This window comes from Devosia sp. FKR38, from assembly GCF_005222805.1.
In the GTDB taxonomy this organism is placed as follows: domain Bacteria; phylum Pseudomonadota; class Alphaproteobacteria; order Rhizobiales; family Devosiaceae; genus Devosia.
The window spans coordinates 2,519,249-2,742,126 of sequence record NZ_STGC01000005.1 but is presented as its reverse complement, the minus strand read 5'-3'; the positions used below and the strand labels follow the sequence as shown (position 1 = coordinate 2,742,126).

The window sequence follows — 222,878 nt, the reverse complement described above, 5'->3', positions numbered from 1 at the left end:
GTCTCAAGGCTTGGGAGAGTAGGTCACTGCAAGGTCTGCCAAAAACATATGGTCTCAAAACGATCTCGAAACTCAAACCCCCGGTGCCAAGGCACCGGGGGTTTTGCGTTTCTAAAGGCACAAACTCAAAGGCAAATACGGGGATGAGCCAAGACGATCTCCAGGCTGACTGCAGCCGCTGCGTGGGATTGTGCTGCGTGGCGCTGTCGTTTGACCGGTCCGACCGCTTCGGCCATGACAAGATCGCCGGCGAGCCCTGCTATCATTTGCGGAGCGACTTCGGCTGCAAGATCCACGCGCGGCGCGAAGAGCTGGGCTATGAGGGCTGCATTGCCTTTGATTGTCTGGGGGCCGGCCAGCGGGCGACGGCGCTGTTCGCCGAGCGCGACTGGCGCGGCGACCGGAGCGTGGCGCTGCAGCTCTATGCGCGGTTCTCGCTGCTGACCAAGCTGCAGGAGATGCGCCAGGCGCTGCTCACCGCCGCTGATCTTGGCCTGCCGGCGGAACTCGAGGCGGAGCGCGTGGCTCTGCTGGCGCGCATCGTCGACATCGCTGATGGGGACGCCGCGGCGGGAACGGAAGCCGAAATCGGGGCGCGGGCCGATACTGCGCTGACGCAGTCGAAAGCCTTCCTGCGCCGGTTGGCCGATGTGGTCAGCCTCTGAGGGGCGTCAGGATCGTGCGGACTGGCGCAGAAAACCCAGTACAGCCACGTTGAACAGCTCGGGGCGCTGCAGCGGGGCAAAATGGGTGACGCCGTCGAGCGTCACGAGCGTTGCGCCCGGAATGCTGGCGGCCAGAAAGGCGGCGTGTTCGGCGCGGATGAACTCATCCCCGGTGCTGTGGGCGACGATGACCGGCACGCGGACAGCGGCCAGATCGGCGGCGCTGTAGTTGGGTTCGCTGCGCTGCATCAGCCCAACAGCGTCCATGAAGGCGTCGAAGGCATCGGGCGTTGCGGAGAGCGCCGCATAGTCGGCCTTGTGGCGCACCAGGCAGTTCTCGATCACCGGCGTCATCACGAAGGGCAGGGCGCCGTCGGGCGTGACATTGCAGGCGAAGAAGAAGACGCTGCGCACGCGGTCGGGCTGTTGCATGGCCAGCTCGAGGGCCGTGCAGGCGCCGTCGCTCCAGCCGACCAGGGCGGCGTCGGGCAGGGCCAGATGGTCCATCAGGGCCAGCAGGTCGGTGGCGAGGCGGCTATAGTGATAGGGGTTGTTGTCGCTGGTGCTGCGGCCATGGCCGCGGGTGTCCAGGGCGATGACGCGATAGCCGGCGGCGGCCAGGGCGGGGATCTGGTAGCCCCAATTGCCGGCATTGCCGAGGCCGCCATGCAGCAGGATGACGGCCGGGCCCTCGCCGAGCTGCGCGTACCACAGCTCTGCGCCGTCATGGGTGAGCGTGCCGGTGGTCGCTGCGCCGGGCAGGGCGGGGGCGCCTTCGGCGGCAAAGCGTTGCAATGAAGCGTCCATTGATCCTCCGCAGGACTGTCCCGATCTGGTCCCAATGCTGGTGCAAAGGTTGAACCGTGTGGGCAACACAGCGTATCCACGAGTGTGGATGGGGTGAGCATGTCCATCAAGTGCCAATCCATTACCCCTGACTGGAGTGATCTATGCGCCGTCTTGTTCTGCTGCTGTGCCTGTTGCTGATGGTTCCGGGGGCGGCATGGGCCCAGACGGTGATCACGCCAGCGGCCAGCAGTGCCGAGGCTGCGCCCAGCGCCGATGCCAGCATCGATGAGCTGGTGCGCATCATCGAGAATGACCAGACCCGTGCCGCGCTGATCGAACGGCTCAAGCAGGACGGGGCCGCGGCGGAGACGGCTGCGCCGGCGCCGGTGGAACTGAGCATCGTGCGACAGGTGGCCGAATATACCCGCAGTGCCGCCGAGGGCGTGTCCGCGACGCTGCGCTCGCTGGGCAAGGTGTTCGTCGATCTGCAGGCCGGAATCAGCGGCACGCGCGATGCCGATTTCAGTGCATTCCTGACGGTCGCCAGTGGCGTCTTCATGGTGGCGGTCGGGCTATTCGGCAGTTTCCTGCTGCTGCGCATCCTGGTGCGCTGGCTGCAACGCGGGCTGGCCGAGCGCGCCAAGGCGCGGAACTGGATGATCCGCCTCGGCTCGGCGCTCGGCGCCGCGCTGATCGATCTGGCGGCCATCATCATTGCCTGGGGCATTGGTTATGTGGTGGCGTTGACCCTGGTGGGCGACGCGGTTGGCCAGATGGGCATCAACCAGTCGCTGCTGCTCAATGCGTTCCTTTTGGTCGAGATCACCAAGCTGGTGGTGCGCCTCTTGCTCTCGCCGCGCTTTGGCAGCCTGCGGCCGCTGCCGGTCAGCGATGACAATGCGGCCTATTGGTCGTTCTGGATTGAGCGCATCATTTCGCTGCTCGGCTATAGTTTCCTTTTCGTGGCGCCGCTGCTGGCCGGCACTCTGGCGCCGGGCATTGCCGCAGCAGTGCAGGTGCTGGCCATGGCCACGGCCGTGACCATCGCCATTATCGTGGTGCTGCAGAACCGGGACGATGTGCGCAACTGGCTGCTTGGGCTGGCCGAGCGGCGCAAGCAGGATGGCTATGCCCAGATGCTGGTGCTGCTGGCCCGCCATTGGCACCGCATTGCCATTGTCTATCTGGTGGCGCTGCTGGTGGTGTGGTTCGCCAAGCCCAATACGGCTTTGCCCTTCATGCTGAGCGCGACGGCGCAGTCGCTGGTCGCCATTGTGGTGGGCACGGTGGTGGTGAGCTTCATCGCCCGCTTCGTCAGCACCGGGCTGTTGCTGCCCAGCGATATCAAGGCGCGCCTGCCGCTGCTGGAAAAGCGGCTGCATGCCTTTGTGCCCACGGTGATGCAGGTGGTCCGCTGGCTGGTGATCGCCGGGGTGGTGGTGGCTATTGCCCAGGCCTGGGCGCTGTTTGATTTCGTCGGCTGGATCAGCGCGGACGAGGGGCAAGCCGTGGCCGGCGCCGTGATCTCGGCGGCGCTGATCGTGCTGGTCTGCATGGTGCTCTATGTTGCGGTGTCGTCCTGGATCGAATATCGGCTCAACCCCAATTTCGGCCGGGCGCCGACGGCGCGCGAAAAGACGCTGCTGGGCCTGTTCAAGAACGCCTTCACCATTGCGCTTGTGATCTTCGGCATGATGCTGGCGCTCGCCCAGATCGGGGTCAATATCGCGCCGCTTTTGGCCGGCGCCGGGGTGATTGGCCTGGCCATCGGTTTTGGCGCGCAAAAGCTGGTGCAGGACATCATCACCGGCATTTTCATCCAGTTCGAAAATGTGATGAACGAGGGCGATGTGGTGGCCGTGGGCGACAAATCGGGCGTGGTGGAAAAGCTCACCATCCGCTCGGTGACCATTCGCGACCTCAATGGCACGGTGCATCTGATCCCGTTTTCCTCGGTCGATCAGGTCAGCAATATGGTGCGCGGCTTCTCGTTCCATGTTGCCGAGATCGGGGTGGCCTATGAGAGCGATATCGCCCAGGTCAAGCAGGCGATGCTGGACGCCTTCGACCAGCTGATGGCCAGCGAGCACAAGGACAGTATTCTTGACGAGATGGACATGCAGGGCATCATCGCCTTTGCCGCGTCCTCGGTGACGGTCCGCGCCCGCATCAAGACGCTGCCCGGCAAGCAATGGGCCGTTGGCCGCGCCTATAGCGAGATTTTGAAGACCGTGTTCGCCGAACGCGGCATCGAGATCCCCTATCCGCATGTCACCTATGTGCCGGCCGGCCCGGCGCAACCGGCCGCCACAGGGCCCCTGCCGATTGAAGACAAGCGCTGACAGGGCGCCCCGACGGCGCAGGCAAAGGGCTGGCGGGATTGTGATCGGCGCCAGGCGGTCGGGCGGCCATGCCTTAAGGCGATCTTAATTTGGTGGGTTAAAATGGAGATACGCGTCCGTTGCGGCACAAGGGACGCTTCGATTTCATCGTCCATTTTTCGTCGACCAAGAGGATCGTCATGTTCATCTCCCATGGCAGGGCCGTTCCCATTTTTCGCCGGTTGAGCGCCCTGGCGCTCGCCGCTGCGCTCAGTGTTGGCGCCATTGTTCCCGCCGTTGCCAACAGCGCTGATTTCGTGCGGCGGCTGTGGCCGCTGGCAGAAGCGCGCGGCGTCAGCCGCTCCGCCTTTGAATCGGCCTTTGCCAGCTATAGCTACCAGCCCAAGGTGATGGCGCTGACCGGCAAGCAGCCCGAGTTCAGCCAGACCGTGCAGCAATATATCGACAAGCGCGTCACCGAGGGCCAGGCCCGCAAGGGGCAGGCGATGCGCCAGGAGTGGAAGCAGACCCTGGGCGGCGCGCAGCAGCGCTGGGGCGTGCAGCCCGAGATCGTGCTGGCCATCTGGGGCATGGAGACCAATTACGGGGGCTTCATGGGCGGCGAGAATACCGTGCATGCCCTGGCGACCCTGACCGAAGGCGGCTATCGCGCCAACTATTTCCAGGACGAATTGCTCACGGCGCTGCGCATCATCACCGATGGGCATGTGAGCGCTGATAACATGGTGGGCTCCTGGGCCGGGGCCATGGGGCACACCCAGTTCATGCCAACAAGCTTCATGCGCTATGCCGTCGACTACAATGGCGACGGGCGCAAGGATATCTGGAATTCGGTGCAGGATGCCTTGGGTTCCACGGCCAATTATCTGCACAGCTTCGGCTGGCGGTCGGGCGAGACCTGGGGCTATGAGGTGCGCCTGCCCAATGGTTTTGACTTTGCGCGGGCGCGGCAGCTCGAAAAGGCGCCGCTCAGCCAATGGCAGGCCATGGGCGTACAGCGCGTGTCGGGCAGGGCCTTTCCGCGTGCCAGCGATGTGGGGCGGCTCTATATGCCGGCGGGGGCCAGCGGGCCAACCTTCCTGCTGCTGCCCAATTTCGATGTCATCAAGCGCTACAACAATTCAGACAGCTATGCCCTGGCCGTCGGCCATCTGGCCGATCGCATTATCGGCGGCGGGAACTTCGCAACTGCCTGGCCGGCCGGGGATTTTGCCCTGAACAAGGCCCAGCGCGCCGAACTGCAGACGCTGCTGGCACGGGCCGGCTATGACGTGGGCACACCCGATGGGGTGGTGGGGCCCAAGACGCGGGCGGCGGTGCTGGCCTGGCAGAAGCACATGGGCCTGCCGGCTGACGGATATGTGTCCGGCCGACTGCTGCAGGCGCTGCAGCGCTAGCCGGTTTGTTAGGTTTTCGGTAACCCTTTGGGGGCAGGCTGTGCGGGCTTGAGCAGAGGGCAGGGACAGGGCGGACCATCCGGCCTCCTGCCCTCGCCCAAGGCGGGCCTGCCATAAAATGCCCGGCTTTGGCTGCCAGTTGATCCCCTTGTTTCATTCCTAGATCGTTTCTCAGATGTTCAGCCTGATTGCGCCGCTACGGCGTGCCGCCACCCTTATCGCGCTGCTGCTTGCCCTGGCGCCCCTGCCGGCCATGGCGCTATCGGTGATGGATCCGTTCAATCTGCCAGCCGCCATGGATGGCGGCACCACCAAGGTGGGCGACGGCATTGCCTATGCCGATGGGCCACGGCACAAGCTGGATGTCTATGCGCCTGAACAGCGCGGCGCCTCGGCGCCGGTGGTGTTCTTCATCTATGGTGGCGGCTGGAACCGCGGCGAGCGCAGCGACTATCAGTTCGTCGGCCGGGCCCTGGCCGCGCGCGGCTTTGTGGTTGTTATTGCCGATTATCGCCTGGTGCCCGAGGTGACCTATCCAGGGTTCCTCGAAGACAGCGCCAATGCGCTCAAGTGGGTGCAGGACAATATCGCCAACTACGGCGGCGACCCCAGCCGGCTGTTCCTGGCCGGGCATTCGGCCGGCGCCTACAATGCCACCATGCTGGCGCTCGACCCGTCGTTCCTGCGCGAATATGGGGTGACCATGCCCATATTGGCCGTAGCGGCGCTGTCGGGGCCCTATGATTTCTACCCGTTTGAATATGGCGAGGTGCAGAACGCCTTCGGTTCGGCGTCCAATCCGCAGGGTACGCAGCCGATTAACCTGGTCACCTCGGCGACGCCGCCGATGTATCTGGCCACCGGCACCACTGACCCGATCGTGCGCATGCAGAACACGCAGCGCTTTGCGCAAAAGCTCAAGGACAGCGGCGTCTGGGTTACCACGCGCTATTACGAGGGCTTTGGCCATATGGAGCCGGTCATTTCCATGGGCGCGCTGTGGCGCTGGCGCGCGCCGGTGCTGGACGACATGGTGAGCTTTTTCCAGATGTTCGGCGCCTTCCCGAGCGGGGTGCCTTATGTCGCCGTCGCGCCCGATCCGCCGGAACAGCTGCCCGAGGCCATTGCGCCGATGGACCAGATCGTCCAGCAGCTCAATGCCATGTTCCAGCCGATCGAGAACTGACAAGCTGACATGGAATCGCGCTAGCCTTGCGGCATGGGCGATCATCTCAAATATGCCGGCGCTGATGCCGCAACGCAGCGCCAGGCGCTAGACGCCATCATCCGGTCCGAGCCGGTGTTGATGGCGGTGCTGAGCGGCCTGCAGCGCCTGGCTCTGCCCGACGCGCTGCTGGTTTCGGGCGCCATCTACAATGTGGTGTGGAACCGGCTGACCGGGCGGCCCGCGCTGCGCGGTGTCAACGACATCGATGTGTTCTATTTCGATGCCGGCGATCTGAGCTGGGAAGCCGAAGACCGGGCCATCAAGGCGCTCGATGCCGCCCTGGGGCCCATGCCGCTGCCGGTGCAATTGCGCAATCAGGCGCGGGTGCATTTGTGGTACGAGCAGAAGTTCGGCATTGCGTTCTCGCCGCTCCGCTCATCGGCCGAGATGCTGGAGCGCTTCGCCTCCAAGACCCATGCCGTGGGCGCCCGACTGGACGATGCGCAGCGGCTTGAGCTGGTGGCTCCCTTCGGACTGGACGATCTGTTCGCGTTTCGGGTGACGCCGAACGTGGCAACCGACAACAGGGTCACCCATACCAACAAGGGCGAGCGGATCCGCGCGCTATGGCCCGAAGTGACCGTGGTGCCCTGGCCAGACCTGCCCTAAACAGAAAACCCGCGCAGTTGCGCGGGTCTGTGTCAGAGCCCTGATGGGGCCAGATGTCTTACTCGGCCTGGTCGGCCGAGGCAGCGTTGAGCTGGCCGTATTTTTCGGGCCCGATCTTGTCGAGCAGCTCGAGCTGGGTTTCGAGGAAGTCGATGTGACCTTCCTCATCGGCCAGCAGGGCCTCGAACAGGTTCTTGGAGACATAGTCGCCGAGCTGTTCGCAGAGCTCGCGGCTGGCCTTATAGGCGGCGCGGGCTTCGTATTCGCCGGCCAGATCGGCCTCGAGCACTTCCTTGATGGTCTGGCCGATGCGCAGCGGCGCAACGCGCTGCAGGTTCGGATGGCCTTCAAGGAAGATGATGCGTTCGATCAGCCGGTCGGCGTGATGCATCTCTTCGATGGATTCAGCGCGTTCCTTGGCAGCCAGCTTCTTGTAGCCCCAGTCGTCCAGCAGACGGAAGTGGACCCAGTACTGGTTGACAGCGCCCAATTCGAGAAAGAGAGCGTCGTTAAGCCGCTCGATGACCTGTGCTTCGCCTTTCACGGCGTACTCCACTCTGTTGTTGCTTCAATTTCTCGAGCCCGGCCTGGAAGGTCACGAGCTCGCCAGGCGGAAGCGCCTGACTCGCGTGGTAATTTTCGGTCACCCGGACGATAATGTCCACCACATTTGGCACACAGCCACTGCATTTGGCGCGGCGGTCGAGCTCTTTATAGACCTTGGCCGGCACCACCAGCTGCCAGGGATCGGCCCGGAGCAGGTCCAGGACGATGTCCTCGATCTCCTTGGAGGTGATCATGTTGCACTGGCAAATGAGCATCGGCGGCCGAAAGATCCATTGCGGTTTCGCGGCGCATAAAGCGACTCGATTAGCTGAATGTCAATGTCACATTTGCCGCAGGGTTAGCGCTGCTCGGGCGTAGGCCTCAAGGATGGGCCTCAAGCCAGTCGGCCAGCCGGTCCGCCGGCATGGGGCGCGCCATGAAATAGCCCTGGCCCTCGTGGCAGCCGAGCTCGCGCAGGTGATTGAAGGCGAATTCGCTCTCGATGCCTTCGGCACAGACGCGGAAGTCCAGGCCCTGGGCAATGGCCAGCACCTGGCGCAGCAGGAAGTCGTCGTCCCCGGCCTGTGTCAGTGGCCGGACAAGCGACTGATCGATCTTGAGCACGTCGGCGGGGATATTGGCGAGGTTGGAGAGATTGGAATAGCCCGAGCCGAAGTCATCAATCGCCACATCCACCCCGGCGCTGCGCAGGTGATCGAGCTGGGCGATGGCGAGACCCGCATTGGTCGCCAGCATGCCTTCGGTGAATTCGAGCTCGATATGGTCCGGCGCAAGACCGGCCGCGTCGCAATGACCGAGCAGAACGTCGTGAAAGCCGCGTTCGGACAGATTGGCTGGCGAGGCATTGATGGAGATGCGCAGGGCGTGGCCGGCGTCGCGCAGACTGCGGTTCTGCTGCAGCGCCCGCTGGGTGACCCAATCGGTCAGGGGCGTGATCAGCGCCGTCTGCTCGACCAGCGGCACGAATTCGGCGGGCGAGATGGCGCCCAGGTCCGGATGGGTCCAGCGCAGCAGCGCTTCGGCCGCGTGGCAGGCGCCGGTCTGCAGATTGATGCGCGGCTGGTAGTGCAGGCTCAACTGATCGTCGGCAGCCAAGGCGCGGGGCAGGTCGGCCAGGATGCGGAAGGCGCGCAAATGGGCGGCATCGGTCTTGTGGTCATAGAAGGACACGTGGCGGTTCGTCCGCCGGCTATCCTGGGCTGCGACCAATACGGCGCGCAGCGATTCGGCAGGACCGGTATCGGGATTGAAGGGCACCAGGCCCACGCCCACATCGATACGAATTGGAATGGCATCGATGGTCAGAGCCTGCGCGAATGCATGGGCGATCGCGTCGGCCACTGGCGGAACAACGGCGGTGTCATCCACCGGCAGGGTCACGGCGAAGCTGAGCAGGCTGACATGGAAGATGGTGAGATCGGGATCAACCAGCGTCTCCAGCCTGGCAAGGCCACAGCGCACGAGATCCTCGCAGAAGGCGATGCCCAGGGCGCGCAGCACTTCATTGTAGTGGCGCGCATCGGTCAGGGTAACCAGCATGATCAGTGTCGGCCGGGCCGCCTGGGCGAGCTCGTGAAAATGCTCGATGAACTGTTTGCGATTGGGCAGGCCACTGACATGGTCATAGCGGCCAACCAGATCGCGCAACTTGGGGTCGAGCTGGCGGTTGGTGGCTTGGCGCGGGGCCGGCTTGTGTTGCATCTGTTTGGTCGGAGACCGCCCCATGTCCCTATGGTCAGGTGTCAAATCTGCCGGCTTGGCATTAATTCTCAATGAATTGTGAGCGGTGTTTGTTCGGCTTGAAACCTTCGGCGCGCTGGCGTCGTTGCTGATCGGTTAACTGAGGAGCTTTCATGGCCGTTTCCATTCTGGGCATTATCAACGCCCTGCTGCCCAAGGACGCAGCGTCGCGCCGGATCGCCCATGATGTGCCCTTTGGCCCCAGGGCGCGGCACAAGCTCGATATCTATGCGCCCAAGGCCGGTCGCGATGCGCCCGGTGGGGGCCTGCCCGTGGTGCTGTTCATCTATGGCGGCTCCTGGGCCGAGGGCGATCGGGGTGACTATGGCTTTGCCGGCCGGGCGCTGGCGGCGCAGGGTTTTGTTACCGTGGTGGCCGATTATCGGCTGCTGCCCGAGGTGGAATATCCCGGCTTTGTGGCCGATTGCGCCCTGGCCTTTGCCTGGGTGGTGGACCATATCGCCGAGCACGGCGGCGACCCCGCGCGGATTGGAGTCATGGGCCATTCGGCCGGCGCCTATAATGCCGCCATGCTGGCGCTGGACCCGGCCTATCTCAAGGCCGAACAGCGTCATCACATCCGCTGCGTGGTGGGCCTGTCGGGTCCCTATGATTTCTTTCCGTTTGACGGCGCCATCACCATGCGCACCTTTGGCGCCGTGGCTGACCCCATGCGCACCCAGCCGGTCAATCACGTCACGCCGTCAGCGCCGCCGATGTTCCTGGCCTCGGGCGACAAGGACACGCTGGTCTATCCGCGCAACACGGCGGAGCTGGCGCGGCGGCTGCGGACACTGGGCGTGCCGGTCGAGGAGCGGCATTATGAGCGGCTTGGTCACCCGGGGACCCTTTTGGCGCTGGCCCGACCGCTGCGCGGAACGGCGCCCGTGCTCACAGAGGTGTCGCGCTATCTCCACGCTCAGCTGCAGCCGCAGGCGCTGCGCCAGCCTGTCCCTGCTGCCGCCGAACCGCAATGACGGCCACCGAGGCTGCCGTGCGGTGCGAGGAGGAGAAGAACTCGCGGTGCGCCAGAATCAGCACCGTCAGCACGCAGGCGACAATCGGCAGCCATTCCGAAACGAACCAGGCCACGGCCGCCACAGAGAAATAATAGCTGCGGATGCCGCTGTTGAAATTGCGGGCGCCCAGGGCGTTCATCCGGGTGATGGCGTCGATTTCCTCTTCGGAGGTGCCGTGGGTGTGGTCGATGGCGCCCAGCATGATGCAATAGTGGTTGAACTGGCGCAGCGAGAGCGTGAAGGCGAAAAAGGCCAGCACGAACATGGCCAGCATGACCACCAGATGCAGCTGCACATCGAGCGTGGTGTAGATGCGATCAAGCGACAGCGAATCGAGGGCATCCATCAGCGCCGGCACCTGGCCGAAGACGGTGAATACCGCCAGGATCAGCAGCACCGAGGTGGAGGCCAGAAAGCTCACCGAGCCCATGATATTGCCCGACAGGATCGCGTCGAACGGCGATTCCCGTCGGGCCGCATTGGCCACCCAGCGGCGGCGCTGCATGTTCATGATCACCGACAGCGAGGGGCGCAGTTTTTCCACCTGCGGCACGACCAGATTATAGGCCAGGTAGCAGAGCAGCGGGAAGAAGGTGGAAATCAGCGTCATGGACATGGTCTGCCTCCGGAACAGGCCTCAGCATTGAGTGCGGCGCGCCCGCGGGGCGCGCCGGTGGGTGAGTGGATCAGATGGTGCGCGGGAAACGGCGGTGGATGGCGTCGATCTCGGTCAGCACGTGCGGGCTCAGCACCAGATCGGCCGCCGCAATGGCATTGGCGAGCTGGCTGGTGCTGGTGGCGCCGATAATGGTGGACATGGTGAACGGCCGGGTGAGGGTAAAGGCAATGGCCATCTGCGCCGGGTCCAGCCCATGGCGCCTGGCCAGCTCCAGATAGGCCGCCGTGGCGGCTTCCGAATGCGGATTGTAGCGCCAGAAGGCCTTCTGATAGTCAGCGCGGCTGCCGGCCGGGACCGCGCCGTGCTGGTATTTGCCGGTGAGCAGGCCGCCGGCGAGCGGGGAATAGCCCAGAAGGCCCACCTGTTCGTGGTGGCTGAGCTCGGCCATGTCGAGATCGAACTGGCGGCGCACCAGATTATATTCATTCTGCACCGAGACCAGGCGCGGCAGATTGCGCTCCCCGGCAATGCGCAGCCATTGGGCAATGCCCCAGGTGGTTTCGTTGGAGACCCCGACATGGCCGATTTTGCCGGCCTTGACCAGGCCGTCGAGGCCCTCAAGCATGTCGGCAATATTGTCCAGCACGTCGGCGGTGTCCTGGGTGTGCGGGGCATAGGTCCAGGAGCCCTCGAAATTGTAGCTGCCGCGCGAGGCCCAGTGGATCTGATAGAGATCGATGCGGTCGGTCTTGAGGCGTTGCAGGCTGGCATCGACCGCCTGGCGGATGGTCGCGCCGCTGGCGCGCGAACCGCCGCGCATGAAATCGATGCCGCCGCCCGCGATCTTGGAGGCGAGGATCCACTGGTCGCGCTTGCCGGTTTTTTGGAACCAGCTGCCGATGATCTCCTCGGTGCGGCCCGAGGTCTCGGGGCTGCGCGGCACGGCGTAGATCTCGGCGGTGTCCATGAAATTGAGCCCGGCCTCGAGCGCCATATCGATCTGGGCATGGCCTTCGGCTTCGGTGTTCTGGCTGCCCCAGGTCATGGTGCCCAGGCAAAGTTCGGTGACCCGCAGATCGGTGCGGCCAAGCGGCTTCAGTTTCATGGAGGGAATCTCGACTGCTGGCGAAGGATGGTCGACACTAACCGATGCCGGGCAAAATGGTAGGTTTGGACGGCAGAAATCGCGGTCGTCAAAAAACCGTCACGCATGGGCATTTGGGGGGTTGAGCAATCGGTTCATACCCCCTATATACCCATCACGTCGCGGCACCGGCCGCACAGATGACCGCCAATCTGGCATTGTTATCGACTTTGACGCGGGATGGAGCAGCCCGGTAGCTCGTCAGGCTCATAACCTGAAGGTCGCAGGTTCAAATCCTGCTCCCGCAACCAAAAAAGCCCAGTGAACCCAACCGGTTCGCTGGGCTTTTCCCTTTTGCGGCCTCCGCTGGCGCGCGTTGCGGTGCCGATGCGCAATTTCCCCGTGCGCCGCGCCGGTGATGCGTTGCCTTGCTCCCCTACGCAGCCTATGGCAGGGGCAGAGCGGGTATGCAGGGTGCCGACATGATCGATGATATGGGAATCAGAGGGTGCGGCCGCGCGGCGGTCTGTCCGGGCCTGGCGCAGGAGCGCGGCCGATGAGCGTGCCCAGCGCCGTCGCCGGTCTGCTGCGTCGCCCGGCGCGGCTGGGCGACGAGGTCTATAGCGCCATTTTCGAGCGCATCATGACGCTCGATATTGCGCCGGGCGGGCGCATATCGGTCGATGCCATGGCGCGCGAACTGGGCGTATCGCCCACCCCGGTGCGCGAGGCGCTGGCGCGGCTGGAGGCCGAGGGCCTGGTGCACAAGACCCATCTGGTGGGCTATAGCGCCAGTGCCCAGCTCAGCAGCAAGCAGTTTGCCGATCTCTATCAGCTGCGCCTGCTGCTCGAGCCCTTCGTGGCCCGGCAATGCGCCGCGCTGATGGCTGACGCCATGATTGATGAACTGGCGGGCCTGTGCGAGGACATGCGGAACCTGGCCGCGGCAGAGACCTTGAATGGCTATGCCAATTTCGCCCAGCTCGACATGGTGTTCCACGACCAGCTGGCCGCCGGCGCCGGCAATGAACTGGTGATCGCCGCGCTGGGGCGGCTGCACACCCATGTGCATCTGTTCCGCCTGGTCGCCACGCCCAAAGCGACCAATGCCGCAGTGGACGAGCACCTGGCCATCGTCGCCGCCCTGCGCCAGCGCGACCCCAACGCCGCCGAAGCCGCCATGCGCGACCATGTGGTGCAATCACGGGTGCGGTTCGGGCGGGATTGAGGGGGGCTCGTTAGCGGGGCTTGTTTGCCGTTCCAGCGGTGGTTTCGCGACCTGCCCCGGCCCAGATGCAGAATGCAACAAGCGGAAGATAGCCAACCAGGACCAGGAACCAGCCGGCACTGGCCCAATGCTGTGCCGCAAGCGCCAGTGGAATTGACCAAAGTGCGGTCCACAGGCAGTACACCACAGTGGCGCGTTTGTGGTCCCAGCGGCGTGACAGATGCTGATAGGCATGGCTGCGGTGGGCCCGCCAGGGGCGTTCTCCGCGAGCGGTTCGGCGGAGGAGGGTTATTGTGGCGTCCACAATGAAAGCCGATGGCAGCAAAAGCCAGGCTTGGTAGCCGATCTGGCCTGACGCCAGGGTTGCCAGCGCGATGGCGAAGACGGCCAGCGCAAGAGCATTCGAGCCGGCGTCACCCATGAAGATCTTTGCGGGCGGCCAGTTGCGCACCAGGAAGCCTGCAGTTGCAGCCCCCGTCCCCAGGGCCAGCCAAAATGCCGGTGCCAGCCCGGCGTCGGGATCGTTGGTGTACCAGATCGTCACAGCCCCGAGCAGCACGAGGATAGCGTGCGTACCTGCAATGCCATCAATGCCGTCCATGAAGTTGAAGAGATTCAACCACCAGAGGCCGGCGATGGTGATCACGATCGCCAGCAGCGGTCCCGCAAGGACAAGACTGAAGCCCACATCCAGGCCGGGTAGCGGCCCAGTGGACCAGACAAGCAGTGAGAAAACGATGATCTGCACCGGGAACCGCAGGGCCGGCGACAGATCCATCATATCATCGGTGAAGCCAAGCAGGCCAATGGCCAGTATCAGCCCGGCGACGGCCCAAAACGCGCTGGCGCCGAGAAGTGCCAGCGCTGCTGCGACGATGACGACGGTCACGGCAATCGCAATGCCACCGCCACGGGGTGTCGGCCGGGAGTGCGACGATCGCTCGTTGGGCGGCTGTACCAGCCCGAGCCGGGGCGCGGATCGTTCCACCAGCATGGTTCCGAGCAGTGCGAGCACCCCGGCAGTGATTACGAGGGCAATTCCAACATAAGGCTGCATGCAGTCACCGCATTTGTGGATGTGTCTGGATGGTGTGGCGCCCGGGAGGACATGCGCCCGCTAGAGGTTTGGCATTCCGCCTAACTGGCCAGCGTGAATGCCGCCACCGTCTCCCTCAAGCCGTCCTGGCTGCTCTGCGGCGGGGTCCAGCCCAGAATGTCGCGATTGTGGTCAATGCTGACCTCCAGGGTGCCGAAGAGTCGCTGGTATTGCCCATAGCGTCCCGCCAGCCGCGCGCCCAGCCCGATCAGGGCCGGGGGTACCCAGAACAAACGCGCTGGCTTACCGAGATAGGACCCGATGCTGGTCAGCAACTGTGTGGTCGACAGGCTTTCTGGATCGGCGGCCAGGAAGGTATTGCCTGCGGCCTCGGGCTTGCGCACGCACTGTGCCAACAGGTCGCAGAGATTTGCCACCGAGACGATGCTGCGGCGATTTGAGACGCCAGCCAAAGGCAGGGGAACACCTTTACGGATCCAACGGAGCATGCTCAGGAAATTGCCTTTGACGCCCGGACCATGGACCAGAACTGGTCGAACAATGACAATCTCCATCCCGGTGCGCTGTCCAAGATCTCGAAGCGCCACTTCCGCTTCGGCCTTGGAGAGACCGTATGGGTCCACCGGGGCCGGGCTGTCCTGCACGGTAAACGGTCTGCCAGGGACTGTGCTCTCGCCGTTCACCTTGATCGAGCTGAGAAATATGAACCGCTTGACGCCATCCTGGGCGGCTCGTTCTGCCAGCTGCACTGTGCCTTCGACATTGTATCGGCGGAATTCCGTCAGCGGGTCGGCGGCGCGATCCTGCATGACATGCACCCTTGCCGCGCAGTGGACCACGACGTCGATCCCGGCCAGGCTGGGCAGTTGATCGTCGCCAATGGTCCCCATGGCCAGGAACGGCAGGCCACTTTGTGCTTGCTCGGCCCGGCGGACACCTGCAACGGGGTCAAAACCGTCCCGTTCGCTCAGAAGGCGGAGCAGGTGACTGCCCACGAAGCCGTTTGCGCCAGTGATCAGCACCCTCGCCATATCAGACTCCGCCGCCGAGCAGTCGGATGGGCAGGGCCGACAGGAAATGGGTCGCCGTGAAGAGCGCTGCACCCAGGCCGAGCTTGCGTCCGTTCTCAAAGCGATAGTTCTTGAGCACGTGGTGGTGGCGGCGGACCATCTGCAGCTTCTTACCCGAAATTTGTTGAGGCGACTGGCGATAGCCCATCAGCGGGCGCTGCACCTTGATGCTGTAGCCGAGTCGTTCATGGCATTTCAGCCAGCAATCGAGGTCTTCGCGCGCCTTATAGGCCGGATCCTCGTTGAAAGGCGTGGCGCGCATGAGTTCTGCGTCAACGATAACGCTTGAGGTGGGCGTTTGATATTTGAGCAACTGAGAAAAAAAGCTGATCCGCCTAATGGCAAAGGACTCCACCGGCTTGAAGGTCAACTCGGTCTCGTCGGTGAAATCGGTCATCTGCGTGCTGCAGAAGCGCGCGCCAGACTTTTCCAGGGCTTCGAGCTGAACGCGCAGTTTTTCGGGGTGCCAGATGTCATCGGCATCAAGGAAGGCGATCCATTTACCGCGCGCCTGCTGGATGCCGACATTGCGCGGCCCGGCCGGCGCTCCGTAGTTCCGGGGCAGTCGGATAACCCTGATGCGATCGTCCTGCCGGGCGAATTGTTCGGCAATTTCGGCAGTTCGGTCCTTGGAGTGATCATCCAGGAGCAGCAGTTCGAATGAACTGAAGGTCTGGGCAAGAGCGGAGCGCAGCGTTGCCGCAACGAACTGTTCTGCGTTGTATGCGGGCGTGATGATCGTCACGGCTGGCGAAGAATTTGTGCTGTCGGTCATGCCTGTCTTGCTGCCTTGAAAGCCTTGGCCATCATGTGAAAGCTGTGGTGTTCGCCACCGATGCGGCCGATCACCGAAGCGTCGCACACGCGGATGGGGGCGTTGTGGGTGTTGATACCATGGGGTGCCAGAGCTGCCTCATCGAGCGTGTCGTGCAGGTGGATACCACGAATGAACAGTTCCGGGCGCTGAGAGGCGATCATCTCGGGCAGATCGATTTGCTGCCGAACGGCGTCCGTTGCAGTCCGGATGTGCTCCAGTCTTGGGCTCAGCGCGCCCGTCGAAAGCTCAAGGTCGTATGCACCACGCACAGGGATCTGCGCATAGATGCTCTTGACCGGTGCCCCTGGAAACAGCCCGGTCTTGTTGAAGACGGCTTCCGAGATCAGGCCAAGCGAACGGGCGCGCATGATCTTGGCGACTACACCGCCAGCCGGCAGGCCAAAGGCCGCGCGTTGTTCGATGCCGTGGTCGAGTTGGCGATAGGAAAAGCGCGCGGGCTTTGCGGTGACCAGGGCGGCACTGCTGCTCGCAGCCAACGACGCAAACCAATAGCCTCTCGGCGTTCGCTCAATATCGACCTGCGTCGTGGTGGCCTTGCCGTCGGCGGATGGTCTGGCCTGCCCAAGGTAGCAGATGACGTGGTCAGAGGCCGTTCCATGAAAGCCGGTTGCTGCGCCCAAGGATCGGGCCAGCAGCGCTGGTGTGTCTAGTGCACCGGCACAGATCCAAAGGCGTGCAGCCGCAAAAGCCTCTGAACCCGCCTGCACCGTTACGTCAGCGGACTCCGCAGCAAAGCGATCCGCCGATAGGCTGCGGATCTCCAGGCGCCCGTCGCGTTCCGCCACAAGGCTGGTCCAGTGCTTTCGTGGACGGATCGGACGGCGCGGCACGAACAACCAATGTGTTCCATAGCGGCCGGCAATATCGACGTCAGGATAGAACCGCGTGAAGAGCGTCTCAAACGCATCCCGGCAGTCCGCTGCGAACGGAACGTCGCTGGCGAACGGGATGACGCCATGCCAGAAGTTGCCAAGACCGCCCAGTCCGTGCACCCCGGAGGGGATATTGGTGTGCCGATCATAATAGCGCACCGTCACCGGGTCGGGTTCGCTCAGCACCAATATGCGGCGTTTGGAATCAAGCCCCATGGCCACGGCAAGCCCGCTGAGGCCCGAGCCGATTATGATGTCGTCGTAAGCCATAGGCGATTGCTCAAATACAGGTAGCCATACCAGCGCCATCCGAGCGCGCGCAAAACGATATCGATCGGGCGCAGCAGGCACGGCCAGCCCACGCGGCGTTGCAGCCAGCCATAGCTGGCATGGGCCGTCCGCTCAAGGGGGCCGGAGAATGGCCTGTTGATTGGAGAGAACAGCAGGGTTGCGGCATCAGGATCGTCCGCGAAGCGGGGCTCGACCATGAAATCGGCGATCTCACCAAGGCTGGTGGCTATTGTGGTGCCGCCAGGCAGCTCCGTTTTGTCGCCGTAGACGACGCCGATCGTGACGATCCGGGCGTTGAGCATGCTGCGGCTCAGCACTTCGCATTGACGCTTGATGCGTGGATACTGGTAGCAATTGGTGGCGGCATCGACATTGGCTGTCGCCGTGCTGACATAGACCACGGTAATGCCCGCCGCCGCGCTGAGGCGTTCAAACATGGCCCTGTTGGCCTCAAAATTGCGGGCATAGGCCAACACCCAGACGCGGTCTCCGGGGACGAAAGCAAAGTTGTCGAGTTCGGTATGGCCGATGGCCACAAAGGCCGAGGCAAGGCGCGGATCGGTGCAAAGCGACCGCCATACGGCAGAGTTCTTGCCCAGCACGATATTTCGCCCGCTGCCGGCAGGCATGCTGCCAGGTGTCATGCGGAGGGTACCTCGGACTGGATGATCCGCGCAGGAATGCCAACGGCCGTGGCTCCAGGCGGCACGGAAGCCAACACAACGGCATTGGCGCCGATCGTGCAGCCGCGACCAAGCGTGACCGGACCGAGAACCTTGGCGCCCACGCCGATGGTTGCCCCATCTTCGACAACAGGGCGCTTGCCGGGGTCATACTGGAAGTCTGCAACGCTGGCGCCCAGTGTGACCTGATGGAAGATGGTTACGCCTTCGCCGATGGACGCAGCGCCAAGCACAGTGCCAATGGTATGCGGCAGCACCAGCCCACCACCAATGCTGAGACTTGCGGGGACCTCAAGGCCGAATAGCTGGAAGTTCATCAGGCTCACCAGTTTGGCAAGAGGCCGGAGACGATGCCTGTGCAGCGCGTTGGCAACACGCACGAGAAAGACCGGCATGAATCGGGGGCCCAGGACGTGCCAGGGCCGGAGCTTTCGTTCCGGGCGCCCAGTCAGGTCACACAGATGGGCCCAATCGCGCTGTAGAAGGTCGCCGAAGTGCGGTCTCACCGGTTTGGTCATACTGTCTGGTTCCGCTGCCAATAGAAGATCGCCGCCGCATAGGCCAGCGCGAATTGCGGCGAGGATATGTAGTACTGGAACAGAAACACCAGCGGCACGGCAAAGATGAAAACCCGTGCAAAGGGATCTGCCTTGACCATGACGATGCGCATGGTCGAGATCCAGATGAATGGGAACGCCAGGACACCGGCCTGAAACAACAGCACCCCGTAGCCGCTGGGCACGCCGGTGCCGCTGATGTCCATCAGGAATGTGAACCGCTCCAGCAGGGAGGGGCGGGCGTCGGTCCAGGTCTGGGCCGCCAGACCCTGCGGAAAGAAGCTGGATTCCAAAGCGTTCAGCAAACCGGCCACGGCGCCACCGAGCCGCATGTTGGTGCTGTAGTCCTCGGTGACCAGAATGGTGGGATTGCTCAGCAGCCGACCCAGCAAGGTCAAAATGCGGTTCTCGCCACCCATGTTCAGCAGGGCGTTGCCGACCCCCAGCATGATAGAACTGAGCAGCAGTGTGAAACCCAGAACCACAATTCGGGGCCTGTACACGGTCAAAGTGACCGCGATGGCCAGCGTCAGCACCAGCGCCCCGTTGGCTGAGCGTGCCAGCAGAAGAACACTGATCGTAGCGAGCACAATGGTCCAGCGCGGCTGCCGAAGCAGCATCGCGCATCCGCCCAGCAGGATCATGTGAAAAGCGTGGTGGGTGGGCTCTGGCGCGAGGCCGATCACGCCACGTCCGGATGCGGCAATATCTTTGGCAAGACTACCCCATTCGCCGAGCAGCGGCGTCATGAAGCTGGGGTCGAGAAGCGCCTGTGTCATGCCGATCCAGAACCAGATCAGTATCGACACTGAAACGACCTGCCCGACCAGCCGCCGATCCCACTCGAGCAGCGTGAAACAGGCCATCGTCAGGATCATCGGGCTGACGTAGTTCAGCAGGTATTTGTATTCCTGGACATTGCGGAACGGTGCGCAGGTGAGCAGGAACAGGGCGATGCCCAGAACGGCAAACGAGATCAGCAGCACCGAGTCTGGCCAGGGCATGTTGCGGACGCTGGAGGCACGCGAGACCACCAGGATCAACACGCCCAGGATCATGGCATAGGGCTGTGTGTAGCTTCCCAGCGGAACCAGTTGCACATAGGGAAAAGCGATAGACAGAACGGTCAGCACCAGCAGCGCCGTGCGCGCTACCGACAGCCAAGGCGCCCGCTGCAGATCGGCAGCCGGATCACTCGCTTGCAACGCGTGGGTCATTCATCATTCTCCAGAGAATTGCTGCATGCAAAGTACGCGCTACAAGCACTGCCAGGATGAACCACTCCAGCGCAAAACCAAAATACCAGGCAGCGCCAAACAGACCAGTCATTGTTGCAGTTGCAATGGCGCTGGCGAGCAGAACGTCCTTTTCTCGATCGTGGGCTATAAGATGAAACTCAAGCAGACTGAATATCTGCATGAAGCAGACACCGCCGCCAAACACAATGGCCAGCCAGGAGATCTGGTAGCGCTCGAAGAACCCAGAGGGAAGATCAAGTGCCCTGGCGGTCAACATAGCGCAGGCCACCGCGATCGAGAGCGCCGCCATCCCCAGGACCGGCTTTCGCACGCTCTCAATGCGCCCTGAGCCGAGGGCATTGGTGCGCGCGGACTTGATCACCCGTGGGCCGGCCCGCTGCGCGAAGATGTTGATCACCAACTGTCCGACCTGGAACATCAGAGCGACAATGCCATAGGAACCCGCTGCCGCGGCGCCCAGTATCAGGTTGATCGCGCCGCGGTCGAGCAATTGGGTCGATGAGGACAGCAGATAGGCCAGATAGAGCTTGCCGCCGCCGGTCTTGCTTGCTGTCTCCGGCTGCAGTTCGATGGCCTGAGCGTCGACATGCTCGGCAAACAAGAGGCGGATGCTGACGATCGCATACAGCAACGAGGCAGCTGCGGCCACGAGGTCCCCAAGCATGGCGCCGTTCCAGCCGAAAAACCAGCCACCCAGACAGGCCAGGATGATCGCGGTGCTGTTCCTGACCAGGTTGAACGCCTGCAGGACATTGGCGTTTTCTGCGGCACGCAGCAGCGATGCCGCGAGAGCCAGATAGGCTGAGCAAAGACCGATCCCGCCCGCGACGACTGCGGTGATGATCGGGTTGTCGAGCTTGAAAACCACCATCGCGACGGCGCCGACGACCGTGGCCAAGGCAAAGCGGATGCCCAGCTTGGCCGCAATGACCTTGACGCTATCGGTGATCCGCGCGTAGTCGCGGCTCAGCCACAGACGAGGGTAGTATTTGGTGGTGCCCTCAATCTGGCCGAAGCTGAGCAAAGTTCCGCTCAGCACGGCGATGCCAATTACTGAGACATAGCTCCCCAGATTGGCGGGCGTCATGATTTGGGCAAGGGCCAGGACCTTGGAGAAACCAAGGCCGGATGCAAAGAGCATCCAGAAAAAATACCGCTTCACGCCATTTGCCAGTTGTGGATGTGTCGACGCTGGTGGGAAGACACCAGGCGCGGGCTTGGCCCAGAATGCGCCTGATGTCCTGTGTCGGTCAATTCAGCCGCACGATATTGCGGAGGAAGCGCGGGTTGAGGTCTGGACGCAACTGAGCCGCGACCTGGACGAGACGCTCGGCATTGTCCAGAATCTGCGAGTTCGCCGGAACAAAGGGTGTGACGGTGTTGAAGGTCACGAAGATGGCAAAGCGCGGCTCGGATGTGCAGCGGCTGCCATAGTGATAGCAAACGGCCGGGTCGACGAAGACCGATTCACCGGCCTTTCCATAGAAAGTGCGGACTTCCCCATTGCCCAGTTCGGCCTTGAGCTCGTCGTCGGCCAAGCGCCGAATGGTGATGGATTTGCGGATCTTCTTGGTGTCGTTCTTATCGACGAAGACGAATGGGCCCTTGTCGTCGGTGAGAACGTCATTGAGATAGATGACGCAATGGAAGGACTTCCGGTCGCCATAGTCCTTGTGCCAGAACTGGCTCTCGCGCAGCTTCTCGGTCGGGTAGGAATACAGAACCTGGATGCTGTCCAGCGTCAGTCGGCCGCCAAAGTAGTCGATGGCCGGATCGAGAACTTCCTGTGAAAATGCGACCTTCATCAACGGGCTATCGACAGTGAAGTCTTCCGGTTTGACCAGGTTCACGAACGGTGCGCCGCGATCCTTGGGGACGACGGTCTTGCCACGCGGAACGTAGATCTCGCGGAGCGCTGCGACCGTCTCTGCATCAAGCGTCGGGCCGGCATGATAGCCCTGTTCGTCAAGTATGCCCGTGGTCTTGCTCACACCAGCTCGCTGCGCACCAGCGTTCTTGCCGTATTCCATAAGCATGGTCGCATAGCGGACCGGGATCAGCCGCCAGCGGATGAAACTTCCGATGTCACGTAGACTGGTCACTTAGTGTTCCTTTGCATCACTGGATTGGACCCATTCATCAGATGCCTGGTCCTTAACGCGGCGAACCGGGACTCCGACATAGATGCCCGGCTCAGAGATCGACTTGTTCACCAGCGACATCGCCCCGATGATGACGTTGTCGCAAATATCGATCGGTCCGACGACGACCGAACCTGCTCCGATTACCACATTATCACCAAAACGAAAGACGGTTCTGGAACTGTGGCGTTCAAGATAGGTCGGATCGGATGGGCTGCGCGCGACCAGGGAAACGCCCGCCATAATGGCGACTCGCCCGGAAGAGACCACACCATTACCACCCAGCAATATGCCGTTGGGGTGGCTGATCGACAGGCGTCTGATATCGATCGAGGATGACAGCATGTCGACGCCATAGGCGATCAGGATCAGGCGATCCAGGATCATCGAGATGGCACGACCGACCAGGGGGACGCGAAACCAGAAGAAGCGGGATATGCGGATGTGTCCGCGTATCTGGCTTTCAATCATCCAGAGCTTTTTAAGCAACTGCTTCATGCAGCCCGCCTTGCAAGGCGCTCTGCCCGGATGGCTCCGGCGAGGGCCTGCAGGTTCTCTTGGGTGAACAGGATATCGGAAGGCTGCGGATCGCCGCGGTAGGCGTTTCGCCCGAAGGTGATCAGCTCAGCGATATTGGATGCTGCGTTGTCGCTGGGCTCATAAGTGTCGGCGCTGTTGAGCGCTTTGGCCATTTCGGCATGGGACGACACTGCGATTGCGCCGGTGAAGCTGCGGTAGAAGACCCGCCCGGCAACAATGACCTTTCGCCCCAAAAGCAGAGCGTCCATGCCCATGCTGCTTGAAATGCTCACTACGGCGCTGGCGCGCTTGATCAGTTCGCGCCCGCTCTGCCGCCCGTTGATAAACCGCAGGTTGCCATATTTTGCCCGCAGGGCGCGCCAGGGCTTCTCGCCCAAGGCGCCGAACTGGTTGGGATGTTCCTTGACCCAGAGCAAGCAATCGCTTGGCAGGGCGCGCAGGATGGTCTCAACAAAGGACACCTGGCTGACAATCTCCGGCGCGAAATAGATCAGCGACGCTTCGGGCTCATATTGCAGCGGATAGACGACATTGGTCGCCGAGAAGCCCTCGGGCAGTGCGTCATAGACATAAGACGGTGTGAGCAGGTAGCGCATATAGGCGCGATGCTCGGACACCGATCCGGCCGTCATGTAATCGCCGCGGAGCGGGAAGGTCAGACGCTTGAGGTGCGCGCGCATCATGCGGGCAAACTGCAGACCAATGCTGGCGAGACCTGGACGCAGCACCAGCGGCCGCTCGCCCTTGCGCTGGCTGAGATAGTCCAACTGGGGCTTGCTGGCCTTGCTGGCGAAGGCATGGTGATAGGCCGGCCCGGCGCGGTCGCCGATCACGCCATGGACATAGGACTCAACGGTCTTGGCCAGCTCCTCGGTGGTGTTGGGCGCACCAGCGATCGGCGTGGGCACGGCGATATTGGTTGCATCTGCGAAATAGAAATAGTCAGGGAAATAGGTATTGGCCCAGAGCAGCGGACGCGTGCCGGTCTTGCGGCAAAAATAGAAGACGATGTGTGTGATAAAGATGGCTACCGGCTCACTCACGAAGGCGTCGTATTGCCGCTCGGCAAACAGCGCAGCGACAGCGTCAAAGACGATGCGGGCCGTCTTTTCGCGCTTCTTTGCCGGCAGATCGGGCAGATTGCGATCCGAATAGAGGGCCGACCAACCAAAGCCTGTCACCTCGCGGAAATCATCGGGTTCGCGCCATTCGGCAGGCTGGATTGTGCTGAAATGCTTGCGCACCACGGCTTCCAGGTTGAGCACCACGGTGCCGCCTGCAGCCTTGACCGCACGTTCTTCCGCATCGCTCTGGACGATATGAAAGTAGCGCGCTTCCGGGTCCAGCTTGCCCAGCCTGGGGAGCAGGTTGGACAGGTATGATCGGGACAGGCAAAGGACGTTGGCGGTCATAATCTCATTCCTGGGCGGTTCGGCTGCATATGCACGGTTTGTGCGCACCGTTCAACCTGAGCCCTCACTGGTCTTCCTGGAGGACCTGCAGATCAAATAGCACGAAGTAAGGTGCCATCCATGGCGGCTCTATCGGTGTCTGGGCGGCAGTGAAGGTGATCGAGAACGACCCCTGTGTTCTGATCGGCAGCACATAGCGATTGTGAATAAAGTAGGACTGGGCGGGCGCATTGAAGGTACCATCCTGGGTGGTAATTTCTATGGTCTCCGGCTTGCGGTCGCCGAGTGGATGGTCGGAAAATTCGACGCTGAAGACTCTCTTCCTCTCGGCATTGGGAAAGCTGAGCGTCAACGGCTGGTCCATTTCTGTTCCATCGGCTGGCCAGGCGGCCATGACCTGGGTGACGTCGGCCGGCCAAGGCACTTCGGCCACACGGAACTGGTCAGGCCAGCTCTTGGCGACGAATTTCCACGGCACATGGGCCAGGGGCGTATCGACAGGGTCATGCGCGCCAAAGGTTAAGACATGTGCGGGGCCGATGGCTGCCAGGCCCGTCTGGGTCAGCGCCAAGCCGTAGCCGCCATCGAGCTCACGATAGATGCGGCCAGATTGACGTACAATAGACAACCGTTCTCCCGCTGGCATAGCGCGCGGCAGAAAGATGATATCGCGGCCGGACAGTTCGCTCATTGCCGGGGCGAACTTTAGATCGCGACCAAGATAGGCCGTCATCATGGGGAACTGGTAGGTCTCCGTCTCGCCAAACGGACTACGTGCGATAGCGTCGGGTTGTGGAACCAAAAAGCCAATCGAGACTGCCGCTTCGGTTGGCACGACGCTGCGGAAGAAGGCGACAGCTTCAATGGCGATCTCGCCCCAGCCGTAACGCGGGTTCACCACATCCTGGAGCTGGTTGGCCAGGAATGCCGCCAGACAGACGAAGGCCGTGCCGCTGAACAAAATCGCGGATCCCCACCAGCGACGGCTTTGCGCTCGCCAATCGGAGAAGGCCAAGGCAAAGAACGTCAGCGTTGGCGGCAGCAGGAAGTAGACCAGCTTGCGCAGCAGAGTCCCCTCGTTGAACCGGCTGCCGCCCTCCAGCAGCACGGCCGATGCGACGATGAGCACTGTAACGATCGTCAGCAAGACCAAAGGGGCAATCAGTCGCCGCCGCATGTCTGGGCTTTGTTGCAATGCAAATGACACCGCTGGCAGGGCGAGGCACAGGGCAAGAAAGGCCATCACGCCGCGTTGCAGGAGCTGCGCTACGTCCAACTGGGCCATTGATAGCAGAAGTTGCTGCCCAACCGCGATGCCGCCGATTTGCGCAAAACTCAGGCCCGCGACAAGCAAACCGATGGCGGCAATTGCCGCGGGCGCTGCGAACCGCATGTCGATCCGTCGGGCTTTGCCAAGCTCGCCGATCCGCCAGAGTCCGAGCATGGCCACAAAGGGAGCCAGGATGACGCCGTCGCGCTTGGCCAGGACAAGAAACAGCAGCAGTACCGCCAGCAGCTTACCGCTGTGGACGCGCGGCTGGGCAAGTTGCGCAGCAATGACGGCAAGGGTGAGCCCGACATAGATGTGAGGTCGAAATGCAAAAGCGCTGTCGACGAGGTAGAGGCACAGGGCGGCCGTCATCATGAGCAGGATCGGCCAGGCAACACGCAGCCGATCAAGTGTCAGCACCAGATAGCCGGCCAGCAACAGCACAACCAGTTTGGACAGGACGCCGGTCTGCGTGCCGAACCAGACCACTTCCAGCCCGTCCAGCGTCAAAGAGGTGGTCTGATCGAACAGGAACCAGCCGCTGGGATCAAACTGCTTGAACCATGGCGAGAAGGCCGTGCCTGAGCGTGCCAGTTCGAGGGAGCGCATCGACGCATGGAAGTAGTCGTAGTGCATGAAGGCGGTGGGCGAGGCATTGGCCGCCAGATAGGTCGCAGCGAGCAGGGCGACGAGCCACAGGGCCAGCCGTCCGTCGGGCCTGTCGGGAAGAACGCGGTGCTTGACCGGGATGAGGTTGAGCACTGCCAAGCATGCCAGCACCGCGGCAATCTGGAGCTTGGCAAACGGCCATGGCGCTGCGGCGAGCAGCACGGTGACACCAAGGCCGACCAGAATGGCCAGAATGATTGCAGCAAAGCCGCACTCCAGGCGCCGTGCCAAGGGTAGGCCCGCCAGGAGCAGCAAGACAATCAGGGCGACAGCATTGCCAAAGAAGACAGGATTGACGACCTGCGAGAGCGCGGAGAAGCTTATGCCGCTGACGTCCATTTATGCTCCCGCCCCGTTCGTGCCGACCGGCCTCAGGGGTATCCCTTGCCAACCACGATGTATTTGTCGTCGCGGTCCAGGTTCAGCGTGTCGGTCGCCTGGAATTGGACATCCTTGCGGGCCGGGGCCGGGTTGGCGGCAGCGTCCGGCTGCGCCAGTGTGCTCCAACCGTGGAAGGCCCATTGGCCGGGCCGCTCCTCAGTCCAGTACAGCGGATTACGATGCTCGTTCATGATGAACTGCAGTCCACGCGCGTCGACACCCAGCCATTCGCAGAACTTGTCAGTGTGGCGCAGCGGGGCCTGCTCATGCTTGCGCACGAGCGCTATCCCCTGCTCCCGCGTGAGGCGGCCATGGCGGATCTCGCGGCTGGCGTGATCTGTCACCTTGGAATAGCCGTGCTTGTACAGCTTGAGGATGTCGTGGATGTCCATGAAGTTGTAGCAGTCGACATGGTCGTAGCAGTCGAAGGTGCGGTCGAAGGCGGCGCTCTGGTAGCCGTGCGTTTCGATCATCTGTTCGTGCTGGGCCTTGGGGTCCCAGCGGACATAATTGCCAAGGTAGATGCCCCGCACGCCACCGGCGGCCAGATCAGCATCGCCGGGGTAGCGATACTGGACGACGTCATCGCCCTTGAGGGTGTCGAAGATCGAGAGCAGATCATCGGCCTCACGCGCCATCAGGTCATGGTCCACGCGATAGCGGCGGGTCATCTCGACCTCGTGCTCGTGGCTGAACATGCCGACCTGTTCGAGACCCTGGTGCGCACCCCAGATGATCAGCGGAACCTTGTAGCGTACCGCCGTCTGCACGGGAAACACGGTCTGACCGGCCAGGGCCGGCCAATACATGCTGCCAAATTGGCGCAGTGTGGTCCGCGTGATGGCTTTCACCGAGACCGGATTCACGTTCTGAACCAGAATGTCGCAGTTGAACCGGATGCGCAGATTGGCAAGGTTTCGAATACCGAGCGGCGTATTGAAGTATTTGTTGTAGGTCACCAGCAGCGGGTTGAGACCCAGCCGTTCCTTGACCAGATGCACGATGAAATAGGAGTCATTGGCCCCGGTCACCGGCACGATGCAGTCGTAGTTCGCACCGGACAGATTCCGATAGGGCTCGACCAGCGCTTCAAGCTTGCGCCAGCGGGCGTCCCAGTCCAGCCGGTCCTTTTCCTCGTGAATCCGGCATCCAGAACAAATCCCGTCCTCGTCGATCACCAGGCCAAGCGGATGGCTGGAGCGGTATAGGCAACGGCGGCAGCATGTGTCGGCCATAATCAGTGGTCAATCCTGCGTTCATGGGATGGAGCACGGATCGGCAGGTCGCCGAGTGCCTTCTTGAGGTGGCGGATCGTGTGCTCCTGGTAGTTCAGGGAGTTGCCGACCGCAGCTGCCACCACAGGCTTCCGGCTCAGGACGGCGCGCAGCTGGTCGGGTCCAGCCAGCCCGCCAAAGGCGATCAGCGGGATATCGGCGAGCGGGAAGGCATCGAGAATCCGCGTATCAAACGCCCGGCCGCCATCATTGCGCCAATCGATGGTCATGACCTCCGAGACGATGCGCTTGCGGATCAGCTCGAGCAGTGTGTCGGGCAGGGCAGACAGCGCTCCGGTCCGATAATTGCGGTGCATCAGGCCCGTTGGCTCCACCGATAACGGCAGGGCGGCAATGATGGCTTGAGCGCCTAGATGGGCCTCGATTTCATGGACATGAGACGGGTCGTCGCTGAGCATGGCGTCAATGGCGATCCGGTCGGCTCCGGCATGCACAGCCGCCACGCCCTGCTGGGCGGTGTGGATGCCACCGAGGTAAATCAGCGGCGTCGACAAGCCCTTCTGCGCCACGCGCTCAATCAGGCCAATGTCCGGGCCAGCCATGGCGGTGCTACGGTCAATGCACTGCAGCACGATCTCGTCAGCGCCCCAGCGATCCAGGTTCTTGGCCAAAATCTCCGGGCGCCCCAGAGGCAGATAGCGGCTGTAGCCCATGGACTGGACCGCCCAACCGTCCTTGACGGTAATGACGCCCACTATGCGTTTACGCAGCACGGCAGAGCCCCTCGATAACGTCGGACAGCAGCTGCAAGCCTGCAGTCTGGCTCTTTTCCGGATGGAATTGCAGGCCCACAGTATTCTCCCGCCGGATAGCCACCGGGAACGGCGTCATGCCCTGGTCGATGCGGGCAACGCCGATGACATATTCCGGGGACGTCCTGAGCACAAAGGAGTGGTTGAAATAGACAACGCGTCCGTCGCTTGGCTTGACCAAGGGATCGCTTGAGGCGGCCTCGAGCGTGTTCCAGCCAATATGCCAATCGGCGTTTTCGAGCGCGGTCACATAGCCCGGAATGATGCCAAGTCCGGATGTCTCCCGGATCTCGTCCGACCGGTCGGCCAAGAGCTGCATGCCCAAGCAGATGCCGACGAGTGGCTGGCCGGACTGCGCGCGTTCCTGGAGAAACCCGACCATGTCATGGGCATGCAGCGCCGCCATAGCCGTGGGGAAGGCGCCCACGCCGGGCAGCAGAATGAGGTCGCTCGCCGCAAGTGTGTCGGGGTTTGACGTGGTCTGGCAACGGTACCCCAGAGCCGAGAGCGAACGCTCCAGCGAACCAATATTGCCTACGCCATAGTCGACTATGCCGATCGTCCGTCGCTTCATAGGCCGACACCCACCTGGAACTTGCGCGTGATGGTGCCATCCGCGTGCAGATCGAACAGATTGCGATTGAGAGAACGGTGAACTTGAGCCCAAAATTCGTCGACCGAAATCTCGATGTACTCGCAGAACTTGGCGATGTATTCGGGCGAACAGGCGTCGTCGTATTTCTCAACGAGGCGGATTCCGTCGTCGCGCTTGAGGCGACCCAAGCGAATTTCCTCGTTCACATAGTCTGTCACCCGGCCAAAGCCGAACTTATAATACTTGATCATCTGATTGAGCGTCACCCAATCCTCGTCGAGCGAGGTGACGCCGCGCAGGTCACCGGTATTGTCGACGGTGTCGGAGCGCACCTTCAGGCCCCGCCCCGCCGAATACATGCCATTGTTGACAAGTGACCAGTCGCCCAGGAACCAGCCGAGATAGATGATCTGGAGGTCGTGCTCTTCGAACTCTTCCGGCGCCGGATAGCGGTAGGAAAGGAGTTCGGCATTGGTCGCACCCGCTTCGATCATCCAGTCGGCGGCCCCGCCAGACAGGGTGTTCATGTAGCGCAGATTGTTGCCGTCATAGCCGGTTTTGCCGAGTGTCTTAAGGTCGCCCAGCTGTAGGCCGGGATTTTCGCCCCACAAGATCAGAGGAATCCGATAGCGAATGGCAAGTTGCGGGACCGAACTGAACAGCGCCAGCTCTGTCGACTTGGCCCAGTTGGTGAACCGCAGGAAGGACTCGCGCATGAGCCTGCGCCAGGTCGCTGGGGCCGGGGCAGACATGACCATGTCAAACCCGAGTTCGATCAGGTTCGAGATGTTGTCGACGCCACGCTCCGTGACCTGTTCGGGGGGGTAGGTGAGGCATGCAAGAAGCGGCTTGAGGCCAAGATTGTCCCGCACCCATAGCGCCTGGCGCATGCTATCCTTGCCGCCGCTGACCCCGATGATGCAGTCGAACGCCTGGTCACCCCGCTTTGGCCGTGCCGCCAGCACGTCCTGGAGGATCTCGTAGCGCTCCTGCCAGTCCACATGCTTTAGGCGGGAGTAGTATTCGCAGGCCGGGCAGATGCCTTCGGGCAGGAACTGGGTGTTCGGGCGCGTATCGGGTTGCAGGCATTGCTTGCAGTACTTCACAGGTGCCTACTCCATCGCCTGGATGTGGATGATGCGGTCATGAGGCAGCCGGCAGGGCGGCGCATGGGGCGGCAAAGTGCAGAACACCGGTCGTCCTGTCTCCAGCGCTAACGCAAGTGCGAATGACTCACAACCGGCAACCCAGCGTGAATCGCCGATTGCTTCTGAAATACCAGCTGACAGGTCCAGAGAGATCCCCATGTTGGCATGCTTGCTGATCCAGTCGTCATATTTCCCCGGCGGATCAGATGGATGGGGGCGCAGGCTGATCTCTGTTCTGCTTGGCAGTCCGAGTGTCGGCAGACGCTCCACAAAGTAGTCGAGCGCCTGGAATTCTCCGGGGCTATCCTTGCCCCAGGTCGATCGTGCCGGTTCCAGGACATAGAGCAGCCTGTTGGGCGTCCCGGCGCTGACAGGCGCGACGCTGGCCAGTTGCTCAAGGGCGTAGAAATTGGCGACCTGGTCTATGCGGGCGGCGTCAAAGTGCTTCCGGGCTTCGGCCAATGCGAAGCGGTCGGTGACCCACCAGCGATCTGGCAGCACCTCGTGCCCGTCGCGGACAAAGCGTTGCGGGTAGTTCACCCAGTGGTCCAGCACGGCAATGGAGCGAATGCTACGCTCCCTGGCCAGGGCGCGGGCCCGATGTTCGAGGTCGCTGGCCCATCCGGTGCCACTCAACAGTGTCGCCGCCCCGTCGAGAGCCGCCTCGAGGTTGGGCACGTTGCGGGGGTGGCCTACTGCGGCCGCGATGCGGTCAGCGGGGCCTTCGGTCCAGATGCGCACGCCATCTGCAGCCTCGCCGATGGCGTGCAGGATGATGTTGGCCGCTCCGGCATCGTGACACACGATGGCGAGCGGACGTGGCAGGTCATCGATCGGTGAAGCGCGCATAGTAGACGATGTCCTGAGGCTGACCCTCGACGATTTCCTGTGCGACCCGGCGGGCCTCCAGGGTCATGCCCGAGCGTTGCATGAGCCTTTGCATGCCAATATTGCCTTCGAGCGTACCGGCGGTAATCTTGCGAATATCGGCGCGATCCGCCAACCATGCCAGCAGGGTATTCCATGCATCCTGGCCATAGCCCTGTCCCCAGACCTCGGGCGCGCCGACCATGATGCCCACATCAACGGTTTGGTGCGGAAGGCTGACATAGGCGGTCATGGTGCCGATGGCCTTGTCATCGGCGCGGCGCCGGATGGACACGAAGTGGTTGGCACTGTGCTGGAAGCTGGCCAGGTAGGCCGCGCAACTTTCGGCGTCATGGCGCCGAAAGCGTTGATTGCTGAAACGCACCACCCGCGGATCGTTCAGCCAGCCAATGTACTGGTCGGTAATGTCTTCTGCCCCGAATGGGCGCAAGGTGACCAGCTTACCGACTAATACAGGTGCGTTGGCGGGCATGTGGAGATCAATGCGCCTTTAGTGCGTCGAGATTGCCCCAGACCTTGTGGAAGGCCGCGACCAGCTTGTCTATGTCCGAATCGCCATATTCGCCCATGCACAGGTTAAGTCCGAGGAAGGTGCGGGCATGCAGATCCTCGGCAACCGGGCAGATGCCGCGCGAATAGTCGATGTCGCGCGAAACAAAGGGCTGGTTCCACGGGAAGCCCTTGGAGCCATAGGCGATCTTGTGCTGGAACAGCGGATAGAGGTGCACATTCTGGTAGCCCGCCATCAGCCACGGCACGCCTTCGGCGCGCAGGGCCTCGACGAGGCGTTCACGCGAGACGCCCAGGGCATCGATATCCAGGGTCATGCCATAGACATAGTACACATTGGTATTGCCCGGGGCGGTGACCGGTGGGGTCAGGCCTGGCAGGTCGGCAATGCCGCGGGTGAAGGCCTCTGCGGCCTTCTGGCGGCTGGCGACGCGCGCGGCCAGCTTGTCGAGCTGGACCGAGGCAATGGCGGCTTCGATCTCGCCCATGCGGAAGTTGTAGCCGAGCATGTTGTTCAGCTCGGCCGGATCGGACGAGCGGATCACGGCCTCGGCGTGGTTGCGGATCAGGCGCATGCGGTCAGCGAGCCGATCGTCTTCGGTAACGATGATGCCGCCTTCGCCGGAATGGATATGCTTGTGGTAGTTCAGGCTATAGCCGCCGATGTCGGCCAGCGTGCCGGCGTATTTGTTGTCCTGCAGCGCGCCAGGCGCCTGGGCGGTGTCGCTGAGCAGCTTGATCCCATGCTTGTCGGCAATGGCGCGCAGGGCGCGCATATCGGCTGACTGACCGAAGATGTCGACAGCCATGATGGCGCGGGTGCGGGGGGAGATCAGCTTTTCGACGCTGGCCGGATCGATATTGAATGTTACCGGGTCGATGTCGGCAAAGACCGGGATGCCGTTGAAGTGCAGGATTGCCGTGGCCGTCGCCGCCATTGTCCAGGGCGTGGTGATGATTTCGTCGCCCGGTTCGATGCCAATGGCGCCGACGGCAGCGATGAGGCCAGAAGTCCAGGAGTTGACGGCAACAACATTGCGAACGCCAAAATACTTGGCAGCCTTGGCCTCGAACGCCTTGACGTGTGGGCCGCCCATGAAGCCTTCGCCCGGCGCGCCGATATAGGCGGACAAAACGCCCGAGCGGATGACTGCACTGGCTGCCGCGACCTCGTCCTCGCCAATGCTATGGAACGGTTCAAGCGGCGCGGCGATCGTGGGCGTGCCGCCAAACAGTGCAAGGGTGTCGTTACTCATCGTTCTCTTCCTCTGCCGGCTGTGCGGCACGTGCTCGAATTTCAGCACAATGGCGTTGGGCCGCCAAGGCTGAAACACCCGTGCTGCGCACGGGCGATCCTGTGGTTGCTGCGTCGTAGATGTCGGCCACTGCGTTCAGCATGGCCAATTGGTACTCGCCCGTTACCTGCGCGCCTGCATCGAGGGCCTTGTAACCGGCGAATGTCGGGCTGTCGATGACGCGACGGTAGCGCCATTGATTGCCGCCGTCCTCCATGGTGATCAGGCCCATTTCGGTGGTGAGGGTGAGTTCAAAGGTTGCATAATCCCTGGCGTCGCCCACCGCCAGCAGCACCGGCACGCCGGCTGCGCTGACGAGAGCTGCTGGGATAGTTGGGTCGTCCGGCCAGAAGTCGCTCACTGGGACGCCGGCCCATTGCACCGTGAGGGGGCCCAGGAGGAATTCGAGGAGATCCAGCATGTGCCCGCCGTTGTTGAGCACACCCTTGGTGTAGCGTGCGGCGGCGGATCGAACGAGGCCCCAGGAACCGGACTGGAGTTCGGCACGCAGGCGCCAGACATCGGGCGCCCAACGGCGGGAGTGATTGATCGCCAGCACGATGCCGGCTGCATTGCACTGGGCTACGGCGTGCTCGGACGCCGCCAGGGATGGCGTCATCGGCTTCTCGCAGAAGATCGCCCGCGGACGCAGGGCAATGGCCGCTTCAAGGTCGTCAGCATGCGCGCTGGTGGGCGAGCAGATGCTGATGACGTCGAACTGGCCGGTCCGGCCCTGCAGTGCGTGGGTCGATGCATAGCCCTCGGGCACCTGCCAATGGTCCATGAAGGCCGACCTGCGCGCAGGGTCGGTCTCCACGCAGGTGGTGACTCGGAACCGACCGTCACGACGATAGGCTCCGGCATGGGACAGTGGCAAGGCATCGGCCGGTCGGCCGACGTCAAAGCCGCCAGCAATGTTGCCGCAGCCGATGATCAGAACCGACAATTGCCCCCGTTGGGTCATGTGTTCAGTCCAGAACGTCCCAGGTGACGCGGGTGTTGGCCTCGATGTCAACCTTGGCTGTCTTGCCGATTACGGCATCCAGATGCTTGGGCGCCAGGCCGAAGCCGGGACGGACGCTGCGCACCATGTCGGCCGTAATGGTCTCTCCGGCGCGCACGGGCTTGATGAAATAGAGCGACCGACGGAACTTCACATTGCCCACTTCGCTGGACTTGCGACCATAGTTCACGGTGCCCAGGGCTTCCCAGGCCGCCCGCGCGGTGCTGCACAGCTCCTGGAGGTCCTTGGGCTCGAGCGAGAAGCTGTCATCGGGACCGCCGCCGTTGCGATCGAGCGTGAAGTGCTTCTCGATTAGCGCGGCGCCCAGGGTAACGCTGGCGATGGCGGTGACGTTGTCGAGCGTATGGTCGGACAGCCCGGTCACCAGGCCGAAGCGCTGCTTCATGTCGGCGAGGGTGCGCAGATTGTAGTCGCCCGAGGGGGCGGGATAGCCGCTGACGCAATGCAGCACAGCCAGCTCGGTACATCCGGCAGACTTGGCGGCATCGATGGCCTCCTCGATCTCCTCGTCATCGGCCATGCCGGTAGAGATGATCATCGGCTTGCCGGTGCTGCCGGCATAACGGATCAGCGGCAGGTCCACGGCCTCAAAGGAGGCGATCTTGTAGGCCGGTGCGCCAAGGTCTTCCAGCAGGTCGATCGCGGTGGTGTCAAACGGCGAGCTAAACAGGGTGATCCCGACCTGCCGGGCGTGGTCGAACATGGGCTTGTGCCAGTCCCAGGGCGTGCTCGCCCACTGGTAGAGCTCATGCAGGGTGCGGCCGGCCCACAGGCCATCGTTGATCTGGAAGTCCGGCTTGTCGGACTTCAATGTCAGGGTGTCGGCGGTATAGGTCTGGATTTTGACCGCGTCGGCACCTTGCTGCTTGGCCAGGCTGATGATTTTCATCGCCGTATTGAGGTCGCCATTATGATTGGCCGACATTTCGGCGATGATGTAGGGCGGGGCGTCGTCTGCAATGCGCCGTCCGGCTATGGTGATCGATTGCATGTCAAAGCTTCTCCAGGGTGAGCTTGTAACGGTGGCCGTGGAGCTCAAAAAAGGCGGGGTATCGCACAGGGTCGCAGACCCGTATCAGGTCGAACTGATCCGCTATCGTCTTGTTGACGTCAAGCCGGCTGTTCTCCGGTGTGCGCTTTTGATAGTAGGTCGGCGCAATGTCGGTCGGCTGCGGCGCCCCGGGATCGGTGCCATGCAGTGCCAGCGCCATGTCCATCAGCTCCAGTTCGCAGTCGAACAGCGCCTGATTGATCTCGGGCGCCAGAAAGTGCTTGGGAATAGGCACGGTCTTTTTGGCCCAGATCGCACCGGAATCAACCTTGTCCTCGGCTTCGAGCAGCGTGACCACGATGCGCTCGCGGCCGGCTTCGATTTCCCAGACATAGGGGCTCCAGCCTCGGCCTTCCGGCAGGTCGCTGGCGTGGATAACCAGCGTCACGCCGAACTTGGCCCGGTGTGCGCTGGTCACGATCTCGCTGCACGAAATCAGGAACAGGATATCGCCGCCCTCGAGTTGCTTGACGCTGCGCAACAGCGAGATCTCATGGTCGCCGGCATGGGCCGCGATCCAGCGGTCGAGCCAGGCATTGATCGGATGATCCGCAGAACTGCAGACGATGGTGATCTTCATTGTGCAATCAACTCCATCAGGGCGTCGGCGACGCGGTCAGCACCAAGGCCGTCAGTGACGGCCGCGGCCGCATGGCTCATGCCGCTCCGCAGGTCGGACTCACGTAGCAGTTGGACAATCGCGCCAGCGAGGCGGCTGTCAAAACCGGGTGCGTCGGCCGCGCCTGCAGTCAGTGCAGCGCCACGGGCGGCCACTGCACGGGCGATTTCGGTTTGGTTGTCGGCCGTCACGGCCATCACCGTGGGCACACCCAGGCAGCATCGCTCCCATGCTGACGATCCGGCGGCGCCGATGGCCAGGTCTGTCTGGATCAGCAGCTCGGCCATATCGGCGACGTTGACCAGAACTTCGACCTTGCGCCGGCTGGTTGCGGCCTGGCGCGTCACGGCCTCGCGCCATGGCGCGGTGGCCCCGAGGACGACAGTGGTCCTAAACTCGAGGTCGCTGGGCAGGGCAGTCAGCACGTCGAGTACGCGGCCCGTCAGGTTGTCGCGGTCGATGCCGCCCATGGATACGAGAATTTGGCCTGGCGCCCGCCCCGCGCGCAATTCAAGGCTTCTCGCGCGGGCCTTGGCAAACTGAGGGCGCAGTATTGCAAAGCTCGAACCGCAAAGGGTTATACAATCGTCTGGCACCAGACCGGCATAGGAATGCGCCGCGCGGTCCAGCGTCTGGTCGATCAGCAGGGCGCTATAGTGCGGCCGGTTGGCCAGGTCATCGATTATGCCGATCCGTCCGGCCGGCGAAACGGCGCGTTCCCACTGGGCATCGAGCCCATAGTGATCGGCGATGATAAAATTGCAGCCCTGGGCATCGAAAATGGCGCGGCTTTGGCTGGCATCGACCGCTGTGTCGGCTCCAACCCAGCTGGCATAGGGCGATTTTTCCGTGCCCGAGCGCTCCAGCACCGGCAGGCCAGTGACACCAAAGCCAGCAGTGCGGATCGCTTCGATCAGATGGCCGGGGTGTTCGCGGCATATGAAGGTACACTCTGCCCCCCTGTCCGACAGCGCCTGGGCCAGCGTGATGCAGCGCATCACGTGCCCAGCGCCTATGTCGAGCGCCGCGTCGGCGCGAAAGCCAAACTTCATTGGCTCTGGGACGTCGCAAACGCCCGATAGAGGATTTCGGCACGCGCCCAGTCGTCGGCAGTGTCGATGTCGACGACGCGCCATTCGGGCAGAACGATAGTCGTGCCATGGCCGTGCAGGCTCAATCCGTCCAGCCAGGCCTGGCGGCGACCCCAGTAGAACTGACCGGCGTCAAAATAGGCTGGCTCCAGGTCCTGCGTCCGCGTGTTGACATATTGCGGACTGAAGGGCTCGGCGTTGCCGGTCTCGGCATTACGACGCAGCGCGCGCTGGATGGCGGCGGGAAAGGGTGCGACCGGAAAGGCATATTGGGCCTGACTGCCCAGCAGGTGTTCGCGGGCCTTGCGCAGGTCGTCTGCATCGATCATGGGCACGCCTGGGTAGATGCAGCACACCAGCTCGGGCGCTAAGCCGAGGTCCATCATGGTTCGGATGGCGTGGGCTATCACTGGCACGGTCGGGGTGAAATCGTCGGACAGATCCGCCGGGCGCATGAAGGGGACCTCGGCACCATGCTGGCGCGCGATGTCGGCGATCTCGCCGTCATCGGTTGAGACGATGACCTTGTCGAACTGACCGCTGGCCAGGGCACTGTCGATGGCAAACGCGATCATCGGCTTGCCAGCGAAGGGGCGAATATTCTTCCGTGGAATGCGCTTGCTGCCGCCGCGGGCCGGAATAACTGCCAGATTCATGAGCTTCCCCTAGGCCGACAAGGCGGTACGCAGCGTTGCCGCTACAAAGTCCTGCTGTTGCTCGGTCATCGCGGGGAACAGCGGCAGAGAGATGGCGTGCGCATAATAGTGTTCGGCGGCCGGAAAATCGCCGTACTTGAAACCGAGCCCGCGATAGTAAGGCTGGGTGTGGATGGGAATGTAATGCACATTCACGCCAATCTCGGCTGCCCGCATCGCATCAAACACCGTCCGGCGCGAGGGGCCGGCGGGATCGACCTCGACGGCGTACAGGTGCCAGGCCGACACGCGATCATTGCTGCGATGCGGCAAGGTCAAGGGCAGGTCGGCGAGGATCGTATCATAGCGATCTGCCAGTGCGGTGCGGCGGGCCTGCATGGTCTCCAGGCGGGCCAACTGGCTCAACCCAAGTGCGGCCTGGATGTCGGTCAGGCGATAGTTGAAGCCCAGCGCGGTCTGCTCGTAATACCAGGGCCCCTCACTGGGGCCATGCATGCGAGCGGTGTCGCGGGTGATGCCATGCGAGCGCAGTAGACGGAGTTCATCGGCCAGGGCCGCGTCATTGGTCGTGATCATGCCGCCTTCGGCGGTGGTCACGATCTTGACGGCATGAAAGCTAAACACGGTCGCATCGGCCCAGGCGCTGCCGGTGGGGGCCCCAAGATAGCTTGAGCCGGTGGCATGCGAAGCGTCTTCGAGGATGCGGAAGCCATATTCATCGGCCAGCGCGCGCATGTCCTGCAGGTCGCATGGCAGACCGGCGAAATCGACCGGGATCACCACGCTGGGAAGCTCGCCTGCATTCTTTGCGTCGGCCAGTTTGTCCCGCAGGGCGGAGACGGACATGTTGCGGGTGCTGGGATCGATGTCGACGAAATCGATCCTGGCGCCGCAGTAGAGGGCGCAATTGGCAGAAGCCACGAAGCTGTTTGGCGAGGTCCAGACAATGGAGCCGGGACCCACGCCCATGGCAATGCAGGCCAGGTGCAGAGCCGAGGTTGCGTTGTTGATCGCCACGGCATAGCTGACGCTGTGGCGTTGCGCAAAGGCTTCCTCAAAGGCGGGAATGGCCGGACCCTGCGTCAGATAGTCGGCTCGCAAAACCGCAGTCACTGCCGCGATGTCATCTTCGTCGATGGACTGCGTGCTGTAGGGTATGAAGGCCATTGCCGTTTTCCTTAGTCGATCGACCTGCCGATGACATGCGTCTCGATCAGCGTCCGCAATTGCTCCACCGAGAGGAATTCGGGGTTGGTGCCGCTGTTGTAGGCAAAGCCCTTCGGTACGGGCACGGCGTTGGTCTTGGCGCAGTATTCTTCGGTCGAATAGTGGCTGGCGACCGGCAGGATCGCATAGTACTTGCCGAGGTCCACCGTGTTGAAGCTGTCGCTATCGGTGATCATTTCCTCGTGGATCTTCTCGCCGGGGCGGATCCCGACGATTTCCTGGCGGCATTCGGGCGCGACGGCCTCGGCTACGTCGGTGATGCGGTAGGACGGGATCTTGGGCACCAGGATCTCGCCGCCCCAGGCATTTGCCAGGGACCAAAGGACCATGTCGACGCCTTCCTGCAGGGAGATGTTGAAGCGCGTCATAGTCGGGTCAGTGATGGGAAGCACGCCATCCTGGCGGCGATCCAGGAAGAACGGAATGACCGAGCCGCGGCTGCCCATGACATTGCCGTAGCGGACAACGCTGAACTTGATCTCGCGGTTGCCGCGGATGTTGTTGGCCGCAACAAACAGCTTGTCCGAGCACAGCTTGGTCGCGCCGTAAAGATTGATGGGGGCGGCGGCCTTGTCGGTGGACAGGGCGACCAGGTTCTTCACGCCGCTGTCGAGGCAGGCCTCGATCAGGTTCTGGGCGCCCAGAACATTGGTCTTGATGCATTCGAAAGGATTGTACTCGGCCGCCGGCACCTGCTTGAGGGCCGCGGCATGCACCACAACATCGACGCCTTCGAGGGCACGGCGCAGGCGGCTTTCATCGCGGACGTCGCCAATGAAGTAGCGCAGGGCAGGGTATTCGCGCTCCGAGAAGGTCTGCGCCATCTCGAACTGCTTGAGTTCGTCGCGCGAGAAGATCACCAGGCGCTTCACGCCGGGGTAGCGTTCGAGCACGGTGCGGACGAAAGCCTTGCCGAACGAGCCGGTGCCTCCCGTGATCAGGATCGATTTGTCATTGAGCATGGCTTGGTCTCTTGTCACGTGTTGAGGCGGGTCTTGAAATCAGCGATGGTACGTTTGAGGCCTTCATCAAGGCCAATCCGGGGCTCCCAGCCTAAACGCTCCTTGGCCAGGGATATGTCCGGCTTGCGTTGTCTGGGATCGTCAGAGGGCAGAGGCCGGTACACGATCTGACTGGTTGATCCGGTAAAAGCGAGTACTTTCTGCGCCAACTCAAGCATGTTGAATTCGAAGGGGTTGCCGATATTGACGGGGCCAGCAAAGTCCGCCGTTCGCATCATGCGTACCATGGCCTCGATCAGGTCATCAACATAGCAGAAGCTGCGGGTCTGCATGCCCTCGCCGTAGATCGTCAGATCCTGGCCAGAGAGGGCCTGGACGATAAAGTTGGAGACCACGCGGCCATCGGAGGGCAACATGCGCGGCCCATAGGTGTTGAAGATACGGACCAGCTTGGTCCGCACGCCGCGATGACGGCGGTAGTCTGCAAACAGGGTCTCGGCGGCGCGCTTGCCCTCATCGTAGCAGCTGCGTTCTCCGACCGTGTTCACATTGCCCCAATAGCCCTCGGTCTGCGGATGCACGTGGGGGTCGCCATAGACCTCGCTGGTGGAGGCCTGCAGGATCACCGCGCCATTCTTCTCGGCGAGATCAAGCATGTTGATGGCACCCAGCACACTTGTCCGCATCGTCTTGATGGGATCGTGCTGGTAATGGACTGGCGAGGCCGGGCACGCCAGGTTGAAGATGGTGTCGACGTCAAGTGCGATCGGCGTGGCGACATCAGCTTCAATCAGCTCAAAGCGGGGCTCGTTGGCCAGGTGGGCCAGATTGGCGGCCGATCCGGTGGACAGGTCATCAAGGCAGGTTACCCTGGCGCCCTCGCCGAGCAGGCGATCGGCGAGATGGGAACCCAGAAAACCCGCCCCGCCGGTAATTAGTACAGACTTCATATAGACCCGACTCCCGCGGTCACTGGTAGAGGCATTTGGTGTGTGGCTACCACGGTGTGGGGGCCAGGTGGTGTCCGGACGTCTGCAGCTCCTGACCGTGCCGAACGTCCGAGGCTGCCAGTGACCAGGTCGGCTGTTCCGAGATTGGCGCGATGCGGCCGGGAGCAGAGACAGTGATGTTCACGACATGAACCTGATCATTCGATCGCCAGTTGATGGGTGGAGCGCCACGGACACCGGCGTGGCCACGGGACGTGTTGATCCGGCTGGGTCAGCCCCTGCGGCATCCCCTTAGCGGAAACCGAAGAAAGGTCAACTGGCAAGGCATGTCGTCGCTCACAGCATTCCCTTCTCTCGAACGACGCGGCGCCGTTCCAGGCCATAGATCAGCGCCCAAGTGACAAACAGCGTGAATACCAAAGTGAATATGGCGACGTTACGGAGCGGGGGCTGGCGAATGGGCGTAGCCCGCGCTTCCTGTGCGACCTTTGGTAGGGCCTCAGGCGCAACGTCGCGTAGCTCGAGGTAATCGATCCGACCCTGTGCTTGGGCCATCTCGGCCTCAAGTGCATTGGTCTCGGCAGCATGCGCAGTGCCGCTGGACAACAGGGTCTGCAGGTTGGTCCGATACTCGCGAAGCGCGCGCAGTTCCAGCGATTGTGTCGGCGTGAGCGATGTTTGGGGCAGCTCGGGCTGTGGCGTAGCGTCTAGGACCTGCTGGACGAGCGCCTGCGCCGTCGCCGTGTCGGGTGCGTCGGAGGTGATGATGACAGTGCCGTTACCCTTGGTGAGGGTCAATGTCGCGGTCGGATCGAGACCGTCGATGATCGGCTTTGCATAAAGCTCCACAAGGTCCATGTCGGCGTTGAGCACGGCCGTCACAGTGGTCCGTGTCGGCAGGTTGGTGTAGATCGCCGAGACGATGAACAGTGTCGCCAGAGGCACGCCGATCAGCCAGATCCAGTTTCGCACGGCGAGCAGTAATGCGTCGCGGACGGACATGCCTGACGCGGGGTCTGTTCCGAACTTGGTCTGATTGGTCGCGGTCACGACTTGTTCCCCTCGGCATGGTCGCTGTCTCTGATCTGCGTGAACAAGATGCTGCGGGCATTGGCCTCATCGCGCTGCTGCAGGGCGCTGCTGAGGTCGAGCAAAGCATCGGCGATGGGCGTGCCGCTAGCAATGTCACCGGCTGCCCGCAAGATCTTGGGATGCAGGGTCGGGCTGGCTGTCGTATCGTCGTAGAACAGCTCTTCATACATCTTCTCACCCGGCCGCTTGCCAGTGATCACGATCTGGATGTCGCCATCGGGATTGCTCTGATCCCGGATCGAGGCTCCAGCCAGGCGAACCATGTTCTCCGCGAGATCCTTGATCAGGACCGGCTCGCCCATATCGAGCAGAAACACGTCGCCGCCGCGCGACAGGCTGGCTGCCTGAATGATGAGTTCGGATGCTTCGTGGATAGACATGAAGTAGCGCGTCATTTCGGCATCGGTCAGGGTGATCGGGCCGCCCTTGGCAATCTGTTCCTTAAAGAGCGGAACCACCGAGCCATTCGAGCCCAGAACATTGCCGAAGCGTACGGCGCAGAATCGCTGGCTGCCATTTGCTCGGCTAACTTCGACAGCCTTCTGCTGGACGATCAGCTCGGCCCAGCGCTTGGTGGCACCCATGACATTGGTCGGCCGAACGGCCTTGTCGGAGGAAATCAACACAAAGCTCTCGACGCCAAAATCCGCCGCCGCCTCGACGACCGTTTTGGTGCCGAACACGTTGTTGCGGATGCCTTCAATCACATTGGCTTCAACCAGCGGGACATGCTTGTGCGCTGCTGCATGGAAGACCACCTGCACCTTGTGCTGGTTGAGCGTGTAGCGAACGTTGGCATCGTCGGTAATCGAGCCGAGTACCGGGACGATCGAGTGGCTCTTGAGCGCCGAAAGCTCGCGCTCGATCTGGTAAAGTGCAAATTCGTTTGCCTCGAAGAGCACCAGTCGCTGCGGTGACCATTTGACGATCAGGCGGCAGAGTTCAGAACCAATCGAGCCGCCAGCGCCGGTGACCATGATGATCTTGCCCTCGATCATGTCACGCAGCAGGGTACGATCTGCGGGTACTGAGGAGCGGCCGAGCAGTTCGTCGATGTCGATTTCCCGGATCTGGCTGATCAGGTAACGCCCCGAGATCAGCTCGCCGATCGGCGGCAGCGTGCGGATACGTGCCCCCTGGCCGCCGATCTTGGCGACCAGCGCCTGCCGCTGTGTCGAACTCAAGGACGGCATGGAGAGCACGACCTCCTTGACGCCATACTGGCTAATCAGCGTGGGCAGGCTGGACGGCGGATAGACGCGGATTCCGGCTACGTCGCGTCCATGCAGGGAGGCATTGTCGTCCACAAAGGCCAGCACATACTGGGAGGAGTCCCGGCGGATGGCATAGGCCAGCTGGACACCGGTCTCGCCGGCTCCATAGATGACGATGGGATTCTCGCGGAACTTGGCACCCGCCGATGCCCAGAGCAAGCGTTTGGCGAGGAAGCGGCTTCCGCCGATCAACAAGAAGGAAATCGCCCAGTAGAGCAGCGGCACCGACCGCGGCACCACGCCCCGACCTGCCATTTCGGACAAAAATACCACCAGCACCCAGCAGACCGTGGACAGCGTCACGGCCTGCAAAATGGTCCACATGGCCCGCTCGGGCAGATAGCGAATAACCGCCCGATAGAGGCCCAACCGAATAAAGATGGGGATCGCCACCATGGGGCCGGTCATGATGATCAGCAACTGGTCAAGCGTATTGGGCGGATTCCACAATCCGTATCGCAGAGCAAAGCTGGCCGACAAGGCAAATGCCAGCGCGACGGTGTCAAACACAACAAGGATGACCCGCTTCCAGATGCGGGACATGTTGCGAACCCGCAGGACCATGTCACTAAAGGTCAAATGCAAAACTCTCAGCGTTCAGGACAATAAGCGGGGTTCGTCTGCGAACTCGTCATCATGCGCAAGCCCCAATGTTGACTGGCGCGATCAAACTGATCGGGAATGTGCTCGTTTCCACGACTGAATTCGTCCAAGCGATCCTGGGTCCACCGTTGTGGACCAGATCGAGCCCCCCGTTACCCCTGCGAGGGTATATTACGGTCCCATGGCGGAAGCAACTGCGTCAGGGGCAGCTCGTTTGACAGACTGGTTCTTGTTGGGCTCAGCACGCCACCACATTGACCGCCAGGCCCGCGAGGCTGGTTTCCTTGTAGCGGTCGCTCATGTCCAGGCCGGTCTGGCGCATGGTTTCGATGCAGGCGTCGAGGGGGACCGCGTGGGTGCCGTCGCCGTGCAGGGCCAGGGAGGCGGCGGTGACGGCTTTGACGGCGCCGAAGGCGTTGCGCTCGATGCAGGGGATCTGCACCAGGCCCCCCACCGGGTCGCAGGTCATGCCCAGATGGTGTTCCAGCGCGATTTCGGCAGCGTTTTCCACCTGGGCCGGGGTGCCGCCCATGATGGCGCAGAGGCCGGCGGCGGCCATGGCCGAGGCCGAGCCGACTTCGCCCTGGCAGCCCACTTCAGCGCCGGAAATGGAGGCATTGTGCTTGATGATGCCGCCGATGGCGGCGGCGGTCAGCAGATAGTCGCGCACCGCCTCGGCGCCCGCAGCGGCGTTGAACTTGAGGAAATAGCGCATCACGGCGGGAATGACGCCGGCAGCGCCATTGGTGGGCGCCGTGACGACGCGGCCGCCGCCGGCATTCTCCTCGTTGACCGCCATGGCATAAAGGCTCAGCCAGTCATTGGCCATCAGCGGGGTGATCTCGTTGCGCTGCCATTGTTCGGCGAGCTGGCGATGCATGGCACTGGCACGGCGCTTGACGCGCAAGCCGCCCGGCAGCGTGCCATCCTGGGCAAGGCCGCGGTCGATGCAGCCGCTCATGGCGGCCCAGATGGCGTCGATGCCCTGATCCAGCGCCCGCCGGCTCATGTGCGCCTCTTCATTGGCGCGCTTCATGGCGGCAATCGACAGGCCCGAGGCCTCGGCCATGGCCAACATGTCCAACGCATGGGCAAAGGGAAAGGGCACATCCTGCTGGATCGCCTGCGGTCCCTTGAGGGCGGCCAGTTCATCCTGGCTCAGCACAAAGCCACCGCCGACGGAGAAATAGGCGCGGCGCAGCAGCAATTGGCCGTCGCTGTCAAAGGCGGTGAACTGCAGGCCATTGGGATGGCCGGGCAGGGGCGTGGTCTTGTCGAACACCAGATCCACTGCCGGGCGGAAGCGATAGGCGGGGTGGCCAGGCGGCTCGACACGCCCCTCGGCCTCAACCCTGGCGATGATGGCGTCGATGGCGTCGGGGTCGACTGTGCGCGGATCCTGGCCACAGAGGCCCAGGATCACGGCGCGGCCGCTGCCATGGCCGATGCCGGTAAAGGCGAGCGAGCCATGCAGGCTCGCCGTCAAGGCGGCCGGGCGGGCGCGGGCGGCCCGCGGCGCGGTGCCGGAGGCCAGTTCATCGAGGAAGCGCCGTGCCGCCGTCATCGGGCCCATGGTGTGGGAACTCGAGGGGCCGATGCCGATCTTGAAGACGTCGAAGACGGACAGGAACATGGCCGCCATAGTGGCACAGGTGGCCCGTCGCGCAAGGGGTCACCAGGGCAGTGGCAGTCCGGTGTGGTCGAGGAACGCTCCGGTCTGGTCCGGGGTCAGCCCGTCGAGCACAGCCAGCAGCCGGGCGGCGGCCACGTCGGGGCTGTCGGCGGGGTGGCTGGGGCTGCCAAAGGGCGCCGACAGGGTAGTGGCCACGCTGCCAGGGTGGAGGGTGACGCAGATGGCCTCCGGACGCGTCCGCGCCAGTTCGATCGATGCGGTGTGCATCAGCTGGTTCAGCGCAGTCTTGGCAGCGCGATAGCCATACCAGCCGCCCAGCCGGTTATCGCCAATGCTGCCCACCTTGGCCGAGAGCGCCGCGAACACCGCCTTGCCCTGGCGTGGCAAGAGGGGCAGCACATGCTTGGCGAGCAGCGCCGGGCCGATGGCATTGATGGCAAAGCTCTGGGCCAGTGCTGCGGCGTCGAGCTGGCGCCAGCTCTTTTCGGGCTGCTGCGCGCCATCATGCAGCAGGCCGGTGGCGACAATGACCAGGCGCGGCGGCAGGCCGGTTGCAGCGATGCGTGCGGCAGCGGCGGCAATGGTTGCCTCGTCGGTCAGATCGAAGCCGTCATTGCGGCGCGACAGGCCCAGCACCGTGGTGAATTGGCCCGAGGCGGCGAGCTCGGCCACCAGGGCCTGGCCGATGCCGCCGCTGGCGCCAAAGACCACGGCGAGGCCGCCGGACGGAAAGGACTGCAGGGATTGTGGCATGGTTGACCTCCGGCACTGGTTACGGCGGCGGGGGTGCGGTGGTTCAGCATCGTTTCCAAATCGATGACAGTGTGTGGCGATATCATTGGTTGCTCCAAACAGGCTGGCCGCCAATATTGCGGGCAGTTGTTTTGAGGAGACCGCAGATGGCGGACTATCATTTTCGCACTGGCGGTTCGGCTGACCCCAAGGCGCCGTTGTTCCTTGTGTTCCACGGCACGGGGGGCGACGAGAACCAGTTCTTCGAACTGGCAGGCCAGCTCCTGCCGAAGGCCCGCATCGTGGCGCCGCGCGGCGATGTCAGCGAGGGCGGCGCCCTGCGCTATTTCCGCCGCACCGGCGAGGGCGTCTATGACATGGCGGACCTGGCCGAGCGCGTGGTCAAGATGAGCGCGTTTGTTGCGGCGCGGCGCGCCGAGGGCACGCCCAGCGCGGTGATTGGCCTGGGTTATTCCAATGGCGCCAATATCCTGGCGGCGGTGCAGTTTGCGGCGCCGCAGCTGTTCGACGCCAGCGTGCTGATGCATCCGCTGATCCCCTTTGCGCCGCCGGCGGCGGACTTAACTGGCAAGAAGGTGCTGATCACCGCCGGACAGCGCGACCCCATGGCGCCGGCGGCCATGACCCAGCGGCTGCAGGACTATTTCGTGGCCCAGGGGGCCGATGCCAATCTGGCCTGGCATGCCGGCGGGCACGAGCTGCGCAATGAGGAGCTGGTGCACACCCAGGCGTTCCTGGCCACTTTGTGAAGCCCCGAGCGCATGGGCTGAGATCGGCGCCGGCTATGGCTGGCGCCGATTTTATTGAGGCTTGTGAGTTTGTTAACGGCTTTTACAGAGGTGGTGTCAGACATTAGGGGCACCGACCGGCTGTGGTTGCCGCCCCCAAATTCGCCGATGCGAGGCCCCTATTTTCGATCTCGGACGCAAGATCACCAGCAGTCTGCGCCTGCGCGTTCTCGTGTTCGTGCTGCTGGGCTTTGCCGTGGTTGCGGTGCCTGCCTATGCCGCGTTCAGCTGGATTGTGTCGAGCACGGTGATCCAGCTGGGCACGCTGTTTGCCGAAAAACAGGTGCTCTACGATCGCTATCGTGGGCTTGAGACGCTGATGCGCGAGGTCTCGCTGGCCGAGACCCTGGCTGGCTCGCAGGCGGTGCGCGACTGGGCCCTGCATGAAGATGATCCGCTCTACAAGCAGCGCGGGCTGGCCGAGCTGGAGCATTATCGGCGCTCGTTTGCCGATCGCAGCTATTTCTTCGTCATCGGCGCCTCGGGCAATTACTATTTCAACGACGCCGCCAATGCCTTTGCCGGGAATCAGCTGCGCTATCGCGTCGAGGCCAACAATCCCCGCGACGCCTGGTATTTTGCCACCTCGGCGCTGGGCAATGGCTGCCATCTCAATGTCGACAATGACGCCCATCTCCAGCTCACCAAGGTGTGGATGAACTGCGTCATCCGCGAGGGCGATCGGGTGCTGGGCGTGCTGGGCACGGGCATTGATCTGAGCGCCTTCATCCAGGAGGTGGTCAATGTGCCCCAGCTGGGCGTTTCCACCATGTTCGTGGATCGGCGCGGCGCCATCCAGGCCCATCGCGACGAAAGCCTGGTGGATCTGCGCAGCCTGTCAGACACCGAGGACCAGAAGCGATCGGTCTTTGCCCTGCTCGATGCGCCCGGTGACCAGCTGGCGCTGCGCGGCCTGCTCGACGAGGTGGCCAATGGGCACAATCTGGTCAAGTCCGAATTCATGAGCATCGGCGGCAAGCGCATGCTGGTGGGCGTGGGCTATCTGGACAAGCTGGGTTGGTTCAATGTGACGCTGATGGATGTCGACAGCATCATCGACCGGCGGCTGTTCGCCCCCATCGGCCTGCTGCTGGCGGCCATGATGGCGCTGGTGGCCGTGGTCATGGTGCTGGTGTTCAAGCGGCAGTTGCTCGATCGGTTGACGCGGCTCGAAGAGGTGGTGCGGGCCGCCCGGGCCGGCGACTATTGGCCGGCGCTGTCGATGGGCGACACGCGCCAGGACGAGATCGGGCGGCTTTCGGCCGCTTTCACCGAAATGGCAGTGACGGTGTCCGAACACACCCAGAGCCTTGAGCGGCGGGTGCGCGAGCGCACCCAGGAGCTTGAAGAGCTGGCGTTCCGCGATGGGCAGACCGGGCTGGCCAATCGGCGCGGCTTCATGGCGGCCTTTGGGGCGGGCAGCCAGGATCCGGAGCGGGCGCTGCTGCTGATCGACATCGACCATTTCAAGCGCGTCAACGACAGTTTTGGCCATGCCGCCGGCGATGTGGTGGTGCGCGAAGTGGCCCAGCGCATCACCGATGCCATCGGACCGAGCAATATCTGCGCCCGCTGGGGGGGCGATGAGTTCATCGTGCTGCTGGGGTCCTCGACGCCGCAGCTGCTGCGCATGGCCACACAGGCCATTGCCGGCAATATCGTGGAGCGGGCCATCGATCTGGGCGATGGCCAGAGCGTTGACATCACCTGCAGCCTGGGCGCCTGCCGGGTCGAGCCGGGCGACTCCATCGAGATGGCCATAGAAATGGCCGATACGGCGCTCTACATGGCCAAGGATGGCGGGCGCAATCGCACGGTGATCTTTGATTCCGAGAGCCATGGCCTGGTGCCATCGCAGGGTGCGCTGGGCTGACAATTGCCCTGCACGGACAGGGGTGTATAGTCCCCGGGCGCAGGCGCAGGGCCTGTCGCGTCCGGGTCTTGCGCCCCGGTCGGGAGGTGAAATGACCAGGCTTTTGATCGCTTCGATACTGATGGTCTGCCTGGCCGGCTGTTCCAGCATCGTGCCCGGGCCGCAGAGCGTGCAGGTGTCCGGCGCGCAGGAGGCTTTCCCGGACGACTACAAGGCGCGGGCGCTGCGGGTGCTGGGCGCTGAGGCCGGGCCCGGCATGAGCATTTCCGCGCCGCAGCTCACGCTGGGCGAAAGTGCCTTTGGCCCCAAGCGCTGGTATGTCTGCGTGCGCGGCGTTGCCACGACTACCAAGCCATCCACCAAGCTCAAGCCGGTGCTCGACATGGTGGGCGACCTCGGCCGCAATGCCGCGCAGAGTGGCGTCTATGAGGTCATCGTGCTGCTGCGCGGCAATGGCAGCGCCAGTCGCATCAATGGCTTTGACAGCCCGCTGTGCGCCACGGGGCGCTATGAGGCACTGGCGGTGGGGTGAGCCGTGCAGTTCAAGGTCACCTATGCGCGCTATTGGCCTGAGCGGCGGCGGCTCGAATTCACCGCCACCGGTGAGCGCGATGGCTGTGTGTTCACCGTGGTCAGCGATGTGGTGTGCCTGAAAGACCCGCGCACGCCCGAGAATATCCATCTGGTGGCGTTGGCCCGGCTCACCGAGATTTTTCGGCGCAAGAGCGCTTCGGGGCGGTAGGCGTCAGGCCTTGAGGTCGGCCCATTCGGGGTGGCGGCGGAACTGGGTCACCACATAGGAGCACACCGGGTGGATCTTGAAATGGTCGTGGCGCGCATCCTGGATGGCGCGGTTGACCAGGCGCGCGGCAATGCCGCGGCCCTCGAAATCGGGCGGCACGCCGGTGTGGGTGATGGTCATCAGGCCATCGGCGCCGCGGGTGAAGGTCATTTCGGCTTCGGCATGGGGCGACAGGCGGATGACATAGCGTCCGCCGGCCGGACCGTCCTCGCGCTCTACGGTCATTTCATTATCGTTCATCGGTTCTGCCTCGCCGCGTTGCAACCGGCGCACCAAACCGCGCCAAAGGGGGGCGCGTCAACCGCCATTGTCGCGGCCGCCGCGCGCCAGTTCAGTGTCCGGTGTCGGTTTCGGACCAGCGCGCCTGCATGGCGCGGCCCAGGCCACCCAGCCAGGGCGCGAAGAACAGCAGGATGCGGCGATAGGAGTGGATGAGGATAAACAGCGTCGCCAGGATCAACGTGCCCACCACGATCACCAGTTCAAGCGACAGGCCAATCGACTTCAGCCAGGCCGTCAGCAGCATGCCGGGCAGGATATGGGCGGCGGCCCAGACAAAGGCCGAGGTGACATTGATCAGGGTGAAGAAGCCGTAGTTCATGCCCATGATTCCGGCGACGCCGGGAATCACGGCCTTGACGCCCGGAATGAAGCGGCCAATGAACACGGCCTTGCCGCCATGCTTGGCAAAGAAGGCCTCACCGCGCGCGATCAGATCGCGGTGATTGCGGAAGGGCCAGATTTCCTTGATCGAATCCTTGAGGAAATGGCCGATGGTGTAGGAGATGGCGTCGCCGATGATCGCGCCGATCACGGCCGCCAGATAGACCTCCCAGAAGGGCAGGCGCCCCTCGGCGATGATGCCGCCGGCCAGCAGCAGCACGGGCGTCGAGGGCACGAACAGGCCCAGGATGAAGACGGCTTCGCCGATCGCCACCGCGAAAATGAACCAGAAGGTGAGCCAGAAATTGCCTGAAATGGTGTTCAGGAAGCTCTCGAGATAGGCGGAGACGGCGTGGAAGATGTCGAACATGCGGCATCCGAACTGTTGGCCCAAGGGGCGGTGGGCAAAGCCCATCGACCGTTGACTTATGGCCGTCCGGACCGTCACGCTCAAGCATTATCATCGAGGAATTCCCATGGGCAGCCTGCTCCACCACATGATTGCATCCGGACCCCGCCCGGTTGCGCCGTTTTCCCACGCCGTCGAGGCCGATGGCTGGGTGTTTGTCACCGGGCAGATGCCCACCAATCCCGCCGCGCCCGATGCGCCGCTGCCCGAGGGCGTGGAAGCGCAGACCCGGCAGGTGATGGACAATCTCAAAATCGTGCTGGGCGGCATTGGCCTGGGCCTCGAGCATGTCACCATGGCGCGGATTTACCTGACGCAGTTCGAGCGCGACTATGCGGCGCTCAATGCGCTGTGGCCGAGCTTTTTCGAGCCCGGCAAGCTGCCGGCGCGCACCACGGTGGGCGTCACGGCCCTGGCTGTCGGGGCGCTGGTCGAAATTGATCTGGTGGCGAGGCGGCCATAAGATTTCGGCCTCTCCCGCTCGCGGGAGAGGCCGTTGCAATCAGGCGCTGTAGGCCTTCACATTCTGGGCCTGCTCGCCGAGGCCTTCGATGCCCAGGCGCATGACGTTGCCGGGCTTGAGCCAGACCGGGTCGGGCTTGATGCCCATGCCGACGCCTGGCGGGGTACCGGTCGAGATGATGTCGCCCGGCTGCAGGCTCATGAACTGGCTGACATAGGCGACGACATTGGCCACGCCGAAGATCATCGTTTTGGTCGAGCCGTTCTGGTAGCGCTTGCCGTCGACCTCGAGCCACATCTTGAGGTTCTGCGGGTCGGCGACTTCGTCGCGGGTGACGAGCCACGGACCGATGGGGCCAAAGGTGTCGCAGCCCTTGCCCTTGTCCCAGGTGCCGCCGCGCTCGGTCTGGAAATGGCGTTCGGAGACGTCGTTGATCACGCAATAGCCGGCGACATGGTCCATGGCATTGGCCTCGTCGACATAGCGGGCTTCCTTGCCGATGACGACGCCGAGTTCAACTTCCCAATCGGGCTTGATGGCGTTCTTGGGGATGATCACATCGTCATTGGGGCCGATGATGGCGCTGGTGGCCTTCATGAAGATGATGGGTTCTTCGGGGATCTTGGCGCCAGTTTCGGCGGCATGGTCGGCGTAGTTGAGCCCGATGCAGATGAATTTGCCGACATTGGCGACGCAGGCGCCGATGCGCTGGTTGGCGTCGAGCTTGGGCAGGGTGCTGACATCGACAGCTGCGATCCGGGCGAGGCCCTCGGGCGTCAGTGCGTCGCCGCCGATGTCGCCGACGATGCCAGTGAGGTCGCGGATGGAGCCGTCCTGCGCCAGAATGGCAGGCTTTTCAGCGCCCTTGGCGCCGATGCGGAGCAGTTTCATGATTGGGTGTCCTTGTGCCGTCGGCCCGTGCTTAGAGCTAACATGTCAGTGTGTCGAGGCCAACCTTGGTACGGGTTACGGCTGGCCTCGCGCTGGTCTCAGGCGTCGGGGCGGATAATGCCCTTCTTGAGCAGGATATTGCCATAGAGGCGCCGCTCGCCGGTCTGGACGATGGCATAGGCCTTTTTGACGCGGTCGTAGAAGGCAAAGCGTTCCAGCGAAGAGACGCCCATCTTGGGCTCGTGCTTGCGCACGATAGTGTCGAAGGCATCGACCACGGGCTCGCGCTTGCCGGCGTCGCCCACGGTCTGCATGGTCAGCACCGGCTCATCGACAAAATCATCGAGCGGCATCAGCGTCAGCACGGCATCGAGCACATCGGTGGCGCTGATGCCATCGAGACGCACCAGCACCGGCCCGGCCGAATCGGCGGGGTAGTTGGCGTCCACAATGGCGATCTCGTCGCCATGGCCCATGGCCCGCAGAATGCCGAGCAGGTCGGGTCCCAGGATGGGCGGAATATTCTTGAGCATGCGAGATGGCCTCCTCAGCCAAACGGAAAACTGTCGCTGTCACTGCCCAGCGTGTCGCCATCGGCAAACAGGCTGGGGTGCTCGCGGGCGAAGGCGAACAGCTCCACCATCACCGCGTCGATATGGGCGCGCATGGCGCGGGTTGCCTGGGCCTGGTCGCCGGCCAGAATGCCGTCCAGCACCGCCTGGTGCTCGGCAATGGTCAGCGCCAGGCGGCGCGGGGTGATGATCAGCCGGCGCGCACGGTCCAGATTGGCGCGGGCGCTGTCGATGATGCCCTTGATCTTGGAGAACTGCATGGCGCGGAAGATGATGTCGTGGAATTCGATATCGATGGCGTGAAAGCCCTCGGCATCGTCCTGCTCGGCGGCCAGGCGCTGTTCGGCGATATTGGCCTTGAGCGCGGCGGTCAGCTCGCTGTCATGGCTACCGATGAACACGCGCAGCGCCTCGCTCTCAAGCCCTTTGCGGATCAGCATATATTCGCGCACGTCGGCAATGCGCACCAGCGAGACGGTGGAGCCGCGCTGCGGCGCGATATCGACCAGGCCCTCGATCTGCAGCCGCGCCAGCGCCTCGCTCACCGGAAAGCGCGAGACGCCCAGTTGCTGGCAGACCAGGGATTTGTCGATGACGCTGCCCGGCGGCAGGTCGAGCCGCACGATGGCCTGGCGAATCGCATTGGTCACGTCAGCGGTCACGCTGCCGCGCGTCAGCGCGGTCTGCGGGGTCAGAAAAGAGTAGGGACTTGCTGGCGATGTCATGCTAACATGTTAGTTAGTGCCGTGATGCTTTACAACGATCATCGCTGTGGGTTGCCCTGCAATCTGTCGGTTTGTGGCCGTTTGGTAAAGCGCGGTTGAGATCCTAGCACTGGAAGCCCTTTTCATGTCCGACACGATGACCCGTCCGCAGCCCCGCACGCTGGTGCTCAATGGCGCAGACAATATTGCAGTGGCCCTTGTCAATCTGGAGGTGGGCAGTGCCACACCGCAGGGCCCGGCCATCGTGCGCCGCGTGCCCAAGGGCCACAAGTTTGCCATCCGTGCCATCGCGGCCGGTGAGCCGATCCTCAAATTCGGGCAGATCATCGGCTTTGCCAAGGAAGCCATCGTGCCCGGCGACTGGGTGCATGAGCACAATTGCGGCATGGGCGGCCCCGATGGCTCGCTGACGCATGATTATGCCTTTGCCGAAGGCGCCCTTCCGCCCGAGATGATCCCGGTCGAAGAGCGGGCGACCTTCGAGGGCTATCGCCGCGCCAATGGCTCGGTGGGTACGCGCAATTATGTGGGGATCCTGACCTCGGTGAACTGCTCGGCCACGGTGGCCAAGTTCATCGCCGAGGGCATCAACCGCTCCGGCATTCTGGATGACTATCCGGAAATCGACGGCGTCGTGCCCTTCGTGCATGGCACCGGCTGCGGCATGGAAAGCCGCGGCGAGGGCTTCAACATCCTGCAGCGCACGCAGTGGGGCTATACGTCCAACCCCAATCTGGGCGCGGCGATGCTGGTGGGTCTGGGCTGCGAAGTGTTCCAGATCGGCCGGATGAAGGAGACCTATGGTATTGTCGAGAGCGACACTTTCCAGACCATGACCATTCAGGAGCGCGGCGGCACGCGCAAGATCGTCGAATGGGGCATCGAGCAGATGAAGGAAATGCTGCCCATCGCCGCCCGCGCCCGCCGCGAGACGGTTGATGCCTCCGAACTCGTGCTGGCGCTGCAGTGTGGTGGGTCCGATGGCTATTCGGGCATTACCGCCAATCCGGCGCTGGGCCATGCCGCCGATATCCTGGTGCGCAATGGCGGCACCGCCATTCTCAGCGAAACCTCGGAGATCTATGGCGCCGAGCATCTGCTGACCCGCCGCGCCGTGACGCGCGAAGTGGGCGAAAAGCTGATCAGCCGCATCCATTGGTGGGAAGATTACACCAAGCGCAACCATGGCGAGATGAACAACAATCCCTCGCCGGGCAACAAGCTGGGCGGGCTGACCACGATCCTCGAAAAGTCCCTCGGCGCAGCGGCCAAGGGCGGCACCACGCCGCTGACGGCGGTCTATGAATATGCCGAAAAGATCACGGAAAAGGGCTTTGTGTTCATGGATACGCCCGGCTTTGATCCGGTCTCGGCCACTGGCCAGGTGGCTGGCGGCGCCAATGTGCTGGCCTTCACCACCGGGCGCGGCTCGGCCTATGGCTGCAAGCCGGTGCCCTCGATCAAGCTGGCGACCAATTCGGACATGTATGCACGCATGACCGAAGACATGGACATCAACTGCGGCGACATCATCGATGGCGTCTCGATCGAGGACAAGGGCCGCGAGATTTTCGACCTCATCCTCAAAACCGCCTCGGGCGAACCCACCAAGTCCGAAGCCCTGGGCTATGGCGACAATGAGTTCGTGCCCTGGCAGGTCGGAGCGACGATGTGAGCGACGCACGGGAGCAGCATTGGCAGGGGGTGTATTCCAGCAAGGCTGAGGACGCGGTCAGCTGGTTTGAACACAGTCCAGACACTTCGCTGGCCCTGCTGGACGCGGCGGGGCTGGAAACCGCCCATGCCGTGGTCGATATCGGCGGTGGGGCATCGCGGCTGGTCGATGCGCTGCAGGGCCGGCACCAGGCCTGGGTCAGCGTGCTGGACCTGTCGGCGGCGGCGTTGGAAACGGCGCGTCGCCGGATCGCGCCCGATGCGCCGGTGGACTGGGTGGTCAGCGACGTGACCCGGTGGAAACCGCTGCGGCGCTATGACTTTTGGCATGATCGCGCCGCGTTTCACTTCCTGACGCAGGTCGAGGAACAGGCCGCCTATGTCGATGTCCTGCTTCAGGCCCTGCGGCCCGGTGGCGTGGCCGTCATCGGCACGTTCGCACCCGACGGGCCGGAAAAGTGCAGCGGGCTGCCGGTGGCCCGGCATGACAGCGTCAGCCTGTCGCGCAGCCTGGGAGCTGACTTCGCGCTGATCGATGCGCGTATGCACGATCATCAAACGCCCTGGGGTAGCGTGCAGCACTTCCAGTTCAGCAGTTTCCGTCGCCTGGCGGGCCGTTAGTCCAGCCGATAGACCGAACCCATGCGGTCGGCGGTGTCCCGGGCATCGCCGACGTCGCTGACCTTGTAGCTGGCGATCAGCTCGAGATCATCGCGCGGCAGATCGCGCCGGTCGGGGTCGCCGATCAGCACGGCGATGCCAGCCTCGTGGCCGCGCCGCAGAAACGGCAGCATCAGCGCGGCGACATCGGGATTGTAGAACACATCGCCGGCCGCAATCAGGTCGATGTCTTGGGGCGCCGGGCCGTCCAGATCAATGTCTCGTAGCAGGATGGCCACGCCATTGGCTGCCGCGTTGAGCGCAATGGCGGCGCGCCCGTTGGCGTCGATTTCGGCGGCCTCAACCGTTGCGCCTGCCTTTGCAGCCGCAATGCCCACAAGGCCCGAGCCGGCGCCCAGATCAAGGACGCGCTTGCCCGCGACCACCTCCGGATGGGCGGCGAAATGCTGCGCCAGGGCCAGCCCGCCGGCCCATTGATAGGCCCAATAGGGCGCCGGCGGATCGTCGTCATCGTCACTGAAGAGGCGCGAAAGGCGGCTGCCGGCATGGGCCGTATAGAGGCGGATGGCCGGCAGGCTTGGCACGGGTTCGAGCCGCAGGTTCTGCGTGATGAACTCTGTGGGATCGATCGTCATCGGGCCCGCTTGCGGGCGGCGTTCTCTTCGAGACGCGCCTGGACGATGCGGTGGACCAGCTCAGATGGCAGGGGTTTGTCGGGGGCAAAGCGGATCGTGCCCTTGGAGGTGTCCAGCCCGGTGAGGTCGGCGGCGAACGCTTCCATCACCGCCGGGCTCTGCACATAGAAGGAGCATTTGCTGCGCGTGGCGCCGAACGACACCAGGGCGCCATTGTGCCGAAAGGCGGGGATGCCATAGCCGATATATTCCTCGGCCTCCGGCGCGGCGGCGATAATCTCGGCCCGCAGAGCCAGCAGCGCGTCGCGCTGCTCGCCAGTGAGGGCGGCCAGAAAGTCCAGCGTGCTCTGCGGCACAGGGCTCAAGGCCGCTGCAACCCCGTCGCCCCCACATAGGTGGCCATCACATATTGGCTGCAGGTGATGAAGAGGCGATTTCGGCGCGGCCCGCCGAACACCACATTGGAGGTCTTGGCGCCGGTCTTGACGCGGCCCAGCAGCGTGCCGGCGGGGTCATAGACATTCACGCCCAGCCCGGCGCTGGTCCAGACATTGCCCTCGGTATCGAGCCGGAAGCCATCGGGCAGGCCGGAGTCGATATCGGCGAACACTTTTGGGTTGGTCAGCCTGGCGCCATCGACGCTGAACTGGCGGATATGGGCCGGGTAGTCGGGATCGTGGCTCTGGCCTGTGTCGGACACATAAAGGATCGACTCGTCCGGCGAAAAGGCCAGGCCATTGGGCTTGGCGAAATCATCGGCCACCACGGTCAGCGAATTGTCCGTGGGATCGAAGCGATAGACGTAGCAGCCGGCCTGTTCCTGGTCGGACTTGTAGCCTTCGTAGTCGCTGATGATGCCGTAGGGCGGGTCGGTGAACCAGATGGTGCCATCGGATTTCACCACCACATCATTGGGGGAGTTGAGGCGCTTGCCCTCGTAGCGGTCGACCAGCGTAGTGATGGTGCCATCGGCCTCGGTCCGCAGCACGGCGCGGGCGCCATGCGAGCAGGAGATCAGCCTTCCCTGGCGGTCGCGGGTATTGCCATTGACGTAGTTGGAGGGCGTGCGGAACGTCGTCACCCCGAGGTCGGGCACCCATTTGAGCATGCGGTTGTTGGGGATGTCGCTCCACACCAGATAATTGCCATCGGCAAACCACACCGGCCCCTCTGCCCAGCGGCAGCCGTCATAGAGCACTTCGAGCGGCGCGATGCCGATGGTCAGGTCATAGAATTTCTTGTCGATGAACTCGAGCGCGTCGCCGCCGATGGCCATGGCCTGTCTCCCCCCGTTTTTGCCTGCATATGACGAGATGGGCGGCGTGGTGGCAAGAGGGCGGGTTCCCTCGGGAACAGCCAGGCCGATCGGGCCGGCCTATGTCAGGTGCAGTTGCTGATCTTAGTCGGAGCGCATCGCCATGAAGACGGTTTTCCAGATCCTTGTCCGCCCACGCTACAGCTATCTCGATGGTGCGGTGCTGATGTTCCTGTTTCCGGCATTTTACTACATCGGCTGGTGGACGGCGCTGATCGTGCTGTTCGCCTTTACCGTCTCGACGCTGGCCAGCAAGTCGCCCCCCGCCTGACGCGCTGGCGCGCGCGGATGATGGCGCATCCATCTGCCAATTGACGACTAACATGTTAGTTGTTAGGGCAGGGGCAAAGCGCAGGAGTCCGCACATGCCCCGTCTCGACAAGATCCTCACCGTGGCCGAGATGAAGGAGAAGGCGCGGCGTTCGGTGCCCAAGATGTTCTTCGAATATGCCGACAGCGGCAGCTATACCGAAGGCACCTATCGGGCCAATGAGAGCGACTTCAACAAGATCAGCCTGCGCCAGAAGGTGGCGGTGAACCTGGAGGGCCGCAACCTCAAGACGTCCATGCTGGGCAAGACCATCACCATGCCGGTGGCCATTGCCCCGGCGGCGACCGGCGGCATGCAGATCGCCGATGGCGAGATCAAGGCGGCCAAGGCGGCCGAAGAATTCGGCATTCCCTTCACGCTCTCGACCATGTCGGTGTGCTCGATCGAGGACATTGCCGAAAACACCAGTGCGCCGTTCTGGTTCCAGCTCTATGTGATGCGCGATCGCGGCTTCATCGAGCGGCTGATCGACCGGGCCAAGGCGGCCAAATGCTCGGCGCTGGTGCTGACCATGGATCTGCAGATCCTGGGCCAGCGCCACAAGGACATTCACAATGGCCTCTCCACCCCGCCCAAGTTCACGCCCTATTCGATCTACCAGATGATGCAGCACCCCCTCTGGTGCGCGCGCATGCTGGGCACCAAGCGGCATACCTTCCGCAATATCGTGGGCCATGTGGATGGCAATCACGATCTGGCCTCGCTCTCGGCCTGGACCTCAAGCCAGTTCGACCCCACGCTCAACTGGGCCGATGTGGCCTGGGTCAAGAAGCGCTTTGGCGGGCCGGTGATCGTCAAGGGCGTGCTCGACCGCGAGGATGCCATTGCCGCTGTCGAGAACGGCGCCGATGCGGTGATCGTCTCCAATCACGGCGGCCGTCAGCTCGATGGCGCGCCTTCGACCATCCGCGTGCTGCCCGAGATCATCGATGCCATCGGCAAGCGCACGGAGGTCTATCTCGATAGCGGCATTCGCTCGGGCCAGGATGTGATCAAGGCGCTGGCCTATGGCGCCAAGGGCACCTTCATCGGCCGTCCCATGCTCTATGGGCTGGGGGCCGGTGGCCAGGCGGGCGTGGCGCGGGTGCTCGAGATCATCCGCAAGGAGCTCGACACCACCATGGCGCTGTGTGGCGAGCGCGATATCCTCAATGTCGGGCTGCACAATATCTATTCCAACGACATTCCGCCGCGTCGGGCGCCGCTGGCCGGCTGAGGCCTAGCCGCGATAGGGCGGGGCGGCGGTGACGTCGCCCTCGCTGAGCTGGGTATAGACAGCGCGGGACACCGCCTGCATGCGCTCGGGGGCCAGCGTGCCCACCACCGTGCAGGTGATGCGCGCATTGGCCCAGTAGAAGGCCTCGGCGCCCTGGTAATTGGCCAATTGATAGGCGGGCCGGGCGTCGGGCAGCGCGGCGGTGACATAGACGGTGATGCGCTGCTTGTCGGCATCCTCATACATCAGCTGGGCAGCGCGGCCGCCCTTGTCGGGTTCGCCGGGCAAGAGGCGCCCGCCCACCAGGGCAAAGCCCTCGCCGGCAAGGTCGGGCATGCCCAGATGCGTATCGAGCCGGTTGGACAGCCAGGTCGAGAGATGCTCGCTGTCGGCGCTGCCCACTTCGACGGCGTGGCGGCTCTCGGCGACATAGACGGTGTGGGCATTGACGGCGTCGGCAATCAGGGTGGCGCTGGCCGGCGGGTCAAACAGCGGGCGGGCGGCAAAGCCAATGCCCAGGCCCAGGCTGAGCAGCATGACGGCGGCGGCGGCCCAGCCCCATTGACGACGCTGCTGGCGGCGCAGGTCGGCAGCGATGCGGGTGGGGCGCAAGCGGGTCGGCACGGGCTCGGCGCCGGCAGGGGCAAACAGGGTCCGGATGGCGTCGGACTGGCGCTGCAGCAGGGCCACCTCGGCCGCTGCTTCGGGATTGGCGGCCAGATGGGCCTCCACCAGCAGGCGCTGGTCGGCCTCGAGCTGGCCGTCGGCATAAGCCATGAGCATGTCGCGGGTGATCTCGGTCATTTCACCGTCCTCAGATGCGGCTCGGCCGGCGTGCCGGTGGCCAGGCGCAGGGCGGCGCGGGCGCGGCCCAGCCGGCTCATCAGCGTGCCTTGCGGAATCTTCAGGATGGCGGCGGCCTCCGCATAGGGCAGGCCTTCGAGGGCAACAAGCAGCAAGGCTTCCTTTTGCTCCAGTGGCAGGGCGTCGATGGCGCGGGCCATTTCGGCCAGGGCCAGATGGCCCGGTTGCGGCGCCGGGGTCGCGGGTTCGGCAATGCTGTCCAGATCCACCGTGCTGGCCTGATGGCGCGCGGCACGCAGGCCGTTGCGGTGCAGGTTAAGGAGGATCGTGAACAGCCAGGCGCGGACCGGTCCGCTCGGGCGGAACAGCCCGCGCCGGGAGATGGCGCGTTCCAGACAGTCCTGGACCAGATCATCGGCCAGGTCGAGATTGCGCGTCAGCGCCCGGGCATAGCGCCGCAGGGCCGGTACACAGGCTTCGACCTGGTCGAGAAAACTGTCCAAGGCAGGGTCCGGGTTTATTCTACGGCAAGATGCCAGACGCCGCCGACGCCGTCACCGGTGATGTCGCCGGCCTTCATGTCGTCCTTCCAGAAATAGAGCGGCATGGCCTTGTAGGCCCACATCTTGGTGCCGTCGGTGCGGTCGACCAGGGTGAAGTCGCCCTCGGGCTTGGCAGCGGCATCGGCCAGCAGCGGCGGCCAGTTGACGGCGCACTTGTCATAGCAATTGCTGACGCCGGCAGTGTCCTTGTCGAAAATATAGAGCGTCATGTCATTGGCGCCGGTCAGCACCATCTTGCCGCCGATGTCGGCAGATTTGACGGCGCCGCCGACATAGTCAGCAGCAAAGGCAGGCATGGCGAACAGGGCGAGCGCGGCAGCGCCGGCCAGAATGGAACGCAGCATCATGGGATAATCCCTCCTTGGTTCGGGCTCGGTTTGTGGCCCGTACATGCATCAACACCGCAGCGGCCGGTTTAATCCGTCATCGGCAAAAGAATCTTGGCCCTGCTCGATTGGTCAGCGGCAATATGGTGCTGGACAGCGCCGCTGGGGGTTGGTCTTCTAGCAGGCACTGGATCGGGCCGTTTTGGGAGAGGTGGCACCGACACAGCGTTCGCGCCGCGACGCGCGGATGAAACAAGGGAGAAGAGAATGAAAAGACGCGAGTTCTTCAAATCCGCATCCGTGGCGACCATCGGGGCGGCAGCGGCTGCAACGCTGGCGACGCCGGCGATCGCGCAGGGCAATATCACCTGGCGCATGGTCACCACCTGGCCCAAGAATTTCCCCGGCCTCGGCGTGGGCGCGCAGAAGCTGGCCGATCGTATCACCAAGGCCTCGGGCGGCCGGCTCACCGTGCAGGTCTTTGCGGCTGGCGAAATGGTGCCGGGCCTGCAGGCGCTCGACGCCGTCATCGACGGCTCGGCCGAAATGAGCCATGGCGCGGCCTATTACTGGCAGAACAAGAGCCAGGGGCTGAGCTTTTTCACCGGCGTGCCCTATGGCATGACCAGCCGCGAACTGGCGGCCTGGGTGCGCTATCTGGGCGGGCAGGAACAGTGGGACAAGATCTACGACCAGTTCGGCCTCAAGGGCTATCTGTCCGGCGACACCGGCACCCAGGCCGGCGGCTGGTTCAAGAACGAGCTGACGGGCGTGGCGGACCTGCAGGGCCTGCGTTTCCGCACGCCGGGCCTGGGCGGCCAGGTGTGGGGCAAGCTGGGCGCCTCGGTGACCAATATGGCCGCAGGCGAAATCTTTGCCGCGCTGCAGTCGGGCACGCTCGACGCGGCCGAATTCGTCGGTCCCTACAATGATCTGGCGCTGGGCTTCTACCAGGTGGCCAAGAACTACTACTTCCCCAGCTTCGTGGAGCCGGGCCTGGCCACCGAACTGGTGGTCAGCAAATCCAAGCTGGCCGAACTGCCCGAGGATCTGCAGGAGCTCGTCGCGGTCTGCGCCCAGGCGTCCTATGACGATGTGGCATCCGACATGTATGCCAATGACCCGCGCGCGCTGCGCGCCCTGGTCAGCGAGCATGGCGTGCAGGTGCGCCGCTTCCCCGATGAAATCCTGGAAGCCGGCGCCAAGGCGGCCATGGAAGTGATCGCCGAGATCCGCGAGGGCGGCGATGCGCTGACCAAGGAAACGGCCGAGAGCTTCATCTCTGCCTTCAACCTGCTGCGTGAACGCACCGAGGGCACGGATGCGCCCTTCCTGGTCGCCCGCGAAAAGTACATCAAGTACACCTGACCGGCCCTGCCGGCAGAGAAAAGCCCGGGCTCGCGCCCGGGCTTTTTGCTGTGCCCCTGCGGCCTATTTGTAGAGCAGGCCGGGCAGCCAGGTGATCAGCTGCGGCACCAGGAAGAGGATGGCCAGCGCCACAACCTGCAGGACCACAAAGGGGATCACGCCGCGATAGATCATGGTCGTGGTGACGCTCGAAGGCGCCACGCCGCGCAGATAGAACAGCGAAAAGCCAAAGGGCGGCGTCAGGAAGCTGGTCTGCAGGTTCACGCCCACCATCACGCCCAGCCAGATCGGATCGACGCCCAGCGTCAGCAGCACCGGCGCGGTGATCGGGATCACGATGAAGATGATCTCGAAGGTGTCCAGGATAAAGCCGAGCATGAACATGATGGCCATCACGATGATGGTGGCGCCGATGGCGCCGCCCGGCATGCTGGACAGGAAGGCATGCACCAGATTGTCGCCGCCCATCATGCGGAACACCACCGAGAACACCGCGGCGCCGAACAGGATGATGAACACCATCGAGGTGATGGTGGCGGTCGACACCACGGCCTGGCGCAGGATCGACAGGGTGAACTTGCGGTTGGCCATGGCCAGCAGCATGGCACCCACCGAGCCGACCGAGGCGGCCTCGGTCGGGGTCGCGATGCCTTTCAGGATCGAGCCGAGCACGGCCACGATCAGCAGCAACGGCGGCACCAGGGCCACCATAACCTCGCGGCCGAGGTCCTTCTTCTCGGCCTCGGGCACGGGCGTTGCCGGGGCGGACTTGGGATCGGTGACGGCCTTGAAGATCACCCAGAGCAGATAGAGTATCACCAGCAGGATGCCCGGCAGCAGGGCCCCGGCGAACAGGGCGCCGACGGAGACGGGTTCAGGCGCGAAATTGCCCTTTTCCATCTGCACCTGGGCATTGATGCCCGAGAGCATGTCGCCCATGAAGATCAGCACCGTCGAGGGTGGGATGATCTGGCCCAGCGTGCCTGAGGCGCAGATAACGCCGGTGGCGAGCTTGGGATCATAGCCGGCGCGCAGCATGGCGGGCAGGGAGATCAGGCCCATGGTCACCACAGTGGCGCCGACGACGCCGGTCGAGGCGGCCAGCATGGCGCCCACGATGACCACCGAAATGCCCAGGCCCCCGCGCAGATTGCCGAAGAGCTTGCCCATGGTCAGCAGCAGGCGCTCGGCAATGCCGGAGCGCTCCAGCATCACCCCCATGAACACAAAGAGCGGCACGGCCACCAGGGTTTCGCTGCTCATCAGCCCGACATAGCGGCCAATCAGCGAGCCATAATTGGACGGGTCATAGACGCCCAGCAACCAGCCGACGAGGCCAAAGATCAGGGCGGTGCCGGCGAGGGAAAAGGCCACCGGAAAGCCGATCAGCAAGACGCCGATCACGCCCAGGAACATCAGGCAGGCGAGGATTTCGCCAATCAGGATCTGGCTCACAGGGCGACCTCCGCGTCATGATCCCGGGTGTAGCGCAGGCCGGGCGGCAAGAGGTTCTCCTGGCCGGCCAGCACCAGAATGGCGCGGGCTGCCATGGCAATGCCCTGTAGGCCGACCAGCACTGCAAAAACGATGATGAAGCTCTTGAGCACGAACAGGCCCGGCATGCCGCCGACATTGCTGGAGGCTTCGTAATAGCTCCAGGAGCGGGCGATGGCGGGCCAGCCATAGTGGAACACTACATACATAAAGGGCAGCAGGAACACGACGACGCCGAACAGATCTGCCATGGCCTTGCGGCGAACCGAGGCAGGCCGATAGAAAATGTCGACCCGCACATGATCGTCGCGCATCAGGGCAAAGCCGGCGACGCCGGTGAACATGGCGCCGCTGACCCAGATATAGAGGTCCTGCATCCACAGCGTGCTGGTGCTGAAGATATAGCGCTGCACCACCACCGCGAAACAGACCAGCACGCAGACCAGCGCGAGCCAGGACAGAGTTTCGCCGATCCATTTGTTCAACGCGCTGATGGCGCGGACGAGCGTGGCCAATGCCTGCACGTGTTCCTCCCCTGATGTCGTTGCCCTTCTGGCGGGTTAAATCCCGCGCTGGTGGCTTTCGACAAGGATTGCACAGCAACCGGGCGTGCGGTCAACACAAAGGGTGATGCTTACCCCGTTCAGTATCCACTTTGCCGCCGCCAGGCCCGGCAACGCACTGGTGACAGGCTGGGCAAAAATGATATGTCGCTGACAAATGCGCAGGGCGCGCCGGCTTGAGGAGAAAGTGCATGTTCGTGGTGGGTGGCGAAAGCCTGATCGATCTCAAGGCCGAGGTGGTTCTCCCCGGCGGCGACGTGATCGGGCGCGATGGCGAAAACCAGATCGTCATGACGGCCCATCAGGGCGGCTCGCCCTATAATTGCGCCATTGCCCTGGCCAAGCTGGGCAATCCGACCGGCTTTTTGTGCCCCATCTCCGCCGACGCCTTTGGCGATTATCTGCTGGGGCCGCTCCATGCGGCCGGCGTGACGCCGCTGCTGCCCGAGCGCGTCAAGGACTACACCACGCTGGCGGTGATCAATTTCGACGCCAATCACAATGCGCGCTATGGTTTCTACCGCGCGGCCGATGGCGCCATCGATGCTGCCAAGGCGATTGCTGCGCTGCCCGACACGCTTGAGGTCTACCAGATCGGCGGCTTCTGCCCGATCAAGCCGGACGAGGCCGAGGCCTGGCTCAAGGTGGTGGCGGCGGCCGTAGCCAAGGGCGCGACCATTTCCATCGACCCCAATGTGCGGCCGAGCCTGGTCGACGATTTTGCCGGCTACAAGGCGCGGCTGTCGCGCTTCCTGGATCTGGCCCATGTGGTGAAGGTCTCCGAGGAAGATCTCGAGGCGCTCGACAGCGCCAAGAGCATTGACCAGCACGCCGCCGAACTGCTGGCGCGGCCCAATTGCCAGCTGGTCATCGTGACGCTGGGCGACAAGGGCTCGCGCGCCTTTACCGCCGCCGGTACGGCGACAGCCGCCATCTATGCGCCGCCAGTGTTCGGCGACACGGTGGGCGCCGGCGACAGCCTGATGGCCGGCACGCTATCCTGGCTCAATGAGCGCGATCTGCTGAAGCCGGGCGCCCTGGCGGGCCTGGACGACGCGCAACTGGCCGAAATGCTGCGCTTTGGCGCGGTGGTGGCCGGCATCAACTGCGGCCGCAAGGGTTGCAAGCCGCCGACCCGGGCCGAAGTGGACGCCGTTCTGGGCGCCTGAAGGCGGCTGGTCACGATGAGGTGATCCGGCCCCTGTAACGCGGCCGGGTCCAAAACCGAATGCTCTTCGTATCATCTGGACGAGGTGCGCGAGGGGCATGCCGTGATCGAACTGATTTTCGCCTATGCGGCGGGCCTGCTGACGCTGCTCAATCCCTGCGTCCTGCCGCTGTTGCCCTTGGTCGTTGCCAGTTCGGTGGCCCGCAATCGGCTGGGGCCGCTGGCCATGGCGGGAGGGCTCGCCGTCAGTTTCACCCTCGCCGGCATTTCCATTTACGCCATCACCCGCGCCACGGGCCTGTCGCAGGAGACGCTGGCCGTGGCCGCCGGCTGGCTGATGGTCGGCTTTGGCGTCATCCAGCTGGTGCCGCAGGCGCAGTTGGGCTTTGCCCGCCTCGCCGGCGCCACCGCCGCGGGCAGCACGCAGATGATGGGGCAGGTCGAGGGGCGCGGCCTCTTGGGCGAGTTCCTCGCCGGGGCGCTGCTGGGCCTGGCCTGGTCACCCTGTATCGGGCCGACGCTGGGTGGCGCCATTGGCCTGGCCGCTCAGGGCGACAATCTCGGACTGGCCCTCGCCATCATGGTGCTGTTCTCCGCCGGTGCCGCCACGGTCATGCTGGCGCTGTCCTATGGCGCGCGCTCGCTGATCGCCAGCCGCCGCTCGGCGCTTGCGGCGATCATGCCCCATGCCAAGACCATTCTGGGCGTCGGCCTGATCGTGGTTGGCCTGGCCATTGTCTTTCATCTCGACAGGGTTGTGGAGGGCTGGGCCCTTGCCACGCTGCCGAGCTGGTTCACCGAACTTTCCGTCAGCCTCTAGACATCCATGGAGCTCAACATGACCCATCTCGATCGCCGTGCCGTCCTGGCCCTCATGGCCGGTCTCGTCGCCAGCTCGGCCCTTACGGCGCCCGCATCAGCCCTCGATATCGCCGATTACTCCGAGGAAAATCTCGCCAAGCTGCAAGCCTGGGGCAAGCCGTTTCTTCTCGATTTCTATGCCAGCTGGTGCGTCACCTGCGCCGCCCAGCAGCGGGTGCTCGATGACCTGACCAAGGCTGAGGCCAAATATGCGGCCATTCCGATCGTGCGGGTGGATTGGGACAAGTATGGCAATGGCGAACTGGCCAAGAGCCTCGCCATCCCGCGGCGGTCGACGCTGGTGCTGATGCGCGGCACGACCGAGCTGGGGCGTCTGGTGGCCGAAACGCGCCAAGACCAGATCGCCGCGCTGCTCGATCTGGCGGGGTCGTGATCCCAGCCTGATTGCGTCGGCACGCGCCGTCTGTTTGTATCGCCTCTGGGACAAGAGGGCGAGATCATGCAGCGTTGGAAATGGGCTCTGGCCGTGGTGGCCGTACTCGGGATCGGCACGGCGGCCTATATGCTCAAGCCGGTGACGGGGCCGGCGCGCGACCTGACGCTGGTGGGCGATGTCGAGCGCGGCAATTATCTGATCCGGCTGGCGGGCTGTGTGGCCTGCCACACCAATACAAAGGCCGGCACCGGGTTCCTGGCCGGCGGCTTCGGGCTCAGTACGCCCTTTGGCAGCTTCGTTCCGCCCAATATTACCTCCGACCCCGACGCGGGGATCGGCAAGTGGACCCTAGCGCAGTTCAGCGATGCCATGAGCAATGGCATGGGGCCGCAGGGCAATCTCTACCCGGCGTTTCCCTATGAAAACTATACGCTGATGAGCGACCAGGAGATTGCCGATCTCTATGCCGCGCTGATGGCGACCGTGCCGGTCAGCACGCCGGCGGCCGAAAGCCAGATTCCGTTCCCGTTCAATATTCGCCTCGCCATGTCAGGCTGGAAGAACCTGTTCTTCTCGCCAGGCCGCTTCGTGCCCAATCCGGCGCAGTCGGACGAATACAACCGCGGCAAATATCTGGTCATGGGACCGGCCCATTGCGTGGCCTGCCATTCGCCGCGCAATATTGTGGGGGCGATCGATCGCAGTGCCCTGCTCACCGGCTCGCCGGGCGGCACGGGCGGCAAGGCGCCGTCGCTGACGCGGGATGCGCTGGTCGAAGCCGGCTATGACGTGGCCAGCCTGGCGCAGACGCTGGAAGATGGCTTCACGCCGGGCTTTGACGTGCTGGGCGAGGCCATGGGCGAAGTGATCACCGATGGTACATCGCATTGGACAGCAGAAGATCGTACCGCGGTGGCGACGTATCTGCTGGCAGAGTGATCACTCGGCTAGCAGATCCGGGCCGATGTCCCGGGCAGCGTGCAGGATGCGGATGATTTCGAGGATGCTGGCGCTGTGTCGGTAGAACACGATATGGCCGGCGACGGGGTAGCTTCGGAGCTCTGCTCCCAGTTCCGGCCGGGTGCGGCCCGCCTGGGGATGCTCGGCCAGCATGGAGAAGGCCGCGTAAATATCGCCCAGCACGCGCGTCGCGCCCTTTTGGCTGTTGGGGACGATGTGATCCCAGATCTCGAAGAGATCCTGCTTGGCGAGCGCGGAACGCTCAATCCTAAGCGGCATCTTCAACGGCCTTGCGGGCACGCGCTTCGGCCAGGAATTCCTCAAGGCTCTCCATTGGCTCGGGTTCGCCGCTGTCGAGGCCTTCCTGGATGGCCTTCTTCAGCTCGGCCAGTTTCCAGGCGCGCAGGGCTTCGCGTTCTTCCATCAGGCGCAGGCCGTCGCGCAGCACTTCGCTGACGCTGGCATAGCGGCCCGAGGCCACCAGCTCCTTGGCAAAGGCTTCGTAGTGGTCCCCGATGGAATAGCTCGATGGCATGGGTCGGCTCCCTAGATATCACTTTATGATAGGATCGGAGGGTGATCCCATCAAGCCCCGGCGCGGATGGCCAGCGCCTCGTCGAGCCCCATGGTGGTGTGGTGCTCCCAGGTCTCGTCGGTCTGGGGGAAGTCGGTGCGGAAGTGCCCGCCGCGGCTTTCGGTGCGCTTGAGCGCCGCCGCCGCCACCAGCGTGGCCGATGTGGTCATGTTGAGATAGGCGCTGGTCACATGCTCGGCCGTGGCTTCGAGACGGGCGATGGCGCGCAGGGCCGCCCGCAGGCCGGTGGCGTCGCGCTCAACGCCGACGAGGTCGGTCATGACGTGGCGCAGCTCCTGCACCGCCGGCAGGTCGCGCAGCACCTGTTCGGCCTTGGCGCCTTCGGCCTCGTCCCATTCGATGCCCTTGAAGGGCAAGAGGCTGCGCACCGGCTCAAGCCCGCCGATATCCTCGGCAATGCGCGCGCCATAGACGGTGGCTTCGAGCAGCGAGTTGGAGGCGAGGCGATTGGCGCCATGCAGGCCCGTGCAGCTCGCCTCGCCGCAGACCCAAAGGCCGGGCAGGGACGAGCGGCCGCGTTCATCCACCTTGACGCCGCCCATGTGGAAATGCGCCGCCGGTGTCACCGGGATCATGCCGGCGACAGGGTCGATGCCGGCATCCAGACAATATTGAGCGACGGTGGGAAAGCGCGTCAGGATATCGGCGCCGAGCACTTTGCGCGTGTCGAGAAACACCTTCCGACCCGCCTGGATCTGGCGGAAATTGGCGCGGGCGACGATGTCGCGCGGCGCCAGTTCGGCGTCCGGATGAATGGCGGGCATGAAGCGCTCGCCGAGGTCATTGACCAGGATGGCGCCTTCGCCGCGCAGGGCCTCGGTGGCCAGTGGCGCAGGATCGGCGCCGGTGGCGATGGCCGTGGGGTGAAACTGCACGAATTCGGCGTCGGCGATCAGCGCGCCGGCCCGGGCCGCCATGCCCATGGCGTGGCCGCGCACGCCGGGGGGATTGGTGGTGACGGCATAGAGCCCGCCCAGCCCGCCGGCGGCCAGCACGGTGGCACGGGCGCGGATGAATACTGGTTCGGAATAGCGGTCGCCGAGGCGCCGGCCAAAGACGCCGACGATGCGGCCATTGTCCCGCGCCAGGCTCAGCGCTGTAATGCCTTCCACCACGCGGATGGAGGGCGTGCGGCGCACTTGTGCGATAATGGCCTGCATGATGGCCCAGCCGGCCCGGTCCCCCTCGACCTTGACGATGCGATTGGCCGAATGGGCGGCCTCCTTGCCCAGCGCGTAATTGCCGAAGTCGTCGCGGTCAAAGGGCGTGCCCCAGCGGGCGAGGTCCTCGATGCGGGCGGCGGCCTCTGCGGTGACGCTTTCGGCAATGCCGTGGTCGACGATGCCGGCCCCGGCCATTTCGGTGTCCAGCGCATGGGCGTGACTACTGTCGCCCTTGCCCACGGCTGCGGCGACGCCGCCCTGGGCCCAGGCCGAGGAGGCGCCCATGCCCAGCGGCTTGGGCGACAGCACCGTCACCGGGCGCGGTGCCAGCTTGAGGGCGGTGAACAGACCCGCCAGACCGGCCCCGACGATCAGCGCACCGTCGGCATTCAGGCTATTGTCGAAAATGCTCATGGTCGGGTCCCGGTGGTTCTCAATCTAGGTAATTGCCCGTAAGGTTGTGTCCGGAGCAAGCCCGGAGCCTGGCAATGGCGACGTCCCGTGATGACAGGGGGTGGAGCGAGGAGGGGCAGCGCGGCTTTGAGGCCGGCGCGCCGCTCGAGGCCTATGAGGCCATCTATCGCCTGGTGCTGATGAGCTACCGTTATCGCTGCGCCATCACGGGCGAGCAGTTCCTGCCCGATGTGGGCCTGATCCATCCCCATCTCGATGTCGTGCCCATCCGTCCGCGCGCGCTGGGCGGGCCGCTCGAAATCAGCAATTTCCTGGCATTGGAAGAGCATGTGGCCAAGGCTTTCCGTGCGGGCATCCTCTCGGTCGAGGATGACTATCGTGTGGTGGTCACGCGGCCCGAAGCGCTCGATCGGGCCGTGGCGGTGCGGCTGCATCCGGGTGGGCGCCTCCTGGTGCCCGACGAGGCGCTGTTCCGGCCCAGTCCGGCCCATCTGGCCTATGCCAGGCGGGCAAACCGGGGCGGCTAGTCGCGCTTGCGGCTCATCTCGATCATGCGTTCGACGGCGAGGCGGGCCGGCGCGATGATCTCGGCGGGGACGGTGACCTCCTCGCTCATGGTGTGGAGCGACCACAGCACGTTTTCGAGGTTGATGCGCTTCATATGCGGGCAGATGTTGCAGCCGCGCAGGAAGTCGACCCCGGTGGTCTCGCTGGCCACATTGTCCGACATCGAGCACTCGGTGACCATCACCACGCGGGCGGGGCGGGTGGATTTCACCCAGTCGATCATGGCGGCGGTGGAGCCGGCAAAATCGACGGCATCGATCACCTCAGGCGGGCATTCGGGGTGGGCGATGATCTTGGCCGTGGGATAGGCGTGGCGCAGCTCCGAGATATCCTCGGCGGTAAAGGTCTCGTGCACCTCGCAGGCGCCGGCCCAGGTGATCACCTTCTTTTTGGTCTTCTTGGCGGTGTTCTTGGCCAGATACTGGTCAGGGATCATGATGACGCTATCGCCATCGACGCGGTTGACGATGTCGAGCGCATTGGACGAGGTGCAGCACACATCGGTCACGGCTTTGACTGCCGCCGAGGTGTTCACATAGGTCACCACCGGCACGCCGGGATACATGGCGCGCATGGCCAGCACGTCCTCGACGGTGATGGAGCTGGCCAGCGAGCAGCCGGCGCGGCTGTCGGGGATCAGCACGGTCTTGTCGGGGTTGAGCAGTTTTGAGGTCTCGGCCATGAAGTGCACGCCGCACTGCACGATCACTGACTGGGTGACCTTGGTGGCTTCGATGGCCAGTTGCAGGCTGTCGCCCACAATGTCAGCGACGCCATGGTAGATCTGCGGCGTCTGGTAATTATGCGCCAGGATCACCGCGTCCTTCTCCTTTTTGAGCCGGTTGATCTGGAAGATCAGCGGCGCATAGAAGGGCCATTCAATCTCGGGAATCTTGTCGCGCACACGGTCAAACACCTTGGCGGTGCTGCGTTCGATGGCCTTGGAATAGGTCAGGTCGAAGTGCCCGGCCAGTATGGTGCGCGCCTCATCGAGGGGCGTGATCGCGTTGATTGTCTGCACCATGGCTTTGGTCCTCCCCAAGTCGATGCGGAACCTAGGGATTTTTGCGCGGCAATTCAATGAACGGGGTTGCAGTAAATTTGCCAAGCTCCTAACCCTTGCCGCAGACGCACCCTTGGGAGGCCTTCCATGCCACAAGATACCGCCGCCATCCGCTCCATCCTGTCGCTGGCTCCCGTGGTGCCGGTCATCATCCTTGACGATGTCAGCCGGGCCCGGCCGCTGGCCGAAGCGCTGGTCGCCGGCGGCCTGCCGATCCTGGAAGTCACGCTGCGCACGCCCAATGCGCTCAAGGTGATGGAAGAAATGGCCAAGGTCCCGGGCGCGATTGTCGGCTCGGGCACGGTGCGTACGCCGCTGCATATGCAGCAGTCGGTCGATGTCGGCTGCCGCTTCATGGTGTCGCCGGGCATTTCCCCGCGCATTCTTGATGCCGCTGACGATATCGGCATTCCGCTGCTGCCCGGCATTGCAACGCCCAGCGAAGCCATGACGGCGGCTGAGCGCGGCTATGGGTTCCTCAAATTCTTCCCGGCCGAAGCCAATGGCGGCGCGCCGGTGCTCAAGGCCTTTGCCTCGCCGCTCCCCGACATCACCTTCTGCCCCACCGGCGGTATCGATCCGGCCAAGGCCAAGGTCTATCTGGGCCTGCCCAATGTGATCTGCGTGGGCGGCAGCTGGATCATGCCGGCCGATGCGCTGGCCTCGGGCGACTGGGGTCGCATCGAGGCGCTGGCCCGCGAGGCCAGCGCGCTGCGCGGCTGATATGGCCGGGGTTCCCCCCGATGGTCTCACCCATCTCAGGATCACCCTGAGCGACACCGCCTATGTCGGGCCGGGGCGGGCCGATCTGTTGGCGCTGATCGCCCAGACCGGCTCGATCGCCGCGGCCGGCAAGGCCATGGGCATGAGCTACAAGCGGGCCTGGGGGCTGGTGCAGGCCCTCAATACCGGCTTCGGCCGACCCCTGGTGGAATCCACGCGCGGTGGCGCCAGCCAGGGCGGCGCTCACCTCACACCGGCCGGGGAGACCGTACTGGCGCATTATCGTGCGCTGGAGGCGAAGACGCGTGAGGCGATTGCCGGCGATGTGGCAGCGCTACGGGCCTATTTCGATATGTCCGAACAGAAATAACGCTTGCCGGTTCGCTCCTGCTTTGTCAAAACTCGATATGTCCATAAGAACATATCGAGTCCCACTTTCATGAAGCGCGTCTTTGTCCTGGGCCTTTTGGCCAGCCTTGCCCTGCCGGGTCTGGCCCATGCCGACAGCGTTAGTGTCGCCGTCGCTGCCAATTTCACCAAAGTGGCCGAAGCGCTGGCGCCGCTGTTCACCGCCGAAACCGGCCACAGTGTGAGCTATAGTTTTGGCGCCACCGGCCAACTCTATACGCAGATCTCGCAGGGTGCGCCGTTCGAGGTGTTCCTGGCAGCCGATGACGAGCGCCCCACCAAGGCCGTGGCCGAGGGGCTGGCCGTCGAGGGCACGGTGTTCACCTATGCCGTGGGCGCCCTGGCGCTCTACAGCACATCGCTCGACCTCAGCGACGGCAAGGCGGTGCTGGCAGCCGATGGCTTCGCCAAGCTCGCCATCGCCGATCCGGCAACCGCGCCCTATGGCCGTGCCGCCATGGAGGCGCTCGATGCTCTGGACCTCGCGGCCACCGTCACCCCCAAGCTGGTGACCGGCGAGAACATCAGCCAGGCGCTGCAGTTCATCGAGACGGGCAATGCCGAGCTGGGCTTTGTCGCGGCCAGCCAGGTGGTGGGCAAGGCTGGTGTCTGGCTGGTGCCGGCCGAGCTCTACCAACCCATCCGGCAGGATGCCGTGTTGCTCAAGACTGGCCAAGACCATCCGGCGGCCAAGGCCTATCTTGAGTTCCTCAAGAGCGACAAGGCCCTCGCGGTCATCACGGCGGCGGGCTACGCTGCGCCCTAAGACCCAAGCGGCGGAGCCTGCGGCGTGACTGTTGACGATATCTGGATCCCTATCCGCCTGACGCTCGCCCTGGCGGCGCTCAATACGGTGATCCTGCTGCTGATCGGCACGCCCATCGCCTGGTGGCTGGCGCGCAGCCAGAGCCGGCTGCGCGAGCTGGTCGGCGCGGTGGTGTCCATGCCGCTGGTGCTGCCGCCAACGGTGCTGGGCTTTTATCTGCTCATCGCGCTCGGCCCCCATGGGCCGGGCGGCTGGATCGCCGGGCTGTGGGGCGGGCGCACCCTGGCCTTCTCGTTCACCGGGCTGGTGATCGGCTCGTTCTTTTATTCGCTGCCCTTCATGGTGCAGCCGCTGCGCAATGGCTTTGCCACCATTGGCGATGACGCGCTCGAAGTCGCCGCGACGCTGGGCGCCAGCGGCTGGCAGCGCTTCTGGCGCGTGGCCCTGCCGCTGGCCCGGCCCGGCTATATCACCGGCGCGGTGATGACCTTTGCCCATACGGTGGGCGAGTTCGGCGTGGTGCTGATGATTGGCGGCAATATCCCGGGCCAGACCAAGGTCATCGCCATTGCGCTCTATGACTATGTCGAGCGCCTGCAGTGGGGGCAGGCGCATGCCATTGCCCTGGGCATGGTGATCTTTGCCTTTGTCGTCATCGCCATCACGCTCAGCATCGACCGGCGGCTCAATGTCCCCATGCCGTGAGACAAACCAGCCCTCGGGCCACCGGGTGTCATTGCACCATCGCACACATCGCCATAGTGTCGTGGCCAATTGTGCGCGGGAGACTTGGCGATGGGTATATTCAACGAACTGGGCCTGGATGGTCTCAGCATTACGCTGATCGGGCTGGGCATATTGGCGCTGCTGGTGCTGTTCGCCGGCGCCAAGACGGTGCCGCAGGGCTATAATTTCACCATCGAGCGCTTCGGCAAATATACCCGCACGCTCAAGCCGGGCCTCAATCTCATCGTTCCGTTCATCGATGCCATCGGCAAGCGCATCAATGTGATGGAGCAGGTGCTCGACGTACCGCACCAGGAGGTGATCACGCGCGACAATGCCTCGATCACCGCCAATGGCGTTACCTTCTACCAGATCCTGGATGCCGCTGCGGCGGCCTATGAGGTGTCCAACCTCGAAAACGCCATTCTCAACCTCACCATGACCAATATCCGTACGGTGATGGGCTCGATGGACCTCGATGAGCTCTTGTCCAACCGCGACGAGATCAACCATCGCCTGCTGGCCGTGGTCGATGCGGCCGTGTCGCCCTGGGGCGTCAAGATCACCCGTATCGAGATCAAGGACATCGATCCGCCCAAGGATCTGGTGGATTCCATGGGCCGCCAGATGAAGGCCGAACGCGAAAAGCGCGCCGCCATTCTGGAGGCCGAAGGCCGTCGCCAGAGCGCGATCCTCCAGGCCGAGGGCGCCAAGCAGGCGCAGGTGCTCGAAGCCGAGGGCCGCAAGGAAGCCGCCTTCCGCGATGCCGAAGCGCGCGAGCGCTCCGCCGAGGCCGAAGCCAAGGCCACGCAGATGGTCAGCGACGCCATTGCCTCGGGCAATGTGCAGGCCATCAACTACTTCGTGGCCAACAATTACATCAAGGCGCTCGAAGCCATCGCCACCTCGCCGAACCAGAAGCTGTTGATGATGCCGCTCGATGCCTCCAGCATCATTGGCGCCATCGGCGGCATTGCCGAAATCGCCAAGGAGAGCTTTGGCGGCACGGCGCCGAGCGCCGCGCGCCCGAGCCGGCCGCCCAGCGCCGGCCCGACCCAATAGGAGACCGGCATGGCCCTGGTTGATTTCGTCGGTGCCAATGGCCACTGGTCCTGGGTGGTCGCGGGGCTGGTGCTGCTGGCGCTGGAGCTGTTCCTGCCCGGCGGGATTCTGCTGTGGATGGGCATTGCCGGCATCGCCACGGGGCTGCTCACCATGGTGCAGCCGCTGGCCTGGCCACTGCAATGGCTGATCTTTGGCGTGCTGTCGCTGGCCGGCATTGTGCTCTGGCTGCGCTTCGCCCGCAGCCGCCCCACCACCAGCGACCGGCCGTTTCTCAACCAGCGCGCCGATGGCTTCATCGGCCATGAGGTGGTGCTGGAACAGGCCATCGTTCAGGGCTTCGGCCGTGTGGTGCTGGGCGACAGTGTCTGGCGCGTCTCGGGTCCCGATCTCCCGGTCGGCCAGCGGGTGCGCATCGTGGGCAGCCAGGGTGCCGTGCTGGTGGTCGAGCCGCTGGCCTAAAGGCCTCCGGCAATCATTCGTTAACCATAAGGTGGAAGGATCGTCGCGCCTGGGGCAATCCGCCCATGGGCACGAATCGGCGCGCCGATTGTCTTGCGGCGGACGGAGCGAACCTTGGCCCAGCGAATGCGGCATTGTTTGAGGCAGGTGAGTGCATTGGGCGCCCTGTGCCTCGCCGCGCCAGCCCTTGCCGGTTCGCTGACCCCGCAGGGGGCGCCCGAGTCGCTGCAGGATGCACGGCTGTCGCCCGGAGTCTATCCGATCAATCCGGCGCTGGCACAGGATGTGCCGCTGCGCGAACCCTATGATCCCTTCTTTGACATCGACTGGTCGGTGTCGCTGCGCGGCGCCTATACCAAGGCCACCGATTCCGAGCGTTTCGACATGTTGCTGTCGCCATCGGTGACGCTCAAGCACACCGGCAACCGCTCGGCCATCAGCATCAATGCCAGTGCCGAAGCCGTGCGCGCCAAGGATGGGCAGATCGATGTCACCAGCCTGCGGCTGGGCCTTGAATCCACCTATGCGCTCGACAGCCAGACCATGCTCGCCGCCAAGGGCGATCTTTCGGTCACGCGGGCGCTGGCCGGCACACCGGGCGTTGCCAGCACGATTTCGGTGGCGCCCCAGACCATTACCGGCACCGGCGAAGTGGGCGTCACCCGCAGCTTCGGCCAGTTCAATGTCGGGGTCACCGGCGCGCTGGGGCGCAGCGTCTATGGGCAGACGACGCTCACCAGCGGCGTCCAGCAGAACAACACCGAGCAGAATTTCTGGTCCAGCAATGCCAAGCTGCGCGTCGGCTATCAGGCGACGCCGATCTTTGAGGTGTTCGGGACGGCCGGAGTCGGCCGCAACCTGTTCGATATCGCCTCGACCAGCCTGGGCAGCAAGGCCGATGCCACCACCACCACGCTCGAAGGCGGCGTCACCGGGCGTTGGGCCGGCACGCTTGAGGCCACTGCGTCGACGGGTGTCGCCATGGTGCGCTATGACGCGGCGGGCCTGAGCGAAGTCAATACGCAGCTCTATAATGCCAGCGTCAGCTATGTGCCCGATCCGACGCTGCGCATGCGGCTGGGGCTTGCCACCACCGTGGCGCCGCCGGGCCCGAATGCGGGCGGCACCACGCGCATCGGCTATACGGTCACGGGCGATGTTACCTATGCGCTCAATTCGCGCCTGGCCCTGCGCGCCATGGCCGATTGGAACACCGCCAGCTTTGCCGGCAGTGCCCAGACCCAGAAGGGCTATGGCTGGGGCGTGGGCGCCGACTACAAGCTCGGCAGCCATACGGCGGTGACGGCCGATTATGACTATGACCAGTCCGAGAGCAGCACCGATGGCACCAAGGACGCCCACCGGGTCAAGGTGGGCGTGACGCTCAAGCGCTAGCCGGATGGCGCGCTAGAGCTGTTCGGAGAGGTCGAGCTTGCGCAGTTCCTTGAGGAACCCGTCGCGGATGTCGTCGCGGTCGAGCGCATAGACCACGTTGGCGGTCAAAAAGCCGATCTTGCTGCCGCAGTCAAAGCTCTGGCCCTCATACTTCACCCCGGTGAAGGGCTGGGTGTGCATCAGGGTCTGCATGGCATCGGTGATCTGGATTTCGCCGCCGGCGCCGCGGGGCTGGTCGGCCAACAGGTTGAAGATCTCCGGCTGCAGGATATAGCGGCCCGAAATGATCAGATTGGACGGGGCGTCCTCGACCTTGGGCTTTTCGACCATCTGGGTGATCTTGAAGCCATTGTCGGGGCCATCGCCGCGGGCAATCACGCCGTAGGACGAGACTTCCTTGTGCGGCACTTCCTCGACGGCAATCACATTGCCGCCGGTTTCCTCATAGGCGTCCATCATCTGCTTGAGCACGCCGGGCTTGCCCTTGAACAGCATGTCGGGCAGCAGCAGGGCGAAGGGATTTTCGCCCACGATGTCGCGGGCACACCAGACGGCATGGCCGAGGCCGAGCGGCTCCTGCTGGCGGGTGAAGCTGGTACGGCCGGCCGAGGGCAGGTCCTTGCGCAGGGCTTCGAGCGCCTTGGTCTTGCCGCGCACTTCGAGCGTGGTCTCCAGCTCGAACTGCCGGTCGAAATGGTCCTCGATCACGCCCTTGTTGCGGCCCGTCACGAACACGAAATGCTCGATGCCGGCTTCGCGCGCCTCGTCAACCGCGTATTGGATCAGCGGCCGGTCGACCACCGTCAGCATTTCCTTGGGCAGAGCCTTGGTGGCCGGGAGGAAACGTGTCCCCAGGCCTGCAACCGGAAAGACGGCGGTTCTGACGCGCTTTGGCAAGGGTTCACTCCATGTGGGTATCAAGGTAAAGCTATCTCAATATCTTTACATTATCACCAGCCTGATTTTCGTTGCAATGTTAGGGGTTAGCAGAAAATGGCTGTACTGGTTACCGGCGGTGCGGGCTATATCGGCAGCCATATGGTGCTCAACCTGGCCGATGCCGGCGAAAAAGTCGTGGTGCTGGACAACCTGGTCACCGGCTTTGACTGGGCCATCGATGGCCGCGCCGACTTCGAGCAGGGCAATGCCGGCGATGTCGACTTCGTGCTCGGGCTGATCAAGAAGCACGCCATTACCGAGATCATCCACTTCGCCGGCTCCATCGTGGTGCCGGAATCGGTGGTCGATCCGCTCAAATATTACGCCAACAACACCGCCACTTCGCGCAGCCTGATCGAGGCCGCGGTCAAGGGCGGGGTCAAGCATTTCATCTTTTCCTCGACCGCTGCCGTCTATGGCATGACGGGTCTGGCGCCGGTGGTGGAAACCACCCCGCTCAGCCCCATCTCGCCCTATGGCCGGTCCAAGCTGATGACTGAGCTGATGCTGGCCGACGTCGCGGTGGCGCATCCCATTACCTATGGCGTGCTGCGCTATTTCAACGTGGCCGGCGCCGATCCGCAGGGTCGCAGCGGCCAGTCTTCGCCCATGGCTACCCATCTGATCAAGGTGGCCTGCCAGGCCGCCCTGGGCCAGCGCGAGAAGATGGACATTTTCGGCACTGATTTCGAAACGCCCGATGGCACCGGCGTGCGTGACTATATCCATGTCAGCGATCTGATCGCCGCCCATGCCCTGCTGCTCCAGCATTTGCGGGCCGGCGGCGAGAGCCAGACGCTCAACTGCGCCTATGGTCGCGGCTATTCGGTGCGCGAAGTGGTCGAGACCGTGCGCAAGGTCACCGGCGTCAATATCCGCGCCGACGAAGGCCCGCGCCGCGCCGGCGATCCGGCCTCGATTACGGCGACCGGCGAAAAGGTTCGCTCGGTGCTCGGCTGGGTGCCCCAGCATGCCGACCTTACCGAAATCGTCGAATCCGCCTATGCTTGGGAAAAGCACCTGATGGTGCGCAACCGCTAATCCCTCAAAGGAGCGCCAGCATGCGCTTTGCCGCACTGGCCTTCCTGCTGCTCACGCTGCCGGCGGCTGCCGAGCCGATCGAGAGCTTTGACAGCTTTGTCGCCGGCTTCCGCAGCACGGCGCTGGCGGCGGGCGTTGACGCATCGGTCTATGACGCGGCCATGAGCGGGCTGACGCCCGATCCCAAAGTGCCCAATCTGGTCAGCAGCCAGCCCGAGTTCGCCACGCCGATGTGGGACTATATCGAGGGGCGCGTGACCTCGGGCCGCATCTCGCGCGGCCAGACGGCCATGCCGCGCCAATCGGCGTTGTTTGCCTCCGTCGCGCAGGCCTATGGCGTCGACCCAGCGATCCTGGGCGCCATCTGGGGCATGGAGACCGATTATGGCGCGGTGCTCGACAATGCCAGCCTGATCCGGCCCGTGGTGCGCTCGCTGGCGACTGTGGTGCATCAGCGGCGCAGCCGGCTCAAGGAAGATGAGGCCGATCTCATTGCCGCGCTCAAGCTGGTGCAGCGCGGACCGCTCGACGCCAATCACCTCGTCGGCTCCTGGGCCGGCGCCATCGGGCATCTGCAGGTCAATCCATCCAATGTGCTGGCCTATGGCACGGATGGCGACGGCGATGGCGCGGTGGATCTGCACCATTCTCTGGCCGACGCCCTGGCCACCAGCGCAAGCTATCTGCGCGGGCTGGGCTATCAGCCGGGGCTCGATTGGGGCATGGAGGTCAGCCTGCCCGAGGGCTTTGATTATCTGTTGGCCACGCGCACCGAGATGCGCCCGGTGTCGTTCTTTGCCGAGCGCGGCGTGCAGCGCGTAGCGGGGCGGGCCTTTGCCGACCCCAATCTGGCGGTATTCCTCTATGTGCCGGCGGGCCAGAATGGCCCGAAGTTCCTGATGACGCAGAACTATCTGGTGCTCAAAGGCTATAATTTCTCGGACAGCTATGCGCTCAGCGTGGCGCATCTGGCCGATCACCTCAAGGGCAGCAAGGGCTTTGCCGCCGATTGGCCGCGCAGCACCAAATTCCCCAATCTCAGCCAGCGCAAGGCCATCCAGCAGGCGCTGCTTGGGCTGGGGCTCTATCAGGGCAGTGTCGATGGCCGCCTGGGCCCGGTCACGCAGGAGGCCTATGCGCGCTTCCAGGCCAGCCGCGGCGAAGTGGCCGATGGCTTCATCACTGCCGCTGCCTATGCCGCGCTCACCGGCGCGCAGTAACATGGCGGCGACCGCGATGGTGCGACCGGCGTTGGTTTGCTAGGACAGGGCTTGGTATTGAGACGTGGATTGAGCATGCGCCGCTGGGTTCTGACATTGCTGATCGGCCTGTTCGTGCTGGTGGACATTGCGCCCGTGCTTGCCCAGGACAATGGCACCGTGCAGGTGGCGCAGACGCAAAAGCGCCGGACGCTGTTTGATCTGCTGTTTGGCGAGCCCGAAGCCGAGCCGGCGCCCGAGCAGAAGCCGCAAAAGCGCGCCGCGCCCGCCGCTGCTGCCCTGCCGCCGCCCAAGCGACAGGTGGAAAAGGCGCCCGATGCCACGCGCCTGGCGGTGTTTGGCGATTCCCTGGCCATCGATCTCAGCAAGGCGCTCGAGCGCCATTATGCCGAGGATGCCAATCTGGTGGTCATCAACCAGGGCGTCAGCGCCTCGGGCTTTGTGCGCGCCGATTATTTCGACTGGAACAAGGCTATCGGCGAGCAGATCGCCGCCAATAGCTTTGACCTCGCCGTGGTGATGATCGGCGTCAACGACCGGCAGGAGCTGGCGGTGGAGGGCGGCACGCTGGCGACGCTGTCCGATGGCTGGATTTCCACCTATCAGGCCCGCATCACCGAATTTCTCGCGCAACTGCGCGCGGCCCGCAAGCCGGTGATCTGGATCGGCCTGCCGCCGATGTCCAAGACCGAGTATTCCGCCGCCATGAGCAAGATCGCCAATATCCAGCGGCTGGCCAGCTTTTCAGGCGGGGCGGAATATCTGGATATCTATGAGCGGTTCCTGGGCGAGGACGGCAAATATTCCTCCTATGGCCCGGATGTGAACGGGCAGAACGCCCGCATGCGCAAGGATGATGGCATCCATTTTGCTGCCGCCGGGGCGGACAAGCTGGCCTTCTATCTCAGCCAGACGGTCAAGAGCTTCTACCGTGGCGCCGGCACGACGCTGGCGGCGGCCGATCCGCTGGCCGGCACGGATGCGGCGGCCATGCTGCGCCCGCCCTATCAGGGCCTGGGGCAGACGCGTCTCTTGGAAGTGGCCGGGGCGGTGATCCCGATCAGCCGGGTGGCCGTGCGGGCTGACGATCTGCTGCTGGCCGGGCGGGCGCAGCCGCCGGCGGCGCCGTTTACGCTCGAAGATCTGGTCAATGCACCGGTGGGCCGGGTCGATGCCTTTGGCGTCGGGGCGGCGCCGGTGGCTACGGAAAACGCCGGGCGTTAGTGGTCTTCGACGAAGCGCACCGCGCCGATATGGGGCAGGTTGCGATTGCGCTGGGCATAGTCGATGCCGTAGCCGACGACGAATTTGTCAGGAATATCAAAGCCCACCCATTTGGCGTTGACCTCGGTCTCGCGCCGGCTGGGCTTATTGAGCAGGGCACACACTTCCATGCGGCGCGGGTGGCGCGTCTCAAGGATTTCCAGCACATGCTTGAGCGTATAGCCGGTGTCGACAATGTCCTCGACCACCAGCACGTCGCGGCCGGCGATCTCGCCGCGCAAGTCCTTGAGAATACGCACTTCCCGGCTTGATTCCATGGCATTGCCATAGGATGAGGCTTCGAGAAAATCGACCTCCACCGGCAGGTCGAGCTCGCGCACCAGATCGGCGATGAAGATGAACGAGCCGCGCAGCAGGCCGACGACGACCAGCTTGTCGGTATCGGCGAAATGGGTGGAAATCTCCTTGGCCAGCGCCTCGACACGGGCGGCAATGGCTTTGGCCGAGATCAGTTCATCGACGACATAGGGCTTCTGGGTCATGGCAGGATCCGTGTAGCACCCCGGTGGTTGGGGAGCAGCATTTTGCAGCAAATCGATAGCAGAGTGCTGACCGGTTCGGTAGCCGAAGCGGCGCATGGCGCACAGCGTTGGCGTCGACGGGGGGATTTGGGGGATTTACGGCATATCGGGGCTCTTTGCCGCCTACCTCACTTCGCTTTCAAGGGCCCCTCGTAGCAGGCCATTCGGGCATAGCCCTCATGGCCTGCTCAGCTCAGAAGCGCGCCACCGGCGCGATTTTGCCTGCGGCACGCTGCTCAGCGTGGCAGGTCGGTCTTGCCCATCAGGTCGAAGTCGATCGAGCGGGCGGCCTGGCGGCCTTCGCGGATGGCCCAGACCACCAGCGACTGGCCACGGCGCATGTCGCCGGCGGCATAGACCTTGGGAACCGTGGTCTTGTAGCTCAGCGTGTCGGCGAAGAGATTGCCGCGCTTGTCGAGCTGGGCGCCCAATTCGGTCAGCATGCCCTCATGCACCGGCGAGGCAAAGCCGATGGCCAGCAGCACCAGATCGGCCTTGATGACGAATTCGGTGCCGGGGATGGGCTGGCGCTTGCGATCAACGCGGGCGCATTCGACGCCGGTGACCTGACCCTTGGCATTGCCGATGATCTTCATGGTGCCGGCGGCAAATTCGCGGATGGCGCCTTCGGCCTGCGACGAGGACGTGCGCATCTTGACCGCCCAGTTGGGCCAGTTGGTGAGCTTGTTTTCGAGCTCGGGCGGCATGGGGCGCACGTCGAGCTGGGTCACGGCGATAGCGCCCTGGCGGAAGCTGGTGCCGACGCAGTCGCTTGCGGTATCGCCACCGCCCACCACCACGACATGCTTGCCGGCCGCGGTCAGCTGGATCTGGCCCGACACATCCTCGCCGCCGAGGCGACGGTTCTGCTGCACGAGGAACGGCATGGCAAAATGCACGCCATTGAGCTCGGTGCCCTCGGCATCGACATCGCGCGGCTTCTCGGCGCCGCCGCAGAGCAGCACGGCGTCGTGCCCGGCCTGCAGCTCGGAGAGCGGCGTGGTGACGCCGACATTGACGCCATAGTGGAAGGTGACACCCTCGGCCTGCATCTGTTCGACGCGGAAATCGATGTGGTCCTTCTCCATCTTGAAGTCGGGAATGCCATAGCGCATCAGCCCGCCAGCCTTGGGCTCGCGTTCATAGAGATGCACATCATGGCCGGCACGGGCCAGTTGCTGGGCAGCCGCCAGGCCGGCCGGGCCGGAGCCGACGACGGCGACGGACTTGCCGGTCTTGCGCGCTGCGATCTGCGGCTTGATCCAGCCCGAGCGGATGGCGCGGTCGGCAATGGCCTGTTCCACCGTCTTGATGGCGACGGGCACGTCCTCAAGGTTGAGCGTACAGGCTTCCTCGCAGGGGGCCGGGCAGATGCGGCCTGTGAATTCGGGGAAGTTGTTGGTGGAGTGCAGGTTGCGCGCCGCCTCTTCCCAGTCGCCGTTATAGACCAGATCGTTCCAGTCGGGGATCTGGTTGTGCACCGGGCAGCCGGTGTCGCCATGGCAGAAGGGAATGCCGCAATCCATGCAGCGCGCTGCCTGGTCGACAATGCGGCCTTCACTCATGGGAATGGTGAATTCGCCAAAGTGGCGGATGCGGTCGGAGGCCGGTTCATACCGGGGCTCTTCGCGCTCGATCTCGAGAAAGCCTGTTACCTTACCCATTTTGCTCTCCCTATTCTGCCGCCGCGCCGAAGCCGCTGCTGGCCCGCTTCTTTTCCATTTCCTTGATCGCCCGGCGATATTCGACCGGCATGACCTTGACGAACTTGGGTCGCATTTCGACCCAGTGGTCGAGAATGTACTTGGCGCGCGTCGAGCCGGTGTAGTGCAGGTGATTGGAAATCAGCTGGTGCAGGCGTTCGTCGTCATGCTTGGTCATGTCGCCGGAAATGTCGACACGGCCATGCCATTCGAGGTCCCCACCATGGTGGTGGATCTGCTGCATCAGCGCTTCCTCCTCGGCCACCGGCTCGAGATCGACCATGGCCAGGTTGCAGCGGTCGCGGAAGGTCTCGTCCTCGTCCAGCACATAGGCCACGCCACCGCTCATGCCGGCCGCAAAGTTGCGTCCGGTCTGGCCGATGACCACGACCACGCCGCCCGTCATATATTCACAGCCGTGATCGCCCGTGCCCTCGACCACCGCAATGGCGCCCGAGTTGCGCACGGCGAAGCGTTCGCCGGCAATGCCGCGGAAGTAGCACTCGCCGGCAATGGCGCCATAGAGCACCGTATTGCCCACGATGATGGACTTCTCGGGCACAAAGCTGGCCTTGTCGGACGGGCGCACCACGATGCGGCCACCCGACAGGCCCTTGCCGACATAGTCATTGGCGTCGCCAATCATGTCGATGGAGATGCCGCGGCCGAGGAAGGCGCCAAAGCTCTGCCCGGCGGTGCCGCGCAGGGTGATCGAGATGGTGTCGTCCGGCAGGCCCTCATGGCCATAGCGGGTCGCCAGCGCGCCCGACAGCATGGCGCCCGCTGAGCGGTCGCGGCTGCGGATGGGCAGGTCGATCTGCACGGCTTCGCCGCGCGCCAGAGCCGGCTCGGCCAGCTCGACCAGCTTGCGGTCGAGCACGGCTTCGAGGTGATGGTTCTGCGTCTCGGAGTGGTAGAGCGTGTCGCCACCAAGCGGCTCGGGCTTGTAGAACAGCTTGGTGAAGTCGATGCCTTCGCTCTTCCAATAGTCCTTGAGATGCTTGTGATCGAGCAGGTCCGAGCGGCCGATGAGCTCCTGCAGGGTGCGGGCACCCAGCTCGGCCATCAGGCCGCGCAGCTCTTCGGCGATGAAGAAGAAGTAGTTGATGACATGCTCGGGCGTGCCCTTGAAGCGCTTGCGCAGCACCGGGTCCTGGGTGGCGACGCCAACCGGGCAGGTGTTGAGATGGCACTTGCGCATCATGATGCAGCCGGCCGCAATCAGCGGCGCGGTGGAGAAGCCGAACTCGTCGGCACCCAACAGGGCCCCGATCAGCACGTCGCGGCCGGTCTTGAGGCCGCCATCGACCTGCAGCCGCACGCGGCTGCGCAGGCGGTTCAGCACCAGCGTCTGGTGGGTTTCGGCCAGGCCGATTTCCCAGGGTCCGCCGGCGTGCTTGAGCGAGGTCAGGGGCGACGCGCCCGTGCCACCGTCATAGCCCGAGATGGTGATGTGGTCGGCGCGCGCCTTGGCAACGCCGGCCGCAACGGTGCCCACGCCCACTTCCGACACCAGCTTGACCGAGATATCGGCGCGCTCATTGACGTTCTTGAGGTCGTAGATCAGCTGGGCCAGATCTTCGATGGAATAGATGTCGTGGTGCGGCGGCGGGCTGATCAGGCCCACGCCGGGGGTGGAGTGACGGGTCTTGGCGACGATCCAGTCGACCTTGTGACCGGGCAGCTGACCGCCTTCGCCGGGCTTGGCACCCTGGGCGACCTTGATCTGCAGCTGGTCGGCATTGACCAGATACTCGGTGGTGACGCCAAAGCGGCCCGAGGCGATCTGCTTGATGGCCGAGCGCATGGGGTTGGCCGAGCCATCGGGCAGGGGCTTGTAGCGATCGGGCTCTTCGCCGCCTTCACCGGTGTTGGACTTGCCGCCAATGCGGTTCATCGCCTTGGCCAGGGTCGTATGCGCCTCGCGGCTGATCGAGCCAAAGCTCATCGCGCCGGTGACGAAACGCTTGACGATCTCGACGGCCGGTTCGACGTCATCGATCGACACGGACGTGCCGATCGGGCGCACGTCGAACAGGTTACGGATGGCCAGATAGCCGTTCTCGCCGCTGTTCACGCGGCGGGCAAAGCTGTTGTAGCGCTCCTGGGCGTTCTCGGGCGACTCGTCATGGGTGCGCACGGCATGCTGCAGGTCGGCCACCACATCGGGGCTCCAGGCATGCTTTTCGCCGCGGATGCGGTACATATATTCGCCGCCCACATCGAGCGCCTTGCGCAGCACGATGTCGTCGCCAAAGGCGTCCTTGTGGCGCCGCACGGTTTCCTCGGCCACTTCGCCCAGGCCCACGCCCTCGATGGTCGTCGCAGTGCCAAAGAAGAAGCGCTGCACGAATTCGGTCGAGAGACCCACCGCGTCAAAGATCTGCGCGCCGCAATAGGACTGGTAGGTGGAAATGCCCATCTTGGACATCACCTTGAGCAGGCCCTTACCCACGCTCTTGATGTAGCGATAGACCACTTCATGAGCGTCGACCTCGGCCGGGAATTCGCCTTCGGCATGCAGGGCCGAGAGCGTTTCGAAGGCGAGATAGGGGTTGATGGCCTCGGCGCCATAGCCGGCCAGCATGGCGAAATGGTGCATTTCGCGGGCTTCGCCGGTTTCCACCACCAGGCCCGATGAGGTGCGCAGGCCCTTGCGGATCAGGTGATGGTGCACGGCAGCGGTGGCCAGCAGCGCCGGAATGGCGATGCGGTCGGCCGCGACGAGCCGGTCGGACAGGATGATGATGTTGTATTCGCCGCGCACGGCCGCTTCGGCCTGCTCGGAGATGGCGGAGATCGCCGCTTCCATGCCCAGCGCGCCTTCAGCGGCGGGGTAGGTGATGTCGATGGTCAGCGTCTTGAACTGGTTGTCGGCCATGTCGCCAATGGCGCGGATCTTTTCGAGATCCTCATTGGTCAGAATAGGCTGACGCACCTCGAGCCGCTTTTCGCGCGAGCTGCCTTCGAGATCGAGAATGTTCGGGCGCGGGCCGATGAAGCTGACCAGGCTCATCACCGATTCCTCGCGGATCGGGTCGATGGGCGGGTTGGTCACCTGGGCGAAGTTCTGCTTGAAATAGGTGTAGAGGAGCTTGGACTTCTGGCTCAGCGCGGAAATGGGCGTATCGGTGCCCATCGAGCCCACGGCTTCCTGGCCGGTGGTGGCCATGGGCGCCATCAGGATCTTGATGTCTTCCTGCGTGTAGCCAAAGGCCTGCATGCGATCGAGCAGGCTCTCGGTGGTCACCGGGGCCTTGGGCGCGGTCTCGGGCAGGTCTTCGAGCACGATCTGGCTGCGGGCCAGCCATTCGCCATAGGGGTGCTTGGTGGCGAGGGTCCGCTTGATCTCCTCGTCGGAGATGATGCGGCCTTCCTCCAGATCGATCAGCAGCATGCGGCCGGGCTGCAGGCGCCAGCGCTCGACTATGTCCTCGTCCGGAATGGTCAGCACGCCCGATTCGGAGGCGAGGACCACATGGCCTTCCTTGGTCACCAGATAGCGGGCGGGACGCAGGCCATTGCGGTCGAGCGTGGCCACGACATAGCGGCCGTCGCTGAGCGACATGGCGGCCGGGCCGTCCCAGGGTTCCATCAGGGCGGCGTGATATTCGTAGAAGCTGCGGCGCGTCTCATCCATCAGCGGGTTGCCGGCCCAGGCTTCGGGGATCAGCATCATGGCGGCATGGGGCAGCGAATAGCCGCCGCGCACGAGGAACTCGAGCGCGTTGTCAAAGCAGGCGGTATCGGACTGGCCCTCATAGGAGATCGGCCAGATCTTGGTGATGTCGTCGCCGAACTTGGGCGAGGTGACCGAGGCCTGGCGCGCGGCCATCCAATTGACGTTGCCGCGGATGGTGTTGATCTCACCATTGTGCGTGGTCATGCGATAGGGATGGGCCAGCTTCCAGGACGGGAAGGTGTTGGTCGAAAAGCGCTGGTGCACCAGGGCGATGGCGCTTTCGAAATCCTCGTCATGCAGGTCGGTATAGAAGGCGCCCAGCTGGTCGGCCAGGAACATGCCCTTATAGACAATGGTGCGGGCCGACATGGAGACGACGTAAAAGCCGTTGTCGCCAGCCGACTCGGGGATCTCGGCATAGACGGTGTTGGAGATCACCTTGCGCACGATGAGCAGCTTGCGCTCGAATTCGTCGAGCGTCAGGCCCTCGGGGCGGGCGATGACCATCTGTTCGATGATGGGCTGGGTGGCGATGACGCCGGCCGACAGCTTGGCGTTGTTGGTGGGCACGGTGCGCTCACCGAGCAGGCTCAGGCCTTCGGCGGCGAGGCACGAGCGCACCACCGGCTCCACGCGATCGCGCAGGCCTTCGGTGTTGGGATAGAACAGCATGGCCACGGCATAGTGGTGCTTTTCCGGCAGGGCGAAGGGCAGCACCTTCTTGAAGAAGGCATGCGGGGTCTGCACCAGAATGCCGGCGCCGTCGCCCATCAGCGGGTCGGCGCCCACGGCACCGCGGTGTTCGAGGTTCTCGAGGATTTCGAGACCCTTTTCGACCACTTCGTGGCTGGGCTTGTTCTTGATGTTGGCAATCATGCCGATGCCGCAGGCATCATGCTCGTTGGCGGGATCATAAAGACCCTGCGCCTCAGGACGACCGGTGGCAACGCGCTGACCATCGCGGATCAAGGTTTTGACATTGGCAGTGCTCGCCGTGACGGGGGTGGTTGTGCCGTTCCGCGGGTGTGCCATGACAAGGGTCCTCGTTATCTGGTCGCGCCCGTTGTGACGGGCTGTGTTGCTGTGTCGTGCATCCTGTTGGTGCCGGCGAACCGGCGGGTTGGATGCATATGTGTCCTCTGGCGGGCGCGCTGTTCATGCGGGGGCGTACACAGTACGGCTCCGATGAGCAGGTACGTCCATGCTTGGGGAGCGGCGCTGCATCCAAATGGCCGCTCGTCTTCGGGCTAGTTTAGCCCCGCTTGTCCGTTTCCGCTATCGTCTAGCGGGCCAGCCGGACCGGCGTGCGTGCTGACCGCGGAGAGCGGGGCGACGCGTCAGATAGGACAGTTGTGCTGCCCTATCGAATTCACATTTGCATAATTCCAGACTGGGAGCAAGCGCCTTTGCCCGGTTAGGCGGGGAAAAAATAGGACATTGCCGATTTTGCAATAGGACAGTGTAGGCAATCACGGTGCGCTACAGGGGCAAAAGGGGCATTTCCGGCCGGAAATACCCCCTGGATGGGCTCGAATGGCTATGATTGCCTATTCGAGATGGGACTTGATGAACCAGAGGTCCTTGTCGAGCTCGCGCGAAAAGCCGGTGAGGATATCGGCCGCATCGGCATCGCCGGCCTCGTCGGTGGCGTCGATATCCTCGCGCACCTGATTGGCCAGGGTGGCAAAGCGCTCGGCGAGCGCGGCCAGATGGTCGGCAGTCTTGCGAATGTCGGTGGGGTAGGGCGCAAGCGCGGTGGCCTTGGCGACGACCTGGGAGGTGCCCAGGGCAATGCCGTCGAGCTGGGCGATGCGCTCGGCGATGACGTCGACATGGGTGTCGATGGCGGCGCGCATGGGGTCGAGCATTTCATGAACGGCGATAAAGTTGGGGCCCTTGAGGTTCCAATGCGCCTGCTTGACGATCAGGGAGAGGTCGATGGCGTCGGCCAGGCGGGCGTTGAGAATGTCGATGACGGCAGACTTGCCATTGGCCTTGATGGCGATCGATGGGGTTTTCACAATATCGTCCTGTCAATCAGAGATGAAATGGGTGGTCGCGCCAATGCCGGGGCCCCGTTGGACGCCGCACAGCAAAAAGCGCGCAGTGCTTGCACACTGCGCGCCCGATCTATGGCGATATCAAGTCAGCCGATCAGTTGACCGACTGGTCTTCAAGACTGGGCTGGCTGCCGGCGTTGATCGCAATGGTGCGCGGCTTCTTGCTCTCGGGCAGCTCGCGCTTGAGTTCAAGATGCAGCAGGCCATGCTCGAGCGTGGCGCCGTGGACCTCGACATAGTCGGCGAGCTGGAAGCGCAGCTCGAAGGCGCGCTCGGCAATGCCGCGGTGGAGGAATTCACGGGTCTTCTCGGCCGTCTCGGCCGGCTTGGCGCCCTTGACGACCAGGTTGTTCTCCTTGGTCTCGATGGCGATGTCGCCATTGGAGAAGCCGGCGACGGCGATCGAGATGCGGTAGGTGTCATCGCCCGTGCGCTCGATATTGTAGGGCGGGTAGGTCTTGGCCTCCTGGCCCACCAGGGTATCGAGGCGGTTGAACACGCGGTCAAAGCCGACGGTCGAGCGGTAGAAGGGGGAAAAATCGATGGTCTGCATAGTCACATTCTCCGTAAAGCAACGTGGATGTCCCGGTGGTCTCCAGAGGGGCTCCCAGCATTAGGCGAGCCCAAAAATCGGAGGTCGGGGTTCCCGGGAAACCCGGCGAACGGCTCAGATATGGGCGTGGATTTTGCCCGTTCAAGACCCGCCAAGGGGCATGGGCCACAACTTCGTGCGGAGGCAAAACGTGAACCGGACATGAACGGCGCGGTCCGTTCAGGTTCAGGCCGGCGGCGCTAGAACAGGGCAATGATCTCAGGACTATCCCGCGATCATTGCGACGGCCCAGTCATCCGCCCCCCGCCCGGGCCGAAGCGCGAAAACCGGCATCCCCTCGGATGCCGGTTTTCTTTTGCGCCGGTGTTTGCTCTAAGTCGGACAACGAGACGAGCGGCCCCATCCATGACATCCCCACAATCCCCCGACGCCAGCCTGGTCAATATTGCGTCCAATCCGGTGCCCGAGGGGGCGCAGGTGGGGTTCATGACCACCTCGGACAATGTGCGCCTGCGCTATGCGTTCTGGCCCAAGTCCGAAGGGGCGCATCGCGGCACGATATGCCTGGTGCAAGGGCGGAGCGAATTCATCGAGAAATATTTCGAGACCATCGCCGATTTCCGCCGGCGCGGCTTTTCCGTCGCGACCTTTGACTGGCGCGGCCAGGGCGGCTCGGAGCGGCTGATCGGCAACAAGAGCCTGGGCTATGTCGACCGCTTCGAGGACTATTGGACGGATCTGAAAAGCTTTCACGGCGAGATCCTTTTGCCCGAATGCCCGCCGCCCTTCTATCTGGTCGGTCATTCGATGGGCGGGCTGGCCTCGCTCTATGCCGCCATCAATGATCGCATGATGTTTGATCGCGTGCTGGTGTCGGCGCCCATGGTGGCGCTCGATCGCCAGCCGCTGAGCATGGCCGGCATGGCCCGCGTCGCCGAGGTGCTGAGCTTTGTCGGCCTCGGCCGTCTGCCCGTCGGCCGCCGCGCCGACAGGCCGGCGTCAGAAGCCACCTTCCCCGGCAATCCGCTGACCGGCGATCTCATCCGCTATATGCGCATGGTCGACGTCTTGCGCGCCCGGCCGGACCTCGGCATCGGCTCCCCCACCGTGCGCTGGGTCGCCGCCGCCATGGGCGCCATGGCCGAGGCGACCAGCGACAGCTTCCCCGCCCGCATCAAGGTGCCGCTGCTCATGCTGGCGGCGGCGCGCGACGAAGTGGTGTCCCCCGGCGCCATCGAACAGCTGGGCCTTCGCATGCGCATCGGCCGGCACCTGGTCATCGCCGGCGCGCGGCATGAGCTGTTCATGGAATCCGACGTGATCCGCGGCCAGGTGCTGGCGGCGTTTGATGCGTTTATTACCCAGCAGAGCCAATAGGGGGCGGCGCGCCACAGGATCCGGGCCAACCATCCCCCGCGGGAAAACCCTAGCTGGCGTTGACCAGCGCCAGGGCCTTGTCGAGGAGTTCGGGGGTGGCTGCCGCCACCACATTGCCGCCGCCGGTGGGCTCACTGCCGTCCCAGCAGGCGATGGCGCCGCCGGCTTCGCGGATGATGGGGACGAGGGCGGCGATGTCGTAGGTGTTGAGGTACGGCTCGATGACCAGATCAGCCTGGCCGGCGGCCAAAAGGGCATAGCCATAGCAATCCATGCCGAAGCGCTGCAGCCGGGTTGCTGACTCGATGGCGTGCCACTTGGCCAGCATGGCCGGGGTGTTGAACAGGCGCGGCGTGGTGGTGAAGACGCGGGCCGGGGCCAGGTCGGTCTGGCCGCTGGTGCGGATGGGCGTGGTGCTGCCGGCGCGGGCATAGCTGGCGCGGCCGGGCAGGCCGAGGAAGGTCTCGCCGATGAAGGGCTGGCTCATCAGCCCGGCGATGGCCACGCCCTGGTGGGTCAGGCCGATCAGCGTGCCCCAGACGGGGGCGCCGGAGATGAAGGCGCGGGTGCCGTCCACCGGGTCAATGATCCAGGTGTAGTCGTGCGCGCCCGAAGTGCCCCATTCCTCGCCGATGATGGCGTGGTCGGGAAAGGCTTCGGCGATGATGGCGCGAATGGCGGTCTCGGCGCCGCGGTCGGCCTCGGTGACGGGGTCAAAGCCGGCGCTGAGCTTGTTGTCGACGGCCAGGCCGGAGCGGAACAGCGGCAGGGTGCGGGTGGCGGCGGCGTCGGCGGCAGCCAGCAGGGTGGCTTCGACTTTGGCGAGATCGATGGTCATGGCAATGCGGCCCCAGATGTCGGGGTCTTCTTATCGGCCCATGTGCAGACGGGGAAGCTGGAATCGGCGCCGGCGTTGCCTCTATTCGGCGGCGCGGGTGAGGCCGGGGTGGCCGGCGGCCAGCGCCACCAGGTCTATGCCGACCAAGGCGAAGATCAGCCGGTCGAGCAGGGCCCGCATGGCCTCAAAGCCCTCGTGCTGGGTCAGGGTCACCTCGTTCATATAGAGGTGGCGGCTGATCTCGATCTGCAGGGCATGCACGCCATGCTGCGGGCGGCCATAATTGCGGGTGGCAAAGCCGCCGGCATAGGGCCGGTTGCGCGCGACATTGAGGCCCGCGCTGGTGAACACGGTCTCGACCAGATCGACCAGACCGGGGGCGCAGGTGGTGCCATAGCGGTCGCCCAGCACGATATCGGGCGCCGCCTTGTCCTGGGCGCGCTGGATGCGCGGCATGGAGTGGCAGTCGATCAACAGGGCAACGCCAAAGGCGCTCATGGCTTCGCTCAAGAGGCGCTGCAAGGCGGCGTGATAGGGATGGTAGATGCCCTCGATGCGCATGGTGGCGTCGTCCAGCGTCAGGCGCTCGCGATAGATCGGCTTGTTCTCGGCCACTACGCGGGCCAGCGTGCCCAGGCCCGCAGCGACGCGGGGCGAGGTGGTGTTGAAGCGATCCGACAGCGGCTCGACGAACATGGTGGGGTCCAGTTCCCAGGGTTCGCGATTGACGTCGAGATAGGCACGGGGGAAATGCGCCCGCAGCATGGGGGCGCCCAGATGGGGCGCACGGCCGAACAATTCATCGACCCAGGCATCCTCGGACTGGCGGATGGACAGATGGTCCAGCCGGGTCATGGCCAGGAAGCGCTCGGGATAGACGCGGCCGGAATGGGGCGAATTGAACACCACCGGCGCCATCAGGCGACGCGGGCGGATGGTTTCAAACGCGGGTTGATCCCAATAGTCGGACCGCACACTGCCTCCTCGAACCTGCGCCTGTTGCCGGCGCGGGTGATTTGCCCACAGTTTCGCCGTTTGCGCCTGCGTTGTCCAGATTGTCACAAATACAGCGGTGACAAAGCGGTTGCTGTTGCAGAACGGCAAACTTCGCTTAAACATCCCCCGCTATGGTGCGACTCGCGCCAGGAAGGCGTGGGATTGTTTCGCGCCATGCGTTTGCGGCCCGATGGTGACATCGGGCGCCGCACGTCGGGAACCGGAGAGGTTTTATGAAGCGAATTCTGCTCGCAGAAGACGACAACGACATGCGCCAGTTCCTGACGCGGGCGCTCAAGAATGCCGGCTATGAAGTGGTGTCGTTCGACAATGGCCTGAGCGCCTATGAACGCCTGCGCGAAGAGCCGTTTTCGCTGCTGCTGAGCGATATCGTGATGCCGGAAATGGACGGTATCGAGCTGGCGCGCCGCGCCACTGAGCTGGATCCCGACCTCAAGGTGATGTTCATCACCGGCTTTGCCGCCGTGGCGCTGAACCCTGACAGCGATGCGCCCAAGGATGCTTCGGTGCTCAGCAAACCCTTCCATCTCAAGGATCTGGTCAACGAGGTCGAGCGCCTTCTGGCCGCCTGAGAAAAAAGACTATCCACAATCGGCAGATTGCCCTCTTGACCCCAGAACGGGTTTTATGGTCTATCCGCGCCACTGGCAGGGCCTAGCGGTTCTGCCTTCCCGGAGAGATGGGCGTATAGCTCAGCGGGAGAGCACCTCGTTGACATCGAGGGGGTCACAAGTTCGATCCTTGTTACGCCCACCATCTCTCTAAAGACTTTCGCCATCAGGCGATGGGAGTATAGCTCAGCGGGAGAGCATTCGCTTCACACGCGAAGGGTCACAAGTTCAATCCTTGTTACTCCCACCATTTCCTTCCTTTCAGCGCGAAGCGAAGTGCCGTAGTGGCGCCATCTGGCTCCGCTCTTCGGCGCGGGCCGCTGCATAGCGTTCGCGGGCCCGGGCCACCTGGGTGCGGTTGCGCATGGTCCAGTCGTGGATGGCGGACAAGGGTTCCTGCAGCTCGCGCCCCATGGCCGTCAGCTCATAGTCGACCCTTGGCGGGATGATCGGGGTCACCGTGCGATGCACGATGCCGTCCTCCTCCAGCTCGCGCAGGGTCTGGGTCAGCATCTTCTGCGAGATGCCCTCCAGCTGGCGCCGCAGCTGTGAAAACCGCATGGGGCCCTGCATCAGCGCCAAGATGACATAGAGCGACCAACGGCCGCTGATCCGGCCCAGCACTTCAATCATGGGCACGGCAATGCCCGTGCATTCCTCATAGGTCCGAGGGGGTTTCGCTGTGGTGCCTATCGTTTCCATCTGGTGCCTCCGGGCAGGAAAAAGTGCCGTCTTGTCGGTCGTTTGGATGGTCACCAATATAGTGTCAGTTACGTTCAGTGACTAGATTTCCAATCGTCCCTTACGCAGTAAAAGAGACTGACACTATGACCAAGCCCCGAATCGGCATCATCATTTCCACCACGCGCGAAGGTCGCCTTGGCGAACGGGTGGCGCGCTGGGTGGCCGAACTGGCCGCTGACCGACAGGACATCGAGACCGAGATCGTTGACCTCAGGGACTTCCCGCTGCCGTTTTTCGAAGCCGCTGCCTCGCCCGCCTATGTGCCGATCGAAACCCCGGAGGCGCGCAAATGGGCCGGCAAGATCGCCGAACTGGACGGCTATATCTTCGTCACGGCCGAGTACAATCACGCCATCTCCGGCGTGCTCAAGAACGCGGTGGATTTTCTCTATGCCGAGCCCAACCGGAAGCCGGCGGCCTTTGTCGGCTATGGCGCGGTGGGCGGGGCAAGGGCGGTTGAGCAGCTGCGCATGATCGCGATCGAGCTCGATATCGTGCCGCTCAAAAAGGCGGTTCACATCAATATGGAACCCATGCTCGGCCTGCTGCGCGAGGGCAAGGATTTTGCCGACTATCCCTATCTGGCGCCGACGGTGGTGACCATGCTCGAGGAGCTGTCGTGGTATGCCCATACGCTCAGGGCCGGGCGGCAGGCAGGCGCGCGCGACGCGGCCTGACTGGGCCTGGCAAGCCCGGCCTGAAGGTCGGGCTTGCTGATTCGGGCGGCTTTGGCGGCCGGAGCCCGGCTTTAGTCCATGGTGATGTCGGAATTGCCGTCGATGAAATCGTCGAACAGCACCGTGGTGCGGTCGGGCGTGCCGACGACGATGGCCATCTGGCCGGGGCCCGTGATGCGGCGCATCGGGGCGTCGGGGCGGTCGACGGAGAAATCGACCGAATAATGCCCGCCCGCCAGGGTGGTGAAGGGCAGGGCATGCCAGGTGGCGGTCGAGGTCAGGTGCACATGGCCGGCAATGATCTGGCGGATATCGGGATGGGTCTTGAGCGCGGCGATGAAGGCGTCGGGCTCGAGCATGCGGATGGTGTCGGAATGGATGTGCAGCGCATTGGCATTGTGGTGCAGCACGACGATGACCGGGCGATCCATGGCTTCGGCCAGGCGGGCGGTGAGCCAGGCGATCTGGGCCTCCTCGAGCACGCCGTCGACGCGGCCGGGCTCGGAGGAATCGAGCATGATGATGCGATAGCCCTTGATGTCGATGACCTTGTCGATCTTGCCGGTTTCGGCGGCGAAATCATCGCCGAAGATGGACAGGAACGTCGGGCGGTCGTCGTGATTGCCCAGGGTGATATGGGCCGGGATGGGCAGGCGGGCGATGATGGTCTTGAGACGCTCATAGGCTGCCGCTTCGCCATGATCGGCCAGGTCGCCGGCCAGAATGGCAAAATCGGCATCGGCATGGCGGGCCAGCACGGCATCAACCGCCTGTTCGAGCCGGGCAGAGGTATCGAGCGTCATGGACAGGCTGCCCTCGGGCACCAGGTGCAGATCGCTCATAATCACGAATTTCAACGTCATGTTCGCCTCGCAGGATGATGCGGGCGTGGTAGTGCGGCGCCATGACCGGGCCATGAAGGGTGGGTGACGGGTGTGCGACAGTCAGCCCGTCGCCTGGGGGCTCACCACATGGTCTGGCGGGCACGCTCGGGCCAGGCCTGGTCATAGGCGGCGCCGCCGACGGTGTTGTCGCTCATGCCGGCCAGCATGGCGCCGGGGGTGGGCAGGGTGGCCGGGTCGATGTGGCGGGCCGGGTTCCACAGTTCGGAGCGCACAATGGCGCGGGCGCATTGGAAATAGAGCTCGTCGATGGTCATGACGATCACCGAGCGCGGCGGCTTGCCATCGACTGCAAAGCTCTCAAGCAGGTCCGGATCGATGCTGAGCCGGGCGCGGCCATTGGCGCGGAAGGTGGTGCCCGAGCCGGGTAGCAGGAAGAGGAAGGCGCAGCGCGGATCGCGCACGATATTGCGCAGCGAATCAATGCGATTGTTGCCGCGGCGATCGGGCATCATCAGGGTGGTGTCATCATGCACGCGGACAAAGCCGGGCTGGTCGCCGCGCGGCGAGCAGTCGATGCCTTCGGGGCCGACGGTGGCGAGGGCCGCAAAGGGGCTGGCCTCGATGAGCCGGCGATAATGCTGCGTCATGGCATGGGCCACCTTGACGGTGGAAGCCGCGACGGGCGCGGGTGTATAGAGCGCTTCGAGCTCGGCAATAGTGGTGACATAGCTCATGGCGGGCTCCTGCTGCGCAAAGGGGCGAATGGAGCCTGCGCCCCTAGGTGAGGGCTGTAACTCATCCTATATTGCCAACGAATGACAAGGCGACAAAAGGAGTAAAGCCATGGATGCCCATGCTTACAAGGTGACCCGCACCGACGCGGAATGGCGGGCCAGATTGACGCCGGAACAATATCAGGTGATGCGCCAGCATGGCACGGAACGGCCGGGCAGCTGCGCGCTGCTGCACGAGAAGCGCCAGGGTACTTTTTCCTGTGCCGGCTGCGATACGCCGCTGTTCGGCTCGACGCTGAAGTTTGAGAGCGGCACCGGTTGGCCGAGCTTTAACGACCCGTTGCCGGGGTCGGTGGAGACCACCACCGACCGCAGCTATGGCATGGTGCGCACGGAAGTGCACTGTGCCACCTGCGGCAGCCATCTGGGCCATGTGTTCCCCGACGGCCCGCCGCCCACCGGCCTGCGCTATTGCATCAATGGCGTGGCGCTGAACTTTACGCCGGCTGAATAAAGCAGGGGCCCCGGAGCGATCCGGGGCCTTTGTTGCTCTAGGTGCCGCGCGGCTTGGCGCGGGCGGTGGGATGCGCCTTGGCGGGCTCGTCGGGCCAGGGGTGGCGCGGATAGCGGCCCTTGAGCTCCTTGGCGACATCGGCCCAGGACCCGGCCCAGAAGCCGGGCAGATCGCGCGTGGTCTGGATCGGGCGATGGGCGGGCGAGAGCAGCACCAGCACCAGGCGGATGCGGCCATTGGCAATGGTGGGGTGGCGGGTGAGCCCGAACAGTTCCTGCACGCGGATCTCGATGGCCGGACCGCCTTCCGCTGCATAGTCGATGGGCACGCCATTGCCGGTGGGGGCCACGAAGTGGCTGGGCAGCAGGGCCTCGATCTCCTGCCGCCTGGCATAGGGCAGCAGCAGGTCGAGCGCGTTGCGCAGATGCTCGGCTGAAATCTCGGACAGTTTGGAGAGACCAAACAGGGCCGGGGTGAGCCAGTCGCTGATGCTCGCCGCCAGAGCCTCCTGCCCGAGGTCGGGCCAGTCGGCCCCCAGCGTGCCGCGCAGGAAGCCGGCGCGGGCGCGCCAGGCCAGCTGGTCGCGGCTCCAGGGCAAGAGATCGAGGCCGCGGCGGGCGGCGGCTTCGGCCAGCAGTTGGGCAGCGGCTTCGGGATCATCGATCGGCGCGGGTTCATCGGCGAGGCGCAGGGCGTCGAGCTGGCGGGTGCGACGGGCCCTGACGCTGCCCGAGGCGGCATCAAAGCTCAGCGTGGTGCCGGCGGTGATGCGATGGGCAAAGAGCGTTTCGAGGTCGTCGCGATCGAGCGCCACGGCGCCCCGGATACGGCCGGCGGCGGCCGTGCCGGTGATGTCGGTCACCACGAGGAAGGGCTGGCTGGCCAGGGCGTCGGTGACCTCGAGAGCGGCCTGGCGGCCATTGGCAAGGCGGAAGCGGCCGCGCGGGCCGGCGGCCTGTGCAATGCGGTCGGGAAAGGCGCGGGCAAGGTGATGGCCGGGGGCGAAATTGCCGCCCTTGCCACCACCGACCAGGCTGGCCCAGCGCCGGGCCATGGCGCGGGCGGCGTCGGCTTTGGGACCGGTGGCGCGGCGGAAGCGGTCGAGCCGGTGGCCGAGATCGGTGTCGTCACCACCCAGACCCCGTTCGCCGATCAGCACGGCCAGTTCGGCGGCGGTGAGCGCATCGTCCTCTGCTGCGGCAGCGACCACCATATGGGCGAGACGCGGATGGAGCGGCAGGCGGGCCAACGCCTTGCCGGCGGGGGTGAGGCGCGCCTGATCGTCGAGCGCGTCGAGACGCTGCAACAGGGCTAAGGCTTCGGCCCAAGCGGGAGCCGGCGGGGCATCGAGAAAGCCCAGGGCCGCCGGATCGCTGACGCCCCAATTGGCCAGATCGAGCACGAGACCGGCGAGGTCTGCGGCGAGAATTTCGGGCGTGTCGAAAGGGGCGAGGGCGGCGGTCTGACCCTCGTTCCAGAGGCGAATGCAGACGCCGGGACTGGTGCGGCCGGCGCGGCCGCGGCGCTGGTCAGCCCCGGCGCGGGAGACGCGGCGGGTTTCGAGCGTGGTCAGCCCCGTGCCGGGATCATAGGCCGGCACGCGGCGGAAGCCGGAGTCGACGACGATGCGCACGCCGTCGATGGTCAGCGAGGTTTCGGCGATGGAGGTGGCCAGCACGATCTTGCGGCGGCCCGGTTCGGCGGGGCGAATGGCGCGATCCTGCTCGGCGGGGGTCAATTGGCCAAAGAGCGGGGTAATATCGGTATCGGCGGGGACGCGGCCGGCCAGACGTTCGGCAACGCGGGTGATCTCGCCCTGGCCGGGCAGGAAGACCAGGGCCGAGCCCTCATGCGCCCGCAGCGCCGCGAGTACGGCGTCGGTGACCTGATCCTCAATACGCTTGAGCGGATCGGGCTCGGCATGCAGCGTCTCGACGGGAAAAGCGCGCCCTAGGCTTTCGATCACCGGGCAATCGCCGAGCAGGCGCGCCACACGGGCGCCATCGATCGTGGCCGACATGACCAGCACGCGCAGGTCCGGTCGCAGGGCAGCGGCATCGAGCGTCAGCGCGAGGCCCAGATCGCCATCGAGGCTCCGCTCATGGAATTCGTCGAACAGCACGGCGGCAATGCCGGTCAGCTCGGGATCGTCGAGCAGCATGCGGGTGAAGACGCCCTCGGTGACGATCTCGATGCGGGTGCGGGCCGTGACCTTGGTGTCCATGCGCACGCGGTAGCCCACGGTCTGGCCGACCTCCTCGCCGAGCAGGCGCGCCATCTGGGCGGCGGCGGCGCGGGCGGCGAGGCGCCGTGGCTCCAGCATGATGATGCGGCTGTCGCCGCGCCAGGGCGCCTCAAGCAGGGCGAGCGGCACCCGCGTGGTCTTGCCGGCGCCGGGCGGCGCCACCAGCACGGCATAGGGGCCGGCGGCCAGGGCGGCCTGCAGGCCGGGCAAGGCATCGTCAATGGGAAGCGGGGGCAAGGACATGATGGGTGTTTGGCCCATCCAGGGCAGGTGGGCAAGAGCGGGTCTGGCCAGCGAATGCGGGCTGTGACGAAAACGCCGGGTGACCGGTCGGGCGAATTGCGTATGATGCAGGGGTCTTCGGCTCGTTTGCTGCGGCCCTATTGGGCGCGCGCCGGGCTGGGGCTGTTGGTGGGGGGCCGCATGAACACAGTGACTATCGCCAATGAGCATCTGAGCGTTGCGGTGTCGCCGCTGGGCGCGGAAATGCAGTCGATCACCACGGTGGACGGCCAGGCCTGGCTGTGGGATGGCGACGCAGCGTTCTGGGGTGGGCGCTCGCCGGTGCTGTTCCCCATTGTGGGCAAGGCGCCGGGCGACCATATCGCTGTGCATGGCCAGCGTTTTCCCATGGGGCAGCATGGCTTTGCGCGGCGCAGCACGTTTGAGCTGGAGAGCCAGGGCCGCGATTTTTGCCGGCACGTGCTGAAGTCGAGCCTGGCCAGCCACTCGGTCTATCCGTTCGACTTCACGCTGACCATCGAGCATCGCCTGGTGGGGCGGGCGGTTGCCGTGACCGCCGAGGTGCACAATGCCAGCCACGCGCTGATGCCGTTCGGCATCGGCTTTCATCCGGCCTTTGTCTGGCCGCTGCCAGGCTGCGAAGGCCAGGTGCATCGGGTGACGCTGGACAATGGCGGCGCGCCGGCGCTGGTGCGGCTGAGCGGCGGGCTGGTGCAGCCCGACAAGCTGGCCTCGCCCTTTGTGCGCGGTCATCTCGTGCTCGATCACAGCCTGTTTGCGGCCGATGCCATGCTGTTTCCCGAGGGGGCGGGCGCCGGGCTCCGCTATGGCGCGGGCGAGAAGGCGATCCACTTTACCTGGGAGAACCTGCCCAACCTGGCGTTGTGGTCCAAGCCGGGGGCGCCGTTTGTGTGCCTCGAACCCTGGCGCGGCACGGCGGCCGAGGTGGATGGTTCTGACGAGCTGGCGGAACGGCCCTATGTGGAGCTGCTAGGGCCGGGCGCCACGGGGCGCTATGGCTTCAAGGCGGAGTTGATCGGCTAGGCGCGGCGCCGCAAGGCTTGCGCCGACGGCAGTGCTATTCCGCCGCGCCGCGGTGGTCTTCCACGGCATCGGGGCCATTGGGGTCACCGGCGGCGGTTTCGACGCCCAGATCGGGGAAGGCGACGACGCGGTTGTTGCGGAAATCGAGCCGCACGACCAGCAGGCCCCGTTCCTCGAACCAGGTCAGCAGCCGCCGGGCGCGGCTGGCCGAATGGGTGCCATAAAGGCGCGCCAGGGTGGCGTCGGACGGGCAGGGCGCGCCGCTGAGCGCGGCCTGGGCCAGAACCAGAAACACGCCCTGCACATCGTCGGTGAGCGTTTCGGACAGCGCCAGGGCCTGTTGCCAGCCATCGGACTGCACAGTCGCGGCGTCAGGCGCGACGCGGGCGACGGCCAGCTTGCGCTTGAAGGCCGGCAGGGCCGGCGGCTCGCCGGGCACGCGGCGAATGCGGCAGCGGACGAGGAAATCCTGATAGAGCACCGCGACCGTGCGGAAGCTGGCGTCGGGATCGCCCAGGAGCTCGGCCATGATGGCGTCGATCTGGGCGTCGCGCTCGGCCTCGTCGATCTCGGGGAACAGCGATTGCGGCGCGGCTTCCACCTCGGGCGGCCGGGCGCGCGACAATTGTGCCAGCAGATCATTGGTCGAGGGCGGCGGGGGCGGTGGCGGACGGCGCACCACGGGGCGCGTGGCCTCTTCGGGTGATGCGGTAAAGATCAGGTCTGCCGCATCGGCCGGGGCCTCGGGCAGCGGGGTCAGCTTGGGGCTGGTGGAGCGCGCCGAAGTCACCACTTCGCCAATGGTCACCGGCAGCGGGCGGCGCGAAATGGCCGGGCCGAGGGCAACGAAATGGCCACGGGCCAGATCGCGGAACTGTTCAGCCTGGCGCTTTTCCATGCCCAGGAGGTCAGCGGCGCGGGCCATGTCGATGTCGAGGAAGGTGCGGCCCATCAGGAAATTGCTGGCTTCGGCAGCGACATTCTTGGCCAGCTTGGCGAGGCGCTGGGTGGCGATGACGCCGGCGAGGCCGCGCTTGCGGCCGCGGCACATCAAATTAGTCATGGCGCCGAGCGAGAGCTTGCGCGCTTCGTCACTGACTTCGCCAGCCACGGAGGGGGCAAAGAGCTGGGCTTCGTCGACGACGACGAGCACGGGATACCAATAGTCGCGGTCGGCATCGAACATGCCGCCGAGAAAGGCCGCGGCGGCGCGCATCTGCTGCTCGACGTCGAGCCCCTCAAGATTGAGCACAACCGAGACGCGGTGTTGCCGGACGCGGGCGGCGATGCGGGTCAGCTCGGCCTCGGTGCGGGTGGCGTCGATGACCTGGTGGCCATAGCGCTCGGACAGCGTGGTGAAATCGCCCTCAGGATCGATGATGCACTGCTGCACCCAGGGCGCGGACTGTTCGAGCAGGCGGCGCAGCAGATGGGATTTGCCGGAGCCGGAATTGCCCTGCACCAGCAGGCGCGTGGCCAGCAATTCTTCGAGGTCGAGCGTGGCGGGCGTCGTGCCGCTGCTCGTTCCCATGTCGATTGCTACCTTCATCGGGTCTCCGGATTGGCGGCCGGCGCGATGCCGGTGCTGCGCCTAAGGTCACTATCTCAACTCTTGGCCCCAGGCTGGTTAGCACACCCCGGCGCCGATTCGGGCAAGGGCCGGCCGATCAAATCACAGCTTTGCCCGGCGCCTGGTGCAAGGGGGCAATGTCGGGGCACCTGCCGGGTTGCGCCGAAGCGCCGGCAGTGCTTAACGACAGGCCTCAACCGCCCGCTTTGGCGCGCGACCCGCGAGCGCAGGAACAGACCAGTCATGATTCGCCTTGAAAGCATCGGCAAGCAGAACGGCAAGCAGATCGTCTTCATCGACGCCTCGGCCACGCTGCAAAAGGGCGAAAAGATCGGGCTGGTCGGCCCCAATGGCGCGGGCAAGACCACGCTGTTCCGTATGATCACCGGCGAAGAACAGCCCGACGAGGGCCAGGTGTCGGTCGATCGCGGCGTCACCATCGGCTATTTCAGCCAGGAAGTGGGCGAGATGGCTGGCCGCAGTGTCGTCACCGAGGTGATGGACGGGGCGGGGCCGGTCAGTGCGCTGATCACCGAAATGCGGGCGCTGGAAGCGGACATGGGCGACCCCGACAAGGGCGACCAGATGGACGCCATTATCGAGCGCTATGGCGAGGTGCAGCACCAGTTCGAGGAGCTGGACGGCTATTCGCTCGATGGCCGGGCGCGCGAAGTGCTCGACGGTCTGGGCTTCTCGCAGGAAATGATGGATGGCGACGTTGGCGCGCTGTCGGGCGGCTGGAAGATGCGCGTGGCGCTGGCGCGCATCCTGCTGATGCGCCCCGATGCGCTACTGCTCGACGAGCCGAGCAACCATCTGGACATCGAAAGCCTGATCTGGCTCGAGGCGTTCCTGCAGAATTATTCGGGCGCGCTGTTCATGACCAGCCATGATCGCGAGTTCATGAACCGCATCTGCACCAAGATCATCGAGATCGATGCGGGCTCGCTCACCAGCTATTCGGGCAATTACGAATTCTACCAGCAGCAGCGGGCCATTGCCGAAAAGAACCAGCAGGCTCAATTTGAGCGCCAACAAGCTATGTTGGCGAAGGAGTTGGATTTCATCGCCCGCTTCAAGGCGCGGGCCAGCCATGCCGCGCAGGTGCAGAGCCGGGTGAAAAAGCTCGACAAGATCGACCGCGTCGAGCCGCCCAAGCGGCGGGTGGTGGTGGATTTCGAATTCCGCCCCGCGCCGCGCTCGGGCGAGGATGTGGCCCAGCTCAAGGGCGTCAGCAAGAGCTATGGCAGCCGCAGCATCTATGACGGGCTCGACTTCCAGGTGCGCCGCAAGGAGCGCTGGTGCATCATGGGCGTCAATGGTGCCGGCAAGTCGACGCTGCTCAAGCTGATCACCGGCACCACCGAGCCCGATCAGGGCACAGTGACGCGCGGGCCCAGCGTCAAGATGGCCTATTTCGCCCAGCATGCCATGGATGTGCTGGAGGGCGATCTGACCGTGTTCCAGCAGCTCGAAAGCAGTTTTCCGCAGGCCGGGCAGGCGCCGCTGCGCGCGCTGGCGGGGGCCTTCGGCTTTTCGGGCGACGACATCGAAAAGAAGTGCCGGGTGCTGTCGGGTGGCGAGAAGGCGCGGCTGGTGATGGCCATGATGCTGTTTGATCCGCCGAATTTCCTGGTGCTGGACGAGCCGACCAACCATCTCGACATCGCCACCAAGGAAATGCTGATCACCGCGCTCAGCCAGTATGAGGGCACAATGCTGTTCGTCAGCCACGACCGGCATTTCCTGGCGGCGCTCAGCAATCGCGTGCTGGAGCTGACGCCCGAGGGCGTGCACACCTATGGCGGCGGCTATACCGAATATGTGCTGAGCACCGGCCAGGAAGCGCCGGGGCTGCGGAGCTAGGGCTGGGCTCGGCGTTTCCGGGTGGATTGACCAGGGCGCGAAAACCTCAGTCGACACCTCCCCACCCGGGTCGCGCCTTGGCGCGCCCGAGTGCAGGCTCTTGTGGGAGGGCTCAAAGGTGGGGGCGGATTGGCCAAGATATCGTGGCTCCCGTCACCCCCTCCCACCCTCCCCCATCAAGGGGGAGGTGCTGGCCGGTGGTTGGGGCGGGCCCGGATACCTCTCCATGCAAATCGCCGAGGGGCGCGATTTGCCCCTACCGGGCTGCGCGGAAATCTTGTATGGTAGATGTAACCGGCCGGTTCGGCCTTCTTCCAGCAGCAAGAATCCTTCAGCAGATGACCAAGAAATTCGCCATTGTCGGCACCGGCGGACGCCACCAGATGTTCCGCGATGCCGTGGCCATTACCCATGCCGAAAGCGCCGAACTGGTGGGCCTGTGCGACGTCAACCAGAGCCGGCTGGCGCTGTCGGCGCACAAGGTGCCCGACACCACGGGCAATGGCATTGCCACCTATCTGGCCGAGGACTTCGACCGGATGCTGAGCGAGCAGGACCCCGACACGGTGATCGTGACGGTGCCGGACTATCTGCACGACGAATATATCGTGCGGGCGCTCAAGGCGGGGCGCAATGTGATGACCGAAAAGCCGATGACCATCGATGTGGCGCGGCTCAAGCGCATCCTCGATGCGCAGCGCGAGAGCGGCAAGACGGTCACGGTGACCTTCAACTATCGCTATTCGCCGGCCCGCACCCAGCTCAAGGACCTTCTGATGAGCGGGGTGATCGGGGAGATCACGGCGGTGGATTTCCGCTGGTATCTCGACCGGGTGCATGGCGCCGACTATTTCCGCCGCTGGCACCGCTACAAGGACAAGTCTGGCGGGCTGCTGGTGCACAAGTCCACCCATCATTTCGACCTGCTCAACTGGTGGGTCGCCTCGACGCCCAAGAGCGTGACGGCCATTGGCAAACGCGATTTCTATACGCCAGAGATGGCGATCAAGCTGGGGCTCGAAGGCCATGGCGAGCGCTGCCACACCTGCCCGGTGGCGGACAAATGCGCCTTCAAGATGGACCTCGAGGCCGATGAGGCGCTTAAGGAACTCTATCTCGATGCCGAGGAGGATGACGGCTACTGGCGCGACAAATGCGTGTTCGCCGATGACATCACCATCGAGGACACCATGCAGGTGCAGGCGCAATATGCCTCGGGCACCTCGCTCAATTATACGCTGGTGGCCTATTCCCCCTGGGAAGGGCTGGAGGTGAAGTTCCACGGCACCAAGGGCGAGCTGACGCACAAGCATATCGAAGTGCATGGCGTGTTCGCCGGCGGGCATCGCGAGCGCGACGAGACCGAGGCCATGTTCACCGAGCTGCATCTGGCCGGCGGACTGCCGCAGAAGCTCGATGTGTGGACCGGCAAGGGCAGCCATGGCGGGGCGGACCCGATCATGCTGGGCTATCTGTTTGATCCAGCCAACATGGCAACGGACAAATATGGCCGCGCCTCCGACCAGGTGGCGGGCGCCTGGTCGATCCTGACCGGCATTGCTGCCAACCAGTCGATTGCCAAGAATGGCGAGCGGATTTTTGTCGATGCCATGCTCAGGGAGGCGGGGATCGATCTCTAGGGGCGGGCCATTGCGCTGGCTGGCATGGGGGTGGCGATTCTGACGGGCACGCGACCAATGGCCTAGAATCCTGTGGATGGGTCGCATTCGGGGGCGCGTCGGGCGGCGTTTCCGGCCCATGTTGCGATGGGGAAACAATGATGGCGACCAAGGCAGTGCTGGAGATCGGCGAAGAGACCATGGCGATGCGCGTCGTGGGCGCATTGCGCGACGAGATCGTCAGCATGGCGCTCAAGCCCGGCGACGTGATCTCGGAGAGCGATATCGCCGGCCGCTATGGCGTGTCGCGCCAGCCGGTGCGCGAGGCCTTCATCCGCCTGGCGCAGCAGGGCCTGCTGCTGATCCGGCCCAAGCGGGCCACGGTGGTCAAGAAGATCTCGCCCGATGGGGTGCGGCAGAGCCGGTTCATCCGCGAATCCATCGAAGTGGAGATCGTGCGGCGGCTGGCGGCCAATCCGGGCGATGCAGCAACGGTATTGGCTGAGCTGATTGCCGAGCAGGAAATCGCCTCGGGCGCTGGCGACAGCCGGCGCTTTCATACGCTCGATGAACTGTTCCACCGCACGCTGGCCCGGCTGGCGGGGGTGGAATATGCCTGGCAATTGATCGATGATCACAAGATGCAGCTCGACCGCGTGCGCTACCTGACGCTGGGCGCCTCGTCCTCGCGCGTGGCGATTGGCGAGCACAAGGTGTTGGCTTCTGCCGTGGCGGCCGGCGATGTGGCGGCGGCGGAAGCCGCGATGCGGGCGCATCTGGCGCGTGCCGAAGTGCTGCTCAGCCAGACCATTGCCGATCATCCGGACTATTTCGAGTAGCCAGGCCAAGGCGATCTCGCTTGGCTGCAGCGGCCAAACGTGACGGCCGGGCCGGCGTCATCGGGTTGACCGGTCGGACAGAAGTGAGCAGTGTCAGGGTTTTGCCGAGGCCCGCGCATGACCGAGCCCGATCCCAAGCCTGACTGGTCGCTGATCTGGCCACCGCTGCGCGCCATCTATGCGCGGTTTCTCGCCGAAGAGCGCTGGATGCTGGCGGGGGTGGCGCTGGTGGTGCTGCTCAGCGCCGCATTGGCCGTCACCACGCCCTATGTGTTCTCACGCCTGATCGACCAGTTGGCGGCCGGCGACCTCGCCAGCGCGGTGATCATAGGCTTTCTGGGCTATGGCTTGCTGCGGGGCCTGCTGACCGTGACGGGCTATTCGATCAATTATCTCTCGGTGATTGCAGCGGAGAACCTCAACTTCATCGCGGCCACGCAGTTCTTTGCGGTGCTGCTGCGCAAGCCGGGTAGTTTCTTCATCGATCACAATCCGGTGGCGATCCAGACGGCGCGCGGGCAGGGGCAGAATGCGGTCTATGCGCTGCTGCAGCTGGCGATCATCGTCTTCATCCCCGGCATCACGCAGATATTGCTGGCGCTGGGGCTGGTGGGCGCGGTGATCAATCCGGAACTCATGGCGATCGTCGTGATCTATGGCAGCTTCTTTATCGGGCTGACCTATCTCGCCAATCGCTGGACGCGGCCGTTTCTGGACAAGGCCATCGAGGCGCAGCAGGAGAATGCGCGCTTCATGGGCAATGCGGTCAATGCCATGGAAACGCTGCGCTATTTCAACGGCGACCGCTGGATCAGCGGCAAGTTCACCGCGGTGGCCAATCTGTCGCGTGGCTCCTGGGTGAGCTGGGCGCGGCGGCGGATCCTGCTCGCCGGGATCTTCGGCGGCGCGCTGGCGGCGCAGCTGGCGGTGACCTTTTGGCTGCTGCTGCCACGCTTTGACGCCGGTGAGCTCAGCGTGGGCGATATCGTGCTGATCAACATGATCCTGGTGCAGCTCAACCAGCCGTTCGAGATGATCGGCACCTCGGTGGACGAGATCATGCGCGCGGCGACGCGCTTCATGCCCTTTGCCCGCATGTGGATGGCGCCCGACGATGTGGCACATGATGCAACCGAAGTCATCAGTGTGCAGCGCGGCGAATTGCGTTTCGAGCAGGTGGGGTTTCGCTATGGAGCCCGGCAGACGGTTGAGGACGTGAGCTTTGTGGCAGGGCCAGGGCGGCTCAGCTTCATCACCGGGCCGACGGGGGCGGGCAAGAGCACGCTATTCAAGCTGGCGCTCAAATCGTTGGAGCCGACGGCCGGGCGCATCCTGGTGGATGGCGTTGATCTCAAGGGGATCGACCGGGCGAGCTGGTATGAGGCGGTGGGCGTGGTGCCGCAGGATGTGATGCTGCTCAACGACAGCCTGGGCACCAATATCGTGCTGGGGCGGCCGTTTGACGCCGAACGCTTGCGCCGGGCGGCGGCCAAGGCCTCGATCCTCGAGTTCATCGAGGGCCTGCCTGACGGCTTCGGGACCACGGTGGGCGAACGCGGTCTCAAGCTCTCGGGTGGGGAAAGGCAGCGCGTTTCCATCGCCCGGGCCCTTTACGCGGACCCCAAGGTGCTGTTTCTGGACGAGGCCAGTTCGGCACTGGACGAGACGACAGAAGCGGCCATCATGGGCGAGCTGCGCCGGCTGATGGATGGCATGACCATTCTGGCCATCACCCACCGCAAAAGCGTGATCGGGCCGGATGACCAGATCATCACCCTGCGCTATGACGAACAGAGGACGGAGACACGGCATGAAAACGCGGCGATTGGGCAAGACGGGCTATAGCGTCAGCGAAATCGGGCTGGGCTGCTGGCAGCTGGGCGGCGATTTCGGGCCGGTGGGCGACGAGACGGCAGGGGCGATCCTGGACGCCGCCAATGCGGCCGGCGTCAGCTTCTGGGATACGGCCGACGTCTATGGTGGCGGGCTGAGCGAAAGCCGCATCGGCAGCCATGCCAAGGGGCCGGGCGTGCATGTGGCCACCAAGCTGGGGCGCGGCGGCGGGCTGTTTCCCAATAATTTCAGCAAGGCCGGGCTGCGCGCCAGCCTTGAGGGCTCGGCCAAGCGGCTGGGCGTCGCGACGCTCGACCTGGCGCAGCTGCATTGCGTGCCCACGGCAGTGTTGCGCGATGGCGCGGTGTTCGGCTGGATGGATGAGCTCAAGGCCGAGGGGCTGGTGCGGCACTGGGGCGCCAGCGTCGAGACCATTGAGGAAGGGCTCATCTGCCTCGAACAGCCCGGCTGCGCGACGCTGCAGATCATCTTCAACCTGCTGCGCCAGGATGCGGCCACCGAACTGTTGCCCAAGGCGGCGGAGCGCGATGTGGGCATTATCGTGCGGCTGCCGCTGGCCAGCGGCTTGCTCAGCGGCAAGTTCGACAAGGACACGCGCTTTGCCGCCACCGACCACCGCAATTACAATGCCGACGGCCAGGCATTCTCAGTGGGCGAGACCTTTTCGGGCCTGCCGTTCGCCCGCGGCATCGAGCTGGTGGCCGAGCTCAAGGGGCTGGCGCCACAAGCGCTGCCGATGAGCCAGTTCGCGCTGCGCTGGATCCTGGACCATCCGCAGGTGAGCACAGTCATCGCCGGGGTCAGCAAGCCCGAGCAGCTGGCCGACAATGTCGCGGCGAGCGAACAGAAGAGCCTCTTCCCGGCACTGATGGGGCAGCTGGGCGAATGGTATGAGAAGAGCGTCAAGCCGGAAATCCGCGGCGGGGTGTGAGGGTTGAAACTAGATCCAAAGGAAGCCGCCGTCCTACGGGTTGTTGGCACTCTGTTGCTGTCGGCCCTGTTTGTTGGGATGTTCTACCATGGCTGGGTTTCAGGTGTGGTGCGCCTACCGATCAAGGGGGCGCATTTCGTCGAGCGCACGACCAACGCCATCGGTTTCTATTTGGCTATGGCATTTTGGCTTGCCCTCTGCTCGTTCTGTGCTTGGGCCTTTGTGAAAGCCGTCGGCACGGTGATAGAGATGGATAAGGACGGCAGGTGATAGTCCTTGTCACCCCGTCGTGACGCCCCTAGCGGATCGACCCCGGGCTGCCTAGGTTAGGGGCAACACGAAAACCTGCCGAGTCATCTCATGTCCTATCACGACGCCTTCGAACTGATCCGCGACGAGCATATTGCGGAGGTCAATTCGCAGGCTCAGTTGTTCCGCCACAAAAAGACGGGGGCGGAGGTGCTCAGCCTGGTCAATGACGACGAGAACAAGGTGTTCGGCATCACCTTCAAGACGCCGCCGGAGGATTCGACCGGCATTGCGCATATCCTGGAGCATTCGGTGCTGTGCGGCAGCCGGAAATATCCGGTCAAGAAGCCGTTTGTGGAGCTGGTCAAGGGGAGCCTCAATACCTTCCTCAATGCCATGACCTTTCCGGACAAGACGGCCTATCCGGTGGCCAGCCAGAATTTGAAAGACTTCTACAATCTGGTGGATGTCTATCTGGACGCCGTGTTCTTCCCGCTGCTGACGGAAGAGACGTTCCTCCAGGAAGGCTGGCACTATGAGCTGGAGGATGTGAAGGCGCCGCTGGTCTACAAGGGCGTGGTGTTCAACGAGATGAAGGGCGTTTATTCCTCGCCCGACGCGGTGATGCGCGACATTGCCCAGCGCTCGCTCTATCCCGACATCACCTATGGCAAAAGCTCGGGGGGCGACCCCAAGGCCATCCCGGACCTGACCTTTGCCCAGTTCAAGGCGTTCCATCAGACGCACTATCACCCGTCCAATACGCGGGCGTTCTTTTCGGGCGATGACGATGCCAACCAGCGTCTGGCGATCCTCGACGAATATTTCAGCCAGTTCGAGCGGGCGCCGGTCGATGCCGAAGTGCAATTGCAGCCGCGCTTCAATGCGCCGCGTCAGATCGTGGCCACCTATGCCGGCTCGAAAGAAGAGGGCAAGGCGCGCGACGGCATGGTCTCGGTCAACTGGCTGATCGATCCGCCGGCGGACCGCGAAGAACAGCTCAGCCATGGCATGCTGAGTTATCTCTTGGCCGGCAATCCGGCGGCGCCGCTGCGCAAGGCGCTGACCGAGAGCGGGCTGGGCGAAGGCATGACCGGCGGCGGCATTGGCAGCGGCATGCGCCAGCCCATGGCCAGCTTTGGCATGAAGGGCATCGACCCCGCCGATGCCGGCAAGGTGGAGGCGCTGATCCTGTCGACGCTGGAGGCCATCGCCGAGACCGGCTTTGCCGCCGAGCAGCTGGAAGCGGCGGCCAATACCTTCGAGTTCTCGCTGCGCGAGAACAACACCGGCTCCTATCCGCGCGGCATGGTCTATATGTTCAATGCGCTGGGCAGCTGGCTGCATGATGGCGACCCGCTAGCGCCGCTGGCCTTTGAAGCGGCGCTGAGCGCGCTCAAGGCCAAGGCGCAGGACGGGCACTTCGCGCGGGAAATCCGCCGGCTGTTCCTCGACAATATGCACCGCACCACGGTGACGCTGAGCGCTGACCCCACGCAGGGCGCGCGCGAGGCCGCGCAGGAAGCTGAAATCCTGGCAAGCGTGCGCAGCAAGATGGATGCAGACGCGCTGGCAGCGACGCAGGCCGAGACCGAACGGCTCAAGGCGCTGCAGGAAGAGGTCGATGATCCGGCGCAGCTGGCCCGCATTCCGACGTTGACACTGGCCGATCTGCCGCGCGAAAGCCGCATCGTGCCCATCGAGAAGAGCACGCTGGGCGGCGCCAAGCTGTTCTACCATGACCTGCCGACGCTGGGCATTGTCTATCTCGACCTGGGCTTTGACCTGCATGTGCTCGACGCCGAGATGCTGCCCTATCTGCCGCTGTTCGGCCGCGCGCTGCTGCAGACCGGCACCAGCAAGCAGGATTTCGTGGCGCTGACGCAGCGCATCGGCCGCACGACGGGCGGCATTGCCCAGCACCGGGCCTTGTCGGCCCGCCAGGGTGATGATGGCACGGCGGCATGGTTCTTCCTTTCGGGCAAGGCGGTGCCCGACCGGATAGAGGACATGCTGGCCATCATGGGCGATGTGCTGCTCGATGCGCGGCTGGATAATCGCGAGCGCTTCAAGCAGATGGCGCTCGAGGAAAAGGCGGGCTTTGAAGCGCGCATGATCCCCAGCGGCAATGCCATTGTCGACACGCGGCTCAAGGCGGGGCTCACCGAGGCGAGCTGGGTGTCCGAACAGATGGGGGGCGTTGCGTACCTCATGTTCCTGCGCAAGCTGGTGCAGCAGATCGAGAGTGACTGGGCGGGGGTGGAAACCATGCTCAGGACCATCCGCGACCGGCTGTTCAACCGCGGGCGCATGGTGGTCAATGCCACGGCCGATGCCGCGCTGTGGCAGCGCGTCGAAGGCGGCGTCGGCCAGTTTGTGGCCAGCCTGCCGAACGGCGCCTTTGCGCCCGTGGACTGGCAGGCGCATCTGGTGCCGCAGTCGGAAGGGCTGATCATCCCGGCGCAGGTCAATTATGTGGGCAAGGGCGCTAATCTGAAAGCACTGGGCTTTGCACTGACCGGCGCGTCGAGCGTAGCGCTGAAATTCCTCAACACCACTTATCTCTGGGACAAGATCCGCGTGCAGGGCGGCGCCTATGGTGGCTCGAGCCGGTTTGACCTGACCTCGGGCAATTTCAGCTTCCTGAGCTATCGCGACCCCAATCTGCTCAAGACGCTGGATGCCTATGACGGGGCGGCCAAGGCGCTCAATGCGCCCATTGGCGCCAATGACCTGACGCGATCGATCATTGGCGTGATCGGCGGGGTGGACGGCTATGAGTTCCCCGATGCCAAGGGCTATTCCTCGATGTGGCGCGAGCTGACCGGCACCACCGATGCGCTGCGTCAGCAGCGGCGCGAGGAAATCCTGGGCGCCACGGCGGCCGACTTCAAGGCGATGGCCGAGGCAATCGACGCCATTGCCCGGCATGGCCATGTGGTGGTGCTGGGCGGGGAGGCCGCCATCACGGCGGCCAATGTTGAACGGCCGGGCCTGCTCACGGTCACCAAGGTGATGTGAGCGAGACTGCCTCTGGCTGGTGCCGTGGTAGCCAAAATGGGTTTGATGGGCGGCGGCGCGTCGCCCTCACCGCGCGGGGAAACCCGGCGTGGCGGTGCGGCTGAGGCTGCTCTTTCTGGTCATGTCCAACTGGGGCCACGGCCTCGCCGCCATTACTTGCCATAGACCGCATCACAGGCGGCGCTCTGGCACGTCTGCTGACACAAGCCGGCAGGTGATGCTCTAGTGTGAACTGCCATCCGCCGCGCTGCGTTGAAGGATCGTCATGGCCACACCCATCCTCGACCGCAATCTGCATCTAAGGGCGATTGACGCCTATATCGATCCATCCGTGCCGCGCGAGCGGGCGATCATTACCCATGGCCATGCCGATCACGCGCGCAGCGGGCATGGCGCCGTGCTGGCGACGCCCGACACCATTGCCATCATGCAGACGCGCTATGGTGCCGATTGCGCCGGGCGCTTCGAGCCGCTGGATTTCGGCGTACCGCTGCGCATCGACGATGTGACAATCACGCTGTTTCCGGCCGGGCATATCCTGGGCTCGGCGCAGGTGCTGATCGAACAGGGCGGCCAGCGCGTGGTGGTGACGGGGGACTACAAGCGCCTGGCCGACCGGACGTCGCAGCCCTATGAACTGGTGGCCTGCGACCTGCTGGTCACTGAAGCCACGTTCGGGCTGCCGGTGTTTCAGCATCCGCATCCCCGCGTCGAAATCGGGCGGCTGCTGCAATCGGTGGTCGATCAGCCGGATCGGTCGCATCTGGTGGGCTGCTATGCCCTGGGCAAGGCGCAGCGGGTGATCGCGCTGTTGCGCGATGCCGGCTATGAGGCGCCGATCTATCTGCATGGCGCCATGCCAGCGCTGTGCGCGCTCTACGAAGAGCGGGGCGTGGCGCTGGGCGATTTGCGGCCGGCGCTCGATGTGCCCAAGGCTGAACTGGCGGGGGCCATTGTCATTGCGCCACCTTCGGCGATCCGCGACCGCTGGAGCCGGCGCTTCCCGGACCCGGTGGTCTGCCAGGCCTCAGGCTGGATGAGCGTCAAGCAGCGGGCCCGCCAAGCGCTGGTGGAATTGCCGCTGGTGATTTCGGACCATTGCGACTGGGGCGAGTTGCAGCAGACCATAAGCGAGACCGGCGCTGAAACCGTCTGGGTGACGCATGGGCGCGAGGACGGGCTGGTGCATTGGTGTCGCAGCCAGGGGCTGGCGGCCGAGCCGCTCGATATCCAGGGCTTTGCCGATGAGGGCAGTGAGGGCGAGGCGGCATGAAGCACTTTGCCCAATTGCTGGAACTGCTGGCGCTGACGCCATCGCGGACGCGCAAGCTGGCGGCGCTGACGCGTTATTTCCGCGAGGTGCCGGACCCCGACCGCGGCTATGCGCTGGCCGTGCTGACGGGGACGTTGAGCATTGCCAATGTGAAGCCGGCGCTGCTCAAGGAGGTGGTGCTGGCCGAGGTGGACCCGGCGCTGTTTGCCATGAGCTATGACTATGTGGGCGATCTGGGCGAGACCATCGCGCTGATCTGGCCGCATCATGCCAGCGGCGGCGAGCTGCCCACGCTGAGCGAACTGGTCGAGTTGTTCAACACCACCTCGCGACGCGAAATGCCCGGCGTGATCGCCGGACTGTTGACGCGGGCCGAAATCAATGAGCGCTGGGCGCTGGTGAAGCTGACCACCGGCGCGCTGCGCATCGGCGTCTCGGCGCGGCTGGCCAAGACGGCGCTGGCCGAGATGAGCGGGGTGGAGCTGCAGGCCATCGAAGAGGTGTGGCATGGGCTGAGCGTGCCCTATGACCCGCTGTTCGCCTGGCTTGAGGGGCGGGCGGGGCGGCCGGACATCGACCAGTCGGCGCGCTTCCATCCGCTGATGCTGTCCAACCCCATCGAGGACAAGGATTTCGAACGCCTCGCGCCCTGTGACTTCGCGGCGGAGTGGAAATGGGACGGCATCCGGGTGCAACTGGCCATCGACGGCGCGAGGGTCTCGCTGTTCTCGCGCACGGGCGATGATATCGCTGCTGCGTTTCCTGACATCATCGACAATGTCAGCGGCCGGGCCGTGCTGGATGGCGAGTTGCTGGTGGGGCGGGAGTTCGCCGCGGCCAGTTTCAACGATCTGCAGCAGCGGCTCAATCGCAAGACCGCTACGCCGGCGCATCTGCGCGACAGCCCGGCGTTCATCCGGGTCTATGACATGCTGTTTGATGGCAGCGAGGATATCCGCACGCTGGACTGGACGGCGCGGCGGGCGCGGCTCGAAGCCTGGTTCGCGGCCAATCCGCAGAGCCGGCTGGATGTGTCGGAGGTGCTGAACTTCAAAGATTGGGCGGCGCTGGCGGCGCTGCGGCGACAGGGCGCGGACGAGCATGGCCACGAGGGGGTGATGATCAAGCTGCGATCATCGCCCTATGTGCCGGGGCGGCCCAAGGGCTATTGGTTCAAGTGGAAGCGCGATCCCAATGTGGTCGATGCCGTGCTGATGTATGCCCAGCGCGGCCATGGCAAGCGCAGTTCCTATTATTCGGACTACACATTCGGGGTGTGGAAGGGCAATGAGATTGTGCCGATCGGCAAGGCCTATTTCGGCTTCACCGATGAAGAGCTCAAGCAGCTCGACAGCTGGATCCGCAGCCACACTACGGGCAGCTTCGGACCGGTGCGCGAGGTCAGCAAGGAGTTGGTGTTCGAGGTGGCGTTTGACTCAGCGCAGCTGAGCACGCGGCACAAATCGGGCGTGGCGCTGCGCTTTCCGCGTATCAATCGCATCCGCTGGGACAAGCCGGCGCGCGAGGCCGGCACGCTTGAGGATATGATGGTGTTTGTCGGGGCAGGGTCGGACTAGAGTGGCGCTGTCGCTCTGCGCCGCCGGAACGACGCCATGGGTGTTGGGAGATCACAAGCAATGTCATCACGATCCATTCATGAGAAGCTGGTGGCGCTGACGCGGCAGATGACGGAAGCGGCCGAGGCGATGGATTTCGAGACGGCGACGGCGCTGCGCAACCAGATTGCGGCGATCCGCGGCGAGGGGCCGCTCAAGCCGGGCGACCCCGACACGGTGACGGTGAGTCAGCCGCCGCCGGGGGCGATGGGGCTGGGCACGCAGGTGCCGGTGCGGCAGCCGCCCAAGGGCTGGGTCAAGCCGAAAAAGCCTGACCTGATGACCAATATCAGCAAGCCACGCGGCAAGCGTTCCTGATATCAACCCGCCGCTTGGCTGCGGCTGCGGGTCGGCGGGGCGACGGCCAGTTCGCGGATTTCGCGCAATTCGGCAATGGTGGTTTCGAGGTCATCGCGCTGGCGTTCCAGCGAGGCCAGGCGCTCCTCGACCTTGCCGACCAGCAGATGGACCTGCTGGCTGCGGTCGGCGTCATAGAGGCTGAGATAGTCCGAGATATCGCGCAGGGAAAAGCCCAGGCGCTTGCCGCGCAGGATCAGGATCAGCCGGGCGCGGTCGCGGCGGCGGAAGACGCGGGTGGCGCCGACGCGCTCGGGCGACAGCAGGCCCTTGGCTTCATAGAAGCGAATGGCGCGGGTGGAAATGCCGAACTCCTTGGCGAGGTCGGCGATGGCGAACAGGTCCTGGTTTTCGGTATGCTGGCGGGTCACTTGCTGGCCTTTGACTGGGCATATTCCTCGCGCAGCTCCTTCTTGGAGAGCTTGCCGATCAGCGTCTTGGGCAAGGCGTCCTTGAAGATGATCTCGCGGGGCATTTCGATCTTGTTCAGGCGCTCGGCCAGGAAGGTCTTGAGCTCGGCGTCGCTGGTGCTCTGGCCGGCCTGGAGCTTGATATAGGCGACGGGGGCTTCGCCGCGATAGTCGTCGGGCACGCCGATGACGGTAACCTCCTCGACGGCGGGATGGGCCATCAGCGCTTCCTCGATGGTGCGCGGATAGACATTGAAGCCTGAGCAGATGATGAGGTCCTTGAGGCGATCGACAATGAAGACATAGCCGTCCTCATCAACATGACCGATGTCGCCGGTGCGCAGCCAGCCGTCCATGAAGGCGTCCTGGGTGGCCTTCTCATCGTTGAAATAGCCGGCCATGACCTGGCCGCCGCGCACCTGCAGCTCGCCGTCCTCGCCGATGCCCAGCACCTGGCTGGTCTCGACATTGACAAAGCGGACATCGGTGCCGGGGAGCGGCATGCCGATGGACATGGGCTTGCTGATCTTGCGCAGGGCGGCGCAGCAGACCACGGGGGAGGCTTCCGTGAGGCCATAGCCTTCGGCCAGGATCGCCTTGGACTTGGCGCCGAAAGCGGCGCGGATTTCGTTGGAAAGCGCGGCGCCGCCAGAGATGACGACCTCTAGGCTGGCGAGCTTTTGGGGATCGGCTGCGTCAGAGCGGGCCAGGGCATTGAGCAGGGTGGGCACGGCCGGCATGACATTGGCCCGGGTGCGGGCCAACAGGTTGAGCAGGGCCTTGAGCTCGAAGCGCGGCAGCATGACCACCTGGGCGCCATTGCACAGCGGCACGTTCATGCAGACCGTCATGGCGAAGATGTGAAAAAACGGCAGCACAGCCACGACCTTGCTGGGCGGATAGAAGACGCCATCACCCCATTTGTCGATCTGGCTCATATTGGCCGCGATATTGGCGTGGGTGAGCAGGGCGCCCTTGGGCAGGCCGGTGGTGCCGCCGGTATATTGCTGCACGGCGATGTCGTTTTCCGGATCGATCACCACAGCAGCCGGCGGCTGCCCGCGGGTCACCATGTCATGGAAATGGGTGATGCTGGCGGCGACCGGCGACTTGTTCAGCCGGGCCAGATCCTTGCGCTTGGCCACCGTGAACAGCAGTTTCTTGACCAGCGGCAGCGCGTCCGGGAAGTGGCAGACGATCAGCGATTTGACGTGGCCGGCCTGGACGAGCTTCTCGGCTTTTTCAAAGATCTGCTGCAGATCGAGCGTCACCATGATGTCGGCGCCGGCGCTGGCGGTGATGTGGCTGAGCTCGTGCACCGTATAGAGCGGATTGCAGTTGACCACCGTGCCGCCGGCGCGGAGGACGGCGTAATAGGCGATTGGGTAAAAGGGCGTATTGGGCAGCATGAGCGCCACGCGGCTGCCCTTGGTCACGCCGAACTGACGCTGCAGCGCACCGGCGAACGCAATGATCTTTTCGGCCAATTCGCCAAAGGAGGTGGTGCCGCCCAGGAAATCGAGCGCGGTGGCGAAGGGGTTCTTGGCGCAGGCGGCGAGCACCTGTTCATGGACCGGACGCAGGTCGAGCTCGACATCCCAGCTGACGCCATCGGGATAGTTGGCGATCCAGGGGCGGGGGTGTGAAGCGGTGGTGGTCGGTTTGGCCATGGTTCCTCCGGGTGCCGGTGTTGCGGCGGCGGGCTGATGCCCTTGTGTGACGAATATTTCACGAGCTTACGTTAACGTCAAACCGTTGTCCGGAATTATGAACCGGGGCCGGGGCAGGGACGGGGGAGGCCGTTGCAACCGGAGTCGGCGTGTGGACGTTTACGCGCACTGGTTGACGTATAGGTAAACCTTGCTAAACTGACCTCAACAATCAGGGCCCGTCGCGCTATCATCCCGGCGCGGCTGACCCAAAGACAGGCCGAACGATTCGGCGACCGGTCTGACGTTCAGGGATTGCGCTGCCCGCATCACGCGCGGCAGCCCAGGGGAGGGCATGCTGTGATCTTTGCCACTATCATTTTCGGTCTGGTCGTTTTCGCCGTGCTGGCCATGCGCGAAAGCCCGATGTGGCACTGGGGCCTGGGCGCGCTGGCCATCGGGCTGCTCAGCCGCATCGACCTCAGCGCCGGCTTTGCCTTTGGCGGCGGGGTCGGGCTGGTGCTGGCACTGCTGCCGGGGCTGATCCTTCTGGCGCTGAGCGTCAAGGCGATCCGCATGCCCGTGCTGATCACCCCGGTCTATGGCGCGGTCAAATCCATCCTGCCCAAGGTGAGCCGCACCGAGCAGGAAGCGCTCGATGCCGGTACGGTGGGCTGGGATGCCGAGCTGTTTTCCGGCCGGCCCGACTGGAGCAAGCTCAGCGCCATCCGGCCGCTGACGCTGACGGCAGCCGAGCAGGCGTTCCTGGACAATCAGACCGAAACCGCCTGCAAGATGATCGACGACTGGGACATCCGCAACAATCGCGCCGACCTGTCGCCCGCGCTCTGGCAGTATCTCAAGGACGAAGGCTTCCTGGGCATGCTGATTGCCAAGGAGCATGGTGGGCTTGGCTTCTCGGCGCAGGCGCAGTCGATGATCGTGTCCAAGATCGCCAGCCGCTCGGTGGCGGCAGGCATCACGGTGATGGTGCCCAATTCGCTCGGGCCGGGCGAGCTGCTGGAAAAATACGGCACGCATGAGCAGAAGGAAAAATACCTCAGCCGGCTGGCGCGCGGGCTCGAAGTGCCCTGCTTTGCGCTGACGGGCGTGCATTCGGGCTCCGACGCGGGCGGCATGCGCGATATCGGCGTGGTCACCAAGGGCATGTGGGACGGCAAGGAAACGCTTGGCGTGACGCTGAGCTTTGACAAGCGCTACATTACCCTGGCGCCGATCGCCACGCTGGTGGGCCTGGCGTTCCTGCTCAAGGACCCCGACAATCTGCTCGGTCGCGGCGCCGATATCGGCATCACGCTGGCGCTGATCCCGCATGACCATCCGGGCCTTGATATCGGCCGTCGCCACTTCCCGTCGCGCCAGGCGTTCATGAACGGGCCGGTGCGCGGCAGCAATGTGTTCGTGCCGATGAGCTATCTGATCGGCGGCACCGATTATGCCGGGCAGGGCTGGCGCATGCTGATGGAGTGCCTGTCGACGGGCCGCGCCATCTCGCTGCCGGCCATTGGCTCGATCTCGATCAAGCAGACGCTGCGCACCACCTCGGCCTATGCAAGGGTGCGTCGCCAGTTCGGCATTCCGGTGGGGCTAATGGAAGGCGTCGCCGAGCCGCTGGGCGAGATGGTCAAGCGCGCCTATACCTTCGAGGCCGGCCGCCGGCTGACGGCCTCGATGGTCGATGAGGGCCAGCGCCCCGCGGTGATTGCGGGCCTCCTCAAATACACCACCACCGAAGCCATGCGCGACAGCATGGACGATGCCTTTGACATCCATGGCGGTCGCGCCATCCAGGACGGGCCGGGCAATTACCTGTTCGGCGCCTATATGGCGCTGCCGGTGGCCATCACGGTGGAGGGGGCCAATATCCTCACCCGCACGCTGATGACCTTTGCCCAGGGCGTGCTGCGTGCGCATCCCTATCTGCTCAAGGAAGTGCAGGCGGGCAAGAATCCGGACCGCAAGGCGGGCCTCGAGCAGTTCGACCTGGCCTTTGGCGGCCACACCCGCTTCATGCTGCGCAATATCGTGGCCAGCTTCCTGCACGGGGTGAGCAATGGCGCCTTTGCCAGCACGCCCAACCAGGGGCCGATGGCGCATTGGTATCGCCAGTTGCACCGCTACAGCCAGGCCTTCGCGCTGACCGCGGACTGGACCACGGTGGTGCTGGGCGGGGCGCTCAAGCGCAAGCAGAAGATCTCGGGCCGCATGGCCGATATCCTGAGCGACCTCTATCTGATGTCGGCCACGCTGCGCCGCTTTGAGGACGAGGGGCAGCTCGCCGAGGACCGCGACGTGGTCGAGGCCATCATGGCCGACCGGATCGCGGCCATCGAGGACAGCTTTGATGCCGTGTTCGCCAATTTCCCCAATCGCTTCTTTGCCGTGGCGATGCGGGTGCTGTGCTTCCCGCTGGGCCGCCACGCCCGCCGCGCCAGCGATCGGGTGAACTATCGCCTGGTCAAGGCGGTGCTGCAGCCCGGCGCCTTCCGCGACCGGCTGACCACCGGCGCCTATGTGACCATGGACCCCGAGGACATCACCGGCGTGCTGGAAGATGCCTTCATCAAGGTGACCGAGGCCGAGGAGATCGAAGGCCGCTTCATCAAGGCGGCGCGCAAGGGCGTGATCGAGCGGCGGCTGGACCGCGACGCGATTGACGACGCCGTGGCCGCCGGGGTGCTCAATGGCAATGAAGCCGGGATCATGCGGGCCGCCGACGAGGCGACCGACCGGGTGGTCAAGGTCGATGACTTTGCGCCCAATGAACTGGCCGCCGAGCCCCGGCACCGGGCAGCGGCGGAATAGGTCCGCAGGCTCCAGACCGCACACAGCAGGCAAGACCTGCGCCGCACTCCCTGGCACGGGAGGGCAAGAGGGAGGGGGCGCTGGGAGGTCCACGAATGGCCCCCCCACCCCCGGCCTCTCCCCTCAAGGGGGAGGGGAGGGAAAGACCCGGAATCGAGGAAACAAATATGACCCAGCCGCAAATGCCTGAGACCAAGAGCTGGAGCTTCCACCGCGATGTGGAAAAGCTCGGCTGGCTGACGATCAACACGCCCGGCGCGCCGGTCAATACGCTGAGCCGGGCGGCCATTGAGGAGCTCGAGGCGCTGGTGCTGCGCTTTGAGGAACTGGCCCGCACGGGCGAGCTGGTGGGCGTGATCCTGCTCAGCGGCAAGGACAGTGGCTTCATTGCCGGGGCGGACGTCAGCGAATTCGACGCGATGAGCGATTTCTCGGTTCTGCCGGCGGCGCTTGAACGCACGCATGCGCTGTTCTCGCGCATCGAGGCCATGCCTATTCCGGTGGTGGCGGGTATCCACGGCTTCTGCCTGGGCGGCGGGCTGGAACTGGCGCTGGCCTGCCACTATCGCGTGGCGGTCAATGACGACAAGACGCGCATCGGCTTTCCGGAAGTGAACCTGGGCATTTTCCCGGGCTTTGGCGGCACGGGGCGCTCGATCCGCCAGGCCGGGCCGGTCGACGCCATGCAGATCATGCTGACCGGGCGCATGCTCAAGGCCGGCGCGGCGCGCGGGTTGAACCTGGTCGACAAGCTGGTGCGCCATCGCGACATGCTGCGCTGGGAGGCCCGCAAGGCGGTGCTGCAGAAGCGCAAGTCCGAGCGGGCAGGCTTTATCAAGCGCGTGATGGCCATGGGGCCGCTGCGCAGCTATGTGGCCGGCAAGATGCGGGCGCAGGTGGCCAAGAAGGCGCGCAAGGAACACTATCCGGCGCCCTATGCGCTGATCGACCTGTTCGAAAAGCATGGCGACACCTGGCAGGCGATGAGCCATGGCGAGATCGCGGCCTTCGTGCCGCTGATGGGCAGCGCGACCGCGACCAATCTGCGACGGGTGTTCTTCGCCTCGGAGAGCCTGAAGAAGCAGGGCGCCAAGGGCGTCAAATTTGCGCGGGTGCATGTGATCGGCGCTGGCGTGATGGGCGGCGATATTGCGGCCTGGTGTGCGCTGCGCGGCATGAGCGTGACGCTGCAGGACCTGGACATGGCGCGCATCCAGCCGGCGCTGGATCGCGGCAAGGCGCTGTTCAAAAAGCGCCTGAAGAAGAAGTACGAAGTCGATGCCGCCGTGCTGCGGCTGGAAGCCGACCCCGAGGGCAAGGGCGTGGCGCGCGCCGATGTGGTCATCGAGGCGGTGGTCGAAAAGCTCTCGGTCAAACAGGCCATTTTCAGCGGGCTGGAGGACAAGCTCAAGCCCGGCGCGATCATGGCGACCAATACATCCTCGATCGAGCTGGAGCGCATTGCCGAAGCGCTCAAGGATCCGGCGCGGCTGATCGGGCTGCATTTCTTCAACCCGGTGGCGCAGCTGCCGCTGGTTGAGGTGATCCGCTCGAGCTTCAATACCGATGCCGAAATCGGCAAGGGCGCGGCCTTTGCGCTGGCCATCGGCAAGTCGCCGGTGGTGGTCAAGTCGGCGCCGGGCTTCCTCGTGAACCGGGTGTTGATGCCCTATATGCTGGGCGCAGTGGAGCGGGTGGAGCGCGGCGAGAGCAAGGAATTGCTCGATGCGGCCGCCGTGGCTTTCGGCATGCCGATGGGGCCGATCGAATTGATGGATACCGTCGGGCTGGACGTCGGCAAGTCGGTGGCGACCGAGCTGGGTCACGCCGTGCCCGAGGGCAGCAAGTTCGACGGTCTGGTCAAGGCCGGCAAACTGGGCCGCAAGACCGGGCAGGGCTTTTATACCTGGACAGACGGCAAGGCGCAGAAGGGCGAGACGCCGGCCCATGCCGATCTGGCGGCGCTGGGCCGGGAACTGGTCAAGCCGCTGGTCGACATGACCGAGGTGGTGCTGGCCGAGGGCGTGGTCGCCAATGACCGGCTGGCCGACATCGGGGTGATCATGGGAACCGGCTTCGCGCCGTTCCTGGGCGGGCCGCTCAAGGCGCGCCAAGACGGAAAGGCGTGAACATGACTGAACTTCGCAAGGTTGCCATCGTCGGCTCGGCCCGCATTCCGTTTGCGCGGGGCAATACGGCCTATGCCGATGAAACCAATCTCTCTTTGCTGGGCACGGTGCTGGCCGGGCTGGCGGACAAATATGGGCTCAAGGGCGAGAAGATCGACGAGGTCGTCGCCGGCGCGGTGATCGGGCACAGCCGCGACTTCAACATCGCGCGCGAGGCGTGCCTGGACGCCGGTTACTCGCCGCGCACGCCGGGCACGACGCTACAGATCGCCTGCGGCACCAGCCTGCAGGCGGCGCTGATGCTGGGCGCCAAGATCGCCAGCGGCGAGATCGACAGCGGCATTGCCGCGGGCACCGATACGGTCAGCGACAGCCCGATCGTGTTCGGCAACAAGTTCCAGCACCGGCTGATCGCGCTCAACAAGGCGCGCTCGACCGGCGAGAAGTTCAAGGCGTTCAAGGGCTTTTCCTTTGGCGAGCTGACGCCGGTGGCGCCCTCGGTCAACGAGCCGCGCACGGGGCTGTCGATGGGCCAGCATTGCGAGCTGATGGCGCGCGAATGGGGCATTACCCGTGCCGCGCAGGATGCGCTGGCGGTGGCCAGCCATCGCAATGCCGCCAAGGCCTATGACGAGGGCTTCCACGACGACCTGCTGGTGCAATGCGCCGGGCTGGTGCGCGACAACAATGTGCGGGCGGACGCCAATATCGAAAAGATGGCGACGCTCAAGCCGGCTTTCGACAAGTCCAGCGGGCAGGGCACGCTGACGGCCGGCAATTCGACGCCGCTAACCGATGGCGCCTCTTCGGTGCTGCTGGCCAGCGAAGACTGGGCGCGGGCGCGCGGCCTGCCGGTTTTGGCCTATCTCACCATGGGGCGGGTGGCCGGCAATGACTTCGCCCATGGCGAGGGCCTGTTGATGGCGCCGACCATTGCGGTGAGCGAATTGCTGGCCCGGGCCGGGCTGAGCTTTGCCGATATCGACTATTTCGAGCTGCACGAGGCTTTCGCCGCGCAGGTGCTGTCGACGCTCAAGGCCTGGGAAGATGCGGACTATTGTCGGACGGTGTTGGGGCGCGATGCGCCGCTGGGGCCGATTGACCCGGCCAAGATCAACGTCAAGGGCTCGAGCCTGGCCTATGGCCATCCCTTTGCCGCCACGGGCGCGCGCATCCTGGGGCTGACGGCCAAGATGCTGGCCGGCCAGGCGGGCAAGCGGGCGCTGATCTCGGTGTGCACAGCCGGTGGGCAAGGCGTGACAGCTCTGGTAGAAGGGGCGGCATGAGCGACAATGTCATCAAATTCCGCAAGATCGAAAAGACACCCGAGCCGCCAGTGAAGAAGCCGCGCGGGCCGATGCCGGCCTGGGTGCCCTTTGCCATATTGGTCGCCGTTGCGGTGGCCATCTATCTGGCGCGTTCTGCCGGTTTGTTGGGCGCTTAGCCTAAATTTCTGTCAACGCCCTGATTTGCGCAAGGAATTTGCGCTGCACACCGATATGACGCGTGTGAACAAGTGAACATTGGCTGCCGTATGCGTCAATGTTTTGCTTGTCAGTAGACGGATTTCCGGAATACCGTCCAGCAATCTTGGCCGTGGGGGCCTTTCCCCCGGGGCCTTGGCGATTGAAATTCGCAGCGAGATGACTGCGGAACCAAGATTTTTCAGGACTTCAACAAGGAGATGGGACGAGCATGATGATCACTCAAACCCTCAAGGCGGCCATGGTGGCTGCAGCGCTGCTGAGCGCCACTGCCCTTACCGCGCCTGCCTATGCCGCCATGGTTCCCGAGGGGACCAAGCTGGCCGCCGAACAGGTGTTCAAGTATCGGGTGCTGGACAACATCAATACGCTCGATCCGCAGCTGGTTGAAGACGTGGACACCTCGGCCGTGGTGCGCAGCCTGTTTGAAGGCCTGTACAACAGCGGCCCGGATGGCGAGCCCGTGCCCGGCGTGGCCGAGAGCTATGACGTCAACGAAGACAACACCGTCTATACGTTCCACCTGCGCGATGCGAAGTGGTCCAATGGCGAGCCCGTGATCGCCGGCGATTTCGTCTATGCCTGGCAGCGCGCCGTGACCCCGGAAACCGCCTCGAACTACGCCTATTTCGTGGGCCTGGTTGGCGTGGTCAATGCTGACGCCATCGTGGCCGGCGAGAAGAAGCCCGAGGAGCTGGGCGTCAAGGCCATCGACGACAAGACGCTGGAAGTCACGCTGAGCTTCTCGAGCCCGTGGTTCATCCGCACCCTGTCGCATGCCACGCTGTTCCCCACCTACAAGGCGAGCGTGGACAAGGGCATCGACTGGACCAAGCCGGAAAACATGGTCAGCAACGGCGCCTTCACGCTGGCTGAAAACACCCCCGGCGAACGCGTTGTGCTCAAGCGCAACCCGAACTACTGGGACAATGAGCACACCGTGCTCGAAGAAGTGCAGTTCCTGACCATCAATGATGAGAACCAGGGCCTGACCCGCTGGCGCGCCGGCGAAGTGGACCAGACGGACGTGCCGGCTGGCCAGTACCCGGCCCTCAAGGCCGAGTTGCCGGACAACACCTTCTCGGTGCCGCAGTTCTGCACCTACTATTTCAGCGTCAACATGACCGACAAGCAGCCCAATGCTGCACTGGCGGACGTGAAGGTGCGCGAGGCGCTGAGCCTGGCCATCGACCGCGACGTGATCGTCAATGGCATCCTGCAGGGCGGCCAGCAGCCGGCCTATTCCTTCACCCATCCGCTGACTGCCGGCTTCACCATGCCGGAAATCGCGGCTGCGGCGATGACCCAGGAAGAGCGCGACGCCAAGGCTGTCGCGCTGATGACCGAAGCCGGCTTCAGCAAGGACAACCCGCTGACCATCAACTACATCTACAACACCTCGGAAGCGCACAAGAAGATCGCGACCGTGGTGAGCCAGATGTGGAAGGAAAAGCTCGGCGTGACGATGAACCTGCAGGACATGGAATTCCAGACCCTGCTCGATACCCGCCACTCCAAGACCTATGAGCTGGCCCGCAACGCCTGGTGCGGCGACTACAACGAAGCCTCGACCTTCCTGTCGCTGCTCGACTCCAAGTCCGAGCAGAACGACCAGGGCTATGCCAATGCGGACGTCGACAGCTGGCTGGCCGCGTCCAAGACCGCTGAAGACCCCAATGTGCAGTATGCAGAGATCGAAGCGCAGGCGGCCAAGGACGTGCCGATCATGCCGATCTACTTCTACGCCAAGGTGTTCATGCAGAATGCTGACGTCAAGGGCTGGCCCTATGATGACGTGGAGCAGAACTGGTACGCCAAGGACCTCTACAAGGTCGCTGAATAAGGCTTAGGCCTGTTGCGCCCCGCCAAACGGCGGGGCGCGTTCCGTTCATGGCCAGGCGCCATGAACCGGCCGGACAAAACACATGATCCAGTTCATTCTCAAACGACTAGCGGTCGCCATCCCGACGCTGCTCGTGCTCATCGTCGTTTCATTTTTTCTGATGAAAATGGCGCCCGGAAACCCGTTTGCCGGCGAAAAGACCGTGCCGCAATCGGTGCTCGACAATATCTATGCGCGCTATGGGCTGGATAAGCCGGAATGGCAGCAGCTGGCCGAGTATATCTATAACGTGGTGTTCCGCTTCGATTTCGGGCCCTCGTTTCAGTATCGGGACCGCACGGTCAACGACATTATCGCGCAGGGCTTCCCGGTGACCTTCACCTATGGCGCCTGGGCGTTTGTGGCCGCTTCGGTGATCGGCATTGCGCTGGGCGTGGTGGCGGCGGTGCGGCAGAACAGCTGGGCGGATTATCTGTCGGTCGGGTTTTCGATCGGCGCGCAGGTGGTGCCCAATTTCGTGATGGCGCCCATTCTGGTGCTGGTGTTCACGCTATGGCTGCGCTGGCTGCCGGGCGGTGGCTGGAATGGTGGGCACTGGAGCAATGTGGTGCTGCCGGTGGTGGCCCTGGCCACAAGCTATTTTGCCAATATCGCCCGCATTACCCGCTCGTCGATGCTCGAAGTGCTGGGTTCAAACTATATCCGCACGGCGCGGGCCAAGGGCCTGCCGGGCTGGAAGGTGATCTTCGGTCACGCGCTGCGGCCGGCGCTGCTGCCGGTGGTGAGCTATCTGGGCCCGGTGTTTGTGGGCATGGTGACCGGTTCGGTGGTGATTGACCTCTATTTCTCCACTGGTGGCATCGGCCAGGCCTTCGTCAACAGCGCGCTCAACCGCGATTATTCCACCATCCTGGGGATCACGATCCTATTGGGCGCTTTGACGATCACCGCAAATCTGGTGGTCGACGTGCTCTATGCCTGGATCGACCCCAAGATCGAATTGTGAGGCATGGCTATGCTTGCCGATAACCGTATCAAGACCGTGACGAGCCTGGAGGCTGCGCCGGCCGAGCTGCCCACCAAGGGGCGCTCGCTGTGGCGCGACGCCGGACGTCGCTTCATGGCCAACAAGGCCGCGCTGACCAGTCTGATTGTGCTGATCGGCGTGGTGCTCTTCACCATCGTTGGCCCCTATTTTGCCAAGTGGTCGATCGAAAAGGTCGACTGGAGCGTTGTGGGCAATGTGCTGCACGCCGGCGCGCCGTCGCTGGAAACCGGCCATTATTTCGGCACGGACGAAGTGGGCCGCGATCTCTATTCCCGCGTGATTCAGGGCACACAGATCTCGCTGCTGGTGGGCCTGGTGGGCTCGGCCATCGCTGTGATCGTGGGCACGATCTATGGCGCCGTCGCCGGCTATTTCGGCGGGCGGCTGGACAGCGCCATGATGCGCCTGGTCGATATCATCTATTCGATCCCCTATATGTTCATCCTGATCCTGCTGCTGATCGTGTTCGGCCGCTCGTTCATCATGCTGTTCGTGGGCATCGGGCTGATCTCCTGGCTGGGCATGTCGCGCGTGGTGCGCGGGCAGACGCTGACGCTGAAGAACCGCGAATTCGTCGAGGCGGCCATCGCCACCGGCTCCAAGCCGCGTGACGTGATCTTCCGCCATATCGTGCCCAATCTGCTGGGCATCGTGGCGATCTATGCAACGCTTTTGGTGCCCGAGATGATCCTTCTGGAATCCTTCATCTCGTTCCTGGGCCTGGGCGTGCAGGAACCCAATACCTCGCTGGGTGCGCTGATCAGCGAAGGCGCGCAGACCATGCAGTATGGCACCTATTGGCAGCTGGCCTTCCCGCTGGTGTTTTTCATCACCATCCTGTTCACCTTCTTTTTTGTCGGCGACGGCCTGCGGGACGCGCTCGACCCCAAGGATCGCTGATGGCTCCGGTTCTGACAGTCAAAGACCTTTCGGTCCGCTTTGCCCTGCATGACTCAGTGGTGACGGCGGTCAATAATCTCAACTTTACCCTGGAGGCCGGGGAGACCCTGGCCGTGGTGGGCGAAAGCGGCTCGGGCAAGAGCCAGGCCTTTCTCGCGCTGATGGGCCTTTTGGCCAAGAATGGCTCGGTGAGCGGCCAGGCGCTGCTGGGCGATGTGGACCTGCTGGCGCTGAGCAAGACCGAGCTCAACCAGTATCGCGGCCGCGACGTGGCCATGATCTTTCAGGATCCCATGACCTCGCTCAATCCGGCGCTGCGGCTCAAGCAGCAGCTGGCCGAGGTGCTGGTGCTGCACAAGGGGCAGGACCAGAAGCAGGCCGAGACCAGCGCCATTGCCATGCTGGAGCGGGTGGGCATTCCGGAACCCGCCAAGCGCGCCAATGCCTATCCGCATCAGCTCAGTGGTGGCATGCGCCAGCGCGTGATGATTGCCATGGCGCTGCTGTGCCAGCCCAAGATCCTGATCGCGGACGAGCCGACCACGGCGCTGGACGTGACCGTGCAGGCGCAGATGCTGGATCTGTTCAAGACGCTGACCGATGACTTCGGCACCTCGCTGGTGCTGATCACCCATGATCTGGGCGTGGTGGCCGGCGTGGCCGACCGCATGATGGTGATGTATGGCGGCCGGCCGGTGGAAAAGGGCACAGTGGACGATCTGTTCTACGATCCGCGCCATCCCTATACGCTGGGCCTGTTGCATTCGACGCCGCATATCGCCAAGCGGGCGGAGCGGCTCGACCCCATCCAGGGCATGCCGCCGAGCCTGGAGAACCTGCCCAAGGGCTGTTCCTTCCATCCGCGCTGCGCCTTTGCCTTCGATCGGTGCCTGGCCGAGCGGCCGGCGCTGACCGCGCTGGACAATGGCCGCGAGAAGGCTTGTTTCCACGAAGGCCCGATGCGCTACGGTAAGGTGGCATGATGAACCAGACCCCGGTCAATCTGCTCGAGATCCGCAACGTCAAGAAGACCTTCTCGATCTCGGGCGGCGGCTTCCTGTCGCGCCCGCTGACGCTGACGGCGCTTGAGGACATCAATTTCACCATCCGCAAGGGCGAGACGCTGGGCATTGTGGGCGAGAGCGGCAGCGGCAAGTCCACGCTTGGCCGCTGCATCCTGCAATTGCTGACGCCCGACCAGGGCCAGGTGCTCTGGCTGGGCCAGGACCTGACCAAGCTGCCGGCCGAAGAGATGCGCAAGCGCCGGCAGGACCTGCAGATCATCTTCCAGGACCCGCTGGCCTCGCTCAATCCGCGCATGACGGTGGGCGAGATCATCGCCGATCCGCTGCGTACGCTGCGGCCGGAGCTGAACAAGGAGCAGCGCCGCGAACGTGTGCTCAAGACCATGGCGGCGGTGGGCCTGCTGCCCGAGATGATCAACCGCTATCCGCATGAGTTCTCCGGCGGGCAGGCGCAGCGCATCGGCATTGCCCGGGCGCTGGTGACCGAACCCAAGCTGATCGTCTGCGACGAGCCGGTGTCGGCGCTCGACGTGTCGATCCAGGCGCAGATTCTCAACCTGCTGGCCGAGCTCAAGGATGCCTTCGGGCTGACGCTGATCTTCATCAGCCACAATCTGAGCGTGGTGCGCCATGTGTCGGACCGCATCCTGGTGCTCTATCTGGGGCGGATCGTGGAACTGGCGACGGGTGACGAGATCTATCTCGATCCGCGCCACCCCTATACGCGGGCGCTGCTGACGGCGGTGCCGATCCCCGATCCGCGGCTGGCGCGATTGAGAACGATTGACGGACTGAAGGGCGAAATCCCCTCGCCGATCAATCCGCCCTCGGGTTGTACCTTCCGCACGCGCTGCCGCTTTGCTGAAGCGCAATGTGCCGAGCAGCGGCCGCCGCTGGAAACGCTGGAAAGCGGCCGGCTGGTGGCGTGCCTGCGCTGGCGCGAGATCGAGGCCGCCGAGCCGATCGCCGGCACCGTCTGATCAGGACAATCGCCGATAGACCGCCGCGATGCGCGCGGCGGTCTCAGCCATTTCGTCCTGGGGGATGTCGAGCACGCCATGCTCGGCCATCAGCGCGTGATACTGCTGCTGCGCATAGGGCACGCCACGCGGCAGGGGCACGACATGGAAATGCAGGTGGCTATTGCCCTGCTGGCTGCCCAGCGAGAGCACATAGATGCGCTCGGCATCAAACACCTGTTTGAGGGCCCGGGCGAGGCGGTGGACCACCGCCTGGAGCGCCAGATACTCCTCCGGCGAGATATCCTCGGCCAGATCCTCACAGTGACGCAGCGGGCAGACCAGGGCATAGCCGGGCTGGGTGGGATATTTGCTGAGAAAGACGATGTGGCTGTCATCGCGGGCGATGACATGGTGGGCATAGTCGGGGTTGCCGGCGATCAGTGCACAGATAAAGCAGGGGCCGTGCTGGCTGCGTGCGGCGTGGCGCGCCAGGTCGAACGGCTGCCGCGCCATCAGCCGGCGTCTGCCACGGGCTTGTTGGAGGCGCGACGATCATTGGCGCCGACGTCGACGGACTTGCGCCGCCGATCGGGGCCCTTGTAGGCGGCAGCTTCGATGAAGCCGCGCGGATTGGCCTCGATGTTAGTGAGGCGGGACTGCAGGTGATTGGCGGCGAAGGGCTTGCGCAGGAATTCGGTGATCCCCGCATCGCGAGCCTCGGCAATGCGCTTGGCGTCGGGCGCCGCGCTCATCATGATGACAGGCAGATAGCGATTGGGGCAATCGGTCATGGCGCGCAGCTTGCGCGTGACGGCCACGCCATCCATGCCCTCGAGGTCATCGTCAATGATCAGCAGGTCAAAGCTGCGGCGGTTGAGCTCGAGCAGCACTCTGCTGGCATCATAGGCTTCGCGGATATCCTTGCGGCCAAGGCTGCGCAGCATGACGCCGACAAGGGAAGCCATGTGCTGGGAGCTATCGGCCACCAATACGCCCCGCTTGGTGATTTCTTCTGCGGCCATAAGGGTTTCGCGCCTAGGTTATAACGCGGCCCATACTAGGGCGGGAATCCATACGGGCGGTTAACGCGAGGGTGTCACATCAGCGTCGCAGTTTGTCGGGAAATGCGTGAATTGAGCGGCAAAGCTGCGTTGACAGGGTGCAGCATATTCCCTATGTATGCCGCCAAGTTTCCGGGGCGCGCAGGCGCCTCTTTTGTTTGACCAAGGAATCGTCCGATGAAGATCCGCAACTCGCTGAAGGCGCTGATGACTCGCCACCGCGCGAACAAGCTCGTCCGCCGTCGCGGCCGGGTTTATATCATCAACAAGGTGGACAAGCGCTTCAAGGCCCGCCAGGGCTGAGCCTTTGTGACACGACCTCTTCCAAAGCCCGCGAAAGCGGGCTTTGTTGTTTCTGGGCTGGCCTTCCCTTTGCTTCCTCCAGGCTCCTCATTCCCGTGCTGGTCGTTGCTGCGACCGTCTCGTTCAGGCAAATTGATGTTGCGTGCGCATACACTGACCATCGCGATCCGGCGCCCTGCCGCTGAGGTCTATCGCTTCCTGGTCGATCCGGACAATTTTGGTGACTGGCTGCAGCTGGGCATCGCCGAGCGGCGGGTGGAGATGGGGCGGCCACAACTGCTGTTCGATATGCCCGAGGGGCGCGTGCGGGTCGAGCTGACGGCAGAGAACAGCCATTTCGTGCTCGACTATGCGGTGTGGTTCGGGACGCAGTTGCAGCGGCTGGTGGGCGTGCGCGTGCTGGCCAATGGCGATAGCTGCGTGCTGGTGCACACGGCCATGCAGCAGCCCGGCGTGACCACCGAGGCCTTTGACTCCGAGCAGGCGTGGCTGGAAACCGATCTGCTGGTGCTCAAGTCGCTGCTGGAAAGCTGAGCGACGCGCAAGAAGAAGGCCCGCATTGCTGCGGGCCTTCTTCTTGGTAGGTTGTCCTGCCATTGGGCCATAGGCCTCATGGCCTTCGCACCTAAAATCGCTCCACTGGAGCGATTTTGCCGCGGAGCGGCCCGGCTCCGTGCCTTTCGAGCGTAGCTCTCAAGGCCTTCTTGACTTGAAAGGCTCCACTGGAGCCTTTCATCGGCTGCGCCGACCGATGTTCCCGCCATTCGGCCATAGGCCTCATGGCCTTCGCACCTAAAATCGCTCCACTGGAGCGATTTTGCCGCGGAGCGGCGCGGTGCGAAGTCAGCTAGACCCGGCACCGTCCTGGCGGACGAAGGCGATGCGCAGCATATTGGTGGCGCCGGGCGTGCCCAGCGGAATGCCAGCGGTGATGGCAATGCGGTCGCCGGGGCGGGCAAAGCCCTCCTGATAGGCGATGACGCAGGCGCGATCGACCATGTCTTCCAGGCTGACAGCGTCTTCGGTCTGGACGCAATGGACACCCCAGACCACCGACATGCGGCGGATGGTGCGCATGTTGGGCGACAGCACGATGATGGGCTTGGAAGGCCGCTCGCGGGCGGCACGGATGCCGGTGGAGCCGGATGCCGTATAGGTGACGATAGCGGCCAGATCGAGCGTCTCGGCGACCTGGCGGGTCGCTGCCGAGATGGCGTCGGCGGCGGTGGCCTCCGGCTCGGTCTGGGCGGCGCGGATGATGCCGCGATAGTTGGCATCGCCTTCAACGGCCACGGCCACCTTGTTCATGGTGGCGACGGCTTCGACCGGGTACTGGCCGGAGGCGGATTCGGCCGAGAGCATGATGGCGTCGGCGCCTTCGAACACGGCGATCGACACGTCCGAGACTTCGGCGCGGGTCGGCACGGGTGCGGTGATCATCGATTCCAGCATCTGGGTGGCCACGACCACCGGCTTGCCATAGCGGCGGGCCATGCGGATCATGCGCTTCTGCAGGCCCGGGACGGTTTCGAGCGGCAGCTCGACGCCCAGGTCGCCGCGGGCCACCATGATGGCGTCGCACAGCTTGATGATCTCTTCGAGGCGCTCGATAGCCTGGGGCTTTTCGATCTTGGCCATGACGCCGGCGCGACCCTGAACGATCTTGCGGACGTCGATGATGTCCTCGGGGCGCTGCACGAAGCTGAGGGCGATCCAGTCGGCCTCGGCCTTGAGGCCTTCGAGCAGGTCGGCGTGGTCCTTTTCGGTGAGGGCGCCGGTGGGCAGCAGCGTATCGGGCAGGGACACGCCCTTCTTGTCGCTCAGCTTGCCGCCATAGATGACCTCGGTCTCGATGGCGCCATTGCCCACCTTGGTGGCCTTGAGGGCCAGCTTGCCGTCGTCGAGCAGCAGGCGGTCGCCGACCGACACGCTTTCGATGATCTCGGGATGGGGCAGGTAAACGCGCTCGGCATTGCCGTTGTCGTTCTTGTCGCTGTCGAGAATGAACTTCTGGCCAGCCACCAGATTGACCGAGCCGTCGGTGAACTTCCACACGCGCAGCTTGGGGCCCTGCAAATCGACCAGGATGCCCAGCGGATGGTTCAGGCGCTTTTCGACACTGCGAATGCGCGCCACGGTCTGGTGCAGGAGCTCATGGCTGGCATGGCTCATGTTGATGCGGAACACGTCAGCGCCGGCCTTGGCCAGTTCCTCGATCATCTTCTCTTCATGGCTGGCTGGCCCGAGGGTGGCGACGATCTTTGCGCGTCTCATGCGTCTCATTGCGTGTCCGTTTCTCAGTTCGAAATGTCGTCCTGGGGGGCGTCTGCGTCCCCAGGGTTGACAAGGAAAGGTTGGCTGCCTGGCGCAGCGGTTCCGTCAGGACCGACAACGGCCGGACCATCGGCGTTCTCGGTGAGCTGCAAGGTCCAGTCGGTGCGGTTCTGCGTGTCGATTTCGAAGAAGCCGGTGCGCTCATAGCCGCGTGCAAGGCAATCCTCAACCCCGAATATGGTGAAGGTTTCGTCTCGCGTGCACATGAAAACCGAGCCGTCCCAGGCCCCGCCGGCCTGATCGTCGGCGGCGTAGATGTAGTAAAACCGGCGCTGCAGATCGCCCTGATAGAGCACGCGGCAATCGCCGGGTGCGGCTTGCCACCAGCCTTCGCTCATCCAGCCGCGATCAGCGCGATAGCCCATGGCGACCGAGACCAGATTGGTCGTCTCGTTGCAAACGCGCAAATCCGCCCGTGCCGGCGTGGCGAAGAACGCCAGGCTGCCAAGCATAGTACCGATCAGGGTCATGCCGAGACGGAAGGTTTGCAAATGCGAGCCAGAAATCATCGGAAACGTGCCTTCTTTGAGCCCATGGTGACCAAATGGTCAATGGCTAAAGACCCGTTTTGGCGGAATTGGGGGTATGCCCGAATGCAGGGGTGTGGATTGGATCACAAAAGGGTTGAACCGGAGGTGAGTCTGCGGTTCAAGCAGCGCTTGATCTAGTGAGGTAAGACCGATGGCTGAAGACAGCGTTGCCCAGGACCAGCTCCGGGCGTTCATCGAGCGCATCGAGCGCATGGAAGAAGAAAAGGCCGCCATCGCCGCCGATATCAAGGAAATCTATGCCGAGGCCAAGGGCAACGGCTTCGATACCAAGATTCTGCGCAAGATCGTGGCCATCCGCAAGCAGGACGCCAATGAGCGCATGGAGCAGGAAGCCCTGCTCGAGCTCTATATGAGCGCGCTGGGCATGGTGGCTGCGCCCTCCGACGACTGAGACAGGCTGCCGCCGAAGCAAGTATGACGCCCGGTTGCCGCGTGCTGCCGGGCGTTCCTACGTTCAGGCCAGGATGTTGATGGTCGCCTTGGCCATGGCGTCGGCGACGCGCACGACGCTGGCGTTGGCCTTGAAGTCCGCCTGAGCCATGGTGACCTCCACGGCCTCGGTGGCGAGGTCGACATCGGCCAGGCCCGTGCCAAAGCGGGCGACGCGGTTGGCGCTGGATTCAAGCCGATCGGCGGCGCGGGTCATGCCGGCGGTGGCCGAGGCGATGGAAGACAACATGGGCGGGCCCTGAGACTGCTGAGACGATGTTCAGCTAGGCGCGCAAGTGTTTGAAAATCTCTTAGCGCCGGGCGGGCAATCTGGTTCAAACGCAGGGCAGGCGTGCCGTTCGAGGCGTGGTGATGGATGCCGGGGGCGGCATCCATCGGGATCAGAGACGGGACCAGGTCTGGGATTTGCAGAAGATGCCCAGCACGCAGCCCTTCATCACCAGGGCGTCGCCATTGACCTCGCCGGAGCCCGAATAGGTTTTGTCGGCAGCCGGATCGGTGATCTCGCCCTTGTAGCTGTCGCCCTGGCCGTTCATGCGGCCGATCTGCCGGCCGGCGTGCTTGCCGGTCTTGAGGGTGACGCAGAAGTCCGGACCGCAGGCGGCAATCGCGGCGGTCTCGCCGCTGGCGGTCTTCCAATTGCCCACGATGGGTTCGGCTGCGGTGGCGGGGGCCAGCGTGGCGACCACCATGGCCAGCGCCAGCAGCGCCTTGTTGATCATTTTAGTGCTCCTCATGTTGACCAGACGACGGGCCACCACAGCCACCTCCTGCAGCCATAATGTGGTGGCACCGCACCATCATCCGGGCACTTTCAGTGCTTCCGGACGTATGGGAAATCTAGCTGACGTTTACGTAAAGGTAAATCGGATTTGCGCGGGTGTGAGCGTCGCCCCGGGGCCATGCGGGAACGTCCTGGCCTCCCCCCAAAGGGGGCGGCGCACAGAGCGGCGTCAGGACAAGGGCAGGCGGGTCTAGCGCTTGAGGGCGGCGACCATGGCGGCTTCGTCGTAGCCCAGCGTGGTGAGCGCGGTGGCGACGATGCCCGCGCGATCCAGACCGGCTGCGGCATACATGTCGGCCTGGCTGGCATGCTCGTCGAAGCGATCGGGGATCATCAGCGGGCGGAAGCGCAGCTTGCCATCGAGCAGGCCATTGCTGGCCAGGAAGGTGGCGACATGGCTGCCGAAGCCGCCGATTGAGCCTTCCTCGACAGTCAGCAGCACATCGTGGCTGCCGGCGAGGCTGGCGGTGAGCTCCTCGTCGAGCGGCTTGAGGAAGCGGGCGTCGGCCACGGTGGGGTTGAGCCCCAGGGCTGCGAGCCGGTCGGCAGCAGCCAGCACTTCGCCCAGGCGGGTGCCATAGCTCAGAATGGCAATCGTGGCGCCCTGACGGACGATGCGGCCCTTGCCGATGGGCAGGATCTGGCCACGGGCGGGCATGTCGACGCCCAGGCCGTCGCCGCGCGGATAGCGGAAGGCGATGGGGCCGTTGTCATAGTGCGTGGCCGTGGTGACCATGTGGCGCAGCTCGGCCTCGTCGGCGGCGGCCATCTGCACAATGCCGGGGATGGCGCCGAGATAGGCGGCATCATAATTGCCGGCGTGGGTGGGGCCGTCCGCGCCGACAAAGCCGGCGCGATCGATGGCAAAGCGCACCGGCAGGTGCTGGATGGCCACGTCGTGGACCACTTGGTCATAGGCGCGCTGCAGGAAGGTGGAATAGATGGCGCAGAAGGGGCGCATGCCTTCGCTGGCCAGGCCAGCCGCAAAGGTGACGGCATGCTGCTCAGCGATGCCGACATCGAAGATGCGGGTGGGATGGACCTGGGCGAATTTGTCGAGCCCGGTGCCTGAGGGCATGGCGGCGGTCACAGCGACGATGCGCGGATCGTCATTGGCCTCCTGGATCAGCGTCTCGGCAAAGACCGATGTGTAGGAGGGAGCATTGGAGGGCGCCTTGGACTGGGCGCCGGTGATGACGTTGAACTTGGACACGCCGTGGTATTTGTCGTCCGAATCCTCGGCCGGGCCATAGCCCTTGCCCTTCTTGGTGACGACATGGACCAGGATCGGGCCCTCGGCAGCATCGCGCACATTGTCGAAAATGGGCAGCAGGCTCTCCAGGTCATGACCGTCGATGGGCCCGACATAGTAGAAGCCCAGCTCTTCAAACAGCGTGCCGCCGGTGAAGAAGGAGCGGGCGAATTCCTCGGTCTTGCGCGCGGGTTCATGCAGGAACGCGGGCAGCTTGCTGACGACGGTCTTGGCGGCTTCACGGGTGCCGCGATAGACCGGGCCGGAGACCAGTCGCGCCAGATAGGTGCGCAGGGCGCCGGTCGGCGGCGCGATCGACATATCATTGTCGTTGAGCACGACGATCAGGCGGGCATCCATCGCACCGGCATTGTTCATGGCCTCATAGGCCATGCCGGCCGACATGGCGCCGTCGCCGATGACAGCAATGACATTGCGCGGCGTGCCAAGCAGTTCGCTGGCCACGGCCATGCCCAGACCGGCAGAGATGGAGGTGGATGAATGGCCGGCGCCAAAGGGGTCGTATTCGCTTTCGGCGCGGCGGGTGAAACCGGACAGGCCATCCTTCTGGCGCAGCGTGCGGATGCGGTCGCGACGGCCGGTCAGGATCTTGTGCGGATAGGCCTGATGGCCGACGTCCCAGATGATGCGATCATGCGGGGTGTCAAACACGGCATGCAGCGCCACGGTGAGTTCGACCACGCCCAGGCCGGCGCCGAGATGGCCGCCGGTGACCGAGACGGCATCGATCATTTCGGCGCGCAGCTCATCGGCCAGCTGGCGCAGGGTGTCGCGCGGCAGGCCACGCAGGTCTGCAGGTGAATTGACGGTGTCGAGCAACGGCGTAGCGGGCGAGTCGGCCAAACTGGCAGTCCTTTGCCAAGGGGCAGGGTGAGTGTTGTTTAGGCGCGCCGCATCGGCTTTGCAACAATGGCCGACAGCACAGCGCCCTGGGGGCGTGTGCTGCCGGACAAAAATGGCGCTTGTAGGATGGTCTAGTTGGCGGCGACGCTGACGGGGGCGGCGCTGACGAAGCGGGTTGAGGACAGGCCCTCGGGGAAATCGCCGGCGCGCATCACCGTGACATAGCGGCCCATTTCGGTGGTGGGGCTGAAGTCGGCCTCGTCATGGTCCCAGATATCGGCGAAATGGCCTGAGCTCAGAGCAATGGGGGTGAGGAAGACATCCACCACATGCTCCAGATCGGGCGCAACAAGATCGGGCTTGCGCATCGCGACTTCGGTGGCCGGGCGCTTGGCGAGATGTTCGGCCAGGGCGGCGGCAATGGGGGCATTCTGCTCGGCCGCACCAAAGGTGCCGCGGAACAGGTCGGTCATGGCGCCGTTGTCGCCCTTGCCATCGCCGAGCGAGGCCGTCTGCACAGGGGGCTCGGCGGGCAGCGGCGGCAGGCGATTGGTCGGCAGGGCGGCGGTGACCGCCGGCCGGGTCTCGGTGCCGATGATCATCCGCAGCGCGCGCTCGGCATCGGCATCCTGCTGCATGGGGGGCAGATAGGCGGCCAGCACATCGGGCTGGGGCGCATCGGTCATGATCAGACGCGGCTGCGGCACGGGGGCGCTGAAGGCCGCCAGGGCGGTGACGGCATCGCCCGAGGGCGGCGTCGCGGCGGTTGCGACCAGAAGGGCCTGCGACTTGGTGGCGGGAACCGGGGCGGCCAGACCACTGGCCAGTTCCTCGGGCGCCAGGGGGGCGCTACCGACGGTGGAGAAGGGCATGGCCGGGACGGGGGCAATATTGGCTTCGGCCACGGCGACGGGCGCGGCTACGCCGCCCAGCTGGGCAGGGCGCATGGCGGGAATGGGGGCGACGCTGGTTGGAGCATCGGCGGGGGCGACCGCGGCAAGCTGGACGGGCGGCGGGGCTGGCGTGGGGGCGGGTGCCCGCGGGGCAATCTGACCAGGTGCGGCAACGCCCTTTGCCGTATCATTGCCGCCGCCGAAGAGCATGTCGACCAGGCTGCGACCGCTGCTGCCGTTGTCGGCAACCTGGGTGCCCGAGGAACTGCCGTTGCAGGGATAGGCGTGGCACTTCTGCCATTCGGCCAGAGCGACCTGATAGCCCTGCTGGGACAGCGGCTTGCCATCGGTGGGCAGGTGCATGGTGCGCCCGTCAGGGAAGATTTCCTTGAGCTGGGCACGGGTCATGCGCGGCCAGGCGCGCACCGAGCCGGTGTCCAGATGCACAAAGGGGCTGCCGGAGGTGGGATAGAACCCCACGCCGCCAACCTGCTTTTTCATGGCGGTGGCGCGCAAGCGGGCCAGGGGAACGCCAGGAATGAAGAAATCCATGGCGTGGCCCTTGATATGCTGGCTGTTCTCGGCGACGCCGGAGGACTTTTCACGCAGCATGGAATTGGTGGCCGGCGAGCGATAGGCCGAGACCACATTGATCGGCTGGCTGCCGCCAACTTCCTGATAGACTTCCCAGACCAGATCGAACAGGCGGGGATCCATCTTGGTGGGTTCGTTGTGGCGCCAGTCGCGCAGGAACTGGTTGAGCTGGTTAAGGCCGGCCTGGACATATTGCCCATTGCGCTTGAAGACGATGCGCGCCGTTTCCTTGGTGTGGGTATAGTAGAGGTAGAGGGCGCGCTCGGAGGCGGCAGCGGCCGGGACAGTGCTCTGCGGCAGGATGACGGACAGACTGATCACCGCGGCCAGCAACAGCCGGCCGATCCGATATCGTTGGAAAAACGAGGTCCCCGTCACGCTGTACTCTGCCCGGTTATTGCCTGCAATCAGGTGATCTTAGCGCAGAAGTCGATCGAATTTATTAACGCTAACAAGCCGTCAAACACGCACGCCATGCTGTTCACGGACCCGTTATTACGTGACAAAACTGGCACAACCAAGGCGAATTCGTCAACGAGGCGTTAAGACGCGGGCGGAACAAGACGGTCAGACGTGCTCGGAACGAAAGGTTCCGACGTTGTCAGAACAAGACGTTCCGACGTGGTCAGAACGAGGCGTTCTGACGTGGTCGAAGCGTCTCGCTTCAACGTGGTCGAAGCGAGACGCTTCGACGTGCTCAGGGCGAAATGGCGCCATCGCCGGCTTCGGCGACGATTTCAGGCAGAGGCGCCGCGGGCGCCAGGCCCATGGCGGCGATCAGCTTGGCATTGTGGCCATAGATGTCGTTGAACGAGCGCAGGCTGCCATCGGCTTCCACGCGAATGGTGAAATAGGCGATATGCACCGGGATCTGCGTCTGCGGGTTCACCCAGCGCTCGGCGCTGCCGAACATGGCCTCGAGCGAGGCGCGGCTGATATTGGGCTCGTTGGCCATCAGGGCGCCGGCAAATTCCATGGGGTTCTGCACCCGCACGCAGCCATGGCTATAGGCACGGAAGTCGCGGGCGAACAGCGACTTGGACGGGGTGTCGTGCAGATAGACGTCATGCTTGTTGGGGAACAGGAACTTGATCTGGCCCAGGGCATTGCCGCTGCCGGGACGCTGGCGCACGCGGAAGGGGAAATTGGTGGTGCTGACCTGGCTCCAGTCGACGGCCCAGGGACTGACCGGATTGCCATTGTAGAGCAGGTCGTAATTGTGGCTGTCGATATAGCCGGGATTGTTCATCACCGCTGGAGCGATCTCGCCGCGGATGATGGAACTGGGCACGTTCCAGTAGGGATTGACCACGATGTGGCGGATATTGTCCGAGAAGATCGGGGTCTGGTTCTTGGTGGTGCCGACCACCACGCGGGTGGTGTATTCCTCTTGGCCGTCACGGCTGATGGCGAGGCGGAACTCGGGGACGTTGACGAAGACGTTGAAGGCGCCGAGATCGCGCGGCATCCAGCGCCAGCGTTCCATATTGGCCAGGATGTCGGCGCGGGTGAGCGGCGCGCCGCCGTTGACTGCCGCCAGGGTGGCCGGGCCCATGACGCCATCGACATCGAGGTCATGGGCGGCCTGGAAGGTCTTTACCGCCTCCACCAGGGTGTCATCATAGACATTGTCGGTGCCCAGGGGCAGCTCGAAGCGCTGGCGCAACGTGGGAATGCGCTCGTCGGTCATGCCCGGGCGCAGGGTGCGGCCGGCGGGAATGGCGATGGGGCGATCGGTCTGGGTCTCGTCAAAGGTGGCCAGGGCCGCCTTGAGGGCCAGGAATTCGGGATGGGTCGGCTCGAGCGCATTGAGCACGGCGACCGGGTCGGCGCTGGTCGCGAGCTGGACCAGCAGGCCGGCCTCATCAAGCTTTTTGGGCGCGATATCGAGGTTGGCGCTCACCGACGAGGGCACGATGCGGCCGGTATAGATATGGGTGGCGTAGCGCATGGCAGCGCGCGAGAAGGCGGTTTCCAGCTCGGCCATGCGGGTGGGATCGGCCTTGACGCCGGTGACATCGAGATCGGCCGTCAGATAATCCTCGGGGCGCAGGCCCTCGCTCGCCGCCTGGGCGAAAAGCTTGAGGATCTTCTGGGCCGGGGCGGAGAATTCGACGCCGCCGCTGGCCGTCTGGCTGACCCAGATGGGTTCGAAATGGCGGGAGCCGTAGAAGAAGTAGAGCTTCTGGGCCTCCGAATAGGCGCTGGTCTCCTTGCCGGCGCCATAATAGGCGGCCGACAGGCGTGCCTTGATGGTTTCGCCAATGGCCGAACCAGGGGGCGCGATGATGACCGGGCTGACCGCGAGGCTGGCCACATCCTGCGCCAGAGCAGGCGCGGCGCTCACGCCGCATGACAGGGCCGCAATCAGGCAAACCAGGATCTTGTGCATTGGGGCTCCAGCAGCGCAGCGTCGCATCAGGCACGACCGCTCCGCCCGCCACCGGGCCAGCGCGCCGCACCATCGTCCAGCATTAACGCGCATTGGTTAACAGGAGCAATCGCTCGCTATTTTGTGAGCGGCACCTGTGGTGCGAATACAACGACGGCTGGGCTCGGTCCGACGGTTTGCGGGCAGGGCTCACACCGGCTGGGTGGTGCCGATGAGCCTGGCGCGGATGCGGCGGGAGAGATTGTCGATCACCGCGACCGTTACCAAGATCATCAGAATGATGAAAGCGGCCTCCTGCCAATTGTTAATGCGCATGCGATCGGACAGCTGCAGCCCGATGCCGCCAGCGCCGACAATGCCCAGGATCGTGGCGGAGCGGACGTTGGACTCAAAGAAGTAGAGCACGTGGCTCATCATCACCGGAAACACCTGCGGGAACACGCCCAGCCGCATGACCTGGGTCCTGCTGCCGCCAGCGGCGCGAACGCCGTCCACCTGCCGGTTCTCAACATTCTCGATCGCCTCGGCAAAGAGTTTGGCAAAGACCATCAGATCGCCAACCGCAATGGCCAGTACGCCGGCAAAGGGTCCCAGCCCCACGGCTGAAACAAAGATCAGCGCCCAGACCAGCCCGTCAATGCCGCGGAAACCGTCATAGAAGCGCCTGAGCCCGAAATGAAACAGCCAGTTCGGCATGACGTTCTTGGCACCAAGAAAACCGAGCGGCACCGCCAGCACAGCGGCAACGACCGTGCCCAGAAACGCCATGCCAAGGGTCTCCGCCATGGCGCGGACATAGTCCCACAGGCCGTCGCCAGGATGGGGTGGGAGCATCAGCCGGACCAGCAGGCCGAGCTTGTTCAGACCATTGACGATCCGCATCGGATTGGCGTCGACCCACCAAAGTCCGAAGGCCATTGCAGCAGCAAAGCCAATCCAGAGCGCGCCGGTCTTGAGCCGTTCCAGAAGCGGTCGGGCAAACACACCGGGATGGGCCTTGCGCAGCCGTGCCAGTTCGCCATGGGTGATTGTGCTCATGTCAGTGTCCCGCATGCAGGTCCTGCCCGATCAGCCGGTGGCGGATGGTTTCGCAGGTGATGTCGATGATGGAAGTGGTGGCGATCAGCAGCAGCATGATTGCAGAGATATCGGTGTATTCGAACTGGCGGATCGCGACGTAGAGCTCTTGCCCGATGCCGCCGGCGCCCACGATGCCGAGCGCAGACGCGCCGCGCACATTGATCTCGAAGCGCAAGAGCAGATAGCTGGCATAATTGGGCAGCGCCTGCGGCGCCACGCCCAGCCGGATCAGCATGAGCCAATTGCCCCCGGCCGCGCGAATGCCATCGAGCGGACGAGTGTCGACATTTTCGTTCACTTCGGCAAACAGCTTGCCCAGCGACCCGGCGGTGTGCACGGCAATCGCCAGCACGCCAGCAAATGGTCCCAGGCCGAAGGCGAAGACAAAGATCAGCGCGAAAACCAGCTCGGGCACGGTGCGCAGGAATTCGAGCGTGCGCCGCGCGGCAAAATAGATGGCCGTGTGCTGCACCAGATTGCGCGAGGCGGGAAAGCACAGGACCAGCGCGACGACGCCGCCCAGAACCGTGCCCACAAAGCCCATCAGGATTGTCTCGACAAGCAGGCGGAGCCAGAAGCGCAGGCCCCAGTACCAGTCGGCCAGGTCAGCACCCAAAGTCTGCCACCTCAGCTCGGGCAGTGTCCCGGCAATATAGGTCCAGGCCTTGGGCAGGCCGTTCATGAGACCGGCCAAGTTGAAGTTGCTCACCATGATCGAGCCGGCCAGTGCCAGCGCGAAAACAGCCAATTGCAGCAGCGTCCATAGCCGCCTGGTGCGACGCTCACCGGCAAAGCGATGTTCAAACGCGACCAGCCGTTCGGCTCGACCGGCGTCCAGCCCGCCGTCTGTCAGTCCCAGACTGCTCATGTTGGCCAACTCCTTGTTGCGGCAGCGCGGATCGGCACGCGGCTTGAGCCGCGCGCCGACAGATCGATCAGATCAGTTGCCCTTGCGCCGACGCTCTTCGGCATTGAACTCGGTGATGGCGATGACGTCGAGATAATCCTCATGCTTGGCTTCGACATAGCCGCTCGAGGTGCCGTTGCTGTAGGTGGCAAAGCCTTCAGGGTCTTTTTCCGGGAAGGCCATCAAGGCCGTCTTGAAGGCATCCTGCAGCTCCTGCGGCAGGGTGGTCAGCATCATGACCGGGGTGTTGGGGATGACGGGTGACTTCCAGATGATCCGGGTCGAACCGACCGGGATCAGGCCCTTCTTTTCCATGTTCTGGATATTGCCGGCCGTCTCGTTGCGCCAATGGGTGGCCACGGCCTCGAACGTGCCATTGACCAGGGCCATTACGCTCTGTTCGTGGCCGCCCGAAAAGGCAACTTCGCTGAAATAGTCGTCAGCACTGGTATTGAGTTCGGTCGCGAGATAGTAGGACGGAACGGCATAGCCCGAGGTCGAGTTGGGATCGGCAAAGGCGAAGGACTTGCCTTTGATATCGGCCAGGGTCTGGTAGGGGCTGTCGGCGCGGACCGCGATCACCGAATAGTAGCCCAAATTGCCTTCCTTATCGAGCGTTACGGCCACAGGCGCGATGTCTTCGCCCATCACCTTGCGGGCCAGGGCATAGGCCGCCGGGCCAACCGATGCGAACTGCACATGGCCCGAGCGCATGGCTTCGATGACGGCAGCGTAATCCGTGCCGCGCACGATCTTGACCGGCACACCGAGCTCGGCGCTCAGGTAATCGGCATAGGGCTGGTTGCGGGCGACGGCGTCGGTTTCGTTTTCGCCCGAGGAGATTCCGATGGTGAGCTCGGGATATTGTTCGCGCCAATCCTGGGCGACAGCGACGGACACAAGGGCGGCCGAGATCAGTACGGCCGCAAGGCTGCGGCGCACGAAGGTAAACATAGCGATGGCTCCGAAGTTGGGTGTGTGCGGACGACGCTAGAGGGCGTCGGCCAGTTCTGGCGACACGACGGGCTTTGCCGGCGCGTAGATGGCGCCCATGGTCGAGGTCAGGTTCTCGTCCACGGCGCTTTCAGCATCCCCGCCGTAGATCTCCTGGATAACGCGGGACGTGAGTTGGGCAGGAGGCCCGTCGAACACCACCTTGCCCTGCGCCATGCCGACGATGCGATCGCAATAGGCGCGCGCCGCGTCGAGCGTATGCAGGTTGCAGATGACGGTGATCTTGTCCTCCCGGTTGATCTTGCGCAGCGCCTCCATGACGAAGCGCGCATTGCGCGGATCAAGCGAGGCGATGGGCTCATCGGCCAGGATCAGGCTGGGATTCTGGATCAGCGCCCGGGCGATAGCGACGCGCTGCTGCTGTCCGCCCGAGAGGGTATCGGCGCGCTGCAGTGCCTGGGGCAGCAGGTCCAGCCGGTCCAGCGCCAGGGCTGCAGCAGCGCGATCCTGCGCTGAGAAATACTTGAACATGACCGGCAGCGTGGCGGAGGTGCCGATCCGGCCGATCAGAACATTGGTGAGCACGTCCAGCCGGTTCACCAGATTGAACTGCTGGAAGATCATGGCGCAGCGGGCGCGCCATTGGCGCAGTTCGCGCCCGGCCAGGGTGACGATATTGGTGTTGTCGAAGACGATTTCCCCGCGCTCGCTGGTGGCCAGCCGGTTGATCAGACGCAACAGGGTCGATTTGCCGGCGCCCGAGCGACCGATAATGCCCACCATCTGACCGGGCGGAAAGCTGAGAGAAACGTCGTTGACCGCTATGGTCTGGCCGAAGGTCTTGGTGATCTTACGCAGTTCGAGCATGTCGCACCTTTGATAGAGGACATCTGGTTGCTAGGCCTGGATCGAGACTAGTTGGCGTCAGTGACAGGGTTAACTCATTCGAATGACATCACCGTGACGGATGTGTTGGCCGGCGCCAACGCTGCCGTCGGAATAAACGATGGCGCCCTTGGACAGCGTGGCGCGCACGTGACCGACACCGGAATCGTCGGCGATGATGAGATCGGCCCGCAGCCCTTCGGCAATGCTGCCGCGATCTTCCAGCCCCAGGGCCCGCGCAGGATTGCTGGTGGTCAGGCGCGTTGCGCCGGGCAGGCCATCGGGGTCAGTCTTGCCCAGCACCAGCACCGCCGGCAGCATGGCTGAGGGATGGTAGTCGGCCGCGAGCAGGTCGAGCACGCCATGGGCATGGGCATCGCGCGCCGAAAGATTGCCTGAGTAGGAACCGCCGCGCAGCGCGTTGGGGGCGCCCATGGCATTGAGCATCCCACGGGCCTGGGCGGCGCGGGCGGCCTCCAGCGTCACCGGGAATTCGCTGATATTGGCGCCGAGCGCCAGCATCTGCTCGACCTTTTCGACCGTGTCGTCGTCATGGCTGGCGACCGGCACGCCATGCAGGGCGCAATATTGGGTGATGGCGCGCAGCGTGGCGGTGAGGTCGCCGGCCGTCTCGCGGCGGTCGGCAATGCGCTGGTTGAGATTGGCCATGGCTTGCTCAACCGAGATGCCCTTGGACTTGGCCATGTTGGCGGCCTGCAATGGCAGGTCGCGGTACTGGCCCTGGCCGGGGGTGTGGTCACACAGGGAAATCAGGTCCACCGCGCCTTCGGCAATCAGTTCCTTGACCACCGACAGGGCGGCGGGAAAGGTCACTTCGAAGCGGGCATGCACGCGATGGTCAATCAGCAGGCTGGACGCATGGGCGCGCACGGCGCGGATCATCTCGCTGGTGAACTCGTAGCTGCGCATGTGGCCATAGGTCGAGCCGGGGCTGAACGAGACGGCGGCATAGGCAGTGGTGATGCCCGAATTGGCCAGCTTGCGATCGAGGTCGCGCAGGCCCAGTTCCATGGGCATGCGCACGCCGGGGCGCGGCTCGATCTCGCGCTCGATCATGTCGCCATGCATGTCGATCATGCCCGGCATCAGCAGCAGGCCCGCGCCGACGATGTCAGCGCCGTCCACCGGTGTGTGGCGGATCTCGGCGATCACGCCGTCCTGGATGCGCAGGGCGCCATGCTCGATGATGGCGTCATTGAGCACAATGCGGAAATCAGAGAGCCACATGGTCGATCCTCTCGCTGTCGTCGGCGATGACGCGGGTTGCAAGGTCGATCTCGCGATCGATGAGCTGGGCGACATCGCCCGGATGATGGAACACGCCGATGATGGCGACGCCCGACGCCTTGAGATCGGTGAGGCGGCGCACCAGCGCCGCGCGGGCGCCGGCATCCAGCGAAGCCGTGGGTTCGTCCAGCAACAGCAGGCGCTGCGGCAGGATGAGGGCGCGGGCGAGATTGACCTTCTGCTGCTCGCCGCCCGAGAAGGTGCTGGGATAGGCGCGCCAGAGTTCGGGGCGCACGCCGAATTCGCCGAGCCAGTGGCGGGCCTGGTCAAGTGCCTCCTCGGGAGCGTGCCCGGCCAGACGCAGCGGCTCAGCAACAATATCCTGCGCGGCGACACGGGGGCGGGCATTGAGGAACTGGGTGACAAAGCCGATCTCCTGCCGGCGCAGGAGTGCGATATCGACATCGGCGGCGCGGGCGAGATCGATCATGCCGAGCCGGGAGCGATACCAGATATGGCCTTCGACCGGCAGGTAGCTGCGCCACAGGGTGCGCAGCAGCGTGGATTTGCCGGCGCCGTTGCGGCCCTTGAGCAGCAGGAATTCCCCGGCGTGGAGGTCAAAGCTGATGCCCTCGAAGGCATGCAGCATGGCGTCCAGATGATACATGCGGAAGGTCTTGCCCAGACCCTGCACACGCAGCAGCGCTTCGGTGGTTTCCATCATGATCCCTAGAGTTTGGCGTGGACAAGTTGCTGGGTGTAGGGGTGCTGGGGATCCTGGAACACCTGATCGGCCAGCCCCTGTTCCACCACCTCGCCATGGCGCATGACCAGCACGCGGTCGGCCATGGTGCGGATGACGCCCAGGTCATGACTGACCAGGACCATGGTTATGTGCCGGTCGCGCTGCAGGCGCTTGAGCGTATCGAGCACCAGGGCCTGCACGCTGACATCGAGCCCGGTGGTCGGCTCATCGAGCAGCAGCAGAGCCGGTTCGAGGGCAATGGCCTTGGCCAGTTGCACGCGCTGCTGCATGCCGCCCGAGAGTTCGGCGGGGCGCGCATCCATGCGGTCCAGTGGGAACTCGGAGGCATCGAGCGCGTCGCGCGCCTTGCTGCGCAGCACATCGAAGCTGCGCTCGCCCGCGATCAGCAGACGCTCGGCGACATTGCCGCTGGAGCTGTGGCGCATGAGCAGGCCAAGGTGAGGGTTCTGGTAGACGATGCCGATATGGTGCGCGCTCAGCATGCGGCGCTGATAGCGGCCGAGATCAAACAGATTGCCATCGTCGCGATCCGGCAGGCGCAGGCGATAGTCGCCGCGATCGGGCGTATCCTCCAGGTTCATCATCCGCAGCAGCGTCGACTTGCCCGAACCGCTCTCGCCGACCACGCCCATGACCTCGCCGGGATAGACGGTGACATCAACATTGCGCAGGGCGCGCACCGCGCCATAGCTGCGGCTGAGGCCGCGCATGGTCAACAGGGCCTCGGTCTGCATCAGCTGCGGTGGCAACAGCGGCGCCGGTGACACGCTCATATCAATGCTCATGCCGAGAACTCCCCGCCGCGATACCAGGTCTGGCCGATGTCTACCGTCTCGCCCTCGGCGCGGCGGATCGCCTTGATGCCCAGATTGCTGTCGGAGACTTCAAAGCTCGAGCTGCCATCGTCCTGGGGAATCTCGTTCATGAAATAGCCGGCAATGCCCGAGCGCCGGCACACCAAGTCCTGGTGATCCTCGACGCGATAGGGCCGGTCGGAGAAGACCAGCGGCTCCACCTTTGTGTAGGGCGGCACGGCGTGGAGGCGTTTTTCGCGCCCGGCGGACAGGAAGGTGAGGTGTTTGGCCATGTTGAGCTTGGGCACGTCCCAGCGCGGGATCGGCGATGGCGTCATCACATGGCGGCCGTTGACCAGGCTGGGATAGGCCGCGCCCTGCATGATGCGGCCCTTGCGCACGAGCTGCTCATAAAGGGTGAGCCACAGCCGGCCATAATCGGCATCTGCATGCATCTGCCGGGCGATGGACATATTGGGTTCGACGCCCCGCAGGGGCTCGGGATTGGGCACCTGCAGCACCAGGATCTGATCCTCGCGCATGGTCTCTTCGGGGACACGGTGGCGCGACTGGATGATCGAGGCCTCAAGCGTATCCCAGGTCTCGCCGGCGCCCGAGACCCGGCTGATGAAGCGGCGGATCGAGGCGGCATTGACGCCGTCATCGGCGCCCTGGTCGATGACCTTGATGGTCGAGGCCGGATTGACCAGGGTCAGCGTGACCTGCAATCCGCCGGTGCCCCAGCCGCGCGCCATCGGCACTTCGCGGCTGGCATAGGGCATCTGGCAGCCCGGCACGGCGATGGCCTTGAGCATCTTGCGGCGCAGTTCACGCTTGGCCGAGGCGTCGAGAAAGCCATAGCTGGTGGCCGCCCAGGGTTTTGTCAGGGAAGCAAGGCTCATTCTGCGGGCTCCATCTGCTCCGCCTCAACGGGCGTCGCGGCGGCCTTGGCCTTGGCGTCGCGCATAGCGTCGAGCACGGACTGGAAGGTGACATAGTGCGGCAGCTTGAAGTGAATGCAGAAGCCCGAGGCTTCGACACTTTCAGTGTGATAGAGGTAGAATTCCTCATGCACCGGCGAGCCCACCGGCGCTTCGGCCGAGTTGAGGTCGAGCGTGGCGGCGGCAATGACCTTGACCTCGTTCCAGCCAAAGCTGGCGGCAAAGCCCAGTTCGAGATAGCCGCCCTTTTCCTTCGATGTCACCTCGGCCTGGCAGACACGTACCCGGCCGGCGGAGAACGGCGTGCCGCTGGGATGACGGACAACCACTTCGGCTTCAGCGAGGCGCAGTTCGTTGACGGTGGGATGGGCATTGCCATAGCCACGCATGGCGGCATAGCCCAGCGCCAGCACACCACCGGTTTCGGCCCGGGCCAGGCTCTGCAGCCGATGGGCCCGCGAGGCGGGGAAGAGGATGGGTTCGCGGGTCAGGTCGGGAATGTCGTCGGGCGCAACGTGGCTGTCCTGAGCCGGCGCCACCAGACCCTGCTGGCGCTGCCAATCGGCCAGTGAGGGCTGATGGGCAGGCGCGGGTTTGGCGGCGGGCTCGACGGCCGGCGGGGCAAAGGGCTTGCCCTCCAGCACATCGGTGGCCAGCACGCGGTGGGAATAGTCCAAAGTCGGCCCAAGGATCTGGCCGCCCGGGATGTCCTTGAAAGCCGCAGAGATGCGCCGCTGCGTCAGCAGGTCCTCCTGCAGCAGCGGCGCGGCGACAGCCAGGCGCGGCTGGGTGGTGCGCCAGGCGCGCAGCACCAGCACGGCCTCGGACAGCTCGCCGCCGGTCTGGGCCAGCGCCAGGGCCGCCATGTCCTCGTCAAAGAGCGAGGCCTCGCCCATCACCCGATCGATGAGATAGGGCATGGACTGACGGATCGCGGCGACGCGGGCCATGTCGATAGTGCCCAGCTCCTCCCGGAACAGCCGCTCGGCCTGTTCGATGGCCCGTTCGCCACCGCGGGTCGCAACATAGGCCATCAGAGCACCTCGACGTGAGTGGAGCGGGGAATGCCGATCACCGCGCGCGCGTCGACCAGCAGCAGATCAAAACCCTCGGGATAGGCGCAGAGCGCAGCGCGCAGCGACCAGAAAGCTGGCGGAATGGCCAACGTGATGTCGCAGACCCCATCGATGCCAGGCCCGGTGAGCCGCAGGCGTGTACCGGTGCCATGGGCAGCCTGCAGTACAACCGTCGCGCCATCGTCGGGATAGAGCGCAGTGCCGCAGCGGACGGACGCCAGCGCCTCGATGTCGAGGGTCTCGTGGAAGAGGTGATCGGCCATTTCGATGGTGCCGGGCGTTGCGCCGGTATTGGCAATGAACTGGGCGAGCCTGGCGCTGTCGGTGTGGACGACGCATTCGCGGTCGATCAGCGCTTCAACGACGGGAGCCAGACCCGGCTCGCCCATGTCACGTACCTGGCCCGGCCGCGCCATGGCCCACATCAGCGCCTCAAAAGTGGTGTTGCAACGGGCCTCGGCGGCATCGGGCTGGGAGATTGTCAGCATCAGAATGTCTCCATTTCGACGCGGGTGGCCTCGACCCGGCGCATGCGGGCATCGTCCAGCCGGGCAAGATGATCGCGCTCGCTGGCCATGAACTGGGTGATCGGGGCGACGGCCGGGTCGATGGCCATCGCCAGATCTACCACCGCCATGGCCATGGCGCGTTCGAGATCGCGCCCGGTGACCATGCCGTAGCCGATGCGGCCAGTGGCGTCAGCGATATGGGCCTGGCTGACCAGCACCTCGCCCAGGTGGAAGTCGACATTTTCGACCGTGTCGCGCATGGGCACCATGACCAGGCCGGTGCGGTTTTCGATCACGGTGATATTGCCCAAATTCTCCAGCAGCAGTTCGGCCAGGGCCTTCAGACCCTCCGGGCGCGCCCGGGCCAGCAGGTTCAGCGCCTCGGCATGGCCCGGCCGATCCTGCCCATTGCCGCCATTGGCTTCATTAAACATCATCGGTCCTTTCGCTCGGCGTCCCGCGGGCATCGGCATTTTCAAAGGTGAACTGCACGCGATCGCCGGCCCAGGCCGCCTCGGAGAAACCGATCGGGCGGCCGTCCATGTCCACGTCGATCTTCTGGACGATCAGCACCGATTGGCCCGGCCGCATCATCAACAGGCTGGTCTCGTGCTCATTGGCGAGGCGGGTGAACACCGTCGTGCTGTGCCGGCGATAGTCGGCAATGCCGTAGGTCTTGTAGATCTGGGTGATCGACGCATTGGCCTTGCGGCGCTCAGCGATATCGGGGAAGCGCGCGACATCGTGGTAGGACCAACCCAGGCTGATGGGCAGGTCATTGGCAAAGCCGCGCCAGGAGCGGGCCGTGACCAAAGCGCCCGGCGCGATGCCCAGCGCGGCGGCGACGCGCGCGCTGGCCGGAACCTGCGCCTCGGAGAGCGCCTGGCCTGAGCCGGTCAGGCCCTGGGCCATCAGATTCTCGCGGAAGCGGGTGCGCGGGCCCACGACATAGTTGATCAGCGGCGCGCGCTCGACAAAGGTGCCGCGGCCATGCTCGACCCGCAGCTTGCCTTCGGCCACCAGAGCCGCCAGCGCGCGGCGCAGCGAATGGCGGCGCGTGTTGTAGAGCAGGCAGAGGTCGGGCTCCGCTGGCAGGCGGGATTCGGGCGCCAGATGGCCTGCCGCGATCTCCTCGCTAATTCTGTCCCGGGTAGCTTCCCACGATTGTCCACGACTGCGCATGACGGCCCGCATAACTCATTCGGATGAGTTGCACGCTAGCGATGGCAGATGACACCCAAGTGACGGGGCTAGACGAAAATTCTGAGACGGGCAGGCGGCTGCCGAGACGCCCGGGCTGCCATGCCCGCGTTTGCGCGAGGGCGTCGTGCGGGATGTGCTGCGGCGCACCGCGCTGAGATTTCCAGGACCAGGCAGCCCCGGGGGTGGCGCCAACTGTCAGAACGCCATGTTGCTCGTGGGCGAGGGAGGGATGAGGCGCGGCTGTGCCTTGCTCATGGGCAGTCGATGCACCCCGCTCCAGAACAATCTGGGTGCGGGGCGCTCAACAGGAATATGCAGGTCTCAGGCAGCCCAGGCGTCATACCAGGTGCGGAAGCGGCGGAGGGCGGCTTCCGCCACGCCCTTCTGCGACGGGGTCAGCATGTCGGTCTCGTTGAAATGGCGCTCATATTCGGGCTCGCCATTGAGCACGAGGAGATATTTGAAGAACAGCACCAGATCCGGACCGGCATCCCACTTGGACAGGGTCATCAGGGCTTCTTCGAGCTCCTTGGCGCGGCGGCGGGCGACGGGATCCCCGGCTTGGGCCTGCATGCAGAGATCGACCAGGTGGAGCACTTCGCGCGGCAGGCAATTGCCGATGCCAGTGATGGCGCCGGTGGCGCCGCACTGCACAAAGCCATGGTAAACGGCGGTATCGACGCCGACCATCAGGGTCAGGTCAGGATCGCCCGAGGTGATGTGCTCGGCCGCGTAGGACAGATCGTCCTCACCGCCAAATTCCTTGAAGCCCACCAGATTGGGATGCTCGGCGCGCAGGGCGAAGAAGAGATCGGCGCGGGTGGCAAAGCCATAGTAGGGGCTGTTGTAGATCACGGCCGGCAGATTGGGCGCGGCGGCGAGCAGGGCCTTGAAATGGTTCTTCTGGGCAATGACCGATGAACCACGCGAGAGCACGCGCGGGATCAGCATAAGGCCGGCGGCGCCAACCTTCTGGGCATGGGCGGCATGCTCAGCGGCGATGCGCGTGTTGACCGCGCCCGTGCCGACGACCACGGGAAGACCAGCGGCAACAAGCCTTTCAACGCCTTCCATGCGCTGGGCATCGGTCAGCAGAGGCCAGTCGCCCATGGAGCCGCAGTAGACCACGGCCGACATGCCCAGGCCGATCAATTCCCGGCCCTTGCGGACCAGTCCATCGAAATCGGGCGTCCCGTCTGCGCGACAGGGTGTCATGAGGGCGGGAATACACCCGGAGAACGGGCTGGTTTGCATGGGTCGGGCTCCAGAAAGGATTTGTGAAAGCTTGGGTTTGAAGTGTCATTCACTTCGGCGTCGATATCTCTGTACATTCTAGCCGACAAACTGTCGACAAGAAGTTCGACATTGCCGCGCATGTGTTTGCACCCGTGCCCTGGGTTCGGTGAGGAACCCGGCACCGGCGCTGTGCTCCGTCCGGAGACGGAGGGTGATTTCAAAGAGTTTGCATCCCCTGGCGGGCTTGTAGCACCCCAATGTCGCCGCGGAAATGCAGCAGATGACGACGCTGTGAGACCGCGATGGGCCCGAACAGCCCGACAGTCCGACAATCAAGCATAGAGTTCCGGCTTCCAAAGAGCGGCTTGCCTTGGCGGGGTGGGGCCCGCTAGCCTTGAGGGCGGAGGACTATCGATGGATCGGCAATCGCATTTTGTGGTCGTCGGCGGGGGCACCGCCGGCTGGATCGCGGCTTTCATCATTCAGGACGCGGCACGTCGAAAGGGACTCGACATCCGCATCAGCGTGATCGAGCCATCGAGCATTCCCACGGTTGGCGTGGGCGAGGCGACAACGGCCGCCTTCCGCGTGTTGCTCAAGCACTTCGGAATCGACGAGTTCGAGTTCTTCCGCAAAACCGAGGCGACGTTCAAGCTCGGCATCCGGCACGAGGACTGGCGCCGCAAGGGCTACACCTACTACGGGCCAATCGATGATCCGCATCAGGTGATCAGGCCGCCAGCGGGCGCTCCGGCCGACTATCTCAATGTCTATGCCATAGCGGCGGGGCGACCGATCACGGACATGCACCTGTTCGGGCCATTGCTGGAGCAGAAGAAGGCGCCCTATGCCAAGAAGGCCGACGGCTCGCTGATCCCGCTGGGGCCATTCCACCATGCCTATCATTTCGACCAGGCCAAGGTGGGGCGGTTTTTTGCCAGCAAATCCAAAGGCGTCGAGATCGTCGATGCCGTGGTTGCCGGCGTCGAGCGCGATGCAGAGAGCGGGCATGTGACGGCGCTGACGCTGGACAATGGGCAGGTGTTGGCCGGCGATTTCTTCATCGACGCGACGGGCTTTCGCAAGCAGCTGATCGTCAAGGAAATGCAGGCGGACTGGATTTCCTATGCGCATGAACTGCCGGTCAACCGGGCGCTGCCGTTCTGGCTCGATATCAAGCCGGGCGAGGAGATTGCCAATTACACCCGCGCCTGGGCGCAGGAATCGGGCTGGATGTGGCAGATCCCGACGCAGACCCGCTATGGCTGCGGCTATGTCTATTCGGATGCGTTCTCGACGCCCGAACAGGCCAAGGCCGAGGTGGAGCGCGTGCTAGGGCGCGAGATCGAGGTGCGCAGCGACATCCGCTTTTCGATCGGCCGGCTGGCCAATGCCTGGGTGGGCAATGTGCTGGCGGTGGGGCTGAGTTCAAGCTTCCTCGAGCCGCTGGAGTCCACGTCCATCCATGGCACGATCGTGCAGATGATGCTGTTTGCCGACCGGCATCTCAAGCATCCAAAGGGCATGACGCCGGCTGAGCGCGTCGACTACAACCAGCGGGTCGGCCGGCAGGTGGATGACTTCCGCACCTTTGTGAACACGCACTATATGGTCGAGCGCGACGATACCCCGTTCTGGCGCGAGGTGCGGGCCAATCGCATCCACCCCGAGAGCAAGGCGCAGCTGGCGCGCTGGCAGACGCAGATGCCGCGACATGACCAGTTCCCGGAGAATCTTTTCGGGCTGCCGCATATCCAGACCCAGCTCTACTATCCGGTGCTGGCGGGGCTTGGGTTGCTCGACCAGGGCCTGGCGCGGCGGGAGATGGAGAAGGACCCCAAGCTACGCCAGTTTGCCCGCGAAACCTATGAGAGCCTGGTCAAGGAATATCGTGCAGCGGCCAGCCAGGCGCTGGGCCATGCGGCGTTCCTCGAGATCGTGCGAGGCATGGCATGAGCTATGGCCGGGCGGAGCAGTGGTAACCGCGGCCGACGGTCCTGAAGAGCAACTGGTCGGGGGGCGCTCGACCGTGACGCGGCAGGGCGATGTGGTGTTTCGGCAGGCCGCGCCGTGGTCCAAGACCACCATGGAACTGCTGCGGCATCTGGAGGCTGTGAGCTATGCCCATGCGCCCCGAGTGATCGGCAGTGGCTTTGATGCGCAGAGCCGGGAAGTGCTGAGCTTTGTGGAGGGCGAGAGCCCGCATCCCTATGCCTGGGACGACGCCGCGCTGCCCGTGCTGGGCGCCATGCTGCGCGACCTGCATCAGGCGACGGCTGGCTTTGTGCCCGACCAGCCGGCGGTGTGGCGCCCCTGGTTCGGGCGCTCGATGGGCGTGCCGAGCGTGATCGGCCATTGCGACACGGGCGCGTGGAACATCATCGCCCGCGACGGCCTGCCGGTGGCGCTGATTGACTGGGAGGCAGCCGGGCCGGTCGATCCGCTGATCGAACTGGCCCAGGCCTGCTGGCTCAACGGATTGCTGTTCGATGATGATCTGGCCGAGACGCTGGGGCTTGGGTCAGTTGAGGCGCGGGCGCGGCAGGTGCGCTTGTTGCTGGATGGCTATGAGTTGCCACCTAGGCAGCGGGTCGGATTTGTCGGGCTGATGCGCGACTTCGCCATTGCCTGCGCGGCCAATGAGGCGATCGAGGCCGGCATCTCGCCGGACACTGTGGATGCAGGGCCACTGTGGGCGATAACCTGGCGGGTGCGCAGCGCCGGCTGGCTGGTGCGCCACCATGATGCCATCGAGCGTGTCGTTCTGGCGTAGCAGAAGGGGATGGAAATGCAGGGGATTGCGCTGTCGCGGGCCTTCTATGGCGAACTGGTGCGGCCCTGGCTGACAGAGGTGGCGCCGAACCTCAAACATGCCGCGGCACTGATCGGCTATGGCTCGGAACTGCTTGGCTTTGACGATGAGATGTCGCGCGACCACAATTGGGGGCCGCGGGTGCATCTCTATGTCAGCCGGGCGGATTTCGACGCGCGGGCGCAAGCGCTGGTTACGGGCTTCAGCCGCGCCACGCCCGAGAGCTTTCACGGCGAGCCCATCGGCTGGCGTTCCCGGCCGCATCCGCCGGCCAATAGTCCGGATGCCCTTGGCGCCGCGGAGCATGGGCTGGAAATCCACACCATCGAGGGGCGCCTGGAGGCGGCGCTGGGGCTGCGCTCGCTCGCGGACGTCGAGGTCCTGACCTGGCTGGGGTTCACCCAGCAGGGGCTGTTGAGCCTGACGGCCGGCGCTGTGTTTCACGACGATACCGGCGAATTGACCGCGCTGCGCGAGCGGATGGCCTATTTCCCCGATGATGTGTGGCTATACCGGATCGCCTGCCAATGGCGGCGGATCGCCGAGGAGCAGGCCTTTGTGGGCCGTGCCGGGATGGCGGGTGATGACCTTGGCTCCCGCGTGGTCGCGGGGCGACTTGTACGTGATGTGATGGGCATGGCGTTCCTGCTGGCGCGGCGCTATGCGCCCTATGCCAAATGGTTCGGCAGCGGCTTTGCCCGACTGCCCATGGCGGCTGCGCTGACGCCGCATCTCGCAGCGGCGCTGGGCGCGGAGCATTGGCAGGCGCGCGGCGAGGCACTGGCGGAGGCCTATCTTGTGCTGGCGCAAAACCAGCAGGCGCTGGGCATTGCGCCCTTCGCGCCGGTGCTGGGGCCCTATCACGAGCGCCCGTTCCGCACGATCAATGCCGACGACGGCGTGGCCGCGGCGCTTGCTGGGATCAGCGACATCCGCCTGCGGGCGCTGCCGGTGGTGGGGGCCATCGACCAGGTCAGCGATCTCACGCCTGTGTTGATGGACTCGGGGCTGACATTGCGGATGATGGCCCAGCTGCGGCCGTGACGGCTATGACGAGAGAACCCGGCGGGCATAGACGGGATCGTTGACGAGAAAGCCAGTGAAGCCGGCTTGGCGGCCTTGCAGCAGGACGTCGGCGGTACAATCACCAACGTCTCGGCCCGTGCCATGCCCGCCGGTTGTCATCCAAAACGGGTGCCCCTGATCGCGCAGGCGCGCCACGCGCTCGGGGGCCCCCTTGCTCTCCCACAGCCGCAGGATGGTACCGCCCCGTTCAAAAAAGGACATGTCGTCCTCAGGCCCGCCGCTGAGCAGGCCGAGGATAGTGGCGTCGCCCAGGTGGCGGATGAAATCGACTGACGAGAGGCTGTGCAGGCCAAAGATCAGGCGATGCTCCGGCCATTGGACCCGAAGGGCGTGCAGGTCGCTCAGCACTGCGGGCGCTTCATCCTTGACGTCGAAGAGGATGGCGGTGGTTGGCGGGATGGTGGCGAAGGCATCGTTCAGACGGGGTGCCACGGGCTGGCCGGGTTCCCAATGGACCTCGGCCAAGTCTGCCGACGTGAGATCGGCGATCCGGCGCGGGTCAGCGACGCGGCGCAGGTCCGGGTCATGGGCGCAGACGAGTGCGCCGTCGGCTGTCCGGCGGACGTCGATTTCAATGATCTCCGCGCCAGCCTCGACGGCGCCCTGCCAGGCTGCGGCAGAGTTCTCGCGATGGGCCGCCGAGTAGCCGCGGTGGGCGATGATTTCAAACACTTGGGATCTCCCGTCTCATGCCCAGCAGTCCGCGTGCTGCTGACGTCGGTCAGTCAACCGGGACGCTTTCGGCGCGGTATCGCGCCGCCCAATCATCGTTGATGCCGTCCGCGAGTTTCTTGACGCCGGGCGTGACGGAATCGGCGGCCGTGGGGTCAAGGCCGAGCTGTTCCAGAACATGGCGCAGGGTGCCCAAAGGGTCCAGCGACAGCGCGTCATAGGACAGCCGCACCGGCACAATGGCCTGGCTGGCGAACCAGTTGTCCCAGTGCTGGTCATAGCCGGCAAAGGTCTCGATGCAGGCGTGGAGTTGATCGCGGTCATAAACGGGGTCGCGGTGCGCGGCGGTGCGTTCCAGCTCCGAGCCGTCCGGCGCCATGTGCCACAGGCCGGTTTGCCGGGCCTTGAGATAGGAGATGGCCTGGTCCAGCTTGTCCGGACGGCGCAGGTGGACAAACAGGGTCCTGCCAAAGGTCAGCTGAAAACGCTCGGCATCGGTGGCAGCCTCAGGGTGAAGCACAGCCAGCTTCTCGAGAAAGAAGGCAAGGCTATGTGCCTGCAGACGCTGGCCAAAGATCGCCGTACCGTTGCGCCCCTTGGCCATGGCGACCTGCATGGCCTGTTGGATCAGATCGCTTTCCGTGGCCGCTTGGGCGATATCGAGCGCCAGATCCTCGATCCAGCCGTCCAGAGTGTTGCCAAAGAAGTAGGACTTGGGCTTGCCGGCAATTCCGGTCGCGGTCAGCATGTTGCACAGCAAGGTGCTGCCGCTGCGGGGGGAGGTGCAAATCGCGTAGGAATCGAACTGTGACATGGCGCGTGACTAGCGCCGTGTCATGAAGCGTCGATGACGCGACTTGCCGGCATACCTCAGGCCGCGTCGTGGATCAGTTCGTCGGCCAGACCGTATTCGTGCAGTTTTCGGTAGAGCGTGGAGCGACCGATCTTGAGGGCGCGGGCGACGCGAGACATGCGGCCGCCGTGGTGGGCGATGGCAAAGACGATGGCGGCGCGCTCGATCTCGGCGAGGGCGGCGACTTCGCCAGTGGCATCCAGGAACCGGTCGGGTGCCGCGACCGTCTCAAACACGGTGCGCTGGCGCACGGTATTGGTGTCGATATGGGTGGGGGCGGCGGCGACCGGGGCCGCCTCGATGGCCTTGACGACGCTGTCGCGGCCGATGGACTGCGCGACGATCTGCGGGAAGTCCTGGGTTTCAAGGAAGGCCGCGTCGCACAGGATCACCGCACGATAGACGGCGTTCTCGAGCTGGCGGACATTGCCGGGCCAGTCATAGGCCTTGAGCAGGTCGAGCGCCGGCGGGGCGATGCCCAGGATGCGCTTGCCAGCCTCTGCGGAGAAGCGGGCGATGAACATGGCGATCATGGCCGGCAGGTCTTCGATGCGCTCGCGCAGGGGCGGGGTGTAGATGGGGAAGACGTTGAGGCGGTAGTAGAGATCCTCGCGGAACTCGCCAGTCTTGGCCAGGTTGAGCAGGCGACGATTGGTGGCCGAGATGATGCGGACATTGACGCGCTCGGTGCGCGTGGCGCCGACCGGCTCGATCTCGCCCTCCTGCAGGGCGCGCAGCAGCTTGGGCTGAATGTCGAGCGGCAGCTCACCGATCTCGTCGAGGAACAGCGTGCCATTGTGGGCTTCGGCAAATTTGCCGATCTGGTCGGCGGTGGCGCCGGTGAAGGCACCCTTTTTGTGGCCGAACAGCACCGATTCAACCAGATTGGGCGGGATGGCGCTGCAGTTGACGGTGACAAAGGGCTTGCCGGAGCGGTCGCCCGAGCCCTGGATGATGCGGGCAATCAATTCCTTGCCGACGCCGGTTTCGCCCTCGATGAGCACGGGAATGGTGGACTTGGCGGCCTTGGCGCAGAGCTCGAGCACGCGGGCCATGGCCGGGGCCTTGGCGATCATGTCGCTGGCCGTGAAGGTGCCGGCGCGGCGGGCGCGTTCGGCGCGGATGGTGGCCTCAAGCGCATCCAGCTTCATGGCGTTGCGCAGCGAGATGACGAGGCGCTCGGGCGCCACGGGCTTGACGAAATAGTCGGCAGCGCCATTGCGCATGGCGGAGATGACGGTCTCCATCGAGGCATTGGCCGTCTGGATGATGACCGGCGTGGTCAGGCCTTCGCGGCGCATGGCATCCATCACGCCCATGCCGTCGAGATCGGGCATGACCAGATCGAGAATCATTGCGCCGATATTGCGGTCTTCGCGCAGGATGGCGAGCGCCTGCTCCCCACCGGTGGCGGTGAGCGGCTTGAAACCGGCCTTGTTGGCCACTTCCGCGGTCAGGCGGAGCTGAACCGGATCATCATCAACAACCAGAACGCGCGTCATTCATACTCCGGTCTTTTGTGCACGGCATCGAATCGTGTGCCGTTTTGGGATGAGCATGGGTGGCGGGGGTTAAGGGTCGATTAATCATGCAGATTTTGGTGGTGTCGCGGAACATAAGGCGCCGTGCTGCCCCCCGTCGGGGCAAGACGACATGGACGGCATGCCGTATTGGGAAGGGCGAGGTTGGCCCTGCGCAAGCTGTGGCCGCTTGACCCTTCCCATCCCCGTCTGTGCTGGCTAAGGTCCGCGCCAAATGATGACCAGCCGGAGATCTGCCATGACCGCCCCCGCTCAGAAGAGCCACAATCAGTTCGGCAATTTGCCGGTGTGGGATCTCAGCGATCTCTACCCAGGTGTGGACAGCCCCGAGTTCAAGGCCGGGCTCGACAAGGCCAAGGAAGACGCAGTCCGGTTCGAGAGCCAGTACAAGGGCCGACTGGTGGAGCTGACCAAGGCTGGCCGGCTGATCGAGGCGATCAAGGACAGCGAGGCGCTGGGCGATCTAACCGGGCGCATCGGTTCGTTCTCCTTCCTGCAATATGCGCAGAAGTCGACCGATCCCGACCGTGCCAAGTTCATGGGCGACACCAATGAGGCGCTGACCAATCTGTCGACGCGGGTGCTGTTTTTCGAGCTGGAACTGAACCGCATCGAGGACGCCGATCTCGAAGCCGCCTTTGCTGCCGACCCAGAGCTGGCGCGCTATCGCACCTGGTTTGCCGAGCTGCGCAAGGCCAAGCCCTACCAACTCGATGATAAGCTCGAGGAACTGTTCCACGACAAGTCCGTCACGGCCTTCTCGGCGTGGAACCGGTTGTTCGACGAGACGCTGTCGAGCCTGGAGTTTGACGTCAACGGCGAAGTGCTCAATCTCGAGGCGACGCTGCACCTGATGAGCGAGAAGGACAGCGCCAAGCGCGAGGCCGCGTTCAAGGCGCTGGGCGTCACGCTCAAGGCCAATGGCCGGCTGTTCACGCACATCACCAATGTGCTGGCCAAGGACAAGGAAATCTCGGACCGCTGGCGCGGCTACGAGGATATTGCCGATAGCCGGCACATGGCCAATTCGGTTGAGCGCGAGGTGGTCGATGCGCTGCAGCAGGCCGTGCAGGCGGCCTATCCGCGGCTGAGCCACCGCTACTACGCCATGAAGGCCAAGTGGTTCGGCAAGGACAAGCTCGATGCCTGGGATCGCAATGCGCCGCTGCCCACCAGCGACGAACGCACCTGGGACTGGGACAGCGCCGTGGCGACGGTGATGGAAGCCTATGGCAAGTTCTCGCCCAAGCTGGCGGAAGTGGCCGCGCCCTTCTTCAACTCGGGCTGGATCGATGCGCCGAGCGGGGATGGCAAGCTGTCAGGCGCCTTTGCCCACCCCACAGTGCCCAGCGCGCATCCCTATCTGATGCTGAACTATATGGGGCGCTCGCGCGATATCATGACGCTGGCCCATGAGCTAGGCCATGGCGTGCACCAGCGGTTGGCGGCGGCGCAGGGCCCGATCCTGGCCAATACGCCACTGACCCTGGCGGAGACCGCTTCGGTGTTCGGCGAAATGCTGACGTTCCGCTCGCTGCTGGACAAGACCGAGGACCCCAAGGCGCGGTTTGCGCTGCTCTCGGGCAAGGTCGAGGACATGCTCAATACTGTGGTCCGCCAGATCGCGTTCTACACCTTCGAGCGGCGCGTCCATACGGCCCGGCGGCAGGGCGAGCTGCGCACCGAGGAGATCAACCAGATCTGGCTGGATGTGCAGAAGGAATCGCTGGGCGACGCCATCGTCGCCAATGAGGGCTACGAGAGCTTCTGGGCCTATATTCCCCACTTCATCCACTCGCCCTTCTACGTCTATGCCTATGCGTTCGGCGACTGCCTTGTGAACTCCCTCTACGCACAGTATGAGAAGGCAAACGAAGGGTTTGCCGAGCGGTATTTCGAGCTGCTCAAGGCGGGGGGAAGCAAGCACCATTCTGAACTGTTGGCGCCGTTCGGACTGGACGCGAAGGATCCTGAATTCTGGTCGCTTGGCCTGTCGATGATCGAGGGGCTGATCGATGAGCTGGAAGCCACTGCGCCCTAGCGGTTGCAGCGGCCGACTTTAGACGCATAGACTTTTTGAGCACTGGACGAACGAGGACAAAATGGCCACCAAACACCACGCCGAACTGCAGGTTGAATCCCCGATGGACTATGCCCAGCACGAAGCGACCTACAACGGCTTCCTGACCGCTGTGAAGTGGTCCATCCTGGCGTTGGCCGCATCGGCCGTGGTGTTGTACTTCCTGATCAAGCCCTGATTTTCAGGCAGGTTCAGGCATTCAAACCGAGCCTGTCCGCCGGGCAGGCGGGCAGGAGATATTGATGAAGATAGCCATCGTCCGCGAACGTTCCGACAATGAGAACCGCGTGGCGGCAACACCGGAGACGGTGAGTAAGCTGATCAGCCTGGGCGCGAGCGTTGCGGTGGAAGCCGGCGCGGGCCTGGGATCGCGCATTCCGGATAGCGACTATGCGGCGGCCGGGGCGAGCATTGTCGCAACGCCGGCGGCGGCCCTCAAGCAGGCCGATGTGGTGCTGACAGTGCGGCGCCCCGAGGCGGCGGCGCTGGCCGGCGTCAACCCGGGTGCCCTGCTGATCGGTGCGCTGGACCCCTATGGCAATGACGTGGCGCTGGCCGCGCTGGCCAAGGCCGGCGTCACAGCCATGTCCATGGAATTCATGCCACGCATCACGCGCGCCCAGGTGATGGATATCCTGTCCAGCCAGGCCAATCTGGCTGGCTACCAGGGCGTGATCGAAGCGGCGGCGGTGTTTGACCGCGCCATGCCCATGATGATGACCGCTGCCGGTACGGTGCGTCCGGCCAAGGCCTTTGTGATGGGGGCGGGCGTTGCCGGGCTGCAGGCCATTGCCACGGCAAAGCGGCTGGGTGCGGTGGTGTCGGCGACCGACGTGCGCCCGGCGGCCAAGGAACAGGTGGAAAGCCTGGGCGGCAAGTTCATTGCCGTCGAGGACGAGGAATTCAAGCAGGCCGAAACGGCCGGCGGCTATGCCAAGCAGATGAGCGCGGAATACCAGGCCAAGCAGGCCGAGCTGACAGCGCAGCACATTGCCAAGCAGGACATCGTGATCACCACGGCGCTCATTCCGGGGCGTCCGGCGCCGCGGCTGATCACCAAGGCGATGGTGGAATCGATGGCGCCCGGTTCGGTGATCGTCGATCTGGCAGCCGAGCGCGGCGGCAATGTCGAACTGACCGTGCCCGGCCAGGTGATCGAGCATAATGGCGTGACCATTATCGGCTACACCAATGTGCAGGGGCGCATTCCCACCACGGCCAGCCAGCTCTATGCCCGCAATCTGCTGGCCTTCCTGACCACGCTGATTGACGCCAAGACCAAGACACTGGCTGTCAATTGGGACGATGAACTGGTCAAGGCGACCGTGCTGACCCGCGATGGCCTGGTGGTGCATCCCAGTTTTGTCGGCGCGGCGATGGCGAGCGAAGCCAAGCCCGTTGCTGCCAAGACGACAGCGACGAAGGCGGCCACAACCAAGCCAGCGAGCGGCAAGAGCGTGACGGCCAAGGCCGCCGCACCAAAGGCGGCAGCGGCCAAGCCCGCGACGCCCAAGGCTCCGGCCAGCAAGCCGGCTGCCGAAGCCGCTGACGCTGCCCCGGTGGCGGCGCCTGTAGCCAAGGCGCCGACGGCAGCCCGCAAGGCGGCCAAGGCAGAGGCCATTGCGGTGATCGATGCCGCGGCTGCCGAGAAGCCAACCGTGGCCAAGCCGGTGCGTGCCAAGGCTGTGAAGCCTGCTGCAGACGCCAAGGCCCCTGCCGCCAAACCCGCGACTGCCAAAAAGCCCGCTGCGGCCAAGACGCCGGCAGCACCCAAGGGAGAGAAGTAAATGGATTTGATCGACCCCTTCACCTTCCGCCTGGCCATTTTCGTGCTGGCGATCTTTGTGGGCTATTTCGTGGTCTGGTCGGTGACGCCGGCGCTGCATACGCCGCTGATGAGCGTGACCAATGCGATCTCCTCGGTGATCGTGGTGGGCGCGCTGCTGGCCGTGGGCGTGCATCTGGCCACCGATTCCAGCTGGCTCTCGAAGGTCTTTGGCTTCATCGCGCTGGTGTTTGCCAGCGTGAATATCTTTGGCGGGTTCCTCGTCACCCAGCGCATGCTGGCCATGTACAAGAAGAAGGGTTGAACCGATGATTTCTGCAGATATTGCAGCCCTTCTCTACCTGGTCTCGGGCGTGCTGTTCATCCTGGCGCTGCGTGGTCTGTCCAATCCCCGCTCGGCTCAGCAGGGCAACCGCTTCGGCATGATCGGCATGGGCATCGCCATCCTGACCACGCTGGCGCTGGCGGCACCAAGCGATGTGCTCAGCTGGGTGCTGATCATCGGCGGTATCGCGCTCGGCGGTGGTATCGGCGCCTATATGGCCCGCACCGTCAAGATGACCGACATGCCGCAGCTGGTCGCGGCCTTCCACTCGCTGGTGGGCCTTGCCGCGGTGTTCGTGGCGGCGGCAGCGCTTTATGCGCCTGAGGCGTTCCAGATCGGGTCGCCGGGGCATATCCACACCCAGGCGCTGATCGAAATGTCCCTGGGCGTGGCTATCGGCGCCTTTACCTTCACCGGTTCGGTGATCGCCTTTGCCAAGCTGAATGGCAATATGAGCGGCAAGCCCATCATCCTGCCGGCGCGCCATGCCATCCATATCGTGATGGGCGTGGCCATTGTGGCGCTGATCTGGGCCTTTGCCAGCTCGGCCGAACCCTGGCTGTTCTGGGCCATTACGGTGCTGGCGCTGGTGCTGGGCGGGCTGATGATCATCCCGATCGGCGGCGCGGACATGCCAGTGGTGGTGTCGATGCTCAACTCCTATTCGGGCTGGGCCGCCGCCGGCATCGGCTTCACGCTGGGCAATACGGCGCTGATCATCACCGGTGCGCTGGTGGGCTCGTCGGGCGCGATCCTGAGCTACATCATGTGCAAGGCCATGAACCGCAGCTTCATCTCGGTGATCCTGGGCGGCTTTGGTGGCGACACCGCTGCAGCCAGCAGCGGGGCAGAGGATGATCGTCCGGTCAAGCAGGGCGCTGCCGACGACGCAGCCTTCCTGATGAAGAACGCCAGCAAGGTGATCATCGTGCCGGGCTATGGCATGGCCGTGGCCCAGGCGCAGCACGCGCTGCGCGAAATGGCTGACCTGCTCAAGAAGGAAGGCGTCACCGTCAAATATGCCATCCATCCGGTGGCCGGCCGCATGCCGGGGCATATGAACGTGCTGCTGGCGGAAGCCAATGTGCCCTATGACGAGGTGTTCGAACTCGAGGACATCAATTCCGAGTTCGCCCAGTCGGACGTGGCCTTTGTGATCGGCGCCAATGACGTGACCAATCCGGCAGCCAAGACCGACAAGACCAGCCCGATCTATGGCATGCCGGTTCTGAACGTTGAGGACGCTGGCACGGTGCTGTTCATCAAGCGCGGCATGGCGGCTGGCTATGCGGGCGTGCAGAACGAATTGTTCTACCGCGACAACACCATGATGCTGTTCGGTGACGCCAAGAAGATGACCGAAGACATCGTCAAGGCCCTTGGCCACTAGCGATGACAGGCGAGGCCGCAACCGGCCTCGTCGCCTTTTTCGTTACCTGCGTGGCGATCGAGCTGACACCGGGTCCGAACATGGCCTATCTGGCCGTGCTCGGGGCCGAGCGGGGGCGTCTGGCGGGTCTATATGCTGTGGCCGGCGTGGCGCTGGGGCTGGCACTGCTGGGCGTTCTTGCGGTGCTGGGCGTGGGCGAGGCCATCGCGGCTCAGCCAGCGCTCTATGAGACGCTGCGCTGGGCGGGCGTCGCCTATCTGCTCTATCTGGCTGTTGACGCCTGGCGCGATGGGCAACGTCCGCTGGAAAGCCTTGACCCCGAGATGCTGGGCTGGCGCTCGTTCCGGCGGGGGCTGATCAGCAATCTGCTCAATCCCAAAGCGGCACTCTTCTACATCACTGTGCTGCCCAGCTTCATGGCACCAGGGCAATCGGCCGTGGCGCAGACCGCTATGCTGGGGGCGATTTACGTGGCGGTGGCCACGATGGTGCATGCCACGGTGGTGGTGCTGGCCGGATCCGTACAGCCGTTGCTGACGGGGGCAAAGAGCCGGCGCATCATGGGCGGCGTGTTCGCGGCGCTGCTGGTCGGCGTTGCCGCCTGGGTGGCGCTGTCGACGGCGCGGTGACGGCTCAATAATGCGGCGGTGGCCGCTCGGTGGCGGGGTCGGCGATGTGGACGCCGGAGCGGACCTGCTGTTCCATCTGGTCGAGCTTGCGCGTGAGCAGGTCGATCTGACGCCATTGCGCGGTGATCGTGGCGTTGAGTTCCTCGATCGTCTGGTCCTGATAGGCAATCCGGGCTTCGAGCGTGTCGAGGCGTTGGGCGTGGTCGGTCATAGGGATAAATCCTGTTTGCCCGCTTCTAGCGCAAGCCATGGCATTCGCCCATGGTTCACAACCAATTGGCACCTGCCGAAACCAGGTTACCTCGGCGTGCGTTCTTGCGGAACGGGGCTTTTCGGGCCATGTGACGGGCAGAAAAGGAAATTGCCATGACCAAGCAGCTCAAGATCGACGTGTTCACCGATGTGGTATGCCCCTGGTGCATCGTCGGATCGGCACGGCTCGACAAGGCCGTTGCGGCCCTGCCCGACGATGTGGAGGTGGTGATCGAGAACCACCCGTTCTATCTCGACCCCAATACGCCGGCCGAAGGCGTGGTGGTGGCTGACATGCTGCGGGAGAAATATGGCAGCGATCCCAAGGCGATGTGGGCGCGCGTCGAGGGCGAGGCGGCCAAGGCCGGCGTGACGCTCGACCTCAGCCAGCAGCCGCGCATGTTCCCCACCAAGAAGGCCCATACGATCACCCGGCTGTCCAAGCCGCTGGGCATCCAGCACGAGCTGGCCAATGCCATTGCCAATGCCTATTTCCTCGAGCATCGGCAGATCAATGACGACAATGTGTTGGCCGATATTGCTGTGGAGTTCGGCTGGGATCGGGGCGATGCTCTTGATGCCATGGGGGACGAGAACGAGCTGGCGATCACCGAGCAGCTGGCTACGGATGCCGCTGCACAGGGCATTCGCGGCGTGCCGTTCTTTATCTTCGGCGAGAAATATGCCCTCTCCGGCGCACAGCCTGACGAGGTTTTCGAGCGGGCACTGGCGCAGACCCTTGCCGAAATGTAGCCGCCCCAGCCGAGTGGCTGGCAAGCGGGCGCCGATGCTGTAGATTCAGGGCGGAATAGCCCATGGAAGTGACTCGTGAAACTGCTGCGTCGGATATTGCTGGCCCTGGGCCTGTTGCTGGTTGTCGCCTATGGCGGCGCACTCGCCTATATGTATGTCAACCAGCGGGCACTGCAGTATGACGCGGAAGGCCCCATCACGCCGCTGGCGGACAGCGGGCTGACGGCGGCCCAGGCCGTCGCTATTGCATCGGGCGATGGTGTGATCAATGGCTGGTATCAGGCGCCGCAGCCGGGCAAGCCTCTGATTGTCTTCTACAAGGGTAATTCGGGCAGCTTCAGCAAGGAACACGAGCGCTATGTGCAGTTCGTGGCCGATGGTTATGGCTTTCTGGCTTTCGACTATCGCGGCTTTCCGATGTCGCCAGGCAGCATCAGCCAGGAGCATATCCTGGAAGACGCCATCAACGCCTTCGATTGGGCGGCCGAAAAGGGTGCGCCCATCGTGATCTGGGGGCGTTCGCTAGGGTCGGGACCGGCAACCTATGTCGCCAGCCAGCGCGAGGCCAGGGCCTTGCTGCTGGAGACGCCATTCCTGTCGGCTGTGACAGTGGCGGCGGAGCGCTACCCGTTCCTGCCGGTGGGGCTCGTGATGCAGGACCAGTTTCCCAGCAATGTCTGGATGGCCGATGTCAGCGAGCCGGTGATGGTGGCGCATGGCACGGCCGACAAGACCATCGATGTTTCCAATGGCGAAAGGCTCTATGGGCTGGCGCCGCATCCAGACAATCTCTGGATCGAGCCCGGTGCCGGGCATAGCGACATGTGGGCGCGGGGCATCTGGGCCCGGGCCGAGCCCTTCTTCGAACGGGCCATGACCGCATCATGAGCTCCCTGGTTGCTACCCCCATGTCGGCGCGGCGCACCGCGCTGATCGGGGGGCTTATGGTGGCGGCCGGGCCGCTATCCATCTCGCTCTATGGGCCGGCGCTGCCGACCATTGTTGCCGAGCTGGGCACGACCGATGCGGTGGGCAAGCTGTCTCTTGCGGTCTATTTCGCAGCCTTTGCGCTGGCACAGCTGGTGTGCGGGCCGCTGTCGGACAGTCTGGGGCGCCGCAAGGTGGCTGTGCTGTTCTTCTCGCTCTATGTGGTGGGCAGTGTTGTCGTGGCGCTGGGCGGCAGTGTTGAGGCGCTGCTGTCGGGGCGGGTGCTGCAGGGCATCGGCGTCTCGGTGGGCGTGGCGCTGTCGCGGGCTATGGTGCGGGACCAGTTCACCGGCGCTGAGTCCATCCGCATCCTGACGTTGATCAATCTGATCCTGACGGTAGCGCCGGCCATTGCGCCGACGCTGGGCAGTGCCATCCTTCTGGTGGGGAGTTGGCACCTGCTGTTCCTGGTCATGGCGGGCTATGGGCTGCTGCTGATGGGGCTGATCAGTGTGGCGGCGCGGGAGACCCATCCGGAAGCGGCCAGAATGCCGCTAAGCCCGCAGACGATTGTGCGCAACTATGGCCTGCTGCTCAGCGATGGCCGCTTCATGCTGCCGGCGCTGGTGCTGGCGCTGTCCTTCGGCGGCTTTTATGGCTTTGCGGCGCTGCTGCCATTCATCCTGATCGACGAGATCGGGCTCAATACGTTCCAGTTTGCCATGGTGATGCTGATCCAGACCGGGGCGTTCATTTCCGGCAATGTGCTAGCCGGCTATGCGGCGCGGCGGCTCAGCGGGCTGAACATGGTGCGCGTCGGGCTGGTGCTGATTGCCCTGGCGGGACTGGGCTTTGGCATCGCGCCGCGGCTGTTACCCGGCGAGGCGCTGGCGGTGATGGTGCCGGTGGCACTGTGGATGCTGTCGCTGGCCTTCATCGGACCGAGCACGACAGCCGCCGCCATGGCCGATTTCGGCGGCATTGCCGGGGCGGCGGGGGCGCTGACGGGGGTTTTCCAGGTGGGCGGGGGCTTTGTCGGTTCAACCCTGGCCAGCATCGCCTTTGCCACCGCCAGCGGCGCGCTGACCACGCTGATGCCGATCATGGCCGCGCTGACCATTGCCGTGGCCCTGGTGCGCCGGGTGTCGGCCCGCGGCCGGGCAGCAAGTCCGCCGGAGACCTGATCGAAGGTCGGACAAAGCACAAAAGAAAACGCCGCCCAAAAGGACGGCGTTTCAAATTCTGTGGTGCAGCAGCGCTTAGTTGCGCGGCGTGACCGAAGCGCTGGGACGCGCGGGCTGGCCGGGACGGGCAGCAGCGGCCGGAGCGGGCAGACCACCTTCGCGCTGCAGGCGCTTGCGGGCCAGCTTGCGGGCGCGACGAACGGCCTCAGCCTTCTGGCGAGCCTTCTTCTCAGAGGGCTTCTCGTAGTAGTTGCGCAGCTTCATCTCGCGGAAGACGCCTTCGCGCTGCAGCTTCTTCTTCAGCGCGCGAAGCGCCTGATCAACGTTATTATCGCGAACGACTACTTGCAAAGGTCAACCGCCCTTTCGAAGCTTGGACATGTGGGTTTGGATAGTGGCGCCGCGATAGAGCATCCCGTCGCCGACCAGCAAGGCTGATCACCGTGGGGCGGTCTATAGCCCAGCTTGCCGGGCTTGTCCACTGACTCATGGATAAAAACCGCAGCAATACGGCGTCTGCGCTTGCCCGACAGGCTGGGGCGGGAAACAATCGGCGTCCATTGTGACAAGACACCGAGTGCGATGATGACCCAAGACCTGCTGATGCTGCCCGGCCTGAATTGCGATGCCCGGCTGTGGCGTGATGTTGTGGCGGGTCTGGGGACGCGCGCGCAGTGCAGCGTGGCGGACCTGCGCGGCCCGGACAGCGTCGCCGGCATGGCACAGCAGGCCTTGGCCAGCGCGCCACCGCGATTCGCCCTGGCGGGCCTCTCCATGGGCGGCTATGTGGCCCTCGAGATCATGCGGCAGGCGCCCGAGCGGGTGACACGGCTGGCGCTGCTGGACACCTCGGCGCGGGCCGACGACGCCATACGCACGCAGGCGCGGCAGGCGGCAATCCGACTGGTGCAGGAGGGTAAGTTCGGGCTGGTGGCACGGACGCTGCAGCCCGGCCTGATGGCCCCACACAATCTGGACACGCCCCTGGTGGGCGAAGTGGTGGCCATGGCCGAGCGGGCCGGGGCAGAGGCCTATCTCAAGCATCAGGCGGCGATCATGGCCCGGATCGACTCGCGGCCCTCACTGGGCGCCATTGGCGTGCCGGCACTCGTGGGCGTGGGCGAGGTCGATGGCGTGACGCCGCCAGAGCTGGCCGAGGAGATGGCAGCGGCCATCGCCGGCGCCAGGCTGGTGCGTTTCGCCGGTTGCGGGCATCTGCCGACGATGGAAGCGCCGGAGGCCGTTGTGGCGGCGATGGCGGACTGGCTTGCGCGCTAGAGCCGTTTCACCGCTTCGCTGCATCGGTGAAACGGCTCCAGGGTCTTGTTTGGTCGCGTTTCCGAACCGCAAAAGCGGTGTCCACTTTTGCTGGAAACGCTCTAGCGCCGGGTGATGGTGTTAACGTGGCCCATCTTGCGGCCGGGCCGGGCCTCGGCCTTGCCATAGAGATGGGGCTGGGTGTTGCCATCCAGACTGCCGGGCAGGGCCAGGACCTCGTCGCCGATGAGGTTTTGCATCACGACATCGGCCATACGGGCGGGGTCGCCCAGCGGCCAGCCGATAATGGCGCGGATATGCTGCTCGAACTGGTCGGTCAGGCAGACCGCTTCCGTCCAGTGGCCGGAATTGTGTACGCGCGGAGCGATTTCGTTGACCATCAAGGTCGGACGTTCACCGGGAACGACAAAGAACTCGACACCCAGGACACCGACATAATCGAGCGCCACGACGATGACCTTGGCCAGCATGGCGGCGTGTTTTTCGAGGCCGGCAGAGATGTCGGCGGGCACGGTGCTGGTGTGCAGGATATGGTGGCGGTGCACATTTTCGGCCGGATCGAAGCTGCGCACTTCGCCAGCGGTATTGCGAGCCACGACAACCGAAATTTCCTTGTCGAAGGGCACAAAGGCCTCGAGCACGAGCGGCTTGGGTTCCAGCGCGGCAAAGGCGGCGTCGGCGTCGTCGGGCGTGCGCAGGACGCGCTGGCCCTTGCCATCATAGCCCAGGCGCGTGGTCTTGAGCACGGCGGGCAGGCCGAGGTCGGCAATGGCGGCGTCGAGATCGGCGCGGGTGTAGACGGCGCGATGCGGTGCCACGGGAATGTTCTTGCCGGCCAGGAAGGACTTCTCGGCTAGCCGGTCCTGCGAAATCGCCAGGGCATTGGCGCCGGGGCGCAGCGGCTTGCGGCCGGCAAGGAACTCGGCGGTGGCGGCCGGGACATTTTCGAATTCATAGGTGATCACATCGACCGCGTCGGCAAAGGCGGCCAGGGCCACCTCGTCATCATAGGCGGCGATGGTGCGATGGGGCGTGACCTCGAAGGCCGGGCTATGCGGATCGGGGCAGAAGATATGGGTGCGCATGCCCAGTCGGCTGGCAGCCAGCGACAGCATGCGACCCAGTTGGCCGCCCCCCAGAATGCCGATGGTGCTGCCGGTGGGCAGCGGTGGGGTCGCTTGTGACAAGAGGCTACTCTGTGTCTGCAGGGAAAAGAGGGACGGCCTGGGTCTGGCGGGCGCGATAGGCATCGAGCCGGTCCGCCAGCTCATCGTCATAGAGCGCGAGCACGGCTGCGGCGAGCAGGGCGGCGTTGATGGCGCCCGGCTCGCCAATGGCAAGAGTGCCCACCGGAATGCCACCGGGCATCTGGACGATGGACAGAAGACTGTCCTGCCCGTTGAGCGCCTTGGAGCGCACGGGCACGCCAAACACCGGTAGCGGCGTCATGGCGGCGATCATGCCGGGGAGATGGGCGGCGCCGCCAGCGCCGGCGATGATGATCTTGAAGCCCTCGGCGCGGGCACTGGTGGCGAACTCGACGAGACGCTCGGGCGTCCGATGCGCCGAGACAATGCGCGCCTCGTACTCGATTTCCAGCGATTCAAGGGTTTCTGCGGCCAGGCGCATGGTGGGCCAGTCAGACTGGCTGCCCATGACAATGGCGACGAGCGGTTTGGTCAGCACGGCCGATTCCCCCATCGGTCTCAAGCAAAGCGCGGAACTAGCCCAATTGTCGCCACACATCAAGGCCGGGACGGCCTCATGCGATGATGTCGGGCAGCAAATAATTCTCGAGCTGGACAATGCGATCCTTGAGCGCCAGCTTCCGCTTCTTGAGGCGCTGTATCAGCATTCGATCGGCAATGTGGGACTGGGTCAGCGTGTTGATGGCCGCGTCGAGATCGGCATGTTCCTGGCGCTTTGTCGCCAGTTCGAGACCAAAACTGGCTTCCTGTTCCTTGGTCAGCGACAACATGGATCGGCACCCGCCCAGACGGCTAAAACTCACCCTTGGTTAACCGATCGCACGGTGATTTGCACCAGATTTCCCGTGGGCTCCAGAAGGGCAGTCGACAACGCGTGAATTATTTGTGACGATGGCTTGTCCACATAGCTTTCTAGGAGTTGTCATGACGACTGAAGGGCATATCGCGGCGCTCGAACGGCGCCACCAGGAGTTGGACCGCCAGATCCAGGCCGAGATGCAGAGTACTCGGGCTGATGATCTGATGGTCAGCGCACTCAAGCGCAAGAAGCTCGAAGTGAAGGACGAACTCTACAAGTTCTCTGCAATGACACAGTAATGCGGCGCAGTATTCCCCGGTAGGGATGAAGGGTCACGGCAGAAGCCGCGGCCCTTTTTTGTTGCCTGGAGATGGGGCGGGAATCAGAGGCCCCAGAAGACGCCGCGCGCCCCGTCCCACACCAGCTTGAGCGCCAGCAGGAACACCAGCCAATAGGCCACGCGGTAGAACAGGGCCATGGAAATGCGGCGCACCAAGGCGATACCGATGAAGACGCCGGCAATGCCCACGGGGATGAGCATGGCCGAGAGCGTCAGATTGTGGACGTTGAGCTGGCCGAGGAAGAAGTAGGGGATCAGCTTGGCGGTGTTGACGATGGCAAAGAAGACCGCCGTGGTGCCGGCATAGATGGCCGGCGGCAGGCGCTGGGGCAGCACATAGATCTGGAACGGCGGGCCACCAGTGTGGCTGATGAAGCTGGTGAAGCCGGAGAAGGCGCCCCAGAACATGCCCCAGGGGCGCGAGGGCGGCAGGCCCTCGAGCTTTTTGCGCAGCGGCAGGATGGCGTCGAGGATGAACAGCAGCGTGACGACGCCGACGAACAGCAGCACGGCCGAATCAGAGACGAAGGCCCAGAGCACCCAGCCCAGGATGGTGCCGACGGCTGCGCCGGGCAGCATGATGGCAATGACGCGCCAATCCACCTCCCGACGGTAGGCAAAGACGGCGATGGCATCCATGGCCAGCAGCACCGGCAGCATCATGCCCGCTGCATCGCGCGCCGGCATCACCAGGCTGAGCAGTGGCACGGCCACCATGCCCAGACTGCCCAGCAGGCCGGCCTTGGACAGGCCGACGATCAGCACCGCGATCACGGCGACCGCGACGAAATAGAGATCAAGGATGGGCATGAAAATCAGTCCGGGAGGGTTCCGTACTAATCGGTACGCTTTGGCGGCGTATTGTCAACCGGCGGCTCGGCCCGATCGGCGCTCATGGCCTGGTTGAGCAGGCCCATGGCATTGCGGACCATGCCGATATAGGCGGTTTCGTCCTCGCGCACGAAGAAACTGTCCTGCAGCAACTGGTTGTCATGGGCCTCGAAGGCCTCGGCGAGGCGCGTTGCCTCCTCGGGCGAGTGGCCTAGCCGCACCAGGACCTTGGCGCCCAGGCTGATGGCAGAGAGAAAGGTCTCACGCTCGAAGATCTCGACGCCCAGGGCCATCAGCTCGTGGGCGTGGCCCCGATCAACGGCGCGCGCAGCGATGTCGACATGGGGGAAGTGGCGCCGAACATTGCGGGCAATGGTGAGGATGCGGTCGGCGCCGCCGACGGCGATCACCACCAGCTCGGCTTTTTCCACACCAGCAGCGTGCAGCAGGTCGACGCGGGAGGCGTCGCCATAGAAAACCTTGACGCCAAAGCGCCGGACCAGGGCGATCTGGGCGGCGTCATCGTCAATCAGGGTCATTTCAAAGCCCTGGGCGCGCAGCATGCGAGTGACGATCTGGCCGAAACGGCCATAGCCCAGCACGACAATCTTGCGGTGCTCGTCAATGGTGTCGCCCGGGCGCTGGCCGGCGCGGCCATCCAGCCGCGGTGCAATCACCTTGTCGAAGAGCAGCAGCAACAGCGGCGTGGTGACCATGGACAGCGCGACGGCCACGCTCATGATGTCATATTGCCCGGCGGGGATGGCGCCTTCGGTGCGCGCGAGCTGCAGCACCACGAAGGCGAATTCGCCGGTCTGGCTCAGCAGCATGGCCAGCAGCAGGCGATCGGCAAAGTGCATGCGGAACAGGGAGGCGAGGGCGAACAGAATGCCCATCTTGACCACGACCAGGCCCATGACCAGGACGCCGATGCGAACCGGCTCGGTGGCCAGCACGGAGAAGTCGATCGACATGCCCACCGAGATGAAGAACAGGCCGAGCAGCAGGCCCTTGAAGGGCTGCAAATTGCTCTCGAGCTCGTGGCGATACTCGCTGTCGGCCAGCAGTACGCCGCCGATGAAGCCGCCCAGAGCCGGCGACAGTCCGATCAGCTGGGTGACCATGGCGGCGCCGACCACCAGGGCCAGGCCCATGGCGGTGAAGGCTTCGCGCACCTCGGTGCGGGCGACATAGCCCAGTAGTGGGCGGACAACGTAGCGCCCGGCCAGCAGGGCACCAACGAAGGCACCGACCACGGACAGGGGCATGAGCCAGTCGACGGGACTATCGAGCGAGCGAACCGCTTGGGTGACCTCGGCATCGATGGCCGCGCCACTGCCAGCGATGGCCAGGAGCGGGATGGCGGCGAGAATGGGGATGATGGCGACATCCTGCACCAGCAGGATGGCCAGGCTGGCCCGGCCGGTGTCGGTGGTGGTGATATCGCGCTGCTCGATGGTCTGCATGGCGATGGCCGTCGAGGACATGGCCAGGGCCAGGCCGATGATGAGAGCGACATTCCATGTCAGCCCGCTCAGGGTCAGCGTCAGGGCGAGGACCGCGGCCGTGGCGATGACCTGGGTGACGCCCAGACCGAGAACCTTGTGGCGCATGCGCCAGATTTCGCGGGGTTGCAGATCCAGGCCGATCAGGAACAGCATCATGACGATGCCGAATTCGGCGATCTGGCGCGTAGTCTCTGTATCGGACACCAGGCGGAGGCCGTAGGGGCCGACCAGCACGCCGGCCGCGAGATAGCCCAGGACAGTGCCAAGGCCAGCGGCCTTGGCAAGTGGCACCAGCGCGATACTAGCTGCCAGCAGGACGAAGATGGCCAGCAGGATGTTGTTTTCCATTCCGCTGACCAGATCCTGTTAGTTGTCGCTGTCGGTGTCGACGTTGAGGGACTTGAGCTTGGAGAACACCGAGTCGGCGTCGAACTCGTCCTGCGCTTCGGCAGGGCGATGGTCGTTGGCGGCGAACTCGCCATCTTCGCTGCTCTGGCCACGGGAGCCGGAGCGGGCCAGGGCTTCCTCGGCCGTCATCAGCAGCGTGCCTTCTTCAGCCTCATCCACACCCGGACCGCCCTTGGATGCGCGCTTGACCTCAAGATCGAGATCGATCTGGCTGCACAGGCCCAGGGTCACCGGGTCCATGGCAGCGAGGTTGGCAGCGTTCCAGTGGGTGGATTCACGCACCGAGTCGATGGTCGACTTGGTGGTGCCGACCAGACGCATGATCTGGGCGTCCTTGAGCTCGGGGTGGTTGCGCACCAGCCACTTGATGGCGTTCGGGCGCTCGTTGCGGCGCGAAATGGGGGTGTAGCGGGGACCCTTGCGCTTGGCGGCGGCCACGCGGACCTTGGGTTCGCTGAGCTTGAGGCGATAAGATGGATCGCCCTCGGCCTTTTCGATTTCTTCGCGGGTCAGCTGGCCATTCTGGATGGGGTTTGCGCCCATGATGCCGCCAGCCACGTCGCCGTCGGCAATGCCCTGGACTTCCAGCGGATGAAGCGTGCAGAAGGCCGCGATCTGTTCGAACGACAGCGCAGTGTTGTCAACGAGCCAGACGGCGGTGGCCTTGGGCATCAACAGTGGCTGGGTCATGATAAATCTCTCCTGCAGGCGCGGCCGGTTTTCCTCCGGGCCGCTCCGCCTCTTTGCTTCGTGCTGAGGGGGAACGCAGCCAATATATGGTTTTCGGCCCCGATCCGCAATGGCAATGTCACGTTTCCCCGGCTGTCTGGGCGCTAAAGCGTGGCGCCGAACGGGGTCACCAGCACCAGTTTGCCCATGTGGCTGCGCGCCTCCATGGTGGCATGGGCGCGATTGGCCGCGTTGAAGGGATAGGCCGTGACCATTTGCCGGGTGAAGCCGTGGCTGCTCAGCGCCGGCAGCAGGTGGCGGCGGATGTGGCTGGCAATTGCCGCCTTGGTCGCCGAGCTCTGCGGCCGCAGTGTGGAGCCAGAGAGCGTCAATTGCTTGGCCATGATGCCGCGCAGCGATACCGGCGCGGTGCCTCCATCGAGCGTTGAGACCTGGACGATATGGCCGCCGTGCGCGGAGGCTTTGATATTGTGCTCGGCCATAGCGCCGCCGACGACGTCCACGACGCGGTCGACGCCTTTGCCCAGGGTGATCTCGAGTGCCCGCTCGGCCACATCTTCGCGCGTATAGTCGATCGTGGCCATGGCGCCCAGGCTCCGGGCATAGTCGGCTTTGGCGGGCGACGAGACGACGGCGATGGATTGGGCGCCCAGGACGCTGGCGATCTGGATGGCGGCGCTGCCGATGCCGCCGGCGGCGCCATGCACGAGCACGGTCATGCCGGTGGACAGCCCTGCCCGCATGACGAGGGTCTGGGTGATGGTGAACCAGGTTTCCGGAATCGCGGCGGCGTCGGTCAGCAGCCAGCCGCTGGGAACCGGCAGCACCTGGCCAGCCGGTACGGAAACGAAATGGGCATAGCCGCCGCCATTGGTCAGCGCCATGACGCGTTCGCCGCGCTGGAAATTGGTGACGCCCTGGCCGAGTTCGACGATCTCGCCACTGACTTCCAGGCCCGGAATGGGCGAAGCGCCAGGGGGCGGGTCGTAGTGGCCGCGGCGCTGGGCGAGGTCGGGGCCGTTGACCCCGGCTGCGGCGACGCGAATCAGGACTTCCCCGGGGCCGCAGACGGGCATAGGGGCCTGCTGGACGGCCAGGACATCGGGGCCGCCGGGGGCGGTAATGGCTATGGATTGCATGGTTGTCTGTGCGCTCATGCTGCTATGCTGGTGCAAGCCGGATTGCTCTGCAAGTCCGGTTGATTAGACTGGCGTGGATTGCACAGGGTGGAGGCCGAAAATGGACGAAGACGAGCGGACGGCGCCCAAGGCCCATGAAGTGGGCATGGTGATCGACACTATGTCGGTGGATGAACTCAGCCAGCGCATTGCCCTGCTGGAAGGCGAGATCGCCCGGCTCAAGGCCGCGATCACAGCGCGGAACGCGACGCGCCTGGCGGCAGAGTCGATCTTCAAGCGCTAAAGCCGCGCGGCGCTTCCGCGCCAAAGCCAGTGTGGCCAGCCTGGGGGGCTGAGCTGTCGTGTGCTGCCTGGCGGCGTCGCGGCTGCGCCTGCGCATCCGTCGATGATTTGGGCATTGCCGACAGGGCGGGGCCGGCAGCGACCATGGCCATCAGAAGGTTGGCAGCGATGCCGGCGGACAGATTGGCCATGGAGGATCCCGCAGAAGGTGAAGAGTAGACTGGCCGCTGCGATCCCGGCGACTCGGTGGTCGGGGTACTGCTGCAGTTGCCGTCTTGTCAGCGGGGAGGCAAATGGGGTCAACGCATCGACAAGCCGCAGGGTTAAGAAATCGACTCCTGTTAACGTGCAATTAATCTGTTTTCGGTAATCTCTAATTATTCAGATTGTTCTGGATTTTGCAGAGTGGTTTCTCCCTCTGTTTGACGCCTCCCTGTTAACTTCGAGAGCGGTTCTTACCGCTCTTTTTTCTTTTCAGGGGTCCGCAGCCTTGCTATCGCCCCGATTTTTCAGTCTCTTTTCATCGTGTTGGCGACACACCGATGACGGCTGGTGGCAATTGGCCTATTGTGGCGCCACAAGCGGGGAGACAATTGCTTGGCAGACGTGACAGAAACCGGATCAGCCATCGCCATTGGCCCGCGCATTGTGGCTGCGGGTGGCTTTGATGCGCTCTATCGCGAGGGCATGACGCTGATCGAGGATGTGGCGAGCTACCTCGATGCCGATGGTCGCGCCGACAGCCGGGTGCTGAGCCGCGAAGCCTCGTTTCTCTATGCCACCGAATCCATGCGCCTGACGACACGGCTGATGCAGCTGGCATCCTGGCTGCTGCTGCAGCGCGCGGTCAACGAAGGTGAGATCACCAAGGAAAACGCCCGCTCCGAAAAGGAAAAGGTGAAGTTTTCCGCCACGCCGTCGGAACGCGGCGGGCCGGGCTATGAGCAACTGCCCGAGGCGCTGCGCAGCTATATCGACAAGGGCGACCGGCTGTTTGATCGGGTGATGCAGTTCGACACGCTCGAGCGCGGCAAGATGGCGGTCGTCGATGCCGGCACCGCCAATGGCATTGCCGACCAGCTGGCGCGGCTCAAGGCTGCATTCGGCCGTCCCTGACCCTAGATTGCCCACCAGCCCGGATCGATTGGGATCTCGGGCAAGAAAAAACCCGGCACAATGGCCGGGTTCTTCGTATTCTCGTATCGGGTTGGCTTAGATGCCCAGGCCCTTGAAGCGCTCCTTGAAGCGCGAGACACGGCCGCCGCGGTCGAGCAGCTGGCCCGTGCCGCCGGTCCAGGCCGGGTGGGTCTTGGGATCAATGTCGAGCTGCAGCGTATCGCCGGCCTTGCCGTAGGTCGAACGCGTCTCGTACTTGGTGCCATCGGTCATGACCACGGTGATGACGTGGTAGTCCGGGTGAGTGTCAGCCTTCATCGGTATCGCCTCAAATCAAACGGGCGCCGCAGCGCCCGGAGAGCATCAGAAATCTGTTGTTGGCGGCTTCATACAGAAAGCATGGCCACTCTGCAAGAGCACCGGCGCGGCAAATTCACGCCGGACAAAGCGGTTGCCCCAAGCGGGCGCTGTGCCTATATCCGAGACGTGGCGCGGCCCGGCGGTTCCGGACCCCATGTCGACAAGAGTGGCGCAGCCCAACAATGACCGAACAAGCCGTTCCCGCGCAGGCCGAGCCTGAACAGATTGTCACCCCGCCCGTCCAGACCGTGCGCAAGCTGCAGCCCCTGCGGCGGCTGACGCCGTTCATCATGCGCTATCCAGTGCGGCTGAGCCTGACGATCGTCTTCCTTTTGATCTCGGCGATTTCCTCATTGTCCATTCCGGCCGTGCTGGGCGGGGCGATCGATGAAGGCTTCATCGAGCAGAACCTCGAAAATGTCGGTCGCTATGGCTGGCTGATCGTGGGCATTGCCGCCATCATGGCGGTGGCGAGCGGCGCCCGCTTCTACTTCATCTCGGTCATCGGAGAACGCGTGCTGGCTGATCTGCGCCAGGCGGTGTTCCTGCATCTGCTGCGGCTGGATGCGCGCTATTTCGATACCAATCGGGTGGGCGAGCTCACCAGCCGTCTCAATGGCGACGTGGCGGTGATCCGCTCGGCGGTGGGGTCGAGCTTCTCGCTGGCGTTGCGCTCGATCGTTACCATCATCGGCGCGCTGGTGATGATGTTCCTCACCAGCCCGGTGCTGACGCTGGCCGTGGTGATTGCCGCGCCGGCTCTGTTGTTGCCGCTGATCGCCTTTTCGCGCCGGCTGCGCGGCCTGTCGCGCAAGACGCAGGATGCGCTTGCCGATCTGTCGGCCATGGCGACCGAGATGCTGGGCGCGACCCGCACCGTCAAATCCTTCACCCAGGAGAACAACCAGGCCGGCATCTATAATGCGCGCAGCGAGGACAGCTATCGCGCCGAAGTGCGCCGGCTGGGCGCGCGCTCGGTGCTGGTGGGCATGGTGATTTTCCTGGGCACCTCGGCCATCGTCTTCCTGGTGTGGTGGGGCGCTCGATCGGTGTTCGCCGGCACGGTGACGGCCGGGCAGCTGACGCAGTTCCTGGTCTATGCGCTGATGGCTTCGGGCGCGCTGACCAATGTCAGCGAGGTGATGGGCATTCTCAATACCGTGGCCGGCGCCATGGAGCGGCTGACCGAAATCCTCGACACCGACGCGACCATTACCGATCCGGCCGAGCCGATTGCCCTTCCGGTGCCGGCGATTGGCACGGTGGCGTTCGAGCATGTCGATTTCGGCTACCAGACCAGCGGCTATGAGCGGGTGCTGACCGATCTCAGCTTTACGGTGGGTGCGGGCGAGACGGTGGCGCTGGTTGGTGCCTCGGGTTCAGGCAAATCCACGACGCTGTCGCTGCTGCAGCGGTTCTATGATGTGGCCGCCGGGGCGATCCTTGTCGACGGCATCGACATCCGCAAGGTGCGGCTGGACGAGCTGCGACAGCGTTTTGCCTATGTCGAGCAGGAGCCGACGATCTTTGCCGGTACGATTGCCGACAATATCCGCTTCGGCAAGCCGGATGCGAGCATGGAAGAGGTCGAGGCAGCGGCCAAGGCGGCGCTGGTGCATGATTTCGTGCTGGACCTGCCGTTGGGCTACGACGCCATCGTGGGCGAGCGCGGCGTGATGCTGTCGGGTGGGCAGAAGCAGCGCCTGGCGATTGCCCGGGCGATCCTCAAGAATGCGCCGATCCTGCTGCTCGACGAGGCGACCAGTGCGCTTGACGCGCAGAGTGAGCGGCTGGTGCAGACGGCGCTGGAGTTCCTGATGCGCGGCCGCACGACGCTGGTGATCGCGCATCGCCTGGCGACCATTCGCGATGCCGACAAGATCCTGGTGCTGGACGCGGGCCATATCATCGACCAGGGCACGCATGACGAGCTGGTGGCCAAGGGTGGCCGCTATGCCGAGCTGGCGCGGCTACAGTTCCGCATGGACGACGCCGGGTAGGTCTGTGGCGCCCGGGCGCTGGTCCGGGGTCTCGCAACGGGCGACCCGTAATCGCCTCTAATCGTGCCGTCGGCGCGATTAGTCGGGGTTCCGCCGTCGCCGATCACCCTTCGGTCAACTTGAACTCGATGCGGCGGTTGCGGCGGTAGGCCTCATCAGTCTCGGCCGGATCGATCGGGGTGAACTCGCCAAAGCCGGCTGCAACCAGGCGATTGGGCGAAACGCCCTTGCTGACCAGATATTGCGCCACCGAGATGGCGCGCGCCGCCGACAGCTCCCAGTTGGAGGGGAAGCGGGCATTGCTGATCGGCCGGCTATCGGTATGGCCGTCTATGCGCAGCACCCAGTTGATATCGGGCGGAATTTCGGTTTCCAGCTGCAGGATGGCTTCGGCCAAGGCGTCGAGGTCGGGGAGGCCGCCGGCCTGCACATCGGCCTGGCCGGGATCGAACAGCACTTCGGACTGGAAGACGAAGCGGTCACCCACCACACGCACATCGGCGCGGCCCTCCAGGATCTGGCGCAGGCGGCCGAAGAAATCGGAGCGATAGCGGCTGAGGTCCTGCACGCGCTGGGCCAGGGCCACGTTGAGGCGGCGACCGAGATCGGCGATCTGGGTGCGCGACTGGGTGTCGCGGCTCTCGGAGGCTTCGAGCGCCACTTCCAGGGCATTGATCTGGGTGCGCAGGGCGGCCAGCTGCTGGTTGAGCAGCGCTACCTGGGCATTGGCCTCGTCGGAGAGCTCCTGCGCCGCCAGCAGGTCGCCCTGCAGACCTGAGATGGTGGCATCCTTGCCGTCGAGCCCGGCGCCGATGCCGGCGAGCTGGCTGGAAAGGCTGGCGTTCTCAGCCTGGGCGCTGCCCAAGGTGGCGGTGAGATTGGCGATCTGGCTGGTGAGGTCGTCGGAATTGGCGCGCTCAAGCTGCAAGAGGTCGGTCAGTTCGGCGATCTGGCTGTTGAGGCGCGCCAGGGCGCTGTCGCGCCCCTGGATCTCCTGGCCGAGGAAGAACTGGGTCAGCATGAACAGGCTGAGCATGAAGATGATGACGAGCAACAGGCTCGACAGGGCGTCGACGAAGCCGGGCCAGTAGTTGGCCTCGACGCGCCGACGAGAACGGGCTCCCGGCATGGGCCTAAGTCCGCCGCTCGTTGTCGCCCTGCGTCAGCACGGCGTCGATCAGCTCTCGCAGCTTGCGATTGGTTTCGCCCTGTTCGTCGATGTGCTTGCGCAGATCGTCCTGTTCGGTGCGGATGTGCTTGACCAGACCATCGATGCCGCGGGCCAGTTCGGCCATGGCGCGAATGGCGTTCTGGCTGGAGTTCTGGTTCTGCATGGAGTTGCCGAGCTTGTCGAACATGGCTTGCATGTCCGGGCCGCCGGCATTGGCCTGCATGGCGCTGACCGGATGGTCGAGCTCGGTCATGGAGGTCATCCAGTCTTCGAGGTCGGTGTAGAAGGCGTTCTGGGCCTGGCTGGTCTGCAGATCAAGAAAGCCCAGCACCAGCGAGCCGGCCAGACCAAACAGCGACGACGAGAAGGCCGTGCCCATGCCGGCGAGGGGGGCTGTGAGCCCTTCCTTGAGATTGGAGAACAGGGCAGCCGAATCGCCGGCTGTCACATCGAGCTGGTTGATGACGCCGGCCACCGAGGTCACGGTCTGCAGCAGGCCATAAAAGGTGCCCATCAGACCCAGGAAGACCAGCAGGCCCGTGAGGTAGCGCGAGGTATCCTTGGCTTCGTCGAGGCGATTGCCGACGCTGTCGAGGATCGAGCGCATGGAGGACGGGGTGATGACGGCTTCGCCGATGCGCTCGCGCAGAATGCCGGCGACGGGCGCCAGCAGAATGGGCGCGCGCACATTAGTGGTGGTGCCATCCTGCAGCGAATTGACCCATTTGACCTCGGGAAACAGCCGCACGATCTGGCGGATGCTGAGGAAAATGCCGACACCCAGGGCCAGGAAAATCATCGAATTGATGAAGGGGTTGGCCCAGAAGAACTGCACCACGGTGTTGAACAGGATCGCGCCGACCAGCAGGACCAGCACCAGGAAAATCAGGATCTTGATCAGGTAAACGGTGGGACTGGCGAGGTGGTAGGGATCGTAGCCTTGCGTCATCTTTGCCTGAACCTTGCCCGAAACGCCCAAATCACCAGGCAAGAGTAGTCAGAGCGGTGGCGAGGGGCAATGCCAAAGGTTAATGCCGCCTGAAGGGGGATGGCAGTGTCACGCAATCATCGCGCTGACGGGGTATGGGGGCGCGTCGTTTCTTCTGCTGGAAAGCCTGCCATGTCTGCCGACCTTATGCCGTCCGCCGCCCGCTATGGCCGTCACAACAATCCCAAGCCGCCGAGCCACCTGGGGACGCGCTATAACAGGGATGGCGTGTTCCTGCCCGAGCCGGGCAACACGGTGGTCTGTCATCTGGTGGAGGGGTCTGAAACCCAGCGCGCACTGATCGATGCGCGGACCCGCTATCAGGCGATGCCCGATGCGGCGTCGCTGGCCTTCACCCCGGTCGAGAGCTATCACATGACGCTGTTCCAGGGCATCCTGGAAGGGCGCCGCACCTATCCCTATTGGCCGCGGGACATTGCCGGGGATACGCCCATCCCGGTGATGACGGAGCGGTTCCTGGAGCGGCTTGAGGGCTTTTCCGGTGGGCCGGCCTTCAAAGTTGCCGTGCAGGCGGCCCGGCCGACGGGTCTGCTTGTCGAAGGCGTCACGGCGGCTGACCGCCATGCCATGGCCAGCTGGCGCAACAATTTTGCTGAGGTGCTGGGGTATCAGCATCCCGACCACGACAGCTATGAGTTCCACATCACCATGGCTTACATGATCGACTGGCTCGATGATGCTGCCGTGCCGCAATGGCAGGCGATGCTCGACGATGTGCAGGCCGATATCGTGCGGCGTGCGCCGGTCATCGAGCTGCGGGCGCCGGCCTTCTGCAACTTTGCCGATATGAACTGGTTCGAGGAACTGGCGGTATTCGCGCCCCGCTAAGGGCGCGAACGGGACAATCCGGCCCTAGTTTATGGGCCGGAGTTCCTTGAGCAGGGCGGCTTGCAGTGTTTCGTTGCCGGCCACGATCTGACCATTCCACACAGAGCCGGTGGTGCCAGCAAAGTCAGACACGAAGCCACCGGCTTCCTTGACCATCAGCAGGCCGGGCGCCACGTCCCAGGGCGCCAGGCCGGCTTCCCAAAGGGCGTCGTAGCGGCCGCCGGCCAGCCAGGCCATATCCATCGAGATGGAGCCGGAACGGCGAATGCCGGCGACGGCGGGATTGATATGGGCGAGCTGGCGCAGCTGCAGGCTGTCATTGGCCGTGCCCTGGGTCTTGATGCCAGTGCAGACAACGGCATCGGCCAGGCTGCGGCGACCGGCAACACGCAGGCGCTTGCGGTCATTAAGCCAGGTGCCGCCACCCTTTTCAGCGGTGTAAAGCTCGTCGAGCACGGGATTGTAGATCACCGAGGCAACAATCTCATTGGCGCGTTCAAGAGCGATTGCCACGGCGAACAGCGGAATGGAGTGCAGGAAATTGGTGGTGCCATCGAGCGGGTCGATGATCCAACGGTGCTGGCCATCGGTGCCGGCCACTTCACCACCCTCTTCCATCAGGAAGGCATAGGTGGGACGGGCCTTCTGCAGCTCACCGAACACGATCTGCTCGGCGCGCAGGTCTGCCTTGGACACGAAGTCCGCCGGTCCCTTGCGGGAGACCTGGAGATTTTCGACTTCCGAGAAGTCCTTGGTCAGGGATTTGCCGGCCTTGAGGGCCGCGCCAACCATGACATTGAGGATCGCTGAACGTGCCATAGATCAGTCCGCCCGACGCAGATAGGTGGTTTCGGTGGTGTCGACGACGATGCGCTCACCGACGGCGATAAAGGGCGGCACCATGACCTTGAGGCCGTTGGCGACCTTGGCAGGCTTGAACTGGTTGGACGCGGTCTGGCCCTTGGTCACGGGGTCGGCCTCGATGACCTCAAGAATGACATTGGGCGGGAATTTGACGCCCAGAGGGGTGTCCTCGTGCATTTCGAGGGTGATCTTCATGCCATCGGAGAGGAAGGCGGCGCGGTCGCCGACGAAATCCTTGGCCAGCTCGACCTGCTCGTAGCTTTCCTGGTCCATGAACACCAGGTTTTCGCCCTGCTCGTAGAGGAAGGTGAAGTCGCGGAACTCGAGCTCGACCTGCTCGACCGTCTCGGCGGAGCGGAAGCGCTCGTTCAGCTTGGTGCCGGTCAGGATGGCCTTGAGCTCGACCTGGGCATAGGCGCCGCCCTTGCCGGGCTTGACGTGATCGACCTTGACGGCGACCCAGAGGCGGTCCTGGTGATTGATGACGAAACCGGGGCGGATTTCGTTGCCGTTGATCTTGGCCATGGCGTGGGTGCTTTCGGTGCGCGAATTGTCGGGGCAGGCCCCGCATGCCGGATGCGGCTGGCCGAATGTGTTTGGTCTGCTGGGCGTGGCGGGCTTATTGCCTCAGAACGCCCGCCCGATCAAGGGTCTTGCGGTTTGGGGGCATCCCCGGACGCGCCAGGCGGCACGTCGGTGGGCGTCGGCAGGGTCGGGCCGGTGCTGGCCGGAACGCTGGTGGTGGGGATCTCGAGAATGGTCTCGGCGGTCGGCGTGGTGGGCGGAACCGAGGGCCAGAAGCGCGCACGCTCCTCGGCCGTGGCCAGATCTTGTGCCGGAATGGAGATCAGCAGGCTATCGAGCGTGGCGTCGTTAATGCCCTGGCGACGGGCGAGGGCGCGCCACATCGCGGATTCCTGCAGGTCGAGCGGCACGCCTTCGCCCACGGCCAAGAGTTTGGCGTAGCGGTTCTGCGCCACGGCATTGCCGGCCTCGGCGGCGCGGCGATACCAAGCGGCGGCGCCCTCGACATCCCGGGTCACGCCCTGGCCCATATAGAGCAGGGTGGCGTAGTCGATCTGGGCGGCCGTCAGGTTCTGTTCGGCGGCCTTGAGGATGTACTCGGCACCCAGTGCAGGATCGGGGACGAGGCCCGCGCCTTCGATGAGCATGGTGCCATAGTCATATTCCGCCTCGGGCAAGCCAGTGTCGGCGGCCTGCTTCATCAGGCTCGCGGCGGTGGTGAGGCTGGGAGAGGCGTAGACGCCCTCGATGTGGAGCAGGGCCATATTGTATTTGGCGGGCATGTAGCCGGCGTCGGCTGCCTGGCTGAACAGAGCCGCAGCGCGGGCCCGGTTCTTGGGCACGCCGGTGCCTTCTTCATACATCAGGGCCAGCTCGAAGGTGGCCAGCATGTCACCATTGTTGGAGGCGAGCTGGTACCAGCCGGCGGCGCGCGTGTCGTTCTGGGCCACGCCCAGGCCCTTGGCATAGAGCTCGGCAATCAGCGTCTGCGCCGAGGCCTCGCCCTTTTCGGCGCGCGGCAGGGCGAGTTCGAGCGCGGTGAGGAAATACCCGCGCTGGAAGGCGCCGAAGGCGTCATCGGTGGGCACCCTGGGGCCAAAGATCTGATCGCTGATGATCTCGGCGGGGGCGGTCTCGGTCGCGGTAGTGTCGGCACTGGTGGCGCCGCTATCCTGAGCCCAGGCTGGCGCCATGATCAGCAGGGGCAGCAGGGCCAGGACAGGCCGGCGCAAGCGGATCATCGGGCACCCAAGGCGCTGACGATGGCTATGGTGGCGGCGACCGGGTCGGCCGCGGTCCAGATGCTGGTGGAGAGTGCGAGGAACTCGGCGCCGCGCGGGTCGACCGTGGGGCCGGCGCCAGGATCGCTGAGCACAGCGGGGATTTCAAACGTCGCGGCCCACCATTCGGCGAGGTCGGCGCTGGCGGGATCGGTAGCGCCATCGAGCGGGCCAAAGAAGACATAGTCGACGTCCATTTCGCCCATGGTCATGGCGTCATGGCGGCTGGCGGTGCGGCCGGCGCCAACGATCAGACCGGGCTTGAGCGCGGCAATGGCGTTCTTGACCGCGGCGGCGCCAGTGGTGATGTGCACGCCATCGGCACCCAGGCGCCGGGCGAGGGCGACATCGTCTTCGAGCAGCACGGCGCAGCCGGCACCCTGACCGATGTTGATGACGCGGGTGGCCAGCGCCTCATAGGTGGCAGCGTCCATGGTGGCGCGGCGCACCAGCAGGGCGGCGAATTCGGCTACATTGAGCACAGCCATCAGGCGAGAGGGGAACGTCTCGACATCGGCAGCGGCGGGGGTGATCAGATAGAACTGGGGAGCCATGTGTCGGAAGCACTCAACGCGGTTGGTGTCTACATGTGTCGCGATTTGGGCGACAAAGAGGACAGTCCTCCAATAGGCGAAGGGGGCCGACGGCGCAAAACAAAATGCGCGCAGCCCCGAAAGGCGCCGCGCGCATCATGGTGACGTTGGGACGTCGGACGCTTGATCAGGCTGCCTGGTCGTGGGCACCGTCCCAGGTGCCCAGGGCCGCCAGAGAATTCATGCGGGCGCGATGGCTGAACGCGGCCTGAGCGGCCGGGAAGTTTTCGCGACGACCGGCCCAGGTGCGCAGGGCAACGTTCTGCAAGGCGCGACCATACGAGAACGTCAGCGGCCAGGGCTTGCCGGGGATCTGGTTCATCGCCGACAGATGGGCCGTGGCCTCTTCGTCGGTCTGGCCGCCCGAGAGGAAGGCAATGCCCGGCACGGCGGCCGGCACATGTTCGCGCAGCACGGCGACGGTGCGCTTGGCGACTTCCTCATAGCTGGGGCGCTCGCGCGAATTGACGCCGGGCAGGATCATATTGGGCTTGAGCAGCATGCCGCCCAGATCCACGCCGGCCAGGCGCAGTTCCTTGAAGGTGTTTTCCAGCACATCGCCGGTGACGGCGGCGCAGCGCTCGATGGAATGATTGCCGGGATCGCCATCACCCACCACTTCGGGCTCGACCACCGGCACGATGCCGGCTTCCTGGCAGAGAATGGCATAGCGGGCCAGGGCATGGGCATTGGCGCGGATGTTGTTGCGGGTGGGGGCTACGTCATTGATGGTGATAACGGCGCGCCACTTGGCAAAGCCGGCGCCCAATTCGGCATAGCGGTGCAGGCGCTGGCGTAGGCCATCGAGGCCTTCGGTGATCTTCTCGCCATGGTCGCCGGGCATGGGGAAAGCGCCACGGTCGACCTTGATGCCGGGAATGACATCGGCGTCGGCGAGAATGGCGCGGAAGGCCGAGCCGTCGGCAGCGTGTTGCTCCAGGGTCTCCTCGGTGAGGATGACGCCGGAGATATAGTTGGTCATGGCCTCGGTGGAGCGGAACAGCATCTCGCGATAGTCGCGGCGCAGGTCGAGCGAATTGGGCAGGTTGATCTTGGCAAAACGCTTGGCAATGGTGCCTTCGGATTCATCGGCAGCGAGGATGCCCTTGCCGGGCTCCATCAGCTTCTGGGCAATGGAATTGAGCGACTTGGACACGTTGCACCTTCAGCAATTGAACCTGGGTGCAGATTAGACTTTCGGCGGCGCGGCTGCGATTAGACCTAGGGTTATTAGACCAAAGGCGCATCTTGTATGGAAGATGCGCGCCGTGCTGGCTCGTGCCATTTACGGGTCTGAATGGCGTCCAGCCACGCCCCCTCTCCGAAGAACAGGGGCGAGGCTGGAGGAACGCGGCGCCTACTTCTTGAGGGCGTCCACGCCCGGGAGGGGCTTGCCTTCCATCCACTCAAGGAAGGCGCCGCCAGCGGTGGAGACATAGGTGAAGGCGTCCTTGACCCCGGCATGGGCGAGGGCGGAGACGGTGTCGCCGCCACCGGCGACCGAGACCAGCTTGCCGTCATGGGTGCGCTTGGCGACGTGCTTGGCCAAAGCGACGGTGCCGGCGTCAAAGGGGTTCATCTCGAAGGCGCCGACGGGGCCGTTCCAGACCACAGTGTTGGCATCGTCGATGGCGCCGATGATGCGCTCGATCGAGGAGGGGCCGATATCCAGGATCATGCCATCGGGGTCGATGGCATCAACGCCATAGAGGCGGGTGGGGGTATCGGCCTTGAAGTGCCAGGCGACAACTGCGTCAATCGGCAGGATGATGGCGCAACCGCTGTCGACGGCCTTTTCCATGATGCGGATGGCGGTCTCGGCGAGGTCCTTTTCGCAGAGCGACTTGCCGATATTGACGCCCTGGGCATGCAGGAAGGTATTGGCCATGCCGCCGCCGATGACGAGGCCATCGACCTTGGTGACGAGGTTTTCCAGCAGGTCGATCTTGGAGGAGACCTTGGCGCCGCCGACGATGGCGACGACGGGCTTCTTGGGGGCGCCGAGACCGGCCTCGAGCGCTTCCAGCTCGGCCTGCATGGCCAGGCCCGCCGCAGCCGGCAGCAGATGGGCCAGGGCTTCGGTGGAGGCATGGGCGCGGTGGGCGGCCGAGAAGGCGTCGTTGACATAAACGTCGCCGAGGCTCGCCATGCGCTTGGCTAGCTCGATGTCATTGGCTTCTTCGCCGGGATGGAAACGGGTGTTCTCCAGCACGAGGACCGAGCCGGCAGGCGCGGCGTCGATGGCCTTTTTGGCAGCCGAGACATCGGTCCAGTCGGTGGCAACAAAGCCAACCGGATGGCCGGTCTGATCGGCGACGGCGGCGCAGACCTGTTCGAGCGAGAAGGCCGCGTCGACCTTGCCCTTGGGGCGGCCGAAATGGCTCAGCAGAATGGCCTTGCCGTCATGCTTGACGATTTCTCGGATGGTGGGGACGAGACGTTCGATGCGGGTAGCATCGGTGACCTGGCCATCGGCAACCGGAACGTTGAGGTCGGCCCTGAGCAGGACGCGCTTGTTGGTGAGATCGAGCTCGTCGAGGGTCTTGAACGTGGCGCTCATAGGTCGTGCCTCCCGGTGAAATAACTGCCGTGGCGTAGCAGAGCGTTGGCAATGGGGGAAGGCAAGTCGTTCAAAAAAAGGGGTGGTTCAGACAGGGATCAGGGTCGCGCGAAGCGCATGGCCGATCAGGAAGAGCGGCAGGGCGAGCAGGCTATGGCCCAGCAATTGGCCCAGATCATCGACCAGCACATGGCGGGCAAAACCATCGCTGGGCCAGGCGGCCAGGCCGACGCGACGGCGGATGACGCGGTCGCGCAACAAGACCACCAGCGCGGTCAGTGCCGGCGGCACGACCAGAAGCCCTGGCTGATCGCTCAGGCCGATCAACACCGGTGCCAGTGGCAGACCAGTCATGATGCGGCGGGTGAGATGGAACATGGTGTTGCCCCCAACGACATGAACAGTTCGGTTTTTAGGGTGATTTGATGACCCGGCCATGACAGCGCCTGCCGGGGCGCAATCGGGCTTGACCCAGCCCTTGGGGCAGGCCGGATAAGGCGAGCGATCAATCCCCAAGAGGTGAGTCGTGATGCCAAACCAACGCAGTCTCAAACATGCCGATGCCGCCCGCGTGCTCGGGGTCTCCAGCAAGGCGCTGCGCCTGTATGAGGATCGGGGCCTGGTATCTCCCGGGCGCACGGCCGCCGGCTGGCGCGTCTATGGCCCGGCCGAACTGGCGCGGGCCGAAGATGTGGTGGCGCTGCGCGGCCTGGGGCTCAGCCTGGGCGAGGTGGAGCGCGTGCTGAGTGGCGACGGGCGCGATTTGGGCACGGCGCTGGCCAGCCAGCAGAGCGTGCTCGAGGCGCGCATGCAGGCCCTGGTGGTGGCGCTGGCGCGGGTGCGCGAGTTGCGTGGCGGACTGGCCCGTGGCGCCGCGCCGGACATGGCGTTGCTGCGCCGCCTGGATGGCGGTGCGCAAGGGCCGTCGGTGGCGTTTGATCTGCCCTGGCCCTGGGGCGGAGAGCGGTTTGTGCTGCCACAGCTCGCCCGACTGAGCTTTATCATCGGCCCCCTGGGCAGCGGCAAGACGCGGCTGTCGCAGCGCCTGGCCGCCGAGATCGAGGGCGGGCGGTTCCTGGGCCTGGAGCGCAATGCAGATGCGGGCATGGTGGCCCAGCAGCGGCTGGATGCCGAGCCGGCGTTGCGCGAGCGCCTTGCGCGGGCCGAAGCCTGGCTGGCGGAGGATGGCGCGACGCTGAGCCCGGCCTTGCGGGCGCTACTGGTCGGGCTTGACGGCGCGCCGGGAGAGACGGTGGTGGTCGACATGGTGGAGGAGGGGTTGGACGAGGCGACGCAGGTGGCGCTGATCGCCTATCTACGGGCGTCATTGAGCACGCTGCCGCGGCTGATGCTGATGACGCGCTCGAGCGCCGTGCTCGATCTGGCGTCGGTGCGCGGCGACGAGGCGATCATCCTCTGCCCGGCCAACCACAGCCCGCCGAGCCTGGTGGCGCCCTATCCCGGTGCGCCGGGCTATGAGGCGGTCGAGACCTGCCTGGCGCCACCGGACGTGCGCGCCCGCAGCGCCGGGGTGAAGGTGGTTTTGCCCGCAGGGGCCTGATCAGTCGGCGCGGGCGAAGAGGCCAGGATAGTCCAGCACCAGGCCGTTGCTGTCGACCTCGAGCACGCGCTCAAAACTGCTGGCGACGGACTGATAGCGGAAATGGGTGTCGTCGAGACGGGTATAGATCTGCTCGTCCCGGCGGACGGCGAGCGTGTCGGTATCGATCCAGGCCATGGCGAAGCGTTGCGGCTGGCCGAGCACCCAATCACAGCGCCAGATGGGCAGGGAATTGGTCAGGGGCGTGGCCGAGATGTCGATGTCCACACAGCCACGCAGGGCCGGGATGGGTTCGGCGCGATCGTCTGACCAATTGGTGGCGCCGTCGCAGAACAGCTCGAGCACCTTGCCGTCGGTGCGCTCGATGCGCAGCGTGCGGACGCGGTCGGCCTCATCGAGCTTGATGCGGTAGAACAAGCCATAGTGCGGCGTGATCAGGGCGGAGCGGATGCGGGTGTCCCGTGGTGTTGCCACCACATGGGCATGCTCGATGCTCTCGGCCTCCAGGCCGCGCCAGCGAAGGGATCGATCAAGGCTCATGGTTCGCGCCTGTCGTGAGGACTGCAATGCCATCATTGCCAAAGCCGGTGGCGCTGACAATCTCGGCCAGAAAAAAGGGCGCCCCGCGGGACGCCCTTTTCGGATTGGTTCGGCCGGGGCCTAGAGGGTCTTGCCCAGCGCGACGGCGGTGTCGGCCATGCGGTTGGAGAAGCCCCATTCATTGTCGTACCAGCTCAGGATCGACGCGAAATTGCCGCCCATCACCTTGGTCTGGTCAAAGGCCAGGGTGGAGGAGTGGCTGTCGTGGTTGAAGTCGATCGAGACGTTGGGCTGGGTGGTGTAGCCCAGGATGCCCTTGAGCTCGCCATCGGCGTACTGCTTGATCGCCGCGTTGATTTCTTCGGCGGTCACATCGCGCTTGGTGATGAACTTGAAGTCGACGCAGGACACGTTCGGGGTGGGAACGCGGATCGAGACGCCATCGAGCTTGCCCTTGAGCTCGGGCAGCACCAGGCCGATGGCCTTGGCCGCGCCGGTCGAGGTCGGGATCTGGCTCAGGGCAGCTGCGCGGCCGCGATAGAGATCCTTGTGCATGGTGTCGAGCGTGGGCTGGTCACCGGTGTAGGAATGGATGGTGGTCATCATTCCCTTTTCGATGCCGAATTCCTTGTGCAGCACATAGGCGACGGGCGCCAGGCAGTTGGTGGTGCAGGAGGCGTTCGAGACGACGATGTGGTCCTTGCTCAGCTGGGCGTGATTGATGCCATAGACCACGGTCAGATCGGCGCCTTCGCCCGGAGCAGAGATCAGCACCTTCTTGGCGCCGGCCTTGAGGTGGGCGCTGGCCTTCTCCTTGGAGGTGAAGATGCCGGTGCATTCGAGCGCGATGTCCACGCCCATGGCTGCGTGCGGCAGCTCGGCCGGATCGCGAACGGCGGTCACCTTGATCGGGCCGCGGCCGACGTTGATGGTGTCGCCATCGACGGTGACGGTGCCGTTGAAACGGCCGTGCACGCTGTCAAAGCGGAACAGGTGGGCATTGGTCTCGACCGGGCCGAGATCGTTGATCGCCACGACTTCGATGTCGGTGCGGCCCGATTCGATGATGGCGCGCAGGACGTTGCGACCGATGCGGCCAAAACCATTGATGGCGACGCGAATTGCCATGGAAAGACGCTCCTTGGGAGGGGTTAGGAGAAGGGAGGCTGGGCTCTCTTACAACTGTGCGGTGACGGCTTCAACAATGGCTTTGGACGTAATGCCAAAGTGGGCATAAAGCGCATCAATCGGGCCGGAGGCGCCGAAGCTGTGCATGCCCACAAAGCGACCCTTGTCGCCCAGCAGCTTGTTCCAGCTCATCTCGATACCGGCCTCGACGGCGACGCGCGCCTTGGCCGAACCGAGCACCTCGGCCTTATAGGCGTCGGACTGCTGGGCGAAGAGTTCCATGGAGGGAACCGAGACCACGCGGGCCGTGATGCCCTGCTCCTGCAGCGCCTTCATGCCTTCGATGGCGATGGCAACTTCCGAGCCGGTGGCGAAAATCACCGCCTGGGCATCCTTGTCACCCGCCAGGGTGTAGGCGCCCTTGGCCGACTTGTTTTCGGCCGTGTATTCGGTGCGTACGGTGGGCAGGTTCTGGCGCGAGAGGGCCAGGATCGAAGGGCGGTTGGCGGTTTCCATGGCGATCTGCCAGCATTCGGCGGTTTCCACCGCGTCGGCCGGGCGGAAGACCAGCAGGTTGGGAATGGCGCGCAGGGCCGACAGGTGTTCCACCGGCTGGTGGGTCGGGCCGTCTTCGCCCAGGCCAATGGAGTCATGGGTCATGACATAGACGACGCGCTGTTCCATCAGGGCCGAAAGGCGAATGGAGGGGCGGGCATAGTCGGTAAAGACCATGAAGGTGCCGCCGTAGGGGATGAGGCCGCCATGCAGGGCAATGCCGTTCATGGTGGCTGCCATGCCGTGTTCGCGGATGCCGTACATCATGTAGCGGCCCGAGCGGTAGTTTGCCGTGAACGGCACGGTGTCAGGCGTGTTGGTGAGGTTGGAATGGGTCAGGTCGGCCGAGCCGGCCAGCGCCTCTGGCACCGCCTTGGTGATGATTTCGAGTGCCATCTGGCTGGCCTTGCGGCTGGCAACCTTGGGCTTGTCTTCGGTCAGCTTCTTGCGGAACGCATCCATGGTTGCGGCAAAGTCGGCCGGCAGGGCGCCTGACATGCGGCGGGTGAACTCGGCCTTTTCTGCCGAAGCGGCCAGGCGGGACTCCCACTGGCCACGAATGTTCTGGCTACGCGTGCCGGCAGCGCGCCAGGCTTCAAGCGTGGCGGCCGGAACCTCAAAAGCGGGGTAGGTGATGCCCAGCGCAGCCTTAGCGCCGGCCAGTTCCTCGGCGCCGAGCGGAGCGCCATGCACCTTTTCAGTGCCGGCCTTCTTGGGGGCACCGAAGCCGATCGTGGTCTTGGCAGCAATCAGCGTGGGCTTGTCGGAGGCCTTGGAGGCCAGCAGGGCCTTTTCGATAGCGTCCTGATCGTGGCCATCGATCTCGATGGTGTTCCAGCCCGAAGCCTTGAAGCGGGCGATCTGGTCGGTGCTGTCGGAGTTTGAGACAGCGCCATCGATGGTGATGGAGTTGTTGTCCCAGATCAGGGTGAGCTTGTTGAGCTTGAGATGGCCAGCCAGCGCAATGGCTTCCTGGGAGATGCCTTCCATCAGGCAGCCGTCGCCGGCCAGGCACCAGGTGTGGTGGTCGACCAGCTCATCGCCGAATTCGGCGGCAAGCTTGGCTTCGGCAATGGCCATGCCCACAGCATTGCCAACGCCCTGACCGAGCGGGCCGGTGGTGGTTTCAATGCCTTCCGCGTGACCGTACTCGGGATGGCCGGCGGTGATGGCGCCGAGCTGGCGGAAGTTCTTGACCTGATCGATGGTCATGTCCTTGTAGCCGAGCAGATAGAGGCTGGAATAGAGCAGCATCGAACCGTGGCCGGCCGAGAGGACGAAGCGGTCACGATCGGGCCACTTGCTGTCGGCGGGATCGAACTTCATCACCTTGGTGAACAGGACCGTGGCGATATCGGCGCAGCCCATGGGCAGGCCCGGGTGGCCGGAGTTGGCCTTTTCGACCGCGTCCATGGACAGGGAGCGGATCGCGTTGGCCAAATCGTTCTGCTGGGCTGTGTTCGTCATCGGGCGTGCGCTTTCTTCAGGGCTGAAAATCTGGGGAGAAGAGGCGCCGTAAGCCTCCTCCCAAAGGCGGCTTCGAGGCATAACAGGTTCGGATTGACTGTCAATGACAGTGCCGGGGCCAGCGATGCGAGGGCGGTTGCATTGCGCGTGGTGCTAAGGCAGGCTGTGCGGGCCGGAATCGCCGCGTGTTGAGGACCGTAGCAGCAATGAGTGACACGGAACTTCAAGATGGATTGACCGCAGCACAAACGCGGTTTGATCGCGCTATCGCGCGGCTCGAACAATCGGTGACGGGGCTGAGCAACCGGATCCGCCAGCGCGAGCGCATCGAGGTGGATGTGCAAAGGCTGGTGCATGAACGCGGGCGCCTGGCCACTGAGCTGGACAAGACGGCGGCGCGGGCCAAGCGGCTCGACGACAGCGCGCATGATGTGTCCCGCCGCCTGGTCGAGGCCATGGAAACCGTGCGGGCCGTGCTGGCCAAGGCGGAGTAGGCGATGCCCGAAGTCAATGTCGAGATCAATGGCCGCAAATATCGCATGGCCTGCGAAGAGGGCCAGCAGAAGCGTCTGATCGGGCTGGCCGAGCGGTTCAACGACCATGTCGAGCAGCTCAAGGGCGCTGTGGGCGAAATCGGCGACAACCGGCTGACGGTGATGGCCGGCATTGCCGTGGTGGACGAGCTGGCCGAGGCCGAGCGGCGTATCAAGGCGCTCGAGACCGAGGTGCTGGTGCTGACCCGTGCCGGACAGGAAGTGGCCGCCGAGATCGAGGCGCTGGAGGCCAGCTTTGCCGCCCGGCTGTCAGACGCCGCGCGGCTGATCGAAGGCGTGGCGGAAACCCTGGACGATACCGCCCCCATTCCGCAGAACTGAGCGTTCAGCGCGCCTGGGTCGACAGGGTCTGCATGAAGGCCTGTTCGATATCCATGCGCTCGAGCGTATCGCGCACCACGGTGTCGTCGAGTTCGCGGGAATCGCGGGCGGCCAGCAGGCGGGTGCGCCGGCCTTCGAGCAGCATGGCGCCCAGGGCTATGGAGGTTGAGGGATCGAATTCCTGTTCGGTCTGGACGCGCCGCGCAGCCAGGCGCTTGGCCATGAACTCGGTGACGCGGCGGACTTCGGGATCAAGCTCTGTGGCGAGGTAAGCCTCAAGGGTTTGCCGGTCGGCCTCGTCGCTGAGCTGGCGCGCCAGCTCCTGCTGGGCTGCGATGAACTCCCGGTCCCGTGCATCCTCCAGTTTGAGAGACCTGATCAGCCAGGGCAGGCTCAGGCCCTGAACGACGAGGGTGGCGATGGTGACGAAGAAGGCAATGGCCAGAATGGCATTGCGGCCGGGGAAATCTTCACCGGTGACGGTGACGGCGGGAATACCGGCGGCGGCAGCCAGGGTGACGACGCCGCGCATGCCGGTCCAGGCGACGACGAGGTTTTCCTTCCAGGCCAGAGGTGGCGGGGGCAGGGGCCGATTGCGCCGGGCGCGTGCGGCATCAGACTGTGCAAAGCGGCGGGCGATGGCGTTGTGGCGCCAGCGGCCAAACAGGGCCGTGCCAAAGACCCAGGCAAAGCGGACCAGCGTGGCCGCCACAAAAATGGCGCCGGCGGCGACCAGCAATTCGCCGATGTCATAGCCGGCGGCTGAGGCGTCGGTGATGACGAAGCGCAGTTGCAGGCCGATATAGGCGAAGACGAAGGTTTCGAGCAGGGTATCGATGGTGCGCCAGAAATTGCGTTCCTGAATGCGCTCGGCATAGCCGGATTCGGCGGCGAGATGGCCAAGGGCAAAGCCTGCGGCAACCACAGCCAGCACGCCGGAGGCATGGACTTCTTCGGCCGCCAGATAGGCGGCGAAGGGGACGATCACCGAAACGGCGGTGGCCAGCGAAGGGTTGGCGAGCTTGCGGCGGCCCAGTTGCGCCAACTGGCCGATGACCACGCCGATGATGATCCCAACGACGGCGGCATAGAGGAAATAGAGCGGGGTATTGGCAATGAAGGCGTGCGTGCCGGCGACGGACGCCACGGCGACGGTGAACAGGGTCAGCGCGGCGGCATCATTGATAAGGCTTTCCCCCTTGAGCACGGTCATCACCGCCGCTGGCAGGCCGGCCTGACGGCCAATGGCAATGGCGGCAACAGCATCGGGCGGCGCCAGAACGGCGCCCAGGACGATAGCCGATGCCGGCCCCAGGCCGGGCACCAGGATGGCCGCGACCAGACCCACCAGGGCCGCGCTGGCAAAGACCATGAAGACCCCTAGATTGACGATGGAGCCCAGGCGCTTGGCGAAGCTGGCGAAAGAGAAGTCGCTGGCGGCCGAGAACAGCATGGGCGGCAGAAAGACGCCCAGGATGACCTCGGGCGCCAGTTCGAGCCGCGGAATGCCGGGAACGAAAGAGGCGACCAGGCCAATGATGGCCACGAGAAGCGCCGGCTGCACATTGCGACGCTCAGCCAGCCCGGTGATGACGATGGCGACGATGATGACGACGAGGATATGGGCAAGCATGGGTGGCTCCGCGCAGATGGGCTGACAGTGGTGAGCGGCGCGACCAAAAACAAGCGATGTGTTTGGCGATGCCCTATGCAGCGCGGCATGGACGCACTATATCTGGTGCGCTGCCCGGTGCGTGAGGATACCAATATCCCCGGGGCCTTAACGATTCTCAGGGAGCTGTCCCTGGCCGGACCCGTGGGTTCGGACATACGGCGCCCACCTACGTAAAGTAGGTTCCGGGATCGCTTATCCCACGGCCAGGGTGGCTCCTAATTCAAGGCGGTTTGCAGCGCGGCGCATGGTGGACGAGACAATCGAAAAGGCCAAAGCTGCGCTGCGGACCACCGCTCATGCCAATCGTGCGGCGCTGTCGGCCGAAGAACGGGCAGAGTCCGCCAAGCGCGTCACTCGCCACTTCTTCGATCGTCTGACCCTGGCGCCCACCGATGTGGTGGCCGCTTATTGGCGCATTCGCGATGAGCTCGATTGCCAGGCTATCCTGATCGGCCTGATGGACAGCAATCGCACGGTGGTGCTGCCGGTGGTGATGGGGCCCGACCAGCCGCTGGACCTTCGGGTCTGGGAGCAGGGCGCCTCGCTCTATGAAGCCGGCTTCGGTACGCTGGCGCCCTCCGAGCTAGCGCCGCGCCGCGAGCCCGATGTGGTGCTGATGCCACTGCTGGGATTTGACAAACACGGGACGCGCCTGGGCTATGGCGGCGGCTATTACGACAGGACACTGGCCGCCATGCACAAGACGCCGCGGCTGATCGGGCTGGCCTTTGCCGCCCAGGAACTGGACCATATTCCGCGCGAGCCGCATGACGTGCCGCTCGACGCCATCATCACCGAAGCCGGTGTGCGTCACTTCGGCGCCAGCGCATGAAACTGCTGTTCTTGGGCGACGTGATGGGCCGGGCCGGCCGCGACGCGGTCAATGATCGACTGCCAGGGATCATTGCGCGCTATGGCTTTGATTTTGTCATCGTCAATGGCGAGAACGCCAGCCATGGCAAGGGGCTGACCGAGCCGCATTTCAACGCGATCCGCAATGCGGGCGCTGATGTGGTGACACTGGGCGACCATGCGTTCGACCAGCGCGAGACCATCAGCTTCATCGAGCGCGAGACCACTCTGATCCGGCCCATCAACATGCCGCCGGGAACGCCGGGGCGCGGCGCCATGTTCATCGAGGGGCGCAATGGCCACCGCGTGCTGGTGATCAATGCGCAGGGGCGGGTGTTCATGCCGCCGATCGACGATCCGTTCCGCGCCGTTGAAGCGGCGGTGGCGGCCTGTCCGCTGGGCGAGCAGGCCGATGCCATCGTGGTGGACTTCCACACCGAGGCGACTTCGGAAATCCAGGCCATGGGACATTTTCTCGATGGCAAGGTGAGCCTGGTGGTGGGCACCCATACCCATATTCCCACGTCCGACCACCGCGTGCTGCGCGGCGGCACGGCGCTGATGGCCGATGCCGGCATGTGCGGGGATTTCGACTCGATTATCGGCACCGATACAGACGAGCCGCTCAACCGCTTCCTGACCGGGATTCCGAGCGGGCGGTTCACGCCGGCAGAGGGCGAGGCAACCCTGTGTGGTGTGGCCATCGAGACCGATCCGCGCACGGGATTGACCAAGCGTGTGTTGCCATTGAGGCTGGGCGGCAGCCTGTCGCAGGCCGAACCGATCTTCGACTAGCGCTGCAGGCGAGCGGTGTAGCGACGTCGTTGCGCCGGCATGTCGGCAACAATCCCCCCGATGAAAGGCAAATGCGCCCATTGGCCTGCGTCGCGGCCTGTCCGTCGATGGCAAGCGCACCTGCGGCACCGTGGTGTCCAATCCCGTCGCGTCTGCTTGGTGCGCGATAGTCGCCAGGGGCGTCTGCAATGGTCGCTGAGAGCTGTCCTACCGGCCCCTGTCTTGGTGGGTTTGGCGCGAGTGTCCAAAAGACGCAAAGCCTATCCGGCATGCGCAATGCCCTTGCAGACTGTTAACGAGTTCGCCCTCCTTTCAATGGATGGTTCTTTGGATTGCAGAAATGCGCATGGCAGGACGATGAGGCGTTCAACGCTCCCCAGTGCACCAGCGATTCATGCAAGGTATAGGGTTTTCGGTGCAGAATATCGTCCGACGGGCCAATGCAATACGGGCTCTCGACTCTAGCGCATTGTCAGGAGTTTCGGCCGAGCCGGCCGATGGTGGTCACTGGTCCTTTGCGTTTGAGATCACCGGCCAGGGCGTCTGGGACTGCGACGTCAAGGCAGATTGCGTGCACTACTCCCGCATGTGGAAGCAGATACGCGGATACCAACCGGAAGAGGTGGTTGACAGCGCTTTCAGTGCCTGGATGGAGCGCGTTCACCCCGATGATCGCGCGCAGGTCATGGTCGAAATGCGCAGGCAAAACTCCCCGGCGGTCAAGGTCAATGTCTTTGAGTATCGGGAACGTCACAGGGACGGACACTATATCTGGATCCAGAGCCTGGGTGCGGCTATCGCCTGGGCGCCCGACGGCACGCCGACCCGGGTCATCGGCACCGACACCGACATAACCGGGCGCAAGCAGGCCGAGATGGAGCGGCTGCAGCTGTCGCGCCGCGTCGAGCTGGCCATTGAGTCCTCGCGGGACGGTGTGACCATTGTCGATATCGAGACGCTCAGAGTGGTGCAGACCAACTCGGCCTTTGCGGGAATGCTGCAGCGCGAGGTCAAGGACGTCGTGGGTCGACATCCGTGGGAATGGGACGCCCAACGCGGAAGTGAGGAGGTCAGCCGACTTCTGCTGCAAGAGAGTGGGCCAACGCCAAGCCGGGAACCTCTGCTTCTTCAGGCGCTGCTCAAGCGCCAAGATGGCGGCCATGTCGAGGTGGAGGTCAGCTACTCGTTCTTCGAAGCGGGCGGACGCCGCTTCGCCTACGGCACCATCCGGGACATAACCGAGCGCAAAAGGGTGGACAGAGCGCTTCAGGCCGAGACCAAGCTGCGGCGCATAGCGGTTGAAGCATCGCACCACGGTATCGTGTTGGTCGCACTGGGTAACGGGATGATTGTCCAGGCCAACCGCGCATTTGCCGCGATGCTGGGGGTCGAGGCATCTGACGTCGTGGGTACAACGCTCTGGAGTTGGGAGGCCGTACCAGGGGAGTGCATCCTGCAGGTCGTTCTGGCTGAAATCGGCGTCAGCGCAACGGGCTCGGCCAGCCGATATGACTCAAACGTGGTGCGTGCTGACGGTAGCCTTGTGCAGGTGCAAGTGGAGGCCAGTGTCATCGAGGTGGAGGACAGTCGCTACTGCCAGGTGGTGATGACCGATGTGACCGCCAGCAAGGCCAGCGAGATGGCCCTGCGGCAAAGCGAGGCAAAGTTCCGCGCCATGTTCGAGAATACGCGGCGTTTCATCACGCTGCTCGAACCTGATGGCCGGATCATCGACGCAAATCCTGTTAGCTACGATTTCGCTGGCCTGCGGCCTCATGAGGTGGGCGAGCTCTATTTCTGGGATGGGGACTGGTGGCAAGCGGAGGGCGACCGCGCCAGTATCCGTGAGGCAGTCGAGCGCGCTGCTGCTGGTGAGTATGTCACATTCCAGATCGACATCAGTGGCGCCGATGGCGCTGTCCTTACCGTGGATCAAGGTATTGGCCCGATCCGGGATGCTGCTGGCCGGGTCGTGCAGCTGATGGCTGAGGCAACGGACATAACCGCGCTCAAGAACGCCAAGGCTGAACTGGCGCAAAGCCAGATGCGCTGGAACCATGCGCTGGAGAGTGCTGGGCAGGGCGTGTGGGAATGGAGCCTTGAAAATCCACAGACGCGGGGGTCGCGCGTCTGGAAGCAGATGCGGGGCTATGCGCCAGAGGAGGAGATAGACTTCTCCTACGACGCCTGGCTTGAGCGCGTGCATCCGGACGACCGTGCCCGTATCCGTACCGCCATAGAGCGGCAGCAGGACAATCGGCAGGAATATAACTCGTTCGAATACCGGGAGCGCCACAAGGCCGGACACTATGTCTGGATCAACAGCGTCGGCGCTGCTGTGGAGTGGGACGAACAGGGCACGCCGATCCGCCGCATCGGGACGGATTCAGACATCACCGAGCGGAAGCTGGCCGAACAACGCGTGCTCGATCTTTCGCGTCGGCTGGAGCTCGCGCTGGATGCCTCCCGGTTCGGTGTCTTTGAGGTGACCCTGGACAATGATGCGGTTCTTTGGGACGACCGGCTTTGCGAGATCGCCGGGTTTTCGCGAGAGCAAGCGCCAGAGAATGTTGGCGCCCTCGTGCGGGTCATTCATCCAGACGACCTGCTCAAGGCGCAACAGGTGCGCGACCAGGCCCGTGCCGAAACGAGTTTTGAGCTCGAGTTCCGCCTGAACCGCCCTGACGGTGTGCTGCGGACCATGCGCTCGCGCGGTGCAACGTTCAAAGACGAGCATGGGGTGCTCAGGCTGATTGGCCTGGCCTGGGATGTCACGGAAGAGGCCGCGCTCACCCAGAGCCTGCATGCGGCCAAGCATCTTGCAGAGACTCGCAATGTTGAGCTGGAGCGCGCCAAGGCTCGCCTCGAGTACCAGTCTCTGCACGATGCCCTGACAGGCCTGCCAAACCGGCGCTACCTCGACAAGCTGCTCGAAAGGCACGCCCAGCAATCCCTGCCGGGCTCTGCGAGCCTGGCTTTGCTCCATATCGACCTTGATGGTTTCAAGCAGATCAACGACACACTGGGGCATAGCGCTGGCGACGCCATGCTGGTTCACGTGGCAGGTCTGTTGCGGGCCAACATTGGTCTGGAGCAGTTTGCGGCGCGGGTGGGCGGGGACGAGTTCGTTATCGCCTGTCCCAGTGAAACGCGGGCGGAGCGTCTGCAGGCGCTGGCCAATCGGATCATAGAGGTCATACGCAAGCCCGTGCCCTATCAGGGGCATGTCTGCCGGCTTGGCGCCAGCATCGGCATTGCTGTGGAGACCGGCGCTGCATTCAACGCCCAGCGCGTGCTGATCAATGCCGATATCGCACTGTATCAGGCCAAGGGCAGGGGCCGGAACCGGCATGAGTTCTTCTCGGCTGATCTCCAGGAAGAGATTGCCTCCGAGAAACGTATTGCCGACGACATCCTGCGTGGCATCGAGCAGGGTGAATTCGTGCCGCATTACCAGCCGCTGGTTGATGCAAAGACCTTCCAGTTAGTCGGACTTGAGGCATTGGCGCGTTGGAACCATCCCGCAGACGGTCTGCTGGGGCCCGCCTGCTTTCTCAAAGCCGCTGAGCGACTCGACATGCTCGGCACGATTGACCACATGATCCTGGACCGCAGCATCAAGGACCTTGAGGCCTGGCATGCGTTCGGCATCAATGTGCCGTCCGTGTCCGTCAATGTCACCTTTCAACGGCTCAATGACGAGAAGCTGCTGCCCCGCCTGCGCGGTCTGAGGATCAAGCCTGGAACGATATCGTTCGAGTTCCTGGAGTCGATTTTTCTCGACGAGATCGACGACAAGGTCGCCGCCACCATCGATGCGTTGCGCCAAATGGGCATTGCCATTGACGTTGATGATTTCGGAACCGGCCATACATCAATCGTCAGCCTGCTCAAGCTCAGCCCGCGGCGCCTCAAGATCGACCGCCAGCTGGTCGGCCCGATCGTCGATTCCCCAGAGCAGCGCCGGCTCATTGCTGCGATCGTGGACATCGGCGCTTCGCTGGGCATTGGGGTCGTCGCGGAAGGCGTTGAAACCATGGGACAGGCATCCATATTGCGGGACCTGGGCTGTGACGCTCTGCAGGGCTTTGCCTTTGCTCGTCCCATGCCTGCAGGCCAGATTGCGGCCTGGATAAAGACCGCCGGCGGGGGCCTTGCGCCCTAGATGCTGCGTGCTCACTCGGCGACAGCGCCCGAAGTAACCTGTTGCACCCAGACTAGCGCTGTTCGGGTGGCAGATGCCGCAGGCTTTGGCTGAAGGCTGTGACCGCGTCGCGGCTGAACCGCAGGCTGCGCCGTTGGGTTGAAGCAGGATGATGGCGCAGGCCCTCGCCCGGACGCCATTCGCCGCGCGGACGGATGGGGCGCGGCTGGAAGCCGCCACCGCAATTGGGGCAGACATTGTGCAGTACGGTGTCGACGCAGTCGGCGCAGAAGGTGCATTCATAGCTGCAGATGCGGGCATGGGTGGCGTCGGGCGGCAGGTCGGTGTCGCAACATTCGCAATTGGGTCTGAGGTCCAGCATGGCGGGCTCCGTGGGGTATACCGTCTTGTCGCATGGATTGCCGCTGGCTATGTCCTGACATCATCCGGAACGGACCGGTGGTTTTCCGGCGGAGAAGCCATGCGCGAACCTGACGCCATCGACAGCGCGATCCTGGACCTGCTGTGCGCAGACAGCCGGCAGCCGCTCAAACAGATCGGCGCAGCGGTCGGCCTTTCGGTGTCGAGCGTACAGGAGCGCATTGCCCGGCTGGTCGCCGATGGGCTGATTGCCGGCTATTCGATCCGGCGCGGCGCCAGCCTGCGCGGGGCGCGGGCCTATATGCTGGTGACGACGCTGGGGGCGCAATGCGCGGTGGTGGCGCCGCAGCTGATGGGCATTGCCGAGATCGTGCGTTGCGACTCGGTGGCGGGGGAAACCGACATGGTGCTGCTGGTGGAGGCGGCCGACGGGGCGGCCCTGCAGGCGGTGCGCGACCGTGTGGCGGCGACCGAGGGCGTGGTGAGCGTGGTGACCCTGCCGGTGATGGTGGAGCGCTTCGCGCGCCAGCAGCCTTAGGCGTGCAGCGTCGCTGCGGCTTCACAAGCGGCGCAGCCTTGCCTATAACGCGCCACCAATACCGCATCCAGAGCACGAGGGCAGTGACCTATGGCAGGCCATTCACACGCCAAAAATATCATGCACCGCAAGGGCAAGAGCGACGCAGCGCGCTCGAAAGTCTTCTCCAAGCTGGCCCGTGAAATCACCGTGGCGGCCAAGCTGGGCATGCCGGACCCGGCCTTCAACTCGCGCCTGCGCCTGGCCGTGGTCAATGCGCGTTCGCAGTCCATGCCCAAGGACAATATCGACCGGGCCATCAAGAAGGCCATCGGTTCGGACGGCGAGAATTTCGAAGAGATCCGCTACGAGGGCTATGGCCCGGGCGGCGTGGCGATCATCGTGGAAACGCTGACCGATAACCGCAATCGCACGGCCTCCAACGTCCGCTCCTATTTCTCCAAGAATGGCGGCGCGATGGGTGAAACCAATTCGGTTGGTTTCATGTTCGACAAGGTGGGCGAGATCACCTACCCGGCCAAGGCCGGCTCGGAAGACAAGGTCATGGAAGCCGCCATTGAGGCTGGCGCCGATGACGTCGAGAGCGACGAGGAAGGCCACTATATCACCACCAGCTTTGAAGCGATGGTGGATGTGGCCGCAGCGCTGGAAAAGGTGCTGGGCGAAGCCGAATCAGTCAAGGCCGTGTGGAAGCCGCAGACCAATACCGCCATCGATGCGGAAAAGGGCGCGACGCTGATGAAGCTGATCTCGACGCTGGAAGAAGACGATGACGTGCAGAACGTCTATTCGAACTTCGAGATGAGCGACGAGGACATGGCCAAGCTCGAGGGCTGATCGCCCGACGGACTGGTTTGGTCAAAGAGTTTGCTGGGCGGCGCCGCGGGTGCCGCCCTTTTTTATGCCGCGGCGGCTGTGGTTGGTTCAGGCGTGGCCACTGGGGCGGCGGACACCTTGTTGGTCCGGGCCTTGGCGGCATAGAGACGCTGATCGGCGAGACGGTAGAGCCCGGCCAGATCGCCGCGTTCGGCGCTGGTGGCGCTGCCGACCGACACCGACAGTGCGCAGGGCTGGCCGAGCGGGCGGAAGTCGATGGCCGAGATCGACTGCTGGAGGTCCCAGGTCACAGCGGCAGCGTCTGCTGATCCGCTGCCGGGCAGGAAAATGCCAAACTCTTCGCCACCCAGCCGACCGACCAGAGCAGCGGCGGGGCTAGCCGCTCGGATCGCGGCCGCCATCAGGCGCAGGGCCTCATCGCCGCAGTCATGTCCAAAGCGGTCATTGACGCTCTTGAAGTCGTCAGCGTCGAGGACCAGCAGCGCGCCTCCCTTGGCGGCGCTGGCCAGCGCAGTGGTGACGCGATGAGTGAAGGCGCCGCGATTGAGGCATTGGGTCAGCCAGTCGGTGCTGGCCATCAGGCGGAGCTGGGTATTGGCGTGGCGCAATTGCTCATTCTTGAGCAGCAGCACGAAGAGCATGGGGCCGCCCAGCAGCAGCGGCGTCACGATGGCTACGGCGAGCCCCTGCACGTTGATGCCGGCCGAGAACACTTCCATGATGGTGTGGGTGACAATCACGGACACGGCAACGGAGGCTGCGTTAACAAGCCCGAAGATTCGCCACAGCCGAAGCCATGCCTTCTCTGGAAGGATGGTCTTGATATCACTCATAATTGCTTCCTGCATTCCCGCCGCGGATGCTAGGGCGCCATGTTAAAGAATGTGTTGCCGCGAAAGGTGTAAATTTCCTAATGGCGGGGTTATCCACCGCTGGTGTTGCCGGTTTGTTCACACAGTATTTGTTAGCTTGCCTGGTGACGACTAAGGATTGCACATGAGCTTATCCACACGAATCATCGGCATCGATCCCGGGCTGCGCCGCTGCGGCTGGGGTGTGATCGAATCGCAGGGCAACCGGCTGAGTTTTGTTGCCGCCGGAACGGTGACGCCGCCAGTCGACGGTTCGCTGGCCGAGCGGCTGGCGATCCTGTTCGCCGGTCTGGGGGAGGTGCTCGACCGGTTTGTGCCTGATGAGGCGGCGGTTGAGGAGACCTTCGTCAATGCGGGGGCGCGGTCGGCGCTGATTCTGGGGCAGGCGCGCGGCGTTGCCTTGCTGACGCCAGCCGCACGCGGTCTGCCGGTAGCCGAATATGCGGCCAATCTGGTGAAGAAATCGGTGGTCGGCACGGGCCATGCGGAAAAGGGACAGGTGGCACTGATGGTCAAGACGCTGATGCCGCAGGCTGATTTCAAGGGCGCCGATGCGGCCGATGCGTTGGCCATCGCTATCTGCCACGCGCATCACCGTGTCGCCAATCAGCGGCTGAGGGCCCTGGCATGATCGGGAAGCTCAAGGGCCTTGTGGACAGCTTTGGCGATGATCACGTGCTGATCGATTGCGGCGGGGTCTGTTACGAGGCGCATTGCTCGAGCCGGACGCTGCAGGCGCTGCCGCGGGTTGGCGAAGCGGCGGTGGTGTTCATCGAGACCATTGTGCGCGAGGACATGATCCGGCTCTATGGCTTTTCCAGCGAGAGCGAAAAGGCCTGGTTCAATTTGCTGTCGACGGTGCAGGGCGTAGGCGCGCGCGTGGCGCTGTCGATCCTTTCCGTGCTGTCGCCGAGCGAATTGTCGAGCGCCATTGCGCTGCAGGACAAAGCGATGATCGGCCGGGCCAATGGCGTTGGCCCCAAGCTGGCGCTGCGTCTGGTCACCGAACTCAAGGGCAAGGTGCCGACGGGCGGCGCCATTGATGCGGGCACGCTGGGGCTGCAGGCGGCGCTGGGCGAGGGCGTTGCCCCGACCGCGATCAGTGATGCGGTTTCGGCGCTGACCAATCTGGGCTATTCCAGCGCCCAGGCCTCGGCCGCGCTGGCGCGCATTGTTGCCCGCGAGGGTGAGGGTGTGCCGACCGAGAAACTGATCCGTCTGGGCCTGCGGGAGTTGAGCACTTGACTGACCTGACTTCGCCGGCGGCCGGCCGTGACGATCCGCTGGATGTGTCCCTGCGCCCGTCAGGGTTTTCAGAATTTGTTGGCCAGGCGGCGGCGCGGGCGAACCTCGAAGTGTTCATCCAGGCTGCCAAGCAGCGCGGCGCGGCGCTCGATCACGTGCTGTTCGTGGGCCCGCCGGGCCTGGGCAAAACAACGCTGGCGCAGATCATCTCCAAGGAGTTGGGCGTGGGCTTTCGCGCCACGTCCGGCCCGGTGATCGCCAAGGCCGGCGATCTGGCGGCGCTGCTGACTAATCTCGAAGACCGCGATGTGCTGTTCATCGATGAGATCCACCGGCTCAATCCGGCCATCGAGGAAGTGCTCTATCCGGCGATGGAAGATTTCCAGCTCGATCTGATCATCGGGGAGGGGCCCGCGGCCCGCTCGGTGCGCATCGATCTGGCGCGGTTTACGCTGGTGGGGGCGACGACGCGAGCGGGTCTGTTGACCACGCCGCTGCGCGACCGCTTCGGCATTCCGGTGCGGCTCAATTTCTACACCCCCGAGGAACTGGTGCTGATCGTGCAGCGCGGCGCGCGGCTGCTGGGCATGCCGATGGCGCCCGACGGGGCGATGGAGATTGCCCGACGCTCGCGTGGCACGCCGCGTATTGCGGGGCGGCTGCTGCGGCGTGTGACTGATTTTGCGCTGGTGGAGAATGCCGGGGAGATCACCCGCGCCATTGCCGACAAGGCGCTGCTGCGGCTGGACGTGGATGCGCGCGGGCTCGATCAGCTCGACCGACGGTATCTGACGACGATTGCCGATTTCTACAATGGCGGACCGGTGGGGATCGAGACCATTGCTGCCGCGCTGAGCGAGCCGCGCGATGCCATCGAGGAGATCGTCGAGCCCTATCTGATCCAGCAGGGGTTCATCCAGCGCACGCCGCGCGGACGCATGCTGACCGGAACAGCCTTTCAGCATATGGGGCGGATCGTGCCGCAGGGCTTTGTTGGCAATCAGTCGAGCCTGTTCGAGGACCCGGAAGAATGAGCGGACGCACTCTGCTGAGCTTTGCCGCCGAGGGCATGCGCTTCAACTTCCGTGTTGCAGGGGCTGCCATCCGTGATGGGCATCTGCTGGTCGACCGCGAGGATGACGACGACTACTGCATGCTGCCCGGCGGGCGGGTGGAGATGGGCGAGACCACCGAGCTGGCGCTGGCGCGCGAGATCGCCGAGGAGCTGGCGATGCCTGCTGATCTCGGCCCGCTGCTGTTCACCTATGAGAGCCTTTATGGCCGCGCCGGCGAGCGCTATCATGAACTGGGCTTCGTCTATGCCATCGAGCTGCCGCCCGAGGTTCGGCCGGGCGGACCACAGCCCTTCCTCGTGCGGGAAGACGAGGGGCATGTGTTGCACTTCTCCTGGCTGCCGCTGGACGGGCCGGCACTGAGCGCGGCGCGGTTGAAGCCGTCCTGGCTGCCGGAGCGGCTGCGAAACCTGTCGGGCCAACCCGAGCATGTGGTGTTTGTCGAAGAGCCGACGGATATGCCCCGGCCATGAGTGTCCACCAGTTCCCAGTCCGCATCTATTACGAAGACACCGATTTTTCCGGCAATGTCTATCACGCGGCCTATCTCAAGTTCTTCGAGAGGGGGCGCACGGAGTTTTTGCGTGACGCCGGTATCCATCACAGCGCGCTGGCCGAGCAAGGGCTGGCCTTTGCTGTGCGCGCGATGGACATCGCGTTTGACGGGGCTGCCCATATCGATGACCTGCTGACCGTGACGACGGCGGTCGAGGCGATGAGCGGCGCACGGCTCACCCTCAAGCAGACCATTCTGCGGGGTGATGCCGTGCTGACGCGGGCCAGTGTGGTGGTGGTGGCGATCAAGACCAGTGGCGGACCGGCGCGCTTGCCCAAGGCAATCCTCGGGCTGTTCGCGCCGGTCCAGTGATCGCGGCTATTCTGTCTTGTCGAGCTTGATGGCCTTGAGTTTGTCGATGCCCAGGACCTGCAGGGCGAGCTTCTCATAGAAGGGCTCGGAGGTCCCTGAGCGGATCTTGTGCAGGAAGTATTTCTCGAAGCCGACCTTGGCGGTGTGGACCCATTTGCCGGAGGCGGCCCAGTTCACATTGCGCGGCGGAATCTGGGGCTGGGCGACAAAGGCGACACCGCCGTCGCCGAAGTCGGCCAGGCAGATGGCGTTCCAGGTTGCTTCGGCCTGGGGTTGCTTGCCGGCGACCAAGTTGGCGATGTTGTGGGCGGTGGCGGTGACCATGGATTCGATCATGAAGCCGGTCTTGGGCACGCCCACGGGGACCGGCGTCTTGCCGACAGGTGGAATGGCCACGCAGACGCCGATCGAGAAAACCTCGGGGAAGGTGGGGTTGCGCTGGTACTTGTCCGCCAGGATGAAGCCCCGCGGATTGGTGAGCCCCTCGATGCCGCGCACCGCAGCAACGCCGCGGAAGGCGGGCAGCATCATGGCGTAGGAGAACGGGATCTCGTGCTGGCGCACGGCGGTGCCGTCGTCACCCATCTCGGCGGCATAGACCTTGCCGTCGGCGAATTTCTCCACCTTGGCATTGCAGACCCATTTGATGTGATGCTGGCGCATCTCGCTTTCGAGCAGGCCCTTGGTGTCGCCCACGCCATCCAGGCCGAGGTGGCCGATATAGGGTTCGGAGGTGACGAAGGTCATCGGCACGCGGTCGCGGATCTTGGCATCGCGCAGCGCCTTGTCGAGGATAAAGGCGAATTCATAGGCCGGGCCGAAGCAGGAGGCGCCCTGTACGGCGCCGATGACGACTGGACCGGGATTGGCAAGCAGGCGATCAAAGGCGGACTTGGCCGACACGGCATGGTCGACGAAACAGACCGACTGCGTCTGCTGCTGCGGACCGAAACCCTCGATCTCGTCGAAGGCCAGTTCGGGGCCGGTGGCGATCACCAGATAGTCATAGTCCAGCGTGGTCTCGTCGAGCAGTTCGATGCGCTTGGCCTGGGGATCAACGCGCTTGGCGCCCTGGGGATAGAAGCCGATGTGCCGCTTGGCAAAGACCGGGGCGAGATCGATCTCGACGTCCTCGCGGTCCCGCCACCCGACGGCAACCCAGGGATTGGAGGGAACAAAGGAATAGGTGCCGCCCTTGTTGATGACGGAGATCTTGTGCTCAAGGCCCAGCCGATCGCGCAGTTCATAGGCCATGATGGTGCCGCCCAGTCCGGCGCCCAATACGATGATATGTGACATTGCAGTCCTCCTCAGTGATGCGCCGCTTCTGATGAGGCGGAGCGGCGTTCGGTATGGGGTCGGCCGTTTTGAGCCATGATGATCCTCGCCATCCGCGCTGTCTTTGATCTGGCACAAGCCTGCGCCAGAGCCCCTCCCAGGGTTGCGGCTATACATACGAATATTAGAATATAAGGAAATAAATAGCTAGCGGGGTTGTGTCCGGTGTGGGGCCCGCCGATGTGAGCCTTTGTTAACCAATCCTTGACCATAATTGCGGCAAAGCAGTTTCATGTCCGGTTGTGCTGCCGCAAAGGGCTGGTTTCCCGGGCATTTCTCTTAATTTTGACAGATTTCGACCGCATCGGCTGAAGGCTGAAGGTCGGGTGCGTGAACCGGGCCGAAAAGGATCACTACATGGAAGCCATGGACGCTGTGGGTGCCGTCGTGCCGCACACCGATTTTTCCATCTGGGGCCTGTTCTGGGCCGCCGACTGGATCGTCAAGGCCGTGATGCTGGGGCTATTGGGTGCCTCCGTCTGGTGCTGGGCGATCATCATCGACAAGACGATCGTGTATCGTCGCACCAATGCCGAGATGAACCGCTTCGAGCGCACCTTCTGGTCCGGCCAGTCGCTGGAAGAACTCTACCAGATGCAGTCCGAAAAGCCTTCGGGCGGCATGGGCGCGGTGTTTGTTGCGGCCATGAAGGAGTGGAAGCGCAGCCACGAGCAGAATGCGGCCAGTTTTGTGGGCATGCAGCAGCGCCTGGACAAGGTGCTCGACGTGGCGATCAACCGCGAGAGCGAGAATCTGGAAAAGCGCCTGGGGTTCCTGGCGACCATCGGTTCGGCTGGTCCGTTCATCGGCCTGTTCGGCACGGTGTGGGGCATCATGAACGCCTTTACCGCCATTGCCGCCTCGTCCAGCACCAATCTGGCCGTTGTGGCCGGCCCGATCGCCGAGGCGCTGTTTGCCACCGCCATTGGCCTGGTGGCCGCTATTCCTGCCGTTATCGCCTATAACAAGCTCTCCGCCGACTCCGCCAAGATGGTGGGTCGGCTCGAGGGCTTTGCCGACGAATTCTCCACCATTCTCAGCCGCCAGCTCGAAGCACGGAGCCGCTGACATGGGCATGGGCACAGCTGCGGGCGGCTCGGGCGGCAGGGGCCGCCGCGGTCGCAAGAAAGCGGTGATGAGCGAAATCAACATCACCCCCATGGTGGACGTGATGCTGGTGCTGCTGATCATCTTCATGGTGGCCGCGCCCATGATGACGGCCGGCGTGCCGATCGACCTGCCCAAGACGGCCGCCAATGAAATGCCCAGCCAGACGCAGCCGATCACGGTTGCGGTGACCCCCGAAGGCACGATCTATGTCGATGAAGACGTGGTGTCGGAAGCCGATCTGGTCAGTGCCGTCAGCGCAAAGGCAACCAATGGCACGGAAGACCGCATCTTCCTGCGCGGCGATACCACGGCCAATTACGGTTCGGTGATGCGCGTGATGGGGATCCTGTCGGCTGGCGGCTTCAGCAAGATCGGTCTCATCACCGAGCGGGAACCGGGCTAGTCCAGTGCGCATCGGCGTAACCGTATCGATAGCCGCCCACATCATCCTGTTGACTATCGGCTTGATCAGCCTGCAGTTTCAGGAGCCTTTGACGCCTGTCGTGGAATCCATCTCGGTGGATTTGGTTCCCGTCGAAGAATTCTCCAACATCCGCGCCGGTCAGCTCGACAGCACGGTCGTCGATACGCAGACGCCCTCGATTGTTGAAGACGACAAGCCCGCCGAAATTTCCCAGCCGACCGGCAATACCGAGCAGGATCAAGTCAAGCCCTCGCCGGCCGATGTGCCGACGCCCGCGCCGGTGACCAATGCCGCGCCGGCGCCGCAGGCGACGCCCGAGCCTGCGCCGGTGCCAGAGCCGACACCCGAACCCACGCCCGCGCCAGAACCGACCCCGGCGCCGACGCCTGTGGTGCCGCCCGTGCCGGCAACCCGGCCGACCCCAACGCCAACGCCCACTCCGGCCCCCACGCCTGAGCCGACACCCGAACCCACGCCTGCCCCGACACCTGAGCCGACCCCGGCACCGACGCCTGAGCCCACGCCCGAGCCCACCACGCCAGCGGTTGCGGCACCTGTGCCCGCCTCGCGCCCGAGCAATCTCGAACAGAAGCGGCAGCAGTTCGCCGCCGCGGAAGCCGAGCGGAAGAAGAAGGAAGAGGAAGAGCGCAAGCGCGCTGCCGCCGCTGCGGCTGCCGAGAAGACGGCGCAGCAGGAGGCGCCGCCGCAGCTCGATGCAGCCCTTGCCGACGATATCTCGGCCATTATCAACAACGACAAGACCACGGGCGGCACCACCGGCCAGGGGGGCTCACCCACGCTGGGCGACACCACCGGCACCTCGGCGCGCCTGAGCCAATCAGCCATCGACGGGCTGGTGGCGCGGATCAAGACCTGCTGGAACCTGTTGCCGAGCGACATCAACAGCGGCATGACGGTGCGCCTGCTGGTGACGATGAACCCGGACCGTAGTGTGGCCGGCACGCAGATCGTCTCGGCGGATGCTTCGCCGGCCGGTGGCGCCGTGGCGCGCGCGGCACAACGTGCCGTGACACAATGCGGCCCATACGACATGCTCTCTGCAGACGCCTATGACGAGTGGCGGCAGATCGAAGTGGAATTGCGCCCATGACGACCCCGACGGCTGCATCGACGACTGAGCCCCTGACTTTGGATTTGCACGCGGCTGCGACCGGACCGGTTAGCCGCGACCAGATTGGAGACGACAAATGACCCTGATCACGCGGCGCAATGCGCTCAAAATGGGCCTGGCGGGCGGTGCTTTGCTGGCCGGCTCCTCGCTGGCCATGGCGCAATTGCGCATTGTGGTGGAAGGCGCCAATTTCCAGCCGCTGCCCATCGCCATTCCCGATTTCGCCTCGTCGGACCCGGCGTTTGGCAAGGAGATTGCCGAGATCGTGCGGAATGATCTGCGCCGCTCTGGCCTGTTCCTGCCGCTCGATCCGGCGTCGCTGCCGGTGCAGGTGGGCGATGTGAACGCAACGCCCGACTTCAACACCTGGCGCACGGCCAATGTGGATGCCCTGGTCATGGGCGGTGTTGAGCGCGGCGGGCAGATTTCCTCGTCGGTGCGCGTGTGGGACACGCAGCAGGCGTCCCAGGTGGTCGGCAGCAGCTACAATACCGATCCCAACTCCAGCCGGCGCGTTGCCCATATCATCGCCGACGCCATCTATGCGGCGCTGGCAGGCAGCACGGGCTATTTCGACACCCGCGTGATCTATGTGGCCGAAAGTGGCCCCAAGGCCAACCGTGTGCGGCGCCTGGCGATCATGGATCAGGACGGCGCCAATGTGCAGTATCTGACCGATGGCCAGTCCATGGCGCTGACGCCGCGCTTTTCGCCCAATGGCGATCTGGTCACCTATATGAACTTTGCGGACGGCAATCCGCAGGTCTATCTGCTGCAGCTGTCGAGCGGCAAGCAGCAGCGGCTGGCCAATGTCGGTGCGATGACCTTTGCGCCACGCTTCTCACCCGATGGCGGCACGGTGGCTTTCTCGGTGGAGCAGTCCGGCGCGACCAATATCTATGTGACCGGCGTGGGCGGCGGGCAGCCGACGCAGCTGACCTCGGGCGCGGCCATCGACACCGGCCCGTCCTATTCACCCGATGGCAGCCGCATTGCCTTTGAAAGCGACCGCGGCGGCTCGCCCCAGATCTACATCATGAGCTCGGGCGGCGGGAATGCGCAGCGCATCAGCTTTGGCCAGGGCAGCTACTCGACGCCCGTGTGGTCGCCCAAGGGCGATCTGATCGCCTTCACGCGCCAGTCGGGCGGGCAGTTCAACATTGGCATCATGGCGCCGGACGGCTCGGGCGAGCGCATGCTCTATACGAGCTTCCATGCCGAGGGCCCGACCTGGGCGCCCAATGGAAGGGTGATCATGTTCTTCCAGGATCCGGGCGGCAATGACGGTCCCAAGCTGATGAGTGTGGATATCTGGGGCCGCAACCTGCTGACGATCCCGACCGAAAGCTATGCGTCCGACCCGTCGTGGTCGGGGCTGCGGGCCTAGTTCTGCGCTAGCGCAAACACGCGTCCGGCCGCCCTGTGCGGGTGGCCGGCGCAGACAATTTTAGCGATGGGACTTAACCTTATCGTGATATCGCAAACGGGTGTGGTGAATATGCATCATCACAAAAAAGCCCGGATTTCAGCCGCATTTGCGCCTTGGTAGGGTAAGATTAACCAAGCTGGCAAACCCGGCCTTAAGACTAACCACGGTAAAACCCGCCCTCAAGATTTCCGTCTACCCAGGAGCCCATCGTGGTCATTACCGCACCCATCAACACTGCATTGCGCGCAGTCGCCATGCTCTTTTTTGTCGTGGTCGTCGCGGCATGTTCCCGTACGCCTGACGCCATGCCGACGGGTGTTGGCAACCTCGGGCCTGGCGGCGGCGCACCCGGCAGCCAGCAGGAGTTCCTGGTGTCGGTGGGTGATCGCGTGTTCTTCACCACCGATTCGAGCTCGCTGACCACTGAAGCGACCGCGACGCTGGACAAGCAGGCCGCCTGGCTGAACCAGTACCAGAACTATCGCATCATGATCGAAGGCCATGCCGACGAACGTGGCACCCGTGAGTACAACATTGCCCTGGGCGCTCGTCGCGCTTCGGTGGTGGTGAACTATCTGGTGTCCAAGGGCGTCAATGGCCAGCGCATCACCAGCCAGTCGTTCGGCAAGGAACGCCCTGTGGCGATCTGCAATGACATCTCCTGCTGGAGCCAGAACCGCCGCGCCGTCACGGTGGTCCAGTAAAAATTCCGGGCTTCCCCGCGCGGGGAGGCCCAAGAGATCCAGTGCAAACTGGAGGCAAGAGCGCCCGGAGCCCGTTAAATGGCCCGGGCGCTTTCTTTTGACCAAAATTGGCCTTTATTTCGCGGTCACCGACAGGTCATGGTTCTGACCTAGGGTCAGGACAGCGGAGGCTCATAATCTTGACGTTTCACTTCCCAGTAAAAGCCCATGTGCTTGTGGCCGGCGCCGCAGCCCTGGCAATCGGGGTGGCCACGCCAGCCCTGGTCAATGCGGCGATGTTCAGCCTGCCACCGGCCAATGTCGGCTTGGTACGGAGCGACGCGGGCGATGACCGCGTTCTGGTCGCCCAGGCGACGGACGCGGCCCAGCTGATGGTGCGCATCCAGCAGCTCGAAGAGCAGAATCGCCTGCTCAACGGGCAGATCGAAGGCCTGACCTTCCAGATCACCCAGCTGCAGGAAATCGTCAACCGCATGCAGGAAGACAATGAGTTCCGCTTCCAGGCACTGGAAGGCGGTGCTGCGGGAAAAAGTGATGCGGCAACCCAAGCGGGCGGCGTGACGCAGCCCGAGGCGTTGCCGCAGAACCCGGCCAGCACGAACGCGGACAGCACAGTGCCGCTGACAGATATTCCTGAGCAGGGCGTCAAACCCCTGCCGGGCGAAGTCGAAATCGACCCGACCTTTGGCGGGACCACTGATGTGCCGATGGATTCGGTTGGGGCATCGGCCGATCCGCTGGTGGGTACAGGCGCGGCTGGCGGCGTAGACCTGGTGACAGGGCAGCCACTGAACCTCAACTATGATCCCACGCAGGTGAAAACCGACAATGCCGATGCCGACGCGCAGTTTGCGGCCGGTGTCGAGGCGATCAAGTCGGGTGACTATGCCTTTGCCGAGGACCAGTTCAGCCAGTTCCTGTCGCTTTACCCGGACAATGAGCAGGCCACCGAGGCCTCGAACCTGCTGGGCGATGCCCTGATGCAGCGTGGCGCCTATAGCGAGGCGGCCGACGTGCTGCTCAATGGCTTCCAGAAGGCGCCGCAGAGCCCCAGGGCGCCCGATCTGCTGCTCAAGCTGGGCATGTCGCTGTCGGGTGCCGGCGAACGCGAGACGGCCTGCCGCACGCTGGCGGAGATCGACAAGCGTTTCACCACGCTGAGCACCGAGTTCGCGACGCGGCTCGCCGCGGAGAAGGCTCGCGCCGAATGCCCGCCCGCCTAGGCCCGGACCTGCAGTCTGCGGCCGAACTCGATCGCCTGTTCGCCGGTATTGCCGGCGAAGAGCGGGTTGGCCTTGCCGTGTCTGGCGGGGCCGACAGCCTGGCGCTGCTGCTGCTGGCCGAGCGCTGGACGCGCGGGCGGCAGGGCATGCCGCAGCTCAAGGTCTATTCGGTCGACCATGGCCTGCGACCGGAGGCCGCTGATGAGGTGGCCATGGTGCTTGCTGTGGCGCAGTCGCTAGGCATTGCGGCCCAGGGGTTGGTCTGGAGCGGCGAGAAACCTCTGACAGGGGTGCAGGAAGCAGCGCGGCAGGCGCGCTATGGGCTGATGGCCGACGCGATGGCTGCCGATGGCATCAGGGTGTTGCTGACGGCGCATCATCGGGATGACCAGGCCGAGACCGTGCTGATGCGCCTGGCGCATGGCAGTGGCGTCGATGGGCTCAAGGGCATGGCGCGCTTTGTGGCCATGGCGGGAATGACCATCCATCGGCCTCTCCTTGACATCGAATCATCCGCCCTGCGGGCACAGGTGAGCGCCGCAGGGCTGGTGCCGGCGGCGGACCCCTCCAATGACGATGCCCATTATGAGCGCGTGCGCTGGCGCCAGGCGATGCCGGAGCTGGCGCGGCTTGGGCTGGACGCTGCGACCCTTGCGCAGTTTGCCGAGCGGATGGGCGAGGTGGACGCGGCGCTGGTGCAGATGTCGGACGCCTGTTTTGCCGAGCTCGTGACCCTGGACGGATTTGGCAGCGCGCGCATCGCGCTGGCGCCGTTCATCGGTCTGGGCGCGGCGGTGTCGACGCGTATCCTGGGGCGGGTGCTGAACATCGTTGGCGGTCGACAGCGGCCGCGGGCGCTGGGGCAGGTGGAACGGCTGCGCCAGGCCATTGTCACGCAGTCGCTGCCGCGCTCGACAACAGGGCTGGGTTGCGTGGTGCGCCTCAAAGATGACGCGATCCTGGTGGCCCGGGAGCCCGGCCGGAGCCAGCCGGCCGATGCTGTGCTGCTGCCAGAGGGCGAGTTGGTGTGGGACCAGCGGTTCCGCATCATCAACAGATCGTCAGAGGGTGACTTCACAGCCAGTGTTGCCGACTATCTGCCGCGGCATCGGCTGGAGGATATTCTGGGCTGCAAGGTGACCGCGCCGGCAGAGGCGCTGCGCACCGCGCCCATCGTGCGCGACGCGGCAGGCGGCGTGCTCTCACTGGGCGGCTGGTCGTTTGACGAGCGCATTGACGTGCATCTGCTAGTCGACTGAACCGCCTCCGGGCGGCTTGCCAGCCAAGAGGGCATTAACGGTGCGCCGTGATAGGACTGGACGGGGGGAACAAAGGGACGCAGGTGTGGCCCTTGTAACGCCCCAATGCCGGACATACATTCGGCAAACGCGCCGCGCCGACCTGCGCAGCCTTCTCCGGGACAGGATTGATGAACGGAAACTTCCGCAACTTCGCCATCTGGCTAGTCATACTCTTTATGCTGATGGGGCTGTTCCAGGTCTTCCAGTCATCGACACGCTCTGTTTCGGTTGCTGACAAGAGCTACAGCCAGTTCGTGACAGACGTCGAGAACGGCCGTGTGCAGGCCGTGACCATTACCGATAATGTGGTTTCGGGGCAGCTGAGCGACGGGACGCGGTTCGAGACCGTGCTGCCGGCGGGCGCCGACATCATTTCGCGCCTGGAAAGCAAGAATGTCTCGATCACGGCGCAGTCGCCTGAATCGAGCCCGTTCTGGACCATTCTGCTGTCGTCCTGGCTGCCGTTCATCGTCATCATTGGCGTGTGGTTCTTCTTCATTCGCCAGATGCAGGGTGGTGGCAAGGGTGGCGCGATGGGCTTTGGCAAGTCGCGCGCCAAGCTGCTCACGGAAACCCATGGCAAGGTGACGTTCGAGGACGTGGCCGGCGTGGACGAGGCCAAGCAGGACCTTGAGGAGATCGTGGAGTTCCTGCGCGACCCCGGCAAGTTCCAGCGCCTGGGTGGCCGTATTCCGCGCGGCGTGCTGCTGGTTGGCCCTCCGGGCACCGGCAAGACGCTGCTGGCCCGTTCCGTGGCCGGCGAAGCCAATGTGCCGTTCTTCACCATCTCCGGTTCTGACTTTGTGGAAATGTTCGTCGGCGTGGGCGCCAGCCGCGTCCGCGACATGTTCGAGCAGGCCAAGAAGAACGCGCCCTGCATCATCTTCATCGACGAAATCGACGCGGTCGGTCGCCAGCGTGGCGCCGGTCTGGGCGGTGGCAATGACGAGCGCGAACAGACGCTCAACCAGTTGCTCGTCGAGATGGACGGCTTTGAAGCCAATGAAGGCATTATCCTGATCGCGGCGACCAACCGTCCCGACGTGCTCGATCCCGCCCTGCTGCGCCCCGGTCGTTTCGACCGCCAGGTGGTTGTGCCCAATCCGGACGTGTCTGGCCGCGAGAAGGTGCTCAAGGTGCACGTGCGCAAGGTGCCGCTGGCGCCCGATGTGGACCTCAAGGTGCTGGCCCGCGGTACGCCGGGTTTCTCGGGCGCTGACCTGATGAACCTGGTCAACGAGGCGGCCCTGATGGCGGCACGGCGCAACAAGCGCTTTGTCACCCATGCCGAATTCGAAGACGCCAAGGACAAGATCATGATGGGCGCCGAGCGCCGCACCATGGCCATGTCCGAGGACGAAAAGAAGCTGACGGCCTATCACGAAGCCGGTCACGCCATCATTGCCCTCAAGGTTGCCGGGATCGATCCGATCCACAAGGCCACCATCATCCCGCGCGGTCGTGCGCTGGGCATGGTGATGACCCTGCCCGAGAGCGACAGCTATTCGTTCTCACGGGAAAAGGCGCTGGCACGGCTGACCATGCTGTTTGGCGGTCGTGAAGCCGAGATCATCAAGTTCGGCCCTGAGAAGGTGACGAGCGGCGCTTCGGGCGACATCCAGATGGCGACGAGTCTGGCCCGCTCGATGGTGATGGAATGGGGCATGAGCGAAAAGCTCGGTCGCGTCCGCTACAAGAGCAACGACCAGGAAGTGTTCTTGGGCCATTCGGTGACGCAGTCGACCAATATGAGCGATGATACGGCCCGTATCATCGACCAGGAAGTGCGCAAGCTGATCGAGGATGGCGAGGCTTCGGCCAAGCACATCCTGACCACCTACCACGACCAGTGGGAGGCGATTGCCCAGGCGCTGCTCGAATATGAGACGCTGACGGGCGACGAACTGCGCGCGCTGATGGAAGGCCAGCAGCCGGTGCGCCCTGACGACAGCGGCCCGTCCAACAAGGCGAGCGGCGTGCCCTCGGCCGGCAAGTCCGGCAAGAAGCGCCCCGACGCGCCGCCGGAAGGCGGGCTGGAACCCCAGCCGGGCAATTAAGGCTGCTTGCAAGGATACACAGGGCCGCCGCGAGGCGGCCCTTTTGCATGGCGGCATTTTCGGCTATGCCGCCAATCAGATCAAAATTCTGGGGCCTGCGTCCAGCGCGGCGCAGGAGGAGGACAGGCAATGGTTCGCAAGTATTTCGGCACTGATGGCATTCGCGGCATGGCCAATGGTCCCAAGCTGACGCCGGAACTGGCGCTCAAGGTCGGCATGGCCGCCGGGCAGAAGTTTGTGCGCGGCGACCACCGCAATCGCGTGGTGATCGGCAAGGATACGCGCCGCTCCGGATATATGATCGAACAGGCGCTGACGGCCGGCTTCACCGCCGTGGGCATGGATGTCTATCTGCTGGGCCCGATGCCGACCCCGGCCGTGGCCATGCTGACGCGCTCGCTGCGCGCGGACCTGGGCGTGATGATCTCAGCCTCGCACAATCCCTTCGAGGACAATGGCATCAAGCTGTTCCGTCCCGATGGCTACAAGCTCAGCGACGAGATCGAGCTCGAAATCGAGCGGCTGATCGACAGCGACATGTCCAAGTCGCTGGCGCATGGGCGTGACATCGGCCGGGCGCATCGCGATGAGGAAGCGCGCACCCGCTATATCGAATATGCCAAGCGCACGCTGCCGCGCGGCACCGACCTGGCCGGGCTGCGCGTGGTGCTCGATTGCGCCAATGGCGCAGCCTATAAGGTCGCCCCGATCGCGCTGTGGGAACTGGGCGCGGAGGTCTTCACCATCGGCGACAAGCCCGATGGCTTCAACATCAACGACAAAGTCGGTTCGACCGCGCCCGAGGCCGTTGCCGCCAAGGTGCGCGAGATGCGCGCGGACGTGGGCATTGCCCTTGATGGCGACGCGGATCGCGTCATCATCATCGACGAGAAGGGCAATGTGGTCGATGGCGACCAGTTCATGGCCGTGATTGCTGAGAGCTGGCTGCGCCGGGAAATGCTGGTGGGTGGCGGGATCGTTGCCACCGTCATGTCCAACCTGGGCCTCGAACGCTATCTGGCCACACTGGGCCTGACGCTGGAGCGCACCCAGGTGGGCGACCGCTATGTGCTCGAGGCGATGCGCGCCAAGGGCTTCAATGTGGGCGGCGAACAATCCGGCCATATCATCCTGTCGGACTTCACCACCACGGGCGACGGGCTGGTGGCGGCGCTGCAACTGCTGGCCGTGTTGCAGCAGGACCAGCGCCCGGTCTCGGAAATCTGCGCGCGCTTTGCCAAGGTGCCGCAACTGCTGCGCAGCGTGAAGTTCAAGTCCGGCAAGCCGCTGGAGCACAAGCAGGTGATTGCCGCCATCGCCGATGGCCAGGCCATGCTGGGCAGCGGGGGCCGGCTGGTGGTGCGCGCCTCGGGCACCGAGCCCGTGATTCGCGTTATGGGCGAGGCGGACAATGAGGACCTTGTGGCCACCGTTGTGAGCCAGATCGAGGCCGCCATCCGCGAAATCGCGCCAGGCATCTGATTCAGAAGATTTATTAGCCGCTCCCAGCAGGATGAAGTGGCGCGACTGTGAAACCGACGTGGTTAAGGTGTTAGGTTAAGTACGCCTTAAGGAAGTTGTTGGATATTGGCTGCAATCGATAGATGTCGAGGCAACCAAAGGACGTTTTCACATGCGCAAGCTTATCGCTGCGATCATGGTGGCAGGAGCCGCCCTCGTCGGTGGTCAGGCGATTGCCGCCGACTTGCCCTATTACCCACCCGTGATCGAAATTCCTGACGTCGACTACGGCGTGCAGGGTTCGTTCTACCTGCGCGGCAGCGCCGGCGCCAATGCCCTGTGGGCCAAGGAAGCCATCGCCAATGAATGTCTCGCCTGTGGCGGCGTTCCGGTGAAGACGGCGTTCCCATTCACCGCAATGGGCTATGGCTATAGCGTGGGTGCCGGTGTCGGCTACGAAACCGGCACGGGCCTGCGTTTTGACGCTACGGTCGACTATGTCGGCAATGAAGGCCTCAAGGTCACCAAGAGCGCTGCCTATGGCAACCGCGCCGGTGACTACACGGTCAAGCTGCGCTCCACCATTGCCCTGGCCAACGTCTATTATGATTTCTCCTTCGGGGGCGATCAGGGTTATGGCGCTGCCGGCGGCGCATTCGGCTATGTCGGCGTCGGTGCCGGCGCGGCCTTCAACAATATCGATGTGACCACGCCTCCTGGCGTTGTGGTTCCCTCGGGCAGCAACACCGCCTTTGCGGCCGCCGGCATGGTCGGCGCTGGCTATGACTTCGGTTCGGTTGTCGCCGACCTGGGCTATCGCGGCGTCTACATCAGCCAGCTTTCCAACAGCGCTGCCGCGGCTGACCTGGTCACGTCCGACCACAACTGGCTGCATGAAGTGCGCGGCACCGTCCGCTACCGCTTCAACTAAACGGCCCGGTCAGTCTGACCGGCTAGCAGGCACTATCAAGCCGGCGCTCCCCAAGGGCGCCGGCTTTTGTTTGTCTACGCGCTGGACAGGGCCTGTCCGCCATGCACAGCTTTGCCAAAAGGGAGATGGACATGAATATCCTGGTGATCGGCGCCGCCGGCATGGTGGGACGCAAGCTGGTGGCGGCGCTGCTGGCGGCCGGCCAGGTGGGCGGCAAGGCGATCTCGGCGCTGACTCTGGCCGATGTGGTCGCGCCTGCCGCGCCCGGCGGG

220 protein-coding genes, 3 tRNA genes, 1 other RNA gene and 1 pseudogene (1 of these 225 cut by a window edge) are annotated in these 222,878 nt (G+C 64.2%); 105 read left to right on the top strand and 120 right to left on the bottom strand.

The features are described from left to right. Window positions 1–143: 143 nt before the first annotated feature. Entirely contained in the window at window positions 144–665 is a 522-nt protein-coding gene (locus tag E8M79_RS18265; RefSeq protein WP_137153261.1) for a hypothetical protein, read from the top strand. A 6-nt stretch (window positions 666–671) separates the two neighbouring features. Here the strand turns inward: E8M79_RS18265 and E8M79_RS18260 are convergent, their stop codons facing one another. Beyond that, the gene (locus tag E8M79_RS18260; protein WP_137153260.1) at window positions 672–1,472 is read right to left on the bottom strand and encodes an alpha/beta hydrolase; all 801 of its coding nucleotides are present in this window, start codon (window positions 1,470–1,472) and stop codon (window positions 672–674) included. A gap of 143 nt (window positions 1,473–1,615) precedes the next feature. Between E8M79_RS18260 and E8M79_RS18255 the strand changes: the two genes are divergently transcribed. The 4 genes from E8M79_RS18255 (at window position 1,616) to E8M79_RS18240 (ending at window position 7,030) form a co-directional block, all read left to right on the top strand. Further along, entirely contained in the window at window positions 1,616–3,796 is a 2,181-nt protein-coding gene (locus E8M79_RS18255; RefSeq protein WP_137153259.1) for a mechanosensitive ion channel domain-containing protein, read from the top strand. A 179-nt stretch (window positions 3,797–3,975) separates the two neighbouring features. Then, the gene (locus tag E8M79_RS18250) at window positions 3,976–5,193 is read left to right on the top strand and encodes a lytic murein transglycosylase (RefSeq protein ID WP_137153258.1); all 1,218 of its coding nucleotides are present in this window, start codon (window positions 3,976–3,978) and stop codon (window positions 5,191–5,193) included. 175 nt (window positions 5,194–5,368) lie between these two features. Beyond that, the gene (locus E8M79_RS18245; protein WP_248305034.1) at window positions 5,369–6,379 is read left to right on the top strand and encodes an alpha/beta hydrolase; all 1,011 of its coding nucleotides are present in this window, start codon (window positions 5,369–5,371) and stop codon (window positions 6,377–6,379) included. A gap of 33 nt (window positions 6,380–6,412) precedes the next feature. Then, on the top strand, window positions 6,413–7,030 hold the full coding sequence (locus E8M79_RS18240; RefSeq protein ID WP_137153257.1) for a nucleotidyltransferase family protein: 618 nt from the start codon (window positions 6,413–6,415) through the stop codon (window positions 7,028–7,030). Between the two features lie 58 nt (window positions 7,031–7,088). On the opposite strand, the gene bfr is transcribed toward E8M79_RS18240, so the two are convergent. The 3 genes from bfr to E8M79_RS18225 all read right to left on the bottom strand — a co-directional run bounded on the left by bfr (window position 7,089) and on the right by E8M79_RS18225 (window position 9,298). Further along, a complete protein-coding gene (gene bfr, locus E8M79_RS18235) occupies window positions 7,089–7,574 on the bottom strand; it encodes a bacterioferritin (RefSeq protein WP_137153256.1) in 486 nt (161 codons plus the stop codon). Further along, window positions 7,540–7,851: a (2Fe-2S)-binding protein gene (locus E8M79_RS18230; protein WP_137153255.1), complete on the bottom strand. Its 312-nt coding sequence runs from the start codon at window positions 7,849–7,851 to the stop codon at window positions 7,540–7,542. Before E8M79_RS18230 ends, bfr begins: the two co-directional genes overlap by 35 nt. Before the next feature lie 106 nt (window positions 7,852–7,957). After that, window positions 7,958–9,298, bottom strand: coding sequence for a bifunctional diguanylate cyclase/phosphodiesterase (locus E8M79_RS18225; RefSeq protein WP_171015927.1), 1,341 nt, complete (start codon window positions 9,296–9,298; stop codon window positions 7,958–7,960). Between the two features lie 152 nt (window positions 9,299–9,450). On the opposite strand from E8M79_RS18225, the gene E8M79_RS18220 reads away from it, so the two are divergent. Next, window positions 9,451–10,314, top strand: coding sequence for an alpha/beta hydrolase (locus E8M79_RS18220; RefSeq protein WP_137153253.1), 864 nt, complete (start codon window positions 9,451–9,453; stop codon window positions 10,312–10,314). Here E8M79_RS18220 and E8M79_RS18215 read toward each other — a convergent pair. Together E8M79_RS18215 and E8M79_RS18210 are read right to left on the bottom strand one after the other, a co-directional pair. After that, window positions 10,229–10,972 (bottom strand): DUF599 domain-containing protein, encoded by a 744-nt coding sequence (locus E8M79_RS18215; RefSeq protein ID WP_248305033.1) that lies wholly within the window; start codon window positions 10,970–10,972, stop codon window positions 10,229–10,231. The genes E8M79_RS18220 and E8M79_RS18215 overlap by 86 nt on opposite strands. 70 nt (window positions 10,973–11,042) lie before the next feature. Beyond that, entirely contained in the window at window positions 11,043–12,080 is a 1,038-nt protein-coding gene (locus tag E8M79_RS18210; protein WP_137153252.1) for an aldo/keto reductase, read from the bottom strand. Window positions 12,081–12,293: 213 nt separating this feature from the next. Here E8M79_RS18210 and E8M79_RS18205 point away from each other — a divergent pair. Continuing rightward, a tRNA-Met gene (locus tag E8M79_RS18205) sits at window positions 12,294–12,370 on the top strand. A 245-nt stretch (window positions 12,371–12,615) separates the two neighbouring features. Beyond that, window positions 12,616–13,287: a GntR family transcriptional regulator gene (locus tag E8M79_RS18200; RefSeq protein ID WP_137153251.1), complete on the top strand. Its 672-nt coding sequence runs from the start codon at window positions 12,616–12,618 to the stop codon at window positions 13,285–13,287. Window positions 13,288–13,297: 10 nt separating this feature from the next. Here the strand turns inward: E8M79_RS18200 and E8M79_RS18195 are convergent, their stop codons facing one another. The 31 genes from E8M79_RS18195 to E8M79_RS18040 all read right to left on the bottom strand — a co-directional run bounded on the left by E8M79_RS18195 (window position 13,298) and on the right by E8M79_RS18040 (window position 45,745). Beyond that, entirely contained in the window at window positions 13,298–14,344 is a 1,047-nt protein-coding gene (locus E8M79_RS18195; protein WP_137153250.1) for a glycosyltransferase family 4 protein, read from the bottom strand. A gap of 80 nt (window positions 14,345–14,424) precedes the next feature. Then, window positions 14,425–15,375, bottom strand: a complete 951-nt coding sequence (locus E8M79_RS18190; RefSeq protein ID WP_137153249.1) for an SDR family oxidoreductase — start codon at window positions 15,373–15,375, stop codon at window positions 14,425–14,427. A 1-nt stretch (window position 15,376) separates the two neighbouring features. Beyond that, complete coding sequence (locus E8M79_RS18185; protein WP_137153248.1) at window positions 15,377–16,189, bottom strand: glycosyltransferase family 2 protein; 813 nt, start codon at window positions 16,187–16,189, stop codon at window positions 15,377–15,379. Continuing rightward, window positions 16,186–17,394 (bottom strand): hypothetical protein, encoded by a 1,209-nt coding sequence (locus E8M79_RS18180; protein WP_137153247.1) that lies wholly within the window; start codon window positions 17,392–17,394, stop codon window positions 16,186–16,188. The genes E8M79_RS18185 and E8M79_RS18180 overlap by 4 nt, the downstream gene beginning before the upstream one ends. Beyond that, window positions 17,373–18,044 (bottom strand): hypothetical protein, encoded by a 672-nt coding sequence (locus E8M79_RS18175; RefSeq protein WP_137153246.1) that lies wholly within the window; start codon window positions 18,042–18,044, stop codon window positions 17,373–17,375. The genes E8M79_RS18180 and E8M79_RS18175 overlap by 22 nt, the downstream gene beginning before the upstream one ends. An 11-nt stretch (window positions 18,045–18,055) precedes the next feature. Beyond that, window positions 18,056–18,415, bottom strand: a complete 360-nt coding sequence (locus E8M79_RS18505) for a hypothetical protein (RefSeq protein ID WP_205747930.1) — start codon at window positions 18,413–18,415, stop codon at window positions 18,056–18,058. 197 nt (window positions 18,416–18,612) lie between these two features. Next, entirely contained in the window at window positions 18,613–19,872 is a 1,260-nt protein-coding gene (locus E8M79_RS18165) for a hypothetical protein (protein WP_137153244.1), read from the bottom strand. Further along, a complete protein-coding gene (locus E8M79_RS18160; RefSeq protein WP_137153243.1) occupies window positions 19,847–21,076 on the bottom strand; it encodes a hypothetical protein in 1,230 nt (409 codons plus the stop codon). The genes E8M79_RS18165 and E8M79_RS18160 overlap by 26 nt, the downstream gene beginning before the upstream one ends. Window positions 21,077–21,164: 88 nt before the next feature. Continuing rightward, complete coding sequence (locus tag E8M79_RS18155; RefSeq protein ID WP_137153242.1) at window positions 21,165–22,016, bottom strand: hypothetical protein; 852 nt, start codon at window positions 22,014–22,016, stop codon at window positions 21,165–21,167. After that, window positions 22,017–22,553: a hypothetical protein gene (locus E8M79_RS18150; RefSeq protein ID WP_137153241.1), complete on the bottom strand. Its 537-nt coding sequence runs from the start codon at window positions 22,551–22,553 to the stop codon at window positions 22,017–22,019. Continuing rightward, complete coding sequence (locus E8M79_RS18145) at window positions 22,550–24,007, bottom strand: hypothetical protein (RefSeq protein ID WP_137153240.1); 1,458 nt, start codon at window positions 24,005–24,007, stop codon at window positions 22,550–22,552. The genes E8M79_RS18150 and E8M79_RS18145 overlap by 4 nt, the downstream gene beginning before the upstream one ends. 64 nt (window positions 24,008–24,071) lie before the next feature. Beyond that, entirely contained in the window at window positions 24,072–26,285 is a 2,214-nt protein-coding gene (locus E8M79_RS18140) for a hypothetical protein (protein WP_137153239.1), read from the bottom strand. Window positions 26,286–26,317: 32 nt separating this feature from the next. Then, window positions 26,318–27,562, bottom strand: a complete 1,245-nt coding sequence (locus E8M79_RS18135) for an N-acetyl sugar amidotransferase (protein WP_137153238.1) — start codon at window positions 27,560–27,562, stop codon at window positions 26,318–26,320. A gap of 2 nt (window positions 27,563–27,564) precedes the next feature. Further along, on the bottom strand, window positions 27,565–28,335 hold the full coding sequence (locus tag E8M79_RS18130) for a HisA/HisF-related TIM barrel protein (RefSeq protein WP_171015926.1): 771 nt from the start codon (window positions 28,333–28,335) through the stop codon (window positions 27,565–27,567). After that, on the bottom strand, window positions 28,325–28,948 hold the full coding sequence (gene hisH / locus E8M79_RS18125; protein WP_137153236.1) for an imidazole glycerol phosphate synthase subunit HisH: 624 nt from the start codon (window positions 28,946–28,948) through the stop codon (window positions 28,325–28,327). Before hisH ends, E8M79_RS18130 begins: the two co-directional genes overlap by 11 nt. Next, on the bottom strand, window positions 28,945–30,075 hold the full coding sequence (locus E8M79_RS18120) for an N-acetyl sugar amidotransferase (RefSeq protein ID WP_137153235.1): 1,131 nt from the start codon (window positions 30,073–30,075) through the stop codon (window positions 28,945–28,947). Before E8M79_RS18120 ends, hisH begins: the two co-directional genes overlap by 4 nt. A gap of 6 nt (window positions 30,076–30,081) precedes the next feature. Beyond that, window positions 30,082–30,966, bottom strand: a complete 885-nt coding sequence (locus E8M79_RS18110; protein ID WP_137153233.1) for a hypothetical protein — start codon at window positions 30,964–30,966, stop codon at window positions 30,082–30,084. Further along, complete coding sequence (locus E8M79_RS18105; protein ID WP_137153232.1) at window positions 30,944–31,477, bottom strand: GNAT family protein; 534 nt, start codon at window positions 31,475–31,477, stop codon at window positions 30,944–30,946. The genes E8M79_RS18110 and E8M79_RS18105 overlap by 23 nt, the downstream gene beginning before the upstream one ends. Before the next feature lie 7 nt (window positions 31,478–31,484). After that, window positions 31,485–32,771, bottom strand: coding sequence for a DegT/DnrJ/EryC1/StrS family aminotransferase (locus tag E8M79_RS18100; RefSeq protein ID WP_137153231.1), 1,287 nt, complete (start codon window positions 32,769–32,771; stop codon window positions 31,485–31,487). Then, complete coding sequence (locus tag E8M79_RS18095) at window positions 32,764–33,774, bottom strand: Gfo/Idh/MocA family oxidoreductase (RefSeq protein ID WP_137153230.1); 1,011 nt, start codon at window positions 33,772–33,774, stop codon at window positions 32,764–32,766. Before E8M79_RS18095 ends, E8M79_RS18100 begins: the two co-directional genes overlap by 8 nt. Window positions 33,775–33,778: 4 nt before the next feature. Further along, complete coding sequence (gene pseI, locus E8M79_RS18090) at window positions 33,779–34,825, bottom strand: pseudaminic acid synthase (RefSeq protein ID WP_137153229.1); 1,047 nt, start codon at window positions 34,823–34,825, stop codon at window positions 33,779–33,781. A gap of 1 nt (window position 34,826) precedes the next feature. Next, window positions 34,827–35,465, bottom strand: a complete 639-nt coding sequence (locus E8M79_RS18085) for a formyltransferase family protein (protein ID WP_137153228.1) — start codon at window positions 35,463–35,465, stop codon at window positions 34,827–34,829. Then, window positions 35,462–36,556, bottom strand: a complete 1,095-nt coding sequence (gene pseG, locus E8M79_RS18080) for a UDP-2,4-diacetamido-2,4,6-trideoxy-beta-L-altropyranose hydrolase (RefSeq protein ID WP_137153227.1) — start codon at window positions 36,554–36,556, stop codon at window positions 35,462–35,464. Before pseG ends, E8M79_RS18085 begins: the two co-directional genes overlap by 4 nt. Next, the gene (gene pseF / locus E8M79_RS18075) at window positions 36,553–37,251 is read right to left on the bottom strand and encodes a pseudaminic acid cytidylyltransferase (RefSeq protein WP_137153226.1); all 699 of its coding nucleotides are present in this window, start codon (window positions 37,249–37,251) and stop codon (window positions 36,553–36,555) included. The genes pseG and pseF overlap by 4 nt, the downstream gene beginning before the upstream one ends. Before the next feature lie 9 nt (window positions 37,252–37,260). Then, entirely contained in the window at window positions 37,261–38,418 is a 1,158-nt protein-coding gene (gene pseC / locus E8M79_RS18070) for a UDP-4-amino-4,6-dideoxy-N-acetyl-beta-L-altrosamine transaminase (protein WP_137153225.1), read from the bottom strand. An 11-nt stretch (window positions 38,419–38,429) separates the two neighbouring features. Continuing rightward, entirely contained in the window at window positions 38,430–39,440 is a 1,011-nt protein-coding gene (gene pseB / locus E8M79_RS18065; protein ID WP_137153224.1) for a UDP-N-acetylglucosamine 4,6-dehydratase (inverting), read from the bottom strand. 14 nt (window positions 39,441–39,454) lie between these two features. Beyond that, window positions 39,455–40,390, bottom strand: coding sequence for a UDP-glucuronic acid decarboxylase family protein (locus tag E8M79_RS18060; protein WP_137153223.1), 936 nt, complete (start codon window positions 40,388–40,390; stop codon window positions 39,455–39,457). Window positions 40,391–40,726: 336 nt separating this feature from the next. Continuing rightward, window positions 40,727–41,440, bottom strand: coding sequence for a hypothetical protein (locus E8M79_RS18055; protein WP_137153222.1), 714 nt, complete (start codon window positions 41,438–41,440; stop codon window positions 40,727–40,729). Continuing rightward, a complete protein-coding gene (locus E8M79_RS18050; protein WP_137153444.1) occupies window positions 41,437–43,320 on the bottom strand; it encodes a nucleoside-diphosphate sugar epimerase/dehydratase in 1,884 nt (627 codons plus the stop codon). The genes E8M79_RS18055 and E8M79_RS18050 overlap by 4 nt, the downstream gene beginning before the upstream one ends. Window positions 43,321–43,597: 277 nt before the next feature. Next, window positions 43,598–44,992, bottom strand: coding sequence for an L-serine ammonia-lyase (locus tag E8M79_RS18045; RefSeq protein ID WP_137153221.1), 1,395 nt, complete (start codon window positions 44,990–44,992; stop codon window positions 43,598–43,600). 39 nt (window positions 44,993–45,031) lie between these two features. Next, on the bottom strand, window positions 45,032–45,745 hold the full coding sequence (locus E8M79_RS18040; RefSeq protein ID WP_137153220.1) for an SDR family NAD(P)-dependent oxidoreductase: 714 nt from the start codon (window positions 45,743–45,745) through the stop codon (window positions 45,032–45,034). A 146-nt stretch (window positions 45,746–45,891) separates the two neighbouring features. Between E8M79_RS18040 and E8M79_RS18035 the strand changes: the two genes are divergently transcribed. The 4 genes from E8M79_RS18035 to E8M79_RS18020 all read left to right on the top strand — a co-directional run bounded on the left by E8M79_RS18035 (window position 45,892) and on the right by E8M79_RS18020 (window position 49,148). Then, window positions 45,892–46,494: an alpha/beta hydrolase gene (locus E8M79_RS18035; protein ID WP_137153219.1), complete on the top strand. Its 603-nt coding sequence runs from the start codon at window positions 45,892–45,894 to the stop codon at window positions 46,492–46,494. Between the two features lie 211 nt (window positions 46,495–46,705). Next, on the top strand, window positions 46,706–48,406 hold the full coding sequence (locus tag E8M79_RS18030; protein WP_248305032.1) for a sensor domain-containing diguanylate cyclase: 1,701 nt from the start codon (window positions 46,706–46,708) through the stop codon (window positions 48,404–48,406). 91 nt (window positions 48,407–48,497) lie between these two features. Beyond that, window positions 48,498–48,938, top strand: a complete 441-nt coding sequence (locus tag E8M79_RS18025) for a hypothetical protein (protein WP_137153217.1) — start codon at window positions 48,498–48,500, stop codon at window positions 48,936–48,938. A 3-nt stretch (window positions 48,939–48,941) separates the two neighbouring features. Next, entirely contained in the window at window positions 48,942–49,148 is a 207-nt protein-coding gene (locus E8M79_RS18020) for a hypothetical protein (protein WP_137153216.1), read from the top strand. A gap of 3 nt (window positions 49,149–49,151) precedes the next feature. Here the strand turns inward: E8M79_RS18020 and E8M79_RS18015 are convergent, their stop codons facing one another. Then, window positions 49,152–49,448 (bottom strand): GNAT family N-acetyltransferase, encoded by a 297-nt coding sequence (locus tag E8M79_RS18015; RefSeq protein ID WP_248305031.1) that lies wholly within the window; start codon window positions 49,446–49,448, stop codon window positions 49,152–49,154. A gap of 91 nt (window positions 49,449–49,539) precedes the next feature. Beyond that, window positions 49,540–50,241, bottom strand: a complete 702-nt coding sequence (locus E8M79_RS18010) for a DedA family protein (RefSeq protein ID WP_171015925.1) — start codon at window positions 50,239–50,241, stop codon at window positions 49,540–49,542. 115 nt (window positions 50,242–50,356) lie between these two features. On the opposite strand from E8M79_RS18010, the gene E8M79_RS18005 reads away from it, so the two are divergent. Further along, a complete protein-coding gene (locus tag E8M79_RS18005) occupies window positions 50,357–50,743 on the top strand; it encodes a RidA family protein (protein ID WP_205747962.1) in 387 nt (128 codons plus the stop codon). A 39-nt stretch (window positions 50,744–50,782) separates the two neighbouring features. Here the strand turns inward: E8M79_RS18005 and E8M79_RS18000 are convergent, their stop codons facing one another. The 3 genes from E8M79_RS18000 to E8M79_RS17990 all read right to left on the bottom strand — a co-directional run bounded on the left by E8M79_RS18000 (window position 50,783) and on the right by E8M79_RS17990 (window position 52,931). Then, window positions 50,783–51,634, bottom strand: a complete 852-nt coding sequence (locus E8M79_RS18000; RefSeq protein ID WP_137153214.1) for a fumarylacetoacetate hydrolase family protein — start codon at window positions 51,632–51,634, stop codon at window positions 50,783–50,785. Between the two features lie 98 nt (window positions 51,635–51,732). Continuing rightward, window positions 51,733–52,167 carry an RbsD/FucU domain-containing protein gene (locus tag E8M79_RS17995; protein WP_137153213.1) on the bottom strand — a complete coding sequence of 145 codons (435 nt, stop codon included), beginning with the start codon at window positions 52,165–52,167 and terminating at the stop codon, window positions 51,733–51,735. Between the two features lie 14 nt (window positions 52,168–52,181). Beyond that, complete coding sequence (locus tag E8M79_RS17990) at window positions 52,182–52,931, bottom strand: GntR family transcriptional regulator (RefSeq protein WP_137153212.1); 750 nt, start codon at window positions 52,929–52,931, stop codon at window positions 52,182–52,184. 124 nt (window positions 52,932–53,055) lie between these two features. Here E8M79_RS17990 and E8M79_RS17985 point away from each other — a divergent pair, with 124 nt between their 5' ends. Beyond that, a complete protein-coding gene (locus E8M79_RS17985) occupies window positions 53,056–54,606 on the top strand; it encodes an altronate dehydratase family protein (RefSeq protein ID WP_137153211.1) in 1,551 nt (516 codons plus the stop codon). Beyond that, window positions 54,603–55,226: a class I SAM-dependent methyltransferase gene (locus E8M79_RS17980; RefSeq protein WP_137153210.1), complete on the top strand. Its 624-nt coding sequence runs from the start codon at window positions 54,603–54,605 to the stop codon at window positions 55,224–55,226. The genes E8M79_RS17985 and E8M79_RS17980 overlap by 4 nt, the downstream gene beginning before the upstream one ends. On the opposite strand, the gene E8M79_RS17975 is transcribed toward E8M79_RS17980, so the two are convergent. Genes E8M79_RS17975 through E8M79_RS17965 form a run of 3 tightly spaced genes read right to left on the bottom strand, consistent with a single transcriptional unit; the run spans window position 55,223 to window position 57,137 of the window. Next, the gene (locus tag E8M79_RS17975) at window positions 55,223–55,861 is read right to left on the bottom strand and encodes a methyltransferase (protein ID WP_137153209.1); all 639 of its coding nucleotides are present in this window, start codon (window positions 55,859–55,861) and stop codon (window positions 55,223–55,225) included. The genes E8M79_RS17980 and E8M79_RS17975 overlap by 4 nt on opposite strands. After that, on the bottom strand, window positions 55,858–56,217 hold the full coding sequence (locus E8M79_RS17970) for a DUF1801 domain-containing protein (protein ID WP_248305086.1): 360 nt from the start codon (window positions 56,215–56,217) through the stop codon (window positions 55,858–55,860). Before E8M79_RS17970 ends, E8M79_RS17975 begins: the two co-directional genes overlap by 4 nt. 5 nt (window positions 56,218–56,222) lie before the next feature. Next, the gene (locus E8M79_RS17965) at window positions 56,223–57,137 is read right to left on the bottom strand and encodes an SMP-30/gluconolactonase/LRE family protein (protein WP_137153207.1); all 915 of its coding nucleotides are present in this window, start codon (window positions 57,135–57,137) and stop codon (window positions 56,223–56,225) included. 142 nt (window positions 57,138–57,279) lie between these two features. Here E8M79_RS17965 and E8M79_RS18445 point away from each other — a divergent pair, with 142 nt between their 5' ends. Together E8M79_RS18445 and E8M79_RS17960 are read left to right on the top strand one after the other, a co-directional pair. After that, the gene (locus E8M79_RS18445) at window positions 57,280–57,447 is read left to right on the top strand and encodes a hypothetical protein (protein ID WP_171015924.1); all 168 of its coding nucleotides are present in this window, start codon (window positions 57,280–57,282) and stop codon (window positions 57,445–57,447) included. Between the two features lie 94 nt (window positions 57,448–57,541). After that, window positions 57,542–58,723: an alpha-hydroxy acid oxidase gene (locus E8M79_RS17960; protein WP_137153206.1), complete on the top strand. Its 1,182-nt coding sequence runs from the start codon at window positions 57,542–57,544 to the stop codon at window positions 58,721–58,723. A gap of 3 nt (window positions 58,724–58,726) precedes the next feature. On the opposite strand, the gene E8M79_RS17955 is transcribed toward E8M79_RS17960, so the two are convergent. The 3 genes from E8M79_RS17955 to E8M79_RS17945 are packed head-to-tail and all read right to left on the bottom strand — an operon-like array spanning window position 58,727 to window position 60,437. Further along, on the bottom strand, window positions 58,727–59,527 hold the full coding sequence (locus E8M79_RS17955; protein ID WP_137153205.1) for an anti-sigma factor: 801 nt from the start codon (window positions 59,525–59,527) through the stop codon (window positions 58,727–58,729). After that, window positions 59,524–60,030, bottom strand: coding sequence for a sigma-70 family RNA polymerase sigma factor (locus E8M79_RS17950; protein WP_137153204.1), 507 nt, complete (start codon window positions 60,028–60,030; stop codon window positions 59,524–59,526). Before E8M79_RS17950 ends, E8M79_RS17955 begins: the two co-directional genes overlap by 4 nt. 14 nt (window positions 60,031–60,044) lie before the next feature. After that, on the bottom strand, window positions 60,045–60,437 hold the full coding sequence (locus tag E8M79_RS17945) for a hypothetical protein (RefSeq protein ID WP_137153203.1): 393 nt from the start codon (window positions 60,435–60,437) through the stop codon (window positions 60,045–60,047). A gap of 246 nt (window positions 60,438–60,683) precedes the next feature. On the opposite strand from E8M79_RS17945, the gene E8M79_RS17940 reads away from it, so the two are divergent. Beyond that, complete coding sequence (locus tag E8M79_RS17940) at window positions 60,684–61,784, top strand: TRAP transporter substrate-binding protein (RefSeq protein WP_137153202.1); 1,101 nt, start codon at window positions 60,684–60,686, stop codon at window positions 61,782–61,784. A 63-nt stretch (window positions 61,785–61,847) separates the two neighbouring features. Here E8M79_RS17940 and E8M79_RS17935 read toward each other — a convergent pair whose 3' ends face one another. Next, window positions 61,848–63,239 (bottom strand): TRAP transporter large permease subunit, encoded by a 1,392-nt coding sequence (locus tag E8M79_RS17935; RefSeq protein WP_137153201.1) that lies wholly within the window; start codon window positions 63,237–63,239, stop codon window positions 61,848–61,850. Beyond that, on the bottom strand, window positions 63,236–63,802 hold the full coding sequence (locus E8M79_RS17930; RefSeq protein ID WP_137153200.1) for a TRAP transporter small permease subunit: 567 nt from the start codon (window positions 63,800–63,802) through the stop codon (window positions 63,236–63,238). Before E8M79_RS17930 ends, E8M79_RS17935 begins: the two co-directional genes overlap by 4 nt. Window positions 63,803–64,032: 230 nt before the next feature. On the opposite strand from E8M79_RS17930, the gene E8M79_RS17925 reads away from it, so the two are divergent. The 4 genes from E8M79_RS17925 (at window position 64,033) to E8M79_RS17910 (ending at window position 67,206) form a co-directional block, all read left to right on the top strand. Continuing rightward, window positions 64,033–65,010: a PfkB family carbohydrate kinase gene (locus E8M79_RS17925; protein WP_137153199.1), complete on the top strand. Its 978-nt coding sequence runs from the start codon at window positions 64,033–64,035 to the stop codon at window positions 65,008–65,010. 102 nt (window positions 65,011–65,112) lie between these two features. Beyond that, window positions 65,113–65,829 carry a cytochrome c biogenesis CcdA family protein gene (locus E8M79_RS17920; protein WP_171015923.1) on the top strand — a complete coding sequence of 239 codons (717 nt, stop codon included), beginning with the start codon at window positions 65,113–65,115 and terminating at the stop codon, window positions 65,827–65,829. Window positions 65,830–65,847: 18 nt separating this feature from the next. Continuing rightward, entirely contained in the window at window positions 65,848–66,264 is a 417-nt protein-coding gene (locus tag E8M79_RS17915) for a thioredoxin family protein (protein ID WP_137153197.1), read from the top strand. A 66-nt stretch (window positions 66,265–66,330) separates the two neighbouring features. After that, entirely contained in the window at window positions 66,331–67,206 is an 876-nt protein-coding gene (locus E8M79_RS17910; RefSeq protein WP_137153196.1) for a cytochrome c, read from the top strand. Here the strand turns inward: E8M79_RS17910 and E8M79_RS17905 are convergent, their stop codons facing one another. The 3 genes from E8M79_RS17905 to E8M79_RS17895 are packed head-to-tail and all read right to left on the bottom strand — an operon-like array spanning window position 67,207 to window position 69,399. Continuing rightward, window positions 67,207–67,506 (bottom strand): type II toxin-antitoxin system RelE/ParE family toxin, encoded by a 300-nt coding sequence (locus E8M79_RS17905; protein ID WP_137153195.1) that lies wholly within the window; start codon window positions 67,504–67,506, stop codon window positions 67,207–67,209. Continuing rightward, window positions 67,496–67,762: a type II toxin-antitoxin system ParD family antitoxin gene (locus tag E8M79_RS17900; protein ID WP_137153194.1), complete on the bottom strand. Its 267-nt coding sequence runs from the start codon at window positions 67,760–67,762 to the stop codon at window positions 67,496–67,498. The genes E8M79_RS17905 and E8M79_RS17900 overlap by 11 nt, the downstream gene beginning before the upstream one ends. A 50-nt stretch (window positions 67,763–67,812) precedes the next feature. Further along, window positions 67,813–69,399 (bottom strand): L-aspartate oxidase, encoded by a 1,587-nt coding sequence (locus tag E8M79_RS17895; RefSeq protein ID WP_137153193.1) that lies wholly within the window; start codon window positions 69,397–69,399, stop codon window positions 67,813–67,815. 74 nt (window positions 69,400–69,473) lie between these two features. Here E8M79_RS17895 and E8M79_RS17890 point away from each other — a divergent pair, with 74 nt between their 5' ends. Continuing rightward, window positions 69,474–69,926, top strand: coding sequence for a hypothetical protein (locus tag E8M79_RS17890; RefSeq protein WP_137153192.1), 453 nt, complete (start codon window positions 69,474–69,476; stop codon window positions 69,924–69,926). Here E8M79_RS17890 and nadA read toward each other — a convergent pair. Further along, complete coding sequence (nadA, locus tag E8M79_RS17885) at window positions 69,923–70,990, bottom strand: quinolinate synthase NadA (RefSeq protein WP_137153191.1); 1,068 nt, start codon at window positions 70,988–70,990, stop codon at window positions 69,923–69,925. The genes E8M79_RS17890 and nadA overlap by 4 nt on opposite strands. A gap of 126 nt (window positions 70,991–71,116) precedes the next feature. On the opposite strand from nadA, the gene eda reads away from it, so the two are divergent. The 7 genes from eda (at window position 71,117) to E8M79_RS17850 (ending at window position 76,571) form a co-directional block, all read left to right on the top strand. Continuing rightward, on the top strand, window positions 71,117–71,752 hold the full coding sequence (gene eda, locus E8M79_RS17880; RefSeq protein WP_137153190.1) for a bifunctional 4-hydroxy-2-oxoglutarate aldolase/2-dehydro-3-deoxy-phosphogluconate aldolase: 636 nt from the start codon (window positions 71,117–71,119) through the stop codon (window positions 71,750–71,752). Between the two features lies 1 nt (window position 71,753). Next, window positions 71,754–72,122, top strand: a complete 369-nt coding sequence (locus tag E8M79_RS17875; RefSeq protein WP_137153189.1) for a winged helix-turn-helix domain-containing protein — start codon at window positions 71,754–71,756, stop codon at window positions 72,120–72,122. Window positions 72,123–72,191: 69 nt separating this feature from the next. Continuing rightward, complete coding sequence (modA, locus tag E8M79_RS17870) at window positions 72,192–72,926, top strand: molybdate ABC transporter substrate-binding protein (RefSeq protein ID WP_137153188.1); 735 nt, start codon at window positions 72,192–72,194, stop codon at window positions 72,924–72,926. A gap of 24 nt (window positions 72,927–72,950) precedes the next feature. After that, window positions 72,951–73,631 carry a molybdate ABC transporter permease subunit gene (gene modB, locus E8M79_RS17865; RefSeq protein WP_137153187.1) on the top strand — a complete coding sequence of 227 codons (681 nt, stop codon included), beginning with the start codon at window positions 72,951–72,953 and terminating at the stop codon, window positions 73,629–73,631. A 114-nt stretch (window positions 73,632–73,745) separates the two neighbouring features. After that, window positions 73,746–74,714: an SPFH domain-containing protein gene (locus E8M79_RS17860; protein ID WP_171015949.1), complete on the top strand. Its 969-nt coding sequence runs from the start codon at window positions 73,746–73,748 to the stop codon at window positions 74,712–74,714. A gap of 9 nt (window positions 74,715–74,723) precedes the next feature. Further along, window positions 74,724–75,176 carry an NfeD family protein gene (locus tag E8M79_RS17855; RefSeq protein ID WP_137153185.1) on the top strand — a complete coding sequence of 151 codons (453 nt, stop codon included), beginning with the start codon at window positions 74,724–74,726 and terminating at the stop codon, window positions 75,174–75,176. Window positions 75,177–75,332: 156 nt separating this feature from the next. Further along, window positions 75,333–76,571, top strand: a complete 1,239-nt coding sequence (locus E8M79_RS17850) for an outer membrane beta-barrel protein (RefSeq protein WP_171015922.1) — start codon at window positions 75,333–75,335, stop codon at window positions 76,569–76,571. 12 nt (window positions 76,572–76,583) lie between these two features. Here E8M79_RS17850 and galU read toward each other — a convergent pair whose 3' ends face one another. After that, complete coding sequence (gene galU / locus E8M79_RS17845; protein ID WP_137153183.1) at window positions 76,584–77,468, bottom strand: UTP--glucose-1-phosphate uridylyltransferase GalU; 885 nt, start codon at window positions 77,466–77,468, stop codon at window positions 76,584–76,586. Window positions 77,469–77,564: 96 nt separating this feature from the next. Here galU and galE point away from each other — a divergent pair, with 96 nt between their 5' ends. The 3 genes from galE to E8M79_RS17830 all read left to right on the top strand — a co-directional run bounded on the left by galE (window position 77,565) and on the right by E8M79_RS17830 (window position 80,995). Next, window positions 77,565–78,551: a UDP-glucose 4-epimerase GalE gene (gene galE, locus E8M79_RS17840; RefSeq protein WP_137153182.1), complete on the top strand. Its 987-nt coding sequence runs from the start codon at window positions 77,565–77,567 to the stop codon at window positions 78,549–78,551. Between the two features lie 20 nt (window positions 78,552–78,571). Beyond that, complete coding sequence (locus E8M79_RS17835; RefSeq protein WP_137153181.1) at window positions 78,572–79,771, top strand: lytic murein transglycosylase; 1,200 nt, start codon at window positions 78,572–78,574, stop codon at window positions 79,769–79,771. Between the two features lie 75 nt (window positions 79,772–79,846). Further along, window positions 79,847–80,995, top strand: a complete 1,149-nt coding sequence (locus E8M79_RS17830) for a DUF459 domain-containing protein (protein ID WP_137153180.1) — start codon at window positions 79,847–79,849, stop codon at window positions 80,993–80,995. Here the strand turns inward: E8M79_RS17830 and hpt are convergent. The 5 genes from hpt to E8M79_RS17805 all read right to left on the bottom strand — a co-directional run bounded on the left by hpt (window position 80,992) and on the right by E8M79_RS17805 (window position 89,574). After that, complete coding sequence (hpt, locus tag E8M79_RS17825; RefSeq protein ID WP_137153179.1) at window positions 80,992–81,537, bottom strand: hypoxanthine phosphoribosyltransferase; 546 nt, start codon at window positions 81,535–81,537, stop codon at window positions 80,992–80,994. The two genes, E8M79_RS17830 and hpt, sit on opposite strands and share 4 nt — an antisense overlap. A gap of 275 nt (window positions 81,538–81,812) precedes the next feature. Next, on the bottom strand, window positions 81,813–83,240 hold the full coding sequence (locus E8M79_RS17820; protein WP_137153178.1) for a glutamate synthase subunit beta: 1,428 nt from the start codon (window positions 83,238–83,240) through the stop codon (window positions 81,813–81,815). Window positions 83,241–83,250: 10 nt separating this feature from the next. After that, a complete protein-coding gene (gene gltB, locus E8M79_RS17815; protein ID WP_137153177.1) occupies window positions 83,251–87,993 on the bottom strand; it encodes a glutamate synthase large subunit in 4,743 nt (1,580 codons plus the stop codon). 515 nt (window positions 87,994–88,508) lie between these two features. Beyond that, on the bottom strand, window positions 88,509–88,982 hold the full coding sequence (dps, locus tag E8M79_RS17810; protein WP_248305030.1) for a DNA starvation/stationary phase protection protein Dps: 474 nt from the start codon (window positions 88,980–88,982) through the stop codon (window positions 88,509–88,511). A gap of 133 nt (window positions 88,983–89,115) precedes the next feature. Continuing rightward, a complete protein-coding gene (locus tag E8M79_RS17805; RefSeq protein ID WP_137153175.1) occupies window positions 89,116–89,574 on the bottom strand; it encodes an Hsp20 family protein in 459 nt (152 codons plus the stop codon). Window positions 89,575–89,979: 405 nt separating this feature from the next. On the opposite strand from E8M79_RS17805, the gene E8M79_RS17800 reads away from it, so the two are divergent. After that, a complete protein-coding gene (locus tag E8M79_RS17800; protein ID WP_171015921.1) occupies window positions 89,980–90,951 on the top strand; it encodes an alpha/beta hydrolase in 972 nt (323 codons plus the stop codon). 49 nt (window positions 90,952–91,000) lie between these two features. On the opposite strand, the gene hisN is transcribed toward E8M79_RS17800, so the two are convergent. Together hisN and E8M79_RS17790 are read right to left on the bottom strand one after the other, a co-directional pair. Beyond that, entirely contained in the window at window positions 91,001–91,789 is a 789-nt protein-coding gene (gene hisN, locus E8M79_RS17795) for a histidinol-phosphatase (protein ID WP_137153173.1), read from the bottom strand. Window positions 91,790–91,870: 81 nt separating this feature from the next. After that, window positions 91,871–92,764 (bottom strand): N-formylglutamate amidohydrolase, encoded by an 894-nt coding sequence (locus E8M79_RS17790; RefSeq protein WP_248305029.1) that lies wholly within the window; start codon window positions 92,762–92,764, stop codon window positions 91,871–91,873. Window positions 92,765–93,018: 254 nt separating this feature from the next. Here E8M79_RS17790 and E8M79_RS17785 point away from each other — a divergent pair, with 254 nt between their 5' ends. From E8M79_RS17785 to E8M79_RS17775, 3 genes are all read left to right on the top strand, one after another. Beyond that, a complete protein-coding gene (locus E8M79_RS17785; protein ID WP_046105558.1) occupies window positions 93,019–93,378 on the top strand; it encodes a cell cycle two-component system response regulator CpdR in 360 nt (119 codons plus the stop codon). Between the two features lie 109 nt (window positions 93,379–93,487). After that, window positions 93,488–93,562, top strand: a tRNA-Val gene (locus E8M79_RS17780). Window positions 93,563–93,592: 30 nt separating this feature from the next. Further along, window positions 93,593–93,667, top strand: a tRNA-Val gene (locus E8M79_RS17775). Window positions 93,668–93,678: 11 nt separating this feature from the next. Here E8M79_RS17775 and E8M79_RS17770 read toward each other — a convergent pair. Next, window positions 93,679–94,050: a helix-turn-helix domain-containing protein gene (locus tag E8M79_RS17770; protein ID WP_248305085.1), complete on the bottom strand. Its 372-nt coding sequence runs from the start codon at window positions 94,048–94,050 to the stop codon at window positions 93,679–93,681. 194 nt (window positions 94,051–94,244) lie between these two features. Here E8M79_RS17770 and E8M79_RS17765 point away from each other — a divergent pair, with 194 nt between their 5' ends. Continuing rightward, window positions 94,245–94,838 (top strand): NAD(P)H-dependent oxidoreductase, encoded by a 594-nt coding sequence (locus E8M79_RS17765; RefSeq protein WP_137153170.1) that lies wholly within the window; start codon window positions 94,245–94,247, stop codon window positions 94,836–94,838. Between the two features lie 71 nt (window positions 94,839–94,909). Here E8M79_RS17765 and E8M79_RS17760 read toward each other — a convergent pair whose 3' ends face one another. Beyond that, the gene (locus E8M79_RS17760) at window positions 94,910–95,686 is read right to left on the bottom strand and encodes a phosphodiesterase (RefSeq protein WP_248305084.1); all 777 of its coding nucleotides are present in this window, start codon (window positions 95,684–95,686) and stop codon (window positions 94,910–94,912) included. Window positions 95,687–95,802: 116 nt separating this feature from the next. Further along, window positions 95,803–96,417, bottom strand: a complete 615-nt coding sequence (locus tag E8M79_RS17755; protein WP_137153168.1) for a pyridoxamine 5'-phosphate oxidase family protein — start codon at window positions 96,415–96,417, stop codon at window positions 95,803–95,805. A 109-nt stretch (window positions 96,418–96,526) separates the two neighbouring features. Between E8M79_RS17755 and msrB the strand changes: the two genes are divergently transcribed. Continuing rightward, window positions 96,527–96,931 carry a peptide-methionine (R)-S-oxide reductase MsrB gene (msrB, locus tag E8M79_RS17750; protein WP_137153167.1) on the top strand — a complete coding sequence of 135 codons (405 nt, stop codon included), beginning with the start codon at window positions 96,527–96,529 and terminating at the stop codon, window positions 96,929–96,931. A 37-nt stretch (window positions 96,932–96,968) separates the two neighbouring features. Here the strand turns inward: msrB and hrpB are convergent, their stop codons facing one another. Beyond that, complete coding sequence (gene hrpB / locus E8M79_RS17745) at window positions 96,969–99,419, bottom strand: ATP-dependent helicase HrpB (protein ID WP_137153166.1); 2,451 nt, start codon at window positions 99,417–99,419, stop codon at window positions 96,969–96,971. Between the two features lie 180 nt (window positions 99,420–99,599). Here hrpB and E8M79_RS17740 point away from each other — a divergent pair, with 180 nt between their 5' ends. Beyond that, the gene (locus E8M79_RS17740; protein ID WP_137153165.1) at window positions 99,600–100,463 is read left to right on the top strand and encodes an aldose 1-epimerase family protein; all 864 of its coding nucleotides are present in this window, start codon (window positions 99,600–99,602) and stop codon (window positions 100,461–100,463) included. A 34-nt stretch (window positions 100,464–100,497) separates the two neighbouring features. Here the strand turns inward: E8M79_RS17740 and E8M79_RS17735 are convergent, their stop codons facing one another. Beyond that, a complete protein-coding gene (locus E8M79_RS17735) occupies window positions 100,498–102,012 on the bottom strand; it encodes an ATP-binding protein (RefSeq protein WP_137153164.1) in 1,515 nt (504 codons plus the stop codon). 264 nt (window positions 102,013–102,276) lie between these two features. On the opposite strand from E8M79_RS17735, the gene E8M79_RS17730 reads away from it, so the two are divergent. The 10 genes from E8M79_RS17730 (at window position 102,277) to E8M79_RS17685 (ending at window position 115,619) form a co-directional block, all read left to right on the top strand. Further along, a complete protein-coding gene (locus tag E8M79_RS17730) occupies window positions 102,277–103,899 on the top strand; it encodes an ABC-F family ATP-binding cassette domain-containing protein (protein ID WP_137153163.1) in 1,623 nt (540 codons plus the stop codon). A gap of 338 nt (window positions 103,900–104,237) precedes the next feature. Continuing rightward, entirely contained in the window at window positions 104,238–105,539 is a 1,302-nt protein-coding gene (locus tag E8M79_RS17725; RefSeq protein WP_137153162.1) for a Gfo/Idh/MocA family oxidoreductase, read from the top strand. Window positions 105,540–105,679: 140 nt separating this feature from the next. Continuing rightward, the gene (locus E8M79_RS17720) at window positions 105,680–106,357 is read left to right on the top strand and encodes a GntR family transcriptional regulator (RefSeq protein WP_171015919.1); all 678 of its coding nucleotides are present in this window, start codon (window positions 105,680–105,682) and stop codon (window positions 106,355–106,357) included. A 117-nt stretch (window positions 106,358–106,474) separates the two neighbouring features. Further along, a complete protein-coding gene (locus E8M79_RS17715) occupies window positions 106,475–108,202 on the top strand; it encodes an ABC transporter ATP-binding protein (protein WP_137153160.1) in 1,728 nt (575 codons plus the stop codon). Next, on the top strand, window positions 108,168–109,142 hold the full coding sequence (locus E8M79_RS17710; RefSeq protein WP_137153159.1) for an aldo/keto reductase: 975 nt from the start codon (window positions 108,168–108,170) through the stop codon (window positions 109,140–109,142). The genes E8M79_RS17715 and E8M79_RS17710 overlap by 35 nt, the downstream gene beginning before the upstream one ends. A gap of 3 nt (window positions 109,143–109,145) precedes the next feature. Then, window positions 109,146–109,412: a hypothetical protein gene (locus E8M79_RS17705; RefSeq protein ID WP_137153158.1), complete on the top strand. Its 267-nt coding sequence runs from the start codon at window positions 109,146–109,148 to the stop codon at window positions 109,410–109,412. 90 nt (window positions 109,413–109,502) lie between these two features. Continuing rightward, window positions 109,503–112,412 (top strand): insulinase family protein, encoded by a 2,910-nt coding sequence (locus tag E8M79_RS17700; protein WP_137153157.1) that lies wholly within the window; start codon window positions 109,503–109,505, stop codon window positions 112,410–112,412. A gap of 265 nt (window positions 112,413–112,677) precedes the next feature. Further along, entirely contained in the window at window positions 112,678–113,685 is a 1,008-nt protein-coding gene (locus E8M79_RS17695) for a ligase-associated DNA damage response exonuclease (RefSeq protein ID WP_137153156.1), read from the top strand. Further along, window positions 113,682–115,262: a cisplatin damage response ATP-dependent DNA ligase gene (locus E8M79_RS17690; RefSeq protein WP_137153155.1), complete on the top strand. Its 1,581-nt coding sequence runs from the start codon at window positions 113,682–113,684 to the stop codon at window positions 115,260–115,262. Before E8M79_RS17695 ends, E8M79_RS17690 begins: the two co-directional genes overlap by 4 nt. A gap of 60 nt (window positions 115,263–115,322) precedes the next feature. Then, entirely contained in the window at window positions 115,323–115,619 is a 297-nt protein-coding gene (locus tag E8M79_RS17685) for a UvrB/UvrC motif-containing protein (RefSeq protein ID WP_137153154.1), read from the top strand. A 2-nt stretch (window positions 115,620–115,621) separates the two neighbouring features. Here the strand turns inward: E8M79_RS17685 and E8M79_RS17680 are convergent, their stop codons facing one another. Beyond that, a complete protein-coding gene (locus E8M79_RS17680; protein WP_205747929.1) occupies window positions 115,622–116,029 on the bottom strand; it encodes a MerR family DNA-binding protein in 408 nt (135 codons plus the stop codon). Beyond that, window positions 116,026–117,738, bottom strand: coding sequence for a long-chain fatty acid--CoA ligase (locus tag E8M79_RS17675; protein WP_137153153.1), 1,713 nt, complete (start codon window positions 117,736–117,738; stop codon window positions 116,026–116,028). Before E8M79_RS17675 ends, E8M79_RS17680 begins: the two co-directional genes overlap by 4 nt. 339 nt (window positions 117,739–118,077) lie before the next feature. On the opposite strand from E8M79_RS17675, the gene E8M79_RS17670 reads away from it, so the two are divergent. The 9 genes from E8M79_RS17670 (at window position 118,078) to E8M79_RS17635 (ending at window position 129,952) form a co-directional block, all read left to right on the top strand. Then, on the top strand, window positions 118,078–120,543 hold the full coding sequence (locus tag E8M79_RS17670) for an acyl-CoA dehydrogenase (protein WP_137153152.1): 2,466 nt from the start codon (window positions 118,078–118,080) through the stop codon (window positions 120,541–120,543). A 167-nt stretch (window positions 120,544–120,710) separates the two neighbouring features. Next, a complete protein-coding gene (locus tag E8M79_RS17665; RefSeq protein ID WP_137153151.1) occupies window positions 120,711–122,672 on the top strand; it encodes a 3-hydroxyacyl-CoA dehydrogenase NAD-binding domain-containing protein in 1,962 nt (653 codons plus the stop codon). Window positions 122,673–122,674: 2 nt separating this feature from the next. Beyond that, a complete protein-coding gene (locus E8M79_RS17660) occupies window positions 122,675–123,958 on the top strand; it encodes an acetyl-CoA C-acetyltransferase (protein ID WP_137153150.1) in 1,284 nt (427 codons plus the stop codon). Beyond that, window positions 123,955–124,116 carry a hypothetical protein gene (locus E8M79_RS18440; RefSeq protein WP_171015918.1) on the top strand — a complete coding sequence of 54 codons (162 nt, stop codon included), beginning with the start codon at window positions 123,955–123,957 and terminating at the stop codon, window positions 124,114–124,116. The genes E8M79_RS17660 and E8M79_RS18440 overlap by 4 nt, the downstream gene beginning before the upstream one ends. A 251-nt stretch (window positions 124,117–124,367) precedes the next feature. Continuing rightward, window positions 124,368–125,999, top strand: coding sequence for a peptide ABC transporter substrate-binding protein (locus E8M79_RS17655; RefSeq protein WP_137153149.1), 1,632 nt, complete (start codon window positions 124,368–124,370; stop codon window positions 125,997–125,999). 82 nt (window positions 126,000–126,081) lie between these two features. Next, entirely contained in the window at window positions 126,082–127,005 is a 924-nt protein-coding gene (gene oppB / locus E8M79_RS17650) for an oligopeptide ABC transporter permease OppB (RefSeq protein ID WP_137153148.1), read from the top strand. Between the two features lie 9 nt (window positions 127,006–127,014). Further along, on the top strand, window positions 127,015–127,947 hold the full coding sequence (locus tag E8M79_RS17645; RefSeq protein WP_137153440.1) for an ABC transporter permease subunit: 933 nt from the start codon (window positions 127,015–127,017) through the stop codon (window positions 127,945–127,947). Next, window positions 127,947–128,930, top strand: coding sequence for an ABC transporter ATP-binding protein (locus tag E8M79_RS17640; RefSeq protein ID WP_171015916.1), 984 nt, complete (start codon window positions 127,947–127,949; stop codon window positions 128,928–128,930). Before E8M79_RS17645 ends, E8M79_RS17640 begins: the two co-directional genes overlap by 1 nt. Then, window positions 128,927–129,952, top strand: coding sequence for an oligopeptide/dipeptide ABC transporter ATP-binding protein (locus E8M79_RS17635; RefSeq protein WP_137153147.1), 1,026 nt, complete (start codon window positions 128,927–128,929; stop codon window positions 129,950–129,952). The genes E8M79_RS17640 and E8M79_RS17635 overlap by 4 nt, the downstream gene beginning before the upstream one ends. Here E8M79_RS17635 and E8M79_RS17630 read toward each other — a convergent pair whose 3' ends face one another. Further along, a complete protein-coding gene (locus E8M79_RS17630; protein WP_248305083.1) occupies window positions 129,953–130,450 on the bottom strand; it encodes an HIT family protein in 498 nt (165 codons plus the stop codon). It abuts the gene before it with no gap. Then, the gene (locus tag E8M79_RS17625; RefSeq protein WP_137153145.1) at window positions 130,447–130,956 is read right to left on the bottom strand and encodes a response regulator; all 510 of its coding nucleotides are present in this window, start codon (window positions 130,954–130,956) and stop codon (window positions 130,447–130,449) included. The genes E8M79_RS17630 and E8M79_RS17625 overlap by 4 nt, the downstream gene beginning before the upstream one ends. A 216-nt stretch (window positions 130,957–131,172) precedes the next feature. Here E8M79_RS17625 and ykgO point away from each other — a divergent pair, with 216 nt between their 5' ends. Next, window positions 131,173–131,298: a type B 50S ribosomal protein L36 gene (gene ykgO, locus E8M79_RS17620; RefSeq protein WP_046105532.1), complete on the top strand. Its 126-nt coding sequence runs from the start codon at window positions 131,173–131,175 to the stop codon at window positions 131,296–131,298. A 135-nt stretch (window positions 131,299–131,433) separates the two neighbouring features. Further along, window positions 131,434–131,832, top strand: coding sequence for an SRPBCC family protein (locus E8M79_RS17615; protein WP_137153144.1), 399 nt, complete (start codon window positions 131,434–131,436; stop codon window positions 131,830–131,832). Window positions 131,833–132,141: 309 nt separating this feature from the next. On the opposite strand, the gene pyk is transcribed toward E8M79_RS17615, so the two are convergent. Next, window positions 132,142–133,581, bottom strand: a complete 1,440-nt coding sequence (gene pyk / locus E8M79_RS17610) for a pyruvate kinase (RefSeq protein WP_137153143.1) — start codon at window positions 133,579–133,581, stop codon at window positions 132,142–132,144. 14 nt (window positions 133,582–133,595) lie between these two features. Beyond that, window positions 133,596–134,141 (bottom strand): DUF1036 domain-containing protein, encoded by a 546-nt coding sequence (locus tag E8M79_RS17605; protein ID WP_137153142.1) that lies wholly within the window; start codon window positions 134,139–134,141, stop codon window positions 133,596–133,598. A 172-nt stretch (window positions 134,142–134,313) separates the two neighbouring features. On the opposite strand from E8M79_RS17605, the gene E8M79_RS17600 reads away from it, so the two are divergent. Further along, window positions 134,314–134,574 (top strand): DUF2312 domain-containing protein, encoded by a 261-nt coding sequence (locus tag E8M79_RS17600; RefSeq protein ID WP_137153141.1) that lies wholly within the window; start codon window positions 134,314–134,316, stop codon window positions 134,572–134,574. Between the two features lie 63 nt (window positions 134,575–134,637). On the opposite strand, the gene E8M79_RS17595 is transcribed toward E8M79_RS17600, so the two are convergent. From E8M79_RS17595 to E8M79_RS17510, 18 genes are all read right to left on the bottom strand, one after another. After that, complete coding sequence (locus E8M79_RS17595) at window positions 134,638–134,862, bottom strand: flagellar hook protein FlgE (RefSeq protein WP_137153140.1); 225 nt, start codon at window positions 134,860–134,862, stop codon at window positions 134,638–134,640. Between the two features lie 151 nt (window positions 134,863–135,013). Beyond that, window positions 135,014–135,355: a DUF2147 domain-containing protein gene (locus E8M79_RS17590; RefSeq protein ID WP_137153139.1), complete on the bottom strand. Its 342-nt coding sequence runs from the start codon at window positions 135,353–135,355 to the stop codon at window positions 135,014–135,016. A gap of 252 nt (window positions 135,356–135,607) precedes the next feature. Next, window positions 135,608–137,533 carry a 1-deoxy-D-xylulose-5-phosphate synthase gene (dxs, locus tag E8M79_RS17585; protein ID WP_137153138.1) on the bottom strand — a complete coding sequence of 642 codons (1,926 nt, stop codon included), beginning with the start codon at window positions 137,531–137,533 and terminating at the stop codon, window positions 135,608–135,610. A gap of 131 nt (window positions 137,534–137,664) precedes the next feature. Beyond that, window positions 137,665–139,341, bottom strand: a complete 1,677-nt coding sequence (locus E8M79_RS17580) for a DUF882 domain-containing protein (RefSeq protein WP_248305028.1) — start codon at window positions 139,339–139,341, stop codon at window positions 137,665–137,667. 376 nt (window positions 139,342–139,717) lie between these two features. After that, complete coding sequence (locus E8M79_RS17575; RefSeq protein WP_171015914.1) at window positions 139,718–141,412, bottom strand: L,D-transpeptidase family protein; 1,695 nt, start codon at window positions 141,410–141,412, stop codon at window positions 139,718–139,720. Between the two features lie 189 nt (window positions 141,413–141,601). After that, window positions 141,602–142,450 carry a phosphonate ABC transporter, permease protein PhnE gene (phnE, locus tag E8M79_RS17570; protein ID WP_137153135.1) on the bottom strand — a complete coding sequence of 283 codons (849 nt, stop codon included), beginning with the start codon at window positions 142,448–142,450 and terminating at the stop codon, window positions 141,602–141,604. A 1-nt stretch (window position 142,451) separates the two neighbouring features. Then, complete coding sequence (gene phnE, locus E8M79_RS17565; RefSeq protein WP_137153134.1) at window positions 142,452–143,360, bottom strand: phosphonate ABC transporter, permease protein PhnE; 909 nt, start codon at window positions 143,358–143,360, stop codon at window positions 142,452–142,454. A gap of 72 nt (window positions 143,361–143,432) precedes the next feature. Continuing rightward, window positions 143,433–144,353 (bottom strand): phosphonate ABC transporter substrate-binding protein, encoded by a 921-nt coding sequence (gene phnD, locus E8M79_RS17560; RefSeq protein ID WP_137153133.1) that lies wholly within the window; start codon window positions 144,351–144,353, stop codon window positions 143,433–143,435. Between the two features lie 36 nt (window positions 144,354–144,389). Continuing rightward, entirely contained in the window at window positions 144,390–145,220 is an 831-nt protein-coding gene (phnC, locus tag E8M79_RS17555) for a phosphonate ABC transporter ATP-binding protein (protein WP_137153132.1), read from the bottom strand. A 69-nt stretch (window positions 145,221–145,289) separates the two neighbouring features. Next, window positions 145,290–146,486: an alpha-D-ribose 1-methylphosphonate 5-triphosphate diphosphatase gene (locus E8M79_RS17550; RefSeq protein WP_137153131.1), complete on the bottom strand. Its 1,197-nt coding sequence runs from the start codon at window positions 146,484–146,486 to the stop codon at window positions 145,290–145,292. Continuing rightward, the gene (locus E8M79_RS17545) at window positions 146,473–147,207 is read right to left on the bottom strand and encodes an ATP-binding cassette domain-containing protein (protein ID WP_211198917.1); all 735 of its coding nucleotides are present in this window, start codon (window positions 147,205–147,207) and stop codon (window positions 146,473–146,475) included. The genes E8M79_RS17550 and E8M79_RS17545 overlap by 14 nt, the downstream gene beginning before the upstream one ends. Window positions 147,208–147,215: 8 nt before the next feature. Further along, window positions 147,216–148,037: an ATP-binding cassette domain-containing protein gene (locus E8M79_RS17540; RefSeq protein WP_205747927.1), complete on the bottom strand. Its 822-nt coding sequence runs from the start codon at window positions 148,035–148,037 to the stop codon at window positions 147,216–147,218. After that, window positions 148,034–148,948 (bottom strand): alpha-D-ribose 1-methylphosphonate 5-phosphate C-P-lyase PhnJ, encoded by a 915-nt coding sequence (locus E8M79_RS17535; RefSeq protein ID WP_137153130.1) that lies wholly within the window; start codon window positions 148,946–148,948, stop codon window positions 148,034–148,036. The genes E8M79_RS17540 and E8M79_RS17535 overlap by 4 nt, the downstream gene beginning before the upstream one ends. Beyond that, on the bottom strand, window positions 148,945–150,021 hold the full coding sequence (locus E8M79_RS17530; RefSeq protein WP_137153129.1) for a carbon-phosphorus lyase complex subunit PhnI: 1,077 nt from the start codon (window positions 150,019–150,021) through the stop codon (window positions 148,945–148,947). Before E8M79_RS17530 ends, E8M79_RS17535 begins: the two co-directional genes overlap by 4 nt. Continuing rightward, window positions 150,021–150,551 (bottom strand): phosphonate C-P lyase system protein PhnH, encoded by a 531-nt coding sequence (gene phnH / locus E8M79_RS17525; RefSeq protein WP_137153128.1) that lies wholly within the window; start codon window positions 150,549–150,551, stop codon window positions 150,021–150,023. Before phnH ends, E8M79_RS17530 begins: the two co-directional genes overlap by 1 nt. Beyond that, window positions 150,551–151,009, bottom strand: coding sequence for a phosphonate C-P lyase system protein PhnG (locus tag E8M79_RS17520; RefSeq protein WP_248305027.1), 459 nt, complete (start codon window positions 151,007–151,009; stop codon window positions 150,551–150,553). The genes phnH and E8M79_RS17520 overlap by 1 nt, the downstream gene beginning before the upstream one ends. Next, window positions 150,999–151,754 (bottom strand): phosphonate metabolism transcriptional regulator PhnF, encoded by a 756-nt coding sequence (gene phnF, locus E8M79_RS17515; RefSeq protein WP_137153127.1) that lies wholly within the window; start codon window positions 151,752–151,754, stop codon window positions 150,999–151,001. Before phnF ends, E8M79_RS17520 begins: the two co-directional genes overlap by 11 nt. 342 nt (window positions 151,755–152,096) lie before the next feature. Next, window positions 152,097–153,029, bottom strand: coding sequence for a dihydrodipicolinate synthase family protein (locus E8M79_RS17510; protein ID WP_137153126.1), 933 nt, complete (start codon window positions 153,027–153,029; stop codon window positions 152,097–152,099). A gap of 396 nt (window positions 153,030–153,425) precedes the next feature. On the opposite strand from E8M79_RS17510, the gene E8M79_RS17505 reads away from it, so the two are divergent. Genes E8M79_RS17505 through E8M79_RS17495 form a run of 3 tightly spaced genes read left to right on the top strand, consistent with a single transcriptional unit; the run spans window position 153,426 to window position 156,867 of the window. Then, window positions 153,426–154,967: a tryptophan halogenase family protein gene (locus tag E8M79_RS17505; RefSeq protein ID WP_137153125.1), complete on the top strand. Its 1,542-nt coding sequence runs from the start codon at window positions 153,426–153,428 to the stop codon at window positions 154,965–154,967. A gap of 19 nt (window positions 154,968–154,986) precedes the next feature. Further along, on the top strand, window positions 154,987–155,784 hold the full coding sequence (locus E8M79_RS17500) for a phosphotransferase (RefSeq protein ID WP_248305026.1): 798 nt from the start codon (window positions 154,987–154,989) through the stop codon (window positions 155,782–155,784). Window positions 155,785–155,799: 15 nt separating this feature from the next. Beyond that, entirely contained in the window at window positions 155,800–156,867 is a 1,068-nt protein-coding gene (locus E8M79_RS17495; RefSeq protein WP_137153123.1) for a DUF4037 domain-containing protein, read from the top strand. A 3-nt stretch (window positions 156,868–156,870) separates the two neighbouring features. On the opposite strand, the gene E8M79_RS17490 is transcribed toward E8M79_RS17495, so the two are convergent. From E8M79_RS17490 to E8M79_RS17480, 3 genes are read right to left on the bottom strand one after another with little or no spacing between them, the layout of a single operon-like run. Further along, window positions 156,871–157,581: a glycerophosphodiester phosphodiesterase family protein gene (locus tag E8M79_RS17490; protein ID WP_137153122.1), complete on the bottom strand. Its 711-nt coding sequence runs from the start codon at window positions 157,579–157,581 to the stop codon at window positions 156,871–156,873. 49 nt (window positions 157,582–157,630) lie between these two features. Then, window positions 157,631–158,395, bottom strand: coding sequence for a Stf0 family sulfotransferase (locus tag E8M79_RS17485; protein WP_137153121.1), 765 nt, complete (start codon window positions 158,393–158,395; stop codon window positions 157,631–157,633). Window positions 158,396–158,451: 56 nt separating this feature from the next. Continuing rightward, the gene (locus E8M79_RS17480) at window positions 158,452–159,936 is read right to left on the bottom strand and encodes a sigma-54 dependent transcriptional regulator (RefSeq protein ID WP_137153120.1); all 1,485 of its coding nucleotides are present in this window, start codon (window positions 159,934–159,936) and stop codon (window positions 158,452–158,454) included. Between the two features lie 277 nt (window positions 159,937–160,213). Between E8M79_RS17480 and E8M79_RS17475 the strand changes: the two genes are divergently transcribed. The 6 genes and pseudogenes from E8M79_RS17475 (at window position 160,214) to E8M79_RS17450 (ending at window position 166,185) form a co-directional block, all read left to right on the top strand. Beyond that, window positions 160,214–162,016 (top strand): M3 family oligoendopeptidase, encoded by a 1,803-nt coding sequence (locus tag E8M79_RS17475; protein WP_248305025.1) that lies wholly within the window; start codon window positions 160,214–160,216, stop codon window positions 162,014–162,016. 61 nt (window positions 162,017–162,077) lie between these two features. Further along, window positions 162,078–162,233 carry an aa3-type cytochrome c oxidase subunit IV gene (locus E8M79_RS17470; RefSeq protein WP_137153118.1) on the top strand — a complete coding sequence of 52 codons (156 nt, stop codon included), beginning with the start codon at window positions 162,078–162,080 and terminating at the stop codon, window positions 162,231–162,233. Window positions 162,234–162,297: 64 nt separating this feature from the next. Then, window positions 162,298–163,578, top strand: a pseudogene (locus tag E8M79_RS17465) (Re/Si-specific NAD(P)(+) transhydrogenase subunit alpha); the annotation flags it as partial. Between the two features lie 264 nt (window positions 163,579–163,842). Next, window positions 163,843–164,145, top strand: coding sequence for a proton-translocating transhydrogenase family protein (locus E8M79_RS17460; protein WP_137153116.1), 303 nt, complete (start codon window positions 163,843–163,845; stop codon window positions 164,143–164,145). A 7-nt stretch (window positions 164,146–164,152) separates the two neighbouring features. Then, entirely contained in the window at window positions 164,153–165,556 is a 1,404-nt protein-coding gene (locus E8M79_RS17455) for an NAD(P)(+) transhydrogenase (Re/Si-specific) subunit beta (RefSeq protein WP_137153435.1), read from the top strand. Between the two features lie 2 nt (window positions 165,557–165,558). Next, window positions 165,559–166,185, top strand: coding sequence for a LysE family translocator (locus E8M79_RS17450; protein ID WP_137153115.1), 627 nt, complete (start codon window positions 165,559–165,561; stop codon window positions 166,183–166,185). Window positions 166,186–166,189: 4 nt separating this feature from the next. Here the strand turns inward: E8M79_RS17450 and E8M79_RS17445 are convergent, their stop codons facing one another. After that, window positions 166,190–166,396: a SlyX family protein gene (locus E8M79_RS17445; protein ID WP_137153114.1), complete on the bottom strand. Its 207-nt coding sequence runs from the start codon at window positions 166,394–166,396 to the stop codon at window positions 166,190–166,192. 155 nt (window positions 166,397–166,551) lie between these two features. Here E8M79_RS17445 and E8M79_RS17440 point away from each other — a divergent pair, with 155 nt between their 5' ends. The 3 genes from E8M79_RS17440 to E8M79_RS17430 all read left to right on the top strand — a co-directional run bounded on the left by E8M79_RS17440 (window position 166,552) and on the right by E8M79_RS17430 (window position 169,301). Further along, entirely contained in the window at window positions 166,552–167,190 is a 639-nt protein-coding gene (locus E8M79_RS17440) for a DsbA family oxidoreductase (protein ID WP_137153113.1), read from the top strand. Window positions 167,191–167,265: 75 nt separating this feature from the next. Continuing rightward, the gene (locus tag E8M79_RS17435; RefSeq protein WP_137153112.1) at window positions 167,266–168,078 is read left to right on the top strand and encodes an alpha/beta hydrolase; all 813 of its coding nucleotides are present in this window, start codon (window positions 167,266–167,268) and stop codon (window positions 168,076–168,078) included. After that, window positions 168,075–169,301 (top strand): multidrug effflux MFS transporter, encoded by a 1,227-nt coding sequence (locus tag E8M79_RS17430; protein WP_137153111.1) that lies wholly within the window; start codon window positions 168,075–168,077, stop codon window positions 169,299–169,301. Before E8M79_RS17435 ends, E8M79_RS17430 begins: the two co-directional genes overlap by 4 nt. A 75-nt stretch (window positions 169,302–169,376) precedes the next feature. Here E8M79_RS17430 and rpsU read toward each other — a convergent pair whose 3' ends face one another. Further along, window positions 169,377–169,652: a 30S ribosomal protein S21 gene (gene rpsU / locus E8M79_RS17425; RefSeq protein ID WP_137153110.1), complete on the bottom strand. Its 276-nt coding sequence runs from the start codon at window positions 169,650–169,652 to the stop codon at window positions 169,377–169,379. A gap of 234 nt (window positions 169,653–169,886) precedes the next feature. On the opposite strand from rpsU, the gene E8M79_RS17420 reads away from it, so the two are divergent. Beyond that, window positions 169,887–170,579 (top strand): alpha/beta fold hydrolase, encoded by a 693-nt coding sequence (locus tag E8M79_RS17420; RefSeq protein ID WP_137153109.1) that lies wholly within the window; start codon window positions 169,887–169,889, stop codon window positions 170,577–170,579. A 101-nt stretch (window positions 170,580–170,680) separates the two neighbouring features. On the opposite strand, the gene E8M79_RS17415 is transcribed toward E8M79_RS17420, so the two are convergent. The 3 genes from E8M79_RS17415 to E8M79_RS17405 all read right to left on the bottom strand — a co-directional run bounded on the left by E8M79_RS17415 (window position 170,681) and on the right by E8M79_RS17405 (window position 172,557). Next, a complete protein-coding gene (locus E8M79_RS17415) occupies window positions 170,681–171,766 on the bottom strand; it encodes a 5-(carboxyamino)imidazole ribonucleotide synthase (RefSeq protein ID WP_282568114.1) in 1,086 nt (361 codons plus the stop codon). A gap of 4 nt (window positions 171,767–171,770) precedes the next feature. Further along, on the bottom strand, window positions 171,771–172,265 hold the full coding sequence (gene purE, locus E8M79_RS17410) for a 5-(carboxyamino)imidazole ribonucleotide mutase (protein WP_171015913.1): 495 nt from the start codon (window positions 172,263–172,265) through the stop codon (window positions 171,771–171,773). 76 nt (window positions 172,266–172,341) lie between these two features. Beyond that, window positions 172,342–172,557, bottom strand: coding sequence for a DUF465 domain-containing protein (locus E8M79_RS17405; protein WP_137153106.1), 216 nt, complete (start codon window positions 172,555–172,557; stop codon window positions 172,342–172,344). 154 nt (window positions 172,558–172,711) lie between these two features. On the opposite strand from E8M79_RS17405, the gene E8M79_RS17400 reads away from it, so the two are divergent. Next, complete coding sequence (locus tag E8M79_RS17400; RefSeq protein WP_137153105.1) at window positions 172,712–172,885, top strand: DUF465 domain-containing protein; 174 nt, start codon at window positions 172,712–172,714, stop codon at window positions 172,883–172,885. Window positions 172,886–172,968: 83 nt separating this feature from the next. Here E8M79_RS17400 and E8M79_RS17395 read toward each other — a convergent pair whose 3' ends face one another. The 4 genes from E8M79_RS17395 to E8M79_RS17380 form a co-directional block, all read right to left on the bottom strand. After that, on the bottom strand, window positions 172,969–173,736 hold the full coding sequence (locus E8M79_RS17395) for a sulfite exporter TauE/SafE family protein (RefSeq protein ID WP_137153104.1): 768 nt from the start codon (window positions 173,734–173,736) through the stop codon (window positions 172,969–172,971). Between the two features lie 26 nt (window positions 173,737–173,762). After that, complete coding sequence (locus E8M79_RS17390; RefSeq protein ID WP_137153103.1) at window positions 173,763–175,613, bottom strand: monovalent cation:proton antiporter-2 (CPA2) family protein; 1,851 nt, start codon at window positions 175,611–175,613, stop codon at window positions 173,763–173,765. A gap of 18 nt (window positions 175,614–175,631) precedes the next feature. Further along, window positions 175,632–176,363: a cell cycle transcriptional regulator TrcR gene (locus E8M79_RS17385; protein WP_137153102.1), complete on the bottom strand. Its 732-nt coding sequence runs from the start codon at window positions 176,361–176,363 to the stop codon at window positions 175,632–175,634. Between the two features lie 143 nt (window positions 176,364–176,506). After that, entirely contained in the window at window positions 176,507–177,520 is a 1,014-nt protein-coding gene (locus tag E8M79_RS17380) for an NAD(P)H-quinone oxidoreductase (RefSeq protein ID WP_137153101.1), read from the bottom strand. 82 nt (window positions 177,521–177,602) lie between these two features. Between E8M79_RS17380 and E8M79_RS17375 the strand changes: the two genes are divergently transcribed. Next, the gene (locus tag E8M79_RS17375) at window positions 177,603–177,785 is read left to right on the top strand and encodes a DUF1192 domain-containing protein (RefSeq protein ID WP_137153100.1); all 183 of its coding nucleotides are present in this window, start codon (window positions 177,603–177,605) and stop codon (window positions 177,783–177,785) included. A 605-nt stretch (window positions 177,786–178,390) separates the two neighbouring features. Continuing rightward, on the top strand, window positions 178,391–178,900 hold the full coding sequence (locus E8M79_RS17370; RefSeq protein WP_248305081.1) for a DUF1465 family protein: 510 nt from the start codon (window positions 178,391–178,393) through the stop codon (window positions 178,898–178,900). Between the two features lie 96 nt (window positions 178,901–178,996). On the opposite strand, the gene rpmE is transcribed toward E8M79_RS17370, so the two are convergent. Next, window positions 178,997–179,218 carry a 50S ribosomal protein L31 gene (gene rpmE, locus E8M79_RS17365; RefSeq protein ID WP_137153099.1) on the bottom strand — a complete coding sequence of 74 codons (222 nt, stop codon included), beginning with the start codon at window positions 179,216–179,218 and terminating at the stop codon, window positions 178,997–178,999. Window positions 179,219–179,442: 224 nt separating this feature from the next. On the opposite strand from rpmE, the gene E8M79_RS17360 reads away from it, so the two are divergent. Next, window positions 179,443–181,260, top strand: coding sequence for an ABC transporter transmembrane domain-containing protein (locus E8M79_RS17360; RefSeq protein WP_137153098.1), 1,818 nt, complete (start codon window positions 179,443–179,445; stop codon window positions 181,258–181,260). A gap of 103 nt (window positions 181,261–181,363) precedes the next feature. Here E8M79_RS17360 and E8M79_RS17355 read toward each other — a convergent pair whose 3' ends face one another. Continuing rightward, entirely contained in the window at window positions 181,364–182,389 is a 1,026-nt protein-coding gene (locus tag E8M79_RS17355; protein WP_137153097.1) for a peptidoglycan -binding protein, read from the bottom strand. 4 nt (window positions 182,390–182,393) lie between these two features. Further along, window positions 182,394–183,380, bottom strand: coding sequence for a flagellar motor protein MotA (locus E8M79_RS17350; RefSeq protein ID WP_137153096.1), 987 nt, complete (start codon window positions 183,378–183,380; stop codon window positions 182,394–182,396). Between the two features lie 171 nt (window positions 183,381–183,551). On the opposite strand from E8M79_RS17350, the gene E8M79_RS17345 reads away from it, so the two are divergent. Then, window positions 183,552–184,268, top strand: a complete 717-nt coding sequence (locus E8M79_RS17345) for a DUF1868 domain-containing protein (protein WP_137153095.1) — start codon at window positions 183,552–183,554, stop codon at window positions 184,266–184,268. A 24-nt stretch (window positions 184,269–184,292) separates the two neighbouring features. Here the strand turns inward: E8M79_RS17345 and E8M79_RS17340 are convergent, their stop codons facing one another. The 7 genes from E8M79_RS17340 to E8M79_RS17310 all read right to left on the bottom strand — a co-directional run bounded on the left by E8M79_RS17340 (window position 184,293) and on the right by E8M79_RS17310 (window position 190,468). Next, window positions 184,293–185,087 carry an inositol monophosphatase family protein gene (locus E8M79_RS17340; protein WP_137153094.1) on the bottom strand — a complete coding sequence of 265 codons (795 nt, stop codon included), beginning with the start codon at window positions 185,085–185,087 and terminating at the stop codon, window positions 184,293–184,295. A gap of 3 nt (window positions 185,088–185,090) precedes the next feature. After that, entirely contained in the window at window positions 185,091–185,657 is a 567-nt protein-coding gene (efp, locus tag E8M79_RS17335) for an elongation factor P (RefSeq protein ID WP_137153093.1), read from the bottom strand. A 119-nt stretch (window positions 185,658–185,776) separates the two neighbouring features. Beyond that, window positions 185,777–186,898, bottom strand: a complete 1,122-nt coding sequence (locus tag E8M79_RS17330; RefSeq protein ID WP_137153092.1) for a tetratricopeptide repeat protein — start codon at window positions 186,896–186,898, stop codon at window positions 185,777–185,779. Beyond that, window positions 186,895–187,491 carry a thiamine phosphate synthase gene (locus tag E8M79_RS17325; protein ID WP_137153091.1) on the bottom strand — a complete coding sequence of 199 codons (597 nt, stop codon included), beginning with the start codon at window positions 187,489–187,491 and terminating at the stop codon, window positions 186,895–186,897. Before E8M79_RS17325 ends, E8M79_RS17330 begins: the two co-directional genes overlap by 4 nt. A 166-nt stretch (window positions 187,492–187,657) precedes the next feature. Next, the gene (locus E8M79_RS17320; RefSeq protein WP_137153090.1) at window positions 187,658–188,686 is read right to left on the bottom strand and encodes a class I fructose-bisphosphate aldolase; all 1,029 of its coding nucleotides are present in this window, start codon (window positions 188,684–188,686) and stop codon (window positions 187,658–187,660) included. 201 nt (window positions 188,687–188,887) lie between these two features. Then, on the bottom strand, window positions 188,888–190,090 hold the full coding sequence (locus E8M79_RS17315) for a phosphoglycerate kinase (RefSeq protein WP_137153089.1): 1,203 nt from the start codon (window positions 190,088–190,090) through the stop codon (window positions 188,888–188,890). 87 nt (window positions 190,091–190,177) lie between these two features. Continuing rightward, a complete protein-coding gene (locus E8M79_RS17310) occupies window positions 190,178–190,468 on the bottom strand; it encodes a hypothetical protein (protein ID WP_137153088.1) in 291 nt (96 codons plus the stop codon). Between the two features lie 151 nt (window positions 190,469–190,619). On the opposite strand from E8M79_RS17310, the gene E8M79_RS17305 reads away from it, so the two are divergent. Further along, entirely contained in the window at window positions 190,620–191,651 is a 1,032-nt protein-coding gene (locus E8M79_RS17305) for a MerR family transcriptional regulator (protein WP_137153087.1), read from the top strand. Here E8M79_RS17305 and E8M79_RS17300 read toward each other — a convergent pair whose 3' ends face one another. The 3 genes from E8M79_RS17300 to tkt all read right to left on the bottom strand — a co-directional run bounded on the left by E8M79_RS17300 (window position 191,652) and on the right by tkt (window position 195,341). Beyond that, window positions 191,652–192,191 carry a putative glycolipid-binding domain-containing protein gene (locus tag E8M79_RS17300; protein WP_171015912.1) on the bottom strand — a complete coding sequence of 180 codons (540 nt, stop codon included), beginning with the start codon at window positions 192,189–192,191 and terminating at the stop codon, window positions 191,652–191,654. It lies immediately after the preceding gene. Window positions 192,192–192,311: 120 nt separating this feature from the next. After that, the gene (gene gap, locus E8M79_RS17295; RefSeq protein WP_137153085.1) at window positions 192,312–193,319 is read right to left on the bottom strand and encodes a type I glyceraldehyde-3-phosphate dehydrogenase; all 1,008 of its coding nucleotides are present in this window, start codon (window positions 193,317–193,319) and stop codon (window positions 192,312–192,314) included. A gap of 48 nt (window positions 193,320–193,367) precedes the next feature. Then, entirely contained in the window at window positions 193,368–195,341 is a 1,974-nt protein-coding gene (gene tkt, locus E8M79_RS17290) for a transketolase (protein ID WP_137153084.1), read from the bottom strand. Window positions 195,342–195,547: 206 nt separating this feature from the next. Here tkt and E8M79_RS17285 point away from each other — a divergent pair, with 206 nt between their 5' ends. Together E8M79_RS17285 and zapA are read left to right on the top strand one after the other, a co-directional pair. Continuing rightward, a complete protein-coding gene (locus E8M79_RS17285) occupies window positions 195,548–195,835 on the top strand; it encodes a DUF4164 family protein (RefSeq protein WP_137153083.1) in 288 nt (95 codons plus the stop codon). Between the two features lie 3 nt (window positions 195,836–195,838). Further along, the gene (gene zapA, locus E8M79_RS17280; protein WP_137153082.1) at window positions 195,839–196,216 is read left to right on the top strand and encodes a cell division protein ZapA; all 378 of its coding nucleotides are present in this window, start codon (window positions 195,839–195,841) and stop codon (window positions 196,214–196,216) included. A 4-nt stretch (window positions 196,217–196,220) separates the two neighbouring features. Here zapA and E8M79_RS17275 read toward each other — a convergent pair whose 3' ends face one another. Further along, a complete protein-coding gene (locus E8M79_RS17275; protein ID WP_137153081.1) occupies window positions 196,221–197,849 on the bottom strand; it encodes a sodium:proton antiporter in 1,629 nt (542 codons plus the stop codon). 104 nt (window positions 197,850–197,953) lie between these two features. Here E8M79_RS17275 and ssrS point away from each other — a divergent pair. The 4 genes from ssrS to E8M79_RS17255 all read left to right on the top strand — a co-directional run bounded on the left by ssrS (window position 197,954) and on the right by E8M79_RS17255 (window position 203,703). Continuing rightward, a non-coding RNA gene (gene ssrS, locus E8M79_RS17270) (6S RNA) lies at window positions 197,954–198,110 on the top strand. Between the two features lie 25 nt (window positions 198,111–198,135). After that, window positions 198,136–198,723 carry a 5-formyltetrahydrofolate cyclo-ligase gene (locus E8M79_RS17265; RefSeq protein WP_137153080.1) on the top strand — a complete coding sequence of 196 codons (588 nt, stop codon included), beginning with the start codon at window positions 198,136–198,138 and terminating at the stop codon, window positions 198,721–198,723. Continuing rightward, complete coding sequence (locus E8M79_RS17260; RefSeq protein ID WP_137153079.1) at window positions 198,720–199,538, top strand: TIGR00282 family metallophosphoesterase; 819 nt, start codon at window positions 198,720–198,722, stop codon at window positions 199,536–199,538. The genes E8M79_RS17265 and E8M79_RS17260 overlap by 4 nt, the downstream gene beginning before the upstream one ends. Before the next feature lie 415 nt (window positions 199,539–199,953). Then, window positions 199,954–203,703, top strand: a complete 3,750-nt coding sequence (locus E8M79_RS17255) for a PAS domain S-box protein (RefSeq protein ID WP_171015911.1) — start codon at window positions 199,954–199,956, stop codon at window positions 203,701–203,703. 52 nt (window positions 203,704–203,755) lie between these two features. On the opposite strand, the gene E8M79_RS17250 is transcribed toward E8M79_RS17255, so the two are convergent. Beyond that, entirely contained in the window at window positions 203,756–204,064 is a 309-nt protein-coding gene (locus E8M79_RS17250; RefSeq protein ID WP_137153077.1) for a DUF1272 domain-containing protein, read from the bottom strand. 99 nt (window positions 204,065–204,163) lie between these two features. Here E8M79_RS17250 and E8M79_RS17245 point away from each other — a divergent pair, with 99 nt between their 5' ends. Then, window positions 204,164–204,601 carry an Lrp/AsnC family transcriptional regulator gene (locus E8M79_RS17245; RefSeq protein ID WP_171015910.1) on the top strand — a complete coding sequence of 146 codons (438 nt, stop codon included), beginning with the start codon at window positions 204,164–204,166 and terminating at the stop codon, window positions 204,599–204,601. Between the two features lie 90 nt (window positions 204,602–204,691). Continuing rightward, window positions 204,692–205,438, top strand: a complete 747-nt coding sequence (locus E8M79_RS17240) for a YebC/PmpR family DNA-binding transcriptional regulator (protein WP_137153075.1) — start codon at window positions 204,692–204,694, stop codon at window positions 205,436–205,438. 62 nt (window positions 205,439–205,500) lie between these two features. Here E8M79_RS17240 and E8M79_RS17235 read toward each other — a convergent pair whose 3' ends face one another. Then, window positions 205,501–206,271: a GGDEF domain-containing protein gene (locus E8M79_RS17235; RefSeq protein WP_171015909.1), complete on the bottom strand. Its 771-nt coding sequence runs from the start codon at window positions 206,269–206,271 to the stop codon at window positions 205,501–205,503. A gap of 163 nt (window positions 206,272–206,434) precedes the next feature. On the opposite strand from E8M79_RS17235, the gene ruvC reads away from it, so the two are divergent. From ruvC to ybgC, 5 genes are read left to right on the top strand one after another with little or no spacing between them, the layout of a single operon-like run. Continuing rightward, on the top strand, window positions 206,435–206,941 hold the full coding sequence (gene ruvC, locus E8M79_RS17230; RefSeq protein ID WP_137153073.1) for a crossover junction endodeoxyribonuclease RuvC: 507 nt from the start codon (window positions 206,435–206,437) through the stop codon (window positions 206,939–206,941). Further along, a complete protein-coding gene (ruvA, locus tag E8M79_RS17225; RefSeq protein ID WP_137153072.1) occupies window positions 206,938–207,555 on the top strand; it encodes a Holliday junction branch migration protein RuvA in 618 nt (205 codons plus the stop codon). The genes ruvC and ruvA overlap by 4 nt, the downstream gene beginning before the upstream one ends. After that, window positions 207,552–208,589 (top strand): Holliday junction branch migration DNA helicase RuvB, encoded by a 1,038-nt coding sequence (ruvB, locus tag E8M79_RS17220; RefSeq protein ID WP_137153071.1) that lies wholly within the window; start codon window positions 207,552–207,554, stop codon window positions 208,587–208,589. The genes ruvA and ruvB overlap by 4 nt, the downstream gene beginning before the upstream one ends. After that, window positions 208,586–209,101 (top strand): NUDIX domain-containing protein, encoded by a 516-nt coding sequence (locus E8M79_RS17215; protein WP_137153070.1) that lies wholly within the window; start codon window positions 208,586–208,588, stop codon window positions 209,099–209,101. Before ruvB ends, E8M79_RS17215 begins: the two co-directional genes overlap by 4 nt. Next, complete coding sequence (gene ybgC / locus E8M79_RS17210) at window positions 209,098–209,496, top strand: tol-pal system-associated acyl-CoA thioesterase (RefSeq protein WP_137153069.1); 399 nt, start codon at window positions 209,098–209,100, stop codon at window positions 209,494–209,496. Before E8M79_RS17215 ends, ybgC begins: the two co-directional genes overlap by 4 nt. A gap of 6 nt (window positions 209,497–209,502) precedes the next feature. Here ybgC and E8M79_RS17205 read toward each other — a convergent pair whose 3' ends face one another. Further along, window positions 209,503–210,795: an FAD/NAD(P)-binding oxidoreductase gene (locus E8M79_RS17205; RefSeq protein ID WP_137153068.1), complete on the bottom strand. Its 1,293-nt coding sequence runs from the start codon at window positions 210,793–210,795 to the stop codon at window positions 209,503–209,505. A 405-nt stretch (window positions 210,796–211,200) separates the two neighbouring features. On the opposite strand from E8M79_RS17205, the gene tolQ reads away from it, so the two are divergent. The 11 genes from tolQ to denD form a co-directional block, all read left to right on the top strand. Then, window positions 211,201–211,902, top strand: a complete 702-nt coding sequence (tolQ, locus tag E8M79_RS17200) for a protein TolQ (protein ID WP_137153433.1) — start codon at window positions 211,201–211,203, stop codon at window positions 211,900–211,902. A 1-nt stretch (window position 211,903) separates the two neighbouring features. Beyond that, complete coding sequence (gene tolR, locus E8M79_RS17195; protein ID WP_137153067.1) at window positions 211,904–212,347, top strand: protein TolR; 444 nt, start codon at window positions 211,904–211,906, stop codon at window positions 212,345–212,347. Between the two features lie 4 nt (window positions 212,348–212,351). Next, window positions 212,352–213,479 carry a hypothetical protein gene (locus E8M79_RS18500; protein ID WP_205747926.1) on the top strand — a complete coding sequence of 376 codons (1,128 nt, stop codon included), beginning with the start codon at window positions 212,352–212,354 and terminating at the stop codon, window positions 213,477–213,479. Window positions 213,480–213,576: 97 nt separating this feature from the next. After that, window positions 213,577–214,887 (top strand): Tol-Pal system beta propeller repeat protein TolB, encoded by a 1,311-nt coding sequence (tolB, locus tag E8M79_RS17185; protein WP_137153066.1) that lies wholly within the window; start codon window positions 213,577–213,579, stop codon window positions 214,885–214,887. A 296-nt stretch (window positions 214,888–215,183) separates the two neighbouring features. Continuing rightward, a complete protein-coding gene (gene pal, locus E8M79_RS17180; RefSeq protein WP_171015946.1) occupies window positions 215,184–215,633 on the top strand; it encodes a peptidoglycan-associated lipoprotein Pal in 450 nt (149 codons plus the stop codon). 179 nt (window positions 215,634–215,812) lie between these two features. Beyond that, a complete protein-coding gene (locus E8M79_RS17175; RefSeq protein ID WP_137153065.1) occupies window positions 215,813–216,856 on the top strand; it encodes a tetratricopeptide repeat protein in 1,044 nt (347 codons plus the stop codon). Beyond that, window positions 216,841–218,115, top strand: coding sequence for a tRNA lysidine(34) synthetase TilS (gene tilS / locus E8M79_RS17170; RefSeq protein WP_137153064.1), 1,275 nt, complete (start codon window positions 216,841–216,843; stop codon window positions 218,113–218,115). The genes E8M79_RS17175 and tilS overlap by 16 nt, the downstream gene beginning before the upstream one ends. A gap of 170 nt (window positions 218,116–218,285) precedes the next feature. After that, window positions 218,286–220,214 carry an ATP-dependent zinc metalloprotease FtsH gene (gene ftsH, locus E8M79_RS17165; protein ID WP_137153063.1) on the top strand — a complete coding sequence of 643 codons (1,929 nt, stop codon included), beginning with the start codon at window positions 218,286–218,288 and terminating at the stop codon, window positions 220,212–220,214. A gap of 129 nt (window positions 220,215–220,343) precedes the next feature. After that, the gene (gene glmM / locus E8M79_RS17160; protein ID WP_137153062.1) at window positions 220,344–221,696 is read left to right on the top strand and encodes a phosphoglucosamine mutase; all 1,353 of its coding nucleotides are present in this window, start codon (window positions 220,344–220,346) and stop codon (window positions 221,694–221,696) included. Window positions 221,697–221,847: 151 nt separating this feature from the next. Continuing rightward, a complete protein-coding gene (locus tag E8M79_RS17155) occupies window positions 221,848–222,606 on the top strand; it encodes a hypothetical protein (RefSeq protein ID WP_137153061.1) in 759 nt (252 codons plus the stop codon). A 131-nt stretch (window positions 222,607–222,737) separates the two neighbouring features. After that, window positions 222,738–222,878: the start of a D-erythronate dehydrogenase gene (gene denD, locus E8M79_RS17150; protein WP_137153060.1), read on the top strand. 843 nt of this gene lie beyond the right edge of the window; only the first 141 of its 984 coding nucleotides appear in the window; the start codon lies at window positions 222,738–222,740; its stop codon lies beyond the right edge, outside the window.

Bases quoted from the DNA above. Each gene is read 5' to 3' on its own strand.
- E8M79_RS18265 (WP_137153261.1), top strand. From the start codon at position 144: ATGAGCCAAGACGATCTCCAGGCTGACTGCAGCCGCTGCGTGGGATTG.
- E8M79_RS18260 (WP_137153260.1), bottom strand. From the start codon at position 1,472: ATGGACGCTTCATTGCAACGCTTTGCCGCCGAAGGCGCCCCCGCCCTG.
- E8M79_RS18255 (WP_137153259.1), top strand. From the start codon at position 1,616: ATGCGCCGTCTTGTTCTGCTGCTGTGCCTGTTGCTGATGGTTCCGGGG.
- E8M79_RS18250 (WP_137153258.1), top strand. From the start codon at position 3,976: ATGTTCATCTCCCATGGCAGGGCCGTTCCCATTTTTCGCCGGTTGAGC.
- E8M79_RS18245 (WP_248305034.1), top strand. From the start codon at position 5,369: ATGTTCAGCCTGATTGCGCCGCTACGGCGTGCCGCCACCCTTATCGCG.
- E8M79_RS18240 (WP_137153257.1), top strand. From the start codon at position 6,413: ATGGGCGATCATCTCAAATATGCCGGCGCTGATGCCGCAACGCAGCGC.
- E8M79_RS18230 (WP_137153255.1), bottom strand. From the start codon at position 7,851: ATGCTCATTTGCCAGTGCAACATGATCACCTCCAAGGAGATCGAGGAC.
- E8M79_RS18225 (WP_171015927.1), bottom strand. From the start codon at position 9,298: ATGCAACACAAGCCGGCCCCGCGCCAAGCCACCAACCGCCAGCTCGAC.
- E8M79_RS18220 (WP_137153253.1), top strand. From the start codon at position 9,451: ATGGCCGTTTCCATTCTGGGCATTATCAACGCCCTGCTGCCCAAGGAC.
- E8M79_RS18215 (WP_248305033.1), bottom strand. From the start codon at position 10,972: ATGTCCATGACGCTGATTTCCACCTTCTTCCCGCTGCTCTGCTACCTG.
- E8M79_RS18210 (WP_137153252.1), bottom strand. From the start codon at position 12,080: ATGAAACTGAAGCCGCTTGGCCGCACCGATCTGCGGGTCACCGAACTT.
- E8M79_RS18200 (WP_137153251.1), top strand. From the start codon at position 12,616: ATGAGCGTGCCCAGCGCCGTCGCCGGTCTGCTGCGTCGCCCGGCGCGG.
- E8M79_RS18195 (WP_137153250.1), bottom strand. From the start codon at position 14,344: ATGCAGCCTTATGTTGGAATTGCCCTCGTAATCACTGCCGGGGTGCTC.
- E8M79_RS18190 (WP_137153249.1), bottom strand. From the start codon at position 15,375: ATGGCGAGGGTGCTGATCACTGGCGCAAACGGCTTCGTGGGCAGTCAC.
- E8M79_RS18185 (WP_137153248.1), bottom strand. From the start codon at position 16,189: ATGACCGACAGCACAAATTCTTCGCCAGCCGTGACGATCATCACGCCC.
- E8M79_RS18180 (WP_137153247.1), bottom strand. From the start codon at position 17,394: ATGGCTTACGACGACATCATAATCGGCTCGGGCCTCAGCGGGCTTGCC.
- E8M79_RS18175 (WP_137153246.1), bottom strand. From the start codon at position 18,044: ATGCCTGCCGGCAGCGGGCGAAATATCGTGCTGGGCAAGAACTCTGCC.
- E8M79_RS18505 (WP_205747930.1), bottom strand. From the start codon at position 18,415: ATGAACTTCCAGCTATTCGGCCTTGAGGTCCCCGCAAGTCTCAGCATT.
- E8M79_RS18165 (WP_137153244.1), bottom strand. From the start codon at position 19,872: ATGACCCACGCGTTGCAAGCGAGTGATCCGGCTGCCGATCTGCAGCGG.
- E8M79_RS18150 (WP_137153241.1), bottom strand. From the start codon at position 22,553: ATGAAGCAGTTGCTTAAAAAGCTCTGGATGATTGAAAGCCAGATACGC.
- E8M79_RS18145 (WP_137153240.1), bottom strand. From the start codon at position 24,007: ATGACCGCCAACGTCCTTTGCCTGTCCCGATCATACCTGTCCAACCTG.
- E8M79_RS18140 (WP_137153239.1), bottom strand. From the start codon at position 26,285: ATGGACGTCAGCGGCATAAGCTTCTCCGCGCTCTCGCAGGTCGTCAAT.
- E8M79_RS18135 (WP_137153238.1), bottom strand. From the start codon at position 27,562: ATGGCCGACACATGCTGCCGCCGTTGCCTATACCGCTCCAGCCATCCG.
- hisH (WP_137153236.1), bottom strand. From the start codon at position 28,948: ATGAAGCGACGGACGATCGGCATAGTCGACTATGGCGTAGGCAATATT.
- E8M79_RS18110 (WP_137153233.1), bottom strand. From the start codon at position 30,966: ATGCGCGCTTCACCGATCGATGACCTGCCACGTCCGCTCGCCATCGTG.
- E8M79_RS18105 (WP_137153232.1), bottom strand. From the start codon at position 31,477: ATGCCCGCCAACGCACCTGTATTAGTCGGTAAGCTGGTCACCTTGCGC.
- E8M79_RS18100 (WP_137153231.1), bottom strand. From the start codon at position 32,771: ATGAGTAACGACACCCTTGCACTGTTTGGCGGCACGCCCACGATCGCC.
- E8M79_RS18095 (WP_137153230.1), bottom strand. From the start codon at position 33,774: ATGACCCAACGGGGGCAATTGTCGGTTCTGATCATCGGCTGCGGCAAC.
- pseI (WP_137153229.1), bottom strand. From the start codon at position 34,825: ATGCAATCGATCACCATAGCCGGACGGCGCATTGCAGACGACGCCCCG.
- E8M79_RS18085 (WP_137153228.1), bottom strand. From the start codon at position 35,465: ATGAAGATCACCATCGTCTGCAGTTCTGCGGATCATCCGATCAATGCC.
- pseG (WP_137153227.1), bottom strand. From the start codon at position 36,556: ATGAAGTTTGGCTTTCGCGCCGACGCGGCGCTCGACATAGGCGCTGGG.
- pseF (WP_137153226.1), bottom strand. From the start codon at position 37,251: ATGAATCTGGCAGTTATTCCGGCCCGCGGCGGCAGCAAGCGCATTCCA.
- pseC (WP_137153225.1), bottom strand. From the start codon at position 38,418: ATGGCCTTCATACCCTACAGCACGCAGTCCATCGACGAAGATGACATC.
- pseB (WP_137153224.1), bottom strand. From the start codon at position 39,440: ATGCTCAATGACAAATCGATCCTGATCACGGGAGGCACCGGCTCGTTC.
- E8M79_RS18060 (WP_137153223.1), bottom strand. From the start codon at position 40,390: ATGAAGTCTGTACTAATTACCGGCGGGGCGGGTTTTCTGGGTTCCCAT.
- E8M79_RS18050 (WP_137153444.1), bottom strand. From the start codon at position 43,320: ATGGTCCTGCGGGTTCGCAACATGTCCCGCATCTGGAAGCGGGTCATC.
- E8M79_RS18045 (WP_137153221.1), bottom strand. From the start codon at position 44,992: ATGTTCCTGTCCGTCTTCGACGTCTTCAAGATCGGCATCGGCCCCTCG.
- E8M79_RS18040 (WP_137153220.1), bottom strand. From the start codon at position 45,745: ATGCCACAATCCCTGCAGTCCTTTCCGTCCGGCGGCCTCGCCGTGGTC.
- E8M79_RS18035 (WP_137153219.1), top strand. From the start codon at position 45,892: ATGGCGGACTATCATTTTCGCACTGGCGGTTCGGCTGACCCCAAGGCG.
- E8M79_RS18025 (WP_137153217.1), top strand. From the start codon at position 48,498: ATGACCAGGCTTTTGATCGCTTCGATACTGATGGTCTGCCTGGCCGGC.
- E8M79_RS18015 (WP_248305031.1), bottom strand. From the start codon at position 49,448: ATGAACGATAATGAAATGACCGTAGAGCGCGAGGACGGTCCGGCCGGC.
- E8M79_RS18010 (WP_171015925.1), bottom strand. From the start codon at position 50,241: ATGTTCGACATCTTCCACGCCGTCTCCGCCTATCTCGAGAGCTTCCTG.
- E8M79_RS18000 (WP_137153214.1), bottom strand. From the start codon at position 51,634: ATGAAACTGCTCCGCATCGGCGCCAAGGGCGCTGAAAAGCCTGCCATT.
- E8M79_RS17995 (WP_137153213.1), bottom strand. From the start codon at position 52,167: ATGCTCAAGAATATTCCGCCCATCCTGGGACCCGACCTGCTCGGCATT.
- E8M79_RS17990 (WP_137153212.1), bottom strand. From the start codon at position 52,931: ATGACATCGCCAGCAAGTCCCTACTCTTTTCTGACCCCGCAGACCGCG.
- E8M79_RS17985 (WP_137153211.1), top strand. From the start codon at position 53,056: ATGTCCGACACGATGACCCGTCCGCAGCCCCGCACGCTGGTGCTCAAT.
- E8M79_RS17975 (WP_137153209.1), bottom strand. From the start codon at position 55,861: ATGACGATCGATCCCACAGAGTTCATCACGCAGAACCTGCGGCTCGAA.
- E8M79_RS17965 (WP_137153207.1), bottom strand. From the start codon at position 57,137: ATGGCCATCGGCGGCGACGCGCTCGAGTTCATCGACAAGAAATTCTAT.
- E8M79_RS18445 (WP_171015924.1), top strand. From the start codon at position 57,280: ATGAAGACGGTTTTCCAGATCCTTGTCCGCCCACGCTACAGCTATCTC.
- E8M79_RS17960 (WP_137153206.1), top strand. From the start codon at position 57,542: ATGCCCCGTCTCGACAAGATCCTCACCGTGGCCGAGATGAAGGAGAAG.
- E8M79_RS17955 (WP_137153205.1), bottom strand. From the start codon at position 59,527: ATGACCGAGATCACCCGCGACATGCTCATGGCTTATGCCGACGGCCAG.
- E8M79_RS17945 (WP_137153203.1), bottom strand. From the start codon at position 60,437: ATGATGCTGCGTTCCATTCTGGCCGGCGCTGCCGCGCTCGCCCTGTTC.
- E8M79_RS17940 (WP_137153202.1), top strand. From the start codon at position 60,684: ATGAAAAGACGCGAGTTCTTCAAATCCGCATCCGTGGCGACCATCGGG.
- E8M79_RS17925 (WP_137153199.1), top strand. From the start codon at position 64,033: ATGTTCGTGGTGGGTGGCGAAAGCCTGATCGATCTCAAGGCCGAGGTG.
- E8M79_RS17915 (WP_137153197.1), top strand. From the start codon at position 65,848: ATGACCCATCTCGATCGCCGTGCCGTCCTGGCCCTCATGGCCGGTCTC.
- E8M79_RS17910 (WP_137153196.1), top strand. From the start codon at position 66,331: ATGCAGCGTTGGAAATGGGCTCTGGCCGTGGTGGCCGTACTCGGGATC.
- E8M79_RS17905 (WP_137153195.1), bottom strand. From the start codon at position 67,506: ATGCCGCTTAGGATTGAGCGTTCCGCGCTCGCCAAGCAGGATCTCTTC.
- E8M79_RS17900 (WP_137153194.1), bottom strand. From the start codon at position 67,762: ATGCCATCGAGCTATTCCATCGGGGACCACTACGAAGCCTTTGCCAAG.
- E8M79_RS17895 (WP_137153193.1), bottom strand. From the start codon at position 69,399: ATGAGCATTTTCGACAATAGCCTGAATGCCGACGGTGCGCTGATCGTC.
- E8M79_RS17890 (WP_137153192.1), top strand. From the start codon at position 69,474: ATGGCGACGTCCCGTGATGACAGGGGGTGGAGCGAGGAGGGGCAGCGC.
- nadA (WP_137153191.1), bottom strand. From the start codon at position 70,990: ATGGTGCAGACAATCAACGCGATCACGCCCCTCGATGAGGCGCGCACC.
- eda (WP_137153190.1), top strand. From the start codon at position 71,117: ATGCCACAAGATACCGCCGCCATCCGCTCCATCCTGTCGCTGGCTCCC.
- E8M79_RS17875 (WP_137153189.1), top strand. From the start codon at position 71,754: ATGGCCGGGGTTCCCCCCGATGGTCTCACCCATCTCAGGATCACCCTG.
- modA (WP_137153188.1), top strand. From the start codon at position 72,192: ATGAAGCGCGTCTTTGTCCTGGGCCTTTTGGCCAGCCTTGCCCTGCCG.
- E8M79_RS17855 (WP_137153185.1), top strand. From the start codon at position 74,724: ATGGCCCTGGTTGATTTCGTCGGTGCCAATGGCCACTGGTCCTGGGTG.
- galE (WP_137153182.1), top strand. From the start codon at position 77,565: ATGGCTGTACTGGTTACCGGCGGTGCGGGCTATATCGGCAGCCATATG.
- E8M79_RS17835 (WP_137153181.1), top strand. From the start codon at position 78,572: ATGCGCTTTGCCGCACTGGCCTTCCTGCTGCTCACGCTGCCGGCGGCT.
- E8M79_RS17830 (WP_137153180.1), top strand. From the start codon at position 79,847: ATGCGCCGCTGGGTTCTGACATTGCTGATCGGCCTGTTCGTGCTGGTG.
- hpt (WP_137153179.1), bottom strand. From the start codon at position 81,537: ATGACCCAGAAGCCCTATGTCGTCGATGAACTGATCTCGGCCAAAGCC.
- E8M79_RS17820 (WP_137153178.1), bottom strand. From the start codon at position 83,240: ATGGGTAAGGTAACAGGCTTTCTCGAGATCGAGCGCGAAGAGCCCCGG.
- gltB (WP_137153177.1), bottom strand. From the start codon at position 87,993: ATGGCACACCCGCGGAACGGCACAACCACCCCCGTCACGGCGAGCACT.
- E8M79_RS17805 (WP_137153175.1), bottom strand. From the start codon at position 89,574: ATGCAGACCATCGATTTTTCCCCCTTCTACCGCTCGACCGTCGGCTTT.
- E8M79_RS17800 (WP_171015921.1), top strand. From the start codon at position 89,980: ATGACATCCCCACAATCCCCCGACGCCAGCCTGGTCAATATTGCGTCC.
- hisN (WP_137153173.1), bottom strand. From the start codon at position 91,789: ATGACCATCGATCTCGCCAAAGTCGAAGCCACCCTGCTGGCTGCCGCC.
- E8M79_RS17785 (WP_046105558.1), top strand. From the start codon at position 93,019: ATGAAGCGAATTCTGCTCGCAGAAGACGACAACGACATGCGCCAGTTC.
- E8M79_RS17770 (WP_248305085.1), bottom strand. From the start codon at position 94,050: ATGATTGAAGTGCTGGGCCGGATCAGCGGCCGTTGGTCGCTCTATGTC.
- E8M79_RS17765 (WP_137153170.1), top strand. From the start codon at position 94,245: ATGACCAAGCCCCGAATCGGCATCATCATTTCCACCACGCGCGAAGGT.
- E8M79_RS17755 (WP_137153168.1), bottom strand. From the start codon at position 96,417: ATGAGCTATGTCACCACTATTGCCGAGCTCGAAGCGCTCTATACACCC.
- msrB (WP_137153167.1), top strand. From the start codon at position 96,527: ATGGATGCCCATGCTTACAAGGTGACCCGCACCGACGCGGAATGGCGG.
- hrpB (WP_137153166.1), bottom strand. From the start codon at position 99,419: ATGTCCTTGCCCCCGCTTCCCATTGACGATGCCTTGCCCGGCCTGCAG.
- E8M79_RS17740 (WP_137153165.1), top strand. From the start codon at position 99,600: ATGAACACAGTGACTATCGCCAATGAGCATCTGAGCGTTGCGGTGTCG.
- E8M79_RS17735 (WP_137153164.1), bottom strand. From the start codon at position 102,012: ATGAAGGTAGCAATCGACATGGGAACGAGCAGCGGCACGACGCCCGCC.
- E8M79_RS17730 (WP_137153163.1), top strand. From the start codon at position 102,277: ATGATTCGCCTTGAAAGCATCGGCAAGCAGAACGGCAAGCAGATCGTC.
- E8M79_RS17725 (WP_137153162.1), top strand. From the start codon at position 104,238: ATGACCAAGAAATTCGCCATTGTCGGCACCGGCGGACGCCACCAGATG.
- E8M79_RS17720 (WP_171015919.1), top strand. From the start codon at position 105,680: ATGGCGACCAAGGCAGTGCTGGAGATCGGCGAAGAGACCATGGCGATG.
- E8M79_RS17715 (WP_137153160.1), top strand. From the start codon at position 106,475: ATGACCGAGCCCGATCCCAAGCCTGACTGGTCGCTGATCTGGCCACCG.
- E8M79_RS17710 (WP_137153159.1), top strand. From the start codon at position 108,168: ATGAAAACGCGGCGATTGGGCAAGACGGGCTATAGCGTCAGCGAAATC.
- E8M79_RS17700 (WP_137153157.1), top strand. From the start codon at position 109,503: ATGTCCTATCACGACGCCTTCGAACTGATCCGCGACGAGCATATTGCG.
- E8M79_RS17695 (WP_137153156.1), top strand. From the start codon at position 112,678: ATGGCCACACCCATCCTCGACCGCAATCTGCATCTAAGGGCGATTGAC.
- E8M79_RS17690 (WP_137153155.1), top strand. From the start codon at position 113,682: ATGAAGCACTTTGCCCAATTGCTGGAACTGCTGGCGCTGACGCCATCG.
- E8M79_RS17685 (WP_137153154.1), top strand. From the start codon at position 115,323: ATGTCATCACGATCCATTCATGAGAAGCTGGTGGCGCTGACGCGGCAG.
- E8M79_RS17675 (WP_137153153.1), bottom strand. From the start codon at position 117,738: ATGGCCAAACCGACCACCACCGCTTCACACCCCCGCCCCTGGATCGCC.
- E8M79_RS17665 (WP_137153151.1), top strand. From the start codon at position 120,711: ATGACCCAGCCGCAAATGCCTGAGACCAAGAGCTGGAGCTTCCACCGC.
- E8M79_RS17660 (WP_137153150.1), top strand. From the start codon at position 122,675: ATGACTGAACTTCGCAAGGTTGCCATCGTCGGCTCGGCCCGCATTCCG.
- E8M79_RS18440 (WP_171015918.1), top strand. From the start codon at position 123,955: ATGAGCGACAATGTCATCAAATTCCGCAAGATCGAAAAGACACCCGAG.
- E8M79_RS17655 (WP_137153149.1), top strand. From the start codon at position 124,368: ATGATGATCACTCAAACCCTCAAGGCGGCCATGGTGGCTGCAGCGCTG.
- oppB (WP_137153148.1), top strand. From the start codon at position 126,082: ATGATCCAGTTCATTCTCAAACGACTAGCGGTCGCCATCCCGACGCTG.
- E8M79_RS17645 (WP_137153440.1), top strand. From the start codon at position 127,015: ATGCTTGCCGATAACCGTATCAAGACCGTGACGAGCCTGGAGGCTGCG.
- E8M79_RS17640 (WP_171015916.1), top strand. From the start codon at position 127,947: ATGGCTCCGGTTCTGACAGTCAAAGACCTTTCGGTCCGCTTTGCCCTG.
- E8M79_RS17635 (WP_137153147.1), top strand. From the start codon at position 128,927: ATGATGAACCAGACCCCGGTCAATCTGCTCGAGATCCGCAACGTCAAG.
- E8M79_RS17625 (WP_137153145.1), bottom strand. From the start codon at position 130,956: ATGGCCGCAGAAGAAATCACCAAGCGGGGCGTATTGGTGGCCGATAGC.
- ykgO (WP_046105532.1), top strand. From the start codon at position 131,173: ATGAAGATCCGCAACTCGCTGAAGGCGCTGATGACTCGCCACCGCGCG.
- E8M79_RS17615 (WP_137153144.1), top strand. From the start codon at position 131,434: ATGTTGCGTGCGCATACACTGACCATCGCGATCCGGCGCCCTGCCGCT.
- pyk (WP_137153143.1), bottom strand. From the start codon at position 133,581: ATGAGACGCATGAGACGCGCAAAGATCGTCGCCACCCTCGGGCCAGCC.
- E8M79_RS17605 (WP_137153142.1), bottom strand. From the start codon at position 134,141: ATGATTTCTGGCTCGCATTTGCAAACCTTCCGTCTCGGCATGACCCTG.
- E8M79_RS17600 (WP_137153141.1), top strand. From the start codon at position 134,314: ATGGCTGAAGACAGCGTTGCCCAGGACCAGCTCCGGGCGTTCATCGAG.
- E8M79_RS17595 (WP_137153140.1), bottom strand. From the start codon at position 134,862: ATGTTGTCTTCCATCGCCTCGGCCACCGCCGGCATGACCCGCGCCGCC.
- E8M79_RS17590 (WP_137153139.1), bottom strand. From the start codon at position 135,355: ATGATCAACAAGGCGCTGCTGGCGCTGGCCATGGTGGTCGCCACGCTG.
- E8M79_RS17575 (WP_171015914.1), bottom strand. From the start codon at position 141,412: ATGCACAAGATCCTGGTTTGCCTGATTGCGGCCCTGTCATGCGGCGTG.
- phnE (WP_137153135.1), bottom strand. From the start codon at position 142,450: ATGAGCACAATCACCCATGGCGAACTGGCACGGCTGCGCAAGGCCCAT.
- phnE (WP_137153134.1), bottom strand. From the start codon at position 143,360: ATGAGCAGTCTGGGACTGACAGACGGCGGGCTGGACGCCGGTCGAGCC.
- phnD (WP_137153133.1), bottom strand. From the start codon at position 144,353: ATGTTTACCTTCGTGCGCCGCAGCCTTGCGGCCGTACTGATCTCGGCC.
- phnC (WP_137153132.1), bottom strand. From the start codon at position 145,220: ATGCTCGAACTGCGTAAGATCACCAAGACCTTCGGCCAGACCATAGCG.
- E8M79_RS17550 (WP_137153131.1), bottom strand. From the start codon at position 146,486: ATGTGGCTCTCTGATTTCCGCATTGTGCTCAATGACGCCATCATCGAG.
- E8M79_RS17545 (WP_211198917.1), bottom strand. From the start codon at position 147,207: ATGGAAACCACCGAAGCGCTGCTGCGTGTGCAGGGTCTGGGCAAGACC.
- E8M79_RS17540 (WP_205747927.1), bottom strand. From the start codon at position 148,037: ATGAGCATTGATATGAGCGTGTCACCGGCGCCGCTGTTGCCACCGCAG.
- E8M79_RS17535 (WP_137153130.1), bottom strand. From the start codon at position 148,948: ATGAGCCTTGCTTCCCTGACAAAACCCTGGGCGGCCACCAGCTATGGC.
- E8M79_RS17530 (WP_137153129.1), bottom strand. From the start codon at position 150,021: ATGGCCTATGTTGCGACCCGCGGTGGCGAACGGGCCATCGAACAGGCC.
- phnH (WP_137153128.1), bottom strand. From the start codon at position 150,551: ATGCTGACAATCTCCCAGCCCGATGCCGCCGAGGCCCGTTGCAACACC.
- E8M79_RS17520 (WP_248305027.1), bottom strand. From the start codon at position 151,009: ATGATGTTTAATGAAGCCAATGGCGGCAATGGGCAGGATCGGCCGGGC.
- phnF (WP_137153127.1), bottom strand. From the start codon at position 151,754: ATGCGCAGTCGTGGACAATCGTGGGAAGCTACCCGGGACAGAATTAGC.
- E8M79_RS17510 (WP_137153126.1), bottom strand. From the start codon at position 153,029: ATGCAAACCAGCCCGTTCTCCGGGTGTATTCCCGCCCTCATGACACCC.
- E8M79_RS17505 (WP_137153125.1), top strand. From the start codon at position 153,426: ATGGATCGGCAATCGCATTTTGTGGTCGTCGGCGGGGGCACCGCCGGC.
- E8M79_RS17495 (WP_137153123.1), top strand. From the start codon at position 155,800: ATGCAGGGGATTGCGCTGTCGCGGGCCTTCTATGGCGAACTGGTGCGG.
- E8M79_RS17485 (WP_137153121.1), bottom strand. From the start codon at position 158,395: ATGTCACAGTTCGATTCCTACGCGATTTGCACCTCCCCCCGCAGCGGC.
- E8M79_RS17480 (WP_137153120.1), bottom strand. From the start codon at position 159,936: ATGACGCGCGTTCTGGTTGTTGATGATGATCCGGTTCAGCTCCGCCTG.
- E8M79_RS17475 (WP_248305025.1), top strand. From the start codon at position 160,214: ATGACCGCCCCCGCTCAGAAGAGCCACAATCAGTTCGGCAATTTGCCG.
- E8M79_RS17470 (WP_137153118.1), top strand. From the start codon at position 162,078: ATGGCCACCAAACACCACGCCGAACTGCAGGTTGAATCCCCGATGGAC.
- E8M79_RS17460 (WP_137153116.1), top strand. From the start codon at position 163,843: ATGGATTTGATCGACCCCTTCACCTTCCGCCTGGCCATTTTCGTGCTG.
- E8M79_RS17450 (WP_137153115.1), top strand. From the start codon at position 165,559: ATGACAGGCGAGGCCGCAACCGGCCTCGTCGCCTTTTTCGTTACCTGC.
- E8M79_RS17445 (WP_137153114.1), bottom strand. From the start codon at position 166,396: ATGACCGACCACGCCCAACGCCTCGACACGCTCGAAGCCCGGATTGCC.
- E8M79_RS17440 (WP_137153113.1), top strand. From the start codon at position 166,552: ATGACCAAGCAGCTCAAGATCGACGTGTTCACCGATGTGGTATGCCCC.
- E8M79_RS17430 (WP_137153111.1), top strand. From the start codon at position 168,075: ATGAGCTCCCTGGTTGCTACCCCCATGTCGGCGCGGCGCACCGCGCTG.
- E8M79_RS17420 (WP_137153109.1), top strand. From the start codon at position 169,887: ATGACCCAAGACCTGCTGATGCTGCCCGGCCTGAATTGCGATGCCCGG.
- E8M79_RS17405 (WP_137153106.1), bottom strand. From the start codon at position 172,557: ATGTTGTCGCTGACCAAGGAACAGGAAGCCAGTTTTGGTCTCGAACTG.
- E8M79_RS17400 (WP_137153105.1), top strand. From the start codon at position 172,712: ATGACGACTGAAGGGCATATCGCGGCGCTCGAACGGCGCCACCAGGAG.
- E8M79_RS17395 (WP_137153104.1), bottom strand. From the start codon at position 173,736: ATGCCCATCCTTGATCTCTATTTCGTCGCGGTCGCCGTGATCGCGGTG.
- E8M79_RS17390 (WP_137153103.1), bottom strand. From the start codon at position 175,613: ATGGAAAACAACATCCTGCTGGCCATCTTCGTCCTGCTGGCAGCTAGT.
- E8M79_RS17385 (WP_137153102.1), bottom strand. From the start codon at position 176,363: ATGACCCAGCCACTGTTGATGCCCAAGGCCACCGCCGTCTGGCTCGTT.
- E8M79_RS17380 (WP_137153101.1), bottom strand. From the start codon at position 177,520: ATGAGCGCACAGACAACCATGCAATCCATAGCCATTACCGCCCCCGGC.
- E8M79_RS17375 (WP_137153100.1), top strand. From the start codon at position 177,603: ATGGACGAAGACGAGCGGACGGCGCCCAAGGCCCATGAAGTGGGCATG.
- rpmE (WP_137153099.1), bottom strand. From the start codon at position 179,218: ATGAAGGCTGACACTCACCCGGACTACCACGTCATCACCGTGGTCATG.
- E8M79_RS17360 (WP_137153098.1), top strand. From the start codon at position 179,443: ATGACCGAACAAGCCGTTCCCGCGCAGGCCGAGCCTGAACAGATTGTC.
- E8M79_RS17355 (WP_137153097.1), bottom strand. From the start codon at position 182,389: ATGCCGGGAGCCCGTTCTCGTCGGCGCGTCGAGGCCAACTACTGGCCC.
- E8M79_RS17350 (WP_137153096.1), bottom strand. From the start codon at position 183,380: ATGACGCAAGGCTACGATCCCTACCACCTCGCCAGTCCCACCGTTTAC.
- E8M79_RS17345 (WP_137153095.1), top strand. From the start codon at position 183,552: ATGTCTGCCGACCTTATGCCGTCCGCCGCCCGCTATGGCCGTCACAAC.
- E8M79_RS17340 (WP_137153094.1), bottom strand. From the start codon at position 185,087: ATGGCACGTTCAGCGATCCTCAATGTCATGGTTGGCGCGGCCCTCAAG.
- efp (WP_137153093.1), bottom strand. From the start codon at position 185,657: ATGGCCAAGATCAACGGCAACGAAATCCGCCCCGGTTTCGTCATCAAT.
- E8M79_RS17330 (WP_137153092.1), bottom strand. From the start codon at position 186,898: ATGATCCGCTTGCGCCGGCCTGTCCTGGCCCTGCTGCCCCTGCTGATC.
- E8M79_RS17325 (WP_137153091.1), bottom strand. From the start codon at position 187,491: ATGGCTCCCCAGTTCTATCTGATCACCCCCGCCGCTGCCGATGTCGAG.
- E8M79_RS17315 (WP_137153089.1), bottom strand. From the start codon at position 190,090: ATGAGCGCCACGTTCAAGACCCTCGACGAGCTCGATCTCACCAACAAG.
- E8M79_RS17310 (WP_137153088.1), bottom strand. From the start codon at position 190,468: ATGTTCCATCTCACCCGCCGCATCATGACTGGTCTGCCACTGGCACCG.
- E8M79_RS17305 (WP_137153087.1), top strand. From the start codon at position 190,620: ATGCCAAACCAACGCAGTCTCAAACATGCCGATGCCGCCCGCGTGCTC.
- E8M79_RS17300 (WP_171015912.1), bottom strand. From the start codon at position 192,191: ATGAGCCTTGATCGATCCCTTCGCTGGCGCGGCCTGGAGGCCGAGAGC.
- gap (WP_137153085.1), bottom strand. From the start codon at position 193,319: ATGGCAATTCGCGTCGCCATCAATGGTTTTGGCCGCATCGGTCGCAAC.
- tkt (WP_137153084.1), bottom strand. From the start codon at position 195,341: ATGACGAACACAGCCCAGCAGAACGATTTGGCCAACGCGATCCGCTCC.
- E8M79_RS17285 (WP_137153083.1), top strand. From the start codon at position 195,548: ATGAGTGACACGGAACTTCAAGATGGATTGACCGCAGCACAAACGCGG.
- zapA (WP_137153082.1), top strand. From the start codon at position 195,839: ATGCCCGAAGTCAATGTCGAGATCAATGGCCGCAAATATCGCATGGCC.
- E8M79_RS17275 (WP_137153081.1), bottom strand. From the start codon at position 197,849: ATGCTTGCCCATATCCTCGTCGTCATCATCGTCGCCATCGTCATCACC.
- E8M79_RS17265 (WP_137153080.1), top strand. From the start codon at position 198,136: ATGGTGGACGAGACAATCGAAAAGGCCAAAGCTGCGCTGCGGACCACC.
- E8M79_RS17260 (WP_137153079.1), top strand. From the start codon at position 198,720: ATGAAACTGCTGTTCTTGGGCGACGTGATGGGCCGGGCCGGCCGCGAC.
- E8M79_RS17250 (WP_137153077.1), bottom strand. From the start codon at position 204,064: ATGCTGGACCTCAGACCCAATTGCGAATGTTGCGACACCGACCTGCCG.
- E8M79_RS17245 (WP_171015910.1), top strand. From the start codon at position 204,164: ATGCGCGAACCTGACGCCATCGACAGCGCGATCCTGGACCTGCTGTGC.
- E8M79_RS17240 (WP_137153075.1), top strand. From the start codon at position 204,692: ATGGCAGGCCATTCACACGCCAAAAATATCATGCACCGCAAGGGCAAG.
- E8M79_RS17235 (WP_171015909.1), bottom strand. From the start codon at position 206,271: ATGAGTGATATCAAGACCATCCTTCCAGAGAAGGCATGGCTTCGGCTG.
- ruvC (WP_137153073.1), top strand. From the start codon at position 206,435: ATGAGCTTATCCACACGAATCATCGGCATCGATCCCGGGCTGCGCCGC.
- ruvA (WP_137153072.1), top strand. From the start codon at position 206,938: ATGATCGGGAAGCTCAAGGGCCTTGTGGACAGCTTTGGCGATGATCAC.
- E8M79_RS17215 (WP_137153070.1), top strand. From the start codon at position 208,586: ATGAGCGGACGCACTCTGCTGAGCTTTGCCGCCGAGGGCATGCGCTTC.
- ybgC (WP_137153069.1), top strand. From the start codon at position 209,098: ATGAGTGTCCACCAGTTCCCAGTCCGCATCTATTACGAAGACACCGAT.
- E8M79_RS17205 (WP_137153068.1), bottom strand. From the start codon at position 210,795: ATGTCACATATCATCGTATTGGGCGCCGGACTGGGCGGCACCATCATG.
- tolQ (WP_137153433.1), top strand. From the start codon at position 211,201: ATGGACGCTGTGGGTGCCGTCGTGCCGCACACCGATTTTTCCATCTGG.
- tolR (WP_137153067.1), top strand. From the start codon at position 211,904: ATGGGCATGGGCACAGCTGCGGGCGGCTCGGGCGGCAGGGGCCGCCGC.
- tolB (WP_137153066.1), top strand. From the start codon at position 213,577: ATGACCCTGATCACGCGGCGCAATGCGCTCAAAATGGGCCTGGCGGGC.
- pal (WP_171015946.1), top strand. From the start codon at position 215,184: ATGCTCTTTTTTGTCGTGGTCGTCGCGGCATGTTCCCGTACGCCTGAC.
- tilS (WP_137153064.1), top strand. From the start codon at position 216,841: ATGCCCGCCCGCCTAGGCCCGGACCTGCAGTCTGCGGCCGAACTCGAT.
- ftsH (WP_137153063.1), top strand. From the start codon at position 218,286: ATGAACGGAAACTTCCGCAACTTCGCCATCTGGCTAGTCATACTCTTT.
- glmM (WP_137153062.1), top strand. From the start codon at position 220,344: ATGGTTCGCAAGTATTTCGGCACTGATGGCATTCGCGGCATGGCCAAT.
- E8M79_RS17155 (WP_137153061.1), top strand. From the start codon at position 221,848: ATGCGCAAGCTTATCGCTGCGATCATGGTGGCAGGAGCCGCCCTCGTC.